The 230,686-nt window shown below is 59.4% G+C and carries 190 protein-coding genes and 1 pseudogene (2 of these 191 cut by a window edge); 101 read left to right on the top strand and 90 right to left on the bottom strand.

Annotation, left to right across the window (positions count from 1 at the left end):
• The 7 genes from pqqF to JOE29_RS01670 form a co-directional block, all read left to right on the top strand.
• Window positions 1-22, top strand: the final stretch of a protein-coding gene (gene pqqF, locus JOE29_RS01700) for a pyrroloquinoline quinone biosynthesis protein PqqF (RefSeq protein ID WP_210078742.1). 2,267 nt of this gene lie to the left of the window's left edge; the window shows 22 of its 2,289 coding nt (coding positions 2,268-2,289); its start codon lies beyond the left edge, outside the window; the stop codon is at window positions 20-22.
• 135 nt (window positions 23-157) lie between these two features.
• Window positions 158-232 (top strand): pyrroloquinoline quinone precursor peptide PqqA, encoded by a 75-nt coding sequence (pqqA, locus tag JOE29_RS01695; RefSeq protein ID WP_003422658.1) that lies wholly within the window; start codon window positions 158-160, stop codon window positions 230-232.
• A gap of 88 nt (window positions 233-320) precedes the next feature.
• Entirely contained in the window at window positions 321-1,232 is a 912-nt protein-coding gene (pqqB, locus tag JOE29_RS01690) for a pyrroloquinoline quinone biosynthesis protein PqqB (RefSeq protein WP_096134607.1), read from the top strand.
• 8 nt (window positions 1,233-1,240) lie between these two features.
• Window positions 1,241-1,996 carry a pyrroloquinoline-quinone synthase PqqC gene (gene pqqC, locus JOE29_RS01685; RefSeq protein ID WP_103365190.1) on the top strand — a complete coding sequence of 252 codons (756 nt, stop codon included), beginning with the start codon at window positions 1,241-1,243 and terminating at the stop codon, window positions 1,994-1,996.
• Window positions 1,993-2,277: a pyrroloquinoline quinone biosynthesis peptide chaperone PqqD gene (pqqD, locus tag JOE29_RS01680; RefSeq protein ID WP_122233057.1), complete on the top strand. Its 285-nt coding sequence runs from the start codon at window positions 1,993-1,995 to the stop codon at window positions 2,275-2,277. The genes pqqC and pqqD overlap by 4 nt, the downstream gene beginning before the upstream one ends.
• The gene (pqqE, locus tag JOE29_RS01675) at window positions 2,270-3,439 is read left to right on the top strand and encodes a pyrroloquinoline quinone biosynthesis protein PqqE (RefSeq protein ID WP_024961471.1); all 1,170 of its coding nucleotides are present in this window, start codon (window positions 2,270-2,272) and stop codon (window positions 3,437-3,439) included. The genes pqqD and pqqE overlap by 8 nt, the downstream gene beginning before the upstream one ends.
• On the top strand, window positions 3,402-5,228 hold the full coding sequence (locus JOE29_RS01670; RefSeq protein ID WP_210078741.1) for a S9 family peptidase: 1,827 nt from the start codon (window positions 3,402-3,404) through the stop codon (window positions 5,226-5,228). The genes pqqE and JOE29_RS01670 overlap by 38 nt, the downstream gene beginning before the upstream one ends.
• 55 nt (window positions 5,229-5,283) lie before the next feature.
• Here the strand turns inward: JOE29_RS01670 and JOE29_RS01665 are convergent, their stop codons facing one another.
• The 10 genes from JOE29_RS01665 to bioB form a co-directional block, all read right to left on the bottom strand.
• Window positions 5,284-5,445, bottom strand: coding sequence for a YqaE/Pmp3 family membrane protein (locus JOE29_RS01665; protein WP_002555565.1), 162 nt, complete (start codon window positions 5,443-5,445; stop codon window positions 5,284-5,286).
• 403 nt (window positions 5,446-5,848) lie between these two features.
• Complete coding sequence (locus tag JOE29_RS01660; RefSeq protein ID WP_210078740.1) at window positions 5,849-7,627, bottom strand: acyl-CoA dehydrogenase C-terminal domain-containing protein; 1,779 nt, start codon at window positions 7,625-7,627, stop codon at window positions 5,849-5,851.
• A 169-nt stretch (window positions 7,628-7,796) separates the two neighbouring features.
• Complete coding sequence (locus JOE29_RS01655; protein ID WP_044312529.1) at window positions 7,797-9,095, bottom strand: GGDEF domain-containing protein; 1,299 nt, start codon at window positions 9,093-9,095, stop codon at window positions 7,797-7,799.
• Between the two features lie 624 nt (window positions 9,096-9,719).
• Complete coding sequence (locus JOE29_RS01650; RefSeq protein WP_003393572.1) at window positions 9,720-11,525, bottom strand: phenylacyl-CoA dehydrogenase; 1,806 nt, start codon at window positions 11,523-11,525, stop codon at window positions 9,720-9,722.
• Between the two features lie 333 nt (window positions 11,526-11,858).
• Window positions 11,859-12,155 (bottom strand): hypothetical protein, encoded by a 297-nt coding sequence (locus JOE29_RS01645; RefSeq protein ID WP_003316196.1) that lies wholly within the window; start codon window positions 12,153-12,155, stop codon window positions 11,859-11,861.
• Window positions 12,156-12,307: 152 nt separating this feature from the next.
• Window positions 12,308-12,988 (bottom strand): dethiobiotin synthase, encoded by a 681-nt coding sequence (gene bioD / locus JOE29_RS01640; RefSeq protein WP_044312527.1) that lies wholly within the window; start codon window positions 12,986-12,988, stop codon window positions 12,308-12,310.
• Window positions 12,989-13,013: 25 nt separating this feature from the next.
• Window positions 13,014-13,823: a malonyl-ACP O-methyltransferase BioC gene (bioC, locus tag JOE29_RS01635; RefSeq protein WP_058446040.1), complete on the bottom strand. Its 810-nt coding sequence runs from the start codon at window positions 13,821-13,823 to the stop codon at window positions 13,014-13,016.
• The gene (locus JOE29_RS01630) at window positions 13,816-14,547 is read right to left on the bottom strand and encodes an alpha/beta fold hydrolase (RefSeq protein ID WP_003422640.1); all 732 of its coding nucleotides are present in this window, start codon (window positions 14,545-14,547) and stop codon (window positions 13,816-13,818) included. Before JOE29_RS01630 ends, bioC begins: the two co-directional genes overlap by 8 nt.
• Complete coding sequence (gene bioF, locus JOE29_RS01625; RefSeq protein WP_024649918.1) at window positions 14,540-15,730, bottom strand: 8-amino-7-oxononanoate synthase; 1,191 nt, start codon at window positions 15,728-15,730, stop codon at window positions 14,540-14,542. The genes JOE29_RS01630 and bioF overlap by 8 nt, the downstream gene beginning before the upstream one ends.
• Window positions 15,731-15,794: 64 nt before the next feature.
• A complete protein-coding gene (gene bioB / locus JOE29_RS01620; protein WP_003316190.1) occupies window positions 15,795-16,853 on the bottom strand; it encodes a biotin synthase BioB in 1,059 nt (352 codons plus the stop codon).
• Window positions 16,854-16,943: 90 nt separating this feature from the next.
• Between bioB and JOE29_RS01615 the strand changes: the two genes are divergently transcribed.
• The 3 genes from JOE29_RS01615 to JOE29_RS01605 all read left to right on the top strand — a co-directional run bounded on the left by JOE29_RS01615 (window position 16,944) and on the right by JOE29_RS01605 (window position 20,686).
• Entirely contained in the window at window positions 16,944-17,678 is a 735-nt protein-coding gene (locus JOE29_RS01615; protein ID WP_044312523.1) for a ComF family protein, read from the top strand.
• 245 nt (window positions 17,679-17,923) lie between these two features.
• Window positions 17,924-18,688 (top strand): TOBE domain-containing protein, encoded by a 765-nt coding sequence (locus JOE29_RS01610; protein ID WP_103363240.1) that lies wholly within the window; start codon window positions 17,924-17,926, stop codon window positions 18,686-18,688.
• 81 nt (window positions 18,689-18,769) lie between these two features.
• A complete protein-coding gene (locus JOE29_RS01605) occupies window positions 18,770-20,686 on the top strand; it encodes a PhoX family phosphatase (protein WP_024693535.1) in 1,917 nt (638 codons plus the stop codon).
• Between the two features lie 268 nt (window positions 20,687-20,954).
• On the opposite strand, the gene JOE29_RS01600 is transcribed toward JOE29_RS01605, so the two are convergent.
• From JOE29_RS01600 to JOE29_RS01575, 6 genes are read right to left on the bottom strand one after another with little or no spacing between them, the layout of a single operon-like run.
• Window positions 20,955-21,788 carry a phosphodiesterase gene (locus tag JOE29_RS01600; RefSeq protein WP_210078739.1) on the bottom strand — a complete coding sequence of 278 codons (834 nt, stop codon included), beginning with the start codon at window positions 21,786-21,788 and terminating at the stop codon, window positions 20,955-20,957.
• Between the two features lie 25 nt (window positions 21,789-21,813).
• Window positions 21,814-22,845: an ABC transporter ATP-binding protein gene (locus JOE29_RS01595; protein WP_003411847.1), complete on the bottom strand. Its 1,032-nt coding sequence runs from the start codon at window positions 22,843-22,845 to the stop codon at window positions 21,814-21,816.
• Window positions 22,842-23,636 (bottom strand): ABC transporter permease subunit, encoded by a 795-nt coding sequence (locus JOE29_RS01590; RefSeq protein ID WP_103694836.1) that lies wholly within the window; start codon window positions 23,634-23,636, stop codon window positions 22,842-22,844. Before JOE29_RS01590 ends, JOE29_RS01595 begins: the two co-directional genes overlap by 4 nt.
• Entirely contained in the window at window positions 23,633-24,502 is an 870-nt protein-coding gene (locus JOE29_RS01585) for an ABC transporter permease (RefSeq protein WP_024693533.1), read from the bottom strand. Before JOE29_RS01585 ends, JOE29_RS01590 begins: the two co-directional genes overlap by 4 nt.
• Complete coding sequence (locus JOE29_RS01580; RefSeq protein WP_003411850.1) at window positions 24,502-25,503, bottom strand: extracellular solute-binding protein; 1,002 nt, start codon at window positions 25,501-25,503, stop codon at window positions 24,502-24,504. Before JOE29_RS01580 ends, JOE29_RS01585 begins: the two co-directional genes overlap by 1 nt.
• Window positions 25,487-26,506 (bottom strand): substrate-binding domain-containing protein, encoded by a 1,020-nt coding sequence (locus tag JOE29_RS01575; protein ID WP_024649924.1) that lies wholly within the window; start codon window positions 26,504-26,506, stop codon window positions 25,487-25,489. The genes JOE29_RS01580 and JOE29_RS01575 overlap by 17 nt, the downstream gene beginning before the upstream one ends.
• A gap of 194 nt (window positions 26,507-26,700) precedes the next feature.
• On the opposite strand from JOE29_RS01575, the gene JOE29_RS01570 reads away from it, so the two are divergent.
• The 4 genes from JOE29_RS01570 to JOE29_RS01555 all read left to right on the top strand — a co-directional run bounded on the left by JOE29_RS01570 (window position 26,701) and on the right by JOE29_RS01555 (window position 29,810).
• Window positions 26,701-27,675 carry a serine/threonine protein kinase gene (locus tag JOE29_RS01570; protein ID WP_003411854.1) on the top strand — a complete coding sequence of 325 codons (975 nt, stop codon included), beginning with the start codon at window positions 26,701-26,703 and terminating at the stop codon, window positions 27,673-27,675.
• A gap of 327 nt (window positions 27,676-28,002) precedes the next feature.
• On the top strand, window positions 28,003-28,890 hold the full coding sequence (rarD, locus tag JOE29_RS01565) for an EamA family transporter RarD (RefSeq protein WP_003422622.1): 888 nt from the start codon (window positions 28,003-28,005) through the stop codon (window positions 28,888-28,890).
• A 264-nt stretch (window positions 28,891-29,154) separates the two neighbouring features.
• Window positions 29,155-29,508, top strand: coding sequence for a type II toxin-antitoxin system RelE/ParE family toxin (locus JOE29_RS01560; RefSeq protein WP_024649925.1), 354 nt, complete (start codon window positions 29,155-29,157; stop codon window positions 29,506-29,508).
• Window positions 29,508-29,810: an XRE family transcriptional regulator gene (locus tag JOE29_RS01555; RefSeq protein ID WP_003393594.1), complete on the top strand. Its 303-nt coding sequence runs from the start codon at window positions 29,508-29,510 to the stop codon at window positions 29,808-29,810. The genes JOE29_RS01560 and JOE29_RS01555 overlap by 1 nt, the downstream gene beginning before the upstream one ends.
• Window positions 29,811-29,829: 19 nt before the next feature.
• Here the strand turns inward: JOE29_RS01555 and JOE29_RS01550 are convergent, their stop codons facing one another.
• Window positions 29,830-30,348 (bottom strand): ACT domain-containing protein, encoded by a 519-nt coding sequence (locus JOE29_RS01550; RefSeq protein WP_003393595.1) that lies wholly within the window; start codon window positions 30,346-30,348, stop codon window positions 29,830-29,832.
• A gap of 323 nt (window positions 30,349-30,671) precedes the next feature.
• Here JOE29_RS01550 and JOE29_RS01545 point away from each other — a divergent pair, with 323 nt between their 5' ends.
• Window positions 30,672-32,849, top strand: coding sequence for a malate synthase G (locus tag JOE29_RS01545; protein ID WP_024663840.1), 2,178 nt, complete (start codon window positions 30,672-30,674; stop codon window positions 32,847-32,849).
• A 58-nt stretch (window positions 32,850-32,907) separates the two neighbouring features.
• Here JOE29_RS01545 and JOE29_RS01540 read toward each other — a convergent pair whose 3' ends face one another.
• The gene (locus JOE29_RS01540; protein ID WP_003316174.1) at window positions 32,908-33,354 is read right to left on the bottom strand and encodes a response regulator; all 447 of its coding nucleotides are present in this window, start codon (window positions 33,352-33,354) and stop codon (window positions 32,908-32,910) included.
• A 230-nt stretch (window positions 33,355-33,584) separates the two neighbouring features.
• Here JOE29_RS01540 and JOE29_RS01535 point away from each other — a divergent pair, with 230 nt between their 5' ends.
• On the top strand, window positions 33,585-35,519 hold the full coding sequence (locus tag JOE29_RS01535) for a DUF294 nucleotidyltransferase-like domain-containing protein (protein ID WP_210079993.1): 1,935 nt from the start codon (window positions 33,585-33,587) through the stop codon (window positions 35,517-35,519).
• On the top strand, window positions 35,516-36,229 hold the full coding sequence (locus JOE29_RS01530; RefSeq protein ID WP_024961459.1) for a 3'-5' exonuclease: 714 nt from the start codon (window positions 35,516-35,518) through the stop codon (window positions 36,227-36,229). The genes JOE29_RS01535 and JOE29_RS01530 overlap by 4 nt, the downstream gene beginning before the upstream one ends.
• Before the next feature lie 25 nt (window positions 36,230-36,254).
• On the opposite strand, the gene JOE29_RS01525 is transcribed toward JOE29_RS01530, so the two are convergent.
• A complete protein-coding gene (locus JOE29_RS01525) occupies window positions 36,255-36,557 on the bottom strand; it encodes a cell division protein ZapA (RefSeq protein WP_003316170.1) in 303 nt (100 codons plus the stop codon).
• Window positions 36,554-36,787: a hypothetical protein gene (locus JOE29_RS01520; RefSeq protein WP_003316169.1), complete on the bottom strand. Its 234-nt coding sequence runs from the start codon at window positions 36,785-36,787 to the stop codon at window positions 36,554-36,556. Before JOE29_RS01520 ends, JOE29_RS01525 begins: the two co-directional genes overlap by 4 nt.
• Window positions 36,788-37,198: 411 nt before the next feature.
• Here JOE29_RS01520 and JOE29_RS01515 point away from each other — a divergent pair, with 411 nt between their 5' ends.
• Window positions 37,199-38,824, top strand: a complete 1,626-nt coding sequence (locus JOE29_RS01515) for a methyl-accepting chemotaxis protein (RefSeq protein ID WP_057407259.1) — start codon at window positions 37,199-37,201, stop codon at window positions 38,822-38,824.
• A gap of 236 nt (window positions 38,825-39,060) precedes the next feature.
• On the opposite strand, the gene JOE29_RS01510 is transcribed toward JOE29_RS01515, so the two are convergent.
• Window positions 39,061-39,519 (bottom strand): transposase, encoded by a 459-nt coding sequence (locus tag JOE29_RS01510; protein WP_074955641.1) that lies wholly within the window; start codon window positions 39,517-39,519, stop codon window positions 39,061-39,063.
• Between the two features lie 124 nt (window positions 39,520-39,643).
• The gene (locus JOE29_RS01505; RefSeq protein ID WP_003402189.1) at window positions 39,644-40,747 is read right to left on the bottom strand and encodes a GlxA family transcriptional regulator; all 1,104 of its coding nucleotides are present in this window, start codon (window positions 40,745-40,747) and stop codon (window positions 39,644-39,646) included.
• Between the two features lie 782 nt (window positions 40,748-41,529).
• Here JOE29_RS01505 and JOE29_RS01500 point away from each other — a divergent pair.
• The 10 genes from JOE29_RS01500 (at window position 41,530) to fdhA (ending at window position 53,725) form a co-directional block, all read left to right on the top strand.
• Window positions 41,530-42,477, top strand: a complete 948-nt coding sequence (locus JOE29_RS01500) for a choline ABC transporter substrate-binding protein (protein WP_003393608.1) — start codon at window positions 41,530-41,532, stop codon at window positions 42,475-42,477.
• Between the two features lie 64 nt (window positions 42,478-42,541).
• On the top strand, window positions 42,542-43,390 hold the full coding sequence (choW, locus tag JOE29_RS01495) for a choline ABC transporter permease subunit (RefSeq protein ID WP_170855970.1): 849 nt from the start codon (window positions 42,542-42,544) through the stop codon (window positions 43,388-43,390).
• The gene (gene choV / locus JOE29_RS01490) at window positions 43,387-44,565 is read left to right on the top strand and encodes a choline ABC transporter ATP-binding protein (protein ID WP_003316164.1); all 1,179 of its coding nucleotides are present in this window, start codon (window positions 43,387-43,389) and stop codon (window positions 44,563-44,565) included. The genes choW and choV overlap by 4 nt, the downstream gene beginning before the upstream one ends.
• A 260-nt stretch (window positions 44,566-44,825) precedes the next feature.
• The gene (glyA, locus tag JOE29_RS01485; protein WP_058446255.1) at window positions 44,826-46,079 is read left to right on the top strand and encodes a serine hydroxymethyltransferase; all 1,254 of its coding nucleotides are present in this window, start codon (window positions 44,826-44,828) and stop codon (window positions 46,077-46,079) included.
• Between the two features lie 17 nt (window positions 46,080-46,096).
• Complete coding sequence (locus JOE29_RS01480) at window positions 46,097-47,347, top strand: sarcosine oxidase subunit beta family protein (RefSeq protein WP_003316161.1); 1,251 nt, start codon at window positions 46,097-46,099, stop codon at window positions 47,345-47,347.
• Window positions 47,348-47,362: 15 nt separating this feature from the next.
• Entirely contained in the window at window positions 47,363-47,659 is a 297-nt protein-coding gene (locus tag JOE29_RS01475) for a sarcosine oxidase subunit delta (RefSeq protein ID WP_003316160.1), read from the top strand.
• Window positions 47,656-50,676 carry a sarcosine oxidase subunit alpha gene (locus tag JOE29_RS01470; protein ID WP_024665605.1) on the top strand — a complete coding sequence of 1,007 codons (3,021 nt, stop codon included), beginning with the start codon at window positions 47,656-47,658 and terminating at the stop codon, window positions 50,674-50,676. Before JOE29_RS01475 ends, JOE29_RS01470 begins: the two co-directional genes overlap by 4 nt.
• A 50-nt stretch (window positions 50,677-50,726) precedes the next feature.
• Entirely contained in the window at window positions 50,727-51,359 is a 633-nt protein-coding gene (soxG, locus tag JOE29_RS01465) for a sarcosine oxidase subunit gamma family protein (RefSeq protein ID WP_003411878.1), read from the top strand.
• A gap of 197 nt (window positions 51,360-51,556) precedes the next feature.
• Entirely contained in the window at window positions 51,557-52,414 is an 858-nt protein-coding gene (gene purU, locus JOE29_RS01460; RefSeq protein WP_003316158.1) for a formyltetrahydrofolate deformylase, read from the top strand.
• A 111-nt stretch (window positions 52,415-52,525) separates the two neighbouring features.
• The gene (gene fdhA, locus JOE29_RS01455; protein WP_003393616.1) at window positions 52,526-53,725 is read left to right on the top strand and encodes a formaldehyde dehydrogenase, glutathione-independent; all 1,200 of its coding nucleotides are present in this window, start codon (window positions 52,526-52,528) and stop codon (window positions 53,723-53,725) included.
• Between the two features lie 86 nt (window positions 53,726-53,811).
• On the opposite strand, the gene JOE29_RS25335 is transcribed toward fdhA, so the two are convergent.
• Both JOE29_RS25335 and JOE29_RS01445 read right to left on the bottom strand, forming a co-directional pair.
• Window positions 53,812-54,894 carry an RHS repeat-associated core domain-containing protein gene (locus tag JOE29_RS25335; protein WP_235592833.1) on the bottom strand — a complete coding sequence of 361 codons (1,083 nt, stop codon included), beginning with the start codon at window positions 54,892-54,894 and terminating at the stop codon, window positions 53,812-53,814.
• Between the two features lie 119 nt (window positions 54,895-55,013).
• Entirely contained in the window at window positions 55,014-60,830 is a 5,817-nt protein-coding gene (locus JOE29_RS01445; protein WP_210078738.1) for a hypothetical protein, read from the bottom strand.
• 180 nt (window positions 60,831-61,010) lie between these two features.
• Between JOE29_RS01445 and JOE29_RS01440 the strand changes: the two genes are divergently transcribed.
• Window positions 61,011-61,574 carry a DUF2780 domain-containing protein gene (locus tag JOE29_RS01440; protein WP_024691901.1) on the top strand — a complete coding sequence of 188 codons (564 nt, stop codon included), beginning with the start codon at window positions 61,011-61,013 and terminating at the stop codon, window positions 61,572-61,574.
• 74 nt (window positions 61,575-61,648) lie between these two features.
• On the opposite strand, the gene JOE29_RS01435 is transcribed toward JOE29_RS01440, so the two are convergent.
• On the bottom strand, window positions 61,649-61,906 hold the full coding sequence (locus JOE29_RS01435; RefSeq protein ID WP_245226648.1) for a hypothetical protein: 258 nt from the start codon (window positions 61,904-61,906) through the stop codon (window positions 61,649-61,651).
• 71 nt (window positions 61,907-61,977) lie between these two features.
• Entirely contained in the window at window positions 61,978-62,871 is an 894-nt protein-coding gene (locus JOE29_RS01430; protein ID WP_003341312.1) for an acyltransferase, read from the bottom strand.
• A gap of 193 nt (window positions 62,872-63,064) precedes the next feature.
• On the opposite strand from JOE29_RS01430, the gene JOE29_RS01425 reads away from it, so the two are divergent.
• On the top strand, window positions 63,065-63,568 hold the full coding sequence (locus JOE29_RS01425; RefSeq protein ID WP_003393621.1) for an ATP-dependent zinc protease: 504 nt from the start codon (window positions 63,065-63,067) through the stop codon (window positions 63,566-63,568).
• 195 nt (window positions 63,569-63,763) lie between these two features.
• Here JOE29_RS01425 and JOE29_RS01420 read toward each other — a convergent pair whose 3' ends face one another.
• The 10 genes from JOE29_RS01420 to JOE29_RS01375 form a co-directional block, all read right to left on the bottom strand.
• The gene (locus tag JOE29_RS01420) at window positions 63,764-64,393 is read right to left on the bottom strand and encodes a glutathione S-transferase family protein (RefSeq protein ID WP_004415666.1); all 630 of its coding nucleotides are present in this window, start codon (window positions 64,391-64,393) and stop codon (window positions 63,764-63,766) included.
• A 69-nt stretch (window positions 64,394-64,462) separates the two neighbouring features.
• Window positions 64,463-64,645, bottom strand: a complete 183-nt coding sequence (locus tag JOE29_RS01415) for a hypothetical protein (protein ID WP_003316145.1) — start codon at window positions 64,643-64,645, stop codon at window positions 64,463-64,465.
• Entirely contained in the window at window positions 64,642-65,775 is a 1,134-nt protein-coding gene (locus JOE29_RS01410; RefSeq protein ID WP_137983796.1) for a PepSY-associated TM helix domain-containing protein, read from the bottom strand. Before JOE29_RS01410 ends, JOE29_RS01415 begins: the two co-directional genes overlap by 4 nt.
• 121 nt (window positions 65,776-65,896) lie before the next feature.
• The gene (locus JOE29_RS01405; RefSeq protein WP_074997617.1) at window positions 65,897-66,880 is read right to left on the bottom strand and encodes a FecR family protein; all 984 of its coding nucleotides are present in this window, start codon (window positions 66,878-66,880) and stop codon (window positions 65,897-65,899) included.
• Window positions 66,877-67,395, bottom strand: a complete 519-nt coding sequence (locus JOE29_RS01400) for an RNA polymerase sigma factor (RefSeq protein WP_096126890.1) — start codon at window positions 67,393-67,395, stop codon at window positions 66,877-66,879. The genes JOE29_RS01405 and JOE29_RS01400 overlap by 4 nt, the downstream gene beginning before the upstream one ends.
• Before the next feature lie 283 nt (window positions 67,396-67,678).
• Entirely contained in the window at window positions 67,679-69,385 is a 1,707-nt protein-coding gene (gene betA / locus JOE29_RS01395) for a choline dehydrogenase (protein WP_017279250.1), read from the bottom strand.
• Window positions 69,386-69,525: 140 nt separating this feature from the next.
• Window positions 69,526-70,998, bottom strand: a complete 1,473-nt coding sequence (gene betB / locus JOE29_RS01390; RefSeq protein WP_003393629.1) for a betaine-aldehyde dehydrogenase — start codon at window positions 70,996-70,998, stop codon at window positions 69,526-69,528.
• 101 nt (window positions 70,999-71,099) lie between these two features.
• Window positions 71,100-71,693, bottom strand: coding sequence for a transcriptional regulator BetI (gene betI / locus JOE29_RS01385; RefSeq protein WP_002555619.1), 594 nt, complete (start codon window positions 71,691-71,693; stop codon window positions 71,100-71,102).
• 437 nt (window positions 71,694-72,130) lie between these two features.
• Window positions 72,131-73,519 (bottom strand): DUF3482 domain-containing protein, encoded by a 1,389-nt coding sequence (locus JOE29_RS01380; RefSeq protein WP_210078737.1) that lies wholly within the window; start codon window positions 73,517-73,519, stop codon window positions 72,131-72,133.
• A complete protein-coding gene (locus JOE29_RS01375; RefSeq protein ID WP_210078736.1) occupies window positions 73,512-74,891 on the bottom strand; it encodes a DUF2868 domain-containing protein in 1,380 nt (459 codons plus the stop codon). Before JOE29_RS01375 ends, JOE29_RS01380 begins: the two co-directional genes overlap by 8 nt.
• A 109-nt stretch (window positions 74,892-75,000) precedes the next feature.
• Here JOE29_RS01375 and JOE29_RS01370 point away from each other — a divergent pair, with 109 nt between their 5' ends.
• Both JOE29_RS01370 and JOE29_RS01365 read left to right on the top strand, forming a co-directional pair.
• The gene (locus JOE29_RS01370; protein ID WP_058446238.1) at window positions 75,001-75,513 is read left to right on the top strand and encodes a dihydrofolate reductase; all 513 of its coding nucleotides are present in this window, start codon (window positions 75,001-75,003) and stop codon (window positions 75,511-75,513) included.
• A gap of 190 nt (window positions 75,514-75,703) precedes the next feature.
• Window positions 75,704-76,762 (top strand): hypothetical protein, encoded by a 1,059-nt coding sequence (locus JOE29_RS01365; protein WP_058446237.1) that lies wholly within the window; start codon window positions 75,704-75,706, stop codon window positions 76,760-76,762.
• 41 nt (window positions 76,763-76,803) lie between these two features.
• Here the strand turns inward: JOE29_RS01365 and trmB are convergent, their stop codons facing one another.
• From trmB to JOE29_RS01345, 4 genes are all read right to left on the bottom strand, one after another.
• Window positions 76,804-77,451, bottom strand: a complete 648-nt coding sequence (gene trmB, locus JOE29_RS01360) for a tRNA (guanosine(46)-N7)-methyltransferase TrmB (protein WP_213589853.1) — start codon at window positions 77,449-77,451, stop codon at window positions 76,804-76,806.
• Between the two features lie 97 nt (window positions 77,452-77,548).
• Window positions 77,549-78,343: a thiazole synthase gene (locus JOE29_RS01355; protein ID WP_003304387.1), complete on the bottom strand. Its 795-nt coding sequence runs from the start codon at window positions 78,341-78,343 to the stop codon at window positions 77,549-77,551.
• A gap of 51 nt (window positions 78,344-78,394) precedes the next feature.
• Window positions 78,395-78,595, bottom strand: a complete 201-nt coding sequence (gene thiS / locus JOE29_RS01350; RefSeq protein WP_003341343.1) for a sulfur carrier protein ThiS — start codon at window positions 78,593-78,595, stop codon at window positions 78,395-78,397.
• 114 nt (window positions 78,596-78,709) lie between these two features.
• On the bottom strand, window positions 78,710-79,090 hold the full coding sequence (locus tag JOE29_RS01345) for a DUF423 domain-containing protein (RefSeq protein WP_057407251.1): 381 nt from the start codon (window positions 79,088-79,090) through the stop codon (window positions 78,710-78,712).
• Window positions 79,091-79,170: 80 nt separating this feature from the next.
• Here JOE29_RS01345 and mtgA point away from each other — a divergent pair, with 80 nt between their 5' ends.
• Entirely contained in the window at window positions 79,171-79,881 is a 711-nt protein-coding gene (gene mtgA, locus JOE29_RS01340) for a monofunctional biosynthetic peptidoglycan transglycosylase (RefSeq protein ID WP_010407207.1), read from the top strand.
• 1,251 nt (window positions 79,882-81,132) lie between these two features.
• On the opposite strand, the gene JOE29_RS01335 is transcribed toward mtgA, so the two are convergent.
• The 5 genes from JOE29_RS01335 to ftsY all read right to left on the bottom strand — a co-directional run bounded on the left by JOE29_RS01335 (window position 81,133) and on the right by ftsY (window position 86,786).
• Window positions 81,133-82,080, bottom strand: a complete 948-nt coding sequence (locus JOE29_RS01335) for an IS110 family transposase (protein ID WP_024648092.1) — start codon at window positions 82,078-82,080, stop codon at window positions 81,133-81,135.
• A gap of 549 nt (window positions 82,081-82,629) precedes the next feature.
• Complete coding sequence (gene rpoH / locus JOE29_RS01330; protein ID WP_002555629.1) at window positions 82,630-83,484, bottom strand: RNA polymerase sigma factor RpoH; 855 nt, start codon at window positions 83,482-83,484, stop codon at window positions 82,630-82,632.
• A 118-nt stretch (window positions 83,485-83,602) separates the two neighbouring features.
• Window positions 83,603-84,637, bottom strand: coding sequence for a permease-like cell division protein FtsX (ftsX, locus tag JOE29_RS01325; protein ID WP_003393643.1), 1,035 nt, complete (start codon window positions 84,635-84,637; stop codon window positions 83,603-83,605).
• A complete protein-coding gene (ftsE, locus tag JOE29_RS01320) occupies window positions 84,634-85,305 on the bottom strand; it encodes a cell division ATP-binding protein FtsE (RefSeq protein WP_002555631.1) in 672 nt (223 codons plus the stop codon). Before ftsE ends, ftsX begins: the two co-directional genes overlap by 4 nt.
• The gene (gene ftsY, locus JOE29_RS01315; protein ID WP_210078735.1) at window positions 85,302-86,786 is read right to left on the bottom strand and encodes a signal recognition particle-docking protein FtsY; all 1,485 of its coding nucleotides are present in this window, start codon (window positions 86,784-86,786) and stop codon (window positions 85,302-85,304) included. Before ftsY ends, ftsE begins: the two co-directional genes overlap by 4 nt.
• A gap of 256 nt (window positions 86,787-87,042) precedes the next feature.
• On the opposite strand from ftsY, the gene JOE29_RS01310 reads away from it, so the two are divergent.
• The 4 genes from JOE29_RS01310 (at window position 87,043) to JOE29_RS01295 (ending at window position 91,774) form a co-directional block, all read left to right on the top strand.
• On the top strand, window positions 87,043-88,395 hold the full coding sequence (locus JOE29_RS01310; RefSeq protein ID WP_210078734.1) for a pitrilysin family protein: 1,353 nt from the start codon (window positions 87,043-87,045) through the stop codon (window positions 88,393-88,395).
• A complete protein-coding gene (locus tag JOE29_RS01305; protein WP_003393646.1) occupies window positions 88,392-89,882 on the top strand; it encodes a pitrilysin family protein in 1,491 nt (496 codons plus the stop codon). The genes JOE29_RS01310 and JOE29_RS01305 overlap by 4 nt, the downstream gene beginning before the upstream one ends.
• Window positions 89,882-90,466, top strand: coding sequence for a 16S rRNA (guanine(966)-N(2))-methyltransferase RsmD (gene rsmD / locus JOE29_RS01300; protein WP_003411937.1), 585 nt, complete (start codon window positions 89,882-89,884; stop codon window positions 90,464-90,466). The genes JOE29_RS01305 and rsmD overlap by 1 nt, the downstream gene beginning before the upstream one ends.
• Before the next feature lie 273 nt (window positions 90,467-90,739).
• A complete protein-coding gene (locus tag JOE29_RS01295; protein ID WP_210078733.1) occupies window positions 90,740-91,774 on the top strand; it encodes a hydrolase in 1,035 nt (344 codons plus the stop codon).
• Between the two features lie 14 nt (window positions 91,775-91,788).
• On the opposite strand, the gene JOE29_RS01290 is transcribed toward JOE29_RS01295, so the two are convergent.
• The gene (locus JOE29_RS01290; protein WP_065094097.1) at window positions 91,789-92,646 is read right to left on the bottom strand and encodes a sulfurtransferase; all 858 of its coding nucleotides are present in this window, start codon (window positions 92,644-92,646) and stop codon (window positions 91,789-91,791) included.
• A 54-nt stretch (window positions 92,647-92,700) separates the two neighbouring features.
• A complete protein-coding gene (locus JOE29_RS01285) occupies window positions 92,701-93,363 on the bottom strand; it encodes a TetR/AcrR family transcriptional regulator (protein ID WP_003393649.1) in 663 nt (220 codons plus the stop codon).
• A gap of 368 nt (window positions 93,364-93,731) precedes the next feature.
• On the opposite strand from JOE29_RS01285, the gene coaD reads away from it, so the two are divergent.
• Both coaD and JOE29_RS01275 read left to right on the top strand, forming a co-directional pair.
• A complete protein-coding gene (coaD, locus tag JOE29_RS01280; RefSeq protein ID WP_003348749.1) occupies window positions 93,732-94,211 on the top strand; it encodes a pantetheine-phosphate adenylyltransferase in 480 nt (159 codons plus the stop codon).
• 98 nt (window positions 94,212-94,309) lie between these two features.
• Window positions 94,310-94,561 (top strand): YfhL family 4Fe-4S dicluster ferredoxin, encoded by a 252-nt coding sequence (locus JOE29_RS01275; RefSeq protein ID WP_003316325.1) that lies wholly within the window; start codon window positions 94,310-94,312, stop codon window positions 94,559-94,561.
• A 9-nt stretch (window positions 94,562-94,570) separates the two neighbouring features.
• On the opposite strand, the gene JOE29_RS01270 is transcribed toward JOE29_RS01275, so the two are convergent.
• The 3 genes from JOE29_RS01270 to JOE29_RS01260 form a co-directional block, all read right to left on the bottom strand.
• The gene (locus JOE29_RS01270; protein WP_103363226.1) at window positions 94,571-94,909 is read right to left on the bottom strand and encodes a multidrug transporter; all 339 of its coding nucleotides are present in this window, start codon (window positions 94,907-94,909) and stop codon (window positions 94,571-94,573) included.
• 97 nt (window positions 94,910-95,006) lie between these two features.
• Window positions 95,007-95,819: a bifunctional DNA-formamidopyrimidine glycosylase/DNA-(apurinic or apyrimidinic site) lyase gene (gene mutM, locus JOE29_RS01265; RefSeq protein WP_003372546.1), complete on the bottom strand. Its 813-nt coding sequence runs from the start codon at window positions 95,817-95,819 to the stop codon at window positions 95,007-95,009.
• 45 nt (window positions 95,820-95,864) lie between these two features.
• Entirely contained in the window at window positions 95,865-96,677 is an 813-nt protein-coding gene (locus JOE29_RS01260; RefSeq protein WP_170855983.1) for an HDOD domain-containing protein, read from the bottom strand.
• 239 nt (window positions 96,678-96,916) lie between these two features.
• On the opposite strand from JOE29_RS01260, the gene JOE29_RS01255 reads away from it, so the two are divergent.
• Together JOE29_RS01255 and JOE29_RS01250 are read left to right on the top strand one after the other, a co-directional pair.
• Entirely contained in the window at window positions 96,917-97,456 is a 540-nt protein-coding gene (locus tag JOE29_RS01255) for a type 1 glutamine amidotransferase domain-containing protein (RefSeq protein ID WP_103365200.1), read from the top strand.
• 85 nt (window positions 97,457-97,541) lie between these two features.
• The gene (locus JOE29_RS01250) at window positions 97,542-98,738 is read left to right on the top strand and encodes a class I SAM-dependent rRNA methyltransferase (RefSeq protein WP_003393654.1); all 1,197 of its coding nucleotides are present in this window, start codon (window positions 97,542-97,544) and stop codon (window positions 98,736-98,738) included.
• A gap of 563 nt (window positions 98,739-99,301) precedes the next feature.
• Here the strand turns inward: JOE29_RS01250 and JOE29_RS01245 are convergent.
• Window positions 99,302-100,048 (bottom strand): TraX family protein, encoded by a 747-nt coding sequence (locus JOE29_RS01245; RefSeq protein WP_057407301.1) that lies wholly within the window; start codon window positions 100,046-100,048, stop codon window positions 99,302-99,304.
• 99 nt (window positions 100,049-100,147) lie between these two features.
• On the opposite strand from JOE29_RS01245, the gene JOE29_RS01240 reads away from it, so the two are divergent.
• The 6 genes from JOE29_RS01240 (at window position 100,148) to msrA (ending at window position 109,242) form a co-directional block, all read left to right on the top strand.
• Window positions 100,148-101,188 (top strand): low specificity L-threonine aldolase, encoded by a 1,041-nt coding sequence (locus tag JOE29_RS01240; protein WP_003316332.1) that lies wholly within the window; start codon window positions 100,148-100,150, stop codon window positions 101,186-101,188.
• Window positions 101,189-101,311: 123 nt separating this feature from the next.
• Complete coding sequence (locus JOE29_RS01235) at window positions 101,312-102,754, top strand: TldD/PmbA family protein (protein WP_044312494.1); 1,443 nt, start codon at window positions 101,312-101,314, stop codon at window positions 102,752-102,754.
• Window positions 102,754-104,079, top strand: coding sequence for a metallopeptidase TldD-related protein (locus tag JOE29_RS01230; RefSeq protein WP_210078732.1), 1,326 nt, complete (start codon window positions 102,754-102,756; stop codon window positions 104,077-104,079). The genes JOE29_RS01235 and JOE29_RS01230 overlap by 1 nt, the downstream gene beginning before the upstream one ends.
• Before the next feature lie 9 nt (window positions 104,080-104,088).
• Window positions 104,089-105,501 carry a multidrug transporter subunit MdtD gene (gene mdtD / locus JOE29_RS01225; protein ID WP_003393661.1) on the top strand — a complete coding sequence of 471 codons (1,413 nt, stop codon included), beginning with the start codon at window positions 104,089-104,091 and terminating at the stop codon, window positions 105,499-105,501.
• A 250-nt stretch (window positions 105,502-105,751) separates the two neighbouring features.
• Window positions 105,752-108,445 carry a GGDEF and EAL domain-containing protein gene (locus tag JOE29_RS01220; protein ID WP_099314832.1) on the top strand — a complete coding sequence of 898 codons (2,694 nt, stop codon included), beginning with the start codon at window positions 105,752-105,754 and terminating at the stop codon, window positions 108,443-108,445.
• A 149-nt stretch (window positions 108,446-108,594) separates the two neighbouring features.
• Window positions 108,595-109,242, top strand: coding sequence for a peptide-methionine (S)-S-oxide reductase MsrA (gene msrA / locus JOE29_RS01215; protein ID WP_003411967.1), 648 nt, complete (start codon window positions 108,595-108,597; stop codon window positions 109,240-109,242).
• A 261-nt stretch (window positions 109,243-109,503) separates the two neighbouring features.
• Here the strand turns inward: msrA and rlmJ are convergent, their stop codons facing one another.
• A complete protein-coding gene (gene rlmJ / locus JOE29_RS01210) occupies window positions 109,504-110,340 on the bottom strand; it encodes a 23S rRNA (adenine(2030)-N(6))-methyltransferase RlmJ (RefSeq protein WP_103365202.1) in 837 nt (278 codons plus the stop codon).
• 377 nt (window positions 110,341-110,717) lie between these two features.
• Between rlmJ and JOE29_RS01205 the strand changes: the two genes are divergently transcribed.
• Both JOE29_RS01205 and JOE29_RS01200 read left to right on the top strand, forming a co-directional pair.
• A complete protein-coding gene (locus tag JOE29_RS01205) occupies window positions 110,718-110,948 on the top strand; it encodes a DUF6124 family protein (protein WP_003393667.1) in 231 nt (76 codons plus the stop codon).
• Between the two features lie 119 nt (window positions 110,949-111,067).
• Complete coding sequence (locus tag JOE29_RS01200) at window positions 111,068-111,340, top strand: hypothetical protein (RefSeq protein WP_003347256.1); 273 nt, start codon at window positions 111,068-111,070, stop codon at window positions 111,338-111,340.
• Between the two features lie 172 nt (window positions 111,341-111,512).
• Here the strand turns inward: JOE29_RS01200 and JOE29_RS01195 are convergent, their stop codons facing one another.
• The 3 genes from JOE29_RS01195 to gbcB form a co-directional block, all read right to left on the bottom strand.
• On the bottom strand, window positions 111,513-111,689 hold the full coding sequence (locus JOE29_RS01195; RefSeq protein WP_154218250.1) for a hypothetical protein: 177 nt from the start codon (window positions 111,687-111,689) through the stop codon (window positions 111,513-111,515).
• Between the two features lie 106 nt (window positions 111,690-111,795).
• The gene (locus JOE29_RS01190; RefSeq protein ID WP_003347260.1) at window positions 111,796-111,990 is read right to left on the bottom strand and encodes a hypothetical protein; all 195 of its coding nucleotides are present in this window, start codon (window positions 111,988-111,990) and stop codon (window positions 111,796-111,798) included.
• Between the two features lie 288 nt (window positions 111,991-112,278).
• Entirely contained in the window at window positions 112,279-113,379 is a 1,101-nt protein-coding gene (gene gbcB / locus JOE29_RS01185) for a glycine-betaine demethylase subunit GbcB (RefSeq protein WP_003393669.1), read from the bottom strand.
• A 309-nt stretch (window positions 113,380-113,688) separates the two neighbouring features.
• On the opposite strand from gbcB, the gene gbcA reads away from it, so the two are divergent.
• From gbcA to JOE29_RS01170, 3 genes are all read left to right on the top strand, one after another.
• Window positions 113,689-114,987 carry a glycine-betaine demethylase subunit GbcA gene (gene gbcA, locus JOE29_RS01180; protein WP_004415612.1) on the top strand — a complete coding sequence of 433 codons (1,299 nt, stop codon included), beginning with the start codon at window positions 113,689-113,691 and terminating at the stop codon, window positions 114,985-114,987.
• Between the two features lie 179 nt (window positions 114,988-115,166).
• Complete coding sequence (locus JOE29_RS01175) at window positions 115,167-117,605, top strand: fibronectin type III domain-containing protein (protein WP_210078731.1); 2,439 nt, start codon at window positions 115,167-115,169, stop codon at window positions 117,603-117,605.
• 770 nt (window positions 117,606-118,375) lie between these two features.
• The gene (locus tag JOE29_RS01170) at window positions 118,376-125,545 is read left to right on the top strand and encodes a PI-PLC X phosphodiestherase-like domain protein (protein WP_210079992.1); all 7,170 of its coding nucleotides are present in this window, start codon (window positions 118,376-118,378) and stop codon (window positions 125,543-125,545) included.
• A gap of 2 nt (window positions 125,546-125,547) precedes the next feature.
• On the opposite strand, the gene JOE29_RS01165 is transcribed toward JOE29_RS01170, so the two are convergent.
• From JOE29_RS01165 to JOE29_RS01140, 6 genes are all read right to left on the bottom strand, one after another.
• The gene (locus JOE29_RS01165; protein WP_099314834.1) at window positions 125,548-126,345 is read right to left on the bottom strand and encodes an electron transfer flavoprotein subunit beta; all 798 of its coding nucleotides are present in this window, start codon (window positions 126,343-126,345) and stop codon (window positions 125,548-125,550) included.
• Window positions 126,335-127,555, bottom strand: a complete 1,221-nt coding sequence (locus tag JOE29_RS01160; protein WP_210078730.1) for an electron transfer flavoprotein subunit alpha/FixB family protein — start codon at window positions 127,553-127,555, stop codon at window positions 126,335-126,337. Before JOE29_RS01160 ends, JOE29_RS01165 begins: the two co-directional genes overlap by 11 nt.
• The gene (gene dgcB, locus JOE29_RS01155; protein WP_024665613.1) at window positions 127,555-129,516 is read right to left on the bottom strand and encodes a dimethylglycine demethylation protein DgcB; all 1,962 of its coding nucleotides are present in this window, start codon (window positions 129,514-129,516) and stop codon (window positions 127,555-127,557) included. Before dgcB ends, JOE29_RS01160 begins: the two co-directional genes overlap by 1 nt.
• A 109-nt stretch (window positions 129,517-129,625) precedes the next feature.
• A complete protein-coding gene (gene dgcA, locus JOE29_RS01150) occupies window positions 129,626-131,686 on the bottom strand; it encodes a dimethylglycine demethylation protein DgcA (RefSeq protein ID WP_210078729.1) in 2,061 nt (686 codons plus the stop codon).
• 15 nt (window positions 131,687-131,701) lie between these two features.
• Window positions 131,702-132,232, bottom strand: coding sequence for a DUF5943 domain-containing protein (locus JOE29_RS01145; protein ID WP_046266937.1), 531 nt, complete (start codon window positions 132,230-132,232; stop codon window positions 131,702-131,704).
• An 85-nt stretch (window positions 132,233-132,317) separates the two neighbouring features.
• The gene (locus JOE29_RS01140; protein ID WP_210078728.1) at window positions 132,318-133,295 is read right to left on the bottom strand and encodes a dipeptidase; all 978 of its coding nucleotides are present in this window, start codon (window positions 133,293-133,295) and stop codon (window positions 132,318-132,320) included.
• A 227-nt stretch (window positions 133,296-133,522) separates the two neighbouring features.
• Here JOE29_RS01140 and JOE29_RS01135 point away from each other — a divergent pair, with 227 nt between their 5' ends.
• Together JOE29_RS01135 and JOE29_RS01130 are read left to right on the top strand one after the other, a co-directional pair.
• Window positions 133,523-133,933, top strand: coding sequence for a lysozyme inhibitor LprI family protein (locus JOE29_RS01135; RefSeq protein ID WP_210078727.1), 411 nt, complete (start codon window positions 133,523-133,525; stop codon window positions 133,931-133,933).
• A 55-nt stretch (window positions 133,934-133,988) separates the two neighbouring features.
• Window positions 133,989-134,408 carry a DUF3010 family protein gene (locus tag JOE29_RS01130; RefSeq protein ID WP_032659344.1) on the top strand — a complete coding sequence of 140 codons (420 nt, stop codon included), beginning with the start codon at window positions 133,989-133,991 and terminating at the stop codon, window positions 134,406-134,408.
• A gap of 1,580 nt (window positions 134,409-135,988) precedes the next feature.
• On the opposite strand, the gene fba is transcribed toward JOE29_RS01130, so the two are convergent.
• From fba to tkt, 7 genes are all read right to left on the bottom strand, one after another.
• Window positions 135,989-137,053 (bottom strand): class II fructose-bisphosphate aldolase, encoded by a 1,065-nt coding sequence (gene fba, locus JOE29_RS01125; RefSeq protein WP_003316351.1) that lies wholly within the window; start codon window positions 137,051-137,053, stop codon window positions 135,989-135,991.
• A 113-nt stretch (window positions 137,054-137,166) separates the two neighbouring features.
• Window positions 137,167-137,493 carry an MliC family protein gene (locus tag JOE29_RS01120; protein WP_003320832.1) on the bottom strand — a complete coding sequence of 109 codons (327 nt, stop codon included), beginning with the start codon at window positions 137,491-137,493 and terminating at the stop codon, window positions 137,167-137,169.
• Between the two features lie 52 nt (window positions 137,494-137,545).
• Window positions 137,546-137,743 carry a hypothetical protein gene (locus tag JOE29_RS01115; RefSeq protein ID WP_003316353.1) on the bottom strand — a complete coding sequence of 66 codons (198 nt, stop codon included), beginning with the start codon at window positions 137,741-137,743 and terminating at the stop codon, window positions 137,546-137,548.
• An 84-nt stretch (window positions 137,744-137,827) separates the two neighbouring features.
• Window positions 137,828-138,058, bottom strand: coding sequence for a putative lipoprotein (locus tag JOE29_RS01110; protein WP_003393690.1), 231 nt, complete (start codon window positions 138,056-138,058; stop codon window positions 137,828-137,830).
• A gap of 27 nt (window positions 138,059-138,085) precedes the next feature.
• Entirely contained in the window at window positions 138,086-139,249 is a 1,164-nt protein-coding gene (locus JOE29_RS01105) for a phosphoglycerate kinase (protein ID WP_003316355.1), read from the bottom strand.
• 22 nt (window positions 139,250-139,271) lie between these two features.
• A complete protein-coding gene (epd, locus tag JOE29_RS01100) occupies window positions 139,272-140,315 on the bottom strand; it encodes an erythrose-4-phosphate dehydrogenase (protein WP_003411999.1) in 1,044 nt (347 codons plus the stop codon).
• Between the two features lie 83 nt (window positions 140,316-140,398).
• Entirely contained in the window at window positions 140,399-142,396 is a 1,998-nt protein-coding gene (gene tkt / locus JOE29_RS01095) for a transketolase (protein ID WP_003393691.1), read from the bottom strand.
• Window positions 142,397-142,654: 258 nt separating this feature from the next.
• On the opposite strand from tkt, the gene JOE29_RS01090 reads away from it, so the two are divergent.
• The 4 genes from JOE29_RS01090 (at window position 142,655) to JOE29_RS01075 (ending at window position 147,465) form a co-directional block, all read left to right on the top strand.
• Window positions 142,655-143,650: a metalloregulator ArsR/SmtB family transcription factor gene (locus JOE29_RS01090; protein ID WP_210078726.1), complete on the top strand. Its 996-nt coding sequence runs from the start codon at window positions 142,655-142,657 to the stop codon at window positions 143,648-143,650.
• 20 nt (window positions 143,651-143,670) lie between these two features.
• Window positions 143,671-144,861: a methionine adenosyltransferase gene (gene metK, locus JOE29_RS01085; protein WP_002555698.1), complete on the top strand. Its 1,191-nt coding sequence runs from the start codon at window positions 143,671-143,673 to the stop codon at window positions 144,859-144,861.
• 461 nt (window positions 144,862-145,322) lie between these two features.
• Window positions 145,323-147,008, top strand: a complete 1,686-nt coding sequence (ligB, locus tag JOE29_RS01080; RefSeq protein WP_210078725.1) for an NAD-dependent DNA ligase LigB — start codon at window positions 145,323-145,325, stop codon at window positions 147,006-147,008.
• Between the two features lie 40 nt (window positions 147,009-147,048).
• Window positions 147,049-147,465: a DUF1090 domain-containing protein gene (locus tag JOE29_RS01075; RefSeq protein ID WP_003316364.1), complete on the top strand. Its 417-nt coding sequence runs from the start codon at window positions 147,049-147,051 to the stop codon at window positions 147,463-147,465.
• 46 nt (window positions 147,466-147,511) lie between these two features.
• Here JOE29_RS01075 and JOE29_RS01070 read toward each other — a convergent pair whose 3' ends face one another.
• The 3 genes from JOE29_RS01070 to JOE29_RS01060 form a co-directional block, all read right to left on the bottom strand.
• A complete protein-coding gene (locus JOE29_RS01070; protein WP_210078724.1) occupies window positions 147,512-147,913 on the bottom strand; it encodes an MAPEG family protein in 402 nt (133 codons plus the stop codon).
• A 115-nt stretch (window positions 147,914-148,028) separates the two neighbouring features.
• A complete protein-coding gene (locus tag JOE29_RS01065; protein WP_210078723.1) occupies window positions 148,029-149,420 on the bottom strand; it encodes a heavy metal sensor histidine kinase in 1,392 nt (463 codons plus the stop codon).
• Entirely contained in the window at window positions 149,417-150,091 is a 675-nt protein-coding gene (locus tag JOE29_RS01060) for a heavy metal response regulator transcription factor (protein WP_003420115.1), read from the bottom strand. Before JOE29_RS01060 ends, JOE29_RS01065 begins: the two co-directional genes overlap by 4 nt.
• 251 nt (window positions 150,092-150,342) lie before the next feature.
• Between JOE29_RS01060 and JOE29_RS01055 the strand changes: the two genes are divergently transcribed.
• The 19 genes and pseudogenes from JOE29_RS01055 (at window position 150,343) to JOE29_RS00965 (ending at window position 176,809) form a co-directional block, all read left to right on the top strand.
• Window positions 150,343-151,569: a TolC family protein gene (locus JOE29_RS01055; RefSeq protein WP_210078722.1), complete on the top strand. Its 1,227-nt coding sequence runs from the start codon at window positions 150,343-150,345 to the stop codon at window positions 151,567-151,569.
• Window positions 151,570-151,636: 67 nt separating this feature from the next.
• Window positions 151,637-152,890, top strand: a complete 1,254-nt coding sequence (locus JOE29_RS01050) for an efflux RND transporter periplasmic adaptor subunit (RefSeq protein WP_046266707.1) — start codon at window positions 151,637-151,639, stop codon at window positions 152,888-152,890.
• Window positions 152,891-152,914: 24 nt separating this feature from the next.
• A complete protein-coding gene (locus tag JOE29_RS01045; RefSeq protein ID WP_210078721.1) occupies window positions 152,915-156,067 on the top strand; it encodes a CusA/CzcA family heavy metal efflux RND transporter in 3,153 nt (1,050 codons plus the stop codon).
• Window positions 156,068-156,502: 435 nt separating this feature from the next.
• Window positions 156,503-159,403, top strand: a complete 2,901-nt coding sequence (locus tag JOE29_RS01040; protein WP_210078720.1) for a type VI secretion system Vgr family protein — start codon at window positions 156,503-156,505, stop codon at window positions 159,401-159,403.
• Between the two features lie 158 nt (window positions 159,404-159,561).
• Window positions 159,562-161,439, top strand: coding sequence for a phospholipase D-like domain-containing protein (locus JOE29_RS01035; RefSeq protein WP_210078719.1), 1,878 nt, complete (start codon window positions 159,562-159,564; stop codon window positions 161,437-161,439).
• Entirely contained in the window at window positions 161,439-162,494 is a 1,056-nt protein-coding gene (locus JOE29_RS01030) for a DUF6396 domain-containing protein (RefSeq protein ID WP_065088146.1), read from the top strand. The genes JOE29_RS01035 and JOE29_RS01030 overlap by 1 nt, the downstream gene beginning before the upstream one ends.
• A gap of 136 nt (window positions 162,495-162,630) precedes the next feature.
• A complete protein-coding gene (locus JOE29_RS01025; RefSeq protein ID WP_210078718.1) occupies window positions 162,631-163,686 on the top strand; it encodes a DUF6396 domain-containing protein in 1,056 nt (351 codons plus the stop codon).
• A gap of 136 nt (window positions 163,687-163,822) precedes the next feature.
• Complete coding sequence (locus tag JOE29_RS01020) at window positions 163,823-164,878, top strand: DUF6396 domain-containing protein (RefSeq protein ID WP_210078717.1); 1,056 nt, start codon at window positions 163,823-163,825, stop codon at window positions 164,876-164,878.
• 129 nt (window positions 164,879-165,007) lie between these two features.
• A pseudogene (locus JOE29_RS01015) lies at window positions 165,008-166,258 on the top strand (phospholipase D-like domain-containing protein); the annotation flags it as partial.
• The gene (locus JOE29_RS01010) at window positions 166,258-167,313 is read left to right on the top strand and encodes a DUF6396 domain-containing protein (RefSeq protein WP_210078716.1); all 1,056 of its coding nucleotides are present in this window, start codon (window positions 166,258-166,260) and stop codon (window positions 167,311-167,313) included. The pseudogene JOE29_RS01015 and the gene JOE29_RS01010, both read left to right, overlap by 1 nt.
• Window positions 167,314-167,449: 136 nt before the next feature.
• Window positions 167,450-168,505: a DUF6396 domain-containing protein gene (locus JOE29_RS01005; RefSeq protein ID WP_210078715.1), complete on the top strand. Its 1,056-nt coding sequence runs from the start codon at window positions 167,450-167,452 to the stop codon at window positions 168,503-168,505.
• 171 nt (window positions 168,506-168,676) lie between these two features.
• Complete coding sequence (locus JOE29_RS01000) at window positions 168,677-169,699, top strand: DUF6396 domain-containing protein (protein WP_210078714.1); 1,023 nt, start codon at window positions 168,677-168,679, stop codon at window positions 169,697-169,699.
• Between the two features lie 656 nt (window positions 169,700-170,355).
• A complete protein-coding gene (locus tag JOE29_RS00995; RefSeq protein WP_122578923.1) occupies window positions 170,356-171,081 on the top strand; it encodes a hypothetical protein in 726 nt (241 codons plus the stop codon).
• Between the two features lie 191 nt (window positions 171,082-171,272).
• Complete coding sequence (locus JOE29_RS00990) at window positions 171,273-172,334, top strand: glycosyltransferase (protein ID WP_209996841.1); 1,062 nt, start codon at window positions 171,273-171,275, stop codon at window positions 172,332-172,334.
• Between the two features lie 53 nt (window positions 172,335-172,387).
• Window positions 172,388-173,380 carry a hypothetical protein gene (locus tag JOE29_RS00985; protein WP_122578909.1) on the top strand — a complete coding sequence of 331 codons (993 nt, stop codon included), beginning with the start codon at window positions 172,388-172,390 and terminating at the stop codon, window positions 173,378-173,380.
• The gene (locus JOE29_RS00980) at window positions 173,377-174,120 is read left to right on the top strand and encodes a hypothetical protein (RefSeq protein ID WP_122578910.1); all 744 of its coding nucleotides are present in this window, start codon (window positions 173,377-173,379) and stop codon (window positions 174,118-174,120) included. The genes JOE29_RS00985 and JOE29_RS00980 overlap by 4 nt, the downstream gene beginning before the upstream one ends.
• Window positions 174,117-175,211 carry a hypothetical protein gene (locus tag JOE29_RS00975; protein ID WP_122578911.1) on the top strand — a complete coding sequence of 365 codons (1,095 nt, stop codon included), beginning with the start codon at window positions 174,117-174,119 and terminating at the stop codon, window positions 175,209-175,211. The genes JOE29_RS00980 and JOE29_RS00975 overlap by 4 nt, the downstream gene beginning before the upstream one ends.
• Window positions 175,212-175,245: 34 nt before the next feature.
• The gene (locus JOE29_RS00970) at window positions 175,246-175,860 is read left to right on the top strand and encodes a phosphatase PAP2 family protein (protein WP_210078713.1); all 615 of its coding nucleotides are present in this window, start codon (window positions 175,246-175,248) and stop codon (window positions 175,858-175,860) included.
• Window positions 175,861-175,939: 79 nt separating this feature from the next.
• Window positions 175,940-176,809 (top strand): fatty acid desaturase family protein, encoded by an 870-nt coding sequence (locus JOE29_RS00965; RefSeq protein ID WP_245226644.1) that lies wholly within the window; start codon window positions 175,940-175,942, stop codon window positions 176,807-176,809.
• A 74-nt stretch (window positions 176,810-176,883) separates the two neighbouring features.
• Here JOE29_RS00965 and JOE29_RS00960 read toward each other — a convergent pair whose 3' ends face one another.
• Together JOE29_RS00960 and JOE29_RS00955 are read right to left on the bottom strand one after the other, a co-directional pair.
• The gene (locus tag JOE29_RS00960) at window positions 176,884-178,209 is read right to left on the bottom strand and encodes an OprD family porin (protein ID WP_057407376.1); all 1,326 of its coding nucleotides are present in this window, start codon (window positions 178,207-178,209) and stop codon (window positions 176,884-176,886) included.
• Between the two features lie 472 nt (window positions 178,210-178,681).
• Window positions 178,682-178,903, bottom strand: coding sequence for a hypothetical protein (locus JOE29_RS00955; RefSeq protein WP_003343801.1), 222 nt, complete (start codon window positions 178,901-178,903; stop codon window positions 178,682-178,684).
• A 218-nt stretch (window positions 178,904-179,121) separates the two neighbouring features.
• On the opposite strand from JOE29_RS00955, the gene JOE29_RS00950 reads away from it, so the two are divergent.
• On the top strand, window positions 179,122-179,451 hold the full coding sequence (locus JOE29_RS00950) for a DUF2790 domain-containing protein (protein ID WP_003343803.1): 330 nt from the start codon (window positions 179,122-179,124) through the stop codon (window positions 179,449-179,451).
• Window positions 179,452-179,730: 279 nt separating this feature from the next.
• Window positions 179,731-180,990 carry a sodium:proton antiporter gene (locus JOE29_RS00945; RefSeq protein WP_103365141.1) on the top strand — a complete coding sequence of 420 codons (1,260 nt, stop codon included), beginning with the start codon at window positions 179,731-179,733 and terminating at the stop codon, window positions 180,988-180,990.
• Here JOE29_RS00945 and JOE29_RS00940 read toward each other — a convergent pair whose 3' ends face one another.
• A complete protein-coding gene (locus tag JOE29_RS00940) occupies window positions 180,991-181,890 on the bottom strand; it encodes an AraC family transcriptional regulator (protein WP_024640422.1) in 900 nt (299 codons plus the stop codon).
• Window positions 181,891-182,172: 282 nt separating this feature from the next.
• Between JOE29_RS00940 and JOE29_RS00935 the strand changes: the two genes are divergently transcribed.
• The 3 genes from JOE29_RS00935 to JOE29_RS00925 all read left to right on the top strand — a co-directional run bounded on the left by JOE29_RS00935 (window position 182,173) and on the right by JOE29_RS00925 (window position 185,257).
• Window positions 182,173-183,489 (top strand): sugar ABC transporter substrate-binding protein, encoded by a 1,317-nt coding sequence (locus tag JOE29_RS00935; RefSeq protein WP_210078711.1) that lies wholly within the window; start codon window positions 182,173-182,175, stop codon window positions 183,487-183,489.
• A gap of 39 nt (window positions 183,490-183,528) precedes the next feature.
• Window positions 183,529-184,302: an L-iditol 2-dehydrogenase gene (locus JOE29_RS00930; RefSeq protein ID WP_103694738.1), complete on the top strand. Its 774-nt coding sequence runs from the start codon at window positions 183,529-183,531 to the stop codon at window positions 184,300-184,302.
• Window positions 184,303-184,432: 130 nt separating this feature from the next.
• Window positions 184,433-185,257 carry a DeoR/GlpR family DNA-binding transcription regulator gene (locus tag JOE29_RS00925; protein WP_003383629.1) on the top strand — a complete coding sequence of 275 codons (825 nt, stop codon included), beginning with the start codon at window positions 184,433-184,435 and terminating at the stop codon, window positions 185,255-185,257.
• Window positions 185,258-185,356: 99 nt separating this feature from the next.
• Here JOE29_RS00925 and typA read toward each other — a convergent pair whose 3' ends face one another.
• Window positions 185,357-187,177, bottom strand: a complete 1,821-nt coding sequence (gene typA / locus JOE29_RS00920; protein WP_003316380.1) for a translational GTPase TypA — start codon at window positions 187,175-187,177, stop codon at window positions 185,357-185,359.
• 142 nt (window positions 187,178-187,319) lie between these two features.
• Window positions 187,320-188,774, bottom strand: coding sequence for a tRNA uracil 4-sulfurtransferase ThiI (gene thiI / locus JOE29_RS00915; protein ID WP_003426934.1), 1,455 nt, complete (start codon window positions 188,772-188,774; stop codon window positions 187,320-187,322).
• A gap of 336 nt (window positions 188,775-189,110) precedes the next feature.
• On the opposite strand from thiI, the gene glnA reads away from it, so the two are divergent.
• The 7 genes from glnA to JOE29_RS00880 all read left to right on the top strand — a co-directional run bounded on the left by glnA (window position 189,111) and on the right by JOE29_RS00880 (window position 197,182).
• Window positions 189,111-190,517, top strand: coding sequence for a glutamate--ammonia ligase (gene glnA / locus JOE29_RS00910; RefSeq protein ID WP_003343817.1), 1,407 nt, complete (start codon window positions 189,111-189,113; stop codon window positions 190,515-190,517).
• 164 nt (window positions 190,518-190,681) lie between these two features.
• On the top strand, window positions 190,682-191,239 hold the full coding sequence (locus tag JOE29_RS00905) for a chorismate mutase (protein ID WP_003420132.1): 558 nt from the start codon (window positions 190,682-190,684) through the stop codon (window positions 191,237-191,239).
• 77 nt (window positions 191,240-191,316) lie between these two features.
• Entirely contained in the window at window positions 191,317-191,853 is a 537-nt protein-coding gene (locus JOE29_RS00900) for a DUF4124 domain-containing protein (protein WP_003426921.1), read from the top strand.
• A complete protein-coding gene (locus tag JOE29_RS00895) occupies window positions 191,850-192,482 on the top strand; it encodes a DUF4124 domain-containing protein (protein ID WP_080289330.1) in 633 nt (210 codons plus the stop codon). The genes JOE29_RS00900 and JOE29_RS00895 overlap by 4 nt, the downstream gene beginning before the upstream one ends.
• Window positions 192,483-192,764: 282 nt before the next feature.
• Window positions 192,765-193,850: a nitrogen regulation protein NR(II) gene (gene glnL / locus JOE29_RS00890; protein WP_002555720.1), complete on the top strand. Its 1,086-nt coding sequence runs from the start codon at window positions 192,765-192,767 to the stop codon at window positions 193,848-193,850.
• Window positions 193,847-195,283, top strand: a complete 1,437-nt coding sequence (gene ntrC, locus JOE29_RS00885) for a nitrogen regulation protein NR(I) (protein ID WP_003413458.1) — start codon at window positions 193,847-193,849, stop codon at window positions 195,281-195,283. Before glnL ends, ntrC begins: the two co-directional genes overlap by 4 nt.
• A 105-nt stretch (window positions 195,284-195,388) precedes the next feature.
• Window positions 195,389-197,182 (top strand): amidase, encoded by a 1,794-nt coding sequence (locus JOE29_RS00880; RefSeq protein ID WP_057407613.1) that lies wholly within the window; start codon window positions 195,389-195,391, stop codon window positions 197,180-197,182.
• A gap of 144 nt (window positions 197,183-197,326) precedes the next feature.
• Here the strand turns inward: JOE29_RS00880 and mgrA are convergent, their stop codons facing one another.
• The 4 genes from mgrA to JOE29_RS00860 all read right to left on the bottom strand — a co-directional run bounded on the left by mgrA (window position 197,327) and on the right by JOE29_RS00860 (window position 203,288).
• Window positions 197,327-198,364, bottom strand: a complete 1,038-nt coding sequence (gene mgrA, locus JOE29_RS00875) for an L-glyceraldehyde 3-phosphate reductase (RefSeq protein ID WP_003426913.1) — start codon at window positions 198,362-198,364, stop codon at window positions 197,327-197,329.
• Between the two features lie 81 nt (window positions 198,365-198,445).
• On the bottom strand, window positions 198,446-199,381 hold the full coding sequence (locus JOE29_RS00870; protein WP_032623924.1) for a sulfonate ABC transporter substrate-binding protein: 936 nt from the start codon (window positions 199,379-199,381) through the stop codon (window positions 198,446-198,448).
• Window positions 199,382-199,612: 231 nt separating this feature from the next.
• Window positions 199,613-200,938, bottom strand: coding sequence for an LLM class flavin-dependent oxidoreductase (locus JOE29_RS00865; protein ID WP_024663814.1), 1,326 nt, complete (start codon window positions 200,936-200,938; stop codon window positions 199,613-199,615).
• A 34-nt stretch (window positions 200,939-200,972) separates the two neighbouring features.
• A complete protein-coding gene (locus JOE29_RS00860) occupies window positions 200,973-203,288 on the bottom strand; it encodes a TonB-dependent receptor (RefSeq protein WP_192875646.1) in 2,316 nt (771 codons plus the stop codon).
• Between the two features lie 171 nt (window positions 203,289-203,459).
• Here JOE29_RS00860 and JOE29_RS00855 point away from each other — a divergent pair, with 171 nt between their 5' ends.
• Complete coding sequence (locus JOE29_RS00855; protein WP_024683389.1) at window positions 203,460-204,506, top strand: LacI family DNA-binding transcriptional regulator; 1,047 nt, start codon at window positions 203,460-203,462, stop codon at window positions 204,504-204,506.
• Between the two features lie 167 nt (window positions 204,507-204,673).
• On the opposite strand, the gene betT is transcribed toward JOE29_RS00855, so the two are convergent.
• On the bottom strand, window positions 204,674-206,629 hold the full coding sequence (gene betT / locus JOE29_RS00850) for a choline BCCT transporter BetT (RefSeq protein ID WP_205902143.1): 1,956 nt from the start codon (window positions 206,627-206,629) through the stop codon (window positions 204,674-204,676).
• Window positions 206,630-207,278: 649 nt separating this feature from the next.
• On the opposite strand from betT, the gene hutU reads away from it, so the two are divergent.
• From hutU to hutG, 9 genes are all read left to right on the top strand, one after another.
• Window positions 207,279-208,976: a urocanate hydratase gene (hutU, locus tag JOE29_RS00845; RefSeq protein ID WP_210078710.1), complete on the top strand. Its 1,698-nt coding sequence runs from the start codon at window positions 207,279-207,281 to the stop codon at window positions 208,974-208,976.
• A gap of 113 nt (window positions 208,977-209,089) precedes the next feature.
• Window positions 209,090-210,058: an ABC transporter substrate-binding protein gene (locus tag JOE29_RS00840; protein WP_003413481.1), complete on the top strand. Its 969-nt coding sequence runs from the start codon at window positions 209,090-209,092 to the stop codon at window positions 210,056-210,058.
• Between the two features lie 73 nt (window positions 210,059-210,131).
• Window positions 210,132-210,983: a proline/glycine betaine ABC transporter permease gene (locus tag JOE29_RS00835; protein ID WP_003343849.1), complete on the top strand. Its 852-nt coding sequence runs from the start codon at window positions 210,132-210,134 to the stop codon at window positions 210,981-210,983.
• Window positions 210,980-211,810 (top strand): glycine betaine/L-proline ABC transporter ATP-binding protein, encoded by an 831-nt coding sequence (locus tag JOE29_RS00830; protein WP_003343854.1) that lies wholly within the window; start codon window positions 210,980-210,982, stop codon window positions 211,808-211,810. Before JOE29_RS00835 ends, JOE29_RS00830 begins: the two co-directional genes overlap by 4 nt.
• A 12-nt stretch (window positions 211,811-211,822) precedes the next feature.
• The gene (gene hutH / locus JOE29_RS00825) at window positions 211,823-213,364 is read left to right on the top strand and encodes a histidine ammonia-lyase (RefSeq protein ID WP_074997586.1); all 1,542 of its coding nucleotides are present in this window, start codon (window positions 211,823-211,825) and stop codon (window positions 213,362-213,364) included.
• Between the two features lie 54 nt (window positions 213,365-213,418).
• Window positions 213,419-214,966 (top strand): histidine ammonia-lyase, encoded by a 1,548-nt coding sequence (gene hutH, locus JOE29_RS00820; protein WP_044312460.1) that lies wholly within the window; start codon window positions 213,419-213,421, stop codon window positions 214,964-214,966.
• Window positions 214,967-215,068: 102 nt separating this feature from the next.
• Window positions 215,069-216,445 carry an amino acid permease gene (locus JOE29_RS00815; protein ID WP_003426903.1) on the top strand — a complete coding sequence of 459 codons (1,377 nt, stop codon included), beginning with the start codon at window positions 215,069-215,071 and terminating at the stop codon, window positions 216,443-216,445.
• A gap of 15 nt (window positions 216,446-216,460) precedes the next feature.
• The gene (gene hutI / locus JOE29_RS00810) at window positions 216,461-217,666 is read left to right on the top strand and encodes an imidazolonepropionase (protein WP_210078709.1); all 1,206 of its coding nucleotides are present in this window, start codon (window positions 216,461-216,463) and stop codon (window positions 217,664-217,666) included.
• A gap of 11 nt (window positions 217,667-217,677) precedes the next feature.
• Window positions 217,678-218,478 (top strand): N-formylglutamate deformylase, encoded by an 801-nt coding sequence (gene hutG / locus JOE29_RS00805; protein WP_210078708.1) that lies wholly within the window; start codon window positions 217,678-217,680, stop codon window positions 218,476-218,478.
• A 116-nt stretch (window positions 218,479-218,594) separates the two neighbouring features.
• On the opposite strand, the gene JOE29_RS00800 is transcribed toward hutG, so the two are convergent.
• On the bottom strand, window positions 218,595-220,847 hold the full coding sequence (locus tag JOE29_RS00800) for a heavy metal translocating P-type ATPase (RefSeq protein WP_210078707.1): 2,253 nt from the start codon (window positions 220,845-220,847) through the stop codon (window positions 218,595-218,597).
• 86 nt (window positions 220,848-220,933) lie between these two features.
• Between JOE29_RS00800 and cadR the strand changes: the two genes are divergently transcribed.
• A complete protein-coding gene (gene cadR, locus JOE29_RS00795) occupies window positions 220,934-221,380 on the top strand; it encodes a Cd(II)/Pb(II)-responsive transcriptional regulator (protein ID WP_010434512.1) in 447 nt (148 codons plus the stop codon).
• 21 nt (window positions 221,381-221,401) lie between these two features.
• On the opposite strand, the gene JOE29_RS00790 is transcribed toward cadR, so the two are convergent.
• The 6 genes from JOE29_RS00790 to JOE29_RS00765 form a co-directional block, all read right to left on the bottom strand.
• Window positions 221,402-222,298, bottom strand: coding sequence for a hypothetical protein (locus JOE29_RS00790; RefSeq protein WP_116866614.1), 897 nt, complete (start codon window positions 222,296-222,298; stop codon window positions 221,402-221,404).
• Window positions 222,299-222,301: 3 nt separating this feature from the next.
• Window positions 222,302-222,499 (bottom strand): hypothetical protein, encoded by a 198-nt coding sequence (locus JOE29_RS00785; RefSeq protein ID WP_003316420.1) that lies wholly within the window; start codon window positions 222,497-222,499, stop codon window positions 222,302-222,304.
• Window positions 222,500-222,575: 76 nt separating this feature from the next.
• Window positions 222,576-223,547, bottom strand: a complete 972-nt coding sequence (locus JOE29_RS00780; protein WP_210078706.1) for a thymidylate synthase — start codon at window positions 223,545-223,547, stop codon at window positions 222,576-222,578.
• Between the two features lie 52 nt (window positions 223,548-223,599).
• Complete coding sequence (lgt, locus tag JOE29_RS00775; RefSeq protein ID WP_003343867.1) at window positions 223,600-224,412, bottom strand: prolipoprotein diacylglyceryl transferase; 813 nt, start codon at window positions 224,410-224,412, stop codon at window positions 223,600-223,602.
• Window positions 224,413-225,009: 597 nt separating this feature from the next.
• On the bottom strand, window positions 225,010-227,289 hold the full coding sequence (ptsP, locus tag JOE29_RS00770) for a phosphoenolpyruvate--protein phosphotransferase (protein WP_003427436.1): 2,280 nt from the start codon (window positions 227,287-227,289) through the stop codon (window positions 225,010-225,012).
• A 21-nt stretch (window positions 227,290-227,310) separates the two neighbouring features.
• Window positions 227,311-227,790 carry an RNA pyrophosphohydrolase gene (locus JOE29_RS00765; protein ID WP_002555745.1) on the bottom strand — a complete coding sequence of 160 codons (480 nt, stop codon included), beginning with the start codon at window positions 227,788-227,790 and terminating at the stop codon, window positions 227,311-227,313.
• 142 nt (window positions 227,791-227,932) lie between these two features.
• On the opposite strand from JOE29_RS00765, the gene JOE29_RS00760 reads away from it, so the two are divergent.
• On the top strand, window positions 227,933-228,589 hold the full coding sequence (locus JOE29_RS00760; protein WP_058445901.1) for an HAD family hydrolase: 657 nt from the start codon (window positions 227,933-227,935) through the stop codon (window positions 228,587-228,589).
• 13 nt (window positions 228,590-228,602) lie between these two features.
• Here the strand turns inward: JOE29_RS00760 and JOE29_RS00755 are convergent, their stop codons facing one another.
• Both JOE29_RS00755 and ilvA read right to left on the bottom strand, forming a co-directional pair.
• Window positions 228,603-229,031, bottom strand: a complete 429-nt coding sequence (locus tag JOE29_RS00755) for a DUF2269 family protein (RefSeq protein ID WP_016569245.1) — start codon at window positions 229,029-229,031, stop codon at window positions 228,603-228,605.
• A gap of 164 nt (window positions 229,032-229,195) precedes the next feature.
• Window positions 229,196-230,686, bottom strand: the 3' portion of a protein-coding gene (gene ilvA, locus JOE29_RS00750; protein ID WP_058877217.1) for a threonine ammonia-lyase, biosynthetic. 24 nt of this gene lie beyond the right edge of the window; only the last 1,491 of its 1,515 coding nucleotides appear in the window; its start codon lies beyond the right edge, outside the window; the stop codon is at window positions 229,196-229,198.

Below are 230,686 nucleotides of genomic sequence, written 5' to 3'. Positions count from 1 at the left end.
GCAATCCTTACCTGAACAGTAACGGTCTTTTCTGCAGATTCCGAACCTGTCCAATTGTGAAATTGAGTAACATAGCTCCCTAAGCATCTGAACGTATGCCTCCAGCGATGCACTAAGATGTAGTCACCCACCGCTGCACTTATCCGAGGAGATTTTTATGTCGTGGACTAAACCTGCTTACACTGATCTGCGTATCGGTTTTGAAGTCACCATGTACTTCGCAAGCCGTTGATTTCAGTGCGCTGTGAAGCCTCGGTTCGCCGGGGCTTTTTTTATGGTTATGGCTGTTTTTTATTTCAGAGCGTGTCCCGGGAGCTGTCATGTACATCCAGATTCTAGGTTCTGCTGCTGGCGGTGGATTCCCCCAGTGGAACTGCAACTGCGTCAATTGCGCAGGTTTTCGCGACGGCAGCCTGCGTGCCCATGCGCGGACCCAGTCGTCCATTGCGCTGTCCGACGACGGTATCAACTGGGTGCTGTGCAACGCCTCACCGGATATTCGCGCGCAATTGCAGGGCTTTGCGCCGATGCAGCCCGGGCGCGCATTGCGCGATACCGGCATCAGCGCGATCGTGTTGATGGACAGCCAGATAGACCACACCACCGGCCTGCTCAGCCTGCGTGAAGGCTGCCCGCATCAGGTGTGGTGTACCGACATGGTCCATGAGGACCTGAGCACCGGCTTCCCGCTGTTCGAAATGCTCAAGCACTGGAACGGCGGCCTGACCTGGAACCGCATCGAGTTGCAGGGCAGCTTCGTGATTCCGGCCTGCCCGAACCTGCGCTTTACGCCCTTCCCGCTGCGCAGCGCCGCCCCGCCCTACTCGCCACACCGTTTCGACCCGCACCCGGGCGACAACATCGGCCTGCTGGTCGAAGACACCCGCACTGGCGGCAAGCTTTTCTATGCCCCAGGCCTGGGCAAGGTCGATGAAGCACTGGCCGATAAGATGCGTGACGCCGACTGCCTGCTGGTCGACGGCACAATGTGGGACGACGACGAAATGCAGCGCCGTGGCGTGGGCACGCGTACCGGCCGGGAGATGGGCCATCTGGCACAGAACGGCCCCGGCGGCATGCTGGAAGTCCTCGAAGGCTTCCCCGAGCAGCGCAAGGTGCTTATCCACATCAATAACACCAACCCGATTCTCGACGAAGACTCCCCGGAACGTGCGGAGCTGGTTCGTCGCAACGTCGAAGTCGCCTTCGATGGCATGAGCATCGAGCTTTAGGAGCTGACATGAGCGAAGCGACTGCGCTGTCCCCCGACGAATTCGAACAGGCCTTGCGCGCCAAGGGTGCCTATTACCACATCTATCACCCGTTCCATGTGGCGATGTACGAGGGCCGAGCGACCCGCGAGCAGATTCAGGGCTGGGTCGCCAACCGTTTCTACTATCAAGTGAACATTCCACTTAAGGACGCGGCGATTCTGGCCAACTGCCCGGATCGCGAGATCCGTCGCGAGTGGATTCAGCGCCTGCTCGATCATGACGGTGCGCCCGGCGAAGACGGCGGCATCGAAGCCTGGCTGCGCCTGGGCCAGGCCGTGGGACTGGACCCGGACCAGCTGCGCTCGCAGGAACTGGTGCTGCCAGGCGTGCGGTTTGCCGTCGACGCCTACGTGAACTTCGCCCGCCGCGCCAATTGGCAGGAAGCCGCCAGCAGCTCGTTGACCGAACTGTTCGCACCGCAGATCCACCAGTCGCGTCTGGACAGCTGGCCGCAGCACTACCCGTGGATCGATCCGGCCGGCTACGAATATTTCCGCACTCGCCTGGGTCAGGCCCGACGCGATGTAGAGCACGGCCTCGCCATCACGTTACAGCACTACACTACATACGAAGGTCAGCAGCGTATGCTGGAAATCCTGCAGTTCAAACTCGATATCCTGTGGAGCATGCTCGATGCGATGTCCATGGCCTACGAGTTGAACCGCCCGCCGTATCACAGCGTCACAGACCAAAGGGTCTGGCATAAGGGGATTACGCTATGAAGCACGATCCGCAGTTCCGAGCGTTGACACCCAAATGGCATCAGGGCTATCGCTTCCAGTACGAGCCTGCGCAAAAGGCTCATGTGGTGCTTTACCCTGAGGGCATGATCAAACTGAATGAAAGCGCGGCCCTGATCGGCGGGCTGATCGATGGCAAGCGCACCATCGCCGCCATCATTCACGAGCTTCATCAGCAGTTCCCCAATGTTCCCGAACTGGGCATGGACGTCGACGAGTTCATGGAAGGCGCCAAAAAGAAAAACTGGATCGATCTTGTCTGACATAGCACCCGTCACCAACACCCCGTACATACCGCCCACTCCCGAGGTCGGCCTGCCACTGTGGCTGCTCGCCGAGCTGACCTATCGCTGCCCGCTGCAGTGCCCGTATTGCTCAAACCCCCTGGATTTTGCCAAACAGGGCCAGGAGCTGAGCACCGAGCAGTGGTTCAAGGTCATGCAGGAAGCGCGGGAAATGGGTGCGGCGCAGATCGGCTTTTCCGGCGGCGAGCCGCTGGTGCGCCAGGACCTCGCCGAACTGATCGCCGAGGCGCGGCGTCTGGGCTTCTACACCAACCTGATCACCTCGGGCATCGGCCTCACCGAAGAGAAGATCATCGCCTTCAAGGAAGCAGGCCTGGACCACATCCAGATCAGCTTTCAGGCCAGCGACGAGCAGGTCAACAACATGCTCGCCGGCTCGAAAAAAGCCTTCGCGCAGAAGCTGGAGATGGCCAAGGCGGTTAAAAAGCACGGCTACCCGATGGTGCTGAACTTCGTCACCCACCGGCACAACATTGATCGCATCGACAAGATCATCGAGCTGTGTCTCGCGCTGGAAGCGGACTTCGTCGAACTGGCGACCTGTCAGTTCTATGGCTGGGCGCACCTGAATCGCCTCGGCCTGCTGCCGACCAAAGATCAACTGGTCCGCGCCGAAGCCGTCACCAACGAATACCGCGTCCGGCTAGAGGCAGAGAATCATCCATGCAAACTGATTTTCGTCACTCCTGATTATTACGAAGAGCGTCCCAAAGCCTGTATGAACGGCTGGGGCAATATCTTCCTGACCGTGACACCGGATGGCACGGCGCTGCCCTGCCACGGGGCGCGGCAGATGCCGATCCAGTTCCCCAATGTGCGCGATCACAGCATGCAGCACATCTGGTATGACTCGTTCGGCTTCAATCGCTTTCGCGGTTACGACTGGATGCCCGAGCCGTGCCGTTCGTGTGACGAGAAGGAAAAGGACTTCGGCGGCTGTCGCTGCCAGGCCTTCATGCTGACCGGCGACGCCGCCAATGCCGACCCGGTGTGCAGCAAATCCTATCACCACGGGATTATCACTCAGGCTCGTGACGAGTCCGAAACCGCTACTCAAACCATTGAAGAGCTGGCCTTTCGCAATGACCGAAACTCACGACTCATCGCAAAATCCTCCTGAACGCCTGAGCGCCGCGCAAGCGGTCGCTGCTGGCGTCGACTTCGCCGAACTGGATGTCAGCTCGGCGGGCCTGTTCTGGAACGAATACCGCCCCGAAGACGGCGCCAGTCGCATCTGGCACTGGTACGCCAACAGCAAGCGCTGCCTGACGCCACAAGGCTTCAGCGTACGCAGTCGAGTGTATGAATACGGCGGTGGTTCGTTCTGCCTCGCCGACGACGCCGTAGTCTTCGTCAACGAGCGCGACCAGCAACTGTATCGACAGGCACTGGACGCCAGCGAGCCGGTGGTGCTGACCGAGGGCGACAAGCGCTACGGCGGCGTGTTCTTCAGCGGCGGCCAGATTCTGGCCGTTGAAGAGGACCGCAACACGCATCGACTGGTGGCTATCGGGCTGGCTGACGGCAAGCGCCAGTTGCTGGCCGAAGGCGCTGATTTCTACTCATCGCCGATTGTCAGTGCCGACGGCAGACGCCTGGCCTGGATCGAATGGCAGCGCCCGCATCAGCCGTGGACCAGCACTCGCTTGATGTGTGCGACGAAACAGGACGACGGCAGTTGGGCCACTGCGCAGTGCATCGCAGGTGACGGTGCGCAAGAGTCTCTGCAACAACCGCGCTTCGATGCCCATGGGCGTCTGTATTGCCTGACTGATCGTGCAGGTTACTGGCAGCCGTGGGGCGAATCGCCTTCCGGGTTTGCGCCGCTTCCCGCCCGTCCGGCGGATCATGCGTCAGCGCCTTGGCAAATGGGCAGCTGCACCTGGCTGCCGATCAACGATGGTTACCTGGCGAGCTGGTTTGCAGAAGGTTCAAGTGTTCTGGGGCTGTGCCAGGCCGACGGCAGCGTCGAGGATTTCAGCGCAGGCTACAGTCGCTTTCGCAGCCTCGCCATTGACGAAGAGTTCGTCTATTGCATTGCGGCCTCGGCCATAAGCACCTCTGCGGTACTGGCCATTTCTCGCCACGACGCCAGTGTTCACGTACTTGCCGGAGGCGGTTCGCCGCTGCCGGCCGACCAGATCAGCCGTCCTAAGACGTTGCGTTACCCCAGTGGCGGGGCCGAGGCTTATGGCTACTTCTATCCGGCCATGACCGGCGCAGAAAAACCGCCGCTGGTGGTGTTCATCCATGGTGGCCCGACCTCTGCCTGCTACCCGGTGCTGGACCCGCGCATTCAGTACTGGACACACCGCGGCTTCGCCGTCGCAGACCTCAATTATCGCGGCAGCAGCGGCTACGGTCGCGTGTACCGGCAAGGCCTGCACCTCACCTGGGGCGTGGCGGATGTCGAAGACGCCTGTGCAGTCGTGAAACATCTGGCCGAGCGCGGCCTGATTGACGAACGACAGGCTTTTATTCGCGGCGGCAGTGCAGGTGGCTACACCACGCTCTGCGCGCTGGCCTTCCACGACGTATTCCGCGCAGGTGCCAGTCTGTACGGGGTCAGCGACCCGGTGGCACTGGCCAGGGCGACGCATAAGTTCGAGGGTGATTATCTGGACTGGCTGATCGGCGATCCCGACAAGGACATAGAGCGCTATCAGGCTCGTACGCCCCTGCTGCACGCCGACAGCATCAGCGTGCCGGTCATTTTCTTTCAGGGCGAACTGGATGCCGTGGTGGTTCCGGAACAGACCCGGTCCATGCTCAAGGCCTTGCAGGACAACGGTATCAAGACCGAAGCGCACTTTTATGCGGACGAGCATCATGGGTTCCGCAAGGCAAATAACCTGGCAGATGCGCTGGAGAAGGAATGGCGTTTCTATCGGGATGTGCTGAATGCCTGATCAGGCCGTGTGATCGTTCCCGCATCAGGGAACGATCAGCGAGTGCAACGAGGTGTTACTTACGCGAAACGATGATGTAGATCGCGTGGATGATGCCCGGGATGTAACCCAGCAGGGTCAGCAGGATATTCAACCAAAAAGCGCCAGCAAAGCCTACTTGCATGAACACGCCTACCGGAGGCAGCAGAATGGCGAAAATGATACGAATGATGTCCATGAAAAGCTCCTGATTGATTGGCTCTGATTGGCCATACAGCTAATCGACCCTGGCCGGCGGTGAGGGTTCAACCGGCTCTGGCACCGCGCCATTATTCTTTAGCGGGAGGGGCTCAGGACAAGCATTGCAACACGGGCACAGCAGCGTGTGCTGCGAGCGGAAAGAAAACAGAATCGTCAAAACGCAAACAAAGAAAACCCCGCCGAAGCGGGGCTTTCCAGACTGTTTCCCTGATTTCCCTTTCACCCCGCCATCCTGGCAGGCTTCCCTACGTGTCCCTGTTATGTCTTGTTGCGCTTCCTGCGCTACGTCCATGAACAAAGATTAACTTTGGATCCCTTTCTTGGGAAGAGGCCAATTGGCGTCACGTAGTGTAAGCAAATGCTTACAAGACTTTTCCGGGTCAGAATTGTGACGCCTTCAACAGGTACAACGACTCGCTGCCGGCGCGCACCGAGGCATCCAGCGAGTGAATACGCGGCAGCAGACGTGCGAAGTAGAAGCGTGCGGTACCCAGTTTGCTTGCGTAGAACTCCTCCTGCTGCTCTTTACCCAGTGCTGCCTTGGCCATCATGGCCCACATGTAGGCATACGCCGTGTAACCGAACAGATGCAGGTACTCCACAGAGGCTGCGCCGATTTCATTGGGGTTGTTGCGCGAGCGATCCAGCACCCAGCCGGTCAGTTCATCGAGCATGTTCAAGGCTTTGCTCAGCGGCTGAGTGAACTCGCTGAGCGCGTTGTCCGAGCCGCTGATGAACTGGCGGACTTCATCGGAGAACAACTGATAGAGCGCGCCATTCGAACCGACGATCTTGCGCCCGACCAGGTCCAGCGCCTGAATGCCGTTGGTACCTTCGTAGATCTGCGTGATACGCACGTCACGCACCAGTTGTTCCTGGCCCCACTCGCGGATGTAACCATGGCCGCCAAATACCTGCTGGCCATGCACGGTGGTTTCCAGTCCGATGTCACTCAGGAACGCCTTGGAGACCGGTGTCAGCAGCGCGGCCAGATCATCGGCACGTTTGCGCGCGGTATCGTCTTCGCTGAACTTGGCAATATCCAGTTGCAGAGCGACGTAGCTGGAAAACGCCCGACCGCCTTCGTTGAAGGCTTTCATGGTCAACAGCATGCGACGCACGTCGGGGTGGACGATGATCGGGTCAGCGGCCTTGTCCTTGTTCTGCGCACCGGTCGGGGCACGGCTCTGCAGACGGTCCAGCGCATATTCGACGGCGGCCTGATAAGAGCGCACGCCAGACGCAAGCCCTTGGATACCCACGCCGAGGCGCTCGTAGTTCATCATCGTGAACATCGCCGCCAGACCCTTGTTCGGCTCGCCGATCAGGTAACCGGTGGCGGCGTCGAAGTTCATCACGCACGTCGCCGACGCCTGGATGCCCATCTTGTGCTCGATCGAGCCACAACTGACGGCGTTGCGCTCGCCGACGCTGCCGTCGTCACCGACCATGAACTTGGGCACCAGAAACAACGAGATGCCTTTCGGGCCGGGCGGTGCATCCGGCAACTTGGCCAGCACCAGATGGATGATGTTTTCGGTCAGGTCGTGTTCGCCACCAGTGATGAAAATCTTGCTGCCGGTGATCTGGTAAGCGCCGTCCGCCTGGGGTTCGGCGCGGGTGCGAATGATGCCCAGATCCGTACCGGCGTGAGCCTCGGTCAGGCACATCGACCCGGCCCAGACGCCTGAATACATATTGGGCAGAAATTTGGTCTTGAGCGCTTCGGTCGCGTGGGTGTCTATCGACACGCAGGCGCCGGAGGTGAGCATCGCGTACAGACCGAACGCCAGGCTGGCAGAGTTGAGCATCTCTTCGACCTGAGCCGACACCACCTTGGGCATGCCCATGCCGCCAAATTCGGGGTTACCGCCCACACCGACCCAGCCGCCTTCGGCGTAGATCTTATAGGCCTCGGGAAAACCTGCAGGAGTGGTGACGACGGTGTCCTTCCAGTGGCAGCCCTCCTCGTCACCGTTGCGGCTCAGCGGCGCAATGGTCTTGCTGGTCACTTTACCGGCTTCTTCGAGAATGGCTTCGACCGTTTCAGCGTCGACGGTTTCGGCCAGCTCGGGCAGTTGAGCCCAGAGCTTGGAAACCTCGAAGACTTCATTGAGGACGAAGCGCATATCGCGCAGTGGCGCTTTATAGTCAGCCATGGCAAACCTCGTGAACACGGATCGAAATGCTTTGGGAAGCCGATCGATACATCCAGCGACGCAGATCAGCAGTCGAGTTCCACGAGTCTAACCGAACAACATTTCAGAGACATAGGGTCGTGTCATGACTGAATAGTCATAACAGGTCACGGGAAGTGCCAGGGTTTGATCAGGTTGCGGCTTCAGTTGTGCGCACAGCGCCGCGTCGGTTCAACTGCCCGTAAGCCACCACACAATTGCGCCCGGCACCCTTGGCCGCATACAGCGCCTGGTCGGCGCTCTTGAGCACTTCTTCAGGCGTGCGATGCTCCGGCTGGCGTTCGGCAACGCCGATACTCACCGTCACCGACACGCTGCCAGCCTGCGCGCCACTGCGACGCTGCCGGCCTTGCTGATCGTCCTGGGGACGATCGTTCTTGTTGCGCAGCTGAATCTCGTAGCTGGCGATGGTCTCGCGGATGGCTTCCAGGTGCGGCATGCACTCATCGATACTCTTGGCAGCGAACACGATGGCGAACTCCTCACCCCCATAGCGATAGGCCTTACCGCCACCATTGGTGATTTTCGACAGCTTGCTGGCCACCAGACGCAGCACCTGATCGCCCACATCGTGGCCGTGGGTGTCGTTGAATTTCTTGAAGTGATCCACGTCACTCATCGCCAGCACATAGTTGCGACCCAGACGCTGCATGCGCTCATTGAGCGCCCGACGCCCAGGTAACCCGGTGAGCTCGTCACGGAAGGCCATCTGATAGGCCTCATGAGCGACCGCAGCGGCAATCATCAGCATCACCTGACTGCAGAGGATGTTCAGCGTGAACGGCAGGATAAAGGTTTTCGGCAATGCCCAGAACAAACCCAGCAGGCCGACAATCTGCGCCGCATGCAGCGGTCGCGGTTTTTCCAGGTATTGCCAGATCAGCACTGCGAAGGACACCAGAAACATCGCATAAGAAAGCTGAATCAGGCTCATCCATGCGCCATGCAGGGCAGGCCAGCGGATGTCCGCCAGCCAGACTTGCAGCTCGACCGGATAACTTTGCTCCAGTCCCACCGCCACGCCTCCCAGCGCTACAAGCACCGCGAGCCGCGCGACCATGTCCTGGAACAGATGGGTTCGTTCCTCCCATGCCGCATACAACCCGAACAGCACCGGCAGCAGCAGGCAGACCAAGTGAAAGATCACCGCCGCATCTTCGCGGACCTTGCCATGGTCACGGTAGTAATCGGTCTGAGTGTCTAGCAGGTAGTAGGCGATATACACCGTGAGCATCAGAAACAGCTCGCGCTGACGTCGATAAACAAAGCAGTACGCCCCGCCCAACAGCAGAACCAGGGTCGGAAGCACATTGAACAACGAAGTGAAGAAGACGTTCAGGTCTTTTACGTACGCAGCCGCGAGCCCCGCCACCAGCAAACCCAGTGAAGGCAGAAAATGACTCAAGCGTGCATCTGATGGACGCAACAAAAGGGGTTATCTCCTACCCGGCATCTGGATGACTGGCTGGACTGATGGCATTGTGCCCCTCCCCAGCAAACAATGCATCGGCAGGATCAACAAACAACTTAATTCTTAATTTCTGTAACGGCAGGAAGTGGGAAATGTTTATTGCGGGCGTCTAGCGCCCATGCGTTGGGTAACGCTCCGCGTCGTGCTGCAGCGCAACGTCATGCTTTGCCTGTCATCACTGCACATAAAAGCGCTTTTTTATCGCGATGTTACTGACGACGCAAATTGCGACCTAAGTGACAGGGCGAAGGAACCCGACGAAGTCGGGCCGGAAACGGAGCCAGGGGCTTTGGTCACTTTGGCCCCATCAAAGTAGGTCGCCGAGGGGCGAAAAGGAGGCTCAAGCCAGAAACAAACATCACTGACATCGCAGAACCGCTGTATGACGCAGAGCATCACGAACGGCATTGCCACGCGGAGCGTGAGGAACGAGAGGTGTCCTGGAGAACATCGTGACCATGCGCGGGGCCTGAGCGCCTTCTCAGGTCTCGCCGGGAATTCGAATACAGCCATGCGCTAAAACGCACCCATAAAAAAACCGCCTGATCAGCGATCAGGCGGTTTTCATGACGCCAGCGAAGCTTAGTAAGCCAGGCCGAAATCTTCTTCTTTCATGTCCATCAGGTTGGCAGCACCCGACAGAATGGCCGCCACGTGGGTACGAGTACGAGGCAGGATGCGCTGGAAGTAGAAACGCGCGGTCTGGATCTTCGCGCGATAGAACGCCTCGTCCGACGCACCAGCCGCCAGCTTCTCGGCCGCAACACGCGCCATGTCGGCCCAGAAATACGCCAGGCAGGCATAGCCGGAAAACATGATGTAATCCACCGATGCAGCACCCACTTCTTCGCGATCCTTCATCGCCGCCATGCCCACTTTCAGGGTCAGGTCGCCCCACTCCTTGTTCAGCGCAGCCAGTGGCGTCACAAACTCCTGCACAACTTCGTTGCCTTCGTTGCTCTGGCAGAACTTGTGCACGATCTTGGTGAAGCCCTTGAGCGCTTCGCCTTGGGTCATCAGCACCTTGCGGCCCAGCAGGTCGAGCGCCTGAATACCGGTGGTGCCTTCGTACAGCATCGAAATCCGGCTGTCGCGAACGTTCTGCTCCATGCCCCACTCGGCAATGAAGCCGTGGCCGCCGTAAACCTGCACGCCGTGGTTGGCAGCTTCGAAGCCCACCTCCGTCATGAACGCCTTGGCAATCGGGGTCATGAACGCCAGCAATGCGTCAGCGGCTTTCTTTTGCTCCGGGTCTTCGCTGTACTTGACGATGTCGACCTGTTTGGCCGTGAAGTACACCATGGCACGCGTGCCTTCGGCGAACGCTTTCATGGTCAGCAGCATGCGACGCACATCAGGGTGAACGATGATCGGGTCAGCGGCTTTTTCCGGTGCCTTGGGACCGGTCAGCGAACGCATTTGCAGACGGTCACGGGCATATTGCAGACCACCCTGAAAGGCGACTTCGGCGTGCGCCAGACCTTGCAGTGCCGTGCCCAGACGCGCGGTGTTCATGAACGTGAACATGCAGTTCAGGCCCTTGTTGGCCGGGCCGATCAGGTAGCCGGTAGCGCCGTCGAAGTTCATCACACAGGTGGCATTGCCGTGAATGCCCATCTTGTGCTCGATGGAGCCACAATTCACCGCGTTACGCTCACCGATGCCGCCATCGGCAGCCGAGAGGAACTTGGGCACGATGAACAGCGAAATGCCTTTGGTGCCAGCCGGTGCGTCCGGCAGGCGGGCCAGCACGATGTGGACGATGTTATCGGCCATGTCGTGTTCGCCAGCAGAAATGAAGATCTTGGTGCCGGTAACCTTATAGGTCCCGTCAGCCTGAGGCTCTGCGCGGGTACGCAGCATGCCCAGGTCGGTGCCGCAATGCGACTCGGTCAGGCACATGGTGCCAGTCCATTCGCCGGATACCAGCTTGGTCAGGTACGCGTCCTGCTGCTCGGGCGTGCCGTGCTCGGAGATCGTGTTCATCGCACCGTGCGACAGGCCCGGGTACATGCCCCACGACCAGTTGGCTTCACCGACCATCTCGCTGACCGCCAGGCCCAGCGACTCGGGCAGACCCTGACCGCCGTGCGCGACGTCATGTGCCAGACTCGGCCAGCCGCCTTCGACAAACTGTTTGTAAGCCTGTTTGAAGCCGGTCGGCGTCTTCACGCCCGACTCGCTCCAGGTGCAACCCTCGGTATCGCCCACGCGGTTCAGTGGAGCCAGCACCTGCTCACAGAACTTGGCACCCTCTTCCAGAATGGCGTCGACCATGTCCGGAGTGGCGTCATGACAGGCTGGCAGACTCTGATAGTGCGCTTCATAGCCGAGCAGTTCATCACGAACAAAACGAATATCACGCAAGGGGGCCTTGTAGTCAGGCATAGCGATAACCTCTGCTGATGAATCCTGGAACGAATGACCGGGCGGTCGCTGGAGAGATACCCTCAAGCGCCAGACAATCTCGTATGCCTCGCGGTCAAACAGGTGTTTGAAACATACGTTTACGCCCAAACCTTGTCAATAGCGAAGCACGCACCATTCGTCCACGGCCCATGCATAAGCCACGCAGGCGTACGTCGTGCGGGGGCGAGAGAAGCGTAAGCAAAAGTCTAGTGGAGGGCGAAACCGGGTGCAGGTGAGATACAGGACAATGATGCGGAGAAATTCAGGAAGCAACGCCGTGCGCGGATGGCACGGCGGGAATTGACGCGAAAATCAGGCGTAGGTATCGATCAGCGTGCCGAGCATTTCATTGCTGGCTTTCTGCGCAGCCAGTCCGGCTGCAAACTGATCCTTTCCAGCCTCGAGTTCGACGATGTTGGACGGCAAGTCGGAACGCTGGCTGCGATCAACAGAGCGCAGGTTCTCGAGCTGAAAGTCAGAAGACTGGCTTCTGCCCGACACTTCGATATTAGAGCTGGCAATCTGGGTGGCCGCCTGATCCACACGACTTTGCCCGACCTGCATTGCGCTAAGGCCTGGGTAGAGGGTGTTGTTCATGGTGATTTGCATAAGCCGATCCTCAGTTCAAAAAACGAACACGCCCATTGAAGCAGCATTTGCCCGGAAATACTCGACAAACAGACTAATGGCACTAGGCCGCACGATAGACTGACTCTTGAAAATCCGAAACTGTCTTACCGGTCAGCGACATAGCGGCGCTGTCAGCTCAATACCTTTAAATCCAGATACTGCGCCACATTTTCGGCACTTGCCTCGTTCAAGCGCGGCACCTGCCCAAGACAAGGTGCAGGCAGACGCTCCAGCAGCGTGGCGAGGTTTTCTTCAAGCCGCGAGGTGTCGGCATCCACGATGTTGGCCACCCAGCCTGCCAGGCGTAAACCGTCACGGGCAATGGCTTCAGCAGTCAGCACCGCATGATTGATACAGCCCAGGCGCACGCCCACCACCAGAATCACCGGCAGATCCAGAGCAATGGCCAGATCGGACAGCGTGCTCTGTCCGGACAGCGGCACGCGCCAACCGCCCGCCCCTTCGATCAGGGTGAAGTCGGCCTGTCTGGCGAGCATATGCCGCATGGGTTGCAGCACCGAGTCGACCGTCAGCGCGACGCCGGCTTCGCGTGCTGCCAGGTGCGGAGCGATGGCCGGCTCGAAGGCCAGCGGATTGACTTCAGCGTAATCCAGCTCGACAGAACACTCGGCCAGCAACGCCAGGGCATCCGGGTTGCGCAGCCCGTGTGGCGTGACAAAACAACCGGACGCAACGGGCTTGCCGGCGGCCGTGCTCAGGCCGGACGAGCGGGCGGCATGCAGCAAACCGGCAGCCACCGTGGTCTTGCCAGCGTCGGTATCGGTTCCGGTGATGAAGTAGGCGGCAGTCATCTCAGCAGTCTTTCCTGTCAGTCCATCAGTTTTTTTCAAGCACCGCGTACAGCACTTGATAGGTAGCGGGCAGCCCGGCGTCCTGGCGGAAGCCTTCATAGGCCTTAACCATGCCCATGATCCGCTCGCGCCCGGTCAGGCCATTGGGCCGTCCGGGGTTGAGATTGTGCGCACCGAGCGCCTTCAACTCGTGCGTCAGGCTGCGCACATCCGGGTAATGCAGAACCTGCGGGCAAACATCTAGGCTGCGTACTTGCAAGCCGCTCGCCGCGCACAGCTGGCGATAGTCGTCCTCATGACGAAAACGGTTCACATGCACCCGGCCGTCCACAGCCTGCCAACTGTCGCGCAGCTCGTACAACGTACCGACACACAGGCTGGCAAAGGCGAATACGCCGCCTGGCTGCAATACGCGCTGAGCTTCACTGAGCACGGAGGCGAAATCGGCGCACCACTGCACCGCGAGGCTGGAGAAAATCAGCCCGCAGCTCTGGTCACGCAGCGGCAGGTGCTCGGCGTCACCCGCAATGAAGTGCTGTGCGCCACCCAAGGGTCGGGCATGACGCAACATGCCTTCGGCGATATCCAGTGCAATACCTTCGCTGCCAGTGAACGTCTGCGCCAGCGCCCGGCTGAAATAGCCGGTGCCGCTGCCCAGATCCAGCCAGCGGTACGGCTTGCATTGCGCAGGCAAACGCATGAGCAGCTCATTACCGACGTTGCGCTGCAGTTCGGCAACGCTGTCATAACTGCCTGCCGCGCGGGAAAACGACGCGGCGACCTGACGTTTGTCAGGCAAAACAGAAGGTGGTTTGGGGATTGAAAGATCAGTCATCGTCCAGCTCGTGCAGAAAGGCGTGGATCGCGGCCGCCACCCCATGAGGGTTTTCCAGCAGGAAGGCATGACTGGCCTGCTCGATCAGGCCCACTTCGACATCCGGCAACAAGGCCAGCAGATCACCTGCGGCCTCGGCGGGCACGAAGGCATCCAGCCCGGCGAACAGGTGCAGTTGCGGGCCACGATAGGTTTGCAGCGCGCTGCGGGTGTCGAGTTGCCGGAGTATTTTCAGGCCGTCGATCAACGCCGTTTTCGACAGGTGCGGTGCGCCGGCCTTGAGCAGCCGCGCCAGACCGCGCGGGTCCTCTGCGCCTTGCGTGCATAACAGGCTGAAGCGCTTGAGGGTCAGGTCCGGATCATCGGCACAGCCAGCCAGAAACGCCTCGAAATCCTGCGCGGGCATCGCATTCGGCCACGCCCCTTGGGTGACGAAGCAGGCGTTGCTGGCCAGCGTCAGCAACCCGCAGCAACGGTCGCCGCGACGCGCTGCCAGTTCAGCCGCGAGCATGCCACCCAACGACCAGCCGCCCAGCCAGGCGTCGTCGGGCAGGTTGGTGTCCAGCTCGTCGAGCCAGTCTGGCAAATCGCAGCTGTCGATATCCGGCAATGGCTCGACTTCAACCCGCAGGTGCTCATCCAGCCCGCGCAACGCAGCGGCAAGCGGCTCCAGCGGCGAAACGCCAAGGCCCCAGCCTGGCAACAGAATCAGACGATCACGCATGAACAGGCTCCGAGGAGTGGCTGGCATCCAGCAGCGGGTAGCACTGCTCCAGAGTGTTCAATAATAGCTGCACGTCGGCTTCGCTGTGCGCGGCAGACAACGTCACACGAAGTCGCGCGCTGCCAGCAGGCACGGTGGGCGGGCGAATGGCGGTGACTAGCAGGCCGCGCTCACGGAGCAATTGCGAGAGGCGCAAGGCCCGACTGGCATCACCGATCATGATCGGCTGGATCGGGGTAAAGCTGTCCATCAGTTGCAGCCCGATCTGCTCGGCACCGCGCCGAAACTGCTGAATCAGTCGCGTCAGATGTTCGCGGCGCCAATGCTCGGTACGCAGCAGTTGCAGGCTTTTCAAGGTGGCGCAGGCCAGTGCGGGCGGCTGGCTGGTGGTGTAAATGTAAGGCCGGGCGAACTGGATCAGGGTTTCGATCAGTTCTTCACTGCCGGCCACGAACGCCCCGGAAGTGCCGAACGACTTGCCCAGGGTGCCGACCAGCACCGGCACGTCATCCATGCTCAGGCCAAAATGCTCGACGATACCGGCGCCGTTGGCACCCAAAGGGCCGAAGCCGTGGGCATCATCCACCATCAGCCAGGCCCCTTTGGCCCTGGTCGCCCGGGCCAGCGCGGGCAGATCGGCGATGTCGCCGTCCATGCTGAACACCCCGTCGGTGACCACAAGGGTATCGCCCACGGATTTTTCCAGGCGGGCTTCCAGGCTGCTCACATCGTTGTGCAGATAGCGCGAAAACCGTGCGCCACTGAGCAGACCGGCATCCAGCAACGAAGCGTGGTTGAGACGGTCTTCCAGCACCGTATCGCCCTGCCCGACCAACGCCGTCACCGCGCCGAGGTTGGCCATGTAGCCATTGGAGAACAACAGTGCACGCGGACGACCAGTCAGCTCGGCCAGCGCTTCTTCCAGTTCGTGGTGTGGCGCGCTGTGGCCGATCACCAGATGCGAAGCCCCGCCGCCCACGCCCCAGCGCTCGGCACCCGCCTGCCAGGCAGCGATCACCTCGGGATGATTGGCCAGCCCCATGTAATCGTTGTTGCAGAACGCCAGCAAAGGCTGGCCGTCGACGATGACCTGCGGCCCTTGCGGACTTTGCAGCAGCGGACGCTGACGATAGAGGTGGGCGGCGCGACGGGCATCGAGGCGCGTGCGGAGATCGAAAGACATGCAGGCCCCGGTCCGGAAAATGACAATTCAAAACGGGCCGGAACAATCCGGCCCGCTCAACGAATCAGGCAGAGGCGGCGTCGTAGAACATCGAGCTGCTTTGCTGTTCGACCAGCGCCTGTTCGATAGCGGCCTGGTGCACTTCGTCGGCATGCCCTTCGCCCGCTTCGGGCTTGATGCCCAGACGCGAGAACAGCAGCATGTCCTTGTCGGCTTGCGGGTTGGCAGTGGTCAGCAGCTTGTCGCCGTAGAAAATCGAGTTGGCCCCGGCGAAAAACGCCAGTGCCTGCATTTGCTCGTTCATTGCTTCGCGACCGGCGGACAGGCGCACGTGGGATTTCGGCATGAGAATCCGTGCCACGGCGAGCATGCGAATGAAATCGAATGGGTCGACATCTTCGGCGTTTTCCAGCGGCGTGCCGGCGACCTTGACCAACATGTTGATCGGCACCGACTCCGGGTGCTCTGGCAGGTTGGCCAGTTGAATCAGCAGACCTGCGCGGTCATCGAGGGACTCGCCCATGCCCAGAATGCCACCGGAGCAGATCTTCATCCCCGCATCGCGCACGTACGCCAGGGTTTGCAGGCGCTCGGCGTAGGTACGGGTGGTGATGATGCTGCCGTAGAACTCCGGCGAGGTGTCGAGGTTATGGTTGTAGTAGTCCAGGCCCGCGGTGGCCAGCGCTTCGGTCTGTTCCTGATCGAGGCGGCCCAGGGTCATGCAGGTTTCCATGCCCATGGCTTTCACGCCTTTGACCATCTCCAGCACGTAAGGCATGTCCTTGGCGGAAGGATGCTTCCAGGCTGCGCCCATGCAGAAGCGGGTCGAACCAATGGCCTTGGCACGCGCGGCCTCTTCAAGCACCTTCTGCACTTCCAGCAGTTTTTCTTTCTCAAGACCGGTGTTGTAGTGGCCGGACTGCGGACAGTACTTGCAGTCTTCCGGGCAGGCGCCGGTCTTGATCGACAGCAGCGTGGAGACTTGCACGCGGTTGGCGTCGAAATGAGCGCGGTGCACCGTTTGCGCCTGAAACAGCAGGTCATTGAATGGCTGTACGAACAGCGCCCTGACCTCGGCTAAAGTCCAGTCGTGACGCAAAGTGGCGGTGGTGCTGGCGCTCATCGGGCGGCTCCTTGGTGTTTCTGGGCAATGCGCGAGGGCGGGAAAGACCCCAGGCGCTACACGGATGTCGGGCATATTTAAGGAAGAGCCATGCGCTGTCAACCCAGCTACCCGCACGAGGTTTACATCTGGTTAAAAAACAAACAATCGTGTTTGTTATGTGATGAACGCAGTGAGGTGCCCACGCCTATCTGCGTGCCGTGCGAAGCAGAGCTGCCGTGGCTGGGCAACGCTTGTGTGTGCTGTGCGCTACCGTTACCCCGTTCAGGCATGAGCTGCGCGCAATGCTGCAAACAACCGCCTGGCTTTACTCAGGTCATCGCGCCCTGGCTGTACGATTTCCCGGTCGACGGTTTGATCACCCGCTTTAAACATAACGGTAAATGGCCCATGGGACGACTGCTGGCGGAACTGTGCGCGCACTATCTGCAGCACCGTTTCGAGGAAGACCTGCCACGTCCCGACTGCCTCATTCCGGTGCCGCTGGCCATCAAACGCTTACGCCAGCGCGGCTACAACCAGGCGGCAATGCTGGCCGGCTGGCTGGGTAAACAGCTGCAACTCCCCGTCGACGAAGAGCACGTATTGCGCAGCCGGGAAACAACCGCACAACAGGGCCTGGACGCCAAAGCCCGCAAACGCAACCTGCGCGGCGCCTTCACTCTGACTGATCCCGATTGGGTACAAGGCAGGCATCTGGCGCTGGTCGATGACGTGCTCACCACGGGCTCGACAGCCGACGTCATTGCACGTCTATTGAGCAACGCCGGTGCGCGGCGGGTCGACGTGTATTGCCTGGCACGAACGCCAAAGCCGGGGGATTGACCGGGCGCTGCGGCCTGATGCTCTCATGGCTCCCACGCTCCGCGTGGTAGCGCAGCCCTGGACGCTCCGCGTCCGATCTTGAGCGTGCGGTGCGGCGCAGCATTGTGACGCAGAGCGTCACGAAAGGCATGCCAACGCGGAGCATTGGCACGATAGTCATACGGCACACGCTCCGCGTCCGGTTTTCGACGTCATGCACGTGAGCGATCATACTGCCCTCTCCCACTCGACCGCTCTGGATGACCATGTCCCTACCCACCTTGCTGACGCAACACATGGTCCGCCGCCCGCAACGCATTGCGCTGCTGCAGCATATTGCCGAGCAGGGCTCGATCACCCGTGCTGCGAAAAGCGCAGGGCTGAGTTACAAGGCGGCCTGGGACGCGATCGACGAGCTGAACAATCTGGCGCAAAAACCGCTGGTAGAGCGCAGTGTCGGCGGGCGCGGCGGTGGCGGCGCGAAGTTGTCGGTCGAGGGCCAGCGAGTGCTGCGTCTCTATCAGCGCGTCCAGGCATTGCAGGCCCAGGTGCTTGAAGCTGCCGAAGACAGCAGCGATCTGGACTTGCTCAATCGCCTGACCCTGCGCACCAGCGCACGTAACCAGTTGCTGGGGCGGATCGTCAGCATCACCCGTCAGGGGCACAACGATCAGGTTCGCCTGCAATTGGCTGACGAGGTGTTTATCGAAGCGCAGGTCACCCATGACAGCACCCTGCGTCTGGAGCTGGAGAACGGCACGGAGGTGGTTGCACTGATCAAGGCCGGCTGGCTGGAACTGCACGCAGACAACAGCGAAGAAACAACTGGAAACAATTGCCTGATCGGCCGAATCGACAGCGTGACGGACGCTGAAGATGGCCCAAGCGAAGTACGCATCACACTCCCCGGAGGCCAGACGCTGTGCGCCTTGGCGACACCTGAGCACCTGCATGCACAGCAGTTGAAAACCGGCGCCACGGTGCAGGCAAGATTTGCAGCTTCACTGGTACTGCTGGGTATACCGTTGTAAGCGCTGGCAGGTCATCACCACGACACAATTTCGTCATATGCGCGCACTAAGGTGGCTGCCATATTCGAGGGAGCCGTGATGATGAAACTATTAGAAGAAAACCAGACCACTGACCTGGAAAACCTGGTCGGCGCCGACAAGGTCGGCCTCACCCGCCGCGGTTTCATCAGCGCGGGCGCATTGTGCGGCGCGGCGATGTTCCTCGGCGGCAACCTGCTCAGCCGCACCGTCCTGGCGGACAGTGTCAGCGCGGCGTCTGGCAGATTGCTCGGCTTCCAGAGCATTCCTGCTGCCACCGCCGACAGCATCAGCCTGCCGGCAGGTTACAGATCCTCGGTACTGATCAGTTGGGGCCAGCCTCTGCGCGCGGGCGGTCCGGCGTTCGACCCGAGTGGCAAGGGTACCGCCCAGGCTCAGGAGGTGCAGTTCGGCGACAACAACGACGGCATGTGTCTGTTCCCGATGCGGGGTCGCAAAGACCGTGCTTTGCTGGCGATCAACAACGAATACACCAACTACCGCTACCTCTTCGAGCATGGCAAGGAGCCGCAATCGGCCGAAGAAGTACGCAAGGCACTCGCCGCAGAAGGCGTGTCAGTGATCGAGGTACAGCAGAAAAACGGCAAATGGCAGTTCGTGCAGGACTCGCGTTACAACCGTCGCGTGCATGGCAATACGCCGATCAGGCTGAGTGGCCCGGCGGCCGGTCACGACTGGCTCAAGACTGACGCCGACAAGACCGGCACCCGCGTTCTGGGGACTTTCCAGAACTGCTCCAGCGGCCAGACGCCGTGGGGCACGTACCTGACCTGTGAAGAGAACTTCACCGATTGCTTCGGCAGCAGCAACGCGGAGCAGACATTCGATGCGGGCATGAAGCGCTACGGCGTCGTGGCTGCCAGCAAAGAGATCAACTGGCACCCGCACGACCCGCGCTTCGACGTGGCGAAAAACCCCAACGAGGTCAATCGTCATGGCTGGGTGGTCGAGATCGATCCGTTCGACCCTGAATCGACGCCGGTCAAGCGCACGGCGCTCGGGCGTTTCAAGCACGAAAACGCCGCCTTCACGCAAACCAGGGACGGGCGCGCCGTGGTGTACATGGGCGACGACGAGCGTGGCGAGTTCATCTACAAGTTCATCAGCCGCGACCGGATCGATCGCAAGAACCCGAAAGCCAATCGCGACCTGCTGGACCACGGCACCTTGTACGTGGCGCAATTCGACGCTGGCAACGGCAACCCGGATCATCCAAAGGGCAATGGCCAGTGGATCGAACTGAAACACGGCAAGAACGGCCTCGATGCCGCTGCCGGTTTCAATAATCAGGCTGAAGTGTTGATTCATGCGCGCCTGGCCGCCAGTGTGGTCAAGGCCACGCGCATGGACCGCCCGGAATGGATCGTGGTCAGCCCCAAGGATGGCCAGGTGTATTGCACGCTGACCAACAACAGCAAGCGCGGCGAAGAAGGTCAACCTGTCGGCGGGCCGAATCCACGCGCCAAGAACCAGTACGGGCAGATCCTGCGCTGGCGCGAAGGCGGCAACAATGCGTCGGCGATGGCGTTCGAGTGGGACCTGTTTGTGGTCGCGGGCAACCCGACTGTGCACGCCGGCACGCCACAGGCCGGGTCGAGCAACATCAACGCGCAGAATATGTTCAACAGCCCGGACGGCCTGAGTTTTGATCGTTCGGGTCGGCTGTGGATTCAGACTGACGGCGACTCCAGCAACAAGGGCGACTTCGCTGGCATGGGCAACAACCAGATGCTCTGCGCCGACCCTGCCAGCGGCGAGATCCGCCGTTTTCTGGTCGGCCCGGTCGGTTGCGAAATCACCGGTATCAGCTTTGCGCCTGACTACCGGACGATGTTTATCGGCATCCAGCATCCTGGTGAGAACGGCGGCTCTACCTTCCCCGAGCATTTGCCCAACGGCAAACCGCGCTCATCGGTGATGGTCATCACCCGGGAGGATGGCGGCGTTATCGGCGCCTGATCGGCAATCAGGAAGAGGACGCAGATCGCTCATCGTTATATAAAGGTCTGCTATTGATTCTGGCCGGAGGCCGTGGGAGCGAACTTGTTCGCGAAGAGGGCTGTATGATCGTCGAAAATGCATCGACTGAAACACCGTCTTCGTGAGCAAGCTCACTCCCACAAGGATCTTTACTCCGCCTGATACTGCGCGTCGAGCCCCGCTTTCCGGGCTCATCAAGACTCGAGTATCACGCCGGGCGCAGAGCGTGGGAGCGATGAGTAATCACTTAATCAATCAACCCGTTCACATCGTAGAACGGGTACGGCCCTTCATAGTCGCCGAACACGGCGTTATGGCTGACAAACCCCTGCTCCGAATGCCAGCGGTGCAGCACGTAGCCTGCCGGTTCCAGATTGAAATGCGCAGGCGCGGCTTCGTCGAGGTCGAGGACAATCTGATGTGAGGTGCCCGGGCAGATGCTTGCCAGGCTGCCTCCGAAACGTCGTTGCATCGGTCGATGCAAATGTCCGCACAGCAAACGCTCCACTTGCGGATGCTGGGCGATCACGCGCTCCAGCGCCGACGCGTTGCCGAAGGGTTCGCGGTCCATGTGCCCTATGCCGGTAATGAACGGCGGATGGTGCATGACGATCACGGTCGGCACGTAAGGACGACGGGACAGCTGCGCGTGCAACCAGTCCAGCTGACAGTAATCCAGTTGCCCGCCATGCTCGCCGGGAATGGTCGTGTCCATGCCGATCAGGCGCACCGGGTATTTCTCCACCACCCAGTCCAGAGGTCCGCTGGCCGACAACGGCAGGTACACCTGCTCGGCAAACGCAGCCAGCAGGTTGTGCCGATCGTCATGATTGCCGGGCACCAGATAAAACGGCATCTGCAGACGTTCCAGCTCTGGCTTGAGTACGGCGTATTCGTCTTCGCGACCGAAGTCCACCAGGTCACCGCTGATCACCACGATGTCGGGGCGCTGCTTGCTGGCATTGATGTGCGCGACAGCGCGGCGCAACGCACTCAGAGTGTCGACCAGGCCATAAGTCAGGCGGCCGTCGGCTTTGAGGTGCAGGTCACTGATCTGAGCAATGAGAAACGAACGATTCAAAATAATCTCTCTACGAAAAACGAGTTCACGAATGCAGGGTAAACAGCACTTGCGGGTCGACACTCAAGGCAATGACTGCGTTGGCGGCGTAAATCACGTTGTCGGTGCTGTCCACCAGCAGCGGCTGCGGGCCACCGACATCGACCAGCAAGCGACTTTGCGCGCCCTGAAAAAACTGCCCGACCAGACGCCCATGAAGATGGCCGTTTCCAGACATCAAACGCAGGTGCTCGGGGCGGCAGTAGACCGTGCCCGGTACGTCAGCCCCGTGCCACGGCAGCTCGCCACCGCTCACCTTGAGGCCTGACGGGGTGCGCTCGACCACGCTGAACGCATTCAGATTGCCGACAAACCCGGCGACGAAGGCATTGGCAGGTTGTTGATAGATTTCCCTCGGCGTCGCCAATTGCGAGACGCAGCCTTTTTCCATGACCAGAATCCGGTCGCCCAGGGCCATTGCCTCGCCCTGATCGTGGGTGACGAACACCGAGGTGATGCCCAGCCCACGCAGCAACTGGTCCAGCTCACTGCGCAAGCGCTCGCGCAACTGCGCGTCCAGTGCCGCCAGCGGTTCGTCGAGCAACAGCACCCTAGGACGCGGCGCCAGCGCACGGGCCAGAGCGACCCGTTGGCGCTGCCCGCCAGACAGCTCGTTGACGCGGCGATTGCCGTGGCCGGTCAAACCGACCAGTTCCAGCAACTCATCGCAACGCTTGTTGCGCTCGGCAGCCGAAAGACCACGAATCTTCAGGCCGTAAACGATATTGCCGGCCACATCGAGGTTGGGAAACAACGCGTAGTTCTGAAACACCATGCCCACGTCGCGCCGCTCGATGGGCAGACGTGTCACGTCCTGATCATCGAACAACACCTGCCCGACGTCCGGACGTTCAAGCCCGGCAATCAGCCGCAAGGTGGTGGTCTTGCCGCAACCGGACGGACCGAGAATCGCCAGCGTTTCGCCGGGCTCGATGGTCAGGTGCAGATCCTTTACAGCAACGGTGCCGTCGGCAAATGCCTTGCGGCAGCCTTTCAGGCGAATGGTGGTTCCGCTCATCGGCTCTCTCCACGGGCAAGACGCGCGCTGATGGCCTGCAACGCAATCAGCAGCGGCACAATCAGCAACAGAAAAAGAAGGGTGTAGGCACTGGCGACTTCCAGTCGCGCCGAGGCGTAACTATCGGCCAGACCGACCGGCAGGGTTTTGGTCATCGGCGTGTGCAGCATCCAGGTCAGGTTGAATTCGCCCAGCGACAGGGTCACAACCATCAGCACGCCAGCGAGAATCCCGGCCCGGCAATTAGGCACGACCACACTGAAGAAACGCTTGATCGGCCCGGCGCCCAGACTGGCGGCAGCCTCTTCAAGCACCGGCAGTTGCTGACGCTGCATCACCGCCATGACCGGACGCACCAGGAACGGCAGGGTGAACAACACGTGGCCGACCAGAATGAACAACCAGCTGCTGCGAAAGCCGCCGAACTGGCCGTAGGTCAGGAGTAACGCGAGGGCGCTGGCCAGACCGGGCATGGCGACGGGCAAGACCATCAATTCCTCGAAGGCCCGGCTGAAGCGATTGTTCATGCGCACCAGTGCATACGCAGCCGGAACCCCTACCAGGCACACGCAGATTGCGCAGGCCACGGCCAGTTGCAACGACAGCCAGACGGTGGGTGAATAGGCCTGCCAGACCTGTACCAGCCAGTCGAAGGTCAGACCGCTCGACAGACCGAGAAAATAATTGCGCGTCAGGCCGGCCAGCAGCGACAGCACCACAGGCACCAGCATGAACGCACAGACCAACAGGGTGAACGCCAGTTGCGCCACGAACAACGTTGAACGTTTCACAGGACAACTCCCGATTTACCGACCATACGACGCGCCAGCAACAGCACTGCCCACGTCACCAGCCCGAGGATGACTGACAGCGCAGCGGCCACCGTGAAGTTGGCATAATTGGTGAACACGTTGTAGATCGCTACCGGCGTGACGTTCAGGCGCGTGCCCAGGGTAAAGGCCGTGCCGAAGGCGCCCATCGACGTGGCGAAGCAGATCGCGCCGCAGGACACCAGCGCGGGTGCCAGCCCCGGAACGATCACATCGCACACCACCCGCCAATGACCGGCACCCAGCGAATGCGCGGCTTCTTCAAGGCTGCGGTCCAGGCTTTCGCAAGCGGCCATGACTGTCAGAATCACGCGCGGAATCGAGAAATACAGATAGCCGATGAACAGCCCGGTCAGCGAATAGGCGAACACCCAGCGCTCGCCCGCCAGGTGCAGCCCGAGCGCGGCGAAGATGCCCTGTCGACCGGCCAGCAGAATCACCAGAAAGCCGACCACCACACCGGGAAACGCCAGCGGGAAGGTCAGCAAGGCCACCAGCGCAGAGCGTCCGAAAAAGTGGTTGCGGGCCAGAAACACACCGCTGATGCCGCCGACCAGCAACGCCGCGAGCGTTACCACCAGCGCCAGCAGGCAGGTTTGCAGCAGACTGCCGAGGTACTGAGCACTGCTCAGGACCTGCCAGTAACCGCTGCCATTGCCATCAGATCCTTGCGTACCGAGCATGATCAGGTGGGTCAGCGGCAGCAGCCAGAATGCCAGCAATACGGCCATCGCCGGGGCCAGCGCCACCGCAGCGGTCGGGCGCAGCCGCAGCCTGAAAAATCCGCCCTTGCGCAGAGGCAGCGCTTGTTCCGGCGAGGCCGACATTACTTCACCTCACGCAGATAACGGGCAGCGAAAGCTTCCTGAACCGCGGCCATGTGCTGGTAGTCCACCACACCGGCGCGGGCGTAATCGCTGTCCGGCAGGAACTGTGCAGCCACTTCGGCAGGCATTTTCGAGCGCACTGGACGCAGATAGGCCTTGGCCCACAGCGCCTGCCCTTCGTCGGACAATACGAAGTCCAGCACCTTCTCGGCGTTGGCACGATGCGGCGCCTTGGCCACCAGGCTCATCACGTACGGAACGCCGATGGTGCCTTCCTTGGGAATCACGAAGGCGACGTTGGCCTTGTCCTTGTAGCGAGCGCGATAGGCGTTGAAGTCATAGTCGACCAGAATCGGCAGCTCGCCGGACAGCACGCGTGCATAGGCGGTTTGCTTGGGCACGATGGGCGAGTTTTTCGCCAGTTTCTGGAAGTAGTCGATGGCCGGACCGAAGTTGTCCAGCGTGCCGCCCATGGCTTGGTTGATCGCCACGGCGGACACGTAACCGACGAACGCGCTGGACGGGTCGAGGTAGCCGACCATGCCCTTGTACTCGGGCTTGAGCAGGTCCGCCCAGCTTTGCGGCACCGGCAGACCGCCCAGTGCGTCGACGTTGACCATGATGCCGAGGGTCCCGGAGTGAATGGCGAACCAGTGCCCTTCGGGGTCCTTCAGACCTGCCGGAATCTCGTCCCAGTGCTTGGGTTTGTAGGTGTCGACCACGCCGGCCTTCTGCGCCTGCAAGCCGAATGTCACGCCGTAATAGACCACGTCAGCGACTGGTGCGGCTTGCTCGGCAACGATCTGCGCCAGCGCCTGGCCGGAGTTCTTGTTATCCAGCGGCACCTGCACACCGGTGCTGTCGGCAATCGCCTTGAGCTGCGTTCCCCAGTCGGCCCATTCGGGCGGGCAGTTGTAGCAGATGGCGGTTTCGGCGGCCTGGGCGAGGCTGGCCGCACCGCATAACAGCAGTGCCGCGAGGGTTTTACTGAGGCTGAGCATGAAGCATCTCCTGGTAGGGCTGGGTGCTTTCGCCGGGCCGGATGTGGCACGGCAGACAATGAGAAACAGGTACTGCGCCAGCAATCCGTGCCAGTAATTGGTCGATGACGATGTGCGCCAGCTCGGCGATGGGCTGAACCACGCTGCACAAGGTCGGGTGCATCTGCGTGCCGAGGGCGATGCCGTCGAAGCCGATCACCGACAGGCGCTCGGGAACGCCCCAGCCGTTGCGGCGCAATTCGGCAATCAGGCTGATGGCCAGCAGATCGTTGGAACAGACCAGCGCGCTGGGCGCGTCCGGCCCACGTAGCAGCGGTTCGAGTGCAGCGAAATCGGCGCTTGTATGAGCAGGCATTTCAATCACCGGGCGAGCTTCAAGCCCGCACTCGGCCATGGCGTCGCGATAACCTTCATAACGCAGTCGGGCGCGGTCGGACTGCATGGCCGGGCCTGCGACCATGGCGACTCGCTGATGGCCTGCATCGATCAGGTATCGAGTAGCCAGCGCCATCCCCGCGCGGTTATCCACAGACACCGAGCTGTAATCCGGATTGTCGGTCTGGTGATAGGCCAGCACGAACGGGGTGTCTTCACTGATCAGGTCTTGCAGCACTCGGTTGTGCTCGGCGTCGGTCACCGTCAGCACCAGCCCGTCGACCCGTTGACGTAACAATTCCTCAACCACGGCGCTTTCACGCTCTGCGGTGTAGTCTGTGGTTGCCAGCAGCAGGTTATAACCCCGCGCCCGAGCCGCCCGCTCCATGGCCTGAAACTGCTCGGCAAACACCGGGTTGAGCAGGTTGGGCACCACCACGCCAATCAGATTGGTGGTTTGCAGACGCAACTGGCGGCCCAGCCGGTTGGGACGAAAACCCAAGGCGCGGGCCGCGGCGAATACCCGCTCGCGGGTCTCCAAGCGCACGACGTCGGGGCTTGCGAAGGCACGTGCCGCCGTGGCTCGGGAAACCCCGGCCAGATGCGCTACCTCTTTCAGATCAGTCATTGTCACTCGCTTGAGATCGATCTCATTGACGGCGACTCTAGGCGCCGAACATGGCTATCTCGCTAACGACTCATGACTTTTTGATGACAAAAGAGAACCAAGGCAGATTAAACGGACGGGGTTTGGCGAAGCGGGACCGGTCTGCGTTACCATCAGCGTTCCGACGCGGCAACCTGCTGCGCGCAGGAGTAGTCATGGCTCACCCGTTTGCAACACTTACTCCCGATCTGGTTCTGGATGCTGTCGAAAGCATCGGTTTTCTCAGCGATGCCCGCATCCTGGCGCTCAACAGTTACGAAAACCGCGTGTATCAGGTCGGTATCGAAGACGGCCAACCGCTGATCGCCAAGTTCTATCGCCCACAGCGCTGGAGCAACGAAGCCATCCTTGAAGAGCACAGCTTCACCGCTGAACTGGTCGAGGTCGAAGTGCCGGTGGTCGCACCCATGGTGCACAACGGCGCAACCCTGTTCGAGCACGCCGGTTTTCGTTTCACGCTGTTCCCGCGTCGCGGTGGACGAGCGCCAGAGCCGGGCAACCTTGATCAGCTGTATCGCCTGGGCCAGTTGCTGGGGCGCCTGCATGCCGTCGGCTCGACCAAACCGTTCGCGCACCGTGAAGCCCTGGGCGTGAAGAACTTTGGTCATGACTCGGTCAATTTCCTGTTGGAAAACGACTGCATTCCGCGCAGCCTGCTGCCGGCTTACGAGTCGGTGGCCCGCGACCTGCTCAAACGTGTCGAAGACGTTTACGCAGCCACACCGCACACCAACATCCGCATGCATGGCGACTGCCACCCCGGCAACATGATGTGCCGCGACGAGATGTTCCACATCGTCGATCTGGACGATTGCCGCCTTGGCCCTGCCGTCCAGGATATCTGGATGATGCTGGCCGGCGACCGCCAGGAACGTCTGGGTCAGCTATCGGAACTGATGGACGGCTACAACGAATTCCATGATTTCGACCCTCGCGAACTGGCCCTGATCGAACCGCTGCGGGCCCTGCGCCTGATGCACTACAGCGCCTGGCTGGCCCGTCGCTGGGATGACCCGGCCTTCCCGCACAGCTTTCCGTGGTTCGGCACGGAGCGTTACTGGGGCGACCATATCCTGGCCCTGCGCGAGCAGATGGCCGCACTGAATGAAGAGCCGTTGAAACTATTTTGACCTGATGAGTCCCAGATTATCGTGCGGCGCTCCGCGTCGCATGCAGTTCTGGACGCTCCGCGTCCGATCCTGAATGTCCGGTGCGGCGCAAATCTGTGACGCGGAGCGTCACCCAAGGCATTCCCACGCTGGAGCGTGAGGAACGATAATCTCAACTATCGTGCGACGCTCTGCGTCCGATCCTGAGCAAGCGGCGCGGCACAAATGTCGAGAATCAGTCGAACCTGTGTATAACATCGAGCGCTCCAGCGTCAGTACAATCAAAACCATCCACCGCATCACCCCATAATAAAACCGGAATTTTCTGTATTAAAGGGACGACGCTCCATGCAAGCTGCCAATCCACGCCGTGGATACATTCTGGGCCTGAGTGCTTACATCATCTGGGGCCTGTTCCCCATCTACTTCAAAGCCATCGCCGCGGTTCCGGCCATCGAGATCATCATCCATCGCGCGCTCTGGTCGGCGCTGTTCGGCTCGATTGTGCTGATGTTCTGGAAGCATCCCGGCTGGTGGCGCGACCTGCGCAACAATCCGCAACGCCTGGCGGTGCTGGCATTGAGCGGTACGCTGATCGCTGCGAACTGGATCGTCTATGTCTGGGCGGTGAACAACGGACGCATGCTTGAGGCCAGCCTGGGCTATTACATCAACCCATTGGTCAATGTGCTGCTCGCCATGTTGCTGCTGGGCGAGCGCCTCAGACGCCTGCAAATGCTGGCGGTCGCCTTCGCCGCCATTGGTGTTGCCCAGCATGTCTGGCACGTTGGCAGCCTGCCGTGGGTGTCACTGGCGCTGGCGCTGACCTTCGCGTTCTACGGGCTGATCCGTAAAAAAGCCCCGGTCGCCGCCCTCCCCGGCCTGGTGGTGGAAACCTGGATGCTTGTGCCGCTGGCGCTGATCTGGCTGACGCTCAACCCGACGGCCGTGAGCGCCCAGCCAGAATTCTGGACCACGACTCAAGCGATCTGGCTCGCCGCTGCCGGCCCGGTCACGCTGGTACCGCTGGTGTGCTTCAACGCCGCCGCACGCCATCTGCCTTTCACCACCCTGGGCTTCCTGCAATACATCGCGCCCACGCTGGTACTGCTGTTGGCCGTGCTGCTGTATGGCGAACACCTGACCACCAGCACCATCATCACCTTCGCCTTCATCTGGACGGGGCTGGCCATCTACAGTGTGGATATCTGGCTGAAATCCCGCAGCCGTCACTGATCAAAAAACAGTCAACACCTCGCAGACCGCGCAGCACGTGGGCTGCAAGAGGTTCTCCAAAGGTTATCCACAGGCAGACTGACCTTATCTGTGCACAAGCCCTTGAAACTGTTGAATTTTTGATCAATACGCGCCAGGCCACGGCGGGTGTGGCGCGCAAGGCTATTCCCCCAGGTTATCCACAGGCAGGTGCACGATTAACTTGGATAACCCGGATACCTTTCCAAGCATTGAATTATGCACATTTTTTGGTACACTCCAGATATGAGTAATCTCCCACCCACTTTGACCGTCAAGTTTTTCCGGACCGAAACAGGCAATGAACCTGTACGTGAATGGCTGATCGATCTGCCACGCGATGATCGTAAGGCAGTCGGCACTGACATCAAGACGGTCCAGTTCGGATGGCCAATAGGTATGCCTGTGGTCCGTAAAATGGAGCCAGACCTTTGGGAAGTCAGAATTGATTTGAAGGAAAAGATTGCACGAGTACTGTTTACCGTCGAAGCCCGCACAATGGTTTTGCTTCATGGCTTCATCAAAAAAAGTGAAAAAACTCCCGCGTCCGATCTGGAAACTGCCAGACAGCGCAAGGCAGCACTGAAGAGGAAAAGGTAATGAACGAGCACATTGGCTCCGACTTCGATGACTTCCTTGCCGAGCAAGGTTTTGCCGAGGAGGTTTCTGCCGCAGCTCTGAAGAGAGTCATCTCTTGGCAGATCGCCGAAGTCATGAAACAGCAAAAAGTGACCAAGAAGGCCCTTGCCGAGCGTATGCACACAAGCCGGACGGCAGTGGACAGGGCTCTGGATCAAAACGATCCAGGAATGACTCTTGCGACGCTGGCCAGCGCAGCAAGAGCGCTGGGGCAACGTGTAGAAGTCAGGCTGGTACCAGAGCGAGAAGCAGTCCACAACTGAATAAAACCAGTCGTCGGGCTTACTCCTTGGCTCCCAGCACCAACTCCACCATCAAATCATCCGCCAGGGTCTCAAGCGCCATCTGCAGGTCATCCAGTGACAAGTCCTGAGGGACGCCCAGCACTGCTTTGGCCTGGAACAGCAGTTCGCTGCTCATGGGCGCGGGGGACACGTCGGTGATCAGGTGTTCGACGTTGACGCCCTGCCCGGCCAGCAGGCGGGTGATGTCGCGCACGATGCCGGGGCGGTCGTTGCCGACCAGTTCCATGCTGATCAGGCGGGTGGTATCGGACGTCTCGACCACGCTCTCGGCCAGCAACATGCGGATGCCATGGGCTGACAGGCCGTTCAGCGCCTTGATCAGGTCGTCATACTTTTCGGCCTCGACACCTACCTTGAGGATCCCGGCAAATTGCCCGGCCATACGCGACATGCGGCTTTCCAGCCAGTTGCCCCCATGCTCGGCAATGCACCGCGCGATGCGTTCGACCTGGCCCGGTTTATCGGGGGCAACCAGCGTTACGACGAGATGATCCACGGTCAATTCCTCTTTCTGCACAGATGGTTTGGAGACAGCGTCGGTCATACCAGTATAGGCATGCCCTGGGGGCAGCTCGCTCACGGTAAATCGTGTACCGTTTGCCACGCTTTATGGAACAATCCTGAATGCTTTTGGGAACACGCTGAATAATCATCGTGACCCGATATGAATATCCAGTCGTTTAGTGACATATTCAGCGACGTTTTCACGCGACGACGGCTCATGTAGTATCCCGAATCGCGCACTACATGACACCCGGATCAATAACAGAGCGCTCCCCGAGTGTGCTCGACCCTGCTGAGCAGAGTGAGGCAAGTGCAATGACTGAGTACGTTCAAGTCGGTGACCTGCAAGTCGCCAGAGTCCTGTTCGACTTCGTGCAGAACGAAGCCACCCCCGGAACCGGCGTCGACGCCACTGCGTTCTGGGCCGGTGCAGACAAACTGATCCATGACCTTGCGCCGAAGAACAAGGCACTGCTCGCCAAACGTGATGAGTTACAGGCGAAAATCGACGCCTGGCACCAGTCGCATGCAGGGCAGGCTCACGACGCCTCGGCCTACAAAGCCTTCCTTCAAGAGATTGGCTACCTGCTGCCAGAAGCAGCGGACTTCCAGATCACCACGCAAAACGTCGATGAAGAAATTGCCACCATGGCGGGTCCACAACTGGTCGTGCCGGTGATGAACGCCCGGTTTGCGCTCAATGCGTCAAACGCCCGCTGGGGTTCGCTGTATGACGCGCTCTACGGCACCGACGCCATCAGCGAAGCAGGTGGCGCGGAAAAGGGTAAAGGCTACAACAAGGTGCGTGGCGACAAGGTGATCGCGTTCGCTCGCGCCTTTCTCGATCAGGCAGCGCCCCTGTCAGCAGGTTCACATGCCGACTCGACGGCTTATAAGCTGATCGACGGCAAACTGGTCGTCAGTCTCAAGGGTGGCAGCAATACCGGCCTGCACGATGACGCCCAACTTGTGGGTTTTCAAGGCGATGCCCTGGCGCCGTTTGCCTTGCTGCTCAAGCACAACGGTCTGCACTTCGAACTGCAGATCGACGCCGCCAGCCCGGTCGGTCAGACCGATCCGGCGGGCGTGAAAGACATCCTCATGGAAGCTGCACTGACCACCATCATGGACTGCGAAGACTCCATCGCCGCTGTGGATGCCGACGACAAAGTGGTTGTCTACCGCAACTGGCTGGGCCTGATGAAGGGCGATCTTGCCGAGTCGGTGTCCAAGGGCGGAGAAACCTTCAACCGCACCATGAACCCGGACCGCGTCTACACCACGCCAGAGGGCGGCGAAGTCACGCTGCACGGTCGCTCGCTGTTGTTCATTCGCAACGTGGGCCACTTGATGACCATCGATGCGATTCTCGACAAACACGGCAACGAAGTGCCGGAAGGCATTCTCGATGGGCTGCTGACCAGCCTCGCCGCCATCCACAACCTCAACGGCAACACCTCGCGCAGCAACAGCCGCAGCGGCTCGATGTACATCGTCAAACCGAAGATGCACGGCCCGGAGGAAGCGGCATTCACCAACGAACTGTTCGAGCGTATAGAGCAGGTGCTGGGCTTGCCGCGTAACACCTTGAAGGTCGGGATCATGGACGAGGAGCGCCGCACTACGGTCAACCTCAAAGCCTGCATTCAGGCCGCCAGCGAGCGCGTGGTGTTCATCAACACCGGTTTCCTCGACCGCACCGGTGACGAAATCCATACCTCCATGGAAGCGGGTCCGGTGGTGCGCAAGGCCCAGATGAAAGCCGAGAAGTGGATCGCTGCCTACGAGAACTCCAATGTCGACATCGGCCTGAAATGCGGCCTGCAAGGTCGCGCACAGATCGGCAAAGGCATGTGGGCCATGCCGGACCTGATGGCGGCGATGCTGGAGCAGAAAATCGCTCATCCACTGGCTGGCGCCAACACCGCCTGGGTCCCCTCACCTACGGCCGCTGCGCTGCACGCCCTGCATTATCACAAGGTCGACGTGTTCGCCCGGCAGGCCGAACTGGCGCAACGCGAGCAAGCCTCGGTGGATGACATTCTGACCATTCCGCTGGCACCGAACACTGACTGGACCCCGGAAGAAATCCAGAACGAACTGGACAACAACGCACAAGGCATTCTTGGTTATGTCGTGCGCTGGATCGATCAGGGCGTGGGGTGTTCGAAAGTACCGGACATCAACGACATCGGCCTGATGGAAGACCGCGCCACGCTGCGCATCTCCAGCCAGCATATGGCCAACTGGCTGCGTCATGGTGTCGTCAGCGAAGCTCAGGTTCTGGAAAGCCTCAAGCGCATGGCCCCGGTGGTGGATCGCCAGAACGCCAACGACCCGCTGTATCACCCGCTGGCACCCGACTTCGACAACAACATCGCCTTCCAGGCGGCGGTCGAACTGGTGATCGAAGGCACGCGACAGCCTAATGGCTATACCGAGCCGGTACTGCATCGTCGCCGTCGGGAGTTCAAGGCCATCAACGGCCTGTAACGCGTCGCACACCTTCCTTGCAGGTTCTGGTCCTCGCCGGGCCAGAACCTGCAACGGCTCAACTTATCCCCAACTCCCGCTTGACCAGCTTCACCAACTGCCTGGTATTGAGCGGTTTGAGAAGGAAGTCCACCACGTTCAGGTGCATGGCATCGATGGCATCGCGCACGTTCGCGTCGCCGGAAACAATGATGATCGGCAGTTCGGCGCGGTCCGACTCACGAACCTTGCGAATCAGATCCAGCCCGTCAAAAGGAGCCATCCGCAGGTCGGTGATCAGCAGTCCGATGGACTGACGCGAGTGGATCATCTGCAGCGCAGTATCGCCACCGGGCGCGGTCATGCAGCTGATGTCATTGAGGCTCAGAATTTCGGCCAGCAGTTCGCGCGCGTCGCTGTCGTCATCGACGATCAGGACCCGTTGCGGGGCGCTGCGGTCGGGCGTGAGCATGACCTCATGGAGGGCATCGCGCTCATCGTCGCTCAGAATATCGTGGTCAATCATTGCAGTCTCATCATTCCCTGAACTAATCCGACAGCAGATACGGGTCAATCTGCGATGCATTTCGTCGGCATCCTGGCCAGTCTTCGCTCGCAATCCATTGCGCTCGTCAAATCAGTTATGCCGCAAGCAACACGGCGGTGTCACGGGTTAAAGGTAAGACTTACGTCCAATGGGCACCTGGCTGCAAGCGGCCGACCATGAGCACCAATAACAAGAACGCGGAACAGGCCATGAGCAAGGCAGATGCTTTCACCCAGGCAGGCAAGACAGCCGTGCTGCAGAACATACACGGCACCATGCAGTTTCTGCAAAAATTCCCGCCGTTCAATCAGATGGAAAACGCTCATCTGGCGTATCTGGTCGAGCAGTGTCAGCTGCGCTTCTACGCTGCAGGTGAAAGCATCATCAAGCCTGGCGACGGGCCGGTGGAGCACTTTTACATCGTCAAGCAGGGTCGCATCGTCGGCGAGCGTCCGCATTCTGCCAAAGGCGGTACGGAAACGACATTTGAAATAACCACAGGCGAGTGTTTTCCGCTCGCCGCCCTGCTCGGCGAGCGCGCCACGCGCACCGAGCATCTGGCTGCCGAGGACACCTTCTGCCTACAGCTGAACAAGCAGGCGTTCATCAAGCTGTTCGCGCTTTCCACAACCTTTCGCGACTTTGCCCTGCGCGGTGTCAGCAGCTTGCTGGACCAAGTCAATCAACAGGTCCAGCAGCGCGCTGTCGAAACCCTCGGCACGCAGTACTCTTTGAACACCCGGCTGGGTGAACTTGCCATGCGCCATCCGGTGATGTGCAGCCCGGAAACGCCCATGCGCGACGCCGTGCGGCTGATGCACGAGCAGCAAGTAGGCAGCATCGTGATTGTCGACGAGCGCCAGTCGCCGCTGGGGATCTTTACCCTGCGCGACCTGCGTGAGGCGGTTGCCGATGTGAATGCCGACTTCAGCGCGCCGGTCAGGCACACCATGAGCCTGTCGCCTTTCCACCTGAGCCCGGACGCCAGTGCCTTCGACGCCGCCATCGCCATGACCGGTCGGCACATAGCCCACGTGTGCCTGGTCCGCGACGGGCGATTGTGCGGCGTGGTGTCGGAGCGGGATCTGTTTTCCCTGCAACGGGTCGACCTGGTGCACCTTGCGCGGACCATCCGCAACGCGCCACGTATTGAAGCGCTCGCCGGCTTGCGGGGCGATATCGTCCAGTTGGTCGATCGCATGCTCGCCCACGGCGCGTCTTCAACCCAGATAACCCAGATCATCACCCTGCTCAACGACCACACCGTATGCCGGGTGATCGAGCTGACGCTTGCAGAGAAAGGCGACCCTGGCATTGCCTTCAGCTGGCTGTGCTTTGGCAGCGAAGGCCGTCGCGAGCAGACGCTGCATACCGATCAGGACAACGGCATTCTGTTCGAAGCGCGTGATGCAGCCGAGGCAGAGCAGATTCGCAACGTACTGCTGCCGATTGCCGAACGCATCAATCAGAACCTCGCGCAGTGCGGTTTTACCCTGTGCAAGGGCAACATCATGGCCGGCAACCCCGAACTGTGCCTGTCCCGACTCGAATGGTCGCAGCGCTTCTCGACGTTTATTCGCGAGGCGACGCCGGAGAACCTGCTGGCCTCGAGTATCTATTTCGATCTGCGCGTGGTCTGGGGTGATGAAAGCAGCGGCGAGCAGCTACGCCGCAGCATTCTCGATCAGGTCGCAGATAACCGGCTTTTCCAGCGCATGATGGCTGACAACGCATTGCGCCAGCGTCCGCCAGTGGGTCGCTTCAAGGATTTCGTACTGGCCCGCAAAGGCAGTGAAAAGGACACGCTGGACCTCAAGCTCGAAGGCCTGACGCCCTTCGTCGACGGTGCGCGCCTGCTGGCGCTGGCCAACGGTATCGGCGTGAGCAACACGCAGGAACGCTTGCGCCAGCTGGTCGAGCGCGAAGTCATCGACCCGCTTGACGGTGCCGCGTATGAAGAGGCTTATCACTTCATTCAGCAGACTCGCATGCAGCAGCACCAACTGCAGAGCCGCCAGAATCTGGCGTATTCCAACCGCATCGACCCGGACACACTCAACCATCTGGACCGGCGCATTCTGCGCGAATCGTTTCGCCAGGCGCAGCGATTGCAAACCAGCCTGACCCTGCGTTATCAACTATGAACCTGTTCGAATGGCTCAAACCACGGCCGAAAAAGACACCCTTGCACGCGCATCAACTGGATCGCCTGGAGCGGCTGCCGGTGTGCGCGAACCTCAGCGACAGGTCCCTGCGTGAACAGCGCTGGGTCGTGCTCGACCTGGAAACCAGCGGCCTGAATATGAACCGTGATCAGGTGCTGTCCATTGGTGCGGTAGTGATTGAAGACGGCGCCATCGATCTGGGCCAGCAGTTCGAGCGCACGCTATTGCGCGTCGACCACAAGATCAGTCCGGCCGTCCTGATTCATGGGCTGGCGCCTAGCGCGATTGCCGCTGGCAGTGAGCCGGTCGAAGCCTTGCTGGACTTCATGGAGTTCGTCGGTGACAGCCCGATTCTCGGCTTTCATGCGCCATTCGATCAGCACATGCTGTCACGCGCCTTGAAGGAAAGCCTGGGCTATCGCTTGCAGCATGCGTTTTTCGACGTCGCCGAAATAGCCCCGATGCTGTGCGAACACGCCAACCTGCGTCATGCCGGGCTGGATGACTGGACCCGTTTCTTTGGTCTGCATGCCGAAGAGCGTCATCATGCCAGCGCCGATGCACTGGTCACCGCAGAACTGGCGCTGATTCTGTTCAGCCACGCCCGTCGTCAGCAGATCGACAGCCCCTTGCGGCTGGAGGAAGCACTCGGGCAATGGCGCAGGCGCAGACAGTCGCATTCGTTCTGACTGCGACTGCGTCAGCGCATCACGTTCAGTTCGGGGCGATGGTCTTGGCGATCACATCCACCGTCGCTTCGACCTGCTCCCGGTAGCGCTTGAGCTCGACCTTGTGCAGTTGCTCAAGCTCGATCTGCTGCGAACAAAGGTTCAGCGCAGCAAGGACCAGCAGACGGTCACCGATCAACGTCGGGTATTTGCGCTTGGTGTCGGCCAGCGATGCATTGAGCATCGCAGCGGCCTTCATGAGCGTCAGGTCTTCGCCAGCCGGCGCCTTGACCGAGTACTCATTGCCCAGAATGGTGAGAACGGTTACACCGCTGCCATCGACGTTCATGCGCCGACAGCACTTGCGCTGGTCGCGCGATCAACCAGTGCCTGGATGCGCGCGGCAGTGCTGCCATGCTTCTCTTCCTGCTCCATCAGACTCAGTTGCAAGTTCTCGTTCTCGTCCTTGGCTTTTGCCAGCTCGGCACCGAGCTGTGCATTTGTTTCCTGAAGGGCCTGGTTCTGCTGCACCAGATCGCCGACAAGTTGTTCCAATTGGCTAAGGGAGGCTTCCAACATTTTGATTTCTCGAGCAAATTTCAACGGGCGCGTACGATAAAGAAAAGTCGTTGCGCATACCAGCGCTCACCGCTCCGTCATCACATCGACACATCGATAACGTAGACGCGTAGGGGGCTTGTGACTCCTTATTCGGTATCCGGTTCCTGCTGTTCGTCAGACCGTCTGAAACTGCGACAAATGCGCGCAGGCAATGGGCAGACTGCCATCGCGGAAAAAGTCTCCGCCCCCTCTTTTCAAGGGCTTGCGTCTGATCCGGGAGAGAAATGAAGAAATCGTCACGATTAAGGCACACACAATATGTGCCTATCGGCTCAAGACTTTAGTCGCACGTCCGATAGGCACCCCACTCACGGCTTTATCCCCGTCTCTAAATCGCATGGAACGCGTCAATGACCCTGGAAGCTTTCTATGTCCCTGCGAAATATGAATATCGCGCCCCGAGCGTTTCTTGGATTTGCCATGATCGGCACCCTCATGCTGATTCTGGGCGTCTTTGCACTGTCACAGATGAGCAAGATCCGCAGCGCCACCGAGGTGCTGGCCGACAGCAATGTGCCCAGCATCAAGAGCCTCGATCGCTTCGCTGAAGTCAGTATTCGTCTGCGGGTGCTGTCCTACCGATTGCTGGTCAACCGCGATCCGGAAACCCAGCAGAAAACCATCGAACTCATGGCGATGCGCAACAAGCAGATCACTGACGCTCAGGCCGTTTACGAGAAGCTGATCAGTGGCCCCGACGAGCGCGACCTCTATAGCCAGTACGTGCAGCTGCTGGGCCAGTATCGCCAGCTTGAAGAGCGTCTGAAGACGCTGACCCGCGCTAACAACATCGACGAATTACAAGGCTTGCTCAACAACGAAATGGTCAACAACTCCGACCAGATGAACGTTGTGCTGCGCAAGCTGGTGGATATCAATACGGCGCAGTTGAATGCGGTCAAAGAACAGGCCTCCATCGAGTATGACTCGGCATTCAACATGGTGATCGGACTGCTGATCGCCGCCACACTGCTGACGATCGTGTTTGCCTGGATGCTGATCAAGAGCATTACCACACCGATCGCCACCGCACTGCTTGCCGCAGAGACCATTGCGCAAGGCAACCTGACCAAGCCGATCAGTATCGACGGCAGCGATGAAGCCGGTCGTCTGCTGCTGGCCATGAAAACCATGCAGGACAAGCTGCGCGATACCTTGCAGGGTATTTCCGGCTCGGCCACGCAACTGGCCTCGGCAGCCGAGGAACTGAACGCCGTCACTGACGAAAGCGCACGCGGGCTGGTGCAGCAGAACGATGAAATAGAACAGGCTGCCACTGCGGTCAACCAGATGACCAGCGCCGTGGAAGAAGTGGCGCGCAACGCCACCAGCACCTCGCAAGCCTCGCGCAGCGCGGCGACCTCTGCAGGCGATGGCCGCGACCTGGTTCAGGAAACCGTCAGCGCCATCGAGCGCATGAGTGGCGACGTGCAAGGCACTGCCGAGCTGATCATCAGCCTGGCCAATGAGTCGCGTGACATCGGCAAGGTGCTCGACGTGATTCGCGGCCTGGCCGACCAGACCAACCTGCTGGCATTGAATGCCGCCATCGAAGCCGCACGTGCCGGTGAAGCTGGACGTGGTTTTGCCGTCGTCGCCGACGAAGTGCGTGCCCTGGCACACCGCACCCAGCAATCGACCAGCGAAATCGAACGCATGATCAGCAGCATTCAGACCGGCACGGAACAGGCCGTCAGCTCGATGCGCAACAGCACTGAACGCGCCGAATCGACCCTGAACATCGCCAAGGGCGCGGGCCAGGCACTGAACACCATCAACAGCGCGGTCGAAGAGATCAACGAACGTAACATGGTCATCGCCAGCGCCGCCGAAGAACAGGCACAGGTCGCCCGCGAAGTGGACCGCAACCTGGTCAACATCCGCGACCTGTCGGCACAATCCACCAACGGCGCCAACCAGACCAGCGCAGCCAGCACCGAGCTGTCACGCCTGGCAATCGACCTCAATGGCATGGTGGCGCGCTTCGCGCTTTGATGCTTGAAAACGGGCGTTTTATTTCCGGAAGCTATGTTGTGTGAAAGCCAGTCTTCGCGAACAAGTTCGCTCCTACGCCCTTCGGGCAGAAGCAGACCGTGAGCCCTCAGCTTCTGGCCGCAGGAGCGAACTTGTTCGCGAAAAACGCTCACGCCCTGCGGCAGAAGCAAACCGTGATCCCCAGCTTCTGGCCGCAGGCCGTAGGAGCGAACTTGTTCGCGAAAGCTGCCCGTGCCTCAAACCCAGATAGCATCCCACAGCGGGTAATCCCCAAGCTTTTTAACCAAGCCCGCACGTAAAGGATTGGCCACGATATAACGGGCTATCGGCGCAATATCCTTTTCGTCGCGGATTGCTCTGTCGTGGTACCCGGATTGCCACAAAGCGTGAGGACGGACACACCGTTTTCCAACTGCAATCGAGCTTCGAGCCTTTAATTGTTTCATCAAGCTGGGCAAATCACCGGCCTTGAGTTCAAAAAGCCAGTGGAGATGGTCAGGCATGACTACCCATGCCATAGACTTGACCAGCCCCTGCTCTTCGCAACGCTTCATTTCTCGTACGAGCAGCCGTCCCAGCTGCATTTCGGCGAACACAGGTACACGGCCCTTCGTCACTGAAGTGACCATGTAAATCTCACCGACTGCCGAGTATCTGCCTTTGCGCAGGTGTCGTGTCGTTGCGCAATCAGGCATTCCATCGCCCTCCAGAATCGGTTCAACTTTGAACCTTAGCGTCTGTAGGGCGATGAGCAGAGCGAATGTTTTACAGCCTGTGAGAGATGCTTTCTCGTCGTGGGCATTTGCAAACCGGACTTTTTTAAAGCCTCACACTCGCAAACGTCGACTCATTACGCGCCTGACTCAGTGCCGACATCGGCCCGGACAACGGGGCGAGCACCAGGGCCTGCGGGATTGGCATCATCGCGACCTGCTGTGCGGTGTTGGACCCTACGCGCTCGTCACGTGGCGGGATGCCGAAGTATTCGCGGTAGCATTTGGAGAAGTGCGGTGTCGACACGAAGCCGCACACCGATGCCACTTCGATGATCGACATCGGTGTCTGCTTGAGCAGCTGTCGGGCGCGAATCAGGCGCAGTTTCAGGTAGTAGCGCGAAGGCGAACAGTGCAGGTATTTCTGGAACAACCGCTCCAGCTGCCTGCGCGAAACGGCGACATACACAGCCAGTTCGTCAAGATCGATCGGCTCTTCAAGATTGGCTTCCATCAGCGCCACGATTTCCTGCAGCTTCGGCTGATTGGTGCCCAGCATGTGCTTAAGCGGCACGCGTTGATGGTCCTGTTCGTTGCGAATGCGCTCGTAGACGAACATCTCGGAAATGGCTGCCGACAACTCGCGCCCATGATCACGACTGATCAGGTGCAGCATCATGTCCAGCGGTGCGGTGCCGCCCGAGCTGGTGAAACGATTGCGGTCCAGCGTAAACAGCCGGGTGCTCATCGACACGCGCGGAAAGGCTTCCTGCATCGAGGCCAGACATTCCCAATGCACGCTGCACTCGAAACCATCCAGCAAACCCGCACACGCCAGCGCCCAACTGCCGGTGCACACGGCGCCCAGACGACGCGACTGACGCGCCTGGCCCTGTAGCCAGCTGACATGTTCACGCGTGACGGAGCGTTGAATACCGACACCGCCGCAGACGATGACAGTATCGAGCAAAGGAGCCTTGTGCATCGCCGCATCCGGCGTGATCTGCAGACCATCGCTGGCCCAGACCTGGCCGCCGTCGACACTCAGCGTGGTCCAGCGATACAACTCGCGGCCCGACAGCTGGTTGGCCATGCGAAGGGGTTCTACCGCCGATGCGAGGGAGATCAGGGTGAAGTTATCCAGCAGCAGAAAGCCGATGGACTGTGGCGCGCGATTCTGGGGTTGAGTCCCTTGATTGAACGATGTCATCACACTATCTCCTCTCATATGGCATACGGTTGGCCCCAGTACAGGCTCTTGTTGTAGCCCTCGTCACTGAAGGCGCTGTGATGACATCGCAAATCCCATGCCGGAATTTGATCGCTCATTCAAGAACACCCGAAAGCGACGTCGCGAAGCGTCTAACCGGCTGCGACCCACTTACCTGTTTGCGACAGCGAGGCCGCGGATCGCGCAGCTCGATGAGCAGTTCGGTAGCACTTGACGGAAACGACCAAAGGGTCTTGTCACGCCGAGTGCTACTCAAGGCACACCTCGAGGAAACGCTGCGCAGGGTAGACGCTCGCGCTAAAAAGTGGCGGCCTGCAGGGCGCGTGATCGAAAAGCGCGCAGCCACCAAAAATGACACCTGACATGGCGTGACCACTGCCGGATCCGACCCGATAATGAACTTGTCGGCGTTACTCCCCTCCAAAACACCGCGTTCGCGCAGGCACCGACCTGCCAACCGACCGCTGCCGACCTGCGCAGCGACTGTGTAACGTACTGGCCGTTTTTTCGCAGTTCCGACACTGCAACCGGGCGTGCGTACGATGCAACGAATCTGTAAGCGACCTTGCGCGCACTGGATACGACGCCTCCTGCACTGGATACGACGCCCCCTGTAGGCGTTTGATTTTCCCTGTTACATGATCGGTTCCGACTCGATCGCCCGGCGCAGTGATGGAGCTTCGCGAAAAGCCTCGCCAACCCATAAGCCGCGTCAGCGTTCACCTGCTGATGACTAAAAGAAACTCACAGGAGTCCACCCCATGAAAGGTTCCAAATCGTTGCTGTTGGCCGCTACGCTCTGTATGCCGGTGCTAGCCCAGGCAGCCGAGCCAGAGGCCTGTCATACGGTCAACTTCTCCGATGTCGGCTGGACTGACATTACCGTCACCACTGCGGTAACCAGCGCCGTACTCGAGTCACTGGGTTACAAGACCAAAACCACCATGATTTCCGTACCGGTGACCTACAAGTCGCTGGCCGACGGCAAGAACATGGACGTGTTCCTCGGCAACTGGATGCCGACCATGGAAAACGACATCAAGCCCTATCGCGAAGCAGGGACCGTCGAAACCGTGCGTGCCAATCTGGAGAACGCCAAGTACACCCTCGCGGTGCCGGAAGCGCTTTACGACAAAGGTCTGCATGACTTCGCCGACATCACCAAATTCAAGAAGGAACTGGGCGGCAAGATCTACGGCATCGAGCCTGGCAATGACGGCAATCGCCTGATCCAGAGCATGATCGACAAGAACGCCTTCGGCCTCAAAGACGCAGGTTTCAAGGTCGTGGAATCCAGTGAAGCCGCAATGCTGTCGCAGGTCGACCGCGCCGTGAAACGCAAAAACGATGTGGTGTTCCTCGGTTGGGAACCGCACCCGATGAACACCCGTTTCAAGATGAAATATCTGACTGGCGGCGATGACTTCTTCGGCCCCAACTATGGCCAGGCGACGATCTACACCAACACCCGCAAAGGCTACAGTCAGGAGTGCAGCAACGTAGGTCAGCTGCTCAAGAATCTGTCCTTCACGCTGAACATGGAAAGCACCCTGATGGGTAACGTGCTGGACGACAAAATGAAGCCTGATGCCGCCGCCAAGGCGTGGATCAAGAAAAACCCTCAAGTACTCGACACCTGGCTCGCAGGCGTGACCACCGTCGATGGCAAGCCAGGCCTGGAGGCCGCCAAAGCCAAGTTGACCCAGTAAGCCGACAGCAGGCGGGGCTGACCCGCCTGCTGCCCTCTTCACCTTCCGCAAGCGGACACCCGAAATCATGCTGACTGACCATAAAATCCCTCTGGGCGAGTACATCGCCGCATTTGTCGATTGGTTGACGGCCAACGGCGCCGATTACTTCGACGCAATAGCCTCGACACTGGAAATGATGATCCACGGGTTCACTTTCGCGCTGACCTGGTTCAATCCATTCGTACTGATCGGCCTTATCGCAGCCCTCGCGCACTTCATCCAGCGCAAGTGGGGCCTGACGGTTTTCGTCATCCTTTCGTTTCTGCTGATCCTCAACCTGCATTACTGGCAGGAAACCATGGAAACCCTGGCGCAGGTGCTCTTCGCCACGCTGGTGTGTGTCGTCATCGGCGTGCCGCTGGGCATCATTGCCGCGCACAAGCCGCTGTTCTACACCATCATCCGACCGATACTCGACCTGATGCAGACCGTGCCTACTTTCGTCTACCTGATTCCGACGCTCACGCTGTTTGGTCTGGGCGTGGTACCCGGCCTGATCTCGACGGTGGTTTTCGCCATTGCCGCGCCGATTCGCCTGACCTACCTGGGTATTCGCGATGTGCCTCAGGAGTTGCTGGATGCCGGCAAGGCCTTCGGCTCGTCACGTCGCCAGTTGCTGACGCGCATTGAACTGCCCTACGCGATGCCCAGCATTGCAGCCGGGATTACCCAGTGCATCATGCTGTCGCTGTCGATGGTGGTCATCGCGGCCCTGGTCGGCGCCGACGGCCTGGGCAAACCAGTGGTCAACGCGCTGAACACGGCCGACATCGCGCTCGGTTTCGAAGCCGGTCTGGCAATCGTATTGCTGGCCATCATGCTCGACCGCATCTGCAAACAACCCGAAGCCAAGGTAGGGTCCGACGCATGAGTATCATCAAATTCGACAAGGTAGACGTCATCTTCTCCAAGGACCCGCGTGAAGCCCTCAAGCTGCTCGACGAAGGCCTCACGCGTGACCAGATCCTCAAGAAAACCGGACAGATCGTCGGCGTCGAGAACGCCAGTCTGGACATCGAAAAAGGCGAAATCTGCGTCCTGATGGGCCTGTCGGGCTCCGGCAAATCCAGCCTGTTGCGCTGTATCAACGGCCTCAACACCGTCAGCCGTGGCTCACTGTTCGTCGAGCATGAAGGCTCGCAGATCAACATCGCCAACTGCAGCGCAGCCGAACTGAAAATGATGCGCACCAAGCGCATTGCCATGGTCTTCCAGAAGTTCGCCCTGATGCCCTGGCTGACGGTGCGCGAGAACATCAGCTTCGGCCTGGAGATGCAGGGTCGCCCCGAAAAGGAACGGCGCAAGCTGGTGGATGAAAAGCTCGAGCTGGTGGGCCTGACCCAATGGCGCAACAAGAAGCCCGACGAACTGTCTGGCGGCATGCAGCAACGAGTGGGCCTGGCGCGGGCACTGGCGATGGATGCCGACATCCTGCTGATGGACGAACCGTTCTCGGCGCTCGACCCCCTGATCCGCCAGGGGTTGCAGGACGAACTGCTCGCCCTGCAAAGCAAGCTGAGCAAGACCATTGTGTTCGTCAGCCACGATCTGGATGAAGCACTGAAGCTCGGCAGCCGGATCGCTATCATGAAAGACGGCCGTATCGTGCAATACAGCGTGCCGGAGCAGATCGTGCTCAATCCGGCAGATGAATACGTGCGTACCTTCGTTGCACACACCAACCCGCTCAACGTGCTGTGCGGGCGCAGTCTGATGCGCACCGTCGACGAGTGCACCCACGTCAACGGTTCGGTGTGCCTGGACCCGAGCGGCGACTCATGGCTCGATCTGGCCGACGGCAACGTAATCAAAGGCGCGCGGCAAGGTGCCACGGCCCTTGATCTGCAGAACTGGACCCCCGGCCAGGACGTCGCCACTCTGGATCGACGCCCTACACTTGTGCATTCCAACATCGGCATGCGCGACGCGCTGCAGATCCGCTACCAGACCGGTAACAAACTGGTCCTGCAGGAAGGCAATAAAGTGGTCGGCATTCTGGGTGATACCGAGCTGTATCACGCGTTGTTGGGCAAAAACCACGGCTGACAAGGCCTGTAACCGACAAGCCCGCTCCACCGCGCTGGACTCATCCAGCCGGGAGCGGGCTTTTTTTCGTCCACAGCCTTGTCCCCCGGGTAACTCCCCTGCCGCTATTTCTGCTCCCTCAGCCCCCATGTCGTAAACGCACCTTTGTGTGGCGTCCATAGGCATTTGGCGTCTTCGGTGCGGCCCTACCATCGCTCTCAGAGGGCTCTGTTCCGCCCGAACGACAAGTCAGGCGCCGCGCCGCCGCTGGGAGATCCGCGATGTTCAGCAAGCAAGACCAGATCCAGGGTTATGACGATGCACTGCTGTCGGCGATGAACGCCGAGGAGCAGCGTCAGGAAGACCATATCGAGCTGATCGCCTCGGAGAACTACACCAGCAAACGCGTGATGCAGGCGCAGGGCAGCGGTCTGACCAACAAGTACGCAGAGGGCTATCCCGGCAAGCGTTACTACGGCGGTTGCGAGCACGTCGACAAGGTCGAGCAGCTGGCCATCGAGCGCGCCAGACAGCTGTTTGGTGCCGACTACGCCAACGTTCAGCCACACTCCGGCAGTCAGGCCAATGCAGCGGTCTATCTGGCGCTGCTCCAGGCCGGCGATACCGTGTTGGGCATGAGCCTGGCGCACGGCGGCCACCTGACCCACGGTGCCAAGGTCAGCTTCTCGGGCAAGCTCTATAACGCCGTGCAGTACGGCATCGACACCGCGACCGGGCTGATCGATTACGACGAAGTCGAGCGCATTGCCGTCGAATGCCAGCCGAAAATGATCATTGCCGGGTTTTCGGCCTATTCCAAGACCCTCGACTTCCCGCGCTTCCGTGAAATCGCCGACAAGGTAGGCGCTTACCTCTTCGTCGACATGGCGCACGTCGCCGGTCTGGTTGCCGCCGGGCTTTACCCGAATCCGCTGCCCTACGCAGACGTAGTCACCACCACGACCCACAAGACCCTGCGCGGTCCACGCGGCGGCCTGATCCTGGCCAAGGCCAACGAAGAGCTGGAGAAGAAATTCAATTCCGCCGTCTTCCCTGGTGGTCAGGGCGGCCCGTTGATGCACGTCATCGCCGCCAAGGCCGTGTGTTTCAAAGAAGCCATGGAGCCCGCCTTCAAGGTCTATCAACAGCAGGTCATCGACAACGCGCAAGCGATGGCGCAGGTGTTCATCGATCGGGGCTTCGACGTGGTCTCCGGCGGCACCGACAACCATCTGTTTCTGGTCAGCCTGATCCGTCAGGGTCTGACCGGCAAGGACGCCGACGCAGCGCTCGGGCGTGCGCACATTACCGTCAACAAGAACTCGGTGCCCAACGACCCGCAGTCGCCGTTCGTGACGTCCGGCCTGCGCATCGGTACACCGGCTGTTACCACCCGCGGCTTCAAGGTGACCCAGTGCGTCGAGCTGGCAGGCTGGATCTGCGACATCCTCGACAACCTCGGTGATGCCGATGTCGAGGCCGACGTCGCCCGCCAGGTCGCCGCCCTGTGCGCCGATTTTCCGGTTTATCGCTGAGTCAGGAGTAGCCTCACATGCAGCATTACTCAGGCTTCGGCCTTCTCAAGCATTCCCTCAGCCACCATGAAAACTGGCAGCGCATGTGGCGCACGCCGACCCCGAAAAAGGTCTATGACGTGGTCATCGTCGGCGGCGGCGGGCACGGTCTGGCCACGGCCTATTATCTGGCCAAGGAGCATGGCATCACCAATGTGGCCGTGGTCGAGAAAGGCTGGCTGGGCGGCGGCAACACTGCGCGCAACACCACCATCGTGCGCTCCAACTACCTGTGGGACGAGTCGGCCCACCTCTATGAACACGCGATGAAACTGTGGGAAGGCCTGTCCCAGGACCTGAACTACAACGTCATGTTCTCCCAGCGCGGCGTTTACAACCTGTGCCACACCCTGCAGGACATGCGCGACTCCGAGCGCCGCGTCAGCGCCAACCGGCTTAACGGCGTGGACGGTGAATTGCTCAACGGCCAGCAGGTCGCCGAGGAAATCCCGTACCTGGACTGCTCGAAAAACACCCGTTACCCGATCATCGGCGCAACGGTCCAACGCCGTGGCGGCGTCGCCCGCCACGATGCGGTGGCCTGGGGCTTCGCCCGCGCGGCCGACGCGCTAGGCGTCGACCTGATTCAGCAGACCGAAGTCATCGGCTTTCGCAAGGAAAACGGCGTGTGCATCGGTGTTGAAACCAACAAGGGTTTCATCGGTGCAAAACGTGTCGGTGTGGTAACCGCCGGTAATTCCGGGCACATGGCCAAGCTGGCAGGCTTCCGTCTGCCTATCGAATCACACCCGTTGCAGGCACTGGTTTCCGAGCCGATCAAGCCGATTATCGACAGCGTCATCATGTCCAACGCGGTACACGGCTACATCAGCCAGTCCGACAAGGGCGACCTGGTGATCGGTGCCGGTATCGACAGTTGGGTCGGTTATGGCCAGCGCGGCTCGTACCCGGTGATCGAACACACCGTCCAGGCCATCGTCGAGATGTTCCCGGTGCTGTCCCGCGTGCGCATGAACCGTCAATGGGGCGGTATCGTCGACACCACGCCGGACGCCTGCCCGATCATTTCCAAGACCCCGGTGCCGAACATGTTCTTCAACTGCGGCTGGGGCACAGGCGGCTTCAAGGCCACGCCGGGCTCGGGCAACGTATTTGCCGCCAGTCTGGCCAAGGGCGAGATGCATCCGCTGGCCAAGCCGTTCTCCATCGACCGTTTCCACAACGGTGCACTCATCGACGAACACGGCGCTGCAGCCGTAGCCCACTAACAGGAGAACCCGACCATGCTGCATATCTTCTGTCCTCACTGTGGCGAACTGCGCTCCGAAGAGGAATTCCACCCGTCCGGTCAGGCGCACATCCCGCGCCCGCTGGACCCCGGTGCCTGCACCGATGAGCAATGGGGCGACTACATGTTCTTTCGCGATAACCCGCGCGGCCTGCATCACGAACTGTGGATACACGCCGCCGGTTGCCGCCAGTACTTCAACATGACGCGCAATACCGTGACCTACGAGATTCTCGAGACCTATCCGATCGGTACCAGGCCGCAGTTCACGGATCAGGGAGACAAGGTATGAGCCAGACCCATCGCCTGCCCAACGGCGGCCGTATCAATCGCAGCAAGGTGCTCAACTTTACCTTCAACGGCCAGACCTACCAGGGCTTTGAAGGTGACTCGCTGGCCTCTGCCCTGCTCGCCAACGGCGTCGATATCATCGGCCGCAGCTTCAAATACTCCCGCCCGCGCGGCATCTTCGCAGCGGGTTCGGAAGAGCCCAATGCCGTGCTGCAGATCGGCGCGACCGAAGCGACGCAGATCCCCAACGTGCGTGCCACGCAACAGGCGCTCTATGCCGGACTGGTGGCGACCAGCACCAACGGCTGGCCGAGCGTGAATACCGATGTCATGGGCATTCTGGGCAAGGTCGGCGGCAAGCTGATGCCGCCGGGTTTCTACTACAAAACCTTCATGTACCCGCAATCGTTCTGGATGACTTACGAGAAGTACATCCGCAAGGCTGCAGGCCTCGGTCGCTCGCCGACCGAGAACGACCCGGACAGCTACGATGCGATGAACCAGCACTGCGACGTGTTGATCGTCGGTGCGGGCCCGGCCGGTCTGGCCGCTGCCCTGGCAGCAGGTCGCAGCGGTGCCCGAGTGATCATTGCCGATGAACAGGAAGAGTTCGGCGGCAGCCTGCTCGACAGCCGTGAAAGCCTCGACGGCAAACCCGCCACTGAATGGGTGTCGACGGTCGTCGCCGAGCTGAAAAGCCTGCGCAACGTCACCCTGCTGCCACGTGCCACGGTCAATGGCTACCACGATCACAATTTCCTGACCATCCACGAGCGCCTCACCGACCACCTGGGTGATCGCGCGCCGATCGGCATGGTCCGCCAGCGCATGCACCGGGTACGTGCCAAACGTGTGGTGCTGGCCGCGGGTACTCACGAGCGTCCGCTGGTCTACGGCAACAACGATGTTCCCGGCAACATGCTGGCCGGTGCGGTATCGACTTACGTCCGTCGTTATGGCGTGGCGCCCGGCAAGAAACTGGTGCTTTCCACCAACAACGATCACGCTTATCGCGTCGCTCTGGACTGGCTCGACGCCAGCCTGCACGTGGTCGCGATTGCGGATGCACGGCATAACCCGCGCGGTCCGCTGGTTGAAGAAGCGCGGGCCAAAGGCATCCGCATTCTGACCGGCAGCGCGGTCATCGAGGCCCGCGGCAGCAAGCGCGTGACGGCTGCCCGCGTTGCCGCCATCGACCTCAAGACGCACAGCGTGACCAGCCCAGGCGAATGGCTTGAATGCGACGTGGTTGCCAGCTCCGGCGGCTACAGCCCGATCGTGCATCTGGCCTCGCACTTGGGCGGCAAGCCGGTCTGGCGCGAGGACATCCTCGGCTTCGTACCGGGCGAAGCACCACAGAAACGTATCTGCGTAGGCGGAGTCAACGGCGTCTACAGCCTGGCTGACAGCCTGGCCGATGGCTTCGAAGGCGGCGTGCGCGCTGCCAGTGAAGCGGGCTTCAAGGTGGTCGAAGGCGTGATGCCCAAAGCCCTCAGCCGTGCTGAGGAACCGACGCTGGCGCTGTTTCAGGTGCCGCACGAAAAAGGCACCGCACGGGCGCCCAAGCAGTTCGTGGACTTCCAGAACGACGTCACCGCCGCCGCCATCGAACTGGCAACCCGCGAGGGTTTCGAGTCGGTCGAGCACGTCAAGCGCTACACCGCGTTGGGTTTCGGCACCGATCAGGGCAAGCTGGGCAACGTCAACGGTCTGGCCATCGCCGCCCGTTCACTGAACGTGACGATCCCGGAAATGGGCACCACCATGTTCCGCCCCAACTACACGCCGGTGACCTTCGGCGCGATAGCCGGGCGTCATTGCAAACACATCTTCGAACCCGTGCGGTTCACCGCGCTGCACGCCTGGCATGTCAAAAACGGCGCCGAGTTCGAGGACGTCGGCCAATGGAAACGGCCGTGGTACTTCCCGAAAAACGGCGAAGACCTGCCCGCAGCCGTCGCTCGCGAATGCAAGGCGGTGCGCGACAGCGTTGGCCTGCTGGACGCTTCGACGCTGGGCAAGATCGATATTCAAGGCCCGGATGCACGCGAGTTCCTCAACCGCATCTACACCAACGCCTGGACCAAACTGGACGTCGGCAAGGCCCGCTATGGCCTGATGTGCAAGGAAGACGGCATGGTCTTCGATGACGGGGTCACTGCCTGTCTCGCTGACAACCACTTCCTGATGACCACCACCACGGGCGGCGCAGCGCGTGTCCTGCAATGGCTGGAAATCTATCAACAGACCGAATGGCCGGACCTGAAAGTGTATTTCACCTCAGTGACCGATCACTGGGCGACCCTGACACTGTCCGGCCCCAACAGCCGCAAGCTGCTCAGCGAAGTCACCGATATCGATCTGGGCCGTGAAGCCTTCCCGTTCATGACCTGGAAGGAAGGTCTGGTCGCCGGTGTGCCGGCCCGGGTATTCCGTATCTCGTTTACCGGCGAGCTGTCCTACGAGGTCAACATTCAGGCCGACTACGCCATGGGCGTTCTGGAAAAGATCGCCGAGGCAGGCAAGCAGTACAACCTGACGCCTTACGGCACCGAGACCATGCACGTGCTGCGCGCAGAGAAGGGTTTCATCATCGTCGGTCAGGACACTGACGGCTCGATGACGCCCGACGATCTGAACATGGGCTGGTGTGTGGGCCGTACCAAACCGTTCTCCTGGATCGGCTGGCGCGGCATGAATCGCGAAGACTGTGTCCGCGAACAGCGCAAGCAACTGGTCGGCCTAAAGCCGGTGGACCCTGCCAAATGGCTGCCGGAAGGTGCGCAACTGGTCTTCGATACCAAACAGACGATTCCGATGAGCATGGTCGGCCACGTGACCTCCAGTTACGCGCACAACTCGCTGGGCTATTCGTTCGCGATGGGCGTGGTCAAAGGCGGCCTGGCGCGTATGGGCGAGCGAGTCTTCGCACCCTTGGCCGATGGCAGCGTGATCGAAGCCGAGATCGTTTCTTCGGTGTTCTTCGATCCGAAGGGCGAGCGGCAGAACATCGAGTAGCACGCGATGAGTCGATCATCCGCAGCACACAGAATTCAAGCAGGTGAATCATGAGCACAGCCAACGTTTACCAGCAGCGCCCGACCACCGACGTCAAAGCCGAGTCGCCGCTGTTCCATGCAAACCTCGACAGTCTGATTGGCAAGGGGCGCGCCAGCCCGGGGGTTTTCCTGCGCGAGAAAAAGCTGCTGGGGCACCTGACGATTCGTGGCAATGCCCACGATCCGGCCTTCGCCGCTGGCGTCCACAAGGCGCTGGGCATGGAGCTGCCCGCCGCGCTGATGCTGGTCATCAACGGCGAAAGCTCACTGCAATGGCTCGGCCCGGATGAATGGCTGCTGATCGTGCCGAGCGGCGAAGAGTTCGCGGCAGAACAAAAGCTGCGTGAAGAACTGAGCGGGCAGCACATCGCGATCGTCAATGTCAGCGGCGGGCAGTCAATCCTTGAACTGAGCGGGCCGAAGGTACGCCAGGTACTGATGAAGTCCACCAGCTACGACGTGCACCCGGACAACTTCCCGGTGGGCAAGGCAGTCGGCACTGTGTTCGCCAAGTCGCAACTGGTGATCCGCCGGACCGGTGAAGAAACCTGGGAGCTGCTGGTCCGCCGCAGCTTCTCGGATTACTGGTGGCTGTGGCTGCAGGATGCGAGTGCCGAGTACGGGCTGAGTATTCAGGCGTGAAGCGCCGTGGACCTACCTCAGCGTCAGTCTTAATGAGGGCTCCTGCTGGAGCATTGGCACGATAGCCGACACGGTGATTATCGTCCCCACGCTCCGCGTGGGAATGCAGTTCCGGACGCTCTGCGTCCTGCTTGAGCATGCTGGCTGACACTGTCAGTCAGATTTGCGGATAACGAATACTCTGGAGCATTCATTTAATGAGCCGCGCGCCCGACACATGGATTTTGACCGCCGACTGCCCCAGCATGCTGGGCACGGTAGACGCAGTGACGCGCTTTCTGTTCGAGCAGGGTTGCTACGTCACAGAACACCACTCCTTCGATGACCGCCTCTCGGGACGCTTCTTCATCCGTGTGGAATTTCGTCAGCCCGAGGCTTTCGACGAACAGGGATTCAGGGCCGGGCTGAGTGAGCGCGGCGAAACGTTCGGCATGATCTTCGAACTCACGGCGCCCAACTACCGGCCAAAAGTCGTGATCATGGTCTCGAAAGCCGATCACTGCCTCAATGACCTGCTCTATCGCCAGCGTATCAATCAGCTGTCCATGGACGTGGTCGCGGTGGTGTCCAATCACCCTGATCTTGAGCCACTGGCTGGCTGGCACGGCATTACGTACTATCATTTCCCACTGGACCCGAACGACAAGCCCGCGCAGGAAGCCAAAGTCTGGCAGGTCATCGAAGAGTCTGGTGCAGAACTGGTGATTCTTGCCCGCTACATGCAGGTCCTGTCTCCGGACCTGTGTCGCAAGCTGGACGGCAAGGCGATCAATATCCACCACTCGTTACTGCCCGGTTTCAAAGGCGCCAAGCCTTACCATCAGGCTTACAACAAGGGGGTGAAACTGGTCGGTGCCACGGCGCATTACATCAACAACGATCTGGACGAAGGTCCGATCATTGCCCAGGGCGTGGAAGTGGTCGATCACAGCCACTATCCCGAAGACCTGATCGCCAAGGGTCGAGACATCGAAGGACTGACACTGGCCCGCGCGGTGGGTTATCACATCGAACGGCGGGTGTTCCTCAACGCCAACAGGACGGTGGTTTTGTAGGCGCAAGCTGCAAGCTGCTGCAAGCGATCCGTATTTCTCGCCGCTTGAAGCTTGCAACTGTTCTTCTCTGCTCTAAATCTGCTTCATCACAATAAAAGCGAGGTGACATGTATGTCTGGTAATCGCGGTGTAGTGTATCTCGGCGCTGGCAAGGTCGAAGTGCAATCAATTCCTTTCCCGAAAATGGAAGATCCACGCGGCAAGCGCATCGAACACGGCGTGATTCTGCGCGTGGTCTCCACCAACATCTGCGGCTCCGACCAGCACATGGTACGCGGCCGCACCACGGCGCAAACCGGGCTGGTGCTCGGTCATGAAATCACTGGCGAGGTGCTGGAAGCCGGTCGTGACGTGGAACATCTGAAAGTCGGTGATCTGGTTTCTGTGCCATTCAACGTGGCGTGCGGTCGCTGCCGCAGTTGCAAGGAACAGAACACCGGCGTCTGCCTGACGGTCAATCCGGCGCGTCCCGGTGGTGCCTATGGTTATGTCGACATGGGTGACTGGGTTGGCGGCCAGGCTGAATACGTGCTGGTGCCTTACGCGGACTTCAACCTGCTCAAACTCCCGGACCGCGACGCGGCGATGGAGAAAATTCGCGACCTGACCTGCCTGTCCGACATCCTGCCCACCGGCTACCACGGCGCAGTGACTGCCGGGGTTGGCCCTGGCAGCACGGTTTATGTTGCAGGCGCCGGCCCGGTCGGCCTGGCTGCGGCGGCGTCAGCGCGCTTGCTGGGCGCTGCTGTGGTGATCGTCGGCGACGTGAACCCGACGCGTCTGGTTCACGCCAAGGCCCAGGGCTTCGAAATTGCCGACCTTTCCCAGGACACTCCCTTGCACGAACAGATCGCTGCCTTGCTCGGCGAGCCTGAAGTGGATTGCGCCATCGACGCCGTAGGCTTCGAAGCACGCGGTCACGGTCATGCTGGCGCTCAGGCCGAAGCACCCGCCACCGTTCTCAATTCGTTGATGGGCGTAGTACGCGTCGCAGGCAAGATCGGCATCCCCGGCCTGTACGTCACCGAAGACCCTGGAGCCGTGGACGCCGCCGCAAAAATGGGCAGCCTTAGCATCCGCTTCGGTCTGGGCTGGGCCAAATCCCACAGCTTCCACACCGGCCAGACCCCGGTCATGAAATACAACCGCCAGCTGATGCAGGCGATCATGTGGGACCGCATCAAGATCGCCGACATAGTGGGTGTCGAGGTGATCAGTCTGGATGATGCCCCGCGGGGGTATGGCGAGTTCGATTCGGGCGTGCCGAAGAAGTTTGTGATTGATCCGCATGGGTTGTTTAGCAGGGCGTAGATCCATCTTCGATCTTTTAAAGCAGCGTAAAGCAGCGCACTTTATGCAGGTGCGCTGCTTCCTGAGAGGTCAGTCGAATTTCCTTTCTAAAACCGCACGGCAATATTCACGGAAGACGTGGGATCTGACTGTCTGAAATTAACACTTACTGAAATACTGTAAGAATGATCTCTCTGCAACATTTCCCCTCTTCTGATTACCTTCAAGGCACGTGCTTGAGAGTGTGAAAGTCTTGGATACTCATAAATTGTATCCATTGGCAGATCTCCAGTGAGCACACGCTGGAATGGCGTTGCGGGAAGCTCGATACGCTTTGGACGGCGCACCACTCCGCTTGGGAGGTGGTAGATATTACGAGGTGCTATTGAGGCCTTAGGGGCGGCCCACCTTGTATGCAACCGTGCGTCGCTTGGTACCGCAGGTAAACGCCGTCGAGTTTTTAGATGAGCCGGCACATTTTCAGGTTGGGCCAGTTTATTGATGAAATCTGGAACAGCTACGGGCCCTTTAGCCCCTGAAGTGTTTCCTGTACGCGTTAAACCCAACGAGGCTGGACTGCCAGGCACGAGAATGCTATTGCGGTGCCCGGTGACTTGTTTCGCCGTGACCAAAGCTCGTCTATTTCGGAATATCAGTGCCAGTATTCGAGCACCAGCCTGCCCACTCGGATCAACCCGATTAACCGGATCCCCCCCACAGTACCCATACGCATTCACCCCACCCTCACCAAACGGGCTCAGACTGTCCGGGCTGTTAAACCTCATCAACACCGGGTTAAACGCCCGATACCCGTTACCCAGCAAATAGTGCCCCGTCACCGGGTCAACCCGCTGGCCGGTAAAGCCCGGCAGGCTTGCGGGGCCTGAAGGATGACGATGTCCGTAAGGCGTGTAGGCAAACTCCAACCCCTGAGCGGCGGTCACTGACTGCTGTTGATCCGTTACCAACAACGTGCCGTCGCGCTGATTATTTTCTGCACTCAGGCACGCCAGCAAATGCTCATCCGTGCGCATAAGCGTGTGCTGGACCTGCCCCTGAATCTGCGTAGCCAGGTGTGTCTTCTGATAAAAAAGGCGAGTGCTACCCTGCCCCGCAGGCGCGCAATCGGCCAGGCGATCCAATGGATCGTAGCGGTAGACACAGAGCACGGATTGCCCGGACGAAGCCATGGTCTCATTCCTTTGAAGTCACCCATGGCAGCCAGTCTGGGCTGACTTCCTGCTTGCGCGCAGCTAGCAGAACTACTAGGCCGCTCCGCCTGCAGGACGAAAAACGCCGGGGACGCGCCCTACTCCCGCACAGCCCTCACCCATACCGAGTAATAATGCTCCTGCACGTAGGCGTTGCTGTCAGGTTCCGGCGACCCGCGCATGCTGTCGATTGACGGGAAAAGACCAAGGTTCCAGTTCCGTCTGGCGGGCAATTGCGGCGTGACTCCATTTTGATCAGGCTCACGTGCAGGCTCGGACAAATCCGAGGCCAGCACGCCGGTAATCTGCCCGTTCTGGTCCAGCACTTTCCCGGCCACGAACATGAAATGAAACGGGTAGTCAGAGGACGAGCTGCCCTCCAGCCCACCTCGCTCGATGAAACCGATACCTTCGCCGATCTCGGGAAATGACTGCTCGCCGACAAAGTAGTCAGAGTGGTCGCGTGCACTTATCCAGTCATCGAGCGCTGTTGTCGTGATATTCAGGCTCACCGGCTGGCCATCCTGCAGGGCGAAGACCTCGACATTGGGCACCAGGGGCGTCGGATCACCCAGGCTCTCGCCCTGGTAATCGAACGCCACTTGCCCACCGGCATATTTCGAGACCAGAAATTCGGTGCTGGAGATGCAGCTTTCAGGCACCGCTGCCTTGGCTTCAAGCCTCACATAACCGTCACGATCCGCTGCGATGGAGTGGAACAGACTCGATGGCACATTGAGCTTGCCGGGCACCAGAACGTCGTCGTTCATGATGTGCAGGTCTTCATGGTGAACCTGAAGCGTTCCGCTCGCCGTGTCATGAGCGGAATGGGACTCGTGGGTTGCCAAACTACCGGCCGGCCGCCGGGTGCGGATGCTGCAGATCATCTGATCGATGACATTGCCGCCCTTGAGCGCTGGCCGGTTGATCAGCGTGAACTCATGCCCGCCGATGTGACGCACCCAGGGCAGTGCCAGAGTCTCGGCGCGCGACCGGCCTTGCGGCGGCACCAGCAGAAACACCCCGCTGCGCTCATCCCAGTCGGCCCGGTAGATCCTGCCATTATCCAGCTTGACGTAGTCACGCCCTTCAATCGAGTAACTGCCGCGCTTTGGCCCGCTGCTGATCGCCTCGGCACCGGTCAGGTCGACAGCCGCGCTGGCAATCCCCACACCTCGGGTGCGCTCGGGATAAAGGGCGTCGTCGATGTGCAGTTGCAGTTGCGCACCGCTCAGATGTGCATGCTCGGCCGGCTGCTCCAGGCTGGTGACCGACTCATAGGTATAGCCGCGCTGCGAGGAGAGAAAAATGCGTCGCGCATCGGTTTCCGAGACATCATCAAGGGACAGCACCGCGATACTTTCGATTCTCGACGGGTCGGTAAAACAGGCTTCGATATCATCGATGACAGACCCCGAATGACTCAGGTAAAACTCGTCGTGGAGATGCCCCGCCAGCATGCCGAGATGCCTGGCAGGCGAATGGGCGAACCAGGCTTTCTCGCCTGACTTCAGGCTGACTTCTGCCATCATAAGGTTGTTCCGGGCCAGCTTCTCCTGAAGCTGACTGACGAAGGCGCTCCGCTCGCTGGCGAGCGGCGGAATGTTTTCCTGAGCAGCCAGAAGCGGCTCGTTCAGACGAAGCTGTTTGAGGATACTTTCCCCCAGGCTCAACTCCCGAGATCTCGATGCCGCCCCCCACTCGATGGTATGGCCCAGCAAGGTGTTGGCCAGTGCCGCCTGGTTGCGTGCAGCAAACAGAATGGCCAGTTCCTCGGGGGTATCGAGTACATAAAACGGATTTTCCACCGTGGTAATGGACGAGGGCAGCCGCGACTTGATTTTGGCCACGGCGTCGATGTTCCTGGCGACCCACTGAGGGTTGCGCACATAGGCTTCGTTCGCCGCCTTCGCGCCATAGAACAGCTCCAGCGCAAAGTCATCATGGGCGATGCCGTTGCGATAATCCGACTGGTCGTGCCACAGGTGAGGCAACGCTCGTTTGGGATCGGCTTGCGGACTGATTTTCTGCAGAGTCAGGGCCACAGGTGGCTGGTCGTGCAACGTCTCGCCCGGCGCCAGCGCCAGGAAGTTCTCGATGGGTACCGTGCCGCGGTAGTGAACGCCGCGATCCGCTTCGATCACCAGTTCCTGTCCGCTGCCATCACTGAGCGTCGCCAGGACACCCGCCACGGTCTTTCTGCCGACCAGACCTTGCAGCGTGTCGCTTATCCGGACGGTCACGAACATGCCTTGAGCCGCGATAATCTCTGCCTGGATTTCAGGCTTGTAGGCCGGTATGGCAGGCAACATTCTGGCGACTTCCATGCGGCTGCCGTCAGCGCGAATGAAGGCGGTCGTCTCCACTTCAGTACCTGCATGTTCGAGCACCTCGACGTGGCCATTACGCTCGGTAACGTATTTGTGCTCGATCACGCCAAGCGCTGTGGTCTGCAGTTTCGCATTGCTGTCCGAGTCGATGATCTGAGCAGGGACTGTTTCAAGCGTCGCCACACAGTTGTCATACCAGCTGACCGTGTTGGCAGGAGCCAGAAAACGCTCCGGCTTGCCGCTGAAGCCGACCGGAAATGCTTCGGTATGGGCAAAACGTGAAAGCTGCGGGGCGTCGACCGTTGACTGCGGATGCCTGCGCCATTGCCCGGCTTCCAGGTCCAGCGCATGCAGAGGTCGCAATTCCGTTCCTGCCACCCCGCTGACCGCCCGGCAGGCAAAGCCGTTGAGCATGTAGATCTTCTCGCTTATTCCACCCAGCAACACCGCCCGCGCGCCGCCCTCGACCATCGCGTTGCCGTTCCAGTCGAGGCGCGTGACCTTTCTGCCCGTCGGCCGCTCGGATATCTGCCCATCCTCGGAAACCCGCCAGTGAGAGCTGCTTGTGGACGGCCGACGCCGCGCGAGGTGTTCGCCCTCGAAGGCATCGCTGTGCTCAGGGTGTCGAACCGTTTCGGTCAGATCAGACAGGTCAGGCACGGCGTGCTCGCTGACGGTCTGTTGATCATGCGGTCTCGCGGACCGGAGCCCCTTCACCGCTGATATGCCGCAATGCAGCGCCGAATGCAGACCGACCAGCATAAAGCCGAAGTTCTTCACCGACTCCTCGTAGTCGTTGGCCTTGATCGACTCGCCGAGGGCTTGGACCTGCTGGCTCATCGTCCAGATATTGGTGCCTTGCAGCATCAGTACACCCAGCACCCTGGGAGGGACCGTGCGCATTTTGCACAGCACCAACTCGGCAATGATGTTGAGTGCATCCATCGCGATGCCTTCATCATTGCCGTCGTAAATATCGAATCCCAGGTTGATGAAGTTGCCCAGCACAGGAATCAGTCCGCCGACCTGATGCACCAGTTGCAGCACATGCTGTGCGCTGGTCGACATGTTCTGAATGTCATCGTCGTTCGCCCGGGCGCTCAACATCTGCCTGAACGCCAGAGCACTGGCTTCAAGCCGGACCTTCTCGTCGGCGCTCAATAACTCGATGCAATGAACCGGTCTGTCACTGTCCGACAGCGCAGCCCCTTCCAGAGTCTGCAGGCGCTCGGCGGCCGTACCTGAAACCAGCACGAGCCACTCGGCCTCCAGCGCCCGGTAGGTTTCGGTCGCCCGGATCGCGTAATTCTCGGCCTCAAGTTTGAACGCTGCCTGTGGCGCGGTCAGTCGAGCAGGCAGGTGGCCGTTGTTGACGAAGGCAATGTTCGCGTCGAATAAGCCGGTCAGCTTCGCTTGCAGGGCGTCCAGACTTGCTGTGTAACGGGTTTTATCGGCGAGCGCCTGAGCCAGTCGCTCGAGCCGTTCATCACGATTGTCGGCAAGCGCCAGCTCGCGGCGCAGGTCTTCGTCATACACCACACTCAGCAGTGTTCGATAACCGGCCGACTCTTCATGCTTGAAAAACGTGCCGGTATTGATCCAGCCGGCCTGGTAACTGATATCGAACGAAGACCGCGCAATCACCGGCCAACAGGATTCGTTCAGCCCCAGATAACGGCACAGTTCACGCGCCACGAACTCCGGCTGGGTAGGCTGCAGAACGACTTGCAGTCGCTGTTGATCCTCGAGGTTCTGCGCAATCACTCTGTAGTAGGTGTTGACTGCGTCATTCAAGCGCCGCGCATAGGCCGCCTGACGCTGTGCTTCCGGCAAAGCCGGCAGGTCCTCCTGGTAATGTGTCAGCAGATAACTGACCGCGCGCTGCAATGTCGCAGAGTGGCCAACGTCCCATTGCACCTCGCGCAACTCCTCGGTCAGTTCCACAAACCGCGACCTGATGACGTCATAAGCCCCAAGCGCAAGGGGATCCACGTACAGAAACGGAGGTTCTTTACTGCAGATATCGAAGGCCTCGATGTCGATATCGCTCAGCGAATGGCTACGCTGGACAGGATTGGGCACGATCACTTCCACGATCAGCCGTTCGATATTGATCGCCCCCTCGGCTTCGCCATAGCGAATGGTGTTGATCATGTAAGACGACAGTTCCTGGCGCGCCGCGTCGAAGTATCCGGCAAGATCCTTCGCGCGCCAGGGATTGACGGTGTGCTGCTCGCGGTAGACATCGTGGTGGCCGTCGCTGTCGTAGACAACCAGTTTCAGGGTGATGCCACCGGCTTGCTGGAACATTGCCAGCAGCGCGTTTTCGTTGTCTCGCAGCGATGCACCGAAATGCCGGTAGCTGTTCAGCAAAGTGCGACATCGATCAAGATGCCACCGCATCTCCTTCTCCAGCTCAAGGTCGATGACACCGTAATCGTCAGTTCCATGCGCCTGGACCTTGTGCTGCCGAAAGGTGTAGACCTGCGACGTATCGAGCATAAAACGCTGGTGTTCTGCGAGGGTGAAAGGCAACGCGCGCGCAAGCATCGCGAGATGGGCTTCGCGCTCTCCGGGCAACAGCGCTGTGATCGCCTGCAGCAGATCGTCTCGTGTGGCAGCCAAGGGAATGTCGACACCGTAGTAATCGAGCAGACCATGCAGTGAAACGGCTTGATCGTCGCGAATGGCCAGAATGCACCTGGCATCCGCCGACTGCAGATGCGGCGCCAACGGGGTCAGGCTGTCCGTGAAACGGATGACCCGCAGGTGCAGGTCTGACAACGTGGCATATGCAGGTTGCCGCCCCAGGGAGACGCCCTGCAGTTGCAGCGAGTGAACCGGCCTGCCTTCATTCATCCTGACGTGCAGCACACAGGTGAAAGGCTGTCTGAAGTCCATCTGAGTCTTGTCGACCAGATCCAGAACGTAGCGCAGGTCTTTACGGCGTACCCCGGGCAACAGATCTTCATCGAGATCGCCAGCCGGATCCACGCGGGCGATAACCCGCAGCAACGTCTTGAACTGCTGCAATATCGAACTGCCAAAAGCGACCCCGGCAAACAGCGGCGAGTCGTCAGCTACGGCCATGAACACGCTGTTGGTCATACAGGTGCCGGTCTTCACGTCCCGCAGGCGTGCGCGCAGCGTATTCAGCAACCTGGGGTAATCGCCCCGGGCGCGATCGATGCGCTCGGTTCGGACGCTCGGCGAATGGGACTCGCGCTGATGACTCTGCGCAATATCGAACGCCGCCTTGGCCAGTTCGTGCTCGGGGCCCGCATCCGATACTGGCGAATCGACGGAACGGGTAACACGTTCGGTGCTGTCGCCAAGCGCGTTAAGCTCATCGTCAAACAGCACTGATTTCAGGGTGTTCAGGAGTTCGATGTCGTCGGCCCATCGCCCGAACGAGCTGGCTGCCCCGAGTACCTGGATCTCGTCCAGAAGCGTGAAACCTTCAGGCCGGGGCCGTTGGAGAATGGCGGCCAGCTGCTCGCTACCCTCAGTTGTCAGCATGTGCTGAAGACTTTCCCGGCCGGCAGCTGATATGGAAGGAAGTGATGCGGTGTAGGTGTCGGTCATTGCTGATGCTCCGTGCATTCCAAATGACCGACACCATGCTGTTTCGCGGAAAAAGCCGGGTAATACATAGATGTTCTGTGACAACGCCGGGCACACCGGGAACAAGCTTCTGTTCCTCCAGTCAAACCCTCTGCTTCATCGCCCACTCACGGGCGGTTCCGGTTCGATAAAGGTGACGCAATGAAAACTGCACGCGCAATGGCTTTGGCAACGTTGATGGCGGTGGGTGCAAGCCCTGCATTCGCCTTCAATCTGAATGACGCCGCGAACGCGGTCTCCAATGCCACCAATGGCAATCAGAAAGCCACGGCGGCACCCGAAGTCGCGGGGCTGCTCAATACCCTCGGTACGCAGCTCAATGTCACCCCGGAACAGGCGGTTGGCGGGACGGGCGCGTTGCTGGGGCTGGCGAAAAACAAACTGACCAGCACCGATTATTCGCAGTTGGCCAAATCGGTTCCGGGACTGGAGCAAATGTCCGGAACGTCCGCGCTGGAAAGCCTGGGCGGCGCCAACGGGCTGGGCAGCCTGCTGGGCGGCAAATCGGGCAATAGCTCGATGCTCAACAGCGCGCTGGGCAATGTGCAGAGCATGGGTGATGTGAATAACGCCTTCAAGGCGTTGGGCATGGACAGCACAATGGTCAGCCAGTTTGCCCCGCTGATTCTGCAGTACCTGGGGCAGCAAGGTGCCAGCGGTTCGGCGTTGCAGAGTTTGAGTGGGTTATGGGGTGCCGGGAGCTGAACCGGACCTTATATGCGTAGCCGCCCTCAATATATCTCCGCTTTTGTACTGCTTTTTTTGCATAGCGCCTGAGATCAACGCACCCGCTGAATTGAAGGCCGCGCCAACCATGGCGGTGCTGCGGTCTTCAGGTAATTGCCCAGCAAGTAATATCCAGTGATCGGATCAATCGTCTGCACTGTAAAACCGGGTACGCCCAGTGCAGATGTTGCAGGGATCGCATGCCATAAGGGCTGTAGACAAACGCATGGCGGCGCAGGGGCCAGGCTTGCCAGTCGGTCCAGTGCGTCGTAACGGTATGAGCCGATCAGCGAAACGTCGGGCGATGACATGAGAGCGGATTCCGGCAATATTAAAGGCCAGTCTCATCCGCCAGTTTCGCCTCGTCTATCTGTCAGAACTGTCAGTGCCCGGGCAGCTCGAGCCGCAACGCCGCAATGCGCGCATCTTTCTCGACCCAGAGCTGATTGACCCAACCCTGCACTTTCTCGCGAAACACAGGGTCGTTTTCGTAATCGCCCTGCCACAGCGCCGGGTCCAGCTCGCGTGTCCGGATGTCGACGATCACGTTGGAAACCCGGCCGCAGAGCATGTCCCAGAAACCGGGAATGCCTGATTCGGGATACACGACCGTGACGTCCAGGATGGCATCGAGTTGCTCGCCCATTGCCGCCAGCACGAAGGCAACGCCGCCGGCCTTGGGTTTGAGCAGATGGGTATACGGCGAGCCCTGGGCCGCATGTTTGGCTGCGGTGAAGCGCGTGCCTTCCAGGTAATTGACGATGGTCACCGGCTGGCGCTTGAACAGCTCACAGGCGGCCTTGGTGATTTCCAGGTCCTTGCCCTTGAGCTGCGGATGCTTCGCCAGGAACGCCTTGCTGTAGCGCTTCATGAACGGGTAGTCCAGCCCCCACCACGCGAGGCCCAGCAACGGTACCCAGATCAGTTCTTTTTTCAGGAAGAACTTGAAGAACGGTGTGCGCCGGTTGAGTGCCTGGACCAGCGCGGGAATATCCACCCACGACTGATGATTGCTGATGACCAGGTAGGAGGTGTCACCACGTAGCCCTTCATCGCCACGAATGTCCCACTGCGTCGGTATGCAGGTGGCGAAGATGACCTTGTCGATCTCGGCCCAGGTTTCGGCGATCCACATGACCGCAGCCGAACAGCGATCGCGCATCCGGCCTCTGAACAGCAGCTTGAGCAGCGCAAAAACCAATAGCGGACCGATCAGCACCAGCGTATTGATCAGTAGCAGCAAGGCAACAAAACAGCCGGTGAGCAGACGGCGCATAACGGACTCTTGAAGGTTCAGGGGCGGCAATAATAAAGACCCACGCGTTTTACGCCAATTACACAGGTGCTTACAAATGTTTCACGTCTCGGCCTTTATGCTGACGTCATATTTATCCTGACGAACCTACAGCAGGTTCGCTGTCTAAACCCGGGCGCCAATCAGGCGCTGACTATTGCGAGGAACCTCTCACGTGAAACCGATCCTGGCGCTATTGTCTTTGCTGGCCCTGCCGGTCATGGCTGCTGAACCGACGTTGTATGGTCGCTACGAGAACATCAAGGTTGCGGAAATAGGCCAGACCTTCAAGGCCAAGATGGACACCGGCGCACTGACCGCCTCGCTGTCGGCAAAGGACATCGAGTTGTTCAAGCGCGATGGTGATGACTGGGTACGTTTCCGCCTGGCAACCAAGGGTGCGGACGACAAGGTGTATGAGCACAAGGTCTCGCGGATCAGCAAGATCAAGGGACGCGCCGAAGGTGATGACGATGATGACGAAGGCATCAACCCTGCCAAGCGTCCTGTCGTTGACTTGGAACTGTGCCTGGGCGACAAGAAGCGTACGGTCGAGGTCAATCTGGTGGACCGCAGCCACTTCAACTTCCCGCTGTTGATCGGTGCCAAGGCACTGCGTGAATTCGACGCCGCGGTCAATCCGGCCCGTCGCTACACCGCTGACGAGCCTGATTGCTGAGATTGTTCAGAGTCCCAGCGATCATACGACGCTCCGTAGATCTGTGACGCAGAGCGTCACCCACGGCATTCCGACGCTGGAGCGTGAGGAACGATAGGTGACCGTAAGAACACCATCGTGCCCATGCCCCGCGTGGGTATGCCGTTCAGGACGCTCTGCGTCCTATCCTGAACATGGGGCGCGGCGCAGATTGACTCAAACCGGCGGCTGGGTCGCGATCATCGATGGCCGTTGACTGACGTCCAGGTACCAGGCGGACAGTCGCGGATAAGTACTGCGCCAGTTGAGATCCGGCTGGCGAAAATCCAGATATCCAAGTGCAACGGCAACGCTGATCGATGCGACATCGAAGCAAGTGCTGAGCTCGGTGATCGCGTCGCTTTCGAAGTAATGCAGCGAGCGTTCAATCTTCTGCTGCTGGTTGTCCAGCCACTGGTCCCAGTGTTTTTCCTGCGGACGCAAGGCGGTTTCGTAGCGGATCAGCACCGCCGCATCCAGCAACGCATCGGCCAGCGAAGCCAGGGTGAGGCGCCTCCAGCGGGCCGAGCCTTCCCGGGGGATCAGTGGCAGGCCCACGTGCTGATGGTCGAGATAATCAAGAATCACACGGCTGTCATGAATGACATTACCGTCGGCCAGCCTTAACGCGGGAAGCTTGCCGGCCGGGTTGTCTTCGTTGAGTTCGGCAGACGGGCTGACCGGTGTCAGTACTGTGGTCTGCAACTCGACGCGATCGAGCTGAGCCGTTTCATGCAGCATCACCATCACCTTGCGGGCGAAGGGTGAGGCCGCGTTGAAGTACAACGTCATCGTGGGCGCTGACATGGGTATTCCTCGAATGAGACAGGATCCTAGACTAGTCAGCCTGTGACGCGTCTGCAATCAGCGTTTCAATCAGCCCCGCCGCACCAGCAAGCCCTTGATACTCAACAGGGCTGCCGTCCCCATGCCCAGCCACGCCAGCGTATCCCACCAGCCGTCACCCAGCAGCGCGGCGAACAAGCCGACGCCGATAAGCAGCGCTATCACGGTGGGTATCGCAAAGGTCTTCCAGAATCGCGATGGCCTGGAGCTCATTGCGCCACCTGAGCCTGAACAGCGCTCACCGAGCGCGCGGCACGACGCCTTACCCACCACAGATAAACGCCGCTGCCGAGCACGATGATGGTCAGCACGTCCAGCACTGCCCAGAGAATTTTCATAGGCATGCCGCCGTAATCACCGAAATGCAGAGGTTGCGACATGCCCAGTGCGTCCATGTACCAGGGACGTTCGACCACGGCGGTGACTTGCAGGGTCCGGGCGTCGATCAGCACCGGGGTGGCGAGGTGCGCAGTCAGGTGCGTATTGCCTTTGAGGAACACCGCGTAATGATGCTCGCTGGAGAAGCGCGTGCCGGGGAAGGCGATGAAATCGGCCTGCATGCCGGGCGCAGCGGATTCGGCAATCTCTAGCAATCGTGTCGCCGGGGCGCGCTGGCTCAATGGCGGCGCGTCTTTGTAAGGAGCGATCATGGTGGCCAGCGCGTCATTGCGCCAAGAGGCAATCAGCAGATCGGCACAGGCGCTGATCACCCCGGTCACGCCGACCACCAGCGCCCAGGTCAGTGTCACTACGCCGATCAGGTTGTGCAGGTCCAGCCAACGCGTACGCCTGGATTTATTGACCCGCACCTGGCCGAACTCCAGCTTGCGCATGAACGGCGCATACAACACGGTCCCGGAAACGATCGCCACCACAAACAGCAAGCCCATGAACGCCAGCAACAGTTTGCCGGGCAGGTTGGCGTACAGGTCTACATGCAGACGCAGCATGACCATCATGAAGCCGCCGTTGGCAGAAGGCATCTCCAGCGCCTCACCGGTGCGCGCATCAAGGGCGAAGGTGTGCGACGAGTTGGGCTCGGTGCCTGCGGTTGCAGCGGTGATTGCCATTACGCCATTGGGGTCTTCGTCGTCCCAGCCGAAGTACTGCATCACCTCGCCGGGGCGATGCGCTTCGGCAGCCCTGGCCAGTTGCTCCAGGTCCAGGCGTGGTGTGTCGGCAGGCATCTCCCGGTAATGCGGAGCGTCGCCGAGCAGATGATCGATTTCATGATGAAAGATCAGCGGCAGGCCGGTGACAGCCAGCATCAACAGGAACAGGGTGCAAATCAGACTGCTCCAGGTATGCACGATGGACCAGCGGCGCACGGTTTGGCTTTTCATGGTTTATCCACAGACGAAGAGACGCAGCGCTGAGCGCGTCCCCAAAATGACTTGTAAGACTAAGCCGCTCGAAACCGAAAAAGTGTCAGGGCGATACGCTGTCTGCATGAACAGGTATGTTTCAGAGTTTTGCCGGAGGATTACCGGGCTGTTGATCCCTGGGCAGCACGGACACCCACCACGCTGTGTGTTGTTCTATCTGCACAGGCAAGGTCGGCAGCAGCGCCTTGAGCGCCAGGTCTGTGTCATTCAACGGGAAGGTGCCGGTCACCCGCAGATCAGCCACCTTCGGATCGACGCCCAGATGTCCTGTCCGGTAGCGCCCCAGTTCAGCGAGCATGTCCGCCAGCCGCGCGTTGTCCACCACCAGCATGCCGCGCGTCCAGGCATCGGCGCCGGAAGGCATGCCAAGCAACGGGCCAAGTCCGTTGCGGCTCAGCAGCACCTGTTGGCCTTCGCGCAGAACCTGTTCACCGGAAGCATTGCGCGGGTGGGCGACAACCGCCGATTGCAACACGCTGAGCAGGGTTCCATCGGACTCACGCCGGACCAGAAAACGCGTTCCCAGGGCGCGCATCTTTCCATCCGCCGTCTCGACGATGAAGGGCCGCGGGTCGTCATGATCGCCGGTCTGCACCAGTATTTCACCGTCCTGCAGAATGACCCGACGTTGCTGCGTATCGAAGCGCACATCAATTGCGCTGTGGGTGTTCAGACGAATCAGGGTGTTGTCCGCCAGACGCACGTCGCGCTGTTCACCGGTGGCCGTGCGCTGGTCGGCAAGCCAGTAATCTATCGGTAGATAGCGGTCGCCGACGAACAATGCCAGGCCCAAGGCCATGAACACTCCGGCCAGACCGCCACCGAGCTTGCGCAAACTGTGTCGCAGGGCACCCGGTGACTGTTGCAACGCCTTGCGTGCCGGACCTGCGGGCAAAGCAAAGCGCTGATTGACCATGCCCAACTGGCTCCAGGCCCGGGCATGCTCTTCGTCGGCGGCCAGCCAGCGCGCCAGCTCGGCGTCATTGCCGCCGTTGCTGTCCATGTTCAGCTGCCACTCGATGGCCGCATCGAGCACACGGGCAGAGACCGGTCTGGTGTTCACGTCGGCTCACCGTAAAGCGCCACGTAGCACTGCCGCATGGCCTGAGCCAGGTACTGCCTGACGCGCGAGACCGAAACGCCCAGCTTCTCGGCAATCTCGGCGTGACTCATGCCGTCGAGGCGACTGTACAGAAAGGCCGCCCGCGCCTTGCTGGACAGCGTGCCGAGCATGCGGTCGATGGCCTTGAGGTCTTCCACAATCAGCAGCTGCTCTTCCGGAGAGGGCTGCTCGGCCTCAGGCACCTGCATCAATTCCCCGAGATAGGCCTGCTCCAGCGCAGCGCGCCTGAAGTGATCGAACATCAACCCTTTGGCGACGGTTGCCAGGAAAGCACGCGGCTCTCTGGGCGCAAGCAATTCATGGCGCCCCAGCAAACGCACGAAGGTGTCCTGACTCAAATCCTGAGCACGTTGCGGGCAGGCAACATTGCGTCTGAGCCAGGCCAGCAGCCAGCCGCGATGATCGCGATACAGCGCACCAACGATCTCGCTATGAGTGCTTGGGACTGACGACACGAATGGCCTCGATGAGAAAGTTCTAACTAAAGAGAATCATTCGCGATTGTGGCAGAGCGGAGGGGTAGTGGCAATTCGCGTCTGTCGGGAGGAGGGTCTGAATCGAGTAGGCGCTCGTAACTATGCTCCGCGCCCATTGCGACGCGGAGCGTAGGAAAATGCATTGCTGGAGCGTGAGGAACGAGAATCTCGTAACTATCGTGCCAATGCTCCAGTGTGAAATACATTCCACGCTGGAGCATGCACAACGAAAGGCGTCCCGGAAGGACGCCTGGGCGTTAGATCAGGCCTGGTGGCTGATCTCGCGCAGCGGCTTGCCGCGTGCCGGCTTGTCGCCTGCTACGAAGTAGTCGGCCGTGCTGCGTGGCAGAGGCTGGCGACCACGAATCTTGTCGGCGATTTTCTCGGCGATCATGATCGTCGGTGCATTCAGGTTACCGGTGGTGATGATCGGCATGATCGAGGCATCGACCACACGCAGGCTTTGCAGGCCATGCACGCGACCCTGTCCATCGACAACCGACATCTCGTCGGTGCCCATCTTGCACGAGCAGGACGGGTGATAAGCCGTTTCGGCATGCTCACGCACGAACTGATCCAGCGCCTCGTCGGACTGCACGTCGATGCCGGGACTGATTTCGCGGCCACGGTACGGGTCCAGTGCCGGTTGCTGCATGATCTCGCGAGTCAGGCGGATGCCGTCGCGGAACTCCTGCCAGTCCTGCTCGCTGGCCATGTAGTTGAACAGGATGCTCGGGTACTCGCGCGGGTCTTTGGATTTGACCTGCACACGACCACGGCTCGGCGAACGCATGGAGCCGACGTGAGCCTGGAAACCGTGTTCCTGAACGCCCTTGGTGCCGTTGTAGTTAATCGCGACCGGCAGGAAGTGGTACTGAATGTTCGGCCATTCGAACGCTTCACTGGAGCGAATGAAACCACCGGCTTCAAACTGGTTGCTCGCACCGATACCTGTACCGAGGAACATCCACTCGGCACCGATAGCAGGCTGGTTCCACCACTTCAGCGAAGGATACAGCGACACCGGCTGGGTACAGGCGTACTGCAGGTACATCTCCAGGTGATCCTGAAGGTTCTGGCCAACGCCCGGCAGGTCATGAACCACCGGAATATCCAGCTTGTTCAGCACTTCGGCCGGGCCGACGCCGGACCGCTGGAGAATCTGTGGCGAAGCGATTGCGCCGCCACACAGCAGCACTTCCTTGCGGGCACGGGCCTGGATGCGCGTGTCGCTGTCGCCCACCAGATACGCCACGCCGACGGCACGCTTGCCTTCGAACAGGATGCGATCGGTCAGCGCGTGAGTGACGATGGTCAGGGTCGAGCGCTTCTTGGCCTCGTCCAGATAACCACGGGCGGTACTGGCGCGACGGCCATTAGGCGTCACGGTGCGGTCCATTGGACCAAAACCTTCCTGCTGGTAACCGTTGAGGTCGTCAGTGCGCGGGAAACCGGCTTGCACGCCCGCCTCGACCATCGCGTGGAACAGCGGATTGTTGCCCGCCTTGGGCGTGGTCACGCTGACCGGACCTTCACCACCGTGGTAGTCATTCGGGCCGATGTCGCGGGTTTCGGCCTTGCGGAAGTACGGCAGGCAGTCGAGGTAGCTCCAGTCTTCGAGACCTGGCTCCTTGGCCCAGCCGTCGTAGTCCATCGCGTTGCCGCGGATGTAGCACATGCCGTTGATCAGCGACGAACCGCCCAGGCCTTTACCGCGACCGCATTCCATCCGGCGGTTATTCATGTGCGGCTCTGGCTCGGTCTCGTAGGCCCAGTTGTAGCGACGGCCCTGCAGCGGGAATGCCAGGGCGGCAGGCATCTGGGTACGGAAATCCAGACGGTAGTCCGGACCACCGGCTTCGAGCAGCAGAACAGTGACGCCTGCGTCTTCGGTGAGACGGGCTGCCAGGGTGTTACCGGCCGAGCCGGCACCAATGATGATGTAGTCGTATTCGGATTGAGTTGTCATAGAGGCTCCCTCATAGAGCTGCGAGTTTCAAGCCTTGGCCGCAAGCAGAAGCAGCCAGGCGATACTCGTGAAAATGGGGTGCGGCAGGCAGCTTTTGAGTGCGTCTGCTTGAGGCCTGCCGCGTGCCACTGAAAACGTGTTTAGAAAACCGAGGCGTAATCGCCCAGCTCGATCTGTACCGACTTGATGCGCGTGTACTGGGCCAGCGAGCTGATGCCGTTCTCACGACCAACGCCCGACTGTTTGTAACCGCCGACCGGCATTTGTGCCGCCGACTCGCCCCAGGCGTTGATCCAGCAGATACCGGCTTCCAGCAGATGAATCACGCGGTGGGCGCGATTCAGGTCGCGGGTCACGATGCCAGCGGCCAGACCGAAGTCGGTGTCGTTGGCGCGGCGCACCACTTCATCTTCGGTGTCGTAACCGAGGATGCTCATCACCGGACCGAAGATTTCTTCACGCACGATGGTCATCTCGTCGGTGCAGTCGGTGAACACGGTCGGGGCAACGAACGCGCCCTTGTCGAACACACCGCCAGTCAGGCGATCGCCGCCGCACAACAGACGTGCGCCCTGCTCTTTGCCCTTGGCGATATAGCCCAGCACGCTTTCCATGTGCTCGAAGCTGACCAGCGGGCCGAAATTGATGTTTTCGTCTTCCGGGTTGCCGGCGCGGATGCGCTTCACACGCTCGAGGATCTTCGCTTCGAACTCGGCCTTCAGGGCGTTCGGCACGAACACGCGGGTGCCGTTGGTGCAGACCTGGCCGGAACTGTAGAAGTTGGCCATCATCGCGATGTCAGCGGCGCGGTCCAGATCGGCGTCATCAAACACGATCAGCGGTGACTTGCCGCCCAGCTCCATGGTCACTTCCTTGAGCGACGAGCTCGAGGCGCTGGCCATGACTTTCTTGCCGGTGTCGGTGCCGCCGGTGAACGAGACTTTCTCGATGCGCGGGTGCTCGGTGATCCAGGTGCCGACTTCACGGCCGCTGCCGGTCAGCACGTTGAATACGCCGTTCGGTACGCCTGCTTCGGTGTAGATTTCTGCCAGCTTCAGGGTGGTCAGCGAAGTGACTTCACTCGGCTTGAAGATCATCGCGTTACCCGCGGCCAGTGCCGGGGCGGACTTCCACAGTGCGATCTGGATCGGGTAGTTCCAGGCGCCGATACCGGCTACCACACCCAGCGGCTCGCGACGGGTGTACACGAAGGAAGAATCGCGCAACGGGATCTGCTCGCCTTCGATGGCGGGCACCAGACCTGCGTAGTATTCCAGCACGTCGGCGCCAGTCACGATATCCACGTAGCGGGTTTCGGAGATGGCCTTGCCGGTGTCCAGCGTTTCCAGAGCAGCCAGTTCATCGTTGCGCTCACGCAGGATGTCGACGGCACGGCGCAGGATGCGCGAACGCTCGACCGCCGTCATGGCGGCCCAGATTTTCTGACCCTTTTCGGCCGCGACGACGGCGCGCTCGACATCGTCCTTGCCGGCACGCTGGATCTGCGCCAGGACTTCGCCGTTCGCCGGATTGATGGCGTCGAAAGTTTCAGGGTTGCTGGCATCGACATAACCGCCATCGATGTAGAGTTTCTGCAGTTCAAAACGGGCCATAAAGTCCTCGCAAATTCAGTGGGGGACGATGACTGTTTTCAGTGTGCCGGGTTGGTTCGGCACGGGCTTATACAGTCGTTCGGTGAGGAGCTTCGAAAGCGTCAGCTCGCCGATTTCGCCAATTGAAAGTCCATGTACTCGTAAGCGATCCGTTGCGCTTGCTCGGTGTCGAATGCATCGCCTGACAGCGCGCCTCTCAGCCACAACCCGTCTATCAGGGCTGCCAGCCCGCGGGCGGCGCTGCGTGCCTGTTCCAGTGGCAAGGTGCGGCGGAACTGACAGCACAGGTTCGAATACAAACGGTGGTCGTTGATACGCTGCAATCGGTGCAGCGAAGGGTGATGCATGCTGGTCGCCCAGAAGGCCAGCCAGGTTTTCATGGCCGGGCCGCTGACCTGACTGGCGTCGAAGTTGCCTTCGATGATCACTTGCAGGTGAGCCCTGGGGCTGTCTTCGGTCAGCGCCTGACGGCGTTCGCGGACGTTCTGGATCAAGGCGTTCATCAGATGCCGCATCGTGGCGGCGATCAGGCCGTTCTTGTCCTGAAAATAATGACTGATGATGCCGTTTGATACGCCTGCCAGTCGCGCGATCAGCGCAATGCTGGCATCGCCCATACCGACCTGATCGACCGCAGTCAGCGTGGCCTGGATCAGCTGTTGGCGGCGGATGGGTTGCATTCCGACCTTGGGCATTGGCGCGATTCTCCCGGGTGTCTGCAGTGATCGTTGTAACGAAAAGACGAGACCAGTCTAAAGATTTTTTATTGAACGATCAATCAATAAAAAATCGGAAGCGCGTTTTCACTGCCTGTCGGGCAGTCTGAATCCGTCCAGCCATCACTTTGCGGAAAGGCACAGATCTGTGACGCGGAGCGTCACGCAAGGCATTCCCACGCTGGAGCGTGCGGAACGATAGGATCTACAACTATCGTGCCCATGCTCCGCGTGGGTATGCCGTTCTGGACGCTCCGCGTCCTCCAGGTGCGCGGCTTGGATCTGTGACGCGCAGAGCGTCAAGACAGCCATTCCCACGCTGGAGAATGAGGAACAATGACCTCAACTATCGTGCGACGCTCCGCGTCGCATGCCGCTCTGGACGCTCTGCGTCCGGTCTTCAGCGCCGGAACAGTTCAATCCTGCAAAACCACAGCCGCCAGCTCATCAATCGCTTCCTGCCGCTCAGCCTGATTCGGTTTGGGCTGCGGGTTGAGTGTCGACCACTGCGGGTGGGCGCGGGCGCGTGACAGGGGCCCGGGGATTTTGCCTTTGCGCCAGGTCTTGTCCTGCGGCGTGGTCAGTTCGATGCTGTGCAGGGCAGCGTGGCCCCTGACGCCCAGCGCCAGCAGCAAGTGGCGCTGACGCAGGGCGAGCAGGCGCAGTACCGCATCGTCGACGGTCAGCTCTCTGCGCCCTTTGAACTTGCCGAGCAACCGGCCTCCGTAGCTGCGCGCCGTGGATAACGCACCACCGGCAATCGCCCCGACCAGCGCCGCCGCACCCAGCGTCACACCGCCGACCATCAGGTCGACCCCTGCCCCGGCCGCTGCGCCAGCCGCTACACCGCCGCCAACGCGCACGCCCATCAACTTCAGGGTTTCCGGGTTGAAAAGGTCATCGCCCCAACGGCCGTCCATCAACGGCAAATCGCTGCTGGACACATCATCCTTGCGAAACGCATACAGCTTGAGCAGCGCCTCGACACATTGCTGCTCGCGCTGCCGAACCGCCTTGCGCAGCGCTTCCACCGCCTGCTGCTCCTGGTCGGCGGTGGTTTCGACACTGCGCCGGCAAGCTGCGCAATCAATCAGCAGTTCGGCGATCAGGCGAGCGGCGCTGTGGCGTTTGGCTGTGCGCTGTTTTTCCTGATCATCAATCAAACGTTCGAGCCGCGGCCGCGCGCTTTCCAGCAACAGTGCCAGGCTTTCATACAGACGACGGCCGCCGTCTTCCGGGGGCGCCACGCTGTCGAAACGCACCAGCGCATGCAGGCCCAACCGTGAAAGCGCTTCGCGCCACTCAGGCTCGCGGTGCTGCTGCGCACTGACGAAATTCAGCACCGGCAGCAGTGGCTTGCCGCAGCTTGCCAATACCGCCAGTTCGTCACGGTATTTGGCCAGCACCGGCTCACGCGCATCGATCACATAAAGACCCGCGTCCGAGTAGAGCAACTGGCGCATGACCTTGGCCTCTTGCTCAAAACGCTGGCGTGCCTCGCTGCCCTCCAGAAAACGCGTCAGTCGCGCTGGTCCGTCCAGACGCTCGCCGGGACGGTCCAGGCGCTCCAGATATTCGAGCAGCGCGATAGCGTCTTCCAGGCCAGGCGTGTCGTACAGCTCGACCAATGCCTCGCCGTCCACAGAAAGGCGCGCGCCCTCGACATGGCGAGTCGTGCTGGGGCGATGGGACACTTCGCCGAAACTGACATCACCCGTCAGGGTACGCAGCAGCGAGGTCTTGCCGACGTTGGTATGACCGACCACCGCCAGCCTGATCGCACGAGTGCTGTCTGCTTCAGTCATGGCCTGTCTCCAGCCAGTTCAAGGGCGCACTGTCGGCGTGCGGCAACTGCAATTGATCCAGCGCGACGTGCCAGTCGCCGAGGCGCTCAGGGTCAAGCCTCTGCCCGGCAGGCGCGGGCAGCAGCCAGATGCGCGCTGCACCGGCGCAGCGTGCCAGTTCGGCGATCAACGCCAGACTGCCACGGTCCGGCGAGCGGCGCGGGTCGCAGGCGATCACCATGCGCGCAGGCGGATACTGGGTCAGTTGCTCCAGCAGTTTGTGGCGCGACTCACGGCTGTCGAGAATGCCTGCATCGGCAACACCCGACGGCAGCGCTGGCGGCCAGACTTGCTGATCATCCAGCTCGATGGCCACTAACAAGGCGCCATTGCTTTCAACAGCCCCCAGGCCGGACTGCACCTGATGCAGCGCAGCAGGCTCGGCATCATTGACACCCAGGCGCTCGCTGCTGGGCATCAGGCGCTCACGCAATTCAAGGTATTCGGGTAAATCCAGATCGAGGCGCAGCGCCGCCCTGCCCTGCTTCCAGCGCCACAGGCAGAACCCGGCCAGCAACAGCCGCGGCACGATGCCGTACACCAGCAGCACACCGACCAGCCAGGCCGCCCAGGCCTGACGCGCATTCTCGATACTCAACGCGCCATTGCCGCTGGCACGAATCATGGTTTCGTCCGGCACGCTGAACCCCAGCCACGCCGGGATCGTACTGAGCGTCTGGGTAAGGCTGACGAACGTGTCGCTGCTCAGAATGGTGGTTTCCCAGACAAACCCGTAGCGTCGGGTCGCCATCAGCATCAACAACAGCACCAGCGCAGTGAGTAACGCCAGCAGCCACAGGCTGTGAACCACCAAACCGAGCGCCCAGCGATTCAGGCGCTGGCGTTGCAGCAGCAAAACCAGCGCCGGGGCGAGCTGCGCGGCCTGGGCATCACGGGCGAGCTTTTCACTCAGCCACAACCACACTCGACCCAGCCCGCTATTACTGCGCCCGGTGAAGATCAGGCCCAGCGCCCAGGTCAGCAACAGCACAAGGTTCAGCCCCAGCAGGCTGCCCAGCGCCCAGAACACATTGACCGGTGCCTGCCCGTCGCCCATTGCGGCGAACGCCAGGCCCGCGCCACTGATGACCGAGAGCACCGCCAGCGCAATCAACGCCAGCCGCGCGCCCTGCTTCCAGTGGTGCAGTGCGCCAAGCATGCCGTCGCGCTGCGCCAGGCCGAGGGCGCGGTGGGTAATGCGCGCCGTCAGGTCGCCTCCGGCAGCGCGGGCACGGCGATTGGCTTCCTGATCATCCAGCACGCCAGCCTGTTGTTCGCGCAGGCGTACGGCTTCGGTCAGCCAGAGGGTATCGAGGGGGGTCAGTGCAGTCACACAGTGTCTCTTGATTGAATTCAGCGGTGAGCATAACCGCAGTCATGGGACTGAGCACGGCGCATGTCAGTTCATTCGCCTGCCCTGCGACCTCTGATATCCTCGCGACATGAAAACTCATCTGCCCCTCAGCCTGATTGCCGCCCTCGGTGAAAACCGAGTGATTGGCGTCGACAATTCCATGCCCTGGCATTTGCCGGGGGATTTCAAATATTTCAAGGCAACGACGCTCGGCAAGCCGATCATCATGGGTCGCAAGACCTGGGATTCGTTGGGCCGCCCGCTACCCGGCCGCCTCAATCTGGTGGTCAGCCGCCAGACCGACCTGCAGCTTGAAGGCGCAGAAGTCTTCGCTTCGCTGGACGCCGCCGTCGTGCGGGCCGAGCAGTGGGCGCAGGAACAGGGTGTCGACGAGGTGATGCTGATCGGCGGCGCGCAGCTTTACGCTCAAGGCCTCCCTCAGGCAGATCGCCTGTACCTGACTCGCGTGGCGCTGAGCCCTGATGGCGACGCGTGGTTTCCGGAATTCGATACGGCGCAGTGGGTGCTGGTATCCAACACCGAAAACGCCGCCGTCGATGACAAACCGGCTTACAACTTCGAAGTGTGGGAACGCGTCTGATCAGCAATTTCTGGAGCAATTGCGGCCGCTGACGAAAAACTGCAACAAAAGTGTCGTTTTTGGTTTCACTGTCGCAAATAAAGGGGCAAACGGCGTCATTTGGCCTTTTTCGGGTCGCTGACGTACTTTTGCCTTCACAATAATTTGTTACGGTCTGCCCCTTCGTTTTTTCGACAAGGGGAAATCGCCTATGAAACTCGTGCCAAAACTGTTGGCCGCTGCCGTCTGCTTTGGGCTTGCCAGCCAGGCTATCGCGGCCACCGAACTGAAGCACTGGCCCGAGCCTGCCGCCAAGGCGCTCGACGCGATGATTGCGGCGAATGCCAACAAGGGCAATTACGCCGTCTTCGACATGGACAACACCAGCTACCGCTTCGACCTCGAAGAAGCGTTGCTGCCGTACATGGAAAACAAAGGCCTGATCACCCGCGAAACACTCGATCCCTCGCTGAAGCTGATCCCCTTCAAAGACACCGCCGAACACAAGGAAAGCCTGTTCAGTTACTACTATCGTCTTTGCGAAATAGACGACATGGTCTGCTACCCGTGGGTCGCACAGGTGTTTTCCGGCTTTACGCTTCAGGAGCTCAAGGGCTACGTCGATGAGCTGATGGCCCTGAAAAAGCCGATCCCTGCGACCTACTACGAAGGCGACACCGTCAAGCAGCTCAATGTCGAACCGCCGCGGGTATTCACCGGGCAGACCGAGCTGTACAACAAGCTGATGGAAAACGGCATCGAGGTGTATGTGATGACCGCGGCGTCCGAAGAGCTGGTACGCATGGTCGCTGCCGATCCGAAGTACGGCTACAACGTCAAACCACAGAATGTGATCGGCGTGAGCACGCTGCTCAAGGACCGCAAGACCGGCGAACTGACCACCGCACGTAAGCAGATCACGGCGGGCAAATACGATCCGAAAAGCAACATGGGCCTGGAGCTGACGCCATACCTGTGGACGCCGGCAACCTGGATGGCGGGCAAGCAGGCGGCCATTCTGACCTACATCGATCAGTGGAAAAAACCGGTCCTGGTCGGAGGCGATACCCCGACCAGCGACGGCTACATGCTGTTTCACAGCGTCGACGTGAGTAAAGGCGGCGTGCACTTGTGGATCAACCGCAAGGACAAGTACATGACCCAGCTGAACGGCATGATCAAGGACAATGCCGCAGCTCAGGCCAAGGAGAAGCTGCCGGTCACGGCGGACAAGAACTGGGTGATCGTCAAGCCGGACGAGATTCAGTAAGCGACACAACATTGCGGGTTGCCAGCAACCCGCAAGCACAATCAGTCGACTTTCTCGAACTTCAGATCCCAGACGCCGTGTCCGAGCTTCTCGCCACGGCGCTCGAACTTGGTGATCGGCCGTTCCGCAGGGCGCGGGACGTACTGGTTGTCTTCGGCCTGGTTGCGATAACCGGGCGCCACGCTCATCACTTCCAGCATGTATTCCGCGTAAGGGCCCCAATCGGTGGCCATGTGGAATACCCCGCCGACCTTCAGTTTGCTGCGCACCAGTGCGGCGAACTCAGGCTGCACGATGCGGCGCTTGTGGTGACGACTCTTGTGCCACGGGTCCGGGAAGAACAGCATCAGACGATCCAGGCTGTTGTCCGCGACGCAGCGGTTCAGCACTTCAATGGCGTCGCAATCGTAGACGCGCACATTGGTCAGCCCCTGGGTCAGTACGCCATTGAGCAGCGCGCCTACGCCTGGAGAATGCACCTCGACACCGATGAAGTCGTGTTCGGGGGCCGCAGCGGCCATTTCCAGCAGCGAGTGGCCCATGCCGAAGCCGATTTCCAGCGTACGCGGCGCAACGCGACCGAACACCTGATCGAAATCCACCGGCGTGTCGGTCAGCGAAAGGCCATACAACGGGAGGCCTTGATCGAGGCCGCGCTGCTGACCTTCGGTCATACGGCCAGCTCGCATCACGAAACTCTTGATGCGGCGGTGTGGGCGCTCTTCGCCTTCTTCGACAGCAGGCGACTCTGGGTGCGGAACGTGCGAATCAGTCATCAACGGGCTCTTACTTGATCAGGCCATCCAGCGGCGAAGACGCGCTGGCATAGAGTTTTCGTGGCATGCGCCCGGCGAGGTAGGCCAGACGACCGGCAATTACGGCGTGCTTCATGGCTTCAGCCATCATCACCGGCTGCTGGGCGTGGGCGATGGCCGAGTTCATCAATACGGCTTCACAGCCCAGCTCCATCGCGATGGTGGCGTCGGAGGCAGTACCGACACCGGCATCGACCAGCACCGGCACTTTGGTTTCTTCGAGAATGATCTGCAGGTTGTACGGGTTGCAGATCCCCAGACCGCTGCCGATCAGGCCGGCCAGCGGCATGATCGCGATACAGCCGATTTCGGCCAGCTGGCGGGCGATGATCGGGTCATCACTGGTGTAGACCATCACGTCGAAGCCGTCCTTGACCAGGATCTCGGCGGCCTTGAGGGTTTCGATCACATTCGGAAACAGGGTCTTCTGATCGGCCAGCACTTCGAGCTTGACCAGATTGCGGCCGTCGAGCAATTCGCGGGACAGGCGGCAAGTGCGTACGGCCTCGGTCGCATCGAAGCAGCCAGCGGTGTTCGGCAATATGGTGTAGCGATCAGGCGGCAGCACGTCCAGCAGGTTCGGCTCGCCGGGGTTCTGGCCCAGGTTGGTGCGGCGCACGGCAACGGTCACGATCTCGGCGCCCGAGGCTTCGATGGCCAGACGGGTCTGTTCCATATCGATGTACTTGCCGGTGCCTACCAGCAGGCGCGACTCGAAAGTCCGACCGGCCAGGACGAAGGGCTTGTCGCTGCGAACATTGCTCATCGGAAATCCTCATAACGTACAGATTGGGTTGGGCGCAGTACGGATTGCGAACTAGCCACCGCCAATGGCATGAACCACTTCGACCTGATCGCCTTCGCTCAAGACGGTCGTCGCATGCTGACTGCGCGGCACGATATCCAGGTTCAGTTCTACCGCGACCCGGCGCCCTGCAAGGTCCAGACGGGTCAGCAATGCCGCGACGGTTTCGCCATCGGGCAATTCATGGGGTTCGCCGTTCAACTGAATGTGCATGCGAGAGCAGCCATCATTTTTGGGGGGCCAGCATTCTAGCCCGATCAGCCGGTATGACCAAGGCAAAGCCACGCCATTCGTCTCAAGCGCGCTTGCTTCGCGGAGAGCAGACACTCAAGGAGGCGAACCCAGCCTCCAGGCCGCCAGACCCAGCATCGACCAGCCGAACAGAAATGCCAGACCACCGAACGGCGTGATCATGCCCAGCTTGCTGAACCCGGTGAGGGTCAGGGCGTAGAGGCTGCCGGAAAACAGCAGAATGCCGACCGCGAAGGAGAATCCGGCCCAGGTTATCAGGCGTCCGGGGATGTGCGTTGCCAGGATCGCCACGCCGAGCAGGGCCAGCGCGTGAATCAGTTGATAAAGCACACCGGTGTGGAACACCGCCAGGTACTCGGCACTCAGGCGTTCCTTGAGGCCGTGGGCGGCAAATGCGCCCAAGGCCACACCGGTGAAGCCGAAGAAAGCGGCCAGCATCAAAAAGCTACGAAGCATCAGGAACTCCAGTGAAAAATCGTCGGACGGCGCACGGTCTGTATAATGGCCCGCTCAACGGGTTCGGCCAAGCCATCTCTATGCTGCAGTCTATTCTTCGTCGCCTCTTCAAAGCCCTGCTGTGGTTCGCCGCAGGCAGTGTTCTCGTGGTCCTGGTTTTGCGCTGGGTGCCGCCACCGGGCACCGCGCTGATGGTCGAGCGCAAAGTCGAATCCTGGTTCGACGGCGAGCCTATCGACCTGCAACGCGACTGGGAACCGTTGGACAAAATCTCCGACAACCTGAAAATCGCAGTCATTGCCGGCGAAGACCAGAAATTCGCCGAGCACTGGGGTTTCGATGTCGACGCGATTCAAGCGGCCATTCTGCATAACGAGCGTGGCGGCTCGATACGCGGCGCCAGCACCCTCAGCCAGCAGGTGTCGAAAAACCTGTTCCTGTGGTCCGGCCGCAGCTACCTGCGCAAGGGGCTCGAAGCCTGGTTCACCCTGCTTATCGAGCTGCTCTGGTCCAAGGAGCGCATCCTTGAGGTGTACCTCAACAGTGTCGAGTGGGACGAAGGTGTATTCGGCGCCCAGGCCGCGGCGCAACACCACTTCCGCACCAACGCCAGCGCGCTTTCCGCCCAGCAGGCCAGCTACCTCGCTGCCGTCCTGCCCAACCCGCGCCAGTGGAGCGCCAGCCACCCGAGTAGCTACGTCTCTCGCCGCGCAGGCTGGATTCGTCAGCAGATGCGTCAGCTGGGTGGGGATGAGTATTTGCAGGGGCTGAACAGCAGCCGTCGCTGGTGATGTTTGCGCTCGGTTTCAATGGCCTCTCGCTACCTACGTTCGAGCATGAGAACGGGCCTTTGTAGGAGCGAACTTGTTCGCGAAGGCATTGTTTCAAACGGCAAATCTTCTGCGACTGTACGGGCCCTTTCGCGAACAAGTTCGCTCCTACGTTTGGGCATGGGAACGGGCTTTTGTAGGAGCGAACTTGTTCGCGAAGGCTTTGTTTTCAACGCCAAATCTTCTGCGACTGTACGGGCCCTTTCGCGAACAAGTTCGCTCCTACGTTTGGGCATGGGAGCCGGATGGCCTTTGTAGGAGCGAACTTGTTCGCGAAGGCATTGTTTCGAACGACAAATCTTCTGCGACTGTACGGGCCCTTTCGCGAACAAGTTCGCTTACGTTTGGGCATGGGAGCCGGATGGCTTTTGTAGGAGCGAACTTGTTCGCGAAGGCATTGTTCAAACGGCAAATCTTCTGCGCCTGTACGGGCCCTTTCGCGAACAAGTTCGCTCCTACGTTCGGTCATGAGAACGGGCCTTTGTAGGAGCGAACTTGTTCGCGAAGGCATTGTTTCAAACGCCAAATCTTCTGCGACTGTACTGGCCCTTTCGCGAACAAGTTCGCTCCTACGTTTGGGCATGGGAGCCGGATAGCTTTTGTAGGAGCGAACTTGTTCGCGAAGGCATTGTTTCGAACGCCAAATCTTCCGCGACTGTACGGGCTCTTTCGCGAACAAGTTCGCTTCTACGTTCGGTCATGAGAACGGGCCTTTGTAGGAGCGAACTTGTTCGCGAAGGCTTTGTTTTCAACGCCAAATCTTCTGCGACTGTACGGGCCCTTTCGCGAACAAGTTCGCCCCTACGTTTGGGCATGGGAGCCGGATGGCTTTTGTAGGAGCGAACTTGTTCGCGAAGGCATTGTTTCGAACGCCAAATCTTCCGCGACTGTACGGGCCCTTTCGCGAACAAGTTCGCTCCTACGTTCGGTCATGAGAACGGCTTTTGTAGGAGCGAACTTGTTCGCGAAGGCATTGTTTCGAACGACGAATCCTCTGCGCCTGTACGGGCCCTTTCGCGAACAAGTTCGCTCCTACATTTGGGCATCAGAGCCGGATGGCCTTTGTAGGAGCGAACTTGTTCGCGAAGGCTTTGTTTCAAGCGACGAATCTTTTGCGACTGTACGGGCCCTTTCGCGAACAAGTTCGCTCCTACGTTTGGGCATGAGAGCCGGATGGCTTTTGTAGGAGATTCTATGGTTTTGGGAAAGCCCTCAAGCCACTTTTGTTTGATATTCGCTCTGGTTCTTTAACAGAGCGAAGACTACTCGAGCCAACTTTCGGGAGAGCATGACCAGCGCTTGAGTTGTACTAAAGCCACGCTTTCTCTGCTCTTCATAAAAAGGCTTCCAGGCCGGCGTACGGCTCCCGGACATAGCCGCGTTGTGCAGCAACCGTCGGGCTTCTGGATCGCCGCGTTTGGTCAATCGACGAGGTCCATCACTTTGCCCTGATTTGGATACTCTCAGGTCCAGCCCAAGAAACGCGATAAAGGCGTTCGCTGCGCTGAACTCGCCTCGCTGAAAAGAAGTGACCAAACGAGCTGCAGTCAGAAAGCCGATCCCTTCTACTTTCATACAGCGGTTGACCTGCCTCATCAGCCCGGCTTCCTGCAGTACATCGCGAATCTTCTTTTCAACGAGCGCCTCAAATCGTTTCATCGAGTTGACCTGATTGGCGAACGCTGTTCTCAGAAAAGGCTCGTTGGTCCAGCTTTGTACCAGGCCAGTACGAGCCTGAACCAAGGCTGCACGACGTCGGAACAGGCTCAGAAGCTGCCGATAAAGCGGGCTCGCAGGTATCCAGGGCCGCAACTCATCAAGCTCGTTTTTCAGGTATCGGGCCAACAAACGAGCATCTTGGGCATCGGTTTTGGCGCGTATGTTGACGCCTTTACGGTAATGACTGAGCTGATAGCCATCCACCATATAAACGTCACAGCCTGCTTCGTGGGCCGCATCCGCGAACAGGACGTGATAGACGTTAGTGGCTTCGATGGCGATGGCGCAGCTGCTCGCCAAGGCCTTCAGCCATTGGGTGATGGCGACTTTGGTATTGGGGATTGCCTCAAGTCGATCATATTGATCGTGGTAGATCACCAGCTCATTCTTGGCGACATCTACACCGATGATCGGTTTTTCCAGAGTAACCCGCATTGCCATAACGCCTCCTCGGGGATAAGGTTTACAGACTTGAAGGGGCCACCCAGAGGCGCAGGCTTGTTTCTATCGTAGGTTGTGAGCCTTAAGCATTCTTTATCGGCGCTTGGGTGAAAGGAGGAGGGGTGAAATCTCCTACGGGTCTGTACTGCGCGAACAGTCAGAAGCGAACTAAGTCCCTCCTCCTCCCTTCAAGTCTTACCATACAAGCGAACTTGTTCGCGAAGGCTTTGTTTTCAACGCCAAATCTTCTGCGACTGTTCGCGAAGGCTTTGTTTCAAACGGCAAATCTTCTGCGACTGTACGGGCCCTTTCGCGAACAAGTTCACTTACGTTTGGGCATGGGAGCCAGATGGCTTTTGTAGGAGCGAACTTGTTCGCGAAGGCATTGTTCAAACGGCAAATCTTCTGCGACTGTACGGGCCCTTTCGCGAACAAGTTCGCTCCTACGTTTGGGCATTGGAGCGCAAACGCACAGCATCTACCCGGTAGCTGTCACCAGAAACAAAAACGCCCCGATCATCTCGGGGCGTTTTTCGTTGCCGGGTAGCCTTACGCAGCTATCGACGTCTTGAGCTTGTTCATGGCGCTTTTTTCCAGCTGACGAATACGCTCGGCGGAGACGTTGTACTTCTGCGCCAGGTCGTGCAGCGTGGCTTTTTCTTCTGCCAGCCAGCGCTGGTAGAGGATGTCACGGCTGCGTTCGTCCAGCACGTCCAGCGCCTGATGCAGATTGGCGGTGGAGTTGTCGGTCCAGTCGGAGTCTTCCAGTTGACGCGCCGGGTCGTAGCGGTGGTCTTCCAGGTAGTTGGCCGGCGACTGAAACGCGCTGTCGTCGTCCGCTTCGGCTGCCGGGTCGAACGCCATGTCGTGGCCCGTCAGACGGCTTTCCATCTCACGCACTTCACGCGGCTCGACACCCAGGCTTTCTGCGACACGATGCACTTCATCATTGTTCAGCCAGGCCAGACGCTTTTTCTGGCTGCGCAGGTTGAAGAACAGCTTGCGTTGCGCCTTGGTCGTGGCGACCTTGACGATGCGCCAGTTACGCAGGATGAACTCGTGAATTTCGGCCTTGATCCAGTGCACAGCAAAAGACACCAGACGCACGCCCATTTCCGGGTTGAAACGCTTCACGGCCTTCATCAGACCGACGTTACCTTCCTGGATCAGATCGGCCTGAGCCAGACCGTAACCCGAATAACTGCGCGCGATGTGCACGACGAATCGCAGGTGGGCGAGGACCATTTGACGGGCCGCGTCCAGATCCTGCTCATAGTAGAGACTCTCAGCCAGTTCACGCTCCTGCTCGGGCGTCAGCAAGGGAATGCTGTTGACCGTGTGCACATAGGCCTCGAGGTTCGCACCCGGGACTAGAGCATAAGCAGGTTGCAAAGAAGTGGTCATACGAAAAAACCTCCAGCGCACAGGTAATGTGCAGTTCAGCATTAGCCAGATTGACCCGGAACCGCTAACCAAGTTCCTTGATATTCAGAGGCCAGTCTGGTGAAACAATAATGTGGCTCTACCGGGGCGCCAGTTCACGAAGATGTCGGGCCACCGCAATCCAGGCACCGATATACCCTAACAGAACCGCTCCAAGCAAGAGGGAAAGACCATCACCCATCGGCACACCGGCCAGCGCAAAGTCACTTCCATAGAGACCTGCCAGTCCGACAACCGCGCCGTTCAGCCAGTTCAGGCCGTAAGCCAGAACGCCCCAGGACAGGATGCCTGCCCCGAAGCCGTACAGCGCGCCCATATAAAGGAAAGGCCTGCGCACGTAGCTGTCGGTACCGCCGACCAGCTTGATGACTTCGATTTCGATGCGGCGGTTTTCAATGTGTAGACGAATTGTGTTACCAATTACTAACAGCAAAGCCGAGACCAGCAAAACCGTCAAGCCGAAAACGAAACGGTCACCCAGTTTGAGGATCGCGGCCAGCCTTTCAACCCAGACCAGGTCCAGTTGCGCCTGTTCTACTTTAGGCAATTCAGCCAGTCGCGTACGCAAGGCTTCCAGCGCAGGTTTGTCCACTTCGTCCGGCGTCACCAGCACCACGCCCGGAAGCGGGTTCTCCGGCAATTCCTTGAGCGCCTCGCCTAACCCGGACTGTTGCTTGAACTCACCCAACGCTTGTTCGCTGCTGATGTACTCGGCATCTGCCACACCGGGCATTGCCTTGATCTCATCGCGCAAACGTGTGCCATCAGCGGTGCTGGCATCCAGATTCAGGTAGATCGAAATCTGCGCCGCGCGCTGCCACGAACCGCCTAGACGCTCGACATTGCTCAGCAGCAATGACAAGCCCATCGGCAGGCTCAAGGCAATCGCCATCACCAGACAGGTAAAGAAACTGCCAATCGGTTGCTTGCCCAGACGTCGCAGGCTGTCCAGCAAACTGGAGCGATGGCTTTCCAGCCAGGCGGACAGCAGCGCGCTGAAATCAGGGCCGTCGTCATCGTGGTCATGGCGCTGCTTTTTCTGTTTCGGCGGCACCGGATCGGCGGCTTTTGGCGCGACGCGCTCTGAAACCTTGGGGCTGCGTGTGGCACTCATACTCCGGCCTCCCCGTCACCGATCAGACGACCGCGCTGCAGGGTCAGCATGCGATGGCGCATGCGGGCGATCAATGCAAGGTCGTGACTGGCAATCAGCACGCTGGTCCCCAGTCGGTTGATATCTTCAAACACCCCCATGATCTCCGCCGCAAGGCGTGGATCGAGGTTACCGGTCGGTTCATCGGCAAGCAGCAGGGCCGGACGGTGAACAATGGCGCGGGCAATGCCGACACGCTGCTGCTGACCGGTAGAGAGGTCACCCGGGTACAGCTCGGCCTTGTCGGACAACGCCACCCGCTCAAGCGCCGAGTCGACCCGCTTGGCGATCTCGGGCTTGGACAGGCCGAGGATCTGCAAGGGCAACGCGATGTTGTTGAACACCGTGCGATCGAACAGCAACTGGTGATTCTGGAACACCACGCCGATCTGACGACGCAGAAACGGGATTTGTGCGTTGCTGATTTGCCCAAGGTCCTGACCGGCCAGCATCAATTTGCCGGTGGTCGGACGCTCCATGGCCAGCAACAGGCGCAGCAGCGTGCTTTTGCCGGCACCGGAATGACCGGTGACGAACAAAAACTCGCCGCGACGTACTCGAAAGCTCAGTTCATGCAACCCGACATGTCCATTCGGGTAGCGCTTACCGACCTGCTCGAATCGAATCATGGACGCTCCCGCTCCGCAAACAATGCCTGAACAAAGGGTTCGGCCTCGAAGGTACGCAGATCATCGATACCTTCACCGACGCCGATATAGCGAATCGGCAAGCCGAACTGCTTGGCCAAGGCGAAAATCACGCCGCCCTTGGCGGTGCCATCGAGCTTGGTCAGCGCCAGCCCGGTCAGCGTGACGGTCTGGTTGAATTGCTTGGCCTGATTGATAGCGTTCTGCCCGGTGCCCGCATCGAGGACCAGCAGGACTTCATGAGGAGCGTCTGCGTCCAGCTTGCCGATCACACGGCGAACCTTCTTCAACTCCTCCATCAGGTTGTCCTTGGTGTGCAGACGGCCAGCGGTGTCGGCGATCAGCACGTCGATGCCACGAGCCTTGGCGGCCTGCACGGCATCGAAGATGACAGAAGCCGAGTCGGCACCGGTGTGCTGGGCGATGACCGGTATGTGATTACGCTCACCCCAGACCTGCAATTGCTCGACGGCTGCAGCGCGGAACGTGTCGCCCGCCGCCAGCATGACCTTCTTGCCTTCCAGTTGCAGCTTCTTGGCCAGCTTGCCGATGGTCGTGGTCTTGCCCGCGCCATTGACGCCGACCACCAGAATCACGAACGGCCTGTGTTCGGACTTGATCACCAGCGGTTGCTCGACAGGCTTGAGCATCGCGGCCAGCTCGCCCTGCAACGAGGTGTACAGTGCCTGGGCGTCGGTCAACTGCTTGCGCGCGACCTTCTGGGTCAGGCTTTTGATAATGACCGATGTGGCCTCAACGCCAACGTCGGCGGTCAGCAGGCGGGTTTCGATTTCTTCCAGCAGGTCGTCATCGATGGCCTTCTTGCCCAGAAACAGGCTGGCCATGCCTTCGCCAATGCTGGCGCTGGTCTTCGACAGGCCCTGCTTGAGGCGTGCAAAGAAGCCGACCTTGCCGGTTTCCGGCTCAGGTGTCGGCGCAGACGCCGGCACTGCAAGCTCTTGCGCAGCAGGCTGAACCGGTTGCGGCTGTGGCTCTGCAACGGGCTGAACCAGCAACGGCTCAGGCATCGCCAGCGGCGCGATATCCGCTACTGATTCCGCTACGACGGGTTCAGGCTCCAGCGGTTCGGGCACAACGTGGGCATGGTTTTGTTCAGGAATGGCCGGCGTGACATGCGGCTCGCGCTCGTCGCTCAAGGCCACCGGCTCTTCAGTCACCGGCAAGGTCAACCAGGGCTGAGGCGACGGCGCGCCGGGCTCCACATGCAGTTGCGATGCAGGCGCAGCTGCTTCGACAGTGACTTCGGGCACCGATTGCGAGGCAACATGAGGCTCAACCTGCGGCGTCGCGGCAACCTGATCGGCGATCGGGTCGGGTTGCGTCGGGGATGATTCTGCTGGCTTCGGCTCGGCTTGCTGCGGCTTCTTGCGCAGCCATCCGAACAGGCCTTTCTTCTCTCCAGCCTCGGCTGGGGTCTTCTTGTCGTCGTTGGAACCAAACATGGATGACGGCTATCTCAAGGTTGCGGGGCGCCAGAGGGCGACCCGGAAAAATTCTGACATGCAAAACAGACTGCGTTTAGGACTTCTTGTTCACTCAACGGCCGCTTGTGCAGCTACCTTTACCTGCGTTTCAGACAGGTTTCACTCGCAATCGGCCAGTGAAGGCTGTCTCTGAAGCAAACGGATCAGTATCCTAACACCCCCGCGCCCGCCGACGCTAAGTTCAAGCGGGCCGTCCTACAGGTTCAAACTACGAATGAATGCTTTAGCCCGCCGCGCCGCAGGCCTGCTGCTCAGCACAATTTGTCTGCCTTTGACAGCATTGGCTGCCGATCCGCAACCGACTCACGAATTCACCCTCGACAATGGCCTGAAGGTCGTTGTCCGCGAAGACCATCGGGCTCCAGTGGTGGTTTCGCAGATCTGGTACAAAGTCGGCTCCAGCTACGAAACGCCGGGCCAGACCGGTCTGTCCCACGCGCTTGAACACATGATGTTCAAAGGCAGCAGCAAAACCGGACCGGGCGAGTCTTCGCTGATTCTGCGCGATCTGGGCGCTGAAGAGAATGCGTTCACCAGCGACGACTACACCGCTTATTACCAGGTGCTGGCGCGAGACCGTCTGAGCGTGGCGCTGGAACTGGAAGCCGATCGCATGGCGACCCTGAAACTGCCCGCCGACGAGTTCAGCCGCGAGATCGAGGTTATCAAGGAAGAGCGTCGCCTGCGTACCGATGACCAGCCAATGGGCAAGGCGTTCGAGCGCTTCAAGGCGATGGCCTACCCTGCCAGCGGCTATCACACGCCGACCATCGGCTGGATGGCGGACCTGGAGCGCATGAAGGTCGAAGAACTGCGCCACTGGTACGAATCCTGGTATGCGCCGAACAACGCCACGCTGGTGGTGGTCGGTGATGTGCAGCCGGACGACGTCAAAGCCCTGGCAGAACGCTTCTTCGGATCGATCCCGCGCCGCGATGTACCGCCTTCGAAAAAACCGCTTGAACTGGCCGAACCCGGTGAGCGCAAGATCACCCTGCACGTCAAAACCCAGTTGCCGAGCCTGATCTACGGCTTCAACGTACCGAGTGTCGCAACTGCTGAGGATCCACGCTCGGCCAACGCACTGCGCCTGGTTGCAGCGCTGCTCGACGGTGGTTACAGCGCACGCATTTCCTCACGCCTGGAACGTGGCGAAGAGCTGGTCTCCGGTGCCTCGTCGCGTTACGACGCGTTCGCTCGCGGCGACAGCCTGTTCATGATCAGCGCCACACCCAACCTGCAGAAGAAGAAAACCCTGGCCGACGTGGAAGCCGGAATCTGGCGCCTGCTCGATGAGCTGAAAACCAAGGCACCGTCCGCCGAGGAGCTGGAGCGTGTCCGGGCTCAGGTAATTGCCAGTGTGGTCTACGAGCGCGACTCGATCACCAGCCAGGCAACCATGATCGGAGAACTGGAAACCGTCGGCCTGTCCTGGAAGCTGATGGACAATGAACTGGAGGCGCTGCAGAGCGTAACCCCGCAAGACATCCAGAAAGCTGCCAACACCTATTTCACCCGTGAGCGCCTCAGCGTTGCGCACGTTCTGCCTGAGGAGAAAGCCAAATGATCACGCGCAATGCTCCACGTCATGCGCTGCTTGGCCTGATCCTGGCCGGTTCGCTCGGTGCCTTTGTCGCACTGCCAGCCCTGGCCGACGACGCCCCTGCCGAGCCAAGCCAGGCCGCTCCCGCGCTGGGCAGCAACTTGCAGACTCTCAAGGAACTGGACGGCAAGGCTCCGGCCCGTCGCGCCCTGAATATCCAGACCTGGAATACCGCCGAGGGCGCTCGCGTGCTGTTCGTGGAGTCCCGCGAGTTGCCGATGTTCGACATGCGTCTGACGTTCGCTGCGGGCAGCAGCCAGGACCAGAAATCGCCCGGCATTGCCCTGCTGACCAACGCCATGCTCAACGAAGGCATCAAAGGCAAGGACGTCAACGCGATCGCCCAGGGTTTCGAAGGTCTGGGCGCCGACTTCAGCAACGGATCCTACCGCGACATGGCGGTGGCTTCGTTACGCAGCCTGAGCGCTGCGGACAAGCGCGATCCGGCCCTGAAGCTGTTCAGTGAAGTGGTGGGCAAGCCCACCTTCCCTGCCGATTCTCTGGCTCGCATCAAGAACCAGTTGATCGCCAGCTTCGAGACTCAGAAACAGAACCCAGGCGCTATCGCCAGCAAGGAACTGTTCAATCGTCTGTACGGCGATCACCCCTACGCTCACCCGAGCGAAGGCGACGCCAAGAGCGTCAATGCCATCACCCTGGCTCAGCTCAAGGCATTCCACGCCAAGGGCTATGCGGCGGGCAATGCAGTGATTGCTCTGGTCGGTGACCTGTCGCGAGACGAAGCACAGGCCATCGCGGCACAGGTCTCGGCCTCGTTGCCCAAAGGCCCGGCGCTGGCCAAGGTCGCTGATCCGGTCGAGCCCAAGGCCGGCACTACGCACATCGAATTTGCCTCCAACCAGACGCACCTGATGCTCGCGCAGCTGGGTGTCGACCGCAACGATCCGGACTACGCGGCGCTGACCGTGGGTAACTCGGTCTTGGGCGGTGGCGGCTTCGGCAGCCGGCTGATGACCGAAGTGCGGGAAAAACGCGGCCTGACCTACGGCGTGTCTTCCGGCTTCACCGCCATGCAGGTAGCGGGGCCATTCATGATCGGCCTGCAGACGCGCGCGGAAATGAGCGAAAACACCCTCAAGCTGGTGCAGGACATCATTCGAGACTTCCTCGCCAATGGTCCGACCCAGAAAGAAGTCGACGATGTTAAGCGCGAACTGACCGGTAGCTTCCCGCTGACCGCAGCCAGCAATTCGGCCATCGTGGGACAGTTGGGCGCCATCGGCTTCTACAACCTGCCGTTGACCTACCTCGAGGACTACATGGCCGCCGCCCAGAACGTGACCGTCGAACAGGTGAAAGCGGCCATGAGCAAGCACCTGAGCGCCGACAAGATGGTCATCGTCACCGTGGGTCCGACCGTTGAGCAAAAACCATTGCCGGCGCCGACCGACAAACCCGTCCGCCAACCTGCAGGGGTCCCGGAACACTGATGGCCAATCCACGTCCGAAGGGCCACAACGGCCTGGGTCAGCTTCGTATCATCGGCGGAGAGTGGGGCAGCCGCCGCCTGACCTTCCCCGACGCCCCAGGCTTGCGCCCGACACCTGATCGCGTGCGCGAAACCCTGTTCAACTGGCTGGCCCCCTACATCGCCGGTGCCAGGGTGCTGGACGTTTTCACGGGCAGCGGCGCGCTGTATTTCGAAGCCTTGTCGCGTGGGGCCAGCATGGGCCTGGCCCTGGACAGCAACGCGGCAGCCATCGCCAGCCTGCGCCAGAACCTCAATGCACTGAACTGCACCAGCGGCCAGGTCTCCCAGACCGACGCCCTGCGCCATCTGGAAACCGCCACCGCGTCGCCCTTCGACGTCGTGTTCCTCGACCCGCCCTTCCATCAGGGCCTGCTGGCATCAGCCTGCAACCTGCTGGAAAGCCACGGCTGGCTGGCCGACACCGCCTGGATCTACACCGAAAGCGAAACACCGCCATCGACCACCGGCTTGCCGGGCAGCTGGCGATTGCACCGCGAGAAAAAGGCTGGTCAGGTGTATTACGCCTTGTGGCAGCGGGGCTAGGGCTGACAGCTCACGTACCAATGCTCCGCGTTTGGCATGCAGCTCTTGACGACGCAGAGCGTCATGAACGGCATTCCCACGCTGGAGCGTGCGGAACGAGACTCTTGTAACTATCGTGCCGATGCTCTGCGTCGGCATGCAGTTCTGGACGCTCTGCGTCCTCGTGGTCATGCAGAGTGTCATGAATACATTCCGGCGCTCCCCCCTTACATCCCGGACTGCTTAGTGGCAACGTATAGCCAGTCACCCCTGAACTGATCGTTGAGCAAGCACGTGTCCACACGCCCTACCTTTCTGTCCCATGCCAATCCATTCGTCCCGGCCGTCGGCATGGGCAATCCGCATTTGCAGACGCTTTGGGGGCCGCTGCTGCGCAAGCCGACGTTGCTGGCGCGGACGCGCGAGCGGTTGTGGTTGCAGGACGGGGACTTTCTGGACATGGACTGGCATGGTCCGGATGAGTCCGATAAACCCTTGGTGCTGGTATTGCACGGCCTGACCGGGTCGTCCAACTCGCCCTATGTTGCCGGCCTGCAAAAGGCCATGGCAGCGCTGGGCTGGCCGAGTGTGGCGTTGAACTGGCGCGGTTGCTCGGGAGAACCCAACCTGCTGTCGCGCAGTTATCATTCCGGGGCGAGCGAGGATCTGGCCGAGGTGATCGCCCATTTGCGTTCGCTGCGGCCATTGGCCCCGATTTATGCGGCGGGGTATTCGCTGGGCGGCAATGTGCTGCTCAAGTACCTCGGCGAATCCGGCGCTGGCAGTGACTTACAGGGCGCCGTGGCGGTGTCTGTGCCGTTTCGTCTGGACGAATGCGCCAACCGTATCGGTCAAGGCTTCTCGCGGGTTTATCAGCGCCACTTCATGCGCGAAATGCTGGCCTATATCCGTGACAAGCAGCATCGGTTCCAGCATGAAGGCATCAGCGAGGGCCTGGCCGAACTCGCCGCGCTGGGCTCACTGGAGAACATGCGCACCTTCTGGGACTTCGATGGCCGGGTGACTGCGCCGCTGCACGGTTTTACCAATGCCACGGATTATTACCGCAGGGCGTCCAGCCGCTACTACCTGGGCCAGATTCAGACGCCGACGTTGATCATCCAGTCCAGCGACGACCCGTTCGTGTTCCCTCACAGCCTGCCCGAGCCCAGCGAGCTATCGTCCTGCACCGAATTCGAACTGCACACCAAGGGCGGGCATGTCGGCTTCGTCGAAGGCTCGCTTCGTAATCCGCGCTATTACCTCGAACGTCGCATCCCGCTGTGGCTATGCGCCACCCAGGAGCGCGACGGCTCGCCCACCAGTTGATAACTGATAACGAATCAATCGGCGCCCGTGGCGATTTCACGCTCAGGATCGTTGATCCACTCGCTCCACGACCCCGCATACAGCGTTGCCAGCGGATAGCCGGCCAGACACAGGGCGAACAGGTTGTGGCAGGCGGTGACACCTGAACCGCAATAGGACACCAGGCTCTCGGGCGGGCGGCCCTGCAGCTTTTCAGCGAAACGCTGCCTGAGCTGCTCGGGCGGCAAAAAGCGTCCATCCGCGCCAAGGTTGTCAGTGCAGGCCGCACACTGCGCACCGGGAATATGCCCGGCCACCGGATCCAGAGGTTCTACATCGCCTCGAAAGCGGGCTTCGGCGCGCGCGTCGATCAAGGTCATTTCCGGGCGTCCCAGACGACCCTGCAAGCGACTGCCGCTGAGCACCATGGACATGTCCGGCTCACCGCTGAAATGACCGGGTTCACGGTTGGGCGCATCGAGGCTCAACGGCAGCCCCGCGGCGTGCCAGGCCTTCAGCCCGCCATCGAGCAGGTAGACGCCTTCACGCTTGCCCATCCAGGCCAGCAACCACCAGGCCCGTGCGGCATACATTCCCGGACCATCGTCATAGAGCACCACATCGCTGTCGGCGTTGATGCCCCATGCCTGAAAGCATTGCAGCAAAGCGGCGGGATCGGGCAGTGGATGACGTCCGGTCTTGCCCTTGATCACAGGCCCGCTGAGGTCGCGCTTCAGATCGGCAAAAGACGCGCCCTCGATACGCCCCTGGGCATAACTGCGTTGACCATAGTCGGAATCTTCGAGCGCGTAGCGGCAATCGAGAATCACCAGGCCTGGAGTTTTCTGGCGTTCAGCCAGTTGCTCAGGGTTGATCAGTTGCGCAATGGACATGACACTCTCCCGTGGCAGAGAACCGACAAGCTGGCTGCTCTTCGGTCCCGGAATTCACATCAGAACCTCTGGCAGCGATGCGTGAAACGTTTCGCACAGTGCATCAAACGCTTCGCGAGCCTGAGGCGCGACAAAAACAGATTCGAGCATAAGTACCTGATAGACGCCACGTCGAATAGCCGACTGGTTGATCTCCGTGGAGTTTTCCCGATTGGTGCACAGAAAACGCACCCACGACGTCAGGACGATCCAGGTGTTGAGACTGGTCCATTCGATCTGCGACTCATCCATCTTCAGGATGCCTGCCTTGATGAATCCCCGGTAGATGGTCATCGCCTGCATCAGGCAGCGGTATGAAAAACGCCGATAACGCCGCGCCAGTTCCTCATCCGACGTCAGCAGGTGCTCAAGGTCACGGTGCAGAAAACGGTAGCGCCACATGGCGTCGATGATCGCCAGGAAATAATCGCGCTTGTCCTCGATGGTCGGCGTACGGTCGGCTGGCAGGGTCAGGAAACTGCCGATCAGCACCTCGTACTCGGAGAACAGTTCGGCGATGATCGCCTGCTTGTTGGCGAAGTGGTAATAGAGATTGCCGGGCGAGATTTCCATGTGCGCAGCGATGTGATTGGTGGTCACACTACGCTCGCCCTGCTGATTGAACAGTTCCAGACTGGTTTGCACGATTCGTTCACGGGTTTTGGTACGCGGTGCCATGCTGGGCCAGACCACTCTATGCTGATCAGATGATGGCAATCTTAGCGCAGGCTGATGCTGCAATGGTGGCAGAATCGTTGCGTTGAGAGTGTCAGGTCGACGCAGGCATACACACCTGGGTCAACACCGGACGGATCGAAAAGCCCGAGAACACCCCGCCCGTCAATCAGCGTCCGTCTTACAAACTTTTTCATCCGCCGACCAGCCATCTGTGACTGCGCCAAATAGCCCCAAAGTCAGGGATTTCAGCAGAAACATGGCCGATAATCGGCGCAATACGACGTTTGATACCTGCCGCGCAGCTTGGCCCATCGGGAAGGCTGCGATACCATCCGAGTCCCACAACGGACTCCGACCAGGACGACGCGATGAACCGAGTGTTGTACCCAGGCACCTTCGACCCGATTACCAAGGGCCATGGAGATTTGGTCGAGCGCGCCTCGCGCCTGTTCGACCAAGTGGTCATTGCGGTTGCCGCCAGCCCGAAGAAAAACCCGCTGTTCCCTCTGGAGCAACGCGTCGAGCTGGCCCGCGAAGTCACCAAACACTTGCCCAATGTGGAAGTGGTCGGTTTTTCGACCCTGCTGGCGCATTTTGCCAAGGAACAGAATGCCAATGTCTTTCTGCGCGGACTTCGTGCCGTGTCGGATTTCGAATACGAGTTTCAGTTGGCCAATATGAATCGTCAGCTGGCACCGGACGTCGAAAGCCTGTTCCTCACGCCCTCGGAGCGCTACTCGTTCATTTCCTCGACGTTAGTGCGTGAAATCGCCGCGTTGGGCGGTGATATCACCAAATTCGTACATCCTGCAGTTGCCCAGGCGCTGACCGAGCGCTTCAAGCGCTAGACTCGCTGCATGTGAAGGTGCATCCCGAAGCCTAATGCGGCACAATTCGCCGCATTGGTTTTAATGTGCCCCGGCGTCGGCCGCGGCAGGAGCAATTCATGTCCCTTATCATCACTGACGATTGCATTAACTGCGACGTCTGCGAACCCGAGTGCCCAAACGAGGCGATTTCACAAGGTGAGGAGATCTACGTGATCAACCCGAACCTGTGCACCGAATGCGTCGGTCACTACGACGAGCCTCAATGTCAGCAGGTTTGCCCGGTCGACTGCATCCCTCTGGATGAGAATCACGTCGAGAGTAAAGAGCAGTTGATGGACAAGTACCGGATCATCACCAGCAAGGCCTGATAACGGCCTTTACTGCTGCTTGCCGTACCCGTCGCCCGTGCAACCCAGACAACGCACGAAGGCTGCCTTGCCCGGATCCACCACCAGCGCCTTGCCCGTTGCCCCAAGGTTGCCGCCTGCCGCTGCAAAAGGCGCGGCGATCACGAACAGGCCTGTGCCGATAACGGTGGCCGCGATCAACAAGGGGCGGGCAATCAGCAAGTCACCGATCATGGCAAACGCCGGCGGGTTCTGGATGGTGTAGACCGGATCGCCGCTGCCTGTGGTGACATCGGCGGCAACCGCTGGCAGCGCCTGCAGGCCGGTGAACAACACCAGCGTGGCAGCGATAATACGAAACGGGCTCATGGCTTGATCCTTCAGGCGTAGCAAATAATTACGGTGCCATCACTATAAACAGGGCTGTGGGTTAAGCAAATGGCCCAGAGCCCCTGTCATGCGTATTTCAGCGCTGGCATTTCGGGCAATACACGCTGGCGCGCTGGCCCAGCTTGACCTCACGCAGCGTCGTACCGCACACCTTGCATGGCTGACCGCCACGCCCATACGCAAACAATTCCTGCTGGAAATACCCGGGCTTGCCGTCACCGCCGATGAAGTCACGCAGGGTGGTGCCGCCACGCTCTATGGCGTAGGCCAGAATACGTTTGATCTCGATGGCCAGCTTCAGGTAACGCGCCCGGGACACACTCCCCGCTTCGCGGCGCGGGTCGATGCCGGCGGCGAACAGCGCTTCGGTCGCATAGATATTGCCCACCCCGACCACAACGGCGTTGTCCATGACGAACGGCTTGACCGCGATCGACTTGCCACGCGAACGCTCGTAAAGACGCTCGCCATCGAACAGATCGGTCAGCGGCTCCGGCCCGAGGCGGATCAACAGTTCGTGGTTGTGCGGATCAAGGCTCCAGAGCATCGCGCCAAAGCGACGCGGGTCGGTGTATCGCAAGGCCAGCCCGGACTCCAGTTCGATATCGACGTGCTCATGCTTGAGCGCCGGAAGCCCGGCTTCGACCAGACGCAGATTCCCGGACATGCCCAGATGGCTGATCAAGGTGCCCACCTCAGCCTGGATCAGCAGGTACTTGGCGCGCCGATCGACCTGCACGATGCGCTGGCCGGACAGGCGGACATCCAGATCTTCGGGAATGGGCCAGCGCAAGCGGCTGTCGCGCACGATAACGCGGCTGACGCGCTGACCTTCAAGATGCGGCGCAATGCCACGACGGGTGGTTTCGACTTCAGGTAATTCAGGCATGGACAACTCGGTCGTGCAGAAAGGACAGGCCGGGACGGCGCCGGATCAGCGCGCGCCCAGCTCGCGAATGCTTTCCCTCAGGTATTCAAAGTCATATTCGGACAGCGCGACGTAATCCAGCACCAGCGGCCCGACACTTTCCCACTCGTGATCAACATCCTGACTGCCCAGCACACGGTAGGACTGGCAGATATGTTCAGCCATTTTCAGCGGAGCCAGCAGATTCTTGAGCGTGGGATCGCGGCTTGAGTCGTCCTGAAAGATCGCCAATGCGTTGTGATGATTGGCGATGGCGTTGGTGACGTGCTCCGGCAAACGCCAGGATTTGGCCGTGTAATAACCCACCACAGAATGGTTGGTGTCGAACGCACGGTTTTCAGTGTCGACCACCCGACAGTCAGGCCCGGCATTGGCGTAGGCCTCCTCCAGCACCGTCATGTAATCGGGAAAGCGCTTGAGCATCAGCGGGATACCGCAGTCATGAAACAGACCCAGCGCATAGGATTCATCCACCGTTTGCGAGCCGATGCGCTTGGCCAGCGTCAGACTGGTCATCGCCACATCCTGGGCCGTGTCCCAGAAGCGGTTCAACGTCACAATGGCCTCGTCAGTCATCTCGCCTCTGATCGACTGTGCGTTGATCAGATTGATGACGGTACGACTGCCGAGCAGATTTACCGCCTTATCGATCGAGGCGATCTTGCTGGACAGACCGTAATGCGCCGAGTTAACGATCTTCAGCAGCGCCCCGGACAACCCCGGATCCTGTGCAATCAAGCGCGCGATGGCACCCAGATCCGGATCAGGCATGTACTGCTCCATCTGCAGATCAACCATGATCTGTGGCTGGGGAGGCACGCTGATGCCCTGCAACGCTAGCTGTATCTGCTCGGAGGTAAGCTCTTCGGACATAGGTATTCACTCGCAGTAATGGCTGGATTCTCCCCTCTTGGACGTGAACGGTCCATCACTCCGGACGAAGATTTTCTCGGAACTTTGCCTTGTATATAGCTTCGGACCCTAAGTACATGGCGTAGACGGCAGCCTCAAAAAGGCCTGCCGTGCGCCATCCATCAAGCCTGACACTGGAGGATCCCATGTCCAAAGCACTGACTGGCAAGCGCATCGCAATACTTGTAACCGACGGTTTCGAACAGGTTGAATTGACCGGTCCGAAAGAAGCGCTGGAGCAAGCAGGCGCCACCGTGGAAATCCTTTCCGCTGAAGAGGGCAAAGTCAAAGGCTGGAATCACGACAAGCCAGCTGACGACTTCAAGGTCGACCGGACTTTCAAGGCTGCCAATGCCAGCGACTACCACGGCGTGGTCCTGCCGGGCGGCGTACAGAATTCCGACACCATTCGCGTCGACACTGACGCGCAGCAAATCGTCAAAGACATAGACGCTTCCGGCAAACCGCTGGCCGTCATCTGTCATGGCGGCTGGCTGTTGATCTCGGCCGGCCTGGTAAAAGGCAAAACCCTGACCAGCTTCAAGACGCTGAAAGATGACCTGGTCAACGCGGGCGCAAAATGGGTCGATCAGGAAGTCGTCACCGACGGCAAGCTGATCAGCAGCCGCCAGCCCGACGACATCCCCGCCTTCAACAGCAAACTGATTGAAGCACTGTCTGCCTGACAGATTCCGTCAGTTAATTGCAGTCATCCCGGCCCAGCGCCGGGATGACGCGCTATAATCCCGCTCTTTTTTCAGGAGCGACGTCATGTCCCTGCCTAGCTTGCGCCTCAAAGCCAACGCCGACCGCCGCCTGCGCGCCGGTCATCTGTGGGTCTACAGCAACGAGATCGATGTAGCCGCCACCCCACTGCATGGTTTTGCAGCCGGTGATCAGGCCATCCTCGAAGCTGCGGGCGGCAAGCCGCTGGGCATCGTCGCCATGAGCCCCAACAACCTGATCTGCGCACGCCTGCTGTCCCGCGACATCAAGCTGCCGCTCGACAAGTCTCTGCTCGTCCACCGCCTCAATGTTGCGCTGTCGCTGCGTGAGCGTCTGTTCGACAAGCCCTTCTATCGCCTGGTCTACGGAGATTCCGACCTGCTGCCGGGTCTGGTGGTCGATCGTTTCGGTGACATTCTGGTCGTTCAGCTGGCCTCGGCCACGATGGAAAACCACAAGGAAGACATCATTGCGGCGCTGGTCCAGGTCATCAAGCCAAGCGGCATTCTGTTCAAAAACGATTCGGCGGCTCGCGACGCGGAAGGCCTGAATCGTTACGTCGAAACCGTGTTCGGTCTGGTACCGGAATGGGTCGCGCTGGAAGAGAACGGCGTGAAGTTCGAAGCACCGGTCATGGCAGGGCAAAAAACCGGCTGGTTCTATGACCACCGCATGAACCGCGCGCGCATCGCCCCTTACGTCAAAGGCAAGCGTGTGCTCGACCTCTACAGCTATATCGGTGGCTGGGGGATTCAGGCAGCGGCTTTCGGTGCCAGCGATGTCACCTGCGTCGACGCGTCGTCCTTCGCCCTAGATGGCGTGGAGCGCAACGCAGCCCTGAACGGTTTTGCAGAAAAGATGACCTGCATCGAAGGCGATGTCTTCGAAGCACTCAAGGAACTGAAAGCCGCTGAAGAACGTTTCGACGTGATCGTCGCCGACCCGCCGGCGTTCATCAAACGCAAGAAAGACATGAAAAACGGTGAAGGCGCCTACCGCCGCCTGAACGAGCAAGCCATGCGCCTGCTCAGCAAGGACGGCATTCTGGTCAGCGCGTCGTGCTCGATGCACCTGCCGGAAGACGACCTGCAGAACATCCTCCTGACCAGCGCCCGCCATCTGGACCGCAACATCCAGCTGCTGGAACGCGGCGGCCAGGGCCCGGACCATCCGGTACACCCGGCCATTGCCGAAACGCGCTACATCAAGAGCATCACCTGCCGGCTGCTGCCCAACAGCTGACACCGAAGCGCCCGGCCTCGTCGCGCCTACAAGTGCTCGCTGTTCCTGACTATGACTATGACTATCGTGCCAATGCTCTGCGTTGGCACGCCGTTCCGGACGCTCTGCGTCCTCTTGCGACGCAGAGCGTCGCGAAATGCATTCCCACGCGGAGCATGGGAACGATAGTCAAGACCGAAGCCACTGCCGCAAAAGTGCTTTTCTCCCACGGTGGCGCTGACGACGCAGAGTGCGACGTTAGTGACGGCTGAGTCCTGGCGCTGATCCGGGGGTAGCCTGGCAGGACGCCAGGCTAGCCGCACCGTGCCATGGATGGCGCGTTGCGGCGACCCCCGGATCAGTGACAGGGCGAAGGAACCCGACGAAGTCGGGCCGGAAACCGGAGCGAAAGGTTTTGGTTACTTTGGCCTCATCAAAGTAACTCGCCGAGGGGCGAAAAGGTGACCGGAGCCGACCCCCCATCCACCTGACATCGCAGAACCCCTGTGTGACGCAGAGCGTCACGAACTGCATTCCCACGCGGAGGAACGAGAAGTGTGTGAGGACGCTCTGCGTCCTCCCGATCAAACCCTGCCCAACACTCCCCGCACGCCCAGCAACAGCAGAAAGTGCAGCGGATAGATCGCATAGGCCCAGCGCCGCATCGGGATCACTGCGAACCCGGGCTTTGCCCGCAGCAGCGCGATGCCCAGTAAAGGCGCCAACACGCAAGCCACTATCGAACCGATGGAAATCGGATCGCCCCAGCTCGCACCGGCAAACATCTGGGGCCAAGCATTACCCGCCAGACAAAAGACCGCCGGGAACAACGCACACCAAAGTCGCTTTTCCAGCACCAGCACAAAGACCAGCGGCAGCAACACACCGGCAAAGCCAAACATCAGGTATTTCTGGAGGATCGCCGTCAGCAGCAGTGCAACAAGGGCCATCACTCGGGTTGTCGGATTGCGCTGCTGCCAGCCCTGAGCAATCACCAGCCCCAACAGCAGGGTCGGCATCACATTCAGCACGCTCGCGTCAGCCATGAACAGCCGATACGGGATCTCCGACAACCCGGCAAACACCAGCAGCCAGCCCAGATAGCGCCATTGCACCCGCGGGGCCACAATCGCTGCGCTGCGCCGGGAAAGATTCACGGCAATTGCCAGGCAGAACCAGGGAAAGGCAAAACGCCCCGGCACGTAAAGAAAATCGACTGACCAGCCCACATAGCGAAGGTGGTCAAGCACCATACTCAACATCGCCAGCCACTTGAGCAGGTCCAGCGCCTTGTTGCGTCCGGGCAGAAAAGGCGGGTTGGAAAGATCCATAGTGCTCCTGAATGGGGAATTGCGTCATGCAGCCAACACATGACCGAACCTTATATTGTCGCTACAGTGCGCACCATAATTGCCCATAAGGAATCGGCCATGACAGACCAAAGCCAACAGTTCGCCAGCGACAACTATTCCGGTATCTGCCCTGAAGCCTGGGCAGCCATGGAGCAGGCGAACAAGGGCCATCAACGCGCTTATGGTGATGATCAATGGACTGCACGCGCTTCGGATGATTTCCGCCGACTGTTCGAAACCGACTGCGAAGTGTTTTTCGCCTTCAACGGCACGGCGGCCAACTCGCTGGCGCTGTCATCGCTGTGCCAGAGTTACCACAGTGTCATCTGTTCGGAAACGGCTCACGTCGAAACCGATGAATGCGGTGCGCCGGAGTTTTTCTCCAACGGCTCCAAACTGCTGACCGCACGCAGCGCGGGCGGCAAGCTGACCCCGGAATCGATTCGTGAAGTGGCGCTCAAGCGTCAGGACATTCACTACCCCAAGCCGCGCGTGGTGACCCTCACCCAGGCCACTGAGGTGGGCGGCGTCTATCAGCCGGAAGAACTCAAGGCGATCAGCGCGACCTGCAAAGAACTGGGCCTGCATCTGCACATGGACGGTGCCCGCTTCTCCAATGCCTGCGCCTTTCTGGAGGCCTCCCCGGCTGAACTGACCTGGAAGTCCGGCGTTGACGTGTTGTGCTTCGGCGGCACCAAAAACGGTATGGCGGTGGGCGAAGCCATTCTGTTTTTCGACCATGATCTGGCTGAAGACTTCGACTATCGCTGCAAGCAGGCCGGGCAACTGGCGTCGAAAATGCGCTTCCTGTCTGCACCGTGGGTCGGCCTGCTGGAAAACGACGCCTGGCTCAAACACGCCCGCCACGCCAACCGCTGTGCGCAACTGCTCGCCGAACTGGTCAAGGACATTCCTGGCGTGGAGCTGATGTTCCCGGTGCAGGCCAATGGCGTGTTCCTGCAGCTGTCGGAGCCGGCCATTGCTGCATTGACCGCGCGAGGCTGGCGCTTCTATACCTTCATCGGCAACGGCGGCGCACGTTTCATGTGCTCGTGGGACACCGAAGAAGAGCGCGTGCGTGAACTGGCCGCCGATATCAGGCTGGTGATGCAGGGCTGAAGCGTCTAAATCAAGCTTGCAGGTGCAGCCCGACGAGCGACGGGTTAATCTCCTTCTCAACGGCAAACGGCCCACAAGGCCGTCCGGACTTTACCGACCGCCCTCAAGAAGGAGCTTGTCTGCATGTTCGATTTCTCCGCCCGGCTCAAGCAGCATTTCGCTGCCCTGCAGAGTGAAGCGCAATTCTTTTCCGTACGTTACGTGCACCGCACCGGCCAACGCCTGTGCGTGCGCAAGAATGTGGCCGAGCCGCCGTCACTGATCAGCGACGAGGGCGCCATGCTGACCGTGCGCCTGAATGGCGTTGAAGCCTACGCCGCTACCAACGACATCTCCCTGAAGGGTTTGCAGGCTGCCTTGCAGCAGGCCGAAACCCTGGCCCGCCGTCTGGCACCGCATGCGCTGCTGAACCTGAGTGATCAAGCTGTCTCGAGCGCCAAGGCTGACTACCTGTCGCCAAACATGGATCGAGCCTTCCCGCCACTCAGCGACTGCATCGGCCTGTTGATGGCCGAGTCCAGCGCGGTCCCGGCAGACGAACGCCTGGTCAACTGGCAGGCCATACTGGGTCTGGAAACCGTCGAGCAAATCTACCTCAACAGCGCGGGCGCGCAATTGCGTCAGGCGCAGCGCTTTGTGTTTCCGGGCATGAGCGTGACGGCCTACGACGGTCGCGACAGCCAGACGCGCACTCTGGGCGGGCATAACTTCGGCCAGCAAGGTGGCATCGAAGTGCTGAGCAGTTGTGGCCTGATCGGGTCTGCCGCCAACGTCGCCGACGAAGCGTTGCAGCTGATCCTCGCCCCCAACACGCCATCAGGCCCACGCGACCTGCTGCTGATGCCCGATCAGATGGTCCTGCAGATTCACGAGTCCATCGGCCATCCCCTGGAGCTGGACCGGATTCTCGGTGACGAGCGCAATTACGCAGGCACCAGTTTCGTCAAAACGACTGACTTCGGCACCCTGCAATACGGCTCCAGCCTGCTGAACGTGACTTTCGACCCGGAGATTCCCGAGCAGTTGGCCAGCTACGCGCACGATGACGATGGTACGTCAGCCAGCAAGCAGTTCCTGATTCGTGACGGCCTGCTGCAACGCCCGCTCGGCGGTGCCCTGTCGCAATACCGCAGCGGTCTGGCGGGCGTCGCCAACAGCCGCGCCTCCAGCTGGAACCGTGCCCCCATCGATCGTATGGCTAACCTGAACATCGAACCGGGTGACCAGTCGCTGGACAGTCTGATCGGCAACATCGAGCACGGCATTCTGATGTCGAGCAATCGCTCCTGGTCCATCGACGATGCACGCAACAAATTCCAGTTCGGCTGCGAATGGGGCCAACTGATCGAGAACGGCGAGCTCAAGGACGTGGTGAAGAACCCCAATTATCGGGCGATCTCTGCGCAATTCTGGAAAAACCTCAGCGCAGTCGGTGATGCCAGCACCTTCCAGGTCCTTGGCACACCGAATTGCGGTAAGGGCGAACCCAACCAGGTGATCCGTGTAGGTCATGCCTCTCCGGCGTGTGTGTTTGCCAATGTCGATGTGTTTGGAGGAGATGCCTGATGTCGCACCAACAGCAGTTCGAGGCGCTGGTCGCCGTGCTCAAGGCTGCCATCAGCCCAACGGAACACTTCACTCTGGCCTACGACGCCGAGGCGTCTGACTTCATCCGGTTCAACCACGGCCAGGTTCGACAGGCCGGGAGCGTCCAGCAGGTCATCGTGACGTTCAAACTGATCGATGACGGCCGGCATGCCAATCTGGAACTGACCTTGTCCGGCGACGCCGAGACCGACCAGCAGCGCCTTGTCGACGCCCTGCAACAACTGCGCGAAACACTGCCGTCGCTGGCCAGGGATCCCTATCTGTTGCCCAACACGAATGCCTGGCAAAGCAGTAACGTTCAAGACTTGCCGCTGCCGGACAGCGCCCGGGTCGTCGAGCAGATCAGCGAACTGGCAGGCGATCTGGACCTGGTAGGCTTTTATGCGGCAGGCCCGCTTTACCGCGGCTTCGCCAGTTCGTGGGGCGCGCTGGGCTGGCATCATGCCAACAGCTTCAATTTCGACTGGAGCCTGTTTCACGAAAACGGCCAGGCAGTGAAAGCCAACTACGCGGGTCACCACTGGAGCGACGAAGCCTTCGCGCAACGCTTTCAGCAGGCCCGCGAACAGCTGGAATTTCTCGGCCGCCCGCTGCATGCGCTAAAGCCCGGACAATACCGCGCGTACCTGGCGCCAGCGGCTCTGGACGAAGTCATCGGCATGCTCACCTGGGGCGGATTTTCCGCGCAGTCACTGGCCAGTAAACGCAGCCCGCTACAAAGGCTGTATGACGGCGAGACGCTTTTCAGCCCGCTGGTCAACTTCGACGAGCAAGTCAGCGGTTCGCTCTCGCCGGCGTTTTCACGCGAAGGCTACCCACGCAAGGACCTGAAACTGATCGTCGACGGGCAAGCCCGCGATCGACTGGTGGATTCGAGCAGCGCTGCCGAATACGACCTGCCTACCAACGGCGCGGATGATGGCGAAGGTCCAAGCGCGTTGAGCATTGCCGGCGGTTCGCTGGAGCTGGATCAGATCCTTGCAAGGCTCGGTACCGGTCTTTACATCAGTAACCTGTGGTACCTGAACTTCTCCGACCGCGCCGCTGCGCGCCTCACCGGAATGACACGTTTCGCAACGTTCTGGGTCGAAGAGGGCAAGATCGTCGCGCCGGTGAGCACCATGCGTTTCGATGACAGCGCCTACAGCCTGCTGGGCAGCGCACTGGAGGACCTGACCAAAGAAAGGGAACTGATTCTCCAATCGAGTACCTACAGTCAGCGCCAGACTGGTTCAATCCAGTTGCCTGGCGCATTGATCAGCCGACTTACCCTCACGCTATAGCAGGAGCCTATGCAGAACTCAGCAGCGCCGATCATGGACGAAAAGACCCTGCGCTGGATGCCATGGGTCATCGCCATCGCATTCTTCATGCAAAGCCTGGACGGCACGATTCTCAACACCGCCTTGCCGTCCATGGCCCGCTCGCTGGCAGAAGACCCATTGCGCATGCAGTCGGTCGTCATCGCCTACATGCTGACCATTGCGCTGCTGATCCCGGCTTCGGGCTGGATCGCCGACCGGTTCGGGATCAAGCGCATCTTCTTCAGCGCCATCCTGCTGTTCAGCTTCGGATCGTTGCTGTGTGCGCTGTCCTGGTCATTGAACGTATTGGTGGCCGCCCGGGTGATTCAGGGGCTGGGGGGCGCGCTGATGCTGCCCATAGGACGCCTGATCGTATTGCGCGCCTATCCGCGATCGGAGCTGGTGCGGATCATGGGTTTTATCACCGTGCCGGGCCTTTTGGGTCCGTTGCTGGGCCCGACGCTTGGCGGCTGGATGGTCGAGTACCTGAGCTGGCACTGGATTTTCCTGATCAACATTCCGGTCGGCATCCTCGGTTGCTATGCCGTCAAACACTTCATCCCTGATCTTCCGGGAGGCGGTCGAACGCGGTTTGACGGCGTCGGCTTCATCCTGTTTGGCGCGGCGATGGTATTGATCACCATTGCCCTGGAGGGCCTGGGCGAGCTGCACCTGCCACACATGCGCGTGGTGCTGCTGCTGTTTGCCGGAATGGGCTGCCTGGCAGCGTATTGGCTGCGTGCCGGGCACATAGAATCGCCGTTGTTTGCCCCGTCACTGTTCCGTACCCGGACGTTTGCGGTCGGCATCATGGGCAACCTGTTCGCCCGCCTGGGCAGCGGTGCCCTGCCGTTTCTGGTGCCGTTGCTGCTGCAAGTAGCGCTGGGATATTCGCCATCTCAGGCGGGTATGAGCATGTTGCCGCTGGCGGCCGCGGGCATGTTCGCCAAGACCGTCGCCCGCTGGCTGATCGAGCGGCTGGGCTATCGCACGATTCTGACCGGCAACACACTGCTGCTGGGCATCCTCCTGGCCAGCCTGGCGCTGGTGGATGTGCAAACCCCCTACTGGGTATTGCTCGTGCATCTGGGACTGCTCGGCGCGGTCAACTCCTTGCAGTTCACGGCCATGAATACGGTCACACTGATCGATCTGGACGATGCCAGCGCAGCAAGTGGCAACAGCCTGCTTTCGGTGGTGGCGCAGCTCTCGCTGAGTCTTGGCGTGGCAAGCGCAGCAGCCTTGCTGGGTGGTTTCAGCGAAGAAGTTGCCACCGGCGAGGTCAGCAGCATGTTGGGGGCATTCCAGCTGACCTTCCTGAGTGTCGGGGTGCTGGCGATGTTTGCAGCAGGTATTTTTCTGCAATTGCCAGCGAAGGAACACCGCGTGGCCAAAGCCTGATTGACAACGGCACGTGACTAGAGCAAATCTGCAAAGCGAATTCCCCTGAAAAATGGGGGGTTCGCCCGAAAAATCAACGAATTTGAGTATCCGACCAGATACACTGAAGAACCTGGACAACCGGCCGACACTTTTATAGCACTAAGCCACTGTGGTCTCTTGTAAGCACGGGCCGCATGATGCAACCTTGCCATACGCGAAAGTGGGTTTTACCCCCGTCGCGACTAGTATTTCGGAAGCGAGTTTGTTCATGAAAAGCCAAACCGATGCTGCCGGTAGATCCGCAGCCGAGGTAGTGACGCAATTGCCAGTGCCTTCGCGCCTGGGAATGCTGCGTTTCGAGCGGCTGAATGAAGCCAATTGGGCGCTATTGTTTCTCGATCCAAATTGCGAAAGGCAGTTCGGAGTGGCAGCCGTTGACCTTTGTGCCTTGATTGGATCCCCTTACGCCAGCCTCATGGAGCCGGAAGCTCGTTATCAACTGCACGATGACATCCAGCAGCAACTGGCCTCTTCCCCGAATTACCTGATCCGCTACACCCTTCACACCCCCAAAGGCCCCCTTGGCCTGCTGGAAATCGGCGAAGCCTACAAACAGCACAACCGCCATCTATTACGTGGTTATTTTCTGATCGTCGAAGGCCTTGTCACGACTGGCGAACCCGTCACGGACTCCGATCTGGAAACCCGCAACCTGCGCCTGCAGATTGCTCTGGAACTCAATCAGCGCGCCCAGCGCGACCAGTTTGCCCACCTGGAGCGCGTGCGTGCCCAGCAGGATCTGATCCTGCGCCTGACCCGACATCGCTACACCACGGCCAACACCTTGCTCGAAGCGGCAGAGCTGATCACCAAAAGCGCCTGCGATATTTACGATGTCGACCACGTCAGTATCTGGAACCTCAACGACAAGCGCCTGGAGCCGATCACCGACTACAGCCGCGAAACCGGCGACTACCAGTCGCGCACGCCGGTGGATATCAGCCCCTACCCCACCTACCTGCAAGCGCTGAATACCAGCCGGGCGATCGACGCCAGCAATATCCAGACTGACCCGCGTACCTGCGAAATGGCCAAAATCCTGAACCCGGGAGAAACCAGGGCGGTTCTCGATGCCAGTATTCGCATCGATGGTCAGGTGATCGGTGTGCTGTGTCTGGAACAGTCCGGCTCGACGCGCGAATGGCAGTCCGACGAGATCGCCTTCGCCGGCGAGCTGGCGGACCAGTTTGCCCAGGTCATCAACAACCATAACCGTCGCGCTGCGACCAACGCACTGCACCTGTTCCAGCGCGCGGTAGAACAAAGCGCCAACGCCTTTCTGCTGGTCAACTGCAACGGCGTGGTTGAATACGTAAACCCGAGTTTCACGGCGATCACCCAGTACAGCTCGGAGGAAGTCTCCGGTCACAAGCTGTCGGAATTGCCCGCGCTGGAAAACCTCAACCAGTTGCTGCTGGAAGCCAACTCCAGTCTGACCAACAGCAACAGCTGGCAGGGCGAGTTCAAAAGCCGGCGCAAGAACCTCGAACCCTACTGGGGCCAGCTGTCGATTTCCAAGGTGTATGGCGATAATCGCGAGCTGACTCACTATATCGGCATCTACGAAGACATCACCCAGAGCAAGCTGGCCCAGCAGCGCATCGAGCGCCTGGCGTACACCGATAACCTGACCAACCTCGGCAACCGTCCGGCCTTTATCCGCAATCTGGACGAACGCTTTGCACGCGACACCGATACGCCGATGAGCCTGTTGCTGGTCGACATCGATAATTTCAAGCGCATCAACGACAGCCTCGGCCACCAGACCGGTGACAAACTGCTGATCAGTCTGGCGCGCCGCCTGCGCAACACCTTGAGCCCGTCCGATGTGCTGGCGCGCTTTGCCAGTAATGAATTTGCCGTGCTGATCGACAACACCGATCAGGAAGCCGGACAGGCCACCGCCACCCAGGTGCTGGCCACGCTGGACAAGCCGATGTTCGTCGACAATCAGTTGATCAGCGTCACCGGTTCGGTGGGTCTCGCCTGCGCGCCGCTGCATGGTCGTGATCCGCAGACCCTGATGAAAAACGCCGGTCTGGCCCTGCACAAGGCCAAAGCCAACGGCAAACATCAGGTTCAGGTGTTCACCGAAGCATTGAATGCCGAGGCCAGCTACAAACTGTTCGTGGAAAACAACCTGCGCCGCGCCCTGACCCAGAACGAGCTGGAGGTGTTCTATCAGCCCAAGCTGTGCCTGCTGACCGGTCGTCTGCTGGGCATGGAGGCGCTGTTGCGCTGGAACCATCCTGAAAAAGGCATGATCCGACCGGACCAGTTCATCAGCGTGGCCGAAGAGACCGGCCTGATCATCCCCATCGGTAAATGGGTCGCGCGTCAGTCCTGTCGCATGAGCAAGGACCTGACCGCCGCAGGGTTCGGCAACCTGCAAGTAGCCATCAATGTATCGCCCAAGCAGTTCTCCGACCCGGAACTGGTGTCGTCGATTGCCGCCATCCTCAAAGAAGAAGAGCTTGACCCTTCGCTGCTGGAGCTGGAGCTGACCGAAGGCCTGTTGCTGGAAGCGACAGAAGACACCCGCCAGCAACTCGACTCGTTGAAGAAGCTCGGCCTGTCGTTGGCCATGGACGACTTCGGCACCGGTTACTCGTCATTCAGTTACCTGAAGAAATTCCCCATCGATGTGATCAAGATCGATCGCAGTTTCATCCGCGATATTCCGGATGATGAAGACGACATGGAAATCACCTCTGCGGTCATCGCCATGGCCCACAACCTCAAGCTCAAAGTGGTCGCCGAAGGCATTGAAACCGCGGCTCAGCTGGCCTTCCTGCGGCGCCATCGCTGCGATGTCGGCCAGGGCTATCTGTTCGACAGACCTATCCCCGGCGAAGAGTTGATCGAGAAACTGAAGCGTTACCCTCGTCGCCCATCCGCCTGACAACCTTCCCTGCACCCCGCTCTCTCGGGCACACTGTAAGTCTGTTATTACACGGCAGCACTTGTTCTGCGTGTAACGGGACCTATGTATGTGTATTGATCATCCGTCCTGCCACCCGCTGCCTGTCTGCACACGAGAGGATATGGTTCATGACTTTGCGCTCGGAAATTCTAGTGAATAAAAACGTACTGCCTACCGCCGAACAAGCACTGCCGGGTCGTGAAATACCTATGGCGCTTCCGGAAACTCACTTCGTCAACGGCAATCCGCTGTTGGGACCGTTTTCGAGCAATGTCGAATTCGCCATCTTCGGCATGGGTTGCTTCTGGGGCGCAGAACGTCGTCTGTGGCAACAGGACGGTGTGGTGAGCACTGTCGCCGGCTACGCAGGCGGATTTACCCCGAACCCGACCTACGAAGAAGTCTGCTCCGGGCTGACCGGCCACACCGAAGTGGTGCTGGTGGTCTACGAGCCAGCAAAAATCAGCTACGAGAATCTGCTGAAGGTGTTCTGGGAAGTGCACAACCCGACTCAAGGCATGCGTCAGGGCAATGACATCGGCACGCAGTATCGCTCGGTGATCTACTGCACCACTCCCGAGCAGCTCGACGCCGCCAAAGCCAGTGCCGAAACGTTCCAGGCGGAACTGAACAAGGCCGGTAAGGGCACCATCACCACCGAAATCGAGCAGGCCCCGACGGTTTACTTTGCCGAAGCCTACCACCAGCAATACCTGGCCAAGAACCCACAGGGCTACTGCGGGCTGGGCGGCACGGGTGTGTGCATGCCGGCTTGATTCGCGCCTGGCGGCCCGAAAACAGCGTTTTTCAGGCTTCTGCCCGCAGGGCGTAGGAGCGAACTTGTTCGCGAAGATAGTAGTTCAGGTGACGCATTTTCGCCGAATATACTGGCCCTTTCGCGAACAAGTTCGCTCCTACGACCTACGGTCAGAATCAAAAGCGGGCTTATGTATAACGCTGAGCTCCGCGTGGGAATGCAGCTCTGGACGCTCTGCGTCCGCCCCTGACCGCGCAACACGGCCTGGATGCAGGCACACCTACTCGGCAATCAACCAGTCCATCTTCCAGCCGCCCTGGGTCTGGCCCAGTTTCTGGGCGAGGTATGGCATCAGCTCGCGCAGTTCTTCTTCCAGACCCCATGGCGGATTGGCGATAGCCAGGCCTGAACCGTTGAGGCTGGCCGGGGTGTCCAGCGGGTGGACGAACAATTCAACGCGCAACAGCTTGGGCGCGCCAGTTTCCGCCAGGTCCTGATAGAAGCGGCGCAGCAGGCGGGTATCCTTGATCGGGTACCAGATCGCCGCCACTGTCTGACGCATGCGCCCGATGGTTTCCTTGAGCGCAACCGCGCAACGCTTCATTTCATCGAGTTGCTCGAATGGCGGGTCGATGAGCATGACAGCACGCTTTTCCGCCACGGGCAGCAAGGCGCGCGGGACATGCCAGCCTTCCCCAAGATGCACCGCCACGCGGCGGTCGCCCTTCATGTTCTCCTTGAGCAGACGCCCGTCTTCGGGGTGCTTCTCGTTGAGCAGCACCCGCTCGCGCTCACGGGCCAGGCGGCGAGCCAGTTCCGGCGAACCGGGGTAGTAGCGCAGCTCGCCATCCGGGTTCATGTCGTGCAGCACTTGCAGATAGTCGGACGCCAGCGCTGGCAGATCCGTGGCGTTCCACAGACGGCCGATACCTTCCAGCCATTCTCCGGTGCGCGTGGCCTGATCGCCTTTGAGGTCGTACAGGCCGAGCCCGGCGTGGGTGTCGAGATAGGCGAACGGCTGCTCCTTGCGCGCCATGAGGGCGATCAGGCGAGTCAGGGTCAGGTGTTTGAAGACGTCGGCGTGGTTGCCGGCATGGTAGGCGTGACGGTAATTCATGGCAGCTCCTGGCAAGCTGCGCAGTTTAGCAAACCTGAGCAACGAACAAGAATTTGTAACGAATTTGCGGGACTCGTCTCTTTCACTTGAAGGAAATTTCCGAGAAACTCCCGGCCCCTTGTGCCTGCCTGTTTCGATCTCTACTCTGCGCCCGTCGCTGCATATTCAGCGGTGAGGATTAGTAGCCCTCGTTATCCAGGCGCATTGCGCCACCTTGTGCAGGTGCCCTTTCACGGCCTGCGCTTTTATGGTGGTCGTGCGTGGGGCATCTTTGGATGCACCGGGGTTCCTGGACCGGGCTACTACCTGCGCATGATCACCACCCTCGATTAGTAGCCGACGGTGATGGTCTTCTAAAACTCCAGGAGATACATCACATGCTGAAAATCGTCCCCGATCCGCCCCTCTTCACCGCCAACCCCGATGTCAGCCCTGAAGACGCCCTGATGCATGCCAGTGACTTGCTGCGCTGCGCAGCCACCAGCGCCTGTGAATTCAGCGACAGCATGACCGGCACCCAGCGCGACATGACGCTGTCGATCATGCACCTGGTGGAAATGGCTAAGGTTATGGTCGACAGAACCATAGACAACCTGCAAACCGAATGACCGCATGAACTGAAAACGACGCACTTGTAGCCAATCCTGCCACTCACGACAGGCAGGGGTTGCCCGCAGGCGGTTGTCCTTCCAGAATCGGAAAAAGCCCGATCAAAGGAACAGACGTCATGATGCACGCAGATTTGATTGACCAGGAAGACCTGCTCGGCCAGCTCAGAGCCCTGGGCTTCGAAGCACCCGGCGGCGCCACCGCTGAACAAGCCTGCGCAAACGCCGTCTGCGGCCTCAACGCCGAACGCGCGACCGCCTTGCGACGCCTGGTAGAACAACTCCTGACCGGCAGCGCCACCCTCCTCCCCGCCGTCCGCCAGGCCATCGACCAGCAACTGCTGCCCGCGCTGGCGGCTTATAAGCAGAGTCACAGTGGACCAGGTCAATAAACGCAGCGCTTATGCTTCAAAGAAGGATGCCGCTCTGAGCGCGTTGCACCAAATGCTCGGCAACATTTTGAGCGAGGGGTTTTAGTCCAGAGCATGATTGTCTGGTTGCCGAAAGATGAATGTGCACTTCCACCGCCGCAAATGAACGGGGATTCAGCGCACTTGATACAACTTACAGGTGAGTAATGACCTGCATTGCAACCAATGAGATAAGCGCTGCAATAGCTCCGGTTGCGAACGGCAAAAGACCAATGCGTGTAGCAAATGACTCCTTGGCGCTCATGCGTGCATCCAGATCAGCTATTTCATGACTGACGGATGAATCTGCTTTTGGATTCAAGGTATCCATAATGCGTCCTGTAAAAATAGGGTTCAGGCCTATCACACGTCCCGTGCGAACAATCTGAACCTTTCACCGTTAAAACTCAAGGGCCGAAGGGTAGGGGCTATGGCAATCAGCTTGGTGCCAATAACTTAAGGATTGCGCTGCCCGCCGTTATGAGTCCCGCGCCAACCAGAAACGGATACCAGAACGCCTCCCGTTTCAATTTCCTGTCTTCAGAAAGGAGTTTTCGAGTTTCTGCAACAAGCTTACGGCATTCCAGTTGCAGCTTTTCAAGCTCCAGATTGTGACGATTATTTTGTAACATCACACGTCCTGTGGGGGTTATAGGCATTCAGCTCGCAGTGCCAAGAGATGATTACTGCCGGGAGACCTCCGTGTAAATCGTCTTTATGATACAGAAATGCATCAGAGCCATTCCGCATGCGCGATACACCGCAATCCGCAATCCGCAGTTCCGCAGTTCCGTGACGCAGAGCGTCACGCAATGCATTCTCACGCTGGAGCGTGAGGAACGATAAGGCTCTGACTATCGTGCCCATGCTCCGTGGGTATGCCGTTCGTGATGCTCTGCGTCACAGGGTTTCAGGCGTGCTCAATACTCAATCCGCACATCGCCCTTCGGCACGCTGCAGCAGGACAGAATGTACCCCTCTGCAACATCCTCGTCGGTGATGCCGCCGTTGTGCTCCATCTCGACTTCTCCGCTCAGTTTCATGACCTTGCAGGTCCCGCAGATGCCCATGCCGCAGGCTTTGGGGATCATCAGGCCGAGTTTGGCGGCGGCGGCATGCACGGTTTCGCCCGGCCCCACGCGAATGCTCTTGCCGGTGTCGGTGAACTCCACCTGATGCAGGTCAGCAGCGTCGACATCCGGCGCGTCGGCAGCGATTTCGGCCTGCTCGACGGCATCGGCCCTGGCTTCTGGCGGTGTCGCACCAAACGATTCTTCATGGTACTGCGCCATGTTGAAGCCGTTTTCCTGCAGCAGTCGCTTGACCGCGGTCATGTACGGCGTCGGCCCGCAGCAGAACACCTCGCGCTCCATGAAGTCGGGCGCCATCAGTTCAAGCATCTTCTGGTTCAGGTAGCCGCGATAACCCGCCCACGGCTCGCCCAGCCCGTGTTTTTCACAGACCAGGTGCAGGTTGAAGTTGTCGATCCGCGACGCCATGTGCTCCAGCTCGCGATGGTAGATGATGTCTTTCGGTGAGCGCGCGCTGTGCACGAAAACCATGTCGACGTTGGCGTTGGTGTCGTAGAACCAGCGCGCCATGGACATCACCGGCGTGATACCGACACCGCCGCTCAGGTAGAGAATCTTCGGGTTCGGGAAATCGATGGCGTTGAACAGCCCGACCGGCCCATGTACCGCCAGCTCCTGCCCTTCAATCAGCGTGTCATGCAGGTAGTTGGAAACCCTGCCGCCCGGCACGCGTTTGACGGTGATAGAAAAACTGTACGGTACCGATGGCGAACTGGAGATGGTGTAAGAACGCATGATCGGCAGGCCGTCGATCTCCAGCTCCAGGGTCACGAACTGGCCCGGCTTGAAGAAAAACATGATCGGCTGGTCGGCCATGAAGCAAAACGTGCGCACGTCCCAGGTTTCCTGGATGACTTTGACGACACGTACCAGGTGACGCCCGTTGGCCCATGTCTGGGTCGTGACCGGGCTCAGGAAACTTTGGGACATACTCGATCTCCACGGCCGACTGTCGGCCTCTCATGCTGCGGATTCTGCGTAACGCCCGAGGCGGCCATTTATCTATCAACGACATTCACGTACTTACCGCGACCAGCCCCGTCCAACAAGGCCTGTCGCGTCGGGAACGGATGCGGCCATGTCGCCCATGGATAAGGTTCACTGCGCGCCCGGCTCCACACTCGCCACCAAGGGTCATCAGCATGATCGACTGATCTATCCTCATGCTTGAAACGCGATCACACCCGTATCAGCCACATTCGCAGGCCGCCCATGCCGCGGTCATGAGGGATTCAATCGATGGACGTCACCGCAACCTTGAGCCTGGGCGATCCGCTGGAACCTGCACGCAAGGCCACTGCCGAGATGCTGCAGAATCGCGAGCGCACGTACTCGCTGCCGCAGCCCTTCTACAGTGATGAGCGACTGTTTGAAATCGACATGCAGGAAATCTTTCACAAAGAGTGGCTGATTGCCGGGATGACGTGCGAAATCCCGACCAAGGGCAATTACCTGACGCTGCAGATCGGCAAGAACCCGATCCTGGTCGTGCGTGGCCCGGACGGTGTCGTCAACGCGTTCCATAACGTATGCCGCCATCGCGGCTCGCGCCTGTGCACGGCCGAAAAAGGCAAAGTCGCCAAACTGGTTTGCCACTATCACCAGTGGACGTATGAACTCGACGGTCGCCTGCTGTATGCGGGTACTGAAATGGGCGACGACTTTGACATGAAGCAGTTCGGCCTCAAGCCGGTCCACGTCAAGACCGCGGGCGGCTACATTTTCATCAGCCTGGCCGAGAACCCGCCAGCCATCGACGAGTTCCTGTCGACACTGCGCCATTACATGGAACCCTATGACATGGAAAACACCAAGGTGGCGGTGCAAACCACCTTGATGGAGAAGGCCAACTGGAAGCTGGTGCTGGAAAACAACCGCGAGTGCTACCACTGCAGTGGCTCGCACCCGGAATTGCTCAAGACGCTGCTGGAATGGGACGACGTCACCGATCCCCGCGCCGATCAGACCTTCAAGGATCATGTGGCCGCGTCCGCCGCTGCCTGGGACGCAGAGAAAATTCCCTACGCCCACGCCAGCTTCGGCCTGCGCAACCGTATCGTGCGCATGCCACTGCTCAAAGGCACAGTGTCGATGACCATGGACGGCAAGGTCGGCTGCAAGAAACTGATGGGCCGCATCCAGAACCCTGACCTGGGCTCCATGCGCATTCTGCATTTGCCGCATTCCTGGAACCACTGCATGGGCGATCACATCATCGTCTTCACGGTGTGGCCGATCAGCGCACAGGAAACCATGGTCTCCACTAAATGGATTGTCCACAAGGATGCGGTCGAAGGCGTGGATTACGACGTCGAGCGTATGCGCCAGGTCTGGGACGCCACTAATGATCAGGACCGTCGTCTGGCCGAGGAAAACCAGCGCGGTATCAACTCCAGCGCCTATCAACCCGGCCCTTACTCGAAAACCTACGAATTCGGCGTGGTCAACTTCGTCGACTGGTACAGCTCGCGCATGCTGGAAAACCTCGGCGCAGAGCCTGCACCGTATTTGAAAGGCGTAGCGGTCAATCACGAGTAGCGTTTACCCCGCCAACGCGATCCTCAAGGGCTGACTCACTTCATTCTGGAAGCGAGTCGGCCCGAACCACGCCGACACAAAAGCCCTCCCGCCGATACCGTCATTTCTGACAGTTACGTGAAAAAAACTTTCGTGATCAACTCTCGTTGAAGTCAATCCAACGGACGGAGACACGAATCATGCTCAACCCAAAAATCATCAATCAATATAAAAACAAGAAGGTCGACGCCGCATCGACCATGACGGATATATCAGGGAAAAATATCCTCATGGGTTTCTGGCATAACTGGCCCTCCGAATCAGGTCAGGGTTACCAGCAAGGTATGTTCGAGGAAATGGCGCTGACCGAGATCGACAAAGCCTATAACGTCATCGCAGTGGCCTTCATGAAAGGCGCCGGCATACCGACCTTCAAGCCTTATAACCTGAGTGATGAAGAGTTCCGTGCGCACGTGGCAGAACTCAATGCCCAAGGCCGTGCGGTGCTGATCTCGCTGGGCGGGGCCGATGCGCATATTGAACTGTATGCCGGTCAGGAAGAAGCGCTGGCGTGCGAAATCATCTACCTGTGCGAAACCTATGGCTTTGACGGGCTGGACATTGATCTCGAACAGGCTGCCATCACTTTTGCCGATAACCGCACCGTATTACCCGCCGCACTGAGAATGGTCCGCGAACATTACGAGACCGAAGGCCAGCACTTCATTATCAGCATGGCCCCGGAATTTCCCTACCTGCGATCGGCTACCCGCGATACACCGCTGCTGAAGGAAATCACTACCCAGTTTCCGTTTCTGAAAGAATTCGTCGCCTTTCTGACGTCCTTCAAAAGTGGCGGCGCGTACCTTGCGTATATCGAGGCGCTTGAGGACCTCTATGACTTTATCGCGCCTCAATACTATAACCAGGGTGGCGACGGTATATGGGTAGAAGAGCTCAACCTGTGGGTGACACAAAACAATGATGCCCACAAAAAGGATTTTCTCTACTACCTGACCGACAGCCTGATCCACGGCACGCGTGGCTTTAGCAAAATCCCGGCGAACAGGCTTGCGATCGGCTTGCCCACCAATAATGACGCCGCCGCAACAGGTTATGTGATCAATCCGGACGACGTGAAATACGCCATGGACAAACTGCAGGACGACGGCAACCCGATTCGCGGCCTGATGACCTGGTCGGTCAACTGGGATAACGGCATCAGTAAAGATGATCACGCCTATAACTGGGAGTTTGCCAAACGCTACAGTTATCTCACTGGCGGCGAAACGCCTGTACCCGGCAAACCAACAGTCCCTGCTGACCTCAGGTCAATCGAGCAAACCCCAACGTCGGTGAAACTCGTCTGGTCGCTGTCAGTGGGTGTGCCCCCGGTATTGCGCTATGAACTGTGCCGCAACAGCGACAACAGCGACAACAGCGTGTCGTTATTTGCGGACAGTCCTTCGTATGACGATATCGGCCTTCAGCCCGGCACCACTTACAGTTATCAGGTACGTGCCATTAATATCATGGGCAACACCTCGGCATTCTCCGCAGCAATCAGCGTGAGTACCCAGGCAGAAAGTGGAGGGGGGCAGAAACCGACCACACCGGTCTTGAGCCTGTCAGGCGTCACCGATAAAAGTGTATCGCTGAAATGGACACTGTCTTCCAGCGACATCGAAAACGGAAACGGAATCGACAAGTATCAAATTGGCCGGGATGGCTGGCCTATTGCGGCGGTCCTCGCTGATCAGCCGCCCGAATATACCGATACTGGCCTGACAGCGGGTAAAAAGTACACCTACTTCGTAGTTGCAAAAGACACACAGTCTCAGTGGTCAGAGGTCAGTAACCTGTTGGAAGTCTCAACCGATCCAGCACCCGAAAAACCTTCAGTGCCTGTCGACTTCAGGTCAACCGCACGGACCACCACATCGTTGACGCTGGACTGGAGTGTTTCAGCGAATGCCAACGGTCCGTATCACTACGAACTGTTCCGCAATGATATTTCGATAGGCACGGACAAGGTTCCCCCCTTTGTCGATGAAGGCCTTTGGCAAAGCCGACTTTATGGTTATCGCATCATAGCGACCGACGGTCTGGGCAACAGCTCAGAGCGCTCTGAAGAACTTCTGGCCACCACAGACGCCCAGCCATCCGTGGACCGTCCTAGGCCTCCACAAAATTTGCGCCACACAGGCTCGACGGCCACCAGTATATCGCTTGCATGGGATGAACCTGCCAGTCACGGAGGCCTTGCTTCCTACCAGATTCACACTTTCAACGCGCCTACTGTGTACGTCGACTCAACGGTACTCGCTTATACCGTCGAAGGCCTGAGTCCCGGCAAGAACTATCAGCATCTGGTCGGCGCGCGTGATGTAAATGCAGAATTGTCTGGGCCCAGCAGTGTTGTGCAGACCTCGACCCAAGCCGCATTGCCTGCATGGAAAACAGATACCGACTACGCGAAGGGGGATAAGGTGATGCATGCTGGTGCCTCTTACATCTGCCTCAATCCTCACCATTCACAAATAGACTGGTACCCAGGCAGTGCGCCGACGCTATGGGCGCCCTGGACCGAGCAAGCAGGCGGCAGAGGTTTCCGCGACTGGCCCAAAGAATGGCAGTGAACCTCGTGCGTCCCTATCCTGGCTCATAAACAGACGGTGACGATGTAATAACTGAACGACTTATCCACAGCGCCCAAAAAGCGTTTATGGGTAAGTCGTTTTTTCATGGACCCGGAAATAGCCAGGACAACAACGACTTACCGTGGAACACCTTATGCACAGAGCCTGTATGTTTTTTAACCAAGTCTCTGTAGAGCTTCATTTCATTGGGCTACAGACGAGCACGAACACCTTATCCACAGAAGCGCCAACAGACTTTGGGTACAACTTTATCCAGATCCCTAATCCGCTGTGGACAATTTCTGAAATGGCCAAAAAAACCTCGCTTTCGAGAAGATTTCACGAGCAACACACGACCCTGATCATTTTTTGAACAATAGCTCAAAACCTTCTAAATATAAGGCCTGCAGACAACCACGAACAAGTTGCCCACAGTCACACCAACAGAGATTGTGGGCAAAGTGAGCGTTTGAAGGAACGCACCTGCACGCTTATCCACAAAAAGCTCAATGGAAATAACAACTTGGAATTGATCAATTTTTGAGCGCTATGACACAAGCCACGTCCCACCGGAGTTTCAGGGATTAACGAACACTTTATCCACAGGCACACGCACAGGGATTGTGTGTAAGTCCACCCAGGCGGGGAGTCACGTCAACCTATCAAGGTTGCGAGTATCTCGATGCGCGCCATGCGCATAGGTTCGTCTTAGCGCTCTTCTATTCAATCAAAGACGCAATTCCGAGCCACTGCGAATGGACGCGATCACCATGAAAAAATACCAAAGGACTGTATGGTCAGTGGCTTTCGTCACAGGCCTGCTAGGGGCCTGGCTCGTCAGTGCTGCGCCAGATAAGGGCCCCTCCTCTACAACATCACCAGCGGTGTCGGCTGCGCAGGTGCAGGCCGTCGGCGTAGAAGTGAATGCGGGCACGTTCGAACAACCACGACTGGCCGGAGAACCCGCTTTCAAGGGTGCCGTGTTCTTCGCCCAAACGGGCCAGTTTGCTGCGTTCTACATCGCAGCCTTCGACAGCCAGCCTGAGCAACTCGATCCAGCCCTTCCAGACACACCCCATTCGACGGAATTCTGGACCTATGCAGGTCAGCATTCAGGTCTGGGCCCTGACCTGAAGCGATTCGACGAGCCAACCCGAGAGGGGGCACTTCACCTGGCAATGATCGAAGGCAAAAACGCCTTGCTGAGCTCGAAAATCAACGGAGCCCCCGGTCCGCAAACGCCCTATCCGGTGACAGCACAGAGCAATGATTTTTGGGACTTCATCGGATTCTTTGACAAGCCCGGCACGCCTGAAGCGATGAAGACCGATCAGGATCTGGTATGGCCTGGCGTCTTCGTGTATTTCGAACAGTCCAAGACCGTATATCTGGCGCAGCACACCGGACGCCCAAGCGTCGATAGATGGCCAGCACCCGACACAGAGCAAGGCGCTGGGTACTGGAAGTTGGCGGGAACCCGGTCAAACATTCCGGCCGCCCTTACCAAGCCCTGGACCGACATGAGCGTGTCGCAAGGCTCTTATTACCGCAACCCGCTGACCCCTCTACGCAGTCGCTACTACGCCTCCACGTTTATCGGATTTGCGCCCCTTCTGAACGCAGAATTCCCAAGCGGCCCGCAAAACAATCAGTACTGGGATTATCGGGGTGTACATGAAGGCTCAAACATAGACCAGAAGGCCTTTGGAGAAAACACGGCGCTGGAAAAACTGCATCGGGCCAAAATGCAGGGCAAATGGGTTTCGTTCGCGGCCCATTTCTCAGGGCCGGTTGAACAGCCTTACCCGACGTCGCCCATCAATACCACTTATTGGGGAGTGCGCCACATCACCCAGAATGCCGGAACCTGGTGGGACCCCAGGACTGATCTGGACACCGACACTTGGGTAGGCGCTATCCATTCAACACCGCTGGGCCAAGGGAAAGCACTGTACCGAGCGCTGAAAGCCTGGACCGCGCCCGAAACCGGCTGGGATTACAGCCAGACCGACGAGTTTCAGTCACTGGGGACTTCCCTCCATGCAGGAACAGTAGCCGACCCGAAGACCCAACAAGAATTTACCTGGCCCGGTGCAGTGCATGAAATGCTGATCGACCACAACCCGGTCTATTTTGTCTCGCTGGCAGAAGGCTTTCCCTCCGAGCATGACTGGCCGCTGCCAGTCACACCAGAAAGCAACGAGTATTGGTCATATATTCCGGAGATAAAACCGCTGGGCACTTTCGAAGCCCCGAGGCGCTTCGATGACTACAGCCAGGCAGGTTCGGTCTACGTGGATGACACTGCTCCAGGCTCGCGCACATTCTATGTTTCCAATTACGAAGGCTATCCCGCCAACGATCTCGACAGCTTCTCGACGGTGGGTACCGTCGATCCTTATTGGATCTACGCAGGCCGGCATGCAGGCACATGGAGTGACTTCAAGCCTTTCGATGACATCACCCGGGTCGGTGCACTGCACGAAGCCTCGATCAAGGGTCAGCGTGTAGCGCTGCGCTCACTGTTCGACGGCATGCCCTCTGCCGCGACGCCTTACCCAAGTGATCTTGCCAGTAACACCCACTGGGAGTTCGTCACCGTGTTCAAACACGCCGGTACGGCAGACGATTTCAAAGGCCGTGATGACGCCACATGGCCGGGCGCGCTGCACCTGGATGAAGATCAGCACCTCATTTTTGCGGCCCGGCAGCAGGCTCAACCGGTTGCAGGGGGGTGGGTTTATCCGGTGGGCGAAACAAGTGATGATCAATGGAGCTACGTGTCCTCACTCAACGGCGGCACCGCCGAAACGCCACGCGAACGTAACGACATCAACACCCCCGGCGCAATCTTTGCCGACCAGCTTGGCCTGACCCGTCAAAAACTCTTTCGCAGCAGGTTTTCCGGATTTGCCCAGGATGCAGGGGCGATATATCCCTCCGGTGAAGAGTCCAACGACTTCTATGAGTACGCCGGAGAACATGCAGGCACTTTCTCTGACCCCAAACCCTTCACCGACCCTACCTGGCCGGATGCGGTACACGTGGCCACCATCAATGGGCAACGGGCGTTTCTCAAATCGAAGATGACCGGAAAGCCCTCTTCGCAAACACCCTACCCCGAAGGGCTGACAAGCACAGACTTCTGGGAATTCATGTTTACTTCCGATCAGGCCGGCACTTACGCCGACCCCAAATCATTGAGCGGCCAAACCTGGATTGGCGCTGTTCATGAGTACAGCTCATCAGGCAGGAGCCAGCTTTACATCGCTCAGCAGTCGGGAAACCCGATCGCCGACAATTGGCCTCTCCCGACTGCGGGCGACCCAGAGTATTGGAAAGTGATGGGGCTGGTGCGACACAAAGGTACTTTTGCCGATCCGAAAGGCTTGGATGAAATGACCAGCCAGGGGTTGATTCACGCCACTACTATTGAAGGCCAAAACGTCTACTACCGCTCCCTCGCACGAGGCGTACCCCAGGCCAATAACTGGAGTTACCCCGCGCCCGGGACTGACAACGAATACTGGGAGTCTCTGGGCGCAAACGTTCCCGAAGGCACTTGGGCCGATCCGAAAGGCTCCTCCGGTTTCACATCGCCCGGAAGAATTCATGCGGTGCAAGCCAGAGACCGTACGCTGTATCTGCTCTCCAAAGTCGATGGGCTGTTTGCCGAGAACGACTGGCCGATCCCGCTGGACGGAGAAAATGATTACTGGACAGTAGTCGGGGCATCCAGGCATTCGGGTGAGATTATCGATCCCAAGGACCAGCAGGAAGTGACCTGGACCGGTGCTATCCACATGAGGCAAGACGAAAACACCAGACGCTATTACAGCTCGAAAATTGTGGGCAACCTGGCAGCAATCGGCGCCGACCATCCCCTGCCTGCGGCGGAAACCGACAATGCCTGGTGGTCCTTCATAGGCCGGGCTGCCCACGCTGGCACACAGAGCGATCCGGTCCAGTCGGGTGAGGTGATCAGACCTGGAGAAACCGTCAGGGTTACCCGCACAGCAGACGAGTATTATCAGGCTCGTTTTGCCGGGGTTTTCAACGCTGAACGCGCACTGCCCGACTCGCAGAAAGACAATGAAGACTGGTCGTATATCGGCAAAAGTGCGTTCGCCGGCACCTTGCAATCACCCAAGGATGCTTACGAAATCACCTGGCCTGGCGCGATTCACCGCTTTGAAGTCGATGGAAAGGCTTACTTCGCAAAATCTCTCGTAGAGGGCGCACCTGGCCAGGACGGATGGCACTATCCGGCACCGCCTGACAGTAACGAGCAATGGTCTTATCTGGACATGGGCATTCACGCGGGCAATTGGCTCGATCCGAAACCTGAATTCGATGCAACCTGGCCCGGCGCACTGCATGTGATGAAGATCCCCACCGGCATTGGCGAAGGCTTTACCCGATGGTTTTTCAGATCGAAAATCTGGGGGTATGTCATGGACGATGAATACGGCTACTTGAACCCGAACAACTTCGAACACGTTGGTTATTCGATTTTCCAGGGCACGCTGAACAGTCCCAAGATGTTCGATCAACCCACCTGGGTGGGCGCCATCCATCAGGACCTGGAAACACAGTTTCTGTTCGAGGCCAAAAAATCCGGCCAAATGGGTGTAGAGGTAGGCGAACACCCAACGACGCCGACGGATAACGAGTCCTGGCACTTCCTGGGCATCAGCAAGCACTCAGGCGTCTTGCGCGATCCCAAAGAATGGGACGAATATACCTGGCCCGGCCGGCTGCACCGCTATGAGCATGGTGGCAAAACACTCTATTTCCATGCACAGATGACGGGGACACCTTCAGACCATAACTGGTACTACCCGACCGATGAAAGCAGCACAGAGCAGTGGGCCTATTACGGCACGACGTCGCATGCAGGCACTTTTGCCGACCCTCATACAGCTGACGAAGTCACGTGGGGCGGAGCGATTCATCGCGTAGAAAAAGACGGCATTCGCTTCTATTTCAAAGCGAGGATCACGGGTATACCCAACGAGCAGAACTGGGTCTACCCCACAAGCGCCACGAGCAATGAATATTACACATACATAGCAACCGGAAGACACGCCGGTACTATCAGCGATCCCAAGGAGGTGAACGAGCCCGTCATACCCGGCGACTATGTAATAAAAGCGCGTAAGGACGGTGATTATTATTTTATAGCCAAAAACAGCGGCGTTCCTTCAGCGAACAACTGGCCGTTCCCCGCGGAACAAGTAGACACCGAAAACTGGGTTTTTTATGGTATTTCGAGAAACGCAGGTACGCTCAATGAACCCAAGGGGTGGGAAGAAGTCAGCTGGCGTGGTGCCGTGCATGTGCGAGAAGTCACAGGGATGCGTTTATTGTTTAGCGTAAATTCCGATAGGGAAGGCATACCTTCTCAGGACAAATGGACCCTGCCTCCGAGCGAGCCGCTGGACGCTGACGAAGTGAAGCCTCCGAGCAAACCGCTGGACGCCGGCGAAGTGGAGCCTCCGCCTCCAGACCCAACGTATCCCGCCTGGAAATTTCTTCAGATCACGCACCTTAACGGAACACGCGACCAGCCCAAAAGCCTGTCTGACTGGACGCAGAACGGCCTTGTCCATCAGACAACCATTGATTATCAAAACATGTTGTTCACGTCGAAATTTACAGGGAAAAAAGACTACCCAAAGGATCAGCCGGCTAAAGAAGATCCCGTTGACGACAAGAGTTCTACGTGGTGGACGTTCTTCAGCAAGGGAAAGGGTACCTTCGAAGAGCCCAAAACCTGGTACGACTACGCCTACCCGGATGATATCTACAGCTACGACTACCAAGGCGAGCGGTTGTTATTCCGCGCTGAAAAAGAAGGTCGTCCAGCCGCCCATTACCGGTACTTTCCAACCTCGGAATACAGCACGGCAGACTGGACATACCTCTACAAAAATGAAGGTAATTACGCCGATCCCAAAACATGGAAAGAATTTACGCGTAAGGGGGAAATTCATCGTCACGAGGTTAATGGCCAAGCATTGTTCTTCGAGGCCTTGCACGAAGGCAGCCCGGCCAGACTTAACTGGTATTACCCGGAGGGTGGCACCAACAACATGTACTGGACCTATGTCGGCAAGCATGCGGGAACATGGCAGGATCCGAAGGAATGGGACGAACCTACTTACCCCGGCGCCATTCACGCTCAGAATAACATCACTTTTTACCGTTCGAAATTTTCCGGCAACGCGGCCGAGCATAACTGGTATTACCCGACCAACGGAAAAGAAAACGCCCTGTGGTTCATTGTCAACAAAGATGCCTATGCAGCACCGGGCATCAATGACTTGACCAAGACATTCGATCAGTACACATGGGTCACCGCGCACAACGCCTATCTGGACGCCTATAACCCGCAATTGGAACGTGGTATCAGAGGGTTCATGCTGGATATCCACTTGGATAGGGGCGATTACAATGGGCAAAAACAAGTTCGGGTATGCCATAAACCGGCGGACGGCGGATGCTGGTCGACCGCTCCCTTGTTAAAAGATGTGCTCAAAGAGTTCATTGTCTATTTGAAGAAAGACCGAAACGCCGTTATTTCCCTGCTGTTCGAATCGACATTGACCTCAAACGAGCTGCGCCCGGTGCTGGAACAAGTTCCTGAAATAGCCGACTACAGCCATGTGTCCAACGGCGACAGCTGGCCAGTACTGGGGGACATGATCGACACTAACAAGCGCCTCGTCATGTTATCGCAAGGAGAGGTGGCGAAGCTGTACGCGCTGGCCGGCAAACACGCCGATGTTCTTCCTGCACCCAAAACGCAGGTTGAGAATACCTACGATCTGGGTGCAACGTCGCTGGTTCATGACTGGCAATGCAAAAGCCGTTTCCCTGCCATGGACCTTTCACTGCGTCGCCGTGACGGCCGCCTGCCGCGGTTATTCGTTCTCAATCAATTCCATTCCTGGGGCAGTACCACGCTGCATGCAGGAAACATGGACAATAACCTGACCTGGTTGCAGCGCCGGGTGGAAAACTATTGCGGCGAAGCGACCGGTTGGCGCAAACCCAACTACCTGGCCATTGATTTCAACCAGGTGGGTGACGCACTTCCCTATGCCGCTACGCTGTCTCAAGGCGGTCTTTATTTCTATGAAGACAACCGGGCCAACCGTGCAGGGGACACTTCCTGCGTAGTGCCGGTCAATCAGAGCGGGGGTACCAGCGGCGTTCAATATGACCTGAAGCTTGCCTCGCGCGGGTGTGAGAACGACGAACTCAAGTCAATGGAACTTGAGGGTGTTCGAGCGGGCACACGTATTGAACTGTACGACAACCCCAACGGTGACCGGCAGGATGACTTCACAATCATCGACGTCAAACAATCGATCCCCATGGGCAAAAGGGTGCGAATCGATTCATTCGAGGGCACAAGCGATACGTTCTATTACCGTAAGCTCGCCTCTCGCAATAACGGGCTCGACGGTAAGGTTTCACGAATAAAAGTGTTTAACAAGCCAGACGATAACGACATCAGCGACGCGAGTATTGTGTTCTATGAAGGCAATGGGGCAACAGAGAATATTGTCTGCACGGTCCCCTTCAACGTCGACAGGCAATTCAAGATGGGCAGTGGCAATAACAGCTACGGCTGCGACAACGATGAAATGCGCTCTGCCAAAATACTCAAGGCCGGCAAGGGATCGTGGTTTTCGGTAACTGGCAAGCCGGATGGAACCTTTGGTCAAGGCTTCACAGAAGTGAGGTTCAAACGAGCCATTTTGATACCCATCACGATTCCGAGTTTCAATCGCAGTTACGAAAACGCGGATGTCAAAGTTGCAGTCAGCAATGGCGGTGGTCTGGACGGGAGTGTTTCCTATGCCTACTTCGGGCCCGCCTCCGAACAGAAAGGCAAACCGCCCATCAAAGAGGCCAGCACAGGACCCTAGTCTTACTTTACGACGCCCTCATCAATCAACAGCTTCAGAATCGCGGCTGCGCCCTCTTCAGGGCGCAGCCCCTTAAGCACCTGGCCCCCGCCGCCACTGGCCTTGGCAGTCGCGGCTTTCATGCGATCAGCGCCGCTCTTGGCCTTGATGACCTTCAGGCGCTTGGGCCTAGGTCTGGCGGGCTGCAGCGCTTGATGCGTCAATAACTCATCGGCAACGACCTGAACGATTTCGGTGTCCAGCGTGCCACGCTGTGCAGGCCCGAACGCGCTCTGTCGAGGTTTGGGAGCTGCGTTATCCACAGTGGCCAGAAACGGCAGACGAACCTTCAGCCGGCGACGCTGGCCGCGAGGCAGAGCCTGCAAGACCAGCGCGGTGCCGTTGTTCAGCGACTCGACTTCAGCCAGACCGGTCACCAATGGCCAGCCCAGCCTCTCAGCCAACAGAAAGGGCAGCATGCCCGACCCTTCACCGGTTTCAGCCTGGCTGCCAGCCAACACCACCTGTGCGGCAGAATCCCGGAGGTAGTCAGTCAACGCAACCAGCGCATCAGCGCCCTCGGGTTGCTCCAGCACATGCAGTTCGTTGAGCCCCATGCCAAGGTAAGCACGCAGCGCCGGTTCTTCGGCATTGCCGGCGTGCAGCACCTGCAAGTTATCCCCAGCCAATTGCAAACCGAGCTCGACGGCCCGCGCATCCTGTTCAGCGCGGCGCGCACGACCTGATGTCGGATGCGCCCCGATGGACACCAGACTGATGATCTGTACCGCATGCTTATCCACAGACACTTCAAGCTGCATCGCGTTTACCTCCGCTGCGCCAGGCTTCGACTGCGGCGATCAGCGCAGTGAGCACTTCGGCGCTCTCGCCGATGACCGATAGATCAGCGCGCTTGACCATGTCGCACCCCGCATCCAGATTGATCGCAATGACCTTGTCACAGGCGACGATGCCCTGCAGATGCTGGATGGCCCCAGAAATACCGACGGCAACGTACACCCTTGCGGTCACCCAGGTGCCACTCGCGCCGACCTGCCGCTCGCGGCCCATGAAACCGTCGTCCACCGCCACCCGCGACGCCCCTTCGGTGGCCCCGAGTGTCGAAGCGGCTTGATGAAACAGGTCCCAGTCCCTGACGCCATTGCCGCCAGACAGAATGAATTCGGCCTCAGCCATGGGGATAACCCGGGGATCGACGGCTACCGCCCCCAGGTCCTCGATACGCGGCAGACTGCGCGCCACGCCTGTGGACAACTCGACCGGAAATACCTCGTGGCGGGTTTCGCTGACCGGTTCGGCGCACTCCACAGCGGCAAGAATCAGGCGCGCCAGAGGCCGGACCAGGTCTTCGCGGCCAGCGCCTGCCCGACTTATGCACAGCTGGTCCTTGACCTGCCAGACCCGCGTTGCAGGTCGCTCGCCGATGCTGGCGGCAAAACGTCTACCCAGTTCCCCACCGCCGCTACGACTGTCCGGCAACAGCCAATGGCGCGGGTTGAACTGGTTATCCACAGCCCGCAAACCCTGCACGCGCTGTTCCGGTGAATAACCGTCGAACCCGGCACCGTCGATAAGCAACAGCCGATCCACGCCCGCAGTATCGAATGCAGCTTCCTTGTGCTCGCCGAACACCACCGCCAGCACGGCACCGTCGGCCCCCGCCAACTGACGCGCCAGCCCCAGCAAGTCACGGTCGTGGCTGCTCAGGCGGCCGCCGACCATATCGGGCACCACCGTGATATAGAACGCTGGCTCGGCCACCGTATGCAGCGGCAGCTGCACATCGGCAGCAACCGAACGCTTGACCGCGCCGCCCTGCTGCAAGCCGCTGCGGTCAATGCGCTTGATACCGTTGGGGCCGATAAAACCCTGACCATGCACGTTTTTGCGCATCAGGCCATTCGGCCCCATCCAGCTGTTTTGCGCCGGCTGCATGGCCGCATGCAGTGGGTGCAGTCGATTGCGGGCGATCCACTCGGCGCGTGGATCACGGCGGATAATGTCACTCATCAGAGCACCTCCGCGGGTTCACGTTTGGCAGGCGTTGGCGTGCTGGGGACAACGTCCTCAATCAGAGCATCGGCCACCAGTTCGGCAATGTCCTTGATCAGCGGTCGCGGTTCGACAACGCCTTCGAGCATGGCGGTACACTGTGGACAACCTACCGCGACCAGTTCGGCAGCCGTTTCACGGATGTCGTCCATGCGCATGTCGGGAATCCGTTGTCTGCCGGGAATGTCAGTGATCGGCGCGCCGCCACCGCCACCGCAGCAGCGGGAACGGAAGCCCGAGCGCTGCATTTCCCTGATCTCGATCCCCAGCGCACGCAGCACTTCACGCGGCGCCTCGTACTCGCCGTTGTAACGGCCCAGGTAGCACGGATCGTGATAGGTCACGCTGGCGCCTTTGTGCTGGCCCAGCGTCAGGGCGCCGTTGCGCACCAGCTCGGCCATGAAGGTGCTGTGATGCTGCACCTGATAGTCACCGCCAAAAGCGCCATATTCGTTTTTCAGCACATGAAAGCTGTGCGGGTCGCAAGTCACGATACGTTGGAAACTGTACTGGGACAGGGTCTGAATGTTGCGTCGGGCGAGCGTCTGGAAGGTCGCTTCATCACCCAAACGTCGCGCCACGTCGCCGCTGTCGCGTTCTTCGAGGCCCAGCACGGCGAAATCCACACCGGCCGCCTTGAGGACTTTGACGAACGCGCGCAGGGTGCGTTGGTTACGCATATCGAACGCGCCATCACCCACCCAGAACAGCACATCCACGGTTTTTTTCTCGCTGAGCAGCGTCAGGTTCAGATCCGCCGCCCAGTTCATTCGCCCGCCCGGCGCAAACCCGCCGGGGTTGTCGGTGGCGATCAGGTTGTCCAGCACTTCGGCGCCCTTGTTCGGCGTTGCGCCTTTTTCGAGGGTCAGGTGGCGGCGCATATCGACGATGGCATCGACGTGCTCGATCATCATCGGGCACTCTTCGACGCAGGCCCGGCATGTGGTGCAGGACCACAGCGTTTCGGCATCCACCAGCCCGTTGACGATGGGTTGATGAGGATTGCCGCCATGCTCGCCCAGCGGCTTGCCTTTACCGTCCAGCGATGGATACGGACTGCCCGCAAATTTTGCGTCAGTGCCACCGGCAAGGCCGACCACCATGTCCTGAATCAACTTTTTGGGGTTGAGTGGCTGGCCTGCCGCAAACGCCGGGCAGGCAGCCTCGCACTTGCCGCACTGCACGCAGGCGTCGAAGCCCAGCAGTTGATTCCAGGTGAAGTCCTGGGGTTTCTCCACGCCCAGCGGCGCGCTGCGATCGTTCAGGTCCAGCGGTTTCAGGCCCGTAGAACGTCCGCCACCAAAACGCTCGGCCCGGCGATGCCAGGCCAGGTGCAGCGCCCCGGCGAAGGCGTGCTTCATCGGCCCGCCCCAGGTCATGCCGAAAAAAAGTTCGCTCACGCCCCACAGTACGCCCAGCCCAAGAACGACCACCAGCACCCAGCCGCCGAAGTGCTCTGGAAGAATGCCCGCCACCGGCAACGTGACCAGAAAAAAGCTCGCAGAAAACGCCATGAGGCTTTTCGGCAGGCGCATCCACGGCCCTTTCGACAGACGCGCAGGCGGGTTGAGACGACGAAGATAGACAAACACCGCACCGACAAACATCACCGCCGTCATCAACAGCAGCGCATAGCCAAGCAGGCGATTATGCAGACCGAAACCGTGCACCAGAATCGCCAGCACAATCGAGGCCACCGCGCCGCCTGCGGTGGCCACGTGGGTGTTGGCGATGTATTTGTCACGCGCGACCACATGATGCAGATCGACCATGTAACGCTTGGGCATGGCCAGCAGCCCACCCAGCCAATCGACTTTCGAGGACCGACCGTTGCGCCACAGGGTTACCCGCCGCCAGGCGCCCAGCGCCGCAAGGGCCAGGGCGCTGAACAACAGGATCGGAAGAAGGGTGTCTAGCATCACGTTGACCTCAGGTGCGAGCTGCAAGCGTCAAGCTACAAGCTTCAAGAAAAAAGCACGGGGCAAACGCTTTTACTTGCCGCTTGCAGCTCACAGCTTGCAGCTGCCTTTAAAAATCCTTGCACAGCCGCAAGCCGTCATAGATCGCCGCGTGGGTATTACGCTGCGCCACGCAATCGCCGATACGAAACAGCAGGTAACCGTCACCCGGCTGGCTCAACGATGGCTGTGGCTGAATGGCGAACAGCGCGTCGATGTCAATCTGGCCCTTGTTGCGCGAACCCTCCTTGAGCGCGTAATAGATCGCTTCGTCCGGACGCACGCCGTTTTCCACCACCACCTGATCGACGACCCGCTCTTCCTTGCCGCCGGTGTATTCGTTCTCCAGCACTGCCACCAGCTTGTCGCCCTCGCGATAGACCTTTTCCAGCATCATGTCGCCGGTCATGATCACTTCCTTGGGGTACATGCTGCGGTAGTAGGTCGGGAACGAGGTTCCGCCAATCGCCACGCCCGGCTTGATGTCATCGGTGACGATTTCGACCTGGCAGCCCTTGTCGGCCAGAAAGTCGGCCACCGACATGCCGGTAAACTCGCAAATCGTGTCGTAGACCAGCACGTTCTTGCCCGGCGCCACCTTGCCGTCCAGCACATCCCAACTGCTGACCACCAGACCTTCAGCGGCCCCCCAGTGTTCGTTCTGCTCCAGAAACGGATGACCGCCGACCGCCAGCACCACGATGTCCGGGCGCAGGTCGAGAATGGTTGCCGCATCCGCGGCGGTCCCCAGACGCAGGTCGACTTTCAGGCGCGCCAGCTCCAGCTGGAACCAGCGCGTGATGCCGGCGATCTGGTCGCGCTGCGGTGCCTTCGATGCGGTGGTGATCTGCCCGCCGATGAAGTCCTTTTTCTCGAACAGGGTCACGTCATGGCCGCGTTCTGCAGAGACGCGCGCAGCTTCCATCCCGGCAGGACCGGCGCCGACCACCACGACCTTGCGCCTGGGTCCGGCGGATTTCTCGATGATGTGCGGCACGCCCATGTATTCGCGGGATGTGGCGGCGTTCTGGATGCACAGCACATCCAGGCCCTGATACTGGCGATCGATGCAGTAGTTGGCACCGACGCACTGTTTGATCTGATCGATCTGGCCCATCTTGATCTTGGCGATCAGGTGCGGATCGGCAATGTGCGCACGGGTCATGCCGACCATGTCGACATAACCGCCTTCCAGAATTCGGGTTGCCTGGTTCGGGTCCTTGATGTTCTGCGCGTGCAGCACCGGGGCCTTGACCACTTCCTTGATCCCGGCCGCCAGGTGCAGGAACGGCTCCGGTGGATAGCTCATGTTGGGAATGACGTTGGCCAGGGTGTTGTGGGTGTCACAGCCCGAGCCCACCACGCCGATGAAGTCGATCATGCCGGTGTCGTCGTAATACCTGGCGATCTGTTTCATGTCCTCGTGGCTGAGGCCATCGGGATGAAACTCGTCGCCGCAGAGGCGCAGCCCCACACAGAAGTCGGGGCCGACTTCCTTGCGCACCGCCTTGATCACCTCCAGACCGAAACGCATGCGGTTCTCGAAACTGCCGCCCCATTCGTCGGTACGCTTGTTGACGCGCGGGCTCCAGAACTGGTCGATCATGTGCTGATGCACCGCCGACAACTCGACGCCATCAAGACCACCGGCCTTGGCACGCGCCGCAGCGCTGGCGTAGTTGCCGATCACCCGCCAGATTTCTTCCGGCTCGATGGTTTTACAGGTTGCCCGGTGTACCGGCTCGCGGATGCCCGATGGCGACAGCAGGGTCGGCCAGTGATCGCCATCCCAACGTGAGCGACGGCCCATGTGGGTAATCTGGATCATGATCTTGGCGCCATGCTTGTGCATGGCGTCGGCGAGGTTCTGGAAGTGCGGGATGATTCTGTCGGTCGCCAGGTTGACCGACTTCCACCAGCTTTGCGGGCTGTCGATGGCCACGCTTGAAGAGCCGCCACAAATGGCCAGACCGATGCCGCCCTTGGCTTTCTCCTCGTAGTACTTCACGTAACGATCCGTGGTCATGCCGCCATCGGTGGCGTAAACCTCGGCGTGCGCGGTGCTCAGCACGCGATTGCGGATGGTGAGTTTGCCGATCTGGATCGGCTGGAACATCGCTTCGAAAGCCATAACCCGATCCTCGATTTACAGCGGCTTGACGACGAACAGACCGTCGTCATGACCTTCTTCGGAACCACCGTAAACCTGCTCGGCAACCGTGCGCACAGCGCTGCCGCTGGCAGCGAGGATCTGATCCATGGCCCCGGCGAACCAGCCGGTGAACATGTAATCGACCTTGCGCCCGACCTTGCCGTAGACGTACACGAAACAGGAGTGTTCCAGCTTCACACTGGCAGTGCCTTTCTCGATGTCGATGTCCTGGATCTTGAACAGGCCCCAGCCGCGCTGCGACAGACGCTTCATGTAGTGCTCGAACACCGCAACGCCTTCCAGGCCATGGCATTCGGCCTCCTTTTCGCACCAGTGCCAGGCGGATTTGTAACCCGCCTTGTAGAGGATGTCGGCGTAGGCATCGGCGCCCAGCACGTCCTCGATGCCCCTATGGTTGTTGACGAAAAAGTGCCGTGGCACGTAGAGCATCGGCAACGCATCGGAGGTCCAGACGCCGGTTTCGCTATCGACTTCGATGGGCAGTTGCGGGGCGATTTTAGCCATGGCGGTCAAACTCCAGATGATTCGGGCTACACCCACCGCTCGAAGCGGCCGTGGGGGTTCAATTCGATAAGGTATGGCGGGCGGGTTACTCGCCCCAGACGTCGGCCAGAACGTTGACCCAGTTCTCGCCCATGATCTTGCGCACCACGCGTTCGGAGTGACCGCGCTTGAGCAACGTTTCAGTCAGATTGGGAAACTCCCCCACGGTGCGAATGCCCAGCGGGTTGATGATCTTGCCGAAGTTGGTCAGGCGGCGGGCGTAACCTTTGTCGTGTGTCAGGTACTCGAAAAATTCCTGGCCGTGACCCTGGGTGAAGTCAGTACCGATGCCGATGGAGTCTTCGCCGACGATGTTCATCACGTATTCGATGGCTTCGGCGTAATCGTCGATGGTCGACTCGATGCCCTTGGCCAGGAACGGCGCAAACATGGTCACGCCGACAAATCCGCCGTGGTCGGCGATGAACTTCAGTTCGGCGTCGGACTTGTTGCGCGGGTGTTCCTTGAGGCCGGACGGCAGGCAGTGGGAATAGCAGACCGGCTTTTTCGATTCGAGAATGACTTCTTCCGAGGTTTTCGAGCCGACGTGGGACAGGTCGCACATCACTCCGACGCGGTTCATTTCAGCGACGATCTCACGACCGAAACCCGACAGCCCGCCGTCGCGCTCGTAGCAGCCCGTGCCCACCAGATTCTGGGTGTTGTAGCACATCTGCACGATGCCCACGCCGAGCTTCTTGAAGATCTCGACGTAGCCGATCTGGTCTTCATAGGCGTGCGCGTTCTGGAAGCCGAACAGGATACCGGTCTTGCCCAGTTCCTTGGCCTTGCGGATGTCGGCAGTGGTATGAACGGGCATGACCAGGTCGCTGTTTTCGCGCATCAGTTTCTGGCTGGTGCAGATGCTGTCGATGGTCGCCTGAAAGCCCTCCCAGACCGACACGGTGCAGTTGGCCATGGTCAGGCCGCCCTTGCGCATGTCTTCAAACAGCTCGCGGTTCCACTTGGCGATGATCAGCCCGTCAATAACGATGCTGTCGGCGTGTAATTCGGCTGGGCTCATCAGGCTGTCCCCTTTTTGATTCCGGTGCGCCGAATCGGCTGTCGGCGCTAATGGGGTCAGCATATGCCGGAGGGTCAGGGGAACCGGGTGCAAAAACGACAGGGGGTTTGCCGAAAGCGTCAAGATGCGACAAAGGGGGACGGCGTGTCGTCGTGCGATGTCGTAAACCTGTTCAATGTCTCGCGCTTGAGACAGAATCGAGCCTATCAATGGATCGGAGCGACTCGATGAAAACGTTTTTGCTGACCCTGGCCCTTATGACGACGGCTGTGACTGGCGTACACGCCGCTCAGACCCCTGACGCGTCGCCGTGCGACGGTGTCGAGGACGACAAGCAGACCCTTGAATGCTCGGCCTACAGCCGCACCACTGCCGAACAGTTGCTCAAGGAGAACTTCGACAACCTGCTCAAGCGCGTTCAGTCGCAGTTCGTTGCCAACAAGACGCAGTTCAACGACTTTACCAGCAAGCTCAAGACCGCTCAGCAAGCCTGGGAGAAGCTGCGTGACGCCGACTGCGCGGTTGAAGTCTTTCCTTCTGCAGCAGGTAGCAAGGCCTTCACCATCAGTGAAAACGATTGCGTTGCACGCATGAGTGACGAGCGCTCGGAGTATCTGGAGTCGATAGCTCAGGAATAACGTCTACGATGAGATAACCTGCCTCTTTATATGAACGAGCTCATCAGGTTTTCTCATGATTATTTGCGGTGTAGAAATCAAAGGCAGCGAAGCCATCTTCGCCCTCGCCACTCGACGTAATGGTGACATCGAGCACTTGCCGCTCGCCACGAAGAAGCTTGCACTGGAGGACGATGACGAGGCCGCCAACGTCAAAGCCTTCTCCACGCAACTTGCCGGTTTCGTGCGTGAAAACGGCATCAGCCATGTGGTCATCAAGAAGCGCAGCAAGAAAGGCGAATTCGCTGGCGGCCCGACCACTTTCAAGATCGAAACCATCTTTCAACTGATGTCCGATTGCAACGTGGTGCTGATCTCACCGCAGACCGTCAATGCGCAGAACAAGAAACACACCTTCGTCCTGCCCGACACCCTGAACAAGTATCAGCACGAAGCGTACAAGGCGGCGTGTGCGGGGGTGATGAAGAGCGTTTAGACGCTTCAAGAGCTTCCGGAACGGCATGCCCACGCGGAGTACCCATCGTTACGCACAAGTCCGCTTTTGATTCTGGCCGAAGGCCGTGGGAGCGAACTTGTTCGCGAAGACGGTCGTTCAGAAAATGCATTTTCGGAGAATGTACCGGCCCTTTCGCGAACAAGTTCGCTCCTACGCCCGCCGGGCAGAAGCGAGATTGTTCAGGCTCTTCAGCTTCAAGAGCTTCCGGAACCGCATGCCCACGCGGAGTACCCATCGTTACGCACAAGTCCGCTTTTGATTCTGGCCGGAGGCCGTGGGAGCGAACTTGTTCGCGAAGACGGTCGTTCAGAAAATGCATTTTCGGAGAATGTACCGGCCCTTTCGCGAACAAGTTCGCTCCTACGCCCGCCGGGCAGAAGCGAGATTGTTCAGGCTCTTCAGCTTCAAGAGCTTCCGGAACCGCATGCCCACGCGGAGTACCCATCGTTACGCACAAGTCCGCTTTTGATTCTGGCCGAAGGCCGTGGGAGCGAACTTGTTCGCGAAGACGGTCGTTCAGAAAATGCATTTTCGGAGAATGTACCGGCCCTTTCGCGAACAAGTTCGCTCCTACGCCCGCCGGGCAGAAGCGAGATTGTTCAGGCTCTTCAGCTTCAAGAGCTTCCGGAACCGCATGCCCACGCGGAGTCCCCATCGTTACGCACAAGTCCGCTTTTGATTCTGGCCGAAGGCCGTGGGAGCGAACTTGTTCGCGAAGACGGTCGTTCAGAAAATGCATTTTCGGAGAATGTATCGGCCTTTTCGCGAACAAGTTCGCTCCTACGCCCGCCGGGCAGAAGCGAGACTGTTCAGGCTCTTCAGCTTCAAGAGCTTCCGGAACCGCATGCACACGCGGAGTCCCCATCGTTACGCACAAGTCCGCTTTTGATTCTGGCCGGAGGCCGTGGGAGCGAACTTGTTCGCGAAGACGGTCGTTCAGAAAATGCATTTTCGGAGAATGTACCGGCCCTTTCGCGAACAAGTTCGCTCCTACGCCCGCCGGGCAGAAGCGAGACTGTTCAGGTTCTTCAGCCTCAAGAGCTTCCGGAACCGCATGCCCACGCGGAGTCCCCATCGTTACGCACAAGTCCGCTTTTGATTCTGGCCGAAGGCCGTGGGAGCGAACTTGTTCGCGAAGACGGTCGTTCAGAAAATACATTTTCGGAGAATGTACCGGCCCTTTCGCGAACAAGTTCGCTCCTACGCCCGTCGGGCAGAAGCGAGATTGTTCAGGCTCTTCAGCTTCAAGAGCTTCCGGAACCGCATGCCCACTCGGAGTACCCATCGTTACGCACAAGTCCGCTTTTGATTCTGGCCGAAGGCCGTGGGAGCGAACTTGTTCGCGAAGACGGTCGTTCAGAAAATGCATTTTCGGAGAATATACCGGCCCTTTCGCGAACAAGTTCGCTCCTACGCCCGCCGGGCAGAAGCGAGATTGTTCAGGCTCTTCAGTACTTGTGTCTAACCATGAGCGCGGAGCATTCATTCGCCTGGCAGGTGCTTTTGGCCGGACATAAAAAAACCCGCATTTCTGCGGGTTTTTTCAATGCTCAGTCAACTCAGTTGACCTTGGCATCCAGTTCGCCACGCGCGTAGCGTTCGAACATGGCGTCCAGGGAGATCGGTTTGATCTTCGAGGCGTTGCCAGCGGTGCCGAACGCTTCATAACGGGCGATACAGACGTCACGCATGGCCGAAACAGTCTTGGCCAGGTATTTGCGCGGGTCGAACTCGCTCGGGTTTTTGGCCATGAATTCACGGATGGCACCGGTCGAGGCCAGACGCAGGTCGGTGTCGATGTTGACCTTACGCACGCCATGCTTGATGCCTTCAACGATTTCTTCGACCGGCACACCGTAGGTTTCTTTGATGTCGCCGCCGAACTCGTTGATGATCTTCAGCCATTCCTGTGGAACGGACGAAGAACCGTGCATCACCAGGTGAGTGTTGGGGATGCGCTTGTGGATCTCTTTGATACGCTCGATCGCCAAGATGTCGCCGGTAGGCGGCTTGGTGAACTTGTAAGCGCCGTGGCTGGTGCCGATGGCGATGGCCAAAGCATCGACCTGAGTGCGCTTGACGAAGTCAGCGGCCTCTTCCGGGTCGGTCAGCATCTGACTGTGATCCAGAACGCCTTCCGCGCCAACCCCGTCTTCTTCACCGGCCATGCCGGTTTCCAGCGAACCCAGCACGCCCAGCTCGCCTTCCACCGAAACGCCGCAGGCGTGAGCGAAAGACACCACGCGACGGGTAACGTCGACGTTGTAGTCGTAATCGGCTGGGGACTTGCCGTCTTCACGCAGCGAGCCGTCCATCATGACCGAGCTGAAACCCAGCTGGATCGAGCGCTGGCAGATGTCAGGGCTGGTGCCGTGGTCCTGGTGCATAACCACCGGGATGTGCGGAAATTCTTCGATCGCGGCGAGGATCAGGTGACGCAGAAACGGCGCACCGGCGTATTTGCGGGCACCGGCAGAAGCCTGAACGATCACCGGGGAGTCGGTCTTGTCGGCCGCTTCCATAATGGCGCGCATCTGTTCCAGGTTGTTTACGTTGAAAGCTGGAACGCCGTAGCCGAATTCGGCTGCGTGGTCCAACATCTGGCGCATGCTGATAAGTGCCATTGTCTGTTTCTCTCCCGGTAGGGTCGTTAGTCGAGCAAGCCTGCCGTAGTGGCGGCTGCCATTCAAGTTATAAGCTCAGCCGCGAGGCCGTGCGTGTGTGCCCGAGATCCGACTTATCTGGCCTTGCAGCCGCGACCGATCAGATCGTTGGTAGCGTCCCAGTAGATCAGGCCCTCGCTACCCTTGTTGACGAATGCCAACACATTGTTGCTGTACAGCGTACCGCTGGCAGCGCCGGGTTCGGCCTTGAGCCTGAACACCTGATCGCTCTGATTCAGACGCACATCGACTTCCTTCTTGGCCGAGTCGATGTAGCGCCAATTGACCTCTGCATTGCTGTCGCATACCCAGCGATTCCAGGGGTCATTCTGCTGCGGTGAACTCATGCTCGAACAACCGCCAAGCACTGCCAAAACCCCAAGGGCAATCACGCCTTTCATTACGTCTCCTGGCTGCCCTGCGAAACGCGGCACGTGCCGGTCGTTTCAACTGTCAGGGGCAGTTCTGTTCCTGATTTCGGTCATCGGCCGGCTCACCGGTGACATGTGCCTCGACCCGTTGACTGTTTTCAGTCGTCGGCACATTCACGGCAGCCGGGCTGAATATCTGACAGGTCTTGGCACGCGAGCCAGAACCGGTACAACCAGCCAGTACAATGCAGCTCATCAGAGCCAGGGCAGCGATCTTCATGGCGAAACTCCTTTCGCGGAAAAATATCCACCCTTTAAAGACCGCTGAAGCCCGTCAATGTTGCCAACGGGTTTCAGACCTGGCTCACAGACAGCCTACATTGCCGGTCCGCGGTATGAATTCATAACGATCCCAAACCTCCGGACCGCCACGTTTGTAGACCACCGGCACCGTTTCTGCCTGCCAGCCCGCCTGATAGCAGCTTAGCTGGAGCGGTTGAGTCGGGGAGTCGCTCTCCACCTCTTCAGCCGCAGGCTTGCCCGCGCAACCGGCCAGTAAACCTGCGATGAGAAACCACGGTAACGCCCTGACCATTGACCACTCCTTGTCCAAAGCTTTCACTCAAGCCTTGGCGCGTTGTTCGAGCACTTCCACCGCTGGCAGAACCTTGCCCTCCACGAACTCGAGGAACGCACCGCCACCGGTCGAAATGTAGGAAATCTTTTGCGCAACACCATACTTGTCGATGGCTGCCAGCGTGTCGCCGCCGCCCGCGATGGAGAACGCTTGGCTTTCAGCGATGGCCTTGGCCAGCGTTTTAGTGCCTTCACCGAACTGATCGAACTCAAACACGCCGACCGGACCGTTCCACAGGATAGTCCCGGAAGATTTCAGTAATTCGGCGAAATGCGCAGCAGTCTGCGGGCCAATATCGAGAATCATGTCGTCATCGGCGACCTCACCGATCAGTTTGACGGTAGCGGCAGCGCTTTCGGCGAATTCTTTGGCAACCACCACGTCAGTCGGCAACGGCACGCTGACTTTGGCGGCGATGGCGCGTGCGGTGTCGAGCAGATCAGGTTCGTACAGCGATTTACCGACCTTGTGACCGGCCGCAGCCAGGAAGGTGTTGGCTATGCCGCCGCCGACGATCAACTGATTGCAGATGCCGCTCAGGCTGTTGAGCACGTCCAGCTTGGTGGAGACCTTGGAGCCGGCAACGATGGCGGTCATCGGCTGAGCCGGAGCGCCCAGGGCCTTGCCCAGTGCTTCGAGTTCGGCGGCCAGCAGCGGTCCTGCGGCGGCCACTTTGGCGAATTTGGCCACGCCGTGAGTGGAACCCTCGGCACGGTGCGCGGTGCCGAAGGCATCCATCACGAACACGTCGCACAGCGCTGCGTATTGCTGCGCCAGCTCGTCAGTGTTCTTTTTCTCGCCCTTGTTGAAGCGAACGTTCTCGAACAGGACGACATCACCGGCCTTCACGTCGACCCCGTCCAGGTAATCGGCAACCAGAGGAACGTCACGACCCAGCGCCTTGCTCAGGTAGTCGGCAACCGGCTTGAGGCTGTTCTCGGCAGAAAACTCACCCTCTGTCGGGCGGCCAAGGTGCGAGCAGACCATGACGGCCGCGCCCTTTTCCAACGCCAGCCTGATGGTCGGCAGCGAAGCGAGGATACGTGCATCACTGCTGACCACGCCGTCCTTTACCGGGACGTTGAGGTCTTCGCGGATCAGTACACGTTTACCTTGCAGATCGAGGTCGGTCATCTTCAAGACGGTCATGAGCATTCCTGTTTTTTTACTGTTATTGGTCAGCGACGCGCAGAAAGTGATCGGCGACGTCGAGCATTCGATTGGCAAAGCCCCACTCGTTGTCGAACCAGGCCAGCAGATTGACCAGCCGTGGTCCGGAAACGCGGGTCTGACTCGCATCGACAATGGCCGAATGCGGGTCATGGTTGAAATCGCAACTGGCGTGCGGCAGTTCAGTGTAGGCCAGCAGCCCCTTGAGCGGGCCGCTGGTGGCGGCCTCGCGCAGGATACGGTTGATCTCCACGGCATCGGTGTCTCGCGACATCTGCAAGGTAATGTCCAGACAGGACACATTCACCGTCGGCACGCGAACAGCTTTGGCCTGAATTCGGCCGGCAAGTTCCGGAAGCAGCCGTTCGATTCCGCGCGCCAGACCGGTGGATACCGGAATGATCGACTGGAAGGCCGAGCGGGTACGGCGCAGATCCTCGTGATGATAAGCGTCGATCACCGGTTGATCGTTCATCGCCGAGTGGATGGTGGTGATGGTCATGTATTCCAGGCCGATGGCCTGGTCCAGCAAGCGCAGCAGCGGCACACTGCAGTTGGTGGTACACGAGGCGGCCGAGACCAGCAGCTCGCGGCCAGTCAGCTTGTGCTGGTTGATGCCGAACACCACGGTGGCATCGACATCACGTTCACTGGCCATCGGCTGGGAAAACAGCACCCGCGGCGCACCGGCCTCCAGAAAACGCTGGCCGTCTTCGCGAGTGTTGTAGACGCCGGAGCACTCAAGCACCAGATCGACTTCCAGACCGGCCCAGTCTATGCCTTCCGGCGTCGCACTGCGCAGCACCTTGATCCGGTGGTCATTGATGTGCAGGTATTGCCCTTCGACCCGCACTTCGCCGGGGAACCGGCCGTGTGTGGAGTCAAAGCGCGTGAGGTATTCAAGACTGGCCATGTCGGCCAGATCGTTGATGGCAACCACTTCAAACCCGGCCTTGGCCCCTCGCTCGCACAGCGCGCGAACGACACAACGACCAATACGGCCGTAACCGTTCAGAGCAACTTTGTAGGGGCGGGGCTGGGGCATGAAATTTTCGCCAGGGAATAACAATCATGTGGGAGCGAAGCGTCGCCCGGTCCGCTCCCACAACATCAACATCACATAGCTGATCAGTCTTCCAGCAGTTCTTCAGCAGTGCTCAGGACGTTTTCCAGCGTGAACCCGAACTCTTCGAACAGCGCTGGCGCAGGGGCCGACTCGCCGAAGGTGGTCATGCCGATCACACGCCCTTCCAGGCCGACGTATTTGTACCAGTAGTCGGCATGAGCCGCTTCGATCGCAATACGCGCGCTGACCTGCAACGGCAGCACTGCCTGCTTGTACGCAGCATCCTGAGCTTCGAAAATGCTGGTGCATGGCATGGACACCACGCGCACGTTGCGACCCTGCTCGGTCAGCTTGTCGTAAGCCTGCACAGCCAGACCGACTTCCGAACCGGTTGCGATCAGGATCAGCTCAGGCTCGGCCGCGCAATCACGCAGCACGTAGCCGCCACGCGCGATGTACGACAGTTGCTTCTCGTCACGCGCCTGGTGAGTCAGGTTCTGACGGGAGAAGATCAGTGCCGACGGGCCATCGTCACGCTCGATAGCGTGCTTCCAGGCCACGGCCGATTCCACCGCATCCGCAGGACGCCAGGTGTCCAGGTTCGGTGTGGTACGCAGGCTGGTCAGCTGCTCGATCGGCTGGTGAGTCGGGCCGTCTTCGCCCAGACCGATGGAATCGTGGGTGAATACGTAGATCACGCGCTTCTTCATCAACGAGGCCATACGCACAGCGTTGCGAGCATATTCCATGAAGATCAGGAAGGTTGCGCCGTAAGGCACGAAGCCGCCGTGCAGGGCGATGCCGTTCATCATGGCGCCCATGCCGAACTCGCGAACACCGTAATGCAGGTAGTTGCCGTTAGGGTCTTCGCCGGTGATGCTCTTGCAGCCTTTCCAGATGGTCAGGTTGGACCCGGCAAGGTCAGCCGAACCACCCAGAATTTCAGGCAGCAACGGGCCCAGTGCTCCCAGCGCGTTCTGGCTGGCCTTGCGGCTGGCGATGGTTTCGCCCTTGGCGTTGACTTCGGCGACATAAGCCGCTGATTTTTCAGCGAAATCGGCAGGCAATTGCCCACTCATACGACGAATGAAATCGTTGGCCAGCTCCGGGAAGGCGGCGGAATAATCAGCAAAACGCTGATCCCACTCGGCTTCGGCAGCCAGGCCTTTTTCCTTCCCGTTCCACTCGGCATAGATGTCAGCCGGGATTTCGAAAGGACCGTGGTTCCACTTCAGTGCAGCACGGGTCAGGGCGATTTCGTCAGCACCCAGCGGCGCACCGTGGGACTCTTCCTTGCCCTGCTTGTTCGGCGAACCGAAACCGATGGTGGTCTTGCAGCAGATCAGCGTTGGCTGATCGCTCTTGCGAGCGGTTTCGATGGCCGTCTTGATTTCTTCAGGGTCATGACCGTCGACATTGCGGATCACCAACCAGCCGTAGGACTCGAAACGCTTCGGCGTATCGTCGGTGAACCAGCCTTCCACTTCACCATCGATGGAGATGCCGTTGTCGTCGTAGAACGCGATCAGCTTGTTCAGTTGCAACGTACCGGCCAGCGAGGCCGCTTCGTGGGAAATACCTTCCATCATGCAGCCATCGCCCATGAACACGTAGGTATGGTGATCGACGATGGAGTGGCCTGGACGGTTGAACTGCGCGGCAAGCGTTTTCTCGGCAGCAGCGAAACCGACGGCGTTGGCAAAGCCCTGACCCAGCGGACCGGTGGTGGTCTCGACGCCAGGCGTGTAACCGTATTCCGGGTGGCCGGGAGTACGGCTGTGCAATTGACGAAAGTTTTTCAGGTCGTCGATGGACAGGTCGTAGCCGGTCAGGTGCAGCAGCGAATAGACCAGCATCGAGCCGTGGCCGTTGGACATAATGAAACGGTCACGGTCGGCGAACGAAGGGTTTGCCGGGTTGTGTTTCATATAATCGCGCCAAAGAACCTCGGCGATATCCGCCATGCCCATGGGGGCACCCGGATGGCCGCTGTTGGCTTTTTGCACGGCATCCATGCTGAGGGCACGAATAGCGTTGGCACGCTCACGACGGCTTGGCATCGCTGATCTCCTGGGAATTAAGAAATAGGATTGAGAAAAAGAAGGCTATTTTCCCTCACGGACAGGCCGGGGGCAATCACAGATAGACGACCATAGGCTTTTTTCCGGGGTTGCGGACATTATTTGGTACGCAAAGACTGGATCACCCGCCTGCTCGACAAGTTCACAACGGCTGACCGGCGCCACCCACCCAGCAATATCAAAACTTTTTGATATTGCCCTTGCGACACTCCGAATCGCTCTCTAGACTGCGCAGCTATGAACCTGCGTGTACCTGCCATTCGCCATGATGCATGCGACGACCTCTCTGCATTGTGCAAGGCCGGCGGCGATCCCTTGCGGCTGAACGTGCTGCGTGTGCTGACCAACGACTCGTTCGGCGTGCTGGAACTGGCGCAGATTTTCGCCATCGGCCAGTCCGGCATGAGTCATCACCTCAAGGTGCTGGCGCAGGCCGATCTGGTAGCGACACGGCGTGAAGGCAACGCGATTTTCTACCGGCGCGCCCTGCCCCATACCGAGTTGCCGGGTGGCAGGCTGCATGCGGCGCTGCTCGATGAGGTGGATACGCTGGACTTGCCAGACGACGTACAGAGCCGTATCGGCCTGGTGCATCGGCAACGGGCATCAGCCAGCCAGGATTTTTTCGCCCGTACCGCAGAAAAGTTTCGTGCCCAGCAGGACCTGATCGCCGGTTTGGCGCAGTACAGCGAAAGCCTGCTGATCTTGCTCGACAAACTGAGCTTCGGCGCCCAGGCAACCGCTCTGGAAGTAGGCCCCGGTGACGGCGGCTTCCTCCCTGAGCTGGCGCGACGCTTCGCTCAGGTCATTGCGATGGACAACAGCCCGGTCATGCTCGATCTGGCGCGTGGCGTCTGCGAGCGCAAGGCACTGGCTAACGTTGAGCTGAGGCTGGCCGATGCACTGACCGACGCTAAAGTCAGCGCCGATTGCGTCGTCCTCAACATGGTGCTGCATCATTTCGCGGTACCGGCCGAAGCCTTGAGGCAACTGGCCGAACATGTAAAACCCGGCGGTAGCCTGCTGGTAACAGAATTGTGTAGTCATGACCAGAGTTGGGCCAGGGAGGCCTGTGGCGATCTCTGGTTAGGTTTCGAGCAGGAAGACCTGGCCCGTTGGGCCATCGCTGCGGGGCTAGTTCCCGGGGAAAGCCTCTATGTAGGCTTACGTAATGGTTTCCAGATCCAGGTTCGCCATTTTCAGCGACCGGCTGGCGACACTCACCATCGGTAAAATGAAGGAAACCCGTAGAGATGAGCGAATACTCACTTTTCACCTCCGAGTCCGTGTCCGAAGGGCATCCGGACAAGATCGCCGACCAGATTTCCGACGCGGTTCTGGACGCCATCATCGCTGAAGACAAATACGCACGTGTAGCGTGCGAAACACTGGTCAAGACCGGTGTGGCGATCATCGCTGGCGAAGTATCGACTTCGGCTTGGGTCGATCTGGAAGACATCGTGCGTAACGTCATCCTCGACATCGGCTACAACAGCTCCGACGTCGGTTTCGACGGCGCCACCTGCGGCGTGATGAACATCATCGGCAAGCAGTCGGTAGACATCGCCCAGGGCGTTGACCGCAGCAAACCTGAAGATCAGGGCGCTGGCGACCAGGGCCTGATGTTCGGCTATGCCAGTAACGAGACCGACGTGCTGATGCCAGCACCGATCACCTTCTCCCACCAGCTGGTGCAGCGTCAGGCCGAAGCGCGTAAATCCGGCCTGCTACCGTGGCTGCGCCCGGATGCCAAATCCCAGGTTACCTGCCGTTACGAAAACGGCAAGGTGGTCGGCGTCGACGCCATCGTCCTGTCGACCCAGCACAACCCGGATGTGTCGTACAAGGACCTGCGCGAAGGCGTGATGGAGCTGATCGTCAAGCACGTCATCCCTGCGCACCTGCTGCACAAGGACACCCAGTTCCACATCAACCCGACCGGCAACTTCATCATCGGTGGCCCGGTAGGCGACTGCGGTCTGACCGGCCGCAAGATCATCGTCGACACCTACGGCGGCATGGCCCGTCACGGTGGCGGTGCATTCTCCGGCAAGGACCCATCGAAGGTTGACCGTTCGGCCGCCTACGCCGGTCGTTACGTCGCCAAGAACATCGTCGCTGCCGGCCTGGCCGAGCGTTGCGAAATCCAGGTGTCCTACGCCATCGGCGTCGCTCAACCGACCTCGATCTCGCTGAACACGTTCGGCACCGGCAAGCTGTCCGATGACAAGATCATCAAGCTGGTCCGCGACAACTTCGACCTGCGTCCTTACGCAATCACCACCATGCTCGACCTGCTGCACCCGATGTACCAGGCCACTGCAGCCTACGGCCACTTCGGTCGTACCCCGGTCGAAATGACCGTTGGCGATGACACCTTCACCGCCTTCACCTGGGAAAAAACCGACCGCGCCGACGCCCTGCGCGCAGCTGCCGGCCTGTAAAAACCCAGAAAAAAGCCCCGGACGACCTGGTCGTTTCGGGGCTTTTTTTCGTCTGGAGATATGGACGGTCCGAGTCCGATCAAGAAAATGCGGCGCGCCGCAGACTTGTGACGCAGAGCGTCACGCAAGGCATTACCACGCTGGAGCGTGAGGAATGAGAGCCAGGCGGGAGAACACTATCGTGCCCAGGCTCCGCGCTCATCGCTATACACAAGTCTTGCTCACGAAAAGGCCGGCGCAGTCACTGAGCACCCTGCGTGGACATGCCCTTCGGCAAGAGCAATGCGTACCAAACTCCTGTGGGAGTGAGCTTGCTCACGAAGAGGCCAGTGCAGCCACTGAGCACTCTGCGTGGACATGCCGCTCTGCCCCATCGCAAAACCCGGTAACCAAGCCCTACCCCATCACCACGCGACAACGACTAGCCTCATCGGGCCCATTCCTAAAGCAAGGATGCTTCGATGCTGCCAACCTTTCGCCTGATGACGTGTGCTCTTGTGTTTCTTCTGCCCGGCCTCGGCCATGCCAGCCAATGCCCTGACTGGTCTGCCGCCAAGGCGCGCAGCGAAATCACTGCGTTGCAACAGCAGATTGCCGCGTGGGATGACAGCTACCACCGGCAGGGCATTTCGCAAATCCCGGATGAGCTCTACGATCAGGCGCGGCAGAAGCTGAGCCTGTGGCGCTCGTGCTTTGCCGTTTCCACCCCAGAGTCCAATCCGCTAAAGACAGCAGCTGGCCCGTTGCCTCATCCCGTTCCGCACACGGGCGTCAACAAGCTGGCCGACGAAGGCAGCGTCAAGGACTGGCTCAAGGGCCGCAACGATCTGTGGATTCAACCCAAGGTCGATGGCGTAGCCGTCACGCTGGTCTATGAACAAGGCCAGCTTGTGCAGGCGATCAGTCGTGGTGATGGGCGCAAGGGGCAGGACTGGACCTCGCAGGCGCGACTGATCAAAACCATTCCTCAACAACTGCCCCAGGCTGAATCCCCAGTACTGCAAGGCGAGCTGTACTGGCGGCTGGACGACCACATTCAGGCCGCGTCCGGCAGCGTCAACGCGCGCAGCAAGGTCGCAGGATTACTGGCGCGGCAGACGATCAGCCCGCAGCAGGCCGACGCCATCGGGCTATTCGTCTGGGACTGGCCGAACGGGCCGGCCGATATGGCGCAACGTCTCGCAGGCCTGCAAGCCATGGGTTTTGAGGACAGCGCAGCCTATACGCATCCACTGCAAAACTACGCCCAGGCCGCACGATGGCGCGAGCATTGGTATCGCAATCCCCTGCCGTTCGCCACGGATGGCGTGATCATGCGCCAGGGTCAACGTCCACCCGCGCAACGCTGGCAAGCCAGTGCGCCTTACTGGATTGCCGCCTGGAAACATCCCTACGCCCAGGCGCTGGCCGAGGTGCGCAAGGTCAACTTCAAGATCGGCCGCAGTGGCAGGATTACGCCGGTGCTGGAGCTGACCCCGGTACGTCTCGATGATCGTACCGTCAGCCGCATCAGCACGGGCTCGCTGCAGCGCTGGCAAACACTGGATATCAGGCCTGGCGATCAGGTCGCCGTGAGCCTGGCCGGGCTGACGATTCCACGACTCGATGGCGTGGTGTCCCGTGCTGCTGAACGAGCTGACATGATCATTCCACGAGCCGACGACTTTCATGAACTGAGCTGCTGGCAAGCCACACCAGGCTGTGAAAGCCAGTTCCGCGCCAGACTGGCATGGCTCAGCGGCAAGAAAGGCCTGGCGTTGCCCGGCGTTGGTCCGGGGACCTGGAACACGCTTATCGAGAACGGCCAAATAATGGGCTTACTCGATTGGATGACCCTGAATCATGCTGAGCTTGTTAACATTCCCGGCTTCGCTGAACGCAGTAGCGCTAAACTGCTCGACAGCCTGCAAACCGCACGCGAACGGCCGTTTCAGACATGGCTCAAGGCCATCGGACTGCCGCCCACGGGAGGCGCCAGACTGCCCGACAACTGGCACGAACTGGCTGACCGTAGCGTTGAGCAATGGCAAGCAGAGCCAGGCATTGGTCCTGGTCGTGCGGCCAGACTGAGGGCTTTTTTTCAGGACCCACAGGTACAGGCACTGAGCCAGCAATTGCAGGCACAGAGCATTTCAGGTTTTAAGTAGCGGACGTTCATTTTTCTGTCCGTATTCAAACGGAGTTCATATGCAGTTTTTATCGCCACTGATTCTTTTCACCAGCTGCACGCTGCTCGCTACAACCGTGTTCGCAGACGCACAGGCGCCCTCCCCAGTGCAGTCCGAATGCCAGATCAAAAGCCAGGAAATCAGCAGCAAGATTCAGTACGCCAAGACCGAGGGTAACAAGGCGGAACAGTCCGACCTTGAAAAGGCACTGGCCGAGGTCAATGCCAACTGCACCGAAACGTCATTGATCAAACAGCGCAAGCAGAAAGTGCTCGACGCCAAGCAGGAAGTCAGCCGCCGTCAGACCGACTTGAACAAGGCCATGGAAAAGGGCGATCCGGAGAAGATCAACAAGCGCAAGGACAAGCTCGCCGATTCGCGCAAGGAATTGCAGGAAGCCCAGACCGAACTCGAGAAAGTCCAGTCAGACGACTGATCAGGTCGCGACGCTGCCCACGATCGGCAGCGTCGCGAACAGACTGTCAGGACACGGCTGGGAAAGCCGATACCCCGAACAGCGCGATGATCAGGCCCATGCCCACCAGCCAGACAAGCGAGCGCAGTGCGGCCAGATCGGCCAGGTAGAAAATGATGTACAGCAGGCGGCTGGTGATAAACAACACCGCCAGCACATCAATCGTCACCAACTGCGCGTTACCGGCAACGTGCGCAATGATCACCGCCGCAGCAAACGCCGGGGTCACTTCAAAGCTGTTCATCTGGGCAGCATGCGCGCGGCGCGGGAACCCTTCCAGCTTGTCGAGAAAGGCCCGCGGGTCATGGTTATGCCCGCTGCCAAATTTGCCGCTGCCGAACTTGGCGATACCGGCACAGATAATCGGCAGCAGGATCGCGACCAGCACGCACCAGAAAGCAACTGTCATACGTCCATCCTTATAGGGTTCAGCTTCATCGGAAGCATCCGGGCAATACCCGCTCACAAGCTATGAGCCGGGGGTCAGCGAAAGGTTCTTGAAGAACGACCACCAACCTGACGCATTACACCAGTTTAGGAAAGATCAGACTGAACGTGGTGAATTGGCCTGGCTCGCTCTGCACCGTAACCTGCCCTTCGTGCAAGCTCATGATGGAACGCACGATCGCCAGCCCGAGCCCGGTCCCGCCCTGCTGTCGCGCTCGGCTGACATGCACCCGATAGAAACGATCGAACAGGCGTGGCAAGTGCTCGGCATCGATGCCATCCCCCGCATTGCGCACTGCCAGTGACACTTCATCCTCATGCGTGGCAAGCGTGAGGGTAATGACGCTGCCCGACAGACCGTGACGAATGGCGTTGGACAGCAGATTGGAAATCGCTCGCTGGATCATCAGCCGGTCACCGCTCGCCCTGGCGTGCCCCTGAACCTGCAAGGTGATGTCGCGATCCTCCGCCGAGGAGGAAAACAGTTCGGCGACCTTGTCTGCCTCCTGGCGAAGGTCGATGACCTCGACCGGCAACGGCGCTGCGGGCTGGCTGACGCTGGCCAGAAACAGCATCTGACTGATCATGCGCGACATGCGCTCCAGCTCTTCGGTGCAGGATTCGAGTGCCTGCTTGTACTCCTCCGACGGGCGCGGTCTGGACAGCGTGACCTGCGCCCTGCCCATCAGGTTGTTCATCGGCGAGCGCAGCTCATGCGCAAGGTCGTCCGAGAACTGCGCCAGTTGCTGCACATCACCGTCCAGCCTGTGCAACATGAAGTTGACCGCATGTGCCAGGTCGCGCAACTCGTCAGGCAGGCCCTTCACTTTCATCCGATGAGACAGGTCGCGGGCCGAGATCAGCGCAGTGACTTTCCTGAACGCCCCCAGCGGCCTGAGCCCGCGACGCACCACCCACCAGACGCCAAAGCCGACCAGCAGCAGAATCACCGGCAAGGCCAAACACGTCGATCTCACGTAAGCGTGCAGCAGCACGGTGTCGCTTTCCCTGTCCATGGACAGCCTGACCAGCACGTCCTGACCGGTCTTGAGGCGTACGGTCCTGTAACCCAGCAGAATCTTGTGGCCCTGCTCGGATTTCAGTTCCTGAAAGCCTTGCGGCAGCGCATCGGTATCAGGAACCGGCAGACTTCGTCCCTCTTGGCTACCGACGCTCATCAACTCTTGCCGAGGGTTGCCCACGTCGAAGATGGTCAGCGAGAAGCTGTCATGCCCGACGATCTGGTCACGCAGCGTGTGGGGGTACTGGACGATGTCGACGACCCCCAAAAAACCCTCGCTCATGCTGTGTTCGATCTGCCTGAACTTCTCGTTCAACGCGTCTTCGGCACGTATATCGAGCTGACGGGAAATGGCTGCGTATGCAAGCATTTCCATCATCAGCACCAGGCACCCGATGAGCGCCGCGACCGTCAATCCGAGACGTGTCGAGAGACGGGTCAGCTTCATTCACGCACTTCCAGTACGTAACCGACGCCACGCAGCGTGTGAATCAGCTTGGTCTCGAACGGATCGTCGATCTTCGCGCGCAGACGGCGGATCGACACCTCCACCACATTGGTGTCGCAATCGAAGTTCATGTCCCAGACCAGAGAGATGATCTGGGTGCGCGACATGACTTCGCCGCTGTGCCGCATCAACAGGTGCAACAGCGCGAATTCCTTGGTCGTCAGGTCGATGCGCTGGCTGCCGCGGAATGCCCTGTGGCGCCCCTGATCCAGCTCAAGATCGCCGACCTGCAACACCTTGGAAGTGCTGGTCTGCTCGCTGCGGCGCATCAGCGTGCGGACCCGTGCCAGCAACTCGGGAAACTCGAACGGCTTGACCAGATAATCATCGGCGCCCATTTCCAGGCCCTTGACCTTCTCCTCAAGACGCCCGCGTGCAGTGACCATCATGATGCGCGTACTGACGGTCTTCCTCAGGCGGCTCAACACCTCCCAGCCGTCCATCTCCGGCAGGTTCACGTCCAGTATCACCACATCGTAAGCCTGATGCTGCGCGAGATAGAGCCCATCGAGACCAGTTGCCGCGATATCGACGATATAGCCGCTTTCGGTCAGACCCTGATGCATGTATTCGGCAGTTTTCGGCTCGTCCTCGACGACAAGGATTCGCATAACCAGGCTTCCTGTTTGATGAACGGTGGATGACGATGCCGTGCAGTGTACTGAAAAGAAACGCCCATCCCGCTGGATAACAAAATCGTAATTTTGCAGCAATCCCTCTGATAACTCCGGTTGCATACAGTCCCCTCAGCCAACTTCAGCGCCCTGGTGCCTGTTTGTTTTTTGCTTTCGATGGGGTGAGTCATGCGACTGGAGAATAACGTGCGCGCTCAGCGTACAGATCGATTGGCAGGGAGTGCGCTATGAGAGTCGCCGCACTTTGCCTGGTGTTGTTACCGCTTGTTGCCCCTGGCATTGCCGCAGCCCAGGGCATCAGCCTGGCTCAGGCACTGGAAGCCGCCTTCGCCCGTAACCCGGAACTGGCCGCAGCTCAGTGGGAGATCGGCGTCGCCGAGGGCGATCGACAGCAGGCCGGGCTGATCCCCAACCCGACAGTGTCATGGGAAGTGGAAGACACCCGCCGCGAGACCAGCACCACCACCGTGATGCTCAGCCAGGCACTGGAACTGGGCGGCAAGCGCGGGGCGCGGATCGAGGCCGCCAGCAAGGGTCAGGACGCTGCGCGTCTGGAGCTGGAGCGGCGCGGCAACGAGCTGCGTGCCGAAGTGGTTCAGGCGTTTTACGCAGCCGCGCGGGCACAGGCTGGCCTGGAGCTGGCGCGCCAATCCAGAACACTGGCCGAGCGCGGTCTTGAGGTTGCCGAAGGGCGAGTCCGGGCGGGCAAGGTATCGCCGGTGGAAGCCACACGCGCCCAAGTGCAACTGGCCGAAACCGACCTGCTGGTCCGCCGCGCCGAGACCCTGAAAATCAACAGCAACCGCGAGCTGGCGCGCACCACCGGTTCGCCGGTCGCCTCTTTCGAACGTCTGGACTACAACGACCTGTCGCCAGGCAAGCTGCCACCGAGCGCAAAGCTACTGACCGCCCTCAATCAGTCCGCCGAGCTGCGCCTGGCGCAGACCCAGATCGAGCAGCGCGAAGCGGCGCTGGGGTCGGAGCGCGCCAAGCGCATCCCGGACCTGACCGTCAGCGTCGGCAGCCAGTACAGCCGCGAAGAGCGCGAGCGGGTCAACGTCGTGGGCTTGTCGATGCCACTGCCGCTGTTCGACCGCAATCAAGGCAACGTGCTCGCGGCATCACGCCGTGCCGACCAGTCGCGCGACCTGCGCAACGCCGTCGAACTGAAGCTGCGCACTCAGACGCAGTCCGCCCTCGATCAATGGAACACAGCCGCGCAGGAAGTCGAGTCCTTCGACCGCGTGATCCTGCCCGCCGCGCAACGCGCCGTCGACACGGCAACGCGCGGTTTCGAGATGGGCAAGTTCGGCTTTCTCGAAGTGCTGGACGCGCAACGGACGCTGATCTCGGCGCGCAGCCAGTACCTCGAATCGCTGGCCACCGCCACCGAGGCCAGAGTCGCCATCGAGCGTATCCACGGTGATCTCAACCGCTTCAGCCTCAACCCCTGACTTTCCTTTTCCGCCTGTATCGAGCGTATCCAAAAGTGCTGCATGCACCTGATCGCCGGGAGCCTTCATGAACAACAAACGAAGCATTGCCATCGCGCTGGCGGTGGTGGTCATCATTGGTCTGGGCAGTCTGACCCTGAACCCGCAGATACTGCCGTTCGCAGCCGGACCAGAACCGTCAGCCGATGAGCACGCGCATGAATCCGGGCAGGGCCATGCTGAAGAGCCAGGCCACGCCGACGAGGCGAAAAAACCGGACGCCGCAGCCTCGGAAGCTTCTCACGAAGAGGAAGAGGGACACATCGAGCTGACTGCCGAGCAGATCAAGGCGGCAGGCATCGAGCTGGCCAGCGCAGAACCCCGGCAGATGAGCACGACCGTGACCTTCCCCGGTGAAATCCGCTTCGATGAAGACCGCACTGCGCATGTCGTGCCGCGGGTCAGCGGCGTGGTCGAAGCGGTGAAGGTCGATCTGGGTCAGTCGGTGAAAAAGGGCCAGGTGCTGGCGGTGATTGCCAGCCAGCAGATTTCCGATCAGCGCAGCGAATTGAACGCTGCACAACGACGTCAGGAACTGGCGCGCCTGACCTTGCAACGCGAAAAGAAACTCTGGGAAGACAAAATCTCGGCCGAGCAGGATTACTTGCAGGCGCGTCAGGACTTTCAGGAAGCCGACATCAACCTCGCCAACGCGCGGCAGAAGATCAGCGCCATCGGTGCCAGCACCCACCCTTCAGCGGGCAACCGCTACGAGCTGATCGCACCGTTTGATGCCGTGGTCGTGGAAAAGCACCTGGGCATCGGCGAGATGGTCAGCGAGGCGAGCAACGCCTTCACGCTGTCCGACCTGTCGCGTGTCTGGGCCACCTTCGGCGTAGCGCCCAGGGATCTGGACAAGGTGGTGGTCGGTCGTCCGGTCATCGTCAGTGCGCCCGACCTGAATGCCCGGGTCGAAGGACGAGTCGGCTACGTCGGCAGCCTGCTGGGCGAGCAGACCCGCGCTGCGGCCGTGCGCGTGACGCTGGCCAACCCGCAGGGCGCGTGGCGTCCCGGCCTGTTCGTTTCGGTGGAAGTCGCCGCCGAGCAGTCCAGTGTTGCGGTGAGTCTTCCCGAATCGGCGATCCAGTCGGTCGAGGACAAGCCCTCGGTCTTCGTGCGCAACGTTGAAGGTTTTCAACTGACGCCGGTGACACTTGGCCGCCGCGATGGTGGCCACGTGGAAATCGTCAAGGGCCTGGCGGCCGGCACACAAGTGGCCACCGCCGGCAGTTTCATCCTCAAGTCGGAGCTGGGCAAAGGCTCCGCCGAGCACGCCCATTGATCTGCGTCCCACGAGTACACCCACATGTTTGAACGGTTGATTCAATTCGCGATTGAACAGCGCATCGTCGTGATGCTCGCTGTGCTGCTCATGGCTGGGCTGGGCATCGCCAGTTACCAGAAACTGCCCATCGATGCGGTCCCCGACATCACCAACGTACAGGTGCAGATCAACACCTCCGCGCCCGGCTTCTCGCCGCTGGAAACCGAGCAGCGCATCACCTTCGCCATCGAGACCAACATGGCGGGCCTGCCCGGTTTGCAACAGACGCGCTCGCTGTCGCGCTCGGGCCTGTCCCAGGTCACGGTGATTTTCGAGGACGGCACCGACCTGTTCTTCGCCCGCCAACTGGTGAACGAGCGCCTGCAGATCGCCAAGGACCAGTTGCCGGAAGGCGTCGATGCGATGATGGGGCCGATCTCCACCGGCCTCGGCGAGATCTTCCTGTGGACAGTCGAGGCCCGCGAGGGCGCGCTGAAGGAGGACGGCACGCCGTACACGTCGACCGACCTGCGGGTGATTCAGGACTGGATCATCAAGCCGCAACTGCGCAACGTGCCAGGCGTGGCCGAGATCAACACCATCGGCGGTTTCGCCAGGCAGTACCAGATTGCGCCTGATCCGAAAAAACTGGCCGCCTACAAGCTGACGCTCAACGATCTGGTGGCAGCGCTGGAGCGCAACAACGCCAACGTCGGCGCAGGCTATATAGAACGCGGCGGCGAGCAGTTACTGATTCGCGCACCGGGTCAGTTGGGCACGGTGGACGACATCGCCAACATTGTCATCGCCAATGTGCAGGGCACGCCGATCAGAATCAGCAGCGTGGCCGAGGTCGGCATCGGCAAGGAAATGCGCTCCGGCGCAGCCACCGAAAATGGCCGTGAAGTGGTGCTCGGCACCGTGTTCATGCTGATCGGTGAAAACAGCCGGACCGTCTCGCAGGCGGTGGCCGCCAAACTCGCCGAGATCAACCGCACACTGCCTGCAGGTGTGGAAGCGGTAACGGTTTATGACCGCACCACGCTGGTGGAAAAAGCCATCGCGACGGTCAAGAAGAACCTGATCGAAGGCGCGATTCTGGTCATCGTGATTCTGTTTCTGTTCCTCGGCAACATCCGCGCTGCGCTGATCACCGCCATGGTGATTCCGCTGGCCATGCTGTTCACCTTCACCGGCATGTTCACCAACAAGGTCAGCGCCAACCTGATGAGCCTGGGCGCGCTGGACTTCGGCATCATTGTCGATGGCGCGGTGGTGATCGTCGAAAACGCAATCCGCAGGCTGGCGCATGCCCAGCAAAAGCACGGTCGCATGCTGACCCGCAGCGAGCGTTTCCATGAGGTCTTCGCCGCCGCCAGAGAAGCGCGTCGGCCGCTGATTTTCGGTCAGTTGATCATCATGGTCGTGTACCTGCCGATCTTCGCCCTCACCGGTGTGGAAGGCAAAATGTTCCACCCGATGGCCTTCACCGTGGTCATCGCCCTGCTCGGCGCCATGATTCTTTCGGTGACCTTCGTGCCTGCCGCCATCGCCATGTTCGTGACCGGCAAGGTCAAGGAAGAAGAAGGCTTCGTGATGCGCACCGCTCGCCAGCGCTACGCGCCGATCCTGAGCTGGGTACTGGGCCATCGCTCGATAGCGTTCGGCATGGCCTTGGTGCTGATCGTGCTGTCCGGCTTCACCGCCAGCCGCATGGGCAGCGAGTTCATCCCCAGCCTGAGCGAAGGCGACTTCGCCCTGCAGGCGCTGCGGGTGCCCGGCACCAGCCTGACCCAGTCGGTGGACATGCAGCAGCGTCTGGAAAAAGCCATCATCGAAAAAGTCCCGGAAGTGCAGCGCGTGTTCGCACGCACCGGCACCGCCGAGATCGCCGCCGACCCGATGCCACCCAACATCTCCGACAGCTACGTGATGCTCAAACCGCAAAGCGAATGGCCTGACCCGGACAAGTCTCGCGAAACACTGATCGCCGACCTGCAAAAAGCCGCCGCCAGTGTGCCGGGCAGCAACTACGAACTGTCCCAGCCGATCCAGTTGCGCTTCAACGAACTGGTTTCCGGCGTGCGCAGCGATGTGGCAGTAAAGGTCTTCGGCGACGACATGAACGTGCTGAACCAGACCGCCGCAAAAATCGCCGCCACCCTGCAAAAAGTGCCGGGCGCCTCGGAAGTCAAAGTCGAGCAGACCACCGGGCTGCCGGTGCTGACCATTAACATCGACCGCGACAAGGCCGCGCGTTATGGCCTCAACGTGGCCGACGTGCAGGACGCCATCGCCATTGCACTGGGCGGCCGTCAGGCGGGCACGCTGTATGAGGGCGACCGCCGATTCGACATGGTGGTGCGCCTCTCCGAGCAACTGCGCACCGACGTGGACGGGCTCTCCAGCCTGCTCATTCCGGTGCCCGCAAGCGCTGGCAACCAACAGATCAGCTTCATCGCCCTGTCCCAGGTCGCCAGTCTCGACCTGGTACTCGGCCCGAACCAGATCAGCCGCGAGAACGGCAAACGCGTGGTCATCGTCAGCGCCAACGTGCGCGGCCGCGACCTCGGCTCGTTTGTCGAAGAAGCGGGCACCACCATCGACAACGGCGTGCAGATCCCGGCCGGCTACTGGACCAGTTGGGGCGGGCAATTCGAACAACTGCAATCGGCCGCCAAACGCCTGCAGATCGTCGTGCCGGTGGCGCTGCTGCTGGTACTGGCGCTGCTGTTCATGATGTTCAACAACCTCAAGGACGGCCTGCTGGTCTTCACCGGCATCCCGTTCGCCCTGACCGGCGGCGTCATGGCCCTGTGGCTGCGCGACATTCCACTGTCGATCTCCGCAGGCGTGGGCTTCATCGCCCTGTCGGGTGTGGCGGTGCTGAACGGTCTGGTGATGATCGCCTTCATCCGCAGCCTGCGCGAACAAGGCCACTCGCTGCACGACGCCATCAACGAAGGCGCCCTCACCCGCCTGCGCCCGGTGCTGATGACTGCACTGGTCGCCTCCCTCGGCTTCATCCCCATGGCCCTCGCCACCGGGACTGGCGCCGAAGTACAGCGACCGCTGGCGACGGTGGTGATCGGCGGGATTCTGTCGTCGACGGCGCTGACGTTGCTGGTGTTGCCGGCGTTGTATCAGTGGGCGCATCGGCGGGAGGATGAGGAGGCGGTTGAGGCGTTGAAATAGGTTTTTAAGTAAAAATTGCGCTGATCCAGCTGATGTTACCGTCAACTGGCCCAGCGCAGTCGGCACTGTCTGTAGCCAAAGTCTTACTCCATTTCCAGAAACGCAGCACACTTGCTGGCGAACGATTCAGGTAGACACCGCAGCTTTGAGCAATGATATTTCGAACCATGAAACACGTTACTAACTAGTTGCCAAATGTGTTGAAATGCAGCCTTATCACCCAGCGCAGCGCGCGTTGCGCCGAAGATACTTAAGATCGTGAATTTCCTGCCACTGTGGGAACTCACTCCCCGGATCGGCAACTAACAGCGCAGTTGCTCGCGCATTGGCGGCAAACAGGATCGACGCTGAACGTTGTGTGTTTTTCAATTCGCCGCACGAAATGGCCATTTGAAAAACAGGACGTACAGTTTGCGCAAGTAAAGGAGTTACACAATGGACCTGACCTTTGGCACCCCTCTCAGCCAGAGCGGACGCCTGCTGCAACTCACCACCCCGCTGGGCGAGCATCAGCTCCAGGCGCTGCGCATGCATGGGGTCGAGCGCATCGGCCGCGTGCCCCGCTACACCCTTGACGTGGTGGTGCAGGACACCGAATACGATCCTGAAAAACTTATCGGCCAGCCGGTCAGCCTGGCCATCCTCTGCGATGACGGTTCTCCCGCGCAGCGTCATGGCCTGGTCGAGAGCGTGCGCTATCTGGGCAATGACGGTGGTCTGCACGACTGGCAACTGGTCTTCGCGCCCTGGTTCAGCCTGCTCGAATACCGCCTGGACTGCCGTATCTGGCAGGACAAGAACCTGCCGGCGATCCTTGAAGCCGTTTTCTCACTTTATGAACAGGCCAAGGGCAACTACCGCCTGGACCTGCGTCGTGAATACGCCCCGCTGTCCTACGTTACCCAGTTCAATGAAAGTGACGCCAACTTCGTGCAGCGCTGGTGCGAGCAGGAAGGTCTTTTCTGGTACGTCGAGCACACGGCGGACAAGCATTGCATCGTCTTTACCGATACCGTCGATACCCTCCCCGCGTTGGCGCTCCAGAGCATTCGGTTTCACACTCAGAACGCCACCGAGAAACAGGACGGCATTACCCAGTGGAGCAGCGGTTCGCAGTTGCTCAGTGGCAAGCTGCATTGGCGCAGTGTCGATTACCTGGCCCACGGCCAGCCACGCGAAACCGTGATGCCGGCCTTGCAGGCCGCTTCGGCCCCGCAGGCGCTGGAGCGGTACGAGTATCAAGGCCAGTACGGCTGGCAGAAGCAGGACCGCGGCGAATGGCTGAGTCGCGTACAGATCGAGCAGCGTGAATCGCAGGCTCGTCGTATTCAGGGTCAAAGTGGTGTGCGGCAAATGGAAGCCGGACGCTGGTTTGAACTGACCCAGCATCCGCTGTACGAGCGCAAGGCGGCTGAAGAGCGCCAGTTTCTGCTGATCGAAGTCGAGATGTTCGCCGAAAGCAACCTGCCGCTGGCCAAGGAACGTCGCGAAGTGCCGGGCAGTCTGGCGGCGCTGTTCAGATCAGTCCGTCCTGAGCCATCAGGGCTTGGCGTCGTGAACAAGGTAGCGGACAACTTGGGCGTCGGCAGCCACGGCTTCTTCCTCAACCGCTTCGAAGGCCAGTTGCACAGCGTGCCGTTTCGCAGCCCGTCGGAGCATTTCAAACCCAAGAGCCTCGGCCAACAGACCGCCGTGGTCGTCACGCCCAGCGGTCATGAGGTGTTTACCGACACGCTGAATCGGGTATGCGTACGCTTCCACTGGGACCGCCTGTCTCAAGAGGGCGAACTGGGTTCCTGCTGGCTGCGCATGATGCAACCGAGCAGCGGCCCGGACTGGGGCAGTGTGCACGTGCCGCGTGCCGGTGAAGAGGTGGTCATCACCTTCCTGGATAACGACATCGACCGGCCGCTGGTCATGGGCCAGGTCTACGGCGGTCACAAACCTGCCTGGCACTCCAGCGGTTTGATGGCCGGCTACAAGAGCAAGGAAGTCGGCGGCGGCGGTTTCAACCAGTGGGTGATGGATGACTCCACTGGTCAGGTTCGTACCCAGATCCACAGCAGTCACGGCCACACCCAGCTCAACCTCGGTTACCTGATCGACCAGCGCGGCAACAACCGCGGTGGTCTGCGTGGTACCGGGTTCGAACTGCGCACCGATGCTTACGGTGCCCTGCGCGCCCAGCAGGGTCTTTACCTCAGCACCTGGAAACGCAGCGGTGCCCAGGGCGCACAGATCGATGCCAGCGAAGCGCAGCAGCAACTGAAAAACAGCGAGCAACGCGTCAAGACCCTGTCCGACACCGCGCAACAGCACAATGCCCTGCCCATGCAGGAAGGCCTGGACAGCCTGACCCAGCTCAACAGCGATGCCGACGTGACTTACGGCAGCGATGACGGCGCCCCGAGCCAAGGGCCCGGCGAGCAACAACGCAACGGCGGCGACACCGCCTGGGCAATCCGCAGCGGCGGACGCGGCAAAACACCGGGCTACCAGCAGCCATTGCTGATCGCCTCCTCCCCTGCCGACATCGCCACCGCCACGCCGAAAAGCACCCACCTGCACAGCGGCAAGCACCTGACCCTGAGCACCGGTGAAGACGTCAGCATCGCCAGCGGCAAATCCCTGCTGGCCAGCGTCGCGCAAAGCATCAGCCTGTTTGCCCAGAATGCGGGAGCGAAGCTGTTTGTGGCCAAGGGCAAGATCGAGCTGCAGGCGCAAAGTGATGCGATGGAGCTGACCGCGCAGCAAGGGGTGAAAATCACCTCGACCGCTGCCGGAATAGAAATCGCTGCTCAGGACGGCATATTGCTTACCAGCGGTGGTGGCTACATCCGCATCAAGGACGGCAACATCGAGATTCACGCGCCGGGGACGATTGATGTCAAAGGGGCGAAGAAGACGTTTAGCGGGCCAGCACAGCTTAATCGCGACCACCCTGCCTGGCCCGAGTCCTCTGTGACCCAAGCGCTTACCTTTTATGCAGGGCAAACCAACGCCGGAAGCTCCAGTGCGTGGGCTGGTATGCCTTACACAGTGCGTGACGGGGCATCAGTCGTCAAAAAGGGCGTCATGGATAAAACCGGGGCAATTGGCATTGATCACCACCCCACAACCAGCAGATACACGCTCGAACTGGCTAATGGCGTGAGTTACGACATTCCGGTCGGCGGGCAGTACCAAGGCGAGCAAAGCAATGCCGAATTCGCCAACAGCGGATTTCATCGCCATAGCAACCAAACGGGTTCAACGAACGCTCGGGCAGGAACTGAGAGTAAGTTCCGGGCCCTGTACACCTCGCTGAACAATCCAGAGTCAGAATCGGAAACGTGAACAATGGGGACACCTAGCCCAGCCAGGAACAGGTTTGCAACCGGCACGGTTACTGTTGACCGTGCAGAACGGCCATGGTTTGTGCAATCAACTGTCAGCCATCCAGCTTGCCATCCCGGTCAGGCAGCGTGTCAGAACCTATAAGGAACGGAACTCCCATGGAATCGCCACTCCCCAGCCTCTCCAACATAACAGTGCCTGTCGCACTCTCGCACACCAACAGCGCCAGGATTGTCCAGCGCTGGTTCGTCGAGAACAGTGAATTCAGCCCGATTCCGGCCACCTATAGACCGCTGGTCAACGGTGAAGAAGCATTCAGGGCTGTCTTTGAGGCGATTGCAAAAGCCGAGAAATCCGTCGAAATCATCTGCTGGGGCTTCCAGCCTTCCATGTACTTCATCCGCGACGGATCCCACCCCTGCATTGGCGAACTGCTCAGGATCAAGGCTGCCAACGGTGTGAAGGTGCGCATACTGGGCTGGGAAATGCCCTTCAACTCCGCAGGCATGGCAGGCGAAGGCAACCTGCCGGGCAAGGGCTCGCTTCGACTGAATTCTCGAGCCATGCAAAGCTCGACCAAGGATCAGTTCAAGTACGACCGCGAATGGTTCTCTGAATACGCGGTGTCCGATGGCAAGGCGGCTGAGCGAGTCAATGGTAAATCCCCGGTGTTCGTGAGTCGTGGCTTCAGCGCCAATGAAAGGCTAGAGATTAAGCACTGGGTGAAGTATGAAGCGCTCGATCCCAATATCAGCGTGGGCATGCAACTCGTCCTGAGCGCCAGCGCCTCGCACCACCAGAAAAGTGTACTGGTCGACTACGAACTGCCCAGCGCGGTCGGCTTTGTCATGGGTCACAATTCGCTGGACGAGTATTGGGACACCGATCAACACTCGGCACTGAACCGTGAAGAAGGCACCAAGCCTGCGCCCTATCTAGGCTCGCGCGGCTCTACGCCACGCCAGGACATCTCGTGCATGTTGTCCGGGCCGATCCTCCACGATGTGCACCAGAACTTTGCCATCGCCTGGCGCAAGGAAACCGGCGAGGACCTGCTCGCCTGCCGCGATTGCGATCCGACCTCCAATCGTCTCCAGTTCCAGAACGGCACGCGGTTGATGATGCAAGTGTTGCGCACCCAGGCTCAGGTGGGCCAGCCCAAAACCAACCGCAAGCACAAGGATGACGTGGGCGACCATGAAAAACCCGTTCGAGACATCCAGAGCGGTTACATGGTGGCTGCCAACAACGTCACCCAGTTCATCTACATCGAAAACCAGTACTTCCGCTGGCCGCCGCTGGCCGAACTGATCAAAAAATCGGCAGTCACTCAGACATCCAAGGGGCGTGATCCGGCATTGCATGGCTCCATTTATATGTTCGTGATCACCAATGACACCAAGGAAGCGATGGGGCTGGGCACAGTCAAGACCCAGGAAATGCTCGCCAGCCTGGGTCGGGCAGAAACCATTCCGGCCATCACCAAGCTGCGAATGATCAAGGAGATGAAACGTGAAGCTCCGGTCAGGCCACAGCCAGACGGGCCAAATGATCGGGCCGGGCAGAGAAAGCTGGACGAATGGCAAGCGGAGATAGACCGGAAGACCAAGGAGATTGAAACAAGAAAACTGGTCAGCCAGGAAGTGCCCGGCTTGAAAATTCATGTCTGCTCACTGGTTGCATCCAACTCGCCCGCAGGCCAGCCCTGGATGCCAGTCTACATCCACTCAAAACTGATGATCGTCGATGATGTTTACACAACACAGGGTTCGGCCAACATCAACACACGCAGCATGATGGTCGATAGCGAACTTAACATTTGCCATGAGCATACGAATATTACACAACAGTTGCGGCGTCGATTGTGGAATCTGCATACGAATAATTTAGGGGCGCAGGATGAGCCTGAAGTTGCGTTTATGGCATGGAGTACCATTGTTATTGAAAACCAAGACCGCAGAGACAGCAACCTAGCGCCCAGCGCCTCACTTGTTGAGTTTTATTACGACGAAACCAAAATGGCGGACTTAGACTGATGCGCCTTACTTTATTTATATCAAGCCTGCTGCTGGTAGCCTGCAGTTCTGGATACGCCATTACTTCACGGACAAAGGACACCCCATTGAACCAACTGAGCGAAGTAAAGACCAAACTGGCATTTAACTGTGCGCACGAAAAGATACCTGATCCTTCGGCCGAAACAAGCGTACTATTTGATTACGCACGCTGGCTGCAAAAAAATAACCAGCTCAGGCAGGACAAGACTATAGATGTCGAGATTGAGCGACTTTACCGCATCGCCGCTGAAAACAATAATTACAAAGCCAACATTAACCTGCAGAATGGTGCCATGCGCGACCAGTTCCAGTTAACAAGCGAAGAACGGCTACGCCTCAGCCAGCAATTGATAGATGCGAATGTGGCCTCTGGTTATTATATGATTGCCATCTATCTTCAAAAAGGTACAGCGGGACTGCAAAAAGATGAAGACATTTCACTGCGTTACTTCCGCAAGGCAGCAGATGAAGGAAGTGCACAAGCCCAAACCTATGTAGCTAAGAAACTCGCCCCCATAGATATTGCGCCAGAAGTAGCCAGACAGATGCGTAGTTGTGCAGCAGAGCAAGGTAATGGGGACGCAGCTACAGCGCTAGGCGTTAACCTAAAAACCGCGAAACAGTATAGAGCAGCTCTTGAGGCTTTCCAACTTGGAGTAGCGGCAGGTAATGAAACAGCAGCATTTTTTTTAGAAAATGGTTTTCAAGGACAAACAGTGGATAACCCCTTGTACTTCATAGATCAGAAGGAAGACTTGGAGCGTGTAGTTCGCTATAAGAAAATTGCGAAATTGCTGGGAAACTGGTCTTACGCCAATCCAAAAGTACCCGAAATCAACGAAATCGTCCCCCTGCCCCCAGCCAAGCTTCCCGCCTGGGATGGCAAGCTGAAATGGGTTGAAGAACGTGAGGCCAACATTCCGCCGCCCAAGCCTTCTGAAGCGCTGATTGAGCAACTGGCCAAGGCCATGGTGCTTGATCCTAAAACAGGCAAGCCGTTGCCAGGCTCTCCGGTCTACAGCAAGGAAGACTGATCACAGATCCATGTGCCAAGCAGGGATTTACATGTGTCGACCGTGATCGGCACATGCAAATCTCTGCCCAAACTCAAACCCGACGCGCGCTCGTTGAACCTTATTATCGCGACGCTACTATGACGGACCATGACTGATGCGCTTGACTTTGTTGCTTTCGATCCTGCTGTTGGCCGCCTGCAGCTCCGGCAATGCCCTTACCTCACGGACGAAGGACGCGCCGCTGAACCAGTTGAGCGAAGTCAACGCCAAGCTGGCATTTACCTGCGTACACGAGAAAATCCCGGCTCCTTCGGCAGAAACGGACGTGCTGTTCAAGTACGCCCGTTGGTTGCAGAAAAACAATCAGATCCAGCAGGATGAAACGGTCGATATCGAGATCGGAAGACTGTATCGCATCGCGGCAGAAAACAACCATTACAAGGCCAACGTCAATCTGCAGAACGGCGCCATGCGTGGTCAGTTTAAGCTCGCTGGGGGGGAACGACTACGCCTTAGCCAGCAGTTGATAGATGCACATGTGGCTTCGGGTTATTACATGATCGCCATTTACCTTCAGAAGGGTGCGGCTGGGCTGCAACAAGATGAAGATATGTCCCTGCGTTACTTCCGTAAAGCAGCAGATGAGGGAAGTGCGCAAGCGCAAGCTTACGTGGCTGAAAAGCTTGCGCCCATTGACATTGCACCAGGCATTGCAAGACAAATGCGTCGTTGTGCTGCGGAACAGGGAGACGGCAAAGCGGCTCGCGCATTGGGTGTTCATCTGTCAACAGCCAAGCAATATAGGGCTGCGCTTGAAGCTTTTCAGCTTGGCGTAGCAGCAGGTGATGAAACCGCAGCCTCTTTTTTGAGCAAGGGGTTTAACGGCCCTAAACCGGACAATGGCATGTATTACTTAGGCCAAGACGAAGACTTGGAACGGGTAAAGCGTTACAAGCAGATTAGTGATGTACTGGGTAACTGGTCCTACGCTAACCCAAGCGTCCCTGAAATCAACGAAATCGTCCCCCTGCCGCCAGCCAAACTCCCAGCCTGGGATGGCAAGCTGAAATGGGTTGAAGAGCGTGAAGCCAACATCCCGCCGCCCAAGCCTTCTGAAGCGCTGATTGAGCAACTGGCCAAGGCCATGGTGCTTGACCCTAAAACGGGCAAGCCGTTGCCAGGCTCCCCGGTCTACAGTAAGGAAGATTGATCACAGATCCATGTGCCAAGCAGAGATTTACATGTGTCGACAGTGATCGGCACATGCAAATCTCTGCCCAAACTCAAACCCGACGCGCGCTCGTTGAACCTTATTATCACGACGCTAATATGACGGACCATGACTGATGCGCCTGACTTTGTTGCTTTCGATCCTGCTGTTGGCCGCCTGCAGCTCCGGCAATGCTCTTACCTCACGGACGAAGGACGCGCCGCTGAGTCAGTTGAGCGAAGTCAACGCCAAGCTGGCATTTACCTGCGTACACGAGAAAATCCCGGCCCCTTCGGCAGAAACGGACGTGCTGTTCAAGTACGCCCGTTGGTTGCAGGAAAACAATCAGATCCAGCAGGATGAAACGGTCGATATCGAGATCGGAAGACTGTATCGCATCGCGGCAGAAAACAACCATTACAAGGCCAACGTCAATCTGCAGAACGGCGCCATGCGTGGTCAGTTTAAGCTCGCTGGGGGGGAACGACTACGCCTTAGCCAGCAGTTGATAGATGCACATGTGGCTTCGGGTTATTACATGATCGCCATTTACCTTCAGAAGGGTGCGGCTGGGCTGCAACAAGATGAAGATATGTCCCTGCGTTACTTCCGTAAAGCAGCAGATGAGGGAAGTGCGCAAGCGCAAGCATACGTTGCCGAAAAACTCGCGCCCACTGATATTGCACCGGATATTGCAAGACAAATGCGTCGCTGTGCTGCCGAGCAAGGTAACGGCAAAGCAGCCGGAGCATTAGGTGTACATTTGAAAACGGCTAAACAATATCAGGCCGCTCTTGAAGCTTTTCAGTTAGGAGTCGCAGCAGGTGACGAGAGCTCAGCGTCTTTTTTAGAGAATGGTTTTCGCGGCCCTAAGTCAGATGATCGCTTGTATTATATAGGCCAGACAGAGGACCTTGAACGAGCACAACGTTACAAGCAAATTGGCAAGGTATTGGGTAACTTATCCTACGCCAACCCAAGCGTCCCAGAAATCAACGAAATCGTTCCCCTGCCACCAGCCAAACTCCCCGCCTGGGATGGCAAGCTGAAATGGGTTGAAGAGCGTGAAGCCAACATCCCGCCGCCTAAGCCCTCTGAAGCGCTGATTGAGCAACTAGCCAAGGCCATGGTGCTTGACCCTAAAACGGGCAGGCCATTGCCGGGCTCTCCCGTTTACAGCAAGGAAGACTGATCACATATCCATGTTTCAGGCAAGGTTTCACATATGCCGACAGTGGTCGGCATATGCAAACCTGTGAGCCCCGTCTTCTCGGTATGGAAACCAGATTATGCGTTTGCTAGACCTGATATTTGCCTCGTAATGAGCGCCAGCGCCTCGCACCACCAGAAAAGTGTACTGGTCGACTATGAACTGCCCAGCGCGGTCGGCTTTGTCATGGGTCACAATTCGCTGGACGAGTATTGGGACACCGATCAACACTCGGCACTGAACCGTGAAGAAGGCACCAAGCCTGCGCCCTATCTAGGCTCGCGCGGCTCTACGCCACGCCAGGACATCTCGTGCATGTTGTCCGGGCCGATCCTCCATGATGTGCACCAGAACTTTGCCATCGCCTGGCGCAAGGAAACCGGCGAGGACCTGCTCGCCTGCCGCGATTGCGATCCGACCTCCAATCGTCTCCAGTTCCAGAACGGCACGCGGTTGATGATGCAAGTGTTGCGCACCCAGGCTCAGGTGGGCCAGCCCAAAACTAACCGCAAGCACAAGGATGACGTGGGCGACCATGAAAAACCCGTTCGAGACATCCAGAGCGGTTACATGGTGGCTGCCAACAACGTCACCCAGTTCATCTACATCGAGAACCAGTACTTCCGCTGGCCGCCGCTGGCCGATCACCTCAAGACCTTGGCAGGGAAATACTTCGAGGCAGGCCGCAAGGAGCCCCTCTATCTTTTTGTCGTCACCAATGACACCAAGGACGGGGTCGGCATGGGCACGGCCAAGACCCAGGAAATGCTCGCCAGCCTGGGTCGGGCAGAAACCATTCCGGCCATCACCAAGCTGCGAATGATCAAGGAGATGAAAAGTGAAGCCCCGGTCAGACCTCGGCCAGATGGCCCAAATGATCGGGCCGAGCAGAGAAAGCTGGACGAATGGCAAGCGGAGATGGACCGGAAAACCAAGGAGATTGAAACTTCCAACTTGGTAGCCAAGGAAGTGCCAGGCTTGAAGATTCATGTTTGCTCACTGGTCGCGCGCGATTTGCAAGATGGCCAGCCCTGGATGCCGGTCTACATCCACTCCAAACTGATGATCGTCGATGACGTCTACACCACACACGGCTCGGCCAACATCAACACTCGAAGCATGATGGTGGATAGTGAACTGAACATCTGCCACGAGCATCCAGAGTTTAGTCAGCCTTTGCGGCGACGGTTGTGGGATCTGCATACAATGGGGATTGGAGTGCAGGATGAGCCTGGGGACGCCTTCAGAGCTTGGGGTGAAATCATCAAACGGAATAAAGATTTTCGAAATGACAAAGTTAAACCCGAAGCCCCTTTAGTTGAATTTCATTACGCCGAAACCTCCATGACGGACCTTGACTGATGCGCCTGACTCTTTTGCTCTCAAGCCTGCTACTGGTCACCTGTAGCTCTGGAAACGCCATTAATTTACGGACAAAGGACGCTCCCTTGGATCAGCTAAGCGAAGTCAAAGCCAAACTGGCCTTCACCTGCGTACACGAGAAAATCCCGTCCCCTTCGTCGGAAACGGACGTACTGTTTCAGTATGCGCGCTGGCTGCAGAAAAATAACCAGATCCAGCAGGATGAAACGGTCGACGTAGAGATAGGGAGACTGTATCGCATCGCGGCAGAAAACAACCACTACAAGGCCAATGTCAACCTGCAGAACGGTGCTATGCGTGGCCAGTTCAAGCTCACTGGAGGGGAAAGATTAAGACTTAGCCAACAGCTGATAGATGCGCATGTGGCTTCGGGGTATTACATGATCGCCATCTATCTTCAAAAGGGCGCGGCGGGTCTGCAACAAGACGAGGATATGTCCCTGCGATACTTTCGCAAAGCGGCAGATGAAGGAAGCGCGCAAGCGCAATCCTACGTGGCTGAAAAGCTCGCCCCCATTGACATTGCACCGGACATAGCACGTCAGATGCGCAGTTGTGCAGCCTCACAAGGTAATGGTGATGCAGCTCTGGCGTTGGGTATTAACTTATCAACCGCTAAGGAGTATCGAGTCGCTCTTGAGTCATTTCAGCTGGGCGTAGCTGCAGGTAACGAATTTGCAGCTTCTTTCTTAGGAAAAGGTTTTCGCGGCCCTAAGCCAGATAATCGTATGTATTATCTAGGTCAAGAAGAAGACTTGGAACGTGCGGATCGTTATAAAAAGATTAGCGACATATTGGGCAACTGGTCTTACGCCAATCCAAAAGTACCCGAAATCAACGAAATCGTTCCCTTGCCACCAGCCAAACTCCCCGCCTGGGATGGCAAGCTGAAATGGGTTGAAGAGCGTGAAGCCAACATCCCGCCGCCTAAGCCCTCTGAAGCGCTGATTGAGCAACTAGCCAAGGCCATGGTGCTTGACCCTAAAACGGGCAAGCCGTTGCCAGGCTCCCCGGTCTACAGTAAGGAAGATTGATCACAGATCCATGTGCCAAGCAAAGATTTACATGTGTCGACAGTGATCGGCACATGCAAATCTCTGCCCAAACTCAAACCCGACGCGCGCTCGTTGAACCTTATTATCACGACGCTACTATGACGGACCATGACTGATGCGCCTGACTTTGTTGATTTCGATCCTGCTGTTGGCCGCCTGCAGCTCCGGCAATGCCCTTACCTTACGGACAAAGGACGCGCCGCTGAGTCAGTTGAGCGAAGTCAGCACCAAACTGGCATTTAACTGCGTACACGAGAAAATCCCGCCCCCCTCGACAGAAACGGATGTGCTGTTTCAGTACGCGCGCTGGTTGCAGAAAAACAATCAGATTCAGCAGGATGAAACGGTCGATATCGAGATCGGAAGACTTTACCGCATCGCGGCAGAAAACAACCATTACAAGGCCAACGTCAATCTGCAGAACGGCGCCATGCGTGGTCAGCTTAAGCTCGCTGGGGGGGAACGACTACGCCTTAGCCAGCAGTTGATAGATGCACATGTGGCTTCGGGTTATTACATGATCGCCATTTACCTTCAGAAGGGTGCGGCTGGGCTGCAACAAGATGAAGATATGTCCCTGCGTTACTTCCGTAAAGCAGCAGATGAGGGAAGTGCGCAAGCGCAAGCATACGTTGCCGAAAAACTCGCGCCCACTGATATTGCACCGGATATTGCAAGACAAATGCGTCGCTGTGCTGCCGAGCAAGGTAACGGCAAAGCAGCCGGAGCATTAGGTGTACATTTGAAAACGGCTAAACAATATCAGGCCGCTCTTGAAGCTTTTCAGTTAGGAGTCGCAGCAGGTGACGAGAGCTCAGCGTCTTTTTTAGAGAATGGTTTTCGCGGCCCTAAGTCAGATGATCGCTTGTATTATATAGGCCAGACAGAGGACCTTGAACGAGCACAACGTTACAAGCAAATTGGCAAGGTATTGGGTAACTTATCCTACGCCAACCCAAGCGTCCCAGAAATCAACGAAATCGTTCCCCTGCCACCAGCCAAACTCCCCGCCTGGGATGGCAAGCTGAAATGGGTTGAAGAGCGTGAAGCCAACATCCCGCCGCCTAAGCCTTCTGAAGCGCTGATCGAGCAGTTGGCGAAGGCCATGATGCTTGACCCTAAAACAGGTAAGCCGTTGCCGGGCTCTCCGGTTTATAGCAAGGAAGACTGATCATAGGTTCAAGTAGCAGACCGGGTTTTGCATGTGCCGACAGTGGTCGGTGCATGCAAATCCGCACTCATATCCCACTCCGCTCCGTATGCCAGCGATGCGTTTGCTCTTTCTGAAAAATAATGTTGGGCAGCAGACGCACAACACACCCACACCGACATGGACAACGCGATGCACACCCTCATCTATTTATCGCTGGCCGTTCTTCCTGCTATAGCAATGGCCGAAAAAAACGACTCGCCTCCTGCGAGCTCGGGGGGGCGTGCTTTACAGAACAACGTCAGGTTTGAATGTCATCGTGAAGCTGACGTGCTGCCGCCGGTAAGTCAAGACGCAGATACGCTCTACCAATACGGCTTATTTCTTCAACAAGGAGAACGCCCGAGTGATATCGGTGGTGCAACACGCTACTACCGAGTTGCAGCCGCTCACGGGCACTACAAGGCTGCAACTAACTTGCAGGCATTGATCACACAAGGCCTTGCACGCTCTCCCAACGGACAAGAAGAACCCTTAGCACTGGTGGAAAAATTTATGACCTTCGGTGTTCCAGGTGCTTACTACGACATGGCACACTATCTTGAATCTGGCTATGGCGTCGAGCAAGATCAAGAAAAAGCAAATGCATATTTTCGAAAAGCAGCTGACTTAGGTAGCCCTGACGCTCAGTACTATGTAGCAACGTTACTAGGAAGATTAAAAGGTGGAGCACGAGTCATGGAGCAAATGCTGCACTGTGCTGCCTATCAAGGACATGCACAATCAGCCCGAGAGCTAGCGGCTTATCTGCGGACAGGAAAAAAGTATAAAGATGCTGTTGACGCTTATCAGCAGGCTACGAGATCAGGAAATACAATTTCAGCAAGAATGCTAAGCGAAGCATTCAAAGGAATTTTTTCACCAGACAGTTTGTTTTACATGAACTTGGAAGCAGACGAGGAAAGGTCGAAGCGATATGAGGCTATCCATAAGTTTCTAAAAGCAAATGAAGCACTAGGAGCAAAAGTTCCAGATTTAGATATTATTGCTCCCTTGCCACCAACTAAACTTCCTGCATGGGACGGCACCTTTCAATGGCAAAAAGAGCGTGACGCAAAAACCGCGCCTGACAAGCCGGACGATACACTACTGCAAAGATTAAGTAAGGAAAAAGACCTGGATCCGGCCACAGGCCTGCCTTTAACAAAAAATTGAAAGTCAGATGTCATTGATGCCTGCCGTCGTCGTTGCAGCAGGCATCAAAAAGGGCCGGACGTCGGCGATGGCTGAACGGCCAGACATGCAAAAACATGGATAACGTTATGCAGACCTTGATTCATTTTGAGCAAGCCGCTCTTGCTGCATTAGCAGTGACTTGTAAAGTCAGTCGCTCATCTGTTGGGGCTTCAAGCCTTCCATGTATTTCATCCGCGACTGATGCCACAACCGCATTGGCGAACGGTTCAGACTCGAATCGATGTATTCTGAAAGCAGGCTTTCGACCCATCAACTCTTTCAAGCACAGGCAGTCGGGGCTTACGCGCCACAATTCACTTACATCACGGACTGTATCAAACGCCTATTTGAAAATAGGCCTGAAATTTTATATTTGATGAAAGGACGCTAAAGTGAAACTAATTAACATAGCAAAGCTCACAACCGGGGCTGCGATCGCATGCATGCTGACGAGTTGCTCCGGGCAGCGATCCACCGAGGAAATCAAACCTTTTGTGATTTGCAAAGAGAGGATTGAAGGGCGTTTCAATAAGCAAGGTGGTGTAGAGGAAACGCCCGGGCCCGTTGGACGCTGCTCAACGAATCTGCGCAAAATTTCTACACATTACGTGGCGAAGGATGGAAAAATCTATTGGATGAGGCAAGAACACTCCAGAAATACACATTGCATCTCAGGAACTGGAGATGCATCGGCATTAATATATAATCTATCACCTGCCTGTCTATTTTCAAGGCCTGGGCAGTACGATGCGATAGAAGATAGATGGCTTAAATTAGTTACACACGACTCAACCGCATTTCAGTCACTGGAAGACACTGACCAGACCCTGCCCTATTGGCAACAGGACCAGCTTTCACACTATGCAAAAGATGCAAGTTCTGTTTATCACTATCAAAATAGAATAGAAGGCGCGACACCAGCCTTATTCAAAGTGTTCTTCCCATTCGGAGATGATAGAAGCTGGCACAAATATGAATTTTCAAAAAGTGATAAGGATATATTTTTAGGAGGCAAATCGATTGGCAAACTTGACCTGAGTCAGTTAGAACCTCTGAAACCCGTCAGGTGCCCAGGGCACGGCCTAATCACGTGTACTTACGCCGCTGAAATAGATGACTTACTCAATCGCGGCTGGGGAAACGGATCACTGGGAAAACTGGGAAATGATTTGATTTTTTTACGAGAGCACGGGGCTGATTACTTTCAAGGCATGGCATCGCCCGATATGTTTATGTTTGTAACAACAAAAAAAGTCTACTTATATACTCATGGGACGTTTTATGAGCTGGCAGCGAGTTCGCCGTCATCAACCAGAGTACTCGTACCTATGGATGTTGATTATTATGAAAACAATAAATGATCGCCGGCCTCCAAGCACCGCCCCCAAAGCCCCCGACAAAACTCATCATTTGAATAATCCCAAGGATCATGCTGTCATTGCCCCCAACAACACCCCCAATTTTGCGCGCCCAGCCCGACAAGTCGGACGCGCAAACACCCCCGTTTTTCCAGAGACACTCAGGCATGGATAGCAAAGAAGCGACAGTCAGGATGTCGGTGCCGCCTCTTGGCGACGGCGCCGGTCATCGTCTGGCTGGCATTGCGGCAACCACGGCGCTGGTGCTGGAGACCAATAATCTGCGTGGTGGCAGTGATGCCGTGCAGGCATTGAGCAGCCTCAAGCGGCTGGTTGCCCGGTATGCGCAGCAGAGTGTTTCGCCCCTCTCGCTGGCGCAGTGGGTCATCACCCATGACGGCCTTGATCTGCAGGCGCGTCAGGCGTTGTGTGAGCTGGCAGGGCGCACGCTGGACTTTGTCGAGATCGAAGCGCTCACCGGCTACTACGATGCGAAGAATGCAGGCTTTGATTGTGTCGATCAAACGCGCTGCCAGTACGTGGTATTTGCCGACGCCGATTGCCTGCCTTGCGCCGACTGGCTGGAACAGTTGCTTGTACCCTTTGATCAGGCCGATGCGCCGGTTGCTGTCGCTGGACGTACCAGCTATGCGCCAAGTATCGCTGGCAGTGCACTGACTGCCATTGATTTCATGTATTTCCCAAGCCCGTTGCGCAGCGGTACCACGCGCAATTTCTATGCAAACAATGTGGCCTTCCGCTGTGATGCTTTCGAGCGGCACCGCTACGAGCCCCTTGACGGCGTTTACCGGGCGCATTGTCAGGTCATGGGGCTGCGCATGCAGGCTGAGGGCGTGGCGGTGGTCTACGCACCGCATGCGCACACCGAACATCGCTTGCCCGACAGCCGGGGAGAAGTCTTGAAACTGCGCTGGTTGCGAGGCGGTGACAGCGTCGACCTCACTCCGTATCTGGTGCGTGCCTATATGCCGGACTGGCTGCAGTGGCTCGGGCGCAGCGGTCCCATCGGCCCCTTGTGTGTGATGGTCGGTCGCCTTGGCTACAGCCTGCGCGCGCTTAATCACCAGCATCTGCCACCACTGCATGGATTACGACGCCTGACTGCAATGGCTTTTGTAGTGGGTCTGTCGCTGCTGGACACCGCTGGTGCCGTCATACGCGGTTGCGGCCTATCGTTCGGTCGTGCCAGCGCACGCCATAGCGAAGCGCTCTCTTATCACCGCAATCTGGATTGACCCGCGTTATACCCCATCGTCGCACGCAGGAAGCGTGCTCACAGGAAGTCAGTATGAAATCTTTATCGATCACCTCACTTGGCTGCTACATGGTTTGCCTGGCATTGCTGGGGCTGAGTATTCAGGCGCAGGCTGCGCCTTCCGATTTCAAAGGCCGCGGAGTATTTCACTTCGCTTCGGCCAGCGGTTGCGCCACAACCGTCAGCAACGCGGACAACAACTGTAACCGCATCGCCCTGGACGTGACTGATGCCCATGCCAGCGTAGACCCTCAAACCCACACCATTGTATTCAATGCCGACGCCAGCCATGACAGCAAGACCGTGATAGGCGACGTGCTGCTGCACGGCAGTGGTCTGGCCGATGATGGCCAGCGTGTACCGCTGAGCCTGCATGTATTGCTGCGCCGCTCAGGCAAAGTGTGGTCCCCTGATACCTACGTGCATGCTCCGGTGCGTGGCAGGTTTCGTGAGATAAAACTCGACCCTTACCAGATCAGCGTCCGCGAGGAGACCGGCGAGCGAGTGCTGTTCACCGCCGAGCAGGCACGCAATGTTCTGGCACAACCGTCACTTGCCGCAAGAGTGGCCAGCTATTTCATCGAGGTTCACCCAAGCGATGTGAAAAATCCAGATGCCAACGACATCACCATTGCCTTGGGCGTCGGCAAAGTATCGAAGTCTTTGCTGCGCGCCAGCTTCACCTCGGATCAACCGGGCACCATCGAGCTTGGTTCTCTGTTGGAAACCGGCACCTGGAATGTCAAATTGCAGGCCTTGAGCGGGCAGATTCCGGTATGGGTGGTTCAGCGCCAATTGTTTGTGTTTGGCCTGGAAGACAGCCCGCTTCTTGCCGACGTGCGCAAACGTGGCTTCAAAAAGCTCGACACCCTGGAAATGGGCGCGGTAAATGGCAAGGGTTATCTGCGTTACAACGGTGCTGAAGAAAGCTTCCCGACCGCTGCGGCCTCAGGCTCGGCCTTTTTGCGCGACAGCTTCATCGGCCTGATTCTGGCCTGGCACCGTAGCCCGCAGCCTGTGCAATGAGCGTGATCGAACACAGCACCAGCGAACCCGACTTCAGTTGCCTGGCCGCGCCCGAGGTGCGAGGCCTCGGTGCATTGCAAGCGCACATGGTGGACCGGATCAAACGTGCGGCACTCAAACGCCTGCACCGCAGCCTACGCGGCGAACGCATGCTGCTGCGCATGTACCTGGCCGGTGAGGACGCTACAGAGCGCGCATTGCTGGACGAGTTGATGCCGCAGTCGCCGCCTTGGCTCGAACGGCAGGTCGAACAGCACCTGGCCGATGAGCGTCGTCACGTGGTGCTGTTCACTGACGCCTTGCACGCGATGGGCGATGACGGATCAAAGCGTCTGCCACCGGACTGGCTCAGCAGACACAAAATTCGTCGCTGGCAACATCTGGCCCGGCGGCATTCAGCGAATTTCGAGCAGGGCCTGCTGGTGCCCGCCTATGCTACCGGGCTCTGCGCAGAGCAGATGGCCCAGCGCGTGCTGGGCCGTCACTGCGCAGTCATCGGCACGGCACACAGTTTCTACCCGTTGCTGTCGAAAGTGCTGGCCGACGAGAAAGCCCACGTGCGCCTTTGCGAGAACACCTTGCGGCGTATCGTGGCACCTCATGAATGGGTGCATCTGGCGCGGTTATTGAAGGATATTCGCACTGTAGAATCCGGCTTTGGCGTGACCAGCGCTGTGGCGATGTATGTGGCTGGCTGGGTGTTTGGCGGGCTGCGCAAAGCGGGCGGCAGCGCCCAATGAGCACACGCATTCTTTATCTTGCGACTGCCGATGCACGCGGCCACCTGATGCGCGCGCAATTGCTGGTGCACGCCCTGCGCAAGACTGGAGCCGAGGTTGATGTGATGACTACCTCGGAGCAAGGGCAGCGGTTTCTGCAGAGTTTCGGAATTGAGGCCGAGATTCTCTCGCTGCACTATGCCGTGCAGTTCGATAGCGAACAGAACATGCTGCGCAAGGCCACCAACCGCAATGTCGCGCACTACCTGTTCCACCCCGGGCGCATGTTGCGTGATATCGGCCAGTTGCAACGTCGCCTGCGCGATGTCGATCTGGTGATCAACGATTCCTTTCACCCCGCGCTGCTGTACATGGGCATGCTGCCCGGCTGGCGGCGCAAGGTGGTGCATGTATATGGGGCAAGCCTGAAGGTCGCGCTGATCAATAATTTCGCGGGCATGTGGCCACGTCCGTTTGCGCGCCTGTTTGGCTGGATTGTCGACCGCCAGATAAAAGCAGCCCGCGCCTGCATCGAGCATGACTTCGCCTACGCTATCGACGACGCAGACGCCCCAAAGGTGTTTCGCTTGCCAACCCCGGTAGCCCTGGCTGCCGTAACGCCAGACCGGATCGGCGATGGCGCAGCGGTTTACCTCAACCCTCATTTCACCGAGCCAGCCCTGGCCGATGCCTTGAGCGCGGGCCTGTCCGCTGCAGGGCTGAGCAAGCACCTTGTCGGTGAAGGTTACGCCGGGCGCGATGGCTGGCTTGCCATTGATCCGGACTGGGCCAGCCGCGCGGCGCAGGCAAAACTGACCGTGTCGGCACCGGGTATGGCCGCGCTGTCGATCGCGCTGGTTTATCAACGGCCGATCATCCTTATCGTCAGCGATCAGCCCGAACAAGCCACCAATGCCGCGCGCGCAGCGCAGTTGCAGCTGTTGCACCGAGTGGTGACCTGGCGGGGCAATGCCGCTGAATTTCAATATCAGGTGGCCGATGCGGCCAGGCAACTGTGCGCGGTATCCGCACCAGGCCCTTCAGGCGCGGCAGGTCAAACGCGAGCCCAGGCGCGAATCGACGCCTGGGTCAGCCGTTTGCTCAGCTTATGAGCCCACTGCTTATGCTATCGACAAGCGAACAGCCATGAACAAGGCCTTGCAGCGCCGGAATCCAAACTACCGTCAGGTTCTGACCGCCTCGCTGGGGCTGCTACTTGGCCTGGGCATTTTCATCTGCCTGGAACGTGCCGTCACACCGCGCTACAACTGGGTAACTCCACTCGATGAATTGATCCCGTTCACCGCACACTCATGGTGGGTGTACGTGCTGTTTTTCCCTTTTGTGCTGTTTGCAGCTGCGTACGCCAGTGTCGAGCGATTCAAGGCATTCAGAACTGCAAGCGGAATCGCTTTCGGCGTGGCCTTGCTATGCTTCTGGCTGTTCCCCGAATTCATACCCAGGCCCGACACCGGATTGATCGACAATACGTTTATGCAACAACGCCTGAGCCGGCTTTGGCAGTTGGACTTGGCATCCAACGGCTGCCCCAGCCTGCATGTGGCAGTCACCTGTCTGGCGTGCCGAGCGCTTTGGGGTCAACATCTCAGAGTGGTGACGGGCATTACCGGGTTACTTATCTGCCTGTCGACCCTGACGTTGAAGCAGCACACGCTGATTGATGTCGCGGGCGGCGTGCTACTCGCTCTGGCCTGTGCCCTGGCCACCCGACAAGGAAGTAAAGCCCGTGCCCCAGCCTGAATCACGCGCCGGCAACAATCTCGCGTTAAAAGCTTTTGCACCTGCCGCCGAGTTGTATGTGCTCAAACCCTGGATCAGCATGCTGGCGCTACTGGCCGACTGGGGCCTGATCGCCCTGTCGTTCGCATGCGCCGCTCTCTGGCCACACCCCGCCACCTATCTGTTTGCAGCGCTGCTCATCGCACGCAGTCAATTGGCGCTGGCGGTGATCATGCATGAGAGCGCCCATGGCGTGCTGTTGCCTCGGCAGAAACCTAATGATGTGATCGGCCAACTGGCTGCGGCAGGCCCGCTGTTTATCTCGATGCAGACCTACCGCGCCGGACACCTGAAGCATCACCTCCATCCCATGCAGTACGATGACCCGGTAGTCGCGGTGTTCGGTCTGGGGGATTACCCACAACCAAGAGGCAAGCTGGCCACTCGATTACTGGCTGATCTGTGTGGAGTGGGATATTTCATCAGCGCATTCAGATTTGCCCGGGGGGACTATCGCGCAATCATGCCCAAGGTCGATAAATCACCTCAGCAGGCGGCTTGGGAAGTCTTTTCGATGCTGATCAGCAACGGGCTTTTGTTTGGTGTGCTCGCCTGGTCGGGGCATCCGCTGCTGTATCCGGGATTATGGTTGCTGCCTGCCGTCACCTTGCTGCCGCTGATGGGACGGATTCGAGCGATCATGGAGCACGCAGGCCTACCGGCCTGTGATGACCAGAGCCAGAACGCGCGCAGTATAGTGCGCCCGAACTGGCAGACGTTTGTATTTGGCCCGCATGCCATTCATTACCACATAGAGCATCATCTCTACGTGCGCATGCCTTTCTATCATTTGCGTCAGGCGCATCAGCAATTGACGGTGCGACGGTTACTGCCGGGCGAGAACCTATACGGCGGCTACGGCGGAGTGCTGCGCGACGTCAGCTTCCCCGCGTCCCGAAAGCGTTTGTAAGCGGATACCGTTGCCTGAATAAAAAGCGCCCCGAAGGACGCTCTGACGGATGCTGTCGAGAATGTGATGTGCGGTCAAAGCACACTCAACGGATACTCCACAATCACCCTCACCTCATCCAGATCCGATTCGAACGCCGTAGCCCGGGTCGTTGCCTGGCGCACGCGCAGCGACAGGTCTTTCAGTGATCCGGTCTGCACGATGTATTTCGCTTCGATATCGCGCTCCCAGCGTTTTTGATCGGTCAGCGGGTTGCCTTGTGCGTCGCGGCGCATGTAGGTGTTGTTGGCGTTGGAGTAGTCGGCGTCGGTGCCTTTGCCGTAGCGGGTCATGAATGACAGGCCGCGCACGCCGAAGGTGGACATGTCGAGGTTGTAGGTGACCATCCACGAGCGCTCCTTGGGTGAGTTGAAGTCGCTGTACTGGATGGAGTTGGCCAGGTAGATGGAGTCGGACTGCCTGAGGTAGTCGAAATCATCATCACCTTCGTTGCGCTGGTGCGAGAGCGACAGGGTGTGTGCGCCGTATTGCAGGGCGAGTTTTGCGCTCCAGATGTCGTTGTCGAATTCGCCGAGCAGCTTTTTGCCTTCGTCGGTGGCGTTGTAATAGTTCAGGCTGCCGGTCAGTGCGAGGTCATCGGAAAGTGGCAGCACATAAGACGCCGAGGCGTATTTCTGATCCCAGACATCTTTGAGTCGGCTGGTGTACAGGCCAAGGCTCAGCGCGTCGGTGGCCTGGTAGTCGCCGCCGAAGTAGGCGACCCATGGTGCGTCGACCGCGCCGCCGTAGAAGGTGGCGAAACCGTCGCGCAGGTTGCTGGAGACGGGCTGGCTCATGGAGTGCAGGCGACCGCCTTGCAGGGTCAGGCCGCTGATGCTGTTGTTGACGGCGGTAACGCCGCGGAAGCTCTCCGGCAGCAGGCGGGAGTCGCCGAAGGCAACCACCGGCGTGGACGGGAACACATCGCCGACGTTCACAACGGTGTCGAAAGCCCTGGCCTTCAGCGAGCCGCCAACTTTGGTGTACTCGTCCCGGGCGTTGCCTTGCTCATCGACCGGCAGTACATCGAACGCGCTGCGCCCACCGTTTCTGCCATCCCCCGTGTCGAGCTTGATGCCGATCATGGCAAATGCATCGACGCCGACGCCGAATGTGCCTTGAGTGAAACCTGACTGGAATCGACCGATGATGCCCTGCGCCCATGCTTCGGAATAGCCATTGCCGGTTGGGCTGGACTCGCCATTGCGATGGTCGCGGTTCATGTAGAAGTTACGGTTGAGTACAGTCAGCGTGCTGCCTTCGATGAAGCCTTCTTTCTGTTCTTCGGCGAGTGCGGTAATCGGCGTTACACCTGCCAGTGTCGAGCACAGGGCAAGGGACAATGTTCTGAGTTGGGTCATATGTGCTCCGATGGATCGGCAGATTGTTTTAAACGTGTCGACCTGGCTCTTTTTATAGGTACGAGAGCTGCCAGCGGGGCACCATCTTGAAGTGGCGAAGATAACGTCGAGGTGACGGCGGGATTACAAATATGAAAGGAAGTGAAGTACCGCCTGCGTTAGTTCAATACGGTGAAACAGGCATTGAACGGATACGTCTGTTTTTATTCTCGCCGAAGGCCGTAGGAGCAGGCCGGGCGACGTTTCGCTGGTTAGCGAAGATGGTGCATTTGCAGCGAGCATGCCGGCCTCTTCGCGAACAAGTTCGCTCCTACGCCCTTCGGGCAGATGCATGAAAAACGCTTATCGCCGACGTTTTTGCCGGGAATAAAAAAAGCGCCCCGAAGGACGCTTAAAGATTCGCCCCGACCAAAGGAGCAGGGAGCTGCTACAAAGGGCGAATGGGGGTGCAGCGGGTCGGGCAGCCAAGGCATCAGCCTTCGGACTTGGTCGACCGCTCAGCCTCGGCTTTCTCGTCGGCATTGACGTACCGCTCGGCTTTGCTGCTGTTCTGTTCCTTGAAACGCATCTCTTGCGCCAGGCGCATCTTGTCGGCAGCGGGGCTTGCGTACTCGTTACCGTCGTCGGCAAAGGCTGCAGTGGCGGACAAGGCAGCTACGGCGAAGACCATCGATTTGACCAGTTTCATCATCATTACCTTTCTCGGTTGAATGTCGGACCTGCGCAGCGCTCGGCGCTCGTCAGGGATGAAACAAGCTTACGGAGGGGGAGCTAACAGGAAGGTGAGCGAACAATGACAATACTGTTAGGAAGCTGACATCTTCGAGATGACCGATTTGTAATGTTTCAGCAACCTTCCGGTTAGTGCGCATTGGTTAGGGTTAAGCCACATTCAAACGGAGACAAAAGAAAATGCGCACAGCCAAATCGTTGTTACTTGCCCTGGTCATCCTTTCGCCCATCAGTGCTTTCGCCTACACCTCTGATGAGGTCAAAGCCACCACAGTGATCAAGGAGCACCAGGCCAGCGTGCAGAAGTATGCCGCCCTCCATAACAAGCCGATGCCGGAGATCAAGGAGTACACCTACGGCATGAAGCTGGACGTTGCCAAGCTGGTCCGCAAGTCCCCGGATCTGCAAACCTGTAGCGTGATGCCAAAACTGATGACCTACGAAGACTCCAAGGGCAAGCTGAACACCGTTCAGTACCAAGTCCTCAGCGGGTGCAGAAACAGCCAATGATTCTGAACCTGCCAGGAAGGCCACTCAGCGTTACATCCCCCGTCAGCCCGGACCGTCATTCGGGCTGACTTTTTTGCGTCTGCAATGCCCTCCCTCCCCCATCTCAAATCCAGCTTCGTTTGGTGATTCCCGCCTTTTTTGCAACATCACCGCCTCTGCGTGGTCAACGCAAACCCCACTGTGGCGTGTCGAGATGTGTCTGGACGTAGATCCGGTCCATCAAACACAGGCTCGGTTACGGTGATCGAGACACTGCACTTACGGATTCGGGAATGACCGATGCTTGAACTCGCTGCTGGTTTTATCTGCCTCACTGCGCTGCTGACCTACGTGAACTACCGTTTCATCGGCCTGCCGCCCACCATCGGCGTGATGGTCACCGCGCTGATGTTTTCGTTGCTTCTGCAAGGGCTGAGCTTTCTGGGCTATCCCGGCCTGGAGGATCGCGTTCAGCAATTGATCGGCCAGATCGACTTCGGCGACCTGCTGATGAACTGGATGCTGTCCTTCCTGCTGTTCGCCGGGGCGCTGCACGTCAACCTGGGCGACTTGAGAAGCTACCGTTGGCCCATCGGCCTGTTGGCGACCTTCGGCGTGCTGATTGCAACCACCGTGATCGGCGCACTGGCTTACTGGATTTTCGCCCTGTTCGGCTGGAACGTAAGCCCGTTGTACTGCCTGCTGTTTGGTGCACTGATCTCGCCTACCGATCCGATTGCGGTGCTCGGTGTGTTGCGTACGGCCAACGCCTCGAAACCGCTGAAGACCACGATCGTCGGCGAAAGCTTGTTCAACGACGGCACCGCGGTGGTGGTGTTCACCGTTCTGCTGGGTATCGCACAGCTGGGCGAGACGCCGACGGTTGGCGAAACCGCTCTGCTGTTCGTCCACGAAGCGGTGGGCGGTGTGCTGTTCGGCGGCCTGATCGGTTACGCCGTGTACCTGATGATCAAGAGCATCGAGCAGTACCAGATCGAGGTCATGCTCACGCTGGCACTGGTGATCGGCGGCTCGGCGATGGCGTCTGAACTGCATGTGTCCGGTCCTATCGCGATGGTCGTGGCCGGCCTGATCATTGGCAACCTGGGACGCAATCTAGCGATGAACGACATGACCCGTCGCTACATGGACGGTTTCTGGGAGTTGCTGGATGACATGCTCAACGCGCTGCTGTTTGCGCTGATCGGCATGGAGCTGTTGCTGTTGCCGTTCTCGTGGCAGCACCTGATTGCGGCCAGCCTGCTGGCCGTGGCGATTCTGCTGTCGCGCTTCGTCACCGTCGCCCCGGCCATCCTGTTGTTGCGTCGCTGGCGCAAGGTGCCGCACGGCACGATCCGCATCCTCACCTGGGGCGGCTTGCGCGGCGGTGTCTCGGTTGCGCTGGCGCTGGCCCTGCCGACCGGGCCGGAACGCGATCTGCTGCTTAGCATCACCTACATCGTGGTGTTGCTGTCGATCCTTCTGCAGGGCCTGACCATCGGCAAGCTGGTGAATGCCGTTACCCGCGCCCCGCAGGCGAAAGAGCCGGCAGAGCATTGATCAGACCGATGCGGCGGCGCGCCGGTATTCACTGGGCGTCTGCTGCATCTCCACACGGAAGTGCCGGTTGAAGTTGGACAGGTTGGCATAGCCGACTTCAAAGCAGATGTCCGACACCGACATCTCGCTGTGCAGCAGCAACCGGCAGGCCCGCTGGACCCGCAGTTTGCGCATCAGATCGATAAAACAATGGCCCGTGGTGCGCTTGAAGAAGCGTGAAAACCCCGGATCGCTCATGTCCAGTCGCTGCGCGATGACGGACAGGCGAATATCGCTGGTCAATTCGGTCAGCAGATAGTCGAACGCCTTGTTGATCCGTTCGGAACTGCGCGCATCCAGGGTCGGTGCATACCAGGTGCTGGCCAGCAGGCGAACCTCCTGCGCAGGCGCTTTCATCAGCGTGTTGACCAGTTGCAGGAACAGAATCAGCCGCTCCAGCCCCTGAGCCGGGCCAATCTCTTCAAGCAAGCGTGCAGCCTGCACCGCTGTCGCACCGGTGAACTCCAGGCCGCGTCGCGCCTGCTCGAACAGCCGCTGCAAGTCACCCATTTCCGGCAGCGTGCCGCGCAAGGCGAGCAACGCTGCACCGTCGAACTGCAGCACCACGTCCCGCCCGGGCAGATGCTCACCGGGGGCCAGATCGCCAATCCAGTCATGCGGCAGATCCGGACCGATCAGGGCCACATGCCCTGCTGCGAACTCACCGATGTAATCACCGGCCACCAGCTTGCCGCTGCCCTGGCGGATCAGATGAATTTCGAATTCCGGATGATGGTTCCAGCGCGCCAGTGCGTAGGGATAGTCGTGCTCGTACCAGCGAAAGCAGTGGTCGGGCTGCGGGAGGATAACCTCAAGCTCGGCAGGGCGCTGCTCGAGCAAGGCGGCTCGGCTGTCAGGCACGGGATGCCCCTTTTTATCGTTATGAATGCGCTGTGGACGCTTGAACATACGCCCTCGCGCCTAGCCAAGGCTAGCCCGCGATCAAACCGGCACTGATACTTTTTTGCTTTCGGACCGCCGGAGCGCGCTCGGTTAAAAAAGTATCAGTCGATGATCCGCGCTGCGTTTGTTCAGCCCCTTGAGGGCTGCTGTAATCGAGCTGTCCACCAGGGTGACTCAACCGTGGCCAACAACAAAAACAATGACTCCCGCCAGACAAGGCGCGGGGTGGAGAGCACTACGATGAACATTCGGAAAACGCTTTTCCTGTCCGCAGGCGTGTCCGCCGCCCTTTTCAACCTGACTGTCCAGGCCGCCGAAACCGTGACCATCGCCACGGTGAACAACGGCGACATGATCCGCATGCAGCGCCTGTCGAAAACCTTTGAGCAGCAGCATCCCGACATCAAACTCAACTGGGTAGTGCTCGAAGAAAACGTCCTGCGCCAGCGCCTGACCACCGATATCGCCACGCAGGGTGGCCAGTTCGACGTGTTGACCATCGGCACCTACGAGACCCCGCTATGGGGTGCCAAACAGTGGCTGGAGCCAGTCACCGATCTTGCGCCGGACTACGATCTGGAGGATATCTTTCCCTCCGTGCGCCAAGGCTTGTCAGTCAAGGACACGCTCTATGCCCTGCCCTTTTACGGCGAAAGCACCATCACTTATTACCGCACCGATTTGTTCAAGCAGGCTGGCTTGAGCATGCCCGAACACCCGACCTGGACGCAGCTGGGCGAATTCGCCGCGAAGCTGCATCAGCCGGACAAGGGCGTTTACGGCATGTGCCTGCGCGGCAAGGCCGGTTGGGGTGAAAACATCGCTTTGCTCAGCACCATGGCCAATGCATTCGGCGCGCGCTGGTTCGATGAGCAATGGAAACCGCAATTGACCAGCCCGGAATGGAGCAAGGCTGCGAATTTCTACGTCAACACCCTGAAAAACTATGGCCCGCCGGGCGTGTCGAGCAACGGTTTCAACGAAACCCTCGCGCTGTTCAACAGCGGCAAATGCGCGGTGTGGGTGGATGCCAGCGTGGCCGGCTCGTTCACCACCGACAAGGCGCAGAGCAAGGTTGTCGACAGCGTCGGCTTTGCACCTGCGCCGGTTGAAGTGACCGACAAGGGCTCGTCATGGCTTTACGCCTGGTCGCTGGCGATACCGACTACCTCGAAACACAAGGATGCAGCCAAGGCGTTCATCACCTGGGCAACGTCCAAGGCGTATATCCAGCTGGTCGCCGAGACAGACGGCATCAGCAACGTACCGCCTGGCACCCGCACCTCCACCTACAGCGAGGCTTACCTGAAAGCTGCGCCGTTCGCCAAGGTCACGCTGCAGATGATGCAACACGCCGACCCGGCGCACCCGTCGGCCAAACCCGTGCCCTATGTTGGTATCCAGTACGTGACCATTCCGGAGTTTCAGGCCATCGGCACCTCGGTCGGCAAGTTGTTCTCTGCTGCGGTGACCGGGCAAACCACCACTGAACAGGCGCTCACAGCCGCGCAGGCGGTGACCGAACGCGAGATGAAACGTGCCGGCTACCCGAAGTAGACCGCCAGCCCTCAACTGTATTGAACGGACGATGAACCCATGAAACGACTTGAAGGTAAAAGCGCACTGATCACCGGGTCGGCGCGAGGCATCGGCCGGGCGTTTGCGCAGGCGTACATTCACGAAGGCGCACGTGTGGCGATTGCCGATATCGACCTGCAACGCGCACAGGCAACAGCGACAGAACTGGGACCCAACGCTTATGCGGTGCGGATGGACGTCACGGATCAGTCGTCCATCGATCAGGCCATCGCCGCGGTGGTCGCTCAGGCCGGCAAGCTGGATATCCTGATCAACAACGCCGCGCTGTTCGACCTGGCACCAATCGTCGACATCACCCGCGACAGCTACGAGCGGCTGTTTTCGATCAATGTCGGCGGCACGCTGTTCACCTTGCAGGCTGCGGCGAAGCAAATGATTGCCCAGGGGCACGGCGGCAGGATCATCAATATGGCCAGCCAGGCCGGGCGCCGGGGCGAGGCGCTGGTGGCGGTGTATTGCGCGACCAAGGCTGCGGTAATCAGCCTGACCCAATCGGCCGGGCTGGACCTCATCAGGCACGGCATCAATGTCAACGCCATCGCGCCGGGTGTGGTCGATGGCGAACACTGGGACGGCGTCGATGCGCTGTTCGCCCGCCACGAAAACCGGCCGTTGGGCGAGAAGAAAAAGCTGGTGGGCGAACAAGTGCCTTTCGGGCGCATGGGCACAGCGGACGATTTGACCGGCATGGCCATTTTTCTGGCTTCAGCGGACAGCGAATACGTGGTCGCCCAGACCTATAACGTCGACGGTGGCAACTGGATGAGTTGACGTGCGACGGCGGTAAAGATGAGCCGCACCGCGCAAAAAAGCCTGCAACTGCTTCCATTGCCGAAGCGATTGGCTAAGATGCGCGGACCGTCTGCTGCCTGAGGCGGCTCATTGATGTACAGGAGTACGAATGTCCACTGAAGAGGAGATCGCCATTTCCGGCGGTACACCTATGATCCCTGATCAGCGCCGGGAGCTTATGCTGCGTCAGTTACGCAAGCATCAGGTGCTCAGCGTGCATCAGTTGATGGAGATGTTCGATTGCTCGCACATGACCATCCGCCGCGACATCGCCCTGCTGGAGCAGGAAGGTCGTGCCTACTCGGTCACCGGAGGCGTGCGCATCGCCAGCCAGGTCCACAGCGAACCCAGCCACCAGTCCAAGGCGGTGGTGGAGTTGCCGCACAAGCAGGGCATGGCGCGGCTCGCAGCGGGGTTGTTGCACCCGGACATGACGATCTATCTGGACGCAGGCACCAGCACACTCGAAATCGTCCCGCACATCATCGCGCTGTCGGGCATGACCGTGGTCACCAATGATTTCGGCGTGGTCAATGCGTTGGCCGATGCTGCGCATGTGGATGTGATTCACACCGGTGGGCTGCTCGATCATCCGAACCGCTCCAGCGTTGGCGGCCTGGCAGCGGCAACCTTGCGCCAGCTGGCGACCGATGTGGCCTTCATGTCCACCAGCTCGTGGGACCTGCAACGCGGCACCACCACACCGTCGGCGCTGAAGGTCGAGGTCAAGCAGGCTGCCATGCAGTCCGCCTCGCAAACCGTGCTGATCGCCACCAGTTCCAAATACGGCACCTTCGGCATGTACAAGGTCGCCGGGCTCGAGCAGTTCGATACCATCATCACCGACGCGGCCCTGGCCGAAGCGGCTGCCGACGGGATTCGCAAGCAGCGTATCGAGTTGCTGCTGGCGCCAGTGGGCGGCCGTCCGAAGTAACTTAAACCAGGCGAGCTGTGCCATAGGCCACAAATAGCGGGCATAAAAAAACCCGGTCTCGCGACCGGGTTTTTTGTGTCTAGCCGACTAACCGATTACTCAGTTGCCCGACTTCTTGGCAGCACGAGTACGCTCGCTTTCGCCAAGGATTTTCTTACGCAGGCGGATCGACTTTGGAGTCACTTCGCAGAGTTCGTCTTCTTGTACGAATTCCAGCGCTTGTTCCAGAGTGAAACGGATTGGCGGAACCAGAGCGATGGTTTCGTCTTTACCAGAAGCACGCATGTTGTCGAGCTTCTTGCCTTTGGTTGGGTTTACACCCAGGTCGTTGTCGCGGCTGTTGATGCCGACGATCTGACCTTCGTACACGTCTTCGCCATGACCCAGGAACAGCTTGCCACGGGCTTGCAGTGTTTCCAGGGAGTAGGTCAGCGCCTTGCCGGTAGCAACCGAAACCAGAACGCCGTTCTGACGGCCGGACATGTCGCCAGACTTCATCACGTCGTAACGGTCGAAGATGCTGGTCAGGATGCCTGCGCCGGAAGTCAGGGTCAGGAACTCGTTACGGAAACCGATCAGGCCACGTGCCGGGATGTTGTACTCGAGGCGTACACGGCCCTTGCCATCCGGAACCATGTTGGTCAGGTCGCCTTTACGGTTACCCATTTGCTCCATGATCGCGCCCTGCGCTTCTTCAGGCAGGTCGATGGTGACGTTTTCGTACGGTTCGTGCTTGACGCCGTCAACCATGCGGATGATCACTTCAGGACGACCAACACCCATTTCGAAGCCTTCGCGACGCATGGTTTCGATCAGTACCGAGAGGTGCAGCTCACCACGGCCGGAGACCTTGAACTTGTCGGCGGTGTCGCCTTCTTCAACGCGCAGAGCAACGTTGTAGAGCAGTTCCTTGTCCAGACGCTCCTTGATGTTACGGCTGGTGACGAACTTGCCTTCCTTACCGCAGAACGGCGAATCGTTAACCTGGAAGGTCATCGAAACGGTAGGTTCGTCAACGGTCAGCGGCTTCATCGCTTCGACGTTCAGTGGGTCGCACAGGGTGTCGGAGATGAACAGCTGGTCGAAGCCGCTGATGCAGACGATGTCGCCGGCAGCTGCTTCTTCAACGTCGATGCGGTGCAGACCGTGGTGACCCATCAGTTTCAGGATACGGCCGTTACGCTTCTTGCCGTTGACGTCGATGGCAACCACCGGGGTGTTCGGCTTGACGCGACCACGAGCGATACGGCCAACACCGATGACGCCCAGGAAGCTGTTGTAGTCCAGTGCGGAAATCTGCATCTGGAACGGACCGTCACGGTCAACTTTTGGCGCAGGGACGTGATCGACAATCGCCTGGTACAGCGGGGTCATGTCTTCAGCCATGTCGGTGTGTTCCAGACCGGCAATGCCGTTCAGGGCCGAGGCGTAGACGACTTTGAAGTCCAGCTGTTCTTCGGTGGCACCCAGGTTGTCGAACAGGTCGAAGATCTGGTCCAGAACCCAGTCCGGACGTGCGCCTGGACGGTCAACCTTGTTGATGACCACGATCGGACGCAGGCCGGCTTCGAAAGCCTTCTTGGTCACGAAACGGGTTTGCGGCATAGGGCCGTCCTGGGCATCGACCAGCAGCAGTACGGAGTCGACCATCGACATCACGCGCTCTACTTCACCACCGAAGTCGGCGTGGCCCGGGGTGTCCACGATGTTGATGTGGTAGCCATTCCAGTTGATCGCGGTGTTCTTCGCGAGAATGGTAATACCGCGCTCTTTTTCCTGGTCGTTGGAGTCCATCACGCGCTCATCGTTGAGCTCGCCGCGCTCCAGAGTGCCGGATTGACGCAGGAGTTTGTCTACCAGGGTGGTCTTACCATGGTCAACGTGAGCAATGATGGCGATGTTACGTAGATTTTCGATCACTTGTGTATCTCGATCAGAGGATTCGGTCTGCTGACTGGTTAAGGACAGCGATTACTATTTTGAGTCGGCAAAAGCCGTAACGGCATGACGACAGGTGTCGGGGGGCCGGTGACGCAAGCCACAGGCAAACAGCCCCGGGCACTTAGCTCGGTCGATATACGCGCACATTGGCATGTCCCTCACTGAGCAAATGGTGGGCATGCAGGCGACTCATGACGCCTTTGTCGCAATACAGCAGGTACTGGCGCGTGTCATCCAGTGCCTTGAAACGGCTGTTCAATGCGTAGAACGGCAACGTCTGTATCTCCACGCCAGGGACTTGCAGCGGCTGGTCTTCCTGGGCATCCGGGTGACGGATGTCGAGGATCACCTGACCGGCCAGCGCCTGGCTGACTTCTTCTATATCGACATTGCGGCTCAGATCGTCGATGACCCGATCAATCGAAACCAGCTTCGCGCGTTCGAGCGCCTGCTCGAGAATCGCCATGTCGAACTGTTTTTCTTCGTACTCAACGCGATTTCGCTTGGCGTTGGTCTTGGGGTTGACCGAAATCACCCCGCAATACTCAGGCATGTGCCGGGCAAAATCAGCGGTGCCGATTTCAGTCGCCAGGTCCACGATGTCCTGCTTATGGGTGGCAACCAGCGGCCGCAGGACCAGCTTGTCGGTCGCCGCGTCAATCAGCGACAGGTTGGGCAGCGTCTGGCTGGCAACCTGTGAAATCGCTTCGCCGGTGACCAGCACATCGATTTCAAGACGATCAGCCACGGCGGATGCAGCGCGTAACATCATACGCTTCAAAACTACACCCATATGACTGTTATCGACTTTCTGCAGAATTTCTCCGAGAACTTCCTCGAACGGTACGCTGACGAACAGCACGCGCTGTGAACTGCCGTACTTCTTCCAGATGAAGTGCGCGACTTCCATCACGCCCAGCTCATGGGCTCGTCCGCCCAGATTGAAGAAGCAGAAGTGCGCCATCAGGCCGCGGCGCATGATCTGGTAGGCCGCAACGGTCGAATCGAACCCGCCGGACATCAATACCAGGGTCTGCTCCAGCGCGCCCAGCGGGTAACCGCCCATGCCCTGATGTTGGTCATGAACCACAAACAACCGTTGGTCGCGAATTTCCATGCGCACGACCAGATCGGGCTTTTTCAGCTCGATTCCGGCGGCGCCGCACTGCATGCGCAGCTTGCTGCCGACGTATTTCTCGACGTCCATGGAGCTGAAGTCGTGTCGGCCGGCGCGCTTGCAACGCACTGAAAACATCTTGCCAGGCAACAGATCGGCGTAGTGCAGTTTGCACTTGGCAACCACGTCATCCAGATCGCCCAGCGGGTACTCGGCGACCTGCAGAAAGTTGGCGATGCCCGGCATGCAGCTCAGCCGTTCCCTGATGCCCTGCAGCACTTTGGGGTCGGTCAGCCGGGTTTCGACCTCAAGGTTGTCCCATACGCCACCCACGACAATGTCCGCGTCCAGTTCACGGAGCACGGTACGAATGTTCTTGCCCAGTTGCCGGATGAATTTCTTGCGCACCGGCGGGCTTTTAATGGTGATTTCTGGGAAAACTTTAACGATTAGTTTCATGGAAACGGAGCGTGAGGTGCCGACCAAAAAAGGGGGGCGCGGATTATAGCGGAAATTGCTCAAGGTTTAACCAGTTATCGTACACGCAATCAGCGACGCACCAAAAAGAGTCGGCGCACCAAATTGCAGCGCCATAAAGGTGCGCATTTTTCCCGTGTGGTGCGTTTTCGCCCCCTGAAAACCTGCGTTTGAGGCAAAAAACCCAACACGGGGCACTGGCATGCAAATTGCTCCCTTGTGAGGCAGGTTGCCTTGGCAGAGTATCTGCGCCGGCATCACCCAAATTCAAGGGACCACAACTCTATCAAGTCGGTCTCTAGCCACCCGGAGGACACCATGTCGAAGTCGGTTCAACTCATCAAAGATCATGACGTTAAATGGATTGATCTGCGCTTCACAGACACCAAGGGCAAGCAGCAGCACGTCACCATGCCTGCGCGCGATGCACTGGAAGACGATTTCTTCGAAGTCGGCAAAATGTTCGACGGTTCCTCCATCGCCGGCTGGAAAGGCATCGAAGCGTCCGACATGATTCTTCTGCCGGATGACGAAACCGCCCTGCTCGACCCGTTCACCGAAGAGCCGACCCTGGTTCTGGTGTGCGACGTGATCGAACCTTCGACCATGCAAGGCTACGACCGCGACCCGCGCGCCATTGCCCACCGTGCCGAGGAATACCTGAAGTCGACCGGTATCGGCGACACCGTATTCGTAGGTCCGGAGCCAGAGTTCTTCATCTTCGACGAAGTGAAGTTCAAGTCCGACATCTCCGGTTCCATGTTCAAGATCTTCTCCGAACAGGCTTCCTGGATGACCGACGGCGACGTCGATGGCGGCAACAAAGGCCACCGTCCGGGCGTCAAAGGTGGTTACTTCCCGCTGCCACCGGTCGACCACGACCACGAAATCCGTACCGCAATGTGCAACGCTCTGGAAGAAATGGGCCAGACCGTTGAAGTTCACCACCACGAAGTGGCGACTGCCGGCCAGAACGAAATCGGCGTGAAATTCAACACGCTGGTCAAGAAGGCTGACGAAGTTCAGACCCTCAAGTACTGCGTACACAACGTTGCCGACGCTTACGGCCGTACCGCTACTTTCATGCCCAAGCCACTGTACGGTGACAACGGCTCGGGTATGCACGTACACATGTCCATCTCCAAGGATGGCAAGAACACCTTCGCAGGCGAAGGCTATGCCGGTCTGTCCGATACCGCCCTGTACTTCATCGGCGGCATCATCAAGCACGGCAAGGCTCTGAACGGCTTCACCAACCCGTCGACCAACTCCTACAAGCGTCTGGTCCCAGGTTTCGAAGCTCCGGTCATGCTGGCCTACTCGGCGCGTAACCGCTCCGCATCGATCCGTATTCCTTACGTCAACAGCCCACGCGGCCGTCGTATCGAAGCACGCTTCCCGGATCCGGCAGCCAACCCGTACCTGGCATTCGCGGCTCTGTTGATGGCTGGCCTGGACGGCATCCAGAACAAGATCCACCCTGGCGACGCAGCTGACAAAAACCTGTATGACCTGCCGCCTGAAGAGGCCAAAGAGATCCCACAAGTTTGCGGCAGCCTGAAAGAAGCCCTGGAAGAACTGGACAAGGGCCGCGCGTTCCTGACCAAGGGCGGCGTCTTCAGCGACGACTTCATCGATGCCTACATCGAGTTGAAAAGCGAAGAAGAAATCAAGGTTCGCACCTTCGTACACCCACTGGAATACGAGCTGTACTACAGCTGCTGATCCAGCAACGCCAGCATTGTTGGCGTTACAGGAGACCTCCTTCGGGAGGTCTTTTTTTTGCCCGGATTTTACCGCGTGAACTTTTGTTCACCCTGCAACACTGGCTCTGCCCGGTCGCCTGGAGTTAAATCTGCACCTCCCAACCGAACCGAGATGGAACTGCCATGCGCCTTATTCTGGCCACTTCCCTGCTGACGATGACGTTCATGTCTACCTGTTTCGCCTTCACTGCCGAGCAGAAGCCTTCTGCACTTGAACCTCTGCTGCAAGCGATCAGCGAGCGCCTGACCATCGCCGATCAAGTTGCCCTGAGCAAGTGGGACAGCGGCAAGGCCGTCGAGGACCCGCCGCGCGAGCTGCAAGTGATCAGTGCCGCCCAAGCCCGTGCTGCCGAGTTCAAGCTCAACCCCGATGACGTTCAACGCCTGTTCCGCGCCCAGATCGAAGCCAATAAACAGGTGCAGAACGCCCTGCTCGCCCAGTGGCACGCGGCAGGTAAGGCGCCCGACACGGTCAGGCTCAGCCTGGTCGATGACATACGTCCGAAGCTGGATCGCCTGCAAACCCAGTTGCTCCAGGCCTACGCGGACTTCCAGCCACTGCGCAAGGCGGAAACCTGCCAGATACAACTGGATGCGGCGCTGAAGCGTTATCAGACCGACCCGATTCACGATCAGGCGCTGGTACTGGCCACAGCCGACCTTTGCCCTGCGAAACTCTGACACATCAGGCGGATAGCGCAGCATAGGGCGATGTGTTCTATGCTGACGGCCAATCTTGCCCCGCTGTCGAGAGTCTCATGCGTCAAAGTCTGATTTGCCTGCTGATGTTGATCAGCCTGCCCGCGCTGGCGCAGATCTATAAGTACACCGATGCGAACGGTAACACCGCGTTCAGCAACCAGCCGCCCAACGGGGCCAAGACCGAAGTGGTCGAGTTGCCGCCACTCAACAGCATCGAAACGCAGACACCTTCCCGACCGGTCGTCAACAGTGCGCCGCAGCCGACCCCTGCGGCGCCACAATCGCAGCCACAAACGACCTACGACGTGCTGGAACTGAAAGACCTGCCCAGCGACGAAGCGTTACGCGCCAACAATGGCACGTTCATCATCGGTGTGAAGATCCAGCCACGCCTGCAACCGACTCACAGCCTGCAACTGCTGCTGGACGGCAACCTGTACGGGCAGCCCTCCAACCTGCCGCGCTTTCAGGTGGTCAACGTAGATCGCGGTGAACACAGTTTCGCGGTAGTCGTGAAAGACGGCGAGCGGATCATTCAGCAGAGTGAAACCATCACCCTGACCGTACAGCGCGTACACCTCGGCAAGCCATGAGCAGACACACGATGCGCCGTCTGCTGAGCTGCCTGTTGCTGCTCTTGACGCTGCCCGCAGTGGCCGACGTCTACACCTATATCGACGCGCAGGGTAATCGGGTGTTTACCGACCAGCCGCGCAAGAACGCTACTCGCGTCGACATCGCGCCCAGCAACAACATGACCGGCACACCGCCGACCCGCACCTTGAAGGCCCACCCTGCCAAACCGGCAGTACAACCGATGTTTCATTACCAGTTGCTGAGAATTCTGGTGCCCGAACCGGACGCCACCCTGGTCAATCCCAGTGGCGACCTGATCGTTACCGTCACCAGCGAACCGGTGTTACAGGCGGGGCACAGCTACCGGCTGCTGCTGGATGGCGTTGCCGTGGGCCAGGCCGGCCGCAGTCCGGTGTTTCCGTTGAGCAATGTGGATCGCGGCACGCATCAACTGTCGGTAGAAATTTTCGACGAGCTCGGCCGTGTTCTGGAAAAAACCCCGAACCAGCCGTTTCACGTACAGCGCATTTCCCTGGCGCAAAAGCGCGCGACTCATCCCTGCAAGGAGGATGACTACGGTGTGCGGCCGGAGTGTCCGCTCAAGGACAAGCCCGAACCAAAAAGCAGCATCCTGCCCTTCTTCTGACCTCGCCAAATCGTCAGCACCTTTTTGGTGCGCTCAATGTCTGCCTGCGCAACAATACAGCCCAATCTGGTTCAGGAAGCCTGGCCGGGTAGCGCCGTATGCGGGCACTCTTTACAAAAACGGCCCGATTTTGCAGATAAAGCGCTTCTTTTCGGAGCCTTGGTTTGTTTTTTGCAACTTCACTGACATAGCACCGTATTGGTGGCCTTGCTCCTGCTGGTGCAGACCAACCAGCACCCGCATTGCGCGACTGCAATGTGCCAAAAGAGGTCAACACGATTCATGACTATCAGCGATGCGCTGCACAGACTGTTACTGGATAACCTGACCACTGCCACCATTCTGCTCAACGCTGACCTGCGACTTGAGTACATGAACCCGGCGGCGGAAATGCTGCTGGCCATCAGCGGGCAGCGCAGCCATGGGCAATTCATCAGCGAGCTGTTCACCGAGTCGGCCGAAGCATTGAGTTCGCTGCGTCAGGCAGTCGAACAGGCTCATCCTTTTACCAAGCGCGAAGCGATGCTCACCGCACTGACCGGTCAGACCCTGACTGTCGACTATGCGGTGACGCCTATCCTCAGCAAGGGCGATACCCTGCTGTTGCTTGAAGTACACCCGCGTGACCGGTTGTTGCGCATTACCAAGGAAGAGGCCCAGCTGTCCAAGCAGGAAACCACCAAAATGCTGGTGCGTGGCCTGGCTCACGAAATCAAGAATCCGCTGGGCGGCATTCGCGGGGCCGCACAACTGCTGGCCCGCGAGCTGCCTGAAGAAAGTCTCAAGGACTACACCAACGTCATCATCGAAGAGGCCGACCGCCTGCGTAATCTGGTCGACCGCATGCTCGGCTCCAACAAGCTGCCATCGCTGGCGATGACCAACGTGCACGAAGTGCTCGAGCGCGTGTGCAGCCTGGTCGAGGCCGAAAGCCAGGGCTGCATCACCTTGGTGCGCGACTACGACCCGAGCATTCCCGACGTGTTGATCGACCGCGAGCAAATGATCCAGGCCGTGCTCAATATCGTGCGCAACGCCATGCAGGCCATCAGCGGCCAGAACGAATTGCGCCTTGGCCGGATCACCCTGCGTACCCGCGCCATGCGCCAGTTCACCATCGGCCACGTTCGCCATCGACTGGTGAGCAAGATCGAAATCATCGACAACGGCCCCGGTATTCCGGCCGAGCTTCAGGAAACCATTTTCTACCCCATGGTCAGTGGCCGCCCGGACGGTACGGGATTAGGTCTTGCCATTACCCAGAACATCATCAGCCAGCACCAGGGTCTGATCGAGTGTGACAGCCATCCCGGCCACACCACGTTCTCGATCTTCCTGCCGCTGGAACAAGGAGCAGCTTCGACATGAGCCGTAGTGAAACTGTCTGGATCGTAGACGACGATCGTTCTATCCGCTGGGTACTGGAAAAAGCCTTGCAACAGGAAGGCATGACCACGCAAAGCTTCGACAGCGCCGACGGGGTGATGAGCCGTCTGGCCCGTCAGCAACCGGACGTGATCATTTCCGACATCCGCATGCCGGGTGCCAGCGGTCTGGACCTGCTGGCGCGGATTCGCGAGCAGCATCCGCGTCTGCCGGTGATCATCATGACCGCCCACTCGGACCTGGACAGCGCCGTGGCGTCCTATCAGGGCGGCGCGTTCGAGTACCTGCCAAAGCCGTTCGACGTCGATGAAGCCGTGTCGCTGGTCAAGCGCGCCAATCAGCACGCTCAGGAACAACAGGGCCTGGACGTTGCACCGACGCTGACCCGCACCCCTGAAATCATTGGCGAAGCGCCAGCGATGCAGGAAGTGTTTCGCGCCATCGGCCGTCTGAGTCACTCCAACATCACGGTGTTGATCAACGGTGAGTCGGGTACCGGCAAGGAACTGGTCGCTCACGCACTGCATCGCCACAGCCCGCGTTCGGCCTCGCCGTTCATTGCGCTGAACATGGCGGCGATTCCCAAGGACCTGATGGAGTCCGAGCTGTTCGGGCATGAAAAAGGCGCCTTCACCGGCGCGGCCAACCTGCGTCGTGGGCGCTTCGAACAGGCCGACGGCGGCACGCTGTTTCTCGATGAAATCGGTGACATGCCCGCCGACACCCAGACCCGTCTGTTGCGTGTCCTGGCGGATGGCGAATTCTACCGGGTCGGCGGTCACACGCCGGTCAAGGTCGATGTGCGCATCATTGCTGCCACCCACCAGAATCTGGAAACCCTGGTGCAGGCCGGCAAGTTCCGCGAGGACTTGTTTCACCGCCTGAACGTGATCCGCATCCACATTCCGCGCATGTCAGACCGTCGCGAAGACATCCCGACCCTGGCCAAGCACTTCCTCAGCCGCGCGGCTCAGGAACTGGCGGTCGAGCCCAAGTTGCTCAAGGCCGAGACCGAGGAGTACCTCAAGCATCTGCCGTGGCCTGGCAACGTGCGTCAGCTGGAAAACACCTGCCGCTGGATCACGGTCATGGCGTCGGGTCGTGAAGTGCACATCAGCGACCTGCCGCCGGAGCTGCTGAGCCTGCCACAGGACGCCGCGCCGGTCACCAACTGGGAACAGGCGCTGCGCCAGTGGGCCGATCAGGCCTTGTCTCGCGGTCAGTCCAGCCTGCTGGACAGCGCCGTGCCGACCTTCGAGCGGATCATGATCGAAACCGCCCTCAAGCACACCGCTGGCCGCCGCCGCGATGCCGCCGTGCTGCTGGGCTGGGGCCGCAACACCCTGACCCGCAAGATCAAGGAACTGGGCATGAAGATCGATGGCGGGGATGACGACGAGGCTGACGAAGGCTGAGCCGTCCTCAAGACGTTCACTGCCATTTCTGACAGTTACCCGCAACGCCCGTTAATGATTAGCTTCTTTTGACTCCACTCAAGGAGTCATAAGGAGCTGATCAATATGGAAAGTGCATTACTCGGCGAACCTGACGCCCGGCAGCACGCCAACAATTTACGTTTGCTTGCGGCACTGCCGCGTGGTGCAGGCATTGAACGACGCGAGCGGATTGTTGACTACGAAATCGTCGAACTCGCCGCACTGCTGCGCGAAGGCAACCCGCAAAGACTGACCGCCGAGCAGGTGCTAGTCGAATACTGGAGCCGCATCACCCGGTTCAACGGCCCGCAAGAAACCTACGGCGATAACGGTAAATACAACGCTTTTGTGCGGCTGGAAGATTTCTCGACACTGTTGGAGCAGGCAAGACTCGCCGATCAATGGCTGACGACTCCAGACGATCAACGCGGCCCGGCGCCTCCGTTGTGCGGAATTCCCTTCGGTATAAAAGACTCTTTCGCCATTCAGGGCCTTGAAAGCAAAAACGGCACTCAGGCCTTTTCCGGCAACCTGGCATTACGTGATGCGACATGCGTAGCCCGGCTGAGGGCTCAGGGCGCTCTTATTATCGGTCATACCATCTGCTCCGAACTCTCGACCCACACGGTCGGCCAGTTTGCCGGGAACGCGTGGGACCCGATACGTACGCCGGGCGGGTCCAGTCAGGGCTCGGGGGTCGCCCCGATTGCACGGCTGTGCGCCGCAGCGCTGGGCGAAGAGACGGCCGGCTCGATTATCATTCCTGCGGCTGCGAATGGCGCCAGCGCAATAAAACCATCGCTGGGACTGGTGTCTGGCGCCGGCGTGATGCCCCTGCGAAGCGGCTGGGACGTGGTCGGCCCCATGGCCCGTTCGATCCGCGATGCGTCGCTGATACTGTCCATAATTGCCGGCCCTGATGGAGAAAACGACCCGCAAAGTCTGTCGGCCCCATCGGTAGGCGAGCAGCTTTCCATTACCCCGACCCCCGGTTCTCTTCCTCTGCAAGGGCTGACCATAGGCATTCCGCAGACGGACTGGATGTCGTCGTCCGGTCAACCCCCTGCGCAGTGTTACGACGAGGACTACAGCGCAGCGTTTATCAGGTTCAAGGATCAGCTTGAGACGCTGGGTGCAAGGGTCATCGACTTTCCTTGGCTGGATGCTGAAATTCTTGAAAACATTCCTTACTCCTCGCCAGAACCCATTCATGACGTGCTGGACAGTGACGGCAGCATTCTGATGAGAGTCAACGCCCAAGCCGTGACCAGTTACGCCAACCAATTGGAAACCCGGCACTGGTCGGCCGTACGTGACTTTGCAGACGTGTTGGAGAATCAAGACGACAGAGACTATTTGCTACGAAGATACCCGGAGTTATTCGATCAGGTTGCCTCACTCATTCCAGTGGGGATCAGACTCGAAGCAGAGAACAGACGCCGTCTACAGCAGGGGCATTTTGAAAAGGCCCTGAATGACTATCAGATTGACTTCATGATGGTGCTGCCGCTCGGTGCTCACGTCGGCGAGCGGGCAGGCGCACTGGTGAGGACACTACCGGTACAGCGCATGTACTTCGATATGCCCAACGCGCTGGCCTGGCCCATGCTGACACTGCCCATCGGCCATGGCGCGACCGGCGTCCCAAAGCAATTACCCGTTACGGCGGCGTTCTGGGGCAGGCGCTTCAGTGAACCACTGCTCGTGCAAGCCGCCATCGACTTTCAGACGCACTATTCCGAGTATCACACCAAAGCGCCGCCAGACCCGGATTTCACCTCGCCTGTAGCGTTTCATCTCTGGACACTGGACGAGATTCCTTGGCAATACTCAGCCGATCCGCTGGTCATTGCCGAGGGCAGAAGGAAAAAATCATGAGGACCTCTTTCTTTGTTATCCAGTGGAAGCCACTAAATAACCCGGCGTTGCTGCCCGCGCAGGCGAGTGAGCCGCCAGACGCATTTTTCAACGTCCGATGGCGGCCCACGCAAGGTCTGAGTTATTACCCGGAAACGGCTGTGCTTACTCAGCCAGAGAAGGTTTTTCCCACAGGTTGATCCCGCCTTCCACCGCAAAGCTGTCGATCTCGGTCAGTTCTTCGGGGCTGAACGCGAGGTTCTTCAGCGCGCCGACGTTTTCAATGATCTGCTCGGGACGGCTCGCACCGATCAACGCTGAGGTCACGCGCGGATCGCGCAACGTCCAGGCCAGGGCCATTTGTGCCAGGCTCTGACCGCGACGCTGGGCGATTTCGTTGAGCGCGCGCACGTGGGCGATGTTCTGCTCGGACAGGTGCGAAGCCTGCAGCGATCCGCCCCCCGGACGATTGACCCGCGCATCCTTGGGCACACCGTTCAGGTACTTGTCCGACAGCAGCCCTTGGGCCAACGCAGTAAACGCGATCACGCCAGCGCCCAGCTCTTCGGTAGCGTCGAGCAAGTCTTTCTCGACCCAGCGATTGAGAAGGTTGTAGGCCGGCTGGTGAATCAGCAACGGCACTTTCCACTCTTTGAGCAACGCGGCTATTTCGCGGGTCTTGGCCCCGGAGTACGACGAGATCCCGATATACAGCGCCTTGCCCTGCTGAACCGCGGTGGCCAACGCGCTGGCGGTTTCTTCCAGCGGAGTGTCCGGGTCGAAACGGTGGGAATAGAAGATGTCGACGTAATCGAGGCCCATGCGTTGCAGGCTCTGATCAAGGCTGGCGAGCACGTATTTACGTGAACCACCGCCCTGCCCGTATGGCCCTGGCCACATGTCCCAGCCGGCCTTGCTGGAGATGATCAATTCATCACGGTAGTGCTTGAAGTCTTCGCGCAGCAGACGGCCGAAGTTGATCTCGGCGCTGCCGTACGGCGGGCCATAGTTGTTGGCCAGGTCGAAATGATTGATGCCCAGATCGAACGCCGTGCGCAGCATGGCGCGCTGGGTGTCGATCGGCGTGCTGTCACCGAAGTTGTGCCACAAGCCCAAAGACAGTGCCGGAAGCACCAGCCCGCTGCGGCCGGTACGGCGATAAGGCATGTCTTCGTAACGATTTTCGGCAGCAATGTAGGTCATTGAATCCTCTCTTGTCTGGGGGATATTCGAGGCGTCTTGATTGCGTTTGCGAACAGGTGAGGCCTGTTCGCAACGCCGGAATCATGGCTTTTGCCAGACAACCTGCTGAATGTCGACCCGCTTGGGTATCAAGTGGTTGTCGTAAAACAGATCAGCGGTCGCCTGCTGCGCGCGTACGATCTCCGGCGTGATCGGCAGGCTAGGTGATACAGGCCGATGGTCAAGATACTGAGTCATGACCGCTTCGGACAAGCCCATGCTGCGCGCCAGTATCTGAATACTCTCGGCACGCTGCGAGCGCGACAGCCCATCGGCAATTGTCAGTTCGTCGAGCACCTGCTGCACGAGCGCTGCATTTTCCTCGGCAAACGCCCGCCGTGCGGTATAGAACGGCCCGGACAATCCAAGCCCCTCGCCGTTGGCCAGCAGACGAGTGTGGCCTTCGCTCATGGCGATGGAGTAGTAAGGGTCCCAGATCGCCCAGGCATCGACACTGCCGTTTTCAAAGGCAGCGCGGGCATCGGCAGGGGTCAGGTAGATTGGCTGAATATCCTTGAACGTCAGGCCTGCTTTGTTGAGCAAACGCAGCACCACGTTATGCGAGCTGGAGCCTTTCTGCAGAGCGACCTTGCGGCCTTTCAATTCTGCGACGCTGTGCACCGGGCTTTCGTTGCGCACCAACAGGGTTTCCACCTGCGGCTTGGGTGGCTCGGCACCGATGTAGACCAGGTCGGCACCTGCGACCTGAGCGAAAATCGGCGGAATGTCGCCGGTGGAGGCGATGTCCAGGCTGCCAATGTTCAGCGCCTCCAGCATCTGCGGCCCGGCCGGAAACTCGACCCATTTGATTTTCTTCTGGGGAAAACGCTTTTCCAGCAGGCCATGTTCCTTAGCCAGCACCAGCGTGATCGAACCCTTCTGATAGCCGATGCGAAGGGTGTCGGGCTCGTCGGCAGCAGCTGTACCGAACAGGCCGCTAAAGGCCAGAATGGCGGCGATAAACGTAAATGATTTCATGGGTAATCCCTTAATTCTGTATAAAAATCTGCCTTTGATTCTGGCCGAAGGCCGTGGGAGCGACCGGGGCGGCGATCCGCATTGTTCGCGAAAGGGCCGGTACAAGCACTGAAAATTCATCGTCTGAAATACCGTCTTCGCGAACAATGCGGACCACCTCCCCGGTCGCTCCCACGCCCTGCGGGCAGAAGCCCGCTTTCTGCGCTCATCAGGACTTGCATACGGCAACGATCAAAATCTATAAGCAGGCCGTTGCAAGCCCAGGTTTTCGCGCAAGGTCGTGCCTTCATACTCGGTGCGAAACAGCCCGCGCCGCTGCAGCTCCGGCACCAGCAGTCTCGCGACATCTTCGAGACCGCCCGGCAGGTGCGGCACCAGCACATTGAAGCCATCCGCCGCGCCTTGCTCGAACCAGCGTTGCAACTCATCGGCTATCTGCTCCGGCGTGCCGATCAGGCTGTAGTGCCCTCGCCCACCGGCAATCCGTCGCCCCAGTTGCGCCAGGGTCAGGTTTTCCTGATCGGCCAGTTCGGTGAGCAGTTTCTGCCGGCTGCGCTGGCCGCTGTCGGTCAATGGCAATTCCGGCAGCGGGCCGTCCAACGGGTAGCCCGACAGGTCGAAATTGCCCAGCATGCGGCCCAGCAGAGCGACCCCGACCCGAGGCTCGACCAGCTCCTGAAACGACTCGAATTTAGCTTTCGCCAAGGCTTCGGTTTCGGCCACGACGATGAACACGCCGGGCATGATTTTCAGAGAATCGACGGCCCGCCCGTAAGCACTCAGACGGCCCTTGAGGTCAGCGTAGAAAGCTTGCGCACTGGCCAGCGAGGTCTGCGCGGTGAATACCACTTCCGCCGTCTGCGCCGCCAGATCACGTCCGACTTCCGAGGAACCGGCCTGCACCACCACCGGCTGACCCTGCGGCGAACGCGCGACGTTCAGCGGACCCTTGACGCTGAAGTGCTCGCCCTGATGATTAAGCACATGCAGTCTGCCCGGATCGTAGTACTCGCCACTGGCCTTATCGCGGGTGAAAGCGTCGTCTGCCCAACTGTCCCACAGGCCGGTCACCACCTGATGAAACTCTCGTGCGCGGCTATAGCGCTCGGCGTGCCCCACATGCTCGGCGCGACCGAAGTTCTGCGCTTCGGCGGCGGCATCCGACGTCACCAGATTCCAGCCCGCTCGCCCACCGGAGAGATGATCCAGCGAGGCGAACTTGCGGGCTACGTGGTACGGCTCGTTGTAGGTGGTGGTCGCTGTCGCGATCAGACCGATGTGTTCGGTTACCGCGCTGAGTGCTGAGAGCAGGGTCAGTGGTTCGAAATGATCGGAGCGCGCCATGCGGCTGGCGATATCACCCGTCGCGGCAGCCACGCTGTCGGCGACGAACAGTGCATCGAATTTTGCCGCCTCCGCGACCCTGGCCACGTGCCGGTAATGCTTGAAATCCAGCCCTGCATCCGCAGGCACATCCGGGTGCCGCCAGGCAGCGACATGGTGCCCGGTGGCCATCAGGAAAGCGCCCAGTTTCATCTGTCGAGCAGTCGTGCTCATACCTCACTCCTTACGTGTTGCCTGGGGTCTCGGCTCAAAAATCCTTGCGTAACTGCACGCCGAAATAACGCTCGTCATCACGCGGTACGGATCGGTAAACGTAATTCCCGCCGGTGGCGAGCATTGGCGAATAGGACTTGTCGGCCAGGTTCTTGCCCAGCAGTGCAACGCGCCAGCCGCTGTTGTAATCCGCCAGTGCCACGCTGGCGTTCCAGATGCCGTAAGCGCCCTGTTTGGTGTCCGGGTTCTGGCTGATGTCGTACTGCACTTCGCTCTGCCAGCTGTAATCGGTGCCCAGTTCAATATCCAGGCCATTGTCCAGCGGGATGGTGTAGTCGGCGCGAACGTAGCTTTTCCAGTCTGGGCTGTATGGCAGGGTCTTGCCGTCGACGTTGCAGGACGCCGCCGCACCGGCTGGGCAGGCGAAGCTGTCGATGCGTGCTCTGGTGTAGGACAACGCACCGGAGAATTTCAGGTTTCGGGTGGCTTGCAGGGCGTAATCCAGCTCGACGCCTTCGGTGCTGACACTGCCTGCGTTGATCAGGCGCGTCACGACCTGCCCGGCAACACTGTCGAAGAAATTCGCCTGATAGTTGTCGTACTCGCTGTGGAACACCGCCAGGTTGGTGGTCAGGCGATTGTTCCAGGTGGTGGCCTTGAGGCCGACCTCCCAGGTGTTCGAGGTTTCCGGCTTGAGGGCCTCGGTGTCACGCGGCTGCATGTTGAAGAACACGTTGTAGGCCGGGCCTTTGTAGCCGCGCGAGTAGGTGATGTAGGTCATCACACTGTCGCTCAGGTCGTACTGCAAACCGAGACGCCCGGACTTGCCGTCTTCATCCACCGAGCCGGAACTGCTGGTCGCTGGCTGAATGCCGCTGACGGTCGTAGCCGATGTCGACACGCGGCGATGATCGTATTCCAGATCGTCATGAGTCCAGCGTGCCCCGACAATCGCTCGCAAGTCCGGTGTGAAGTTGAACGTGGTTTCGCCGAACACCGAATAGCTGTCGGTGGTGGTGCTGTAGTCGGCGATGCCGCGATCCTGAGTCGTCGGTGTGATCAGCGTGCGCTGATAGGTCTCGTCGCTCTTGCCGTGCATGTAAAACAGACCGCCGACGTATTCGACAAACTGGCCTTTCGGCGACGCCAGACGCAGCTCCTGGGAATACTGGTTGAACGCCAGATCGCCCTTGTCTTCGGTGCCGGGGAACGCCGCAGTGACAGTGCCAAGCCGGTCGCCGTCCTGATACTGCGTGTTGTCCCAGCCGCGCCAGGCGGTGATGGAGGTCAGGGTGTAGTCGCCCAGTTGCCAGTCGAGCTGACCGGACAGGCCTTTGTTGACGTCCTCGACATGGCTGCGGTAATCGCTGACGACATTGCGGTTATCGCTGTCGGCACGTACCGGCGCGAGGGCACTGGCGAAGGACGGGGTCAGCGCTTTGCTCACCACACCGTTGGGCGCATCGTCATGGGACTGCATGTAGTCCGCTGCGAGGGTGAAGGTGATGTCGTCATTGGGCGTGAATTCCAGCTTGCCGCGTGCGCCCTTGCGGTTGTAGCCGTTGACTTCCTGACCATTGAGCTTGTTATCGACATTGCCGTCATAGCTGCCGAACAACGTCGTGACCGAGCCTTTGAGGGTCTGCGGAATCAGGCTGCCGCCAATGCCGAAACGGGTGCGGCTTTCATTGCCGCTGTAATAGGACTGATCGATGTAACCGTGAGTCTCTTCGGTCGGTGCCTTGGTGGTGACGTTGAGCACGCCCGCCGAAGCGTTCTTGCCGAACAGCGTGCCTTGCGGGCCGCGCAGCACTTCGATGCGTTCCAGGTCGAGCAAGTCCAGCGTGGCCTGACCCGGACGCGCATACACCACACCATCGATCACCGTGGCCACCGTCGGTTCGACGCCTGGCGAGGTGGAAATGGTGCCGACACCGCGAACGAACAGCGAAGTGTCCTTGTTGGAAGCCCCGGTGCGGAAATTCAACGACGGCACCTGCTGCACGATGCTGGCCACGCCATTACGGTTATCGCGTTCCAGTTGTTCGCCCTCGATCACGGACACGGCGACCGGTACTTTTTGCAGCGATTCTTCGCGGCGTGTGGCGGTCACGGTCACCGATTCCAGCGCTACCGTTTCCGTGTTCTGCCCTGCCGCTGTCTCTGCCATGGCCGGAACACACGGCAATGCCGTCAGCCCCATCAGCAACCACCCACAACGACGCCCCCGCGCCGTATGAGCCTGATCGATCGCCTGCGCCAGAAGCGTGTGTCTGACGCCATCCCCACCTGTTGTGTGCATCTGCGTGCCTACCTGAAATATGCCCTGATCCGACAGTGCGATGCGCACTGGCGCCTATGCGTGCTGACTAAACCGGGTCCGGGCATTCGCGGTGGCGAGTAGCAGACAAACCATCTTTGTTAGCGCTAACATCGGCAGTATCAGGAAACGACTGATAGATCGTCCAATACTGAAAAATTAGTTTTATATTCTTTTTACTTTTATGCGAAGTGATCGACCATGGCCGACGAGAAGCCTCTGATACGCAAACGCCGAGGCGCAGGCCGGGTGACGATCACCGCCGTGGCGCGTCAGGCAGGGGTGTCGGCCATTACCGTGTCGCGCTATTTCAATCAGCCGGAACAGGTCTCGCCCGAACTGCGCGAGCGGATTGCGAGCACAGTCAGTGCACTGGGTTACGTGCCCAATCTGGTTGCTGGCGGCCTGGCATCGGCACGCAGCCGGGTGGTGGCGATGGTAATTCCCAACATCTCCGGGCCGATCTTTGCCAATACCATTCAGGGCTTCAGCGACACACTGAGCCGGCACGGTTTCCAGTTGCTGCTGGCGTCCAGCTACTTTTCCGCAGAGCAGGAGGAAAGCGCAGTGCGGGCGTTCCTGGGCTGGTCACCGGCGGCACTGGTGCTGACCAGCCGCTTTCACAGCCCTGCTACCGAGAACATGATCGAGCAGACCGATGTTCCGGTGATCGAAACCTGGGACCATCAACCCGACCGCAGCCCGATCCAGATCGGCTTTTCGCACTACGACGTCGGCGTGATGGCAGCACGTTATCTGCATGACAAAGGCTACCGGCGCATCGCATTCGTACAGAACAGCATCGCGGGCGACTTCAGCGCACTGGAGCGTCGCGACGGCTATGCCGCAACCGTGGAAGGGCTAGGTATCACGCCGTGGGTTTTCGTCCCGGACGCGGATCGAGCGCCCTTCGAGGCTGGCAAACAGGCGATGGACACCCTGATGAACCAAGCGCCCCGCCCTGACGCGATCTTCTTCGCCAACGACAACCTGGCAGCCGGCGCCCTGCTCGCCAGCCAGCGCGCAGGCCTGAGCATTCCACAGGATTGTGCCGTGATGGGCTTTGGCGATTACGCCTTCGCAGAAATGATGCTGCCCAGCCTGACCACCATCAAACCGCCCGCCCTGCAGATCGGCGTAATGGCTGCCACGCGGGTGCTTGAAAGCCTCGGTGTATTACCGGTAGAGGGAGAAATACAACGGCTGAATCTGCTGGAGTGCAGCCTGGTGGAACGGGAGAGTACCTGAGCCCGGCGCAATCTCGAGCCTACGCTGGAGTGAGGAACGATGACCCTGTAAACATCGTGCGACGCTCCGCGTCGCATGCCGTTCTGGACGCTCCGCGTCCTCTCCTGATTAAGTGGCGCGGCGCAGAACGTGAGGGACGATAGTTGTAACCGCCCCCCACGCCCCGATCACCGCACCAGATGCAGGAACTGCATATGCCGTTCGTACTGATCGAGCACGTCGTTGATGACTTGTTCCTTGGTGTAACCCACCAGGTCGTAGTCCTGACTGCCCTCGCTCAAGTGCACCTCGGCGCGGTAGTAGCGGCGGTTGTTCAATTGCTTGGAGCCCATGCCGCCACGGGCGAACGACGGAGTGAAGAAGCCTTTCATCTGCACCTGGTAAATGAACGGACGTTCTTCACCATGACCGATTTCCAGGGTCACCGAGTCGTTGGACGGGTCAGGTACGTTGACCACATTCAAGCCCTTCTCGACGAAGACCGCCGTCACTTCTTCAATCGCCGGACGCACAGTCTGATCGAGGAAGCGATACACCTCGTCTCGCGACGGGTAATGCACCGCCTGGCTCAGACGCTGACGCCAGCCGCCGCGTCGGGAACCGGACACTGGCGCCAGCGAGTACAACTGGGCGATCTTGCGCTGCGACTCCATGACGAACGCCTTGTGCAGCCCCCACATCATCAGCAACAGAATCAACGAGAATGGCAACGACGTCAGCACCACGGCCGATTTCAGCGCATCGATGCTGCCCGAGAACAGCAAGCCACTGGTGATCAACGCCGTGGCCACACCCCAGAACACCCGCAGCCATTTCGGACCGTCTTCGTCAGGGTTGCCGCCTTTGGCTGACAGTGTCGACAGCACCACCGTGCCCGAATCGGCCGAGGTGACGAAGAACACGAAGCTGATGAACACCGTGACCGCAATGACTGTCTTGCTCCACGGATAGGTTTCCAGCAGCAGGTACAGGGTCATCGACGGATCGTCGATAGCCGATTGACCCAGCGCCGTCATGCCGTGGTTGAGCACTTGATCGATGGCGCTGTTGCCGAAGATCGACATCCAGGCCAGGGTGAAACCCAGCGGGATCAGCAACACACCGAAGACGAACTCGCGGATGGTCCGGCCACGGGAGATGCGCGCAATGAACAGGCCTACGAACGGCGCCCAAGCAATCCACCAGGCCCAATAGAACACCGTCCAGCCGCCCAGCCAGTCACTCGGCTCGTTATAGGCGTACACGTCGAAACTCTTGCTCGGCAGTGCGCCCAGGTAGTCACCGATGTTCTGCACAAGTGTATTGAGCAAATGCTGAGTCGGGCCGGCAAACAGCACGAACAGCAACAGCGCACAGGCCAGCAGCATGTTGATGTCGGACATGACGCGTACGCCCTTGTCGACCCCGGCGATCGCTACCAGAATCGCCGCGCCCATCATCAGGGTGATCAGGCCGACCTGAATCCAGTGGGTGTGCGCCACGCCGAACAGGTAGTCCAGACCGGAATTGAGGTGCAGCACCCCGAAGCCCATGTCTGCGCCGAGCCCGAAGATGGTCGCAATAATGCCGAAGCCATCGACCGCATAGCCAATAGGGCCATTGATGCGTTTGCCGATCAGCGGATACAGCGCCGAGCGCAGGGCCAGCGGCAGGTTATGGCGATAAGCGAAATAGGCCAGCGCCATACCGACGAACGCGAACACGCCCCAGCCATGCAGACCCCAGTGCAGAAACAGCAACTGCATGCCCTGGCGTGCTGCTTCGGCGGTACCGCCCTCGCCCTGCGGTGGCTGCAGCAGGTGCGTCAGGGGTTCTGAAACGCAGAAAAAGAACAGCGTGATGCTGATGCCGGCGGCAAACAGCATGCCGGCCCATGACAGGTAACTGAACTCGGGTTCGTCGTGGTCGGCACCGAGCTTGATCTTGCCGAAGCCCGACAAGGCGGTGACCACCACGAAGACCAGGTACAGGGTCATGACCATCATGTAGTACCAGCCTACCGTGTTGGCCGCCCAGTTTTGCGCCGCCAGCAGCCATTCGCCGCTGGCTTGCGGGAACGCGATCACGACGATGCCGAAAATCAGAATAAAACTCGCAGCGAAATAGAACACTGGAGCATTCATGCGAACCATGCCGCTTGAAGAGGAACTCGAAGAACTCATCGGTTGAGTGCCTCCGGACTGATAAAACCAACTGCAAAAAGCGGATACGGCAAGGGTAAGCCTCCTGTTGTGAGCGGGCAGCGAACCACCGGTTTAACTTGAACGAGCGTTCAATTTAAACATGAAAACACCCGCGAGACCTAATCGCGGGCCGGTGAATGCTGGCTCAGGCCTGGGTATGACGCGTGCTCGAGCGGGTTCGTTCCCACGCTAAAGAGGCCATTTTCAGCACCCCAAACGCGCTGTTTGCAAACATCCGCAGCACTTTGATTCCGGTCTTAACGCGATGCACACCCTCCTCGCACCAATCTGTTACCTGCCGCCCCAAAACTGCGCAAAAAGTCATTCAGGTAACAGAACAGCGCTCCTCTCGGGCCAATGCTTGCGCGCTGACCAAAACCGCAAGGCCCCGGAAATAAAGCCTTGCAGACCAATTCGACGGCTTAAAAACAACGGCAGCGAAAAGTTGGTCTTTTGATTGCATATGCTTGTATGTACAAGTAGAGACAGGCTAAACACTCTGCCTTCTACCCAACTGAATCGGCCTGCTTCGCCAGGCGCTGTTCGCCCTTCATCGGGGTGGTTCGAATTGATCGCCGAGGATTTTTTTGTGACCGAGAATAATCAAGACCTGAAGCAGGACTGGACCCGCCATCGCGAAGGCGTCGTACGGGCTGCACGCGGTACTCAATTGACCGCCAAGAGCTGGCTGACCGAAGCGCCGCTGCGCATGTTGATGAACAACCTCGACCCGGAAGTTGCCGAAAACCCCAATGAGCTGGTGGTTTACGGTGGCATCGGTCGCGCTGCGCGCAATTGGGAGTGCTACGACAATATCGTCGAAAGCCTCACTCAGCTCAACGATGATGAAACCTTGCTGGTGCAGTCCGGCAAGCCGGTCGGCGTATTCAAGACCCACAGCAATGCCCCGCGCGTGCTGATCGCCAACTCCAACCTGGTGCCGCACTGGGCCAGTTGGGAGCACTTCAACGAACTGGATGCCAAGGGCCTGGCCATGTATGGCCAGATGACCGCCGGCAGCTGGATCTACATCGGTAGCCAGGGCATCGTGCAAGGCACTTACGAAACCTTCGTCGAAGCCGGTCGCCAGCACTATGACGGCAACCTCAAGGGTCGCTGGGTGCTGACCGCAGGCCTGGGCGGCATGGGTGGCGCGCAGCCGCTGGCCGCGACATTGGCCGGGGCCTGCTCGCTGAACATCGAATGTCAGCAGAGCCGCATCGATTTCCGCATCAAGACCCGCTACGTCGACGAACAGGCCGCTGATCTCGATGACGCACTGGCGCGTATCGCCAAATACACGGCCGAAGGCAAAGCCATCTCCATCGCCCTGTGTGGCAACGCGGCGGATATCCTGCCGGAAATGGTCCGTCGCGGTGTGCGCCCGGACATGGTCACCGACCAGACCAGCGCCCACGACCCGCTCAATGGCTACCTGCCCAAAGGCTGGACCTGGGACGAGTACCGTGCCCGTTCGGTGAGCGAGCCGGCCAGTGTGGTCAAGGCAGCCAAGCAGTCGATGGCCGAGCACGTCGAAGCCATGCTCGCCTTCCAGCAAGCCGGCATTCCGACCTTTGACTATGGCAACAATATTCGCCAGATGGCCAAGGAAGTCGGCGTCACCAACGCCTTCGATTTCCCGGGCTTCGTCCCCGCCTACATCCGTCCGCTGTTCTGCCGTGGCATCGGGCCGTTCCGCTGGGCCGCGCTGTCAGGTGACCCACAGGACATCTACAAGACCGACGCCAAGGTCAAAGAACTGATTCCGGATGACGAGCACCTGCACAACTGGCTGGACATGGCCCGCGAGCGCATCAGCTTCCAGGGCCTGCCGGCGCGTATCTGCTGGGTCGGCCTGGGTCAACGCGCCAAACTGGGCCTGGCCTTCAACGAAATGGTCCGCAGTGGCGAGTTGTCGGCACCGGTAGTGATCGGTCGTGATCACCTGGACTCCGGCTCGGTCGCCAGCCCCAACCGCGAAACCGAATCCATGCGCGATGGCTCCGACGCCGTCTCCGACTGGCCGCTGCTCAATGCCCTGCTCAATACCGCCAGCGGTGCGACCTGGGTCTCGCTGCACCACGGCGGCGGCGTGGGCATGGGCTTTTCGCAGCATTCCGGCATGGTGATCGTCTGCGACGGCACCGATGAGGCCGCCGAGCGTATCGCCCGCGTATTGCACAACGACCCGGCTACCGGGGTGATGCGTCATGCCGATGCCGGCTACGAAATCGCTATCGACTGTGCCAAAGAGCAGGGCTTGAACCTGCCAATGATCGGACGTTGAAAACGTTGTCGGTCATCAGGCCGACATACGTCGGGGACGGGCATGAGCATGCCCACGGGCCGGATGCCTAATTCAAGCTGCCGTCATCCATTTCAGGCTTAGGAGCATCGACAATGAATATGAAAAAGGCCCTGTTGACCACACTGGTATCCGCTGGCCTGCTCGCCAGCGCGGGCGCAAGTCAGGCGGCCGGCTGGTGCGAATCAGGCAAGCCGGTGAAATTCGCCGGTCTTAACTGGGAAAGCGCGATGCTGCTGACCGACATTCTGCAGGTGGTTCTGGACAAGGGTTACGGCTGCACCGTTGACGCCCTGCCCGGCAATTCCATCGCCATGGAAAACGCCTTGGGCACCAACGACATCCAGATCTTTGCCGAAGAATGGGTCGGCCGCAGCGAGGTCTGGAACAAGGCCGCCGCCGCCGGCAAGGTGGTCGGTGTCGGCGCGCCGATCGTCGGCGCAGTGGAAGGCTGGTACGTGCCCCGCTATGTGATCGAAGGCGATGCCAAACGCAAGCTGGAGGCAAAGGCACCCAACCTGAAATCCATCAGCGACCTGGCCCAGTATTCAGCCGTGTTCAAGGACCAGGAAGAGCCTGGCAAGGGGCGCTTCTACAACTGCCCGGCCGGCTGGACCTGTGAGCTGGAAAACAGCGAAATGCTCAAGAGCTACGGCCTGGAAAGCAAATACACCAACTTCCGCCCAGGCACCGGCCCGGCGCTGGATGCGGCGATTCTGTCCAGCTACAAACGTGGCGAGCCGATCCTGACCTACTATTGGTCACCCACGCCACTCATGGGTCAGGTAGACCTGGTGCGTCTGGAAGAGAAAGCCGGGGTCAACAAGACGATCGATATCAAGGTCGGCGTGTCCAAAGTGTTCCACGATGAGGCCCCTGAATTGGTCGCCATCCTGGAAAAGGTCAACCTGCCGATCGACCTGCTCAACCAGAACCTGGGGCGCATGGCCAAGGAACGCATCGAATCGCCGAAGCTGGCGAAGATTTTCCTGAAAGAGCACCCCGAAGTCTGGCACAAATGGGTCAGCGAAGACGCCGCGAAGAAGGTGGACGCTTCGTTGTAAACGACCGGGCTGTCGGACCGAACGGTTCGACAGCCCTGTCGTTGACCCGACACACCTCATTTGAGAGCCGCTTATGTTTCCTGAAAGCTTCACTTTCTCGATCGCCAACTGGGTCAACGATGGCGTCGACTCACTGGTCACGCAGTACGGCGATGTGTTCCGGCACATCTCCGACACCCTGCTATGGGCCATCGTCAACCTCGAAGGCCTGCTGCGCATGGCGCCGTGGTGGCTGATGCTGATGATCGTCGGCGGCATTGCCTGGCACGCGACACGCAAGATCGTCACGACGCTGGTCATCGTCGGCCTGCTGTTTCTGGTCGGTGCGGTCGGGTTGTGGGACAAGCTGATGCAGACCCTGGCGCTGATGCTGGTCGCCACGATCATCGCGGTGCTGATCGGCATTCCGCTGGGCATTCTTTCGGCACGCAGCAATCGTCTGCGCTCGGTGCTGATGCCGCTGCTCGACATCATGCAGACCATGCCCAGCTTCGTGTACCTGATCCCGGTGCTGATGCTGTTCGGTCTGGGCAAGGTTCCGGCGATCTTCGCCACAGTGATTTACGCCGCGCCGCCGCTGATTCGTCTGACCGATCTGGGCATTCGCCAGGTGGATGGTGAAGTAATGGAGGCCATCAACGCGTTCGGCGCCAATCGCTGGCAGCAACTGTTCGGTGTGCAACTGCCGTTGGCGATGCCGAGCATCATGGCCGGGATCAACCAGACCACCATGATGGCGCTGTCGATGGTGGTGATTGCCTCGATGATCGGTGCACGCGGGCTTGGTGAGGACGTTCTGGTGGGCATTCAGACCCTCAACGTCGGGCGCGGGCTGGAAGCGGGCCTGGCCATTGTCATTCTGGCGGTCGTCATCGACCGTATCACGCAGGCCTATGGCCGCCCACGGCATGAGGCGCACAAATGAGCAGCGTGGAACCGAACAAAATCGTCGTCAAAAACGTATTCAAGATCTTCGGCAACCGCTCGAAAGAAGCGCTGGAGTTGATCAGGCAAAACCAGAGCAAGGACCAGGTGCTGGCCCAGACCGGCTGCGTGGTCGGGGTCAACGACCTGTCGCTGTCGATCGGCAGCGGCGAAATCTTCGTCATCATGGGCCTGTCCGGCTCGGGAAAATCGACGCTGGTGCGTCACTTCAACCGGCTCATCGACCCCACCAGCGGCGAGATTCTGGTCGATGGCGAAGACATCCTGCGTTACGACATGGAGGCCTTGCGCCAATTCCGCCGGCACAAGATCAGCATGGTGTTCCAGAGCTTCGGCCTGCTGCCGCACAAGACCGTGCTGGCCAACGTGGCCTACGGCCTGACCGTACGTGGCGAGAGCAAGGCGCTGTGTCAGGAACGCGCGCAGCACTGGATCACCACCGTAGGCCTCAAGGGCTATGAAAACAAATACCCGCACCAGCTTTCCGGCGGCATGCGTCAGCGTGTAGGTCTGGCCCGCGCACTGGCCGCCGATACCGACATCATTCTGATGGACGAAGCATTCAGCGCCCTCGACCCGTTGATCCGCGCCGAGATGCAGGACCAGTTGCTGGAGCTGCAAGCCAGCCTGCACAAGACCATCGTGTTCATTACCCACGATCTGGACGAGGCCGTGCGCATCGGCAATCGCATTGCGATCCTCAAGGACGGGCGATTGATTCAGGTCGGTACGCCGAAAGAAATCCTCCACTCGCCCGCCGACGATTACGTGGATCGTTTCGTTCAGCGCCGCGTAGCCACCCTTTAAGGACCGTTGCAGATGTCGCGAGCAGAACAGATCGTCATCGGTGAAGCACCTGCGGGCTGGCAGGACGTGGTCGCCGTGGCCCGACATGGCGCAAAACTGGCCCTGTCGGATGCTGCCTGGGCACGGATCGACAACGCTCAGGCCATCGTGCAGCGCATCGTCGTCAGTGGCGAGCGTGCCTATGGCGTGAACACCGGGCTCGGCGCGCTGTGCAATGTGTCACTGCAAGGCGACCAGCTCAGTCGTCTGTCGCGCAATACCCTGCTCAGCCATGCCTGCGGCGTCGGTGCGCCACTGGCCGACGAGCAGACCCGTGCAATCATCTGCGCCGCGATTCTCAACTACAGCCAGGGCAAGTCGGGCATTCACCGGCAAGTGGTCGAAGCGCTGCTGGCCCTGCTCAACCGGGGCATCACGCCGCAAGTACCGGCGCAGGGCTCGGTGGGTTACCTGACGCACATGGCGCACGTCGGTGTTGCGTTGCTGGGCATCGGCCAGGTCAGCTATCGCAGGCAGATCGTCCCGGCCGAGCAGGCCCTGAATGAAGAAGGTCTGGCTCCGGTTATCCTCGGCGCCAAGGACGGATTGTGCCTGGTCAACGGCACACCGTGCATGACCGGCCTGAGCTGTCTGGCCATTGCCGATGCCGAGCACCTGAGCCAATGGGCCGACGTGATCGGCGCGATGAGCTTCGAAGCCCTGCGCGGCCAGCTGGACGCGTTCGATGCAAGCATCCTCGCCCTCAAGCCGCATCCGGGCATGCAAAAGGTGGGCAAGAACCTGCGCACTTTGCTGGCCGGCAGCGAAGTGCTCGCCAGCAGCGAAGGCATTCGTACCCAGGATGCGCTGAGTATTCGTTCGATTCCCCAGGTGCATGGCGCCACGCGCGACCAACTGGCTCACGCCACTCGCCAGGTCGAGATCGAGCTCAATTCAGTCACCGATAATCCGCTGCTGCTCGGCACGCCCGAGGCTTTCCGGGTGGTGTCCCAGGCCAATCCACACGGCCAGTCGGTGGCCATGGCGGCAGACCTGCTGTGCATGGCGATGGCCGAGCTGGGCTCGATCGCCGAACGACGCCTGGACCGCCTGATCAACCCGATGGTCAGCGGCCTGCCGGCGTTTCTGGTCACCCAGCCGGGGGTCAACTCGGGAATGATGATCGTCCAGTACGTCGCCGCTTCGCTGTGCGCGGAAAACCGCCAAATGGCGCAACCGGCCGTGGTCGACAACTACGTGACCTCCGGTCTGCAAGAAGACCACCTGAGCCTGGGCACCAGCGCTGCGCTCAAGCTGCACAAGGTGCTGGGCAATACCACGCAGATTCTGGCCATCGAGTATTTGCTCGCGGCCCAGGCATTCGAATTTCTCAAGACACAGGGTTTTGGCGTGGGCACCGGTGCCGCGTGGCGACTGCTGCGCGAGCGCATCCCGGCCTATGACGAAGACCGCTGGCTGGCTCCGGACATCGCCAGCAGCGCGGCCCTGATCAAAGACGAAGCGTCGCTGGAAAGGGTTTTCCAGCACTGCCGTAACAACGCGGCAGGCCTATAAAAACAGCGTATGGCCACAAGCCGTCGCTGACATTCATCAAGGAGTAGCAGCATCGTGACCACCTTATCTGCCAAGACGCTGAACCTGATCCCCGGCAAACTGACCCTGGCGCAACTGCGCGATATTTATCTGCAGCCGGTCAGCCTGACACTGGACAGCAGCGCAGACCAGCAGATCGACGACAGCGTCGCCTGTGTCGAGCGCATTCTGGCCGAGAACCGCACCGCCTACGGCATCAACACCGGCTTTGGCCTGCTGGCTTCGACGCGGATTGCCAGCGAAGACCTGGAAAACCTGCAGCGTTCGCTGGTGCTGTCGCATGCGGCCGGTGTCGGTCAGCCGATCAGCGATGAGCTGGTGCGTCTGATCATGGTGCTCAAGGTCAACAGCCTGAGCCGCGGCTTCTCGGGCATTCGGCGCGTGGTCATCGACGCCCTGATTGCGCTGATCAATGCCCAGGTCTACCCGCATATTCCGCTCAAGGGCTCGGTCGGCGCTTCCGGTGACCTGGCACCGCTGGCGCACATGTCCTTGGTGCTGCTGGGCGAAGGCAAGGCGCGCTACAAGGGCGAATGGCTGAACGGCGTCGACGCGCTGGCGGCTGCCGGGCTGCAACCGCTGACCCTGGCGGCCAAGGAAGGGCTGGCACTGCTCAACGGCACGCAAGTGTCTAGCGCCTACGCATTGCGCGGCCTGTTCGAAGGCGAGGACCTGTTCGCGGCGGCTCTGACCTGCGGCTCGCTGACGGTTGAAGCGGTACTGGGTTCGCGCTCGCCCTTCGACGCGCGCATTCATGCCGCACGCGGTCAGCGCGGACAGATCGACGCGGCGGCCTGCTACCGCGACCTGCTCGGCGAAAGCAGTGGCATATCCGAGTCGCACCGCAACTGCGACAAGGTTCAGGACCCTTACTCGTTGCGCTGCCAGCCACAGGTCATGGGCGCATGCCTGACCCAACTGCGTCAGGCCGCCGAGGTGCTGGAAATCGAAGCCAACGCGGTGTCCGACAACCCGCTGGTGTTCGCCGCCGAGAACGACGTCATATCCGGTGGCAATTTTCACGCCGAGCCGGTCGCCATGGCGGCGGACAACCTCGCGCTGGCCATCGCCGAGATCGGCTCGCTCAGCGAAAGACGCATTTCGCTGATGATGGACAAGCACATGTCGCAGTTGCCGCCTTTTCTGGTGGCCAACGGCGGCGTCAATTCCGGGTTCATGATCGCGCAGGTGACCGCCGCCGCACTGGCCAGTGAAAACAAGGCATTGGCCCACCCGCACAGTGTCGACAGCCTGCCGACCTCGGCCAATCAGGAAGACCATGTGTCGATGGCCCCGGCCGCCGGCAAGCGTTTATGGGAAATGGCAGAAAACGTTCGCGGGATTCTTGCCGTAGAATGGTTGGCTGCCTGCCAGGGTCTGGACTTGCGTGAGGGCCTGAAAACCTCTCCGAAGCTGGAGCAAGCCCGCAGCCTGTTGCGCAGCAAGGTCCCGTTCTATGAAAAGGACCGCTTTTTTGCACCGGACATCGAAGCTGCCAGTCAGCTGTTGTCCTCCACTTGCCTGAACCCGTTGGTTCCTGCACGTCTGCTACCCAGTCTGTGATGCACCGCGAGCCTGGCAGGGCTCGCTTTGGTCATCGCTGCGGGAAGCCGGATGCAGGCGTTCTCGCGGCTTTTGCCATACCTGTAATGAAATGGACCTGAAATGACGTCACAAGATGGTTTGAAACGCGGGTTATCCGCCCGCCACATCCGCTTCATGGCCCTGGGCTCTGCCATCGGTACAGGGTTGTTCTACGGCTCGGCCTCGGCGATTCAACAGGCCGGGCCTGCCGTACTGCTGGCTTACCTGATCGGCGGCGCGGCGGTGTACATGGTGATGCGCGCGCTCGGCGAAATGGCGGTCCACGACCCGGTGTCCGGTTCGTTCAGCCATTACGCCACCCGCTATATGGGCCCGCTGGCCGGCTTCGTGCTCGGCTGGACCTACGCGTTCGAGATGATCATCGTCTGCCTGGCCGACGTGACTGCATTCGGCATCTACATGGGCTTCTGGTTTCCGGAAGTACCCCGCTGGATCTGGGTGCTGGGTATCGTCTTTCTGATCGGCGCGCTCAACCTGTGCAACGTGAAAGTCTTCGGTGAAACCGAGTTCTGGCTGTCGATCCTCAAGGTCAGCGCCATCGTGGCGATGATCGTCGCAGGCTTCGGCATCATGATCTTCGGTATCGGCAGCTCGGCCAGCGGCAGCGAAATCGGCATCAGCAACCTGTGGGCGCATGGCGGCTTCATGCCCAACGGCGTCACCGGTCTGATCGCCTCGTTCGCAGTGGTGATGTTTGCCTTCGGCGGCATCGAAATCATCGGCATTACCGCAGGCGAAGCGAAGGACCCGCAGCGCAGCCTGCCGCAAGCGATCAATGCCGTGCCGCTGCGCATTCTGCTGTTCTACGTGCTGACGCTGTTTGTGCTGATGTGTATCTACCCGTGGCCGCAGATCGGCACGCAGGGCAGCCCGTTCGTGCAGATTTTCGATAACCTGGGCATCGCTTCGGCGGCGACCATCCTCAACATCGTGGTGATCTCGGCGGCCGTGTCGGCGATCAACAGCGACATCTTCGGCGCAGGCCGCATGATGTATGGCCTGGCCCGTGAAGGTCAGGCGCCCGCCAGTTTTGCCCGCGTGTCGCGCCATGGCGTGCCGTGGATGACCGTGCTGGTCATGGGTATCGCGTTGCTGGGCGGCGTGCTGCTCAACTACCTGATCCCCAAGGATGTGTTTCTGCTGATCGCTTCGCTGGCCACCTTCGCCACCGTGTGGGTCTGGCTGATGATTCTGCTGACGCAGGTCGCCATGCGCCGCTCAATGAACCGCGAGGAAGCGGCACAGCTGAAATTCGCCGTGCCGTTCTGGCCTTACGGGCCTGCGGCCGCCATCGCCTTCATGCTGTTCATCTTCGGCGTGCTGGGCTACTTCCCGGACAACCGTGCAGCCTTGATCGTCGGCGCAATCTGGATCGTGCTGCTGCTCATCGCCTACGCTGTGTGGGTCAAGCCCAAGGCGCTCAACAACACTCATTGATCAACGAGGCCTGGAATGAAAACGCTCTGGAAAAACTGTCACATCGCAAGCATGGCGCACGGCAAATACTCGACCATCGAGCATGCCGCCATCGTGACCTCCGGAGCGCTCATCGAGTGGGTCGGGCCTCAGGCCGAGCTGACCGAGCCGGAACATGACAACTGCATCGATCTGGGCGGTGCATGGGTCACGCCCGGCCTGATCGATTGTCACACCCATACCGTGTTCGGCGGCAACCGCAGCGGCGAGTTCGAACAGCGTTTGCAGGGTGTGAGCTACGCCGAGATCGCCGCAGCGGGCGGCGGTATTGCCAGCACGGTGCGTGCGACGCGCGACGCCAGCGAGGATGAGCTGTACGCCAGTGCCGAGCGCCGTTTGCGGCATCTGCTGAAAGACGGCGTCACGACCGTCGAGATGAAGTCGGGCTACGGGCTGGACCTGGAAAACGAGCGCAAGATCCTGCGGGTGATCCGGCGTCTGGGCAACACCCAGCCCGTCACCGTGCGCGCCACCTGCCTGGCCGCCCACGCGCTGCCACCGGAATACGCCGATCGCGCCGACGATTACATCAACCACATCTGCAACGACATGCTCCCGGCACTGGCAGCCGAAGGGCTGGTCGATGCAGTAGATGCTTTCTGTGAATACCTGGCGTTTTCGCCTGCGCAGGTCGAGCAGGTGTTCATCACCGCGGGGCAGTTGGCGCTGCCGGTCAAACTGCATGCCGAGCAGCTGTCGTCATTGGGCGGATCGAGCCTGGCTGCGCGCTACAAGGCGCTGTCGGCGGATCATCTGGAGTTCATGACCGAAGACGACGCCATCGCCATGGCCGCTGCCGGAACCGTCGCGGTGCTGCTGCCAGGCGCGTTTTACTTCCTGCGTGAAACACAACTGCCGCCGATGGACGCGCTGCGCAAGCACGGCGTGCCGATTGCGATTGCCACCGACCTCAACCCTGGCACGTCGCCGGGCCTGTCATTGCGCCTGATGCTGAACATGGCCTGCACGCTGTTTCGCATGACGCCCGAAGAAGCACTGGCGGGGGTGACGTTCAATGCGGCCAAAGCGTTGGGCATGAGCGCGACCCACGGCTCGCTGGAGGTTGGCAAGGTCGCGGATTTCGTCGCCTGGAACATCGAACGACCGGCTGATCTGGCCTACTGGCTGGGCGGCGATCTGGACAAACGTATCGTGCGCCACGGCGTCGAATCATCGATCTGAAGGAGAGCCCTGTGGATAACGTTCTGACATTCAAGCGTGGCCGCATTCCGCTGCTGATCAGCATGCCGCATGCCGGTCTGAAACTGACCCCGGTGGTCGAAGCCGCGCTGGTGGACGAAGCCTTGAGCCTGCCGGACACCGACTGGCACATTCCGCGTCTGTATGACTTCGCCGCCGAATTGGGCGCCAGCACGCTGGCCGCCGAGTACTCGCGTTTTGTCATCGACCTCAACCGACCCGCTGACGATAAGCCGATGTACGTCGGCGCAACCACCGGGCTGTTTCCGTCGATTCTGTTCGATGGCGTGCCACTGTTCAAGGACGGCCAGACGCCCAGCGCCGAGGAGCGGGCGCAGTATCTGGAGCAGATCTGGATGCCGTATCACCAGACGCTGGAGCAGGAACTGCAGCGCATGCGTAACGAGTTCGGTTATGCGCTGCTGTTCGACGCCCACTCGATTCGCGGCCATATTCCGCACCTGTTCGATGGCCGCCTGCCGGACTTCAACCTGGGCACCTTCAATGGCGCAAGTTGCGACCCGGAGCTGGCCAGCCGAATGGAGCAGGTCTGCGCAGCGGCCAAGGACTACAGCCATGTGTTGAACGGACGCTTCAAGGGCGGCCACATCACCCGCCACTATGGCGACCCGGCCAACAACATCCACGCCGTACAGCTGGAGCTGGCACAAAGCACCTACATGGACGAATTCGTGCCCTTCCACTACCGCCCGGACCTGGCCGAGCCGACCCGCGCCGTGCTCAAGCCACTGCTGGAAACCTTCATTGCCTGGGGACAAGAGCGCTTCGGCTGACAACGTCGGACGCAGAGCGTGGAGCGATAGCCGGTGGCCACGATTATCGTTCCCATGCTCCGCGTGGGAATGCCGTTCCGGACGCTCCGCGTCCGCCCTTCAAAGTTCCCGCCTGATCACTTCTTGAGCAAGCGCAAGCCGTTGAACACCACCAGCAAGCTCACGCCCATGTCGGCAAACACTGCCATCCACATGGTCGCCAGGCCCGCAAAGGTGATGCCGATGAACAGCACCTTGGTCACAATGGCCAACACAATGTTCTGTTTCAGCACGGCCGATGTCCGGCGTGAAAGCGCAATGAACGTTGGTATCTTGCGCAGATCATCGTCCATCAGGGCGACATCTGCCGTCTCGATAGCCGTATCGGTGCCTGCAGCGGCCATCGCGAAACCAATCTCCGCACGGGCCAGCGCAGGGGCATCATTGATACCGTCGCCCACCATGCCTACCCGGTGATTGCGGCTGTAAAGCGCCTCGATCGCACTGAGCTTGTCGGCAGGCAGCAGATTACCCTGCGCTTCATCGATGCCAACCTGATCGGCAATCGCCTTGGCCGTGTGCGGGTTATCGCCGGTCAGCATGACCGTCTTGATGCCCAACTCGTGCAACTGGGCGATGGCTTCACGGCTGGTCTCCTTCACCGTATCGGCGACGGCAAACAGCGCAATCGGACCCGAGGCATCGAGCAACAGCACCACGGTCTTGCCCTGCATTTCCAGCGCATCGAGCCTGGCTTCCAGCTCCGGCGAACACAGGCCCAGTTCTTCCACCAGGCGATGGTTGCCCAGGTGATACATCTGGCCATTGATCTCGCCTTTCACACCGCGCCCACCCAATGCCTCGAACGCACTGACTTCATACAGCGTCAGGCTGCCATCGGCGGCCTTGGCAATCGCTTGGGAAACCGGGTGATCCGAACGCCCGGCGAGGCTTGCGGCAATCCCCGGCGCGCTATCGGAGACAGCAGGGTTCAAAGGCACATAATCAGTCTGCACCGGCTTGCCGTGGGTCAGCGTGCCGGTTTTATCAAGCGCCAGGTAATCGAGCTTTTCGCCCATTTCCAGATAAACGCCACCCTTGATCAAGATACCTTTGCGCGCCGCCGCAGCCAGACCGCTGACGATGGTCACCGGCGTGGAAATCACCAGCGCACATGGGCAGGCCACCACCAGCAGCACCAGCGCCCGGTAGATCCAGTCATACCATTCGCCACCGAAGAACAGCGGCGCGACCAACGCCAATGCCAACGCAACGACGAACACCACTGGTGTATAGATACGGGAAAAGCTGTCGACAAAGCGCTGGGTCGGCGCACGCGAACCCTGCGCCGCTTCCACCGCATGAATGATGCGCGCCAGCGTCGAGTTGTTCGCAGCGGCGGTGACGCGGTATTCCAGCGAACCGGCCTGGTTGATGGTGCCCGCGAAAACCTTGTCGCCGACAGTCTTCTCCACTGGCAGGCTTTCACCGGTAATCGATGCCTGATCAATCGTCGAGCTGCCAGACACCACCTCACCGTCAAGCCCGACACGCTCGCCGGGCTTTATCCGGACGATAGCCTCCAGTTCGACGCTTTTGGCTTCGACTTCCTGCCAACTGCCATCCGCCTGCTTGACGGTGGCAAGCTCAGGCGTCAGTTGCATCAGGCCACTGATCGCATTGCGCGCACGGTCCAGGGACTTGGCTTCGATCAACTCAGCAATGGTAAACAGGAACATCACCATTGCAGCTTCCGGCCACTGACCGATCAAAATGGCGCCGGTCACCGCGATGCTCATCAGTGCATTGATGTTCAGGTTGAAGTTCTTGAGCGCGATCCAGCCCTTCTTGTAGGTCGTCAGCCCGCAACTGAAGATCGACACCAGTGCCAGCAAGGCAACCACCCAGGTCGGGCCGAGCGATGCAAAATGGACTACCTCTGCACCCAGCGCCGCAACGCCGGACAACGCCAGCGGCCACCAGTGTTTCTTCACCACCGGCGCCGATTCGGTAGACGCTGCACCCGCCTCGACCGGCTCGGCCTGCATGCCTAGCGAACTGATGGCCTCACGAATCGGGTCGGTGGACGGCAGGTCGTGCCAGACGCCCAACATGCGGTTGATCAGGTTGAATTCCAGCTTCTGCACACCGGCCAGCTTGCCCAGCTTGTTCTGGATCAGCGTCTGCTCGGTGGGGCAATCCATCGCCTCGATACGGAAGCTGCTCAGACGACCACCCGCCGCAGACGCTTCGCCAAAGGTCACTACAGCGGGCTGTGCATCGCTGGAGCAGCACGAATGGGCATGCTCCACGGGCTTTTGCTCGTGCGCGTGCTCGTCGTGATCATGATCGTGGTCATGTGCGGGGGAATTCTTGATCGTCGTGCCCATTCGTTGTGGCTCCAGGATTCTGCTTGTTGCCAAGTGAACACCCTGTAGCCACTATAGGGTCAAGCACTCAAACGAGATGAGTCGAAATGAAAATCGGCGAACTGGCAAAACTGACCGACACCCAGGTCGAAACCATCCGCTATTACGAACGCGAAGGCCTGCTGCCTGCCCCCGCGCGCAGTGACGGCAATTACCGGCTGTATACCCAGGCGCACATGGAGCGCCTGTCGTTCATCCGCAATTGCCGCAGCCTGGACATGACCCTCGAAGAAATCCGCAACCTGCTCAACCTGCGCGACAGTCCGCAGGACCAGTGCGAAAACGTCAACGCCCTGATCGACGAGCACATCGAACACGTCAATGCCCGCGTCGCGAGCCTACAGGCGCTCCAGGAACAACTGCTCGACCTGCGCCGCCGCTGCAGCGATGGCACGACAGAACATTGCGCGATACTGGAAAGGCTGGAAGTGACGGGGGCTGTGGCAGCGCCAGAGGGCGAGCCTTCACATGTGGGGAGGAGTCATGGGCATTGAGACGGGTTTGAGACCTCTGGTTCAGCGCTGCGCGGCCTGCACCACCGCCACAAGCTCAGTGATCGCCTTGACGAGCTGATCCTTGGCAGCTTTCTCTTTCGCTGACTCTTCACCCGCCCGCTCAGAATCTGCGCGCTTGAACGCTTCACGCACCTCATCGCTGAAGATGCTGATCGAGACGATATTTTCCTGCCGAAAACCAATAGGCCTGAGCGGTGTATCACTCGGATAATCGGTCGTGTACACGACTTTAAGGGTGTCTTTATCCCGATAGCCACTGACGGTGGGTATGAGCAGAATCTCCTGATTCACACCCGTCACTTCGGTAGGGGCTCCGACGTCCATGATGTAACCGACGTAGACCTTTCGATCCGCCATCGTGATCATCACTTCTTCCTTGTCGACAAATGCATCGAAAAGCGTCGAGCAGATAGGGCTGTGATCTACAGACTGACCCAGCAGATAGACCGCAATTTCTTCTTTTTTACCCGCGCCCAGTTGCCACTTGAGAATCCTGACAGTAAGAAAAGCTCCGAGGCTTGGCATCGCCAAGGTCAGTAAACCCGACAGGGCAAGGAACACGCCCACCTGGCTAAAATTCCTGCCAGTGATGTCGAAGTCCTGCCCCATTTGACCTAAAGCGCCCATGAAATCGGTGTTCACGGCAAAACAGACTGGCGAGGTCGCGTCCGTCGTTTGGGCCCATTTTGGGCAAAACACACCCCAATCATGCGAGAACAGACCTGCAAGGGCTGCGGTAACAAACATGGCCGCTAAAAAACAGTAGATACCATACCGCCCCACCAGGAAGTAAAGCATCTGGCCTTCATAGCGATGCAGCCTGCAATAAACGGTGGGATCCTTCAGGCACACCAAAAAGCCGCTGACGAGTAGTGGCAGCAGAAGTAAAAAAGCCATTTATCAGGATTCGGCTTGCGGAGTGACCAGTTTTTTAGCCTTATCGCGGGAGGAGCGAACCAAACCTTCGATTTCTTTGGCGTCCATGGACATGCGACCGCCCCTCACCACAAGAGTGTCAATGTTCTTGATTGCCTGCATGAGGGCCGCGTCTTCAGCCTTCTTCGTATCACTACGATGTCCAATCCGATTGAAAAACATAGTCGATTCCGTTGAACAGGGTCAGGGGATTTACGCCAAAACTATAGCACAACGCTCAATTCGCTCTCTTACAGACTCAAACCGCCATCGGCGCCGTCATTGCCGGGTGGTGCTGGTAGCCTTCCAGGGTGAAGTCGGACGGCTCGATCAGTTCCAGCCATTCAGGCTGGTACACACCGGTCTTGGTAAACTCGGGCACGCGGTCGGAGATCACCAGTTTCGGCATCGGGTACGGCTCGCGGGTCATCTGTTCGTTGAGCATGTCCAGGTGGTTTTCGTACACGTGGGCGTCGCCGATGAAGTAGGTGAACCAGCGCGGCGTGTAGCCGGTCAGGCGGCCGATGAGGCTGAGCAGCGCGGCGCCTTCGGTCAGGTTGAACGGCGTACCGAGGCCCAGGTCGTTGGAGCGGATGTACAGCGTCAGCGAGATTTCGCGGGTTTGCGGGTTCGGGTGCAGCTGGTACAGCAGGTGGCACGGCGGCAGGGCCATTTCATCGAGCTGTGCGCAGTTCCAGCCATGGAACAGGATCCGCCGGCTGCCTGGCTCGTTGATGATGGTGTCGACGCACTGGCGAATCTGGTCGATGGCCTTGTACAGGACCACGAAAGACTGACCGTCTTCTTCGGACTCGGCAATCTGACGATACCCCTGGCCCAGCGCCAGTTCGATGGCCGCGACATTGCCGGCATCGATACGCTTGTAGGCTGGCCACTTGCGCCATTGCACGCCATAGATTTCACCCAGATCGTCCTCGCCCTTGCGGAACGGGTTGTTCAGCCACTGAGCGTTTTCGTTGGCGTTCTGATCCCAGACCTTGCAGCCCAGCTCGCGGAATTCGGCGGCGTTGTTTACGCCACGCAGAAAGCCGACCATCTCGCCGATGGCCGATTTGAAGGCCATGCGCCGTGTGGTGATCGCCGGAAAACCTTCCTGCAAGTCATAACGCAGCATCGCACCCGGAAAGCTGATGGTGTTCACGCCGGTACGGTTGGCTTGCAAGGTCCCGTGCTTGATCACATGAGCGACCAGTTCCAGATATTGCTTCATAAATCACCTGCATTGTTGAACGCGCCGGGCGTCTTCACCCGGCGTTTCGGTATTAAACCGCTGCTTTGCTGGCGGACGGGTCGCGCTTGTAGGCCAGCCAGATCAGGAACAGGCCAGCGATGATCATCGGCAGGCTGAGGATCTGCCCCATGGTCACCCAGCCCCACGCCAGGTAACCCAACTGGGCGTCAGGGACGCGGACGAACTCGACCACAAAGCGGAAGATCCCGTAGAACAGCGCGAACATGCCGGAAACGGCCATGGTCGGACGCGGCTTGCGGGCGTAGAGATTGAGGATGATGAACAGCGCAACGCCTTCCAGCGCGAACTGATACAGCTGCGAGGGATGACGCGCCAGTTGCGCCGGGTCGCTAAACGGCGGGAAGACCATGGCCCACGGCACATCGGTCGGCTTGCCCCACAACTCGGCATTGATGAAGTTGCCGATACGCCCGGCACCCAGGCCGATCGGCACCAGCGGGGCGACGAAGTCCATCAGCTGGAAGAAGCTTTTGCCGTTGCGCTTGCCAAACCACCAGGCCGCGATCATTACGCCGACAAAGCCGCCGTGGAACGCCATGCCACCCTTCCAGACCTCGAAGATCAGCAGCGGATTGGCGATGTAGGCCGACAGGTCATAGAACAGCACGTAGCCCAGCCGCCCACCGACAATCACGCCCATGGCCAGCCAGAAAATCAGGTCGGAGAGTTTTTCCTTGGTCCAGGTCGGGTCGAACTTGTTCAGACGACGCGACGCAAGCAGCCAGGCGCCGCCGATACCGACCAGGTACATCAACCCGTACCAGTGAATTTGCAGCGGGCCGATAGCGACGGCTACCGGGTCAATCTGCGGGTAAGGCAGCATTGCGACTCCTCAATTGGAACGCCCTTGCGAGCGACTGAATCAGGCGCGCATGTTACCGGAGCCCGGCAGGATGCTCTAGCGGCGACCGATGGAAGCCGCCTGAACGAAGTGAAAAAAGATGTGCCTGGTGTGTCCAGCCGTAAGGCCTGGGTATGGTTATCGTTCCCACGCTCCGCGTGGTAGGCCGTTCTGGACGCTCTGCGTCCGGTCTTGAAACAGGCGTGTGTGTAAGCTTGCTCACGAAAAGGTAGGTGCAGCAGCTGAATATTTACTAAGCAGTCAGTCTGCCTTCGCGAGCAAGCTCGCTCCCACCGGGGGGGGGGGGCAATGTGTACTCCCTGTGGGAGTGAGCTTGCTCACGAAGGCAATAGCCCAAACGGCCCATTTCCCGAAGCCTGTACCGGCCTCTTCGCGAACAAGTTCGCTCCTACGGGGGCATGTGTACTCCCTGTGGGAGTGAGCTTGCTCACGAAGGCAATAGCCCAAATGGCCCATTTCCCGGAGTCTGTACCGGCCTCTTCGCGAACAAGTTCGCTCCTACAGGGGCAATGTGTACCACTGTGGGAGTGAGCTTGCTCACGAAAGCATTAGTAGCGCTTAGTGCCCTTTGACCGAGCTCGGGTTGATCATCCGCGACAGGCCGAGGTTTTTCAGTGCCAGTTGCAGGGAGCTGCTAATGACTTGCGGGTTGTCGTTGGTCATCAGTTGCGCAAGCAGTTCCTTGGCCTTGCTGAGGTTGATCTGGCGCAGCATCCACTTCACTTTCGGCAGGTTGGTGGCGTTCATAGACAGGCTGTCGAAGCCCATCGCCATCAACAGCACCGCTGCTGCCGGGTCACCCGCCATTTCGCCGCAGATGCTTACCGGCTTGCCCTCGGCATGCGCGTCACGCACCACGCTTTGCAGCGCCTGAAGCACCGCCGGGTGCAGGTAGTCATAGAGATCGGCCACACGCGGGTTGTTGCGGTCAACCGCCAGCAGGTACTGGGTCAGGTCGTTGGAGCCGACCGAGAGGAAGTCCACCTGACGCGCCAGGTCGCGGGTCTGGTAGACCGCCGCCGGCACTTCGATCATGACGCCCACCGGCGGCATCGGTACGTCAGTGCCTTCGTCGCGCACCTCGCCCCAGGCGCGGTGGATCAGGTGCAGCGCCTCTTCCACTTCGTGGGTGCTGGAGATCATCGGCAACAGAATGCGCAGGTTATTCAGGCCCTCGCTGGCCTTGAGCATGGCGCGGGTCTGGACCAGGAAGATTTCCGGGTGGTCGAGGGTGACGCGAATACCGCGCCAGCCGAGGAACGGGTTGTCTTCCTTGATCGGGAAGTAGGACAGCGACTTGTCGCCACCGATGTCCAGGCTGCGCATGGTCACCGGCAGTGGGTGGAAGGCGGCCAGTTGCTCACGGTAGATCGCCAGCTGTTCCTTTTCACTCGGGAAGCGCTGGTTGATCATGAACGGCACTTCGGTGCGGTACAGGCCCACCCCTTCGGCGCCACGCTGTTGCGCCCGCGCCACGTCGGCCAGCAGGCCGGTGTTGACCCACAGCGGCATGCGATGCCCGTCGAGGGTGACGCAAGGCAATTCGCGCAGGGCATCCAGGCCCTGAGAGAGCTGACGCTCCTCCTCCACCACCTTGCCGAACTGCTTGCGCATGATTTCGCTAGGGTTGGTAAAGACTTCGCCATGATAGCCGTCGACCACCAGATTGATGCCATCGACCTTGGAGTATGGGAAGTCCACCAGGCCCATGACCGTGGGAATGCCCATGGCCCGCGCCAGAATCGCAACGTGGGAATTGCCGGAACCCTGAACCGACACCAGGCCGACCAGTTTGCCTTCCGGCACCTCGCCGAGCATGGCCGGGGTCAGCTCTTCACTCACCAGAATCGTGTTGTCGGGATAGACCAGCGCCTGTTGCCGCGCTTCCTGGAGATAGGCCAGCAGACGGCGGCCCAGGTCCTTGACGTCCGACGCCCGCTCGCGCAGGTAGGCATCGTCCATCAGTTCGAAACGTTTGACGTGCTCACTGACCACCGAGCGCAAGGCGCCCTGTGCCCATTGGCCGGTCTTGATGACGTCGGTCACTTCGCTGCCCAGCGAGGCGTCGTCGAGCATCATCAGGTAGACATCGAACAGCGCCCGCTCTTCGGGACGCAACTGGGTGGCCAGCTTGGCTGACAGGGTGCGCATGTCACCGCGTACGCCTTCCAGCGCGTTCTGGAACAACGCCAGTTCGGCGGCGATGTCAGTGACGGTCTTGTCGGGGACCACTTCCAGATCGGCAGGCGGCAGCATGACCACGGCGACACCGACCGCAGCACCCGGCGAACCGGCGACACCGACGAACTTGGCTTCCTGAATGCCCTTGCCCTGACGACCCAGACCGCGGATCGAGCCGGTCGCTTCGGCATGCGCGATAACGCCCGCCAGTTGCGCGCTCATGGTGACCAGGAAGGCTTCTTCGCCCTCGTCGAACTGACGGCGCTCCTTTTGCTGGATGACCAATACGCCGACCACGCGCCGGTGGTGAATGATCGGCGCGCCCAGGAACGAGGCGTAGCGTTCTTCACCGGTTTCGGCGAAATAGCGATAACGAGGGTGATCTGCGGCGTTTTCGAGATTCAGTGGTTCTTCGCGCGTACCGACCAGACCGACCAGGCCTTCATTCGGCGCCATGCTGACTTTGCCGATGGAGCGTTTGTTGAGGCCTTCGGAGGCCATCAGGACAAAGCGGTTGACCTCGGCATCGAGCAGGTAGACCGAGCAGACCTGGCTGCCCATGGCCTCCTTGACGCGCAACACAATAATGCCCAACGCCGCCTTGAGATCCTTGGCGGAGTTAACTTCCTGGACGATCTTGCGCAGCGTATTGAGCATGGCTCGGGGTCGAACTCCGTGTCAGTCGCGCGATAAGAGGCGCGGGGCAAGCTCTTTGAGTGCGCGTCGATACACCTCGCGCTTGAATGTCACCACCTGGCCTAACGGATACCAATAGCTGACCCAGCGCCAGCCATCGAACTCCGGTTTACCGGTCAAATCCATCCGCACCCGCTGCTCGTTGGAGATCAGGCGCAGGAGAAACCATTTTTGCTTCTGACCGATACACAGCGGCTGGCTGTGAGTACGGACCAGTCTTTGCGGCAGACGATAGCGCAACCAGCCCCGAGTGCAGGCAAGTATTTGCACATCATGTCGTTCCAGACCGACTTCTTCATTCAATTCGCGATAAAGCGCGTCTTCCGGCGTCTCCTGCGGGTTGATACCCCCTTGAGGAAACTGCCAGGCATCCTGGTTAATACGCCGAGCCCATAGGACCTGACCAGCATCGTTTGTCAGAATAATCCCGACATTAGGACGGAAACCATCGGGGTCGATCACGGCAACAACCTCGCAAACGCATGTCGCCGCATTGTTCCACAAAGGCGATCAAACCAGCAACGAGGCTTATCACCTTATGTGAAGACTTGTGAAAACCTCGTATTCTGGGGCTCTTTTTTCAACTATTTCAGCGAGTAACCCTATGCGCCTGGCTTTATTCGACCTCGACAACACCCTTCTGGGCGGCGACAGCGATCACGCCTGGGGCGATTACCTGTGCCGGCGCGGGATCCTTGATGCCGCGACCTACAAAACCCGCAACGACGAGTTCTATCAGGATTACCTGGCCGGCACGCTGAACATGACCGACTACCTGAATTTTACTCTGGAGATTCTGGGCAACACTGACATGGCGCAGCTTGCGCAGTGGCATCGCGAGTTCATGCGTGACTGCATCGAACCGATGATGCTGCCCAAGGCGCTGGAATTGATCGCCAAACACCGCGAGGCCGGTGACAAGCTGGTGGTGATCACCGCCACTAACCGCTTTGTGACGGCACCTATCGTGGCGCAACTGGGGATCGATACCCTGCTGGCGACCGAATGCGAGATGGCTGACGGCCGCTATACCGGCCGCACCACAGGTGTGCCCTGCTTCCGTGAAGGCAAGGTGACACGCCTCAATCAGTGGCTGGAAGACAACGCGTTCAGCCTCGAAGACAGCTATTTCTACAGTGACTCGATGAACGACCTGCCTCTGCTGGAGCAGGTGGCCAATCCGGTTGCGGTCGATCCGGACGATAAATTACGTGCCGAAGCCGAGCGCCGCGGCTGGCCGGTGATTACCCTGCGTCACTGAGTGCTGGCAATACTCAGGCCGGTTTGAAGCCCGTCAGACCGGCCATTGCCACGAAGCACACGACGCTGATCACCGTCAGCGCCAGGGTAAAGCCGCGCTTGCCACCTTTGGCACCAAGACGCAACCGATTGAGCCTGGCCACCAGCCAGACCCAACTGCACAGCCCCAGGGTGTAAAGCACGCTGCTGCCCAGCACCCAGGTCTGGCCCAGTGACAGGCCTTTCAAATGCACCAGCCACCAGCCACTGAACGGCAGCGTCGCCAGACACACGGCCATCAACACCCAGAAAAACAGCAACGGCCGCTTGAGCAGGCGATTCTGCACGGTCGTGTCGCCTTCAAGACGCACCTTGACCACCCCGCTGGCCAACACCAGCGCGCTGATCAACAACAACGCGGTGGCGACGATGTGCAAGGTATTGAGGGTGGTGATGGGTTCCATGACGCGGTGTTCCTCTGGAATCGGGCTTGGGTGAGTTTAGCAGTGTGAACACCAGGTTCGCGCCTTAAGCGCTATGGTGCCCATGCTCCGCGTGGGTATGCCGGTCTGGACGCTCTGCGTCCTCTTGTGACGCGGAGCGTGAGGAACGAGAGATATCCACGGCCTTAGCCCAGAAACAGCCTGTACGCCGGGTTCTCGCTTTCGTCCCAATACCGGTAACCGATCTCATCCAGTGCAGCGCCGACCAGATGCCGCTCATCCTCCGGCACGACCAGCCCGGCAACCACCCGGCCATCGGCTGCGCCGTGGTTGCGGTAGTGGAACATCGAGATGGTCCAGCGACCGCCCAGGCGGTTGAGGAAGTTGAACAGCGCGCCCGGTCGTTCCGGGAACTCGAAGCGCAGCACCACTTCATCATTGACCCGCTCGGCATGCCCGCCAACCATATGGCGGATGTGCAGTTTGGCCAGTTCGTTGTCGGTCAGGTCCAGCACCGGGAAGCCTTGCCCGGTCAGGCTGGCGATCAGGGCAGTGCGTGGGTCATTCTCCGGATGAGTCTGCACGCCGACGAAGATGTGCGCCTCGCGGTCGGTGTGGTAGCGGTAGTTGAACTCGGTGATCTGCCGCTTGCCGATGGCCTCGCAGAATGCCTTGAAGCTGCCCGGTTGCTCGGGGATGGTCACGGCAATGATCGCCTCGCGACCTTCGCCCAGCTCTGCACGTTCGGCCACGTGGCGCAAACGGTCGAAGTTGACGTTGGCCCCTGAATCGATCGCCACCAGCGTCTGGCCGCTGACGCCGCGTTGCTCGACATACTTCTTGATCCCGGCCACGCCCAGCGCGCCGGACGGCTCGGTGATCGAACGGGTGTCGTCGTAGATGTCCTTGATCGCCGCGCAGATTTCGTCGGTGCTGACGGTGATCACTTCATCGACATAATAGCGGCACACTTCAAAGGTGTGATGGCCGATCTGCGCGACCGCCACGCCATCGGCAAACAGCCCGACCTGGCTCAGCACCACGCGCTCACCAGCAGCCATCGCCGCCTGCAGGCAGTTGGAATCGTCCGGTTCGACGCCAATGATCTTGATCTCCGGGCGCAGGTATTTCACATAGGCCGCGATACCGGCAATCAGACCGCCGCCACCGACCGGAACAAAGATCGCATCCAGCTGGCCCGGCTGCTGACGAAGAATCTCCATCGCCACCGTGCCTTGCCCGGCGATGGTGTCGGGGTCGTCATATGGATGGATGTAGACGAAGCCCTGTTCGTCGACCAGCTTCAGCGAGTAGGCCAGCGCTTCCGGGAAGGAATCGCCGTGCAGCACCACAGTGGCACCCCGCGAGCGCACACCCTCGACCTTGATCTCCGGCGTGGTGCGCGGCATGACGATGGTCGCCTTGATCCCAAGCTCACGTGCCGCCAGCGCCAGGCCCTGGGCATGATTACCTGCCGAGGCCGTCACCACGCCCCGTGCGGTCTGCTCTGCGGGCAATTGCGCGAGCTTGTTGTACGCGCCACGAATCTTGAACGAAAACACCGGCTGCAGATCTTCGCGCTTGAGCAGCACCTGATTGCCCAGCCGTTCGGACAGCTGGCGAGCGCCTTGCAGCGGCGTTTCGATGGCAACGTCGTAGACGCGCGAGGTGAGGAT

The organism is Pseudomonas sp. PvP009 (genome assembly GCF_017832995.1).
Lineage (GTDB): Bacteria > Pseudomonadota > Gammaproteobacteria > Pseudomonadales > Pseudomonadaceae > Aquipseudomonas > Aquipseudomonas syringae.
Note: the sequence above shows the minus strand (reverse complement) of the source record. Positions and strands in the feature narration are given on the sequence as shown.

Bases quoted from the DNA above. Each gene is read 5' to 3' on its own strand.
- pqqB (WP_096134607.1), top strand. From the start codon at position 321: ATGTACATCCAGATTCTAGGTTCTGCTGCTGGCGGTGGATTCCCCCAG.
- pqqC (WP_103365190.1), top strand. From the start codon at position 1,241: ATGAGCGAAGCGACTGCGCTGTCCCCCGACGAATTCGAACAGGCCTTG.
- pqqD (WP_122233057.1), top strand. From the start codon at position 1,993: ATGAAGCACGATCCGCAGTTCCGAGCGTTGACACCCAAATGGCATCAG.
- JOE29_RS01670 (WP_210078741.1), top strand. From the start codon at position 3,402: ATGACCGAAACTCACGACTCATCGCAAAATCCTCCTGAACGCCTGAGC.
- JOE29_RS01665 (WP_002555565.1), bottom strand. From the start codon at position 5,445: ATGGACATCATTCGTATCATTTTCGCCATTCTGCTGCCTCCGGTAGGC.
- JOE29_RS01660 (WP_210078740.1), bottom strand. From the start codon at position 7,627: ATGGCTGACTATAAAGCGCCACTGCGCGATATGCGCTTCGTCCTCAAT.
- JOE29_RS01650 (WP_003393572.1), bottom strand. From the start codon at position 11,525: ATGCCTGACTACAAGGCCCCCTTGCGTGATATTCGTTTTGTTCGTGAT.
- JOE29_RS01645 (WP_003316196.1), bottom strand. From the start codon at position 12,155: ATGCAAATCACCATGAACAACACCCTCTACCCAGGCCTTAGCGCAATG.
- bioD (WP_044312527.1), bottom strand. From the start codon at position 12,988: ATGACTGCCGCCTACTTCATCACCGGAACCGATACCGACGCTGGCAAG.
- bioC (WP_058446040.1), bottom strand. From the start codon at position 13,823: ATGACTGATCTTTCAATCCCCAAACCACCTTCTGTTTTGCCTGACAAA.
- JOE29_RS01630 (WP_003422640.1), bottom strand. From the start codon at position 14,547: ATGCGTGATCGTCTGATTCTGTTGCCAGGCTGGGGCCTTGGCGTTTCG.
- bioF (WP_024649918.1), bottom strand. From the start codon at position 15,730: ATGTCTTTCGATCTCCGCACGCGCCTCGATGCCCGTCGCGCCGCCCAC.
- bioB (WP_003316190.1), bottom strand. From the start codon at position 16,853: ATGAGCGCCAGCACCACCGCCACTTTGCGTCACGACTGGACTTTAGCC.
- JOE29_RS01615 (WP_044312523.1), top strand. From the start codon at position 16,944: ATGCGCTGTCAACCCAGCTACCCGCACGAGGTTTACATCTGGTTAAAA.
- JOE29_RS01610 (WP_103363240.1), top strand. From the start codon at position 17,924: ATGTCCCTACCCACCTTGCTGACGCAACACATGGTCCGCCGCCCGCAA.
- JOE29_RS01605 (WP_024693535.1), top strand. From the start codon at position 18,770: ATGAAACTATTAGAAGAAAACCAGACCACTGACCTGGAAAACCTGGTC.
- JOE29_RS01595 (WP_003411847.1), bottom strand. From the start codon at position 22,845: ATGAGCGGAACCACCATTCGCCTGAAAGGCTGCCGCAAGGCATTTGCC.
- JOE29_RS01585 (WP_024693533.1), bottom strand. From the start codon at position 24,502: ATGTCGGCCTCGCCGGAACAAGCGCTGCCTCTGCGCAAGGGCGGATTT.
- JOE29_RS01580 (WP_003411850.1), bottom strand. From the start codon at position 25,503: ATGCTCAGCCTCAGTAAAACCCTCGCGGCACTGCTGTTATGCGGTGCG.
- JOE29_RS01575 (WP_024649924.1), bottom strand. From the start codon at position 26,506: ATGACTGATCTGAAAGAGGTAGCGCATCTGGCCGGGGTTTCCCGAGCC.
- JOE29_RS01570 (WP_003411854.1), top strand. From the start codon at position 26,701: ATGGCTCACCCGTTTGCAACACTTACTCCCGATCTGGTTCTGGATGCT.
- rarD (WP_003422622.1), top strand. From the start codon at position 28,003: ATGCAAGCTGCCAATCCACGCCGTGGATACATTCTGGGCCTGAGTGCT.
- JOE29_RS01560 (WP_024649925.1), top strand. From the start codon at position 29,155: ATGAGTAATCTCCCACCCACTTTGACCGTCAAGTTTTTCCGGACCGAA.
- JOE29_RS01555 (WP_003393594.1), top strand. From the start codon at position 29,508: ATGAACGAGCACATTGGCTCCGACTTCGATGACTTCCTTGCCGAGCAA.
- JOE29_RS01545 (WP_024663840.1), top strand. From the start codon at position 30,672: ATGACTGAGTACGTTCAAGTCGGTGACCTGCAAGTCGCCAGAGTCCTG.
- JOE29_RS01540 (WP_003316174.1), bottom strand. From the start codon at position 33,354: ATGATTGACCACGATATTCTGAGCGACGATGAGCGCGATGCCCTCCAT.
- JOE29_RS01535 (WP_210079993.1), top strand. From the start codon at position 33,585: ATGAGCAAGGCAGATGCTTTCACCCAGGCAGGCAAGACAGCCGTGCTG.
- JOE29_RS01530 (WP_024961459.1), top strand. From the start codon at position 35,516: ATGAACCTGTTCGAATGGCTCAAACCACGGCCGAAAAAGACACCCTTG.
- JOE29_RS01525 (WP_003316170.1), bottom strand. From the start codon at position 36,557: ATGAACGTCGATGGCAGCGGTGTAACCGTTCTCACCATTCTGGGCAAT.
- JOE29_RS01520 (WP_003316169.1), bottom strand. From the start codon at position 36,787: ATGTTGGAAGCCTCCCTTAGCCAATTGGAACAACTTGTCGGCGATCTG.
- JOE29_RS01515 (WP_057407259.1), top strand. From the start codon at position 37,199: ATGTCCCTGCGAAATATGAATATCGCGCCCCGAGCGTTTCTTGGATTT.
- JOE29_RS01510 (WP_074955641.1), bottom strand. From the start codon at position 39,519: ATGCCTGATTGCGCAACGACACGACACCTGCGCAAAGGCAGATACTCG.
- JOE29_RS01505 (WP_003402189.1), bottom strand. From the start codon at position 40,747: ATGACATCGTTCAATCAAGGGACTCAACCCCAGAATCGCGCGCCACAG.
- JOE29_RS01500 (WP_003393608.1), top strand. From the start codon at position 41,530: ATGAAAGGTTCCAAATCGTTGCTGTTGGCCGCTACGCTCTGTATGCCG.
- choV (WP_003316164.1), top strand. From the start codon at position 43,387: ATGAGTATCATCAAATTCGACAAGGTAGACGTCATCTTCTCCAAGGAC.
- glyA (WP_058446255.1), top strand. From the start codon at position 44,826: ATGTTCAGCAAGCAAGACCAGATCCAGGGTTATGACGATGCACTGCTG.
- JOE29_RS01480 (WP_003316161.1), top strand. From the start codon at position 46,097: ATGCAGCATTACTCAGGCTTCGGCCTTCTCAAGCATTCCCTCAGCCAC.
- JOE29_RS01475 (WP_003316160.1), top strand. From the start codon at position 47,363: ATGCTGCATATCTTCTGTCCTCACTGTGGCGAACTGCGCTCCGAAGAG.
- JOE29_RS01470 (WP_024665605.1), top strand. From the start codon at position 47,656: ATGAGCCAGACCCATCGCCTGCCCAACGGCGGCCGTATCAATCGCAGC.
- soxG (WP_003411878.1), top strand. From the start codon at position 50,727: ATGAGCACAGCCAACGTTTACCAGCAGCGCCCGACCACCGACGTCAAA.
- purU (WP_003316158.1), top strand. From the start codon at position 51,557: ATGAGCCGCGCGCCCGACACATGGATTTTGACCGCCGACTGCCCCAGC.
- fdhA (WP_003393616.1), top strand. From the start codon at position 52,526: ATGTCTGGTAATCGCGGTGTAGTGTATCTCGGCGCTGGCAAGGTCGAA.
- JOE29_RS25335 (WP_235592833.1), bottom strand. From the start codon at position 54,894: ATGGCTTCGTCCGGGCAATCCGTGCTCTGTGTCTACCGCTACGATCCA.
- JOE29_RS01445 (WP_210078738.1), bottom strand. From the start codon at position 60,830: ATGACCGACACCTACACCGCATCACTTCCTTCCATATCAGCTGCCGGC.
- JOE29_RS01440 (WP_024691901.1), top strand. From the start codon at position 61,011: ATGAAAACTGCACGCGCAATGGCTTTGGCAACGTTGATGGCGGTGGGT.
- JOE29_RS01435 (WP_245226648.1), bottom strand. From the start codon at position 61,906: ATGTCATCGCCCGACGTTTCGCTGATCGGCTCATACCGTTACGACGCA.
- JOE29_RS01430 (WP_003341312.1), bottom strand. From the start codon at position 62,871: ATGCGCCGTCTGCTCACCGGCTGTTTTGTTGCCTTGCTGCTACTGATC.
- JOE29_RS01420 (WP_004415666.1), bottom strand. From the start codon at position 64,393: ATGTCAGCGCCCACGATGACGTTGTACTTCAACGCGGCCTCACCCTTC.
- JOE29_RS01415 (WP_003316145.1), bottom strand. From the start codon at position 64,645: ATGAGCTCCAGGCCATCGCGATTCTGGAAGACCTTTGCGATACCCACC.
- JOE29_RS01410 (WP_137983796.1), bottom strand. From the start codon at position 65,775: ATGAAAAGCCAAACCGTGCGCCGCTGGTCCATCGTGCATACCTGGAGC.
- betA (WP_017279250.1), bottom strand. From the start codon at position 69,385: ATGACAACTCAATCCGAATACGACTACATCATCATTGGTGCCGGCTCG.
- betB (WP_003393629.1), bottom strand. From the start codon at position 70,998: ATGGCCCGTTTTGAACTGCAGAAACTCTACATCGATGGCGGTTATGTC.
- betI (WP_002555619.1), bottom strand. From the start codon at position 71,693: ATGCCCAAGGTCGGAATGCAACCCATCCGCCGCCAACAGCTGATCCAG.
- JOE29_RS01380 (WP_210078737.1), bottom strand. From the start codon at position 73,519: ATGACTGAAGCAGACAGCACTCGTGCGATCAGGCTGGCGGTGGTCGGT.
- JOE29_RS01370 (WP_058446238.1), top strand. From the start codon at position 75,001: ATGAAAACTCATCTGCCCCTCAGCCTGATTGCCGCCCTCGGTGAAAAC.
- JOE29_RS01365 (WP_058446237.1), top strand. From the start codon at position 75,704: ATGAAACTCGTGCCAAAACTGTTGGCCGCTGCCGTCTGCTTTGGGCTT.
- trmB (WP_213589853.1), bottom strand. From the start codon at position 77,451: ATGCGAGCTGGCCGTATGACCGAAGGTCAGCAGCGCGGCCTCGATCAA.
- JOE29_RS01355 (WP_003304387.1), bottom strand. From the start codon at position 78,343: ATGAGCAATGTTCGCAGCGACAAGCCCTTCGTCCTGGCCGGTCGGACT.
- thiS (WP_003341343.1), bottom strand. From the start codon at position 78,595: ATGCACATTCAGTTGAACGGCGAACCCCATGAATTGCCCGATGGCGAA.
- JOE29_RS01345 (WP_057407251.1), bottom strand. From the start codon at position 79,090: ATGCTTCGTAGCTTTTTGATGCTGGCCGCTTTCTTCGGCTTCACCGGT.
- mtgA (WP_010407207.1), top strand. From the start codon at position 79,171: ATGCTGCAGTCTATTCTTCGTCGCCTCTTCAAAGCCCTGCTGTGGTTC.
- JOE29_RS01335 (WP_024648092.1), bottom strand. From the start codon at position 82,080: ATGGCAATGCGGGTTACTCTGGAAAAACCGATCATCGGTGTAGATGTC.
- rpoH (WP_002555629.1), bottom strand. From the start codon at position 83,484: ATGACCACTTCTTTGCAACCTGCTTATGCTCTAGTCCCGGGTGCGAAC.
- ftsX (WP_003393643.1), bottom strand. From the start codon at position 84,637: ATGAGTGCCACACGCAGCCCCAAGGTTTCAGAGCGCGTCGCGCCAAAA.
- ftsE (WP_002555631.1), bottom strand. From the start codon at position 85,305: ATGATTCGATTCGAGCAGGTCGGTAAGCGCTACCCGAATGGACATGTC.
- ftsY (WP_210078735.1), bottom strand. From the start codon at position 86,786: ATGTTTGGTTCCAACGACGACAAGAAGACCCCAGCCGAGGCTGGAGAG.
- JOE29_RS01310 (WP_210078734.1), top strand. From the start codon at position 87,043: ATGAATGCTTTAGCCCGCCGCGCCGCAGGCCTGCTGCTCAGCACAATT.
- JOE29_RS01305 (WP_003393646.1), top strand. From the start codon at position 88,392: ATGATCACGCGCAATGCTCCACGTCATGCGCTGCTTGGCCTGATCCTG.
- rsmD (WP_003411937.1), top strand. From the start codon at position 89,882: ATGGCCAATCCACGTCCGAAGGGCCACAACGGCCTGGGTCAGCTTCGT.
- JOE29_RS01290 (WP_065094097.1), bottom strand. From the start codon at position 92,646: ATGTCCATTGCGCAACTGATCAACCCTGAGCAACTGGCTGAACGCCAG.
- JOE29_RS01285 (WP_003393649.1), bottom strand. From the start codon at position 93,363: ATGGCACCGCGTACCAAAACCCGTGAACGAATCGTGCAAACCAGTCTG.
- coaD (WP_003348749.1), top strand. From the start codon at position 93,732: ATGAACCGAGTGTTGTACCCAGGCACCTTCGACCCGATTACCAAGGGC.
- JOE29_RS01275 (WP_003316325.1), top strand. From the start codon at position 94,310: ATGTCCCTTATCATCACTGACGATTGCATTAACTGCGACGTCTGCGAA.
- JOE29_RS01270 (WP_103363226.1), bottom strand. From the start codon at position 94,909: ATGAGCCCGTTTCGTATTATCGCTGCCACGCTGGTGTTGTTCACCGGC.
- mutM (WP_003372546.1), bottom strand. From the start codon at position 95,819: ATGCCTGAATTACCTGAAGTCGAAACCACCCGTCGTGGCATTGCGCCG.
- JOE29_RS01255 (WP_103365200.1), top strand. From the start codon at position 96,917: ATGTCCAAAGCACTGACTGGCAAGCGCATCGCAATACTTGTAACCGAC.
- JOE29_RS01250 (WP_003393654.1), top strand. From the start codon at position 97,542: ATGTCCCTGCCTAGCTTGCGCCTCAAAGCCAACGCCGACCGCCGCCTG.
- JOE29_RS01245 (WP_057407301.1), bottom strand. From the start codon at position 100,048: ATGGATCTTTCCAACCCGCCTTTTCTGCCCGGACGCAACAAGGCGCTG.
- JOE29_RS01240 (WP_003316332.1), top strand. From the start codon at position 100,148: ATGACAGACCAAAGCCAACAGTTCGCCAGCGACAACTATTCCGGTATC.
- JOE29_RS01235 (WP_044312494.1), top strand. From the start codon at position 101,312: ATGTTCGATTTCTCCGCCCGGCTCAAGCAGCATTTCGCTGCCCTGCAG.
- JOE29_RS01230 (WP_210078732.1), top strand. From the start codon at position 102,754: ATGTCGCACCAACAGCAGTTCGAGGCGCTGGTCGCCGTGCTCAAGGCT.
- mdtD (WP_003393661.1), top strand. From the start codon at position 104,089: ATGCAGAACTCAGCAGCGCCGATCATGGACGAAAAGACCCTGCGCTGG.
- JOE29_RS01220 (WP_099314832.1), top strand. From the start codon at position 105,752: ATGAAAAGCCAAACCGATGCTGCCGGTAGATCCGCAGCCGAGGTAGTG.
- msrA (WP_003411967.1), top strand. From the start codon at position 108,595: ATGACTTTGCGCTCGGAAATTCTAGTGAATAAAAACGTACTGCCTACC.
- rlmJ (WP_103365202.1), bottom strand. From the start codon at position 110,340: ATGAATTACCGTCACGCCTACCATGCCGGCAACCACGCCGACGTCTTC.
- JOE29_RS01205 (WP_003393667.1), top strand. From the start codon at position 110,718: ATGCTGAAAATCGTCCCCGATCCGCCCCTCTTCACCGCCAACCCCGAT.
- JOE29_RS01200 (WP_003347256.1), top strand. From the start codon at position 111,068: ATGATGCACGCAGATTTGATTGACCAGGAAGACCTGCTCGGCCAGCTC.
- JOE29_RS01195 (WP_154218250.1), bottom strand. From the start codon at position 111,689: ATGGATACCTTGAATCCAAAAGCAGATTCATCCGTCAGTCATGAAATA.
- JOE29_RS01190 (WP_003347260.1), bottom strand. From the start codon at position 111,990: ATGTTACAAAATAATCGTCACAATCTGGAGCTTGAAAAGCTGCAACTG.
- gbcB (WP_003393669.1), bottom strand. From the start codon at position 113,379: ATGTCCCAAAGTTTCCTGAGCCCGGTCACGACCCAGACATGGGCCAAC.
- gbcA (WP_004415612.1), top strand. From the start codon at position 113,689: ATGGACGTCACCGCAACCTTGAGCCTGGGCGATCCGCTGGAACCTGCA.
- JOE29_RS01175 (WP_210078731.1), top strand. From the start codon at position 115,167: ATGCTCAACCCAAAAATCATCAATCAATATAAAAACAAGAAGGTCGAC.
- JOE29_RS01170 (WP_210079992.1), top strand. From the start codon at position 118,376: ATGAAAAAATACCAAAGGACTGTATGGTCAGTGGCTTTCGTCACAGGC.
- JOE29_RS01165 (WP_099314834.1), bottom strand. From the start codon at position 126,345: ATGCAGCTTGAAGTGTCTGTGGATAAGCATGCGGTACAGATCATCAGT.
- JOE29_RS01160 (WP_210078730.1), bottom strand. From the start codon at position 127,555: ATGAGTGACATTATCCGCCGTGATCCACGCGCCGAGTGGATCGCCCGC.
- dgcB (WP_024665613.1), bottom strand. From the start codon at position 129,516: ATGCTAGACACCCTTCTTCCGATCCTGTTGTTCAGCGCCCTGGCCCTT.
- dgcA (WP_210078729.1), bottom strand. From the start codon at position 131,686: ATGGCTTTCGAAGCGATGTTCCAGCCGATCCAGATCGGCAAACTCACC.
- JOE29_RS01145 (WP_046266937.1), bottom strand. From the start codon at position 132,232: ATGGCTAAAATCGCCCCGCAACTGCCCATCGAAGTCGATAGCGAAACC.
- JOE29_RS01140 (WP_210078728.1), bottom strand. From the start codon at position 133,295: ATGAGCCCAGCCGAATTACACGCCGACAGCATCGTTATTGACGGGCTG.
- JOE29_RS01135 (WP_210078727.1), top strand. From the start codon at position 133,523: ATGAAAACGTTTTTGCTGACCCTGGCCCTTATGACGACGGCTGTGACT.
- JOE29_RS01130 (WP_032659344.1), top strand. From the start codon at position 133,989: ATGATTATTTGCGGTGTAGAAATCAAAGGCAGCGAAGCCATCTTCGCC.
- fba (WP_003316351.1), bottom strand. From the start codon at position 137,053: ATGGCACTTATCAGCATGCGCCAGATGTTGGACCACGCAGCCGAATTC.
- JOE29_RS01120 (WP_003320832.1), bottom strand. From the start codon at position 137,493: ATGAAAGGCGTGATTGCCCTTGGGGTTTTGGCAGTGCTTGGCGGTTGT.
- JOE29_RS01115 (WP_003316353.1), bottom strand. From the start codon at position 137,743: ATGAAGATCGCTGCCCTGGCTCTGATGAGCTGCATTGTACTGGCTGGT.
- JOE29_RS01110 (WP_003393690.1), bottom strand. From the start codon at position 138,058: ATGGTCAGGGCGTTACCGTGGTTTCTCATCGCAGGTTTACTGGCCGGT.
- JOE29_RS01105 (WP_003316355.1), bottom strand. From the start codon at position 139,249: ATGACCGTCTTGAAGATGACCGACCTCGATCTGCAAGGTAAACGTGTA.
- epd (WP_003411999.1), bottom strand. From the start codon at position 140,315: ATGCCCCAGCCCCGCCCCTACAAAGTTGCTCTGAACGGTTACGGCCGT.
- tkt (WP_003393691.1), bottom strand. From the start codon at position 142,396: ATGCCAAGCCGTCGTGAGCGTGCCAACGCTATTCGTGCCCTCAGCATG.
- JOE29_RS01090 (WP_210078726.1), top strand. From the start codon at position 142,655: ATGAACCTGCGTGTACCTGCCATTCGCCATGATGCATGCGACGACCTC.
- metK (WP_002555698.1), top strand. From the start codon at position 143,671: ATGAGCGAATACTCACTTTTCACCTCCGAGTCCGTGTCCGAAGGGCAT.
- ligB (WP_210078725.1), top strand. From the start codon at position 145,323: ATGCTGCCAACCTTTCGCCTGATGACGTGTGCTCTTGTGTTTCTTCTG.
- JOE29_RS01075 (WP_003316364.1), top strand. From the start codon at position 147,049: ATGCAGTTTTTATCGCCACTGATTCTTTTCACCAGCTGCACGCTGCTC.
- JOE29_RS01070 (WP_210078724.1), bottom strand. From the start codon at position 147,913: ATGACAGTTGCTTTCTGGTGCGTGCTGGTCGCGATCCTGCTGCCGATT.
- JOE29_RS01065 (WP_210078723.1), bottom strand. From the start codon at position 149,420: ATGAAGCTGACCCGTCTCTCGACACGTCTCGGATTGACGGTCGCGGCG.
- JOE29_RS01060 (WP_003420115.1), bottom strand. From the start codon at position 150,091: ATGCGAATCCTTGTCGTCGAGGACGAGCCGAAAACTGCCGAATACATG.
- JOE29_RS01055 (WP_210078722.1), top strand. From the start codon at position 150,343: ATGAGAGTCGCCGCACTTTGCCTGGTGTTGTTACCGCTTGTTGCCCCT.
- JOE29_RS01050 (WP_046266707.1), top strand. From the start codon at position 151,637: ATGAACAACAAACGAAGCATTGCCATCGCGCTGGCGGTGGTGGTCATC.
- JOE29_RS01045 (WP_210078721.1), top strand. From the start codon at position 152,915: ATGTTTGAACGGTTGATTCAATTCGCGATTGAACAGCGCATCGTCGTG.
- JOE29_RS01040 (WP_210078720.1), top strand. From the start codon at position 156,503: ATGGACCTGACCTTTGGCACCCCTCTCAGCCAGAGCGGACGCCTGCTG.
- JOE29_RS01035 (WP_210078719.1), top strand. From the start codon at position 159,562: ATGGAATCGCCACTCCCCAGCCTCTCCAACATAACAGTGCCTGTCGCA.
- JOE29_RS01030 (WP_065088146.1), top strand. From the start codon at position 161,439: ATGCGCCTTACTTTATTTATATCAAGCCTGCTGCTGGTAGCCTGCAGT.
- JOE29_RS01025 (WP_210078718.1), top strand. From the start codon at position 162,631: ATGCGCTTGACTTTGTTGCTTTCGATCCTGCTGTTGGCCGCCTGCAGC.
- JOE29_RS01020 (WP_210078717.1), top strand. From the start codon at position 163,823: ATGCGCCTGACTTTGTTGCTTTCGATCCTGCTGTTGGCCGCCTGCAGC.
- JOE29_RS01010 (WP_210078716.1), top strand. From the start codon at position 166,258: ATGCGCCTGACTCTTTTGCTCTCAAGCCTGCTACTGGTCACCTGTAGC.
- JOE29_RS01005 (WP_210078715.1), top strand. From the start codon at position 167,450: ATGCGCCTGACTTTGTTGATTTCGATCCTGCTGTTGGCCGCCTGCAGC.
- JOE29_RS01000 (WP_210078714.1), top strand. From the start codon at position 168,677: ATGCACACCCTCATCTATTTATCGCTGGCCGTTCTTCCTGCTATAGCA.
- JOE29_RS00995 (WP_122578923.1), top strand. From the start codon at position 170,356: ATGAGGCAAGAACACTCCAGAAATACACATTGCATCTCAGGAACTGGA.
- JOE29_RS00990 (WP_209996841.1), top strand. From the start codon at position 171,273: ATGTCGGTGCCGCCTCTTGGCGACGGCGCCGGTCATCGTCTGGCTGGC.
- JOE29_RS00985 (WP_122578909.1), top strand. From the start codon at position 172,388: ATGAAATCTTTATCGATCACCTCACTTGGCTGCTACATGGTTTGCCTG.
- JOE29_RS00980 (WP_122578910.1), top strand. From the start codon at position 173,377: ATGAGCGTGATCGAACACAGCACCAGCGAACCCGACTTCAGTTGCCTG.
- JOE29_RS00975 (WP_122578911.1), top strand. From the start codon at position 174,117: ATGAGCACACGCATTCTTTATCTTGCGACTGCCGATGCACGCGGCCAC.
- JOE29_RS00970 (WP_210078713.1), top strand. From the start codon at position 175,246: ATGAACAAGGCCTTGCAGCGCCGGAATCCAAACTACCGTCAGGTTCTG.
- JOE29_RS00965 (WP_245226644.1), top strand. From the start codon at position 175,940: ATGCTGGCGCTACTGGCCGACTGGGGCCTGATCGCCCTGTCGTTCGCA.
- JOE29_RS00960 (WP_057407376.1), bottom strand. From the start codon at position 178,209: ATGACCCAACTCAGAACATTGTCCCTTGCCCTGTGCTCGACACTGGCA.
- JOE29_RS00955 (WP_003343801.1), bottom strand. From the start codon at position 178,903: ATGATGATGAAACTGGTCAAATCGATGGTCTTCGCCGTAGCTGCCTTG.
- JOE29_RS00950 (WP_003343803.1), top strand. From the start codon at position 179,122: ATGCGCACAGCCAAATCGTTGTTACTTGCCCTGGTCATCCTTTCGCCC.
- JOE29_RS00945 (WP_103365141.1), top strand. From the start codon at position 179,731: ATGCTTGAACTCGCTGCTGGTTTTATCTGCCTCACTGCGCTGCTGACC.
- JOE29_RS00935 (WP_210078711.1), top strand. From the start codon at position 182,173: ATGAACATTCGGAAAACGCTTTTCCTGTCCGCAGGCGTGTCCGCCGCC.
- JOE29_RS00930 (WP_103694738.1), top strand. From the start codon at position 183,529: ATGAAACGACTTGAAGGTAAAAGCGCACTGATCACCGGGTCGGCGCGA.
- JOE29_RS00925 (WP_003383629.1), top strand. From the start codon at position 184,433: ATGTCCACTGAAGAGGAGATCGCCATTTCCGGCGGTACACCTATGATC.
- thiI (WP_003426934.1), bottom strand. From the start codon at position 188,774: ATGAAACTAATCGTTAAAGTTTTCCCAGAAATCACCATTAAAAGCCCG.
- glnA (WP_003343817.1), top strand. From the start codon at position 189,111: ATGTCGAAGTCGGTTCAACTCATCAAAGATCATGACGTTAAATGGATT.
- JOE29_RS00905 (WP_003420132.1), top strand. From the start codon at position 190,682: ATGCGCCTTATTCTGGCCACTTCCCTGCTGACGATGACGTTCATGTCT.
- JOE29_RS00900 (WP_003426921.1), top strand. From the start codon at position 191,317: ATGCGTCAAAGTCTGATTTGCCTGCTGATGTTGATCAGCCTGCCCGCG.
- JOE29_RS00895 (WP_080289330.1), top strand. From the start codon at position 191,850: ATGAGCAGACACACGATGCGCCGTCTGCTGAGCTGCCTGTTGCTGCTC.
- glnL (WP_002555720.1), top strand. From the start codon at position 192,765: ATGACTATCAGCGATGCGCTGCACAGACTGTTACTGGATAACCTGACC.
- ntrC (WP_003413458.1), top strand. From the start codon at position 193,847: ATGAGCCGTAGTGAAACTGTCTGGATCGTAGACGACGATCGTTCTATC.
- JOE29_RS00880 (WP_057407613.1), top strand. From the start codon at position 195,389: ATGGAAAGTGCATTACTCGGCGAACCTGACGCCCGGCAGCACGCCAAC.
- mgrA (WP_003426913.1), bottom strand. From the start codon at position 198,364: ATGACCTACATTGCTGCCGAAAATCGTTACGAAGACATGCCTTATCGC.
- JOE29_RS00870 (WP_032623924.1), bottom strand. From the start codon at position 199,381: ATGAAATCATTTACGTTTATCGCCGCCATTCTGGCCTTTAGCGGCCTG.
- JOE29_RS00865 (WP_024663814.1), bottom strand. From the start codon at position 200,938: ATGAGCACGACTGCTCGACAGATGAAACTGGGCGCTTTCCTGATGGCC.
- JOE29_RS00855 (WP_024683389.1), top strand. From the start codon at position 203,460: ATGGCCGACGAGAAGCCTCTGATACGCAAACGCCGAGGCGCAGGCCGG.
- betT (WP_205902143.1), bottom strand. From the start codon at position 206,629: ATGAATGCTCCAGTGTTCTATTTCGCTGCGAGTTTTATTCTGATTTTC.
- JOE29_RS00840 (WP_003413481.1), top strand. From the start codon at position 209,090: ATGAATATGAAAAAGGCCCTGTTGACCACACTGGTATCCGCTGGCCTG.
- JOE29_RS00835 (WP_003343849.1), top strand. From the start codon at position 210,132: ATGTTTCCTGAAAGCTTCACTTTCTCGATCGCCAACTGGGTCAACGAT.
- JOE29_RS00830 (WP_003343854.1), top strand. From the start codon at position 210,980: ATGAGCAGCGTGGAACCGAACAAAATCGTCGTCAAAAACGTATTCAAG.
- hutH (WP_074997586.1), top strand. From the start codon at position 211,823: ATGTCGCGAGCAGAACAGATCGTCATCGGTGAAGCACCTGCGGGCTGG.
- JOE29_RS00815 (WP_003426903.1), top strand. From the start codon at position 215,069: ATGACGTCACAAGATGGTTTGAAACGCGGGTTATCCGCCCGCCACATC.
- hutI (WP_210078709.1), top strand. From the start codon at position 216,461: ATGAAAACGCTCTGGAAAAACTGTCACATCGCAAGCATGGCGCACGGC.
- JOE29_RS00800 (WP_210078707.1), bottom strand. From the start codon at position 220,847: ATGGGCACGACGATCAAGAATTCCCCCGCACATGACCACGATCATGAT.
- cadR (WP_010434512.1), top strand. From the start codon at position 220,934: ATGAAAATCGGCGAACTGGCAAAACTGACCGACACCCAGGTCGAAACC.
- JOE29_RS00790 (WP_116866614.1), bottom strand. From the start codon at position 222,298: ATGGCTTTTTTACTTCTGCTGCCACTACTCGTCAGCGGCTTTTTGGTG.
- JOE29_RS00785 (WP_003316420.1), bottom strand. From the start codon at position 222,499: ATGTTTTTCAATCGGATTGGACATCGTAGTGATACGAAGAAGGCTGAA.
- JOE29_RS00780 (WP_210078706.1), bottom strand. From the start codon at position 223,547: ATGAAGCAATATCTGGAACTGGTCGCTCATGTGATCAAGCACGGGACC.
- lgt (WP_003343867.1), bottom strand. From the start codon at position 224,412: ATGCTGCCTTACCCGCAGATTGACCCGGTAGCCGTCGCTATCGGCCCG.
- ptsP (WP_003427436.1), bottom strand. From the start codon at position 227,289: ATGCTCAATACGCTGCGCAAGATCGTCCAGGAAGTTAACTCCGCCAAG.
- JOE29_RS00760 (WP_058445901.1), top strand. From the start codon at position 227,933: ATGCGCCTGGCTTTATTCGACCTCGACAACACCCTTCTGGGCGGCGAC.
- JOE29_RS00755 (WP_016569245.1), bottom strand. From the start codon at position 229,031: ATGGAACCCATCACCACCCTCAATACCTTGCACATCGTCGCCACCGCG.